The sequence below is a fragment of the Paraburkholderia sp. BGA-UO-ETr-F21 genome, assembly GCF_059567925.1.
Genome location: NZ_JCAQOY010000009.1, coordinates 114506 through 325547 on the forward strand (window position 1 = coordinate 114506; position 211042 = coordinate 325547).

General features: G+C 61.8%; 176 protein-coding genes and 9 pseudogenes (1 of these 185 only partly in view). 100 read left to right on the forward strand and 85 right to left on the reverse strand.

Features of this window, described 5'->3' with window-relative positions; all coding sequences use genetic code 11:
* A protein-coding gene (gene hpaC / locus AC57B1_RS08660; RefSeq protein ID WP_496417252.1) for a 4-hydroxyphenylacetate 3-monooxygenase, reductase component crosses the window boundary here: on the reverse strand, positions 1 to 342 show its 5' portion. The gene continues 198 nt to the left of window position 1, outside the view; the window shows 342 of its 540 coding nt (coding positions 1–342); the start codon lies at positions 340 to 342; its stop codon lies beyond the left edge, outside the window.
* 267 nt (positions 343 to 609) lie between these two features.
* Between hpaC and AC57B1_RS08665 the strand changes: the two genes are divergently transcribed.
* Positions 610 to 1272 (forward strand): response regulator transcription factor, encoded by a 663-nt coding sequence (locus AC57B1_RS08665; protein WP_408298049.1) that lies wholly within the window; start codon positions 610 to 612, stop codon positions 1270 to 1272.
* Positions 1273 to 1327: 55 nt separating this feature from the next.
* On the opposite strand, the gene AC57B1_RS08670 is transcribed toward AC57B1_RS08665, so the two are convergent.
* The 5 genes from AC57B1_RS08670 to AC57B1_RS08690 are packed head-to-tail and all read right to left on the reverse strand — an operon-like array spanning position 1328 to position 5376.
* Positions 1328 to 2071 carry an SDR family NAD(P)-dependent oxidoreductase gene (locus tag AC57B1_RS08670; RefSeq protein WP_496417253.1) on the reverse strand — a complete coding sequence of 248 codons (744 nt, stop codon included), beginning with the start codon at positions 2069 to 2071 and terminating at the stop codon, positions 1328 to 1330.
* A 51-nt stretch (positions 2072 to 2122) separates the two neighbouring features.
* Complete coding sequence (locus AC57B1_RS08675; RefSeq protein ID WP_496417254.1) at positions 2123 to 3247, reverse strand: amidase; 1125 nt, start codon at positions 3245 to 3247, stop codon at positions 2123 to 2125.
* Positions 3244 to 3759, reverse strand: coding sequence for a nuclear transport factor 2 family protein (locus AC57B1_RS08680; protein ID WP_496417255.1), 516 nt, complete (start codon positions 3757 to 3759; stop codon positions 3244 to 3246). Before AC57B1_RS08680 ends, AC57B1_RS08675 begins: the two co-directional genes overlap by 4 nt.
* A gap of 10 nt (positions 3760 to 3769) precedes the next feature.
* Positions 3770 to 4147: a hypothetical protein gene (locus tag AC57B1_RS08685; protein ID WP_496417256.1), complete on the reverse strand. Its 378-nt coding sequence runs from the start codon at positions 4145 to 4147 to the stop codon at positions 3770 to 3772.
* Positions 4148 to 4203: 56 nt separating this feature from the next.
* A complete protein-coding gene (locus AC57B1_RS08690; RefSeq protein ID WP_496417257.1) occupies positions 4204 to 5376 on the reverse strand; it encodes an acyl-CoA dehydrogenase family protein in 1173 nt (390 codons plus the stop codon).
* Between the two features lie 258 nt (positions 5377 to 5634).
* Here AC57B1_RS08690 and AC57B1_RS08695 point away from each other — a divergent pair, with 258 nt between their 5' ends.
* Positions 5635 to 7131, forward strand: a complete 1497-nt coding sequence (locus AC57B1_RS08695; protein WP_496417258.1) for a PAS domain-containing sensor histidine kinase — start codon at positions 5635 to 5637, stop codon at positions 7129 to 7131.
* Positions 7132 to 7138: 7 nt separating this feature from the next.
* Here AC57B1_RS08695 and AC57B1_RS08700 read toward each other — a convergent pair whose 3' ends face one another.
* Genes AC57B1_RS08700 through AC57B1_RS08710 form a run of 3 tightly spaced genes read right to left on the reverse strand, consistent with a single transcriptional unit; the run spans position 7139 to position 10261 of the window.
* Positions 7139 to 8455, reverse strand: a complete 1317-nt coding sequence (locus AC57B1_RS08700; protein ID WP_408185614.1) for an MFS transporter — start codon at positions 8453 to 8455, stop codon at positions 7139 to 7141.
* A 25-nt stretch (positions 8456 to 8480) separates the two neighbouring features.
* Positions 8481 to 8981 (reverse strand): aromatic-ring-hydroxylating dioxygenase subunit beta, encoded by a 501-nt coding sequence (locus tag AC57B1_RS08705; RefSeq protein ID WP_408185613.1) that lies wholly within the window; start codon positions 8979 to 8981, stop codon positions 8481 to 8483.
* On the reverse strand, positions 8978 to 10261 hold the full coding sequence (locus AC57B1_RS08710) for an aromatic ring-hydroxylating oxygenase subunit alpha (RefSeq protein ID WP_408351042.1): 1284 nt from the start codon (positions 10259 to 10261) through the stop codon (positions 8978 to 8980). Before AC57B1_RS08710 ends, AC57B1_RS08705 begins: the two co-directional genes overlap by 4 nt.
* 104 nt (positions 10262 to 10365) lie before the next feature.
* Here AC57B1_RS08710 and AC57B1_RS08715 point away from each other — a divergent pair, with 104 nt between their 5' ends.
* Positions 10366 to 11286, forward strand: a complete 921-nt coding sequence (locus AC57B1_RS08715) for a LysR family transcriptional regulator (protein WP_408351365.1) — start codon at positions 10366 to 10368, stop codon at positions 11284 to 11286.
* Positions 11287 to 11305: 19 nt separating this feature from the next.
* Here the strand turns inward: AC57B1_RS08715 and AC57B1_RS08720 are convergent, their stop codons facing one another.
* Positions 11306 to 12193, reverse strand: a complete 888-nt coding sequence (locus AC57B1_RS08720) for a LysR family transcriptional regulator (RefSeq protein WP_496417259.1) — start codon at positions 12191 to 12193, stop codon at positions 11306 to 11308.
* A gap of 104 nt (positions 12194 to 12297) precedes the next feature.
* Between AC57B1_RS08720 and AC57B1_RS08725 the strand changes: the two genes are divergently transcribed.
* From AC57B1_RS08725 to catC, 3 genes are all read left to right on the forward strand, one after another.
* The gene (locus AC57B1_RS08725) at positions 12298 to 13455 is read left to right on the forward strand and encodes a muconate/chloromuconate family cycloisomerase (protein WP_091793944.1); all 1158 of its coding nucleotides are present in this window, start codon (positions 12298 to 12300) and stop codon (positions 13453 to 13455) included.
* A gap of 47 nt (positions 13456 to 13502) precedes the next feature.
* Positions 13503 to 14411, forward strand: a complete 909-nt coding sequence (catA, locus tag AC57B1_RS08730) for a catechol 1,2-dioxygenase (protein ID WP_408351051.1) — start codon at positions 13503 to 13505, stop codon at positions 14409 to 14411.
* Between the two features lie 112 nt (positions 14412 to 14523).
* Positions 14524 to 14814: a muconolactone Delta-isomerase gene (gene catC, locus AC57B1_RS08735; RefSeq protein WP_091800467.1), complete on the forward strand. Its 291-nt coding sequence runs from the start codon at positions 14524 to 14526 to the stop codon at positions 14812 to 14814.
* A 95-nt stretch (positions 14815 to 14909) separates the two neighbouring features.
* Here the strand turns inward: catC and AC57B1_RS08740 are convergent, their stop codons facing one another.
* The gene (locus tag AC57B1_RS08740) at positions 14910 to 15887 is read right to left on the reverse strand and encodes a PDR/VanB family oxidoreductase (RefSeq protein WP_496417260.1); all 978 of its coding nucleotides are present in this window, start codon (positions 15885 to 15887) and stop codon (positions 14910 to 14912) included.
* 733 nt (positions 15888 to 16620) lie between these two features.
* Here AC57B1_RS08740 and AC57B1_RS08745 point away from each other — a divergent pair.
* Positions 16621 to 17367: a glucose 1-dehydrogenase gene (locus tag AC57B1_RS08745; RefSeq protein ID WP_496417261.1), complete on the forward strand. Its 747-nt coding sequence runs from the start codon at positions 16621 to 16623 to the stop codon at positions 17365 to 17367.
* Positions 17368 to 17472: 105 nt separating this feature from the next.
* Here AC57B1_RS08745 and AC57B1_RS08750 read toward each other — a convergent pair whose 3' ends face one another.
* Entirely contained in the window at positions 17473 to 18357 is an 885-nt protein-coding gene (locus tag AC57B1_RS08750) for a LysR substrate-binding domain-containing protein (protein ID WP_496417262.1), read from the reverse strand.
* Between the two features lie 119 nt (positions 18358 to 18476).
* On the opposite strand from AC57B1_RS08750, the gene AC57B1_RS08755 reads away from it, so the two are divergent.
* The gene (locus AC57B1_RS08755; protein WP_496417263.1) at positions 18477 to 19709 is read left to right on the forward strand and encodes a 2-aminoethylphosphonate--pyruvate transaminase; all 1233 of its coding nucleotides are present in this window, start codon (positions 18477 to 18479) and stop codon (positions 19707 to 19709) included.
* A 101-nt stretch (positions 19710 to 19810) separates the two neighbouring features.
* On the forward strand, positions 19811 to 20614 hold the full coding sequence (gene phnX / locus AC57B1_RS08760; protein WP_408351066.1) for a phosphonoacetaldehyde hydrolase: 804 nt from the start codon (positions 19811 to 19813) through the stop codon (positions 20612 to 20614).
* Positions 20615 to 20863: 249 nt separating this feature from the next.
* Here the strand turns inward: phnX and AC57B1_RS08765 are convergent, their stop codons facing one another.
* Entirely contained in the window at positions 20864 to 22081 is a 1218-nt protein-coding gene (locus AC57B1_RS08765; RefSeq protein ID WP_496417378.1) for an amidohydrolase family protein, read from the reverse strand.
* Between the two features lie 225 nt (positions 22082 to 22306).
* Here AC57B1_RS08765 and AC57B1_RS08770 point away from each other — a divergent pair, with 225 nt between their 5' ends.
* Complete coding sequence (locus tag AC57B1_RS08770) at positions 22307 to 23338, forward strand: sensor domain-containing diguanylate cyclase (RefSeq protein ID WP_408298018.1); 1032 nt, start codon at positions 22307 to 22309, stop codon at positions 23336 to 23338.
* 158 nt (positions 23339 to 23496) lie between these two features.
* On the opposite strand, the gene AC57B1_RS08775 is transcribed toward AC57B1_RS08770, so the two are convergent.
* The 6 genes from AC57B1_RS08775 to AC57B1_RS08800 all read right to left on the reverse strand — a co-directional run bounded on the left by AC57B1_RS08775 (position 23497) and on the right by AC57B1_RS08800 (position 33367).
* Positions 23497 to 26385, reverse strand: coding sequence for an Hsp70 family protein (locus AC57B1_RS08775; RefSeq protein WP_496417264.1), 2889 nt, complete (start codon positions 26383 to 26385; stop codon positions 23497 to 23499).
* Complete coding sequence (locus tag AC57B1_RS08780; RefSeq protein ID WP_091793959.1) at positions 26382 to 28241, reverse strand: Hsp70 family protein; 1860 nt, start codon at positions 28239 to 28241, stop codon at positions 26382 to 26384. Before AC57B1_RS08780 ends, AC57B1_RS08775 begins: the two co-directional genes overlap by 4 nt.
* On the reverse strand, positions 28238 to 28816 hold the full coding sequence (locus AC57B1_RS08785; RefSeq protein WP_408298014.1) for a DUF2760 domain-containing protein: 579 nt from the start codon (positions 28814 to 28816) through the stop codon (positions 28238 to 28240). The genes AC57B1_RS08780 and AC57B1_RS08785 overlap by 4 nt, the downstream gene beginning before the upstream one ends.
* Before the next feature lie 395 nt (positions 28817 to 29211).
* A complete protein-coding gene (locus AC57B1_RS08790; RefSeq protein WP_496417265.1) occupies positions 29212 to 30831 on the reverse strand; it encodes a PqiB family protein in 1620 nt (539 codons plus the stop codon).
* 204 nt (positions 30832 to 31035) lie between these two features.
* A complete protein-coding gene (locus tag AC57B1_RS08795) occupies positions 31036 to 31998 on the reverse strand; it encodes a DUF2950 domain-containing protein (RefSeq protein ID WP_496417266.1) in 963 nt (320 codons plus the stop codon).
* Positions 31999 to 32020: 22 nt separating this feature from the next.
* Positions 32021 to 33367, reverse strand: a complete 1347-nt coding sequence (locus AC57B1_RS08800) for a DUF3300 domain-containing protein (RefSeq protein ID WP_496417267.1) — start codon at positions 33365 to 33367, stop codon at positions 32021 to 32023.
* Positions 33368 to 34017: 650 nt separating this feature from the next.
* Here AC57B1_RS08800 and AC57B1_RS08805 point away from each other — a divergent pair.
* Complete coding sequence (locus AC57B1_RS08805; protein WP_408298006.1) at positions 34018 to 34467, forward strand: YMGG-like glycine zipper-containing protein; 450 nt, start codon at positions 34018 to 34020, stop codon at positions 34465 to 34467.
* An 83-nt stretch (positions 34468 to 34550) separates the two neighbouring features.
* Here the strand turns inward: AC57B1_RS08805 and AC57B1_RS08810 are convergent, their stop codons facing one another.
* The 4 genes from AC57B1_RS08810 to AC57B1_RS08825 form a co-directional block, all read right to left on the reverse strand.
* Complete coding sequence (locus AC57B1_RS08810) at positions 34551 to 37028, reverse strand: fused MFS/spermidine synthase (protein WP_496417268.1); 2478 nt, start codon at positions 37026 to 37028, stop codon at positions 34551 to 34553.
* Positions 37029 to 37304: 276 nt separating this feature from the next.
* Positions 37305 to 38987, reverse strand: coding sequence for an arylsulfatase (locus tag AC57B1_RS08815; RefSeq protein WP_496417269.1), 1683 nt, complete (start codon positions 38985 to 38987; stop codon positions 37305 to 37307).
* A 126-nt stretch (positions 38988 to 39113) separates the two neighbouring features.
* Positions 39114 to 40172 carry an HAD family hydrolase gene (locus AC57B1_RS08820; protein WP_496417270.1) on the reverse strand — a complete coding sequence of 353 codons (1059 nt, stop codon included), beginning with the start codon at positions 40170 to 40172 and terminating at the stop codon, positions 39114 to 39116.
* A 103-nt stretch (positions 40173 to 40275) separates the two neighbouring features.
* Positions 40276 to 41442 carry a formylglycine-generating enzyme family protein gene (locus AC57B1_RS08825; protein ID WP_496417271.1) on the reverse strand — a complete coding sequence of 389 codons (1167 nt, stop codon included), beginning with the start codon at positions 41440 to 41442 and terminating at the stop codon, positions 40276 to 40278.
* 404 nt (positions 41443 to 41846) lie between these two features.
* Between AC57B1_RS08825 and AC57B1_RS08830 the strand changes: the two genes are divergently transcribed.
* The 9 genes from AC57B1_RS08830 (at position 41847) to AC57B1_RS08870 (ending at position 51177) form a co-directional block, all read left to right on the forward strand.
* Positions 41847 to 42806, forward strand: coding sequence for an AAA family ATPase (locus AC57B1_RS08830; RefSeq protein WP_496417272.1), 960 nt, complete (start codon positions 41847 to 41849; stop codon positions 42804 to 42806).
* 31 nt (positions 42807 to 42837) lie between these two features.
* On the forward strand, positions 42838 to 43800 hold the full coding sequence (locus tag AC57B1_RS08835; RefSeq protein ID WP_496417273.1) for a DUF58 domain-containing protein: 963 nt from the start codon (positions 42838 to 42840) through the stop codon (positions 43798 to 43800).
* Positions 43797 to 44336 (forward strand): DUF4381 domain-containing protein, encoded by a 540-nt coding sequence (locus tag AC57B1_RS08840; RefSeq protein ID WP_496417274.1) that lies wholly within the window; start codon positions 43797 to 43799, stop codon positions 44334 to 44336. The genes AC57B1_RS08835 and AC57B1_RS08840 overlap by 4 nt, the downstream gene beginning before the upstream one ends.
* A complete protein-coding gene (locus AC57B1_RS08845; RefSeq protein ID WP_496417275.1) occupies positions 44323 to 45360 on the forward strand; it encodes a vWA domain-containing protein in 1038 nt (345 codons plus the stop codon). Before AC57B1_RS08840 ends, AC57B1_RS08845 begins: the two co-directional genes overlap by 14 nt.
* Positions 45350 to 46942 (forward strand): vWA domain-containing protein, encoded by a 1593-nt coding sequence (locus AC57B1_RS08850; RefSeq protein ID WP_496417276.1) that lies wholly within the window; start codon positions 45350 to 45352, stop codon positions 46940 to 46942. Before AC57B1_RS08845 ends, AC57B1_RS08850 begins: the two co-directional genes overlap by 11 nt.
* Positions 46939 to 48318, forward strand: coding sequence for a hypothetical protein (locus AC57B1_RS08855; protein ID WP_496417277.1), 1380 nt, complete (start codon positions 46939 to 46941; stop codon positions 48316 to 48318). Before AC57B1_RS08850 ends, AC57B1_RS08855 begins: the two co-directional genes overlap by 4 nt.
* Positions 48319 to 48422: 104 nt before the next feature.
* Positions 48423 to 48752, forward strand: a complete 330-nt coding sequence (locus AC57B1_RS08860; RefSeq protein ID WP_496417278.1) for a hypothetical protein — start codon at positions 48423 to 48425, stop codon at positions 48750 to 48752.
* Between the two features lie 482 nt (positions 48753 to 49234).
* The gene (locus AC57B1_RS08865) at positions 49235 to 50350 is read left to right on the forward strand and encodes a glycosyltransferase family 4 protein (RefSeq protein ID WP_496417279.1); all 1116 of its coding nucleotides are present in this window, start codon (positions 49235 to 49237) and stop codon (positions 50348 to 50350) included.
* Positions 50347 to 51177, forward strand: a complete 831-nt coding sequence (locus AC57B1_RS08870; protein ID WP_496417280.1) for a polysaccharide deacetylase family protein — start codon at positions 50347 to 50349, stop codon at positions 51175 to 51177. Before AC57B1_RS08865 ends, AC57B1_RS08870 begins: the two co-directional genes overlap by 4 nt.
* A gap of 53 nt (positions 51178 to 51230) precedes the next feature.
* Here AC57B1_RS08870 and AC57B1_RS08875 read toward each other — a convergent pair whose 3' ends face one another.
* The 7 genes from AC57B1_RS08875 to AC57B1_RS08905 all read right to left on the reverse strand — a co-directional run bounded on the left by AC57B1_RS08875 (position 51231) and on the right by AC57B1_RS08905 (position 59239).
* The gene (locus AC57B1_RS08875; protein ID WP_408185587.1) at positions 51231 to 52784 is read right to left on the reverse strand and encodes a phospholipase D family protein; all 1554 of its coding nucleotides are present in this window, start codon (positions 52782 to 52784) and stop codon (positions 51231 to 51233) included.
* 158 nt (positions 52785 to 52942) lie between these two features.
* On the reverse strand, positions 52943 to 53890 hold the full coding sequence (locus AC57B1_RS08880; RefSeq protein ID WP_496417281.1) for a TauD/TfdA dioxygenase family protein: 948 nt from the start codon (positions 53888 to 53890) through the stop codon (positions 52943 to 52945).
* Positions 53891 to 53941: 51 nt separating this feature from the next.
* Positions 53942 to 55318: an LLM class flavin-dependent oxidoreductase gene (locus AC57B1_RS08885; protein ID WP_496417282.1), complete on the reverse strand. Its 1377-nt coding sequence runs from the start codon at positions 55316 to 55318 to the stop codon at positions 53942 to 53944.
* A gap of 46 nt (positions 55319 to 55364) precedes the next feature.
* On the reverse strand, positions 55365 to 56231 hold the full coding sequence (locus tag AC57B1_RS08890) for an ABC transporter ATP-binding protein (RefSeq protein WP_408351124.1): 867 nt from the start codon (positions 56229 to 56231) through the stop codon (positions 55365 to 55367).
* A 34-nt stretch (positions 56232 to 56265) separates the two neighbouring features.
* Positions 56266 to 57144: an ABC transporter permease gene (locus AC57B1_RS08895; protein ID WP_496417283.1), complete on the reverse strand. Its 879-nt coding sequence runs from the start codon at positions 57142 to 57144 to the stop codon at positions 56266 to 56268.
* 146 nt (positions 57145 to 57290) lie between these two features.
* Entirely contained in the window at positions 57291 to 58142 is an 852-nt protein-coding gene (locus AC57B1_RS08900) for an ABC transporter permease (RefSeq protein ID WP_408481467.1), read from the reverse strand.
* A 29-nt stretch (positions 58143 to 58171) separates the two neighbouring features.
* Positions 58172 to 59239, reverse strand: coding sequence for an ABC transporter substrate-binding protein (locus tag AC57B1_RS08905; RefSeq protein ID WP_408351132.1), 1068 nt, complete (start codon positions 59237 to 59239; stop codon positions 58172 to 58174).
* 296 nt (positions 59240 to 59535) lie between these two features.
* Between AC57B1_RS08905 and AC57B1_RS08910 the strand changes: the two genes are divergently transcribed.
* The 15 genes from AC57B1_RS08910 to AC57B1_RS08980 all read left to right on the forward strand — a co-directional run bounded on the left by AC57B1_RS08910 (position 59536) and on the right by AC57B1_RS08980 (position 78977).
* Positions 59536 to 61017, forward strand: a complete 1482-nt coding sequence (locus tag AC57B1_RS08910; protein WP_496417284.1) for an MFS transporter — start codon at positions 59536 to 59538, stop codon at positions 61015 to 61017.
* Between the two features lie 57 nt (positions 61018 to 61074).
* Positions 61075 to 62136 carry an ABC transporter permease gene (locus AC57B1_RS08915; RefSeq protein WP_496417285.1) on the forward strand — a complete coding sequence of 354 codons (1062 nt, stop codon included), beginning with the start codon at positions 61075 to 61077 and terminating at the stop codon, positions 62134 to 62136.
* Positions 62130 to 62960, forward strand: coding sequence for an ABC transporter ATP-binding protein (locus AC57B1_RS08920; protein WP_496417286.1), 831 nt, complete (start codon positions 62130 to 62132; stop codon positions 62958 to 62960). The genes AC57B1_RS08915 and AC57B1_RS08920 overlap by 7 nt, the downstream gene beginning before the upstream one ends.
* Before the next feature lie 62 nt (positions 62961 to 63022).
* On the forward strand, positions 63023 to 64060 hold the full coding sequence (locus AC57B1_RS08925) for an ABC transporter substrate-binding protein (protein ID WP_408351144.1): 1038 nt from the start codon (positions 63023 to 63025) through the stop codon (positions 64058 to 64060).
* 12 nt (positions 64061 to 64072) lie between these two features.
* Positions 64073 to 65350, forward strand: coding sequence for a sulfite dehydrogenase (gene soxC, locus AC57B1_RS08930; protein WP_496417379.1), 1278 nt, complete (start codon positions 64073 to 64075; stop codon positions 65348 to 65350).
* Positions 65343 to 65930 (forward strand): c-type cytochrome, encoded by a 588-nt coding sequence (locus AC57B1_RS08935; protein WP_496417287.1) that lies wholly within the window; start codon positions 65343 to 65345, stop codon positions 65928 to 65930. Before soxC ends, AC57B1_RS08935 begins: the two co-directional genes overlap by 8 nt.
* Before the next feature lie 283 nt (positions 65931 to 66213).
* A complete protein-coding gene (locus tag AC57B1_RS08940; protein ID WP_496417288.1) occupies positions 66214 to 69582 on the forward strand; it encodes an enterotoxin A family protein in 3369 nt (1122 codons plus the stop codon).
* A 239-nt stretch (positions 69583 to 69821) separates the two neighbouring features.
* Complete coding sequence (locus AC57B1_RS08945) at positions 69822 to 70730, forward strand: TauD/TfdA dioxygenase family protein (protein ID WP_496417289.1); 909 nt, start codon at positions 69822 to 69824, stop codon at positions 70728 to 70730.
* 49 nt (positions 70731 to 70779) lie between these two features.
* Entirely contained in the window at positions 70780 to 71832 is a 1053-nt protein-coding gene (locus tag AC57B1_RS08950) for an ABC transporter substrate-binding protein (RefSeq protein WP_408351156.1), read from the forward strand.
* Between the two features lie 70 nt (positions 71833 to 71902).
* Positions 71903 to 72733 (forward strand): ABC transporter ATP-binding protein, encoded by an 831-nt coding sequence (locus AC57B1_RS08955; protein WP_408351159.1) that lies wholly within the window; start codon positions 71903 to 71905, stop codon positions 72731 to 72733.
* Positions 72730 to 73608 carry an ABC transporter permease gene (locus tag AC57B1_RS08960; RefSeq protein ID WP_408185573.1) on the forward strand — a complete coding sequence of 293 codons (879 nt, stop codon included), beginning with the start codon at positions 72730 to 72732 and terminating at the stop codon, positions 73606 to 73608. The genes AC57B1_RS08955 and AC57B1_RS08960 overlap by 4 nt, the downstream gene beginning before the upstream one ends.
* 302 nt (positions 73609 to 73910) lie before the next feature.
* The gene (locus tag AC57B1_RS08965) at positions 73911 to 75317 is read left to right on the forward strand and encodes a selenium-binding protein SBP56-related protein (protein ID WP_091794024.1); all 1407 of its coding nucleotides are present in this window, start codon (positions 73911 to 73913) and stop codon (positions 75315 to 75317) included.
* Positions 75314 to 75994 carry a hypothetical protein gene (locus AC57B1_RS08970; RefSeq protein ID WP_496417290.1) on the forward strand — a complete coding sequence of 227 codons (681 nt, stop codon included), beginning with the start codon at positions 75314 to 75316 and terminating at the stop codon, positions 75992 to 75994. Before AC57B1_RS08965 ends, AC57B1_RS08970 begins: the two co-directional genes overlap by 4 nt.
* Before the next feature lie 217 nt (positions 75995 to 76211).
* Complete coding sequence (locus tag AC57B1_RS08975; protein ID WP_496417291.1) at positions 76212 to 77549, forward strand: LLM class flavin-dependent oxidoreductase; 1338 nt, start codon at positions 76212 to 76214, stop codon at positions 77547 to 77549.
* A 90-nt stretch (positions 77550 to 77639) separates the two neighbouring features.
* Complete coding sequence (locus AC57B1_RS08980) at positions 77640 to 78977, forward strand: LLM class flavin-dependent oxidoreductase (RefSeq protein ID WP_496417292.1); 1338 nt, start codon at positions 77640 to 77642, stop codon at positions 78975 to 78977.
* A gap of 25 nt (positions 78978 to 79002) precedes the next feature.
* Here the strand turns inward: AC57B1_RS08980 and AC57B1_RS08985 are convergent, their stop codons facing one another.
* The 3 genes from AC57B1_RS08985 to AC57B1_RS08995 all read right to left on the reverse strand — a co-directional run bounded on the left by AC57B1_RS08985 (position 79003) and on the right by AC57B1_RS08995 (position 80743).
* A complete protein-coding gene (locus AC57B1_RS08985; protein WP_408297953.1) occupies positions 79003 to 79779 on the reverse strand; it encodes a molybdopterin-dependent oxidoreductase in 777 nt (258 codons plus the stop codon).
* 15 nt (positions 79780 to 79794) lie between these two features.
* A complete protein-coding gene (locus tag AC57B1_RS08990; protein WP_496417293.1) occupies positions 79795 to 80421 on the reverse strand; it encodes a cytochrome b/b6 domain-containing protein in 627 nt (208 codons plus the stop codon).
* A gap of 70 nt (positions 80422 to 80491) precedes the next feature.
* On the reverse strand, positions 80492 to 80743 hold the full coding sequence (locus tag AC57B1_RS08995; RefSeq protein ID WP_091794034.1) for a pentapeptide MXKDX repeat protein: 252 nt from the start codon (positions 80741 to 80743) through the stop codon (positions 80492 to 80494).
* Positions 80744 to 81009: 266 nt separating this feature from the next.
* Here AC57B1_RS08995 and AC57B1_RS09000 point away from each other — a divergent pair, with 266 nt between their 5' ends.
* Both AC57B1_RS09000 and AC57B1_RS09005 read left to right on the forward strand, forming a co-directional pair.
* Positions 81010 to 81582: a sigma-70 family RNA polymerase sigma factor gene (locus AC57B1_RS09000; protein WP_408351177.1), complete on the forward strand. Its 573-nt coding sequence runs from the start codon at positions 81010 to 81012 to the stop codon at positions 81580 to 81582.
* A complete protein-coding gene (locus AC57B1_RS09005; RefSeq protein WP_408351180.1) occupies positions 81579 to 82220 on the forward strand; it encodes a DUF1109 domain-containing protein in 642 nt (213 codons plus the stop codon). The genes AC57B1_RS09000 and AC57B1_RS09005 overlap by 4 nt, the downstream gene beginning before the upstream one ends.
* A gap of 64 nt (positions 82221 to 82284) precedes the next feature.
* Here AC57B1_RS09005 and AC57B1_RS09010 read toward each other — a convergent pair whose 3' ends face one another.
* A complete protein-coding gene (locus AC57B1_RS09010; RefSeq protein WP_496417294.1) occupies positions 82285 to 83844 on the reverse strand; it encodes a PqiB family protein in 1560 nt (519 codons plus the stop codon).
* A 248-nt stretch (positions 83845 to 84092) separates the two neighbouring features.
* Positions 84093 to 84755: a DUF3313 domain-containing protein gene (locus AC57B1_RS09015; protein WP_496417295.1), complete on the reverse strand. Its 663-nt coding sequence runs from the start codon at positions 84753 to 84755 to the stop codon at positions 84093 to 84095.
* Positions 84756 to 85059: 304 nt separating this feature from the next.
* Between AC57B1_RS09015 and AC57B1_RS09020 the strand changes: the two genes are divergently transcribed.
* Positions 85060 to 85656 carry a TetR/AcrR family transcriptional regulator gene (locus AC57B1_RS09020; RefSeq protein WP_408351189.1) on the forward strand — a complete coding sequence of 199 codons (597 nt, stop codon included), beginning with the start codon at positions 85060 to 85062 and terminating at the stop codon, positions 85654 to 85656.
* Between the two features lie 96 nt (positions 85657 to 85752).
* On the opposite strand, the gene AC57B1_RS09025 is transcribed toward AC57B1_RS09020, so the two are convergent.
* Positions 85753 to 86610, reverse strand: coding sequence for an amidohydrolase family protein (locus AC57B1_RS09025; RefSeq protein WP_496417296.1), 858 nt, complete (start codon positions 86608 to 86610; stop codon positions 85753 to 85755).
* Between the two features lie 29 nt (positions 86611 to 86639).
* Positions 86640 to 87944, reverse strand: a complete 1305-nt coding sequence (locus tag AC57B1_RS09030) for an MFS transporter (RefSeq protein WP_496417297.1) — start codon at positions 87942 to 87944, stop codon at positions 86640 to 86642.
* Positions 87945 to 88087: 143 nt separating this feature from the next.
* Here AC57B1_RS09030 and AC57B1_RS09035 point away from each other — a divergent pair, with 143 nt between their 5' ends.
* Positions 88088 to 88831: a GntR family transcriptional regulator gene (locus tag AC57B1_RS09035; protein WP_408351374.1), complete on the forward strand. Its 744-nt coding sequence runs from the start codon at positions 88088 to 88090 to the stop codon at positions 88829 to 88831.
* 230 nt (positions 88832 to 89061) lie between these two features.
* Positions 89062 to 90369, forward strand: coding sequence for an MFS transporter (locus AC57B1_RS09040; RefSeq protein WP_496417298.1), 1308 nt, complete (start codon positions 89062 to 89064; stop codon positions 90367 to 90369).
* A 69-nt stretch (positions 90370 to 90438) separates the two neighbouring features.
* On the opposite strand, the gene AC57B1_RS09045 is transcribed toward AC57B1_RS09040, so the two are convergent.
* The 5 genes from AC57B1_RS09045 to AC57B1_RS09065 all read right to left on the reverse strand — a co-directional run bounded on the left by AC57B1_RS09045 (position 90439) and on the right by AC57B1_RS09065 (position 94995).
* Positions 90439 to 90801, reverse strand: coding sequence for a translation initiation factor Sui1 (locus AC57B1_RS09045; RefSeq protein ID WP_408351201.1), 363 nt, complete (start codon positions 90799 to 90801; stop codon positions 90439 to 90441).
* Positions 90802 to 91100: 299 nt separating this feature from the next.
* The gene (locus AC57B1_RS09050; RefSeq protein WP_408351204.1) at positions 91101 to 92345 is read right to left on the reverse strand and encodes a citrate/2-methylcitrate synthase; all 1245 of its coding nucleotides are present in this window, start codon (positions 92343 to 92345) and stop codon (positions 91101 to 91103) included.
* A gap of 107 nt (positions 92346 to 92452) precedes the next feature.
* Complete coding sequence (locus tag AC57B1_RS09055; RefSeq protein ID WP_408297937.1) at positions 92453 to 92845, reverse strand: VOC family protein; 393 nt, start codon at positions 92843 to 92845, stop codon at positions 92453 to 92455.
* Between the two features lie 26 nt (positions 92846 to 92871).
* Positions 92872 to 94185, reverse strand: a complete 1314-nt coding sequence (locus AC57B1_RS09060) for an MFS transporter (RefSeq protein ID WP_496417299.1) — start codon at positions 94183 to 94185, stop codon at positions 92872 to 92874.
* A 51-nt stretch (positions 94186 to 94236) separates the two neighbouring features.
* Positions 94237 to 94995 carry an SDR family oxidoreductase gene (locus AC57B1_RS09065; protein ID WP_496417300.1) on the reverse strand — a complete coding sequence of 253 codons (759 nt, stop codon included), beginning with the start codon at positions 94993 to 94995 and terminating at the stop codon, positions 94237 to 94239.
* A gap of 314 nt (positions 94996 to 95309) precedes the next feature.
* On the opposite strand from AC57B1_RS09065, the gene AC57B1_RS09070 reads away from it, so the two are divergent.
* The 5 genes and pseudogenes from AC57B1_RS09070 to AC57B1_RS09090 form a co-directional block, all read left to right on the forward strand.
* Positions 95310 to 96272 (forward strand): 2-hydroxyacid dehydrogenase, encoded by a 963-nt coding sequence (locus AC57B1_RS09070; RefSeq protein WP_408351213.1) that lies wholly within the window; start codon positions 95310 to 95312, stop codon positions 96270 to 96272.
* A gap of 527 nt (positions 96273 to 96799) precedes the next feature.
* Positions 96800 to 98380, forward strand: coding sequence for an isocitrate lyase (locus tag AC57B1_RS09075; protein WP_496417301.1), 1581 nt, complete (start codon positions 96800 to 96802; stop codon positions 98378 to 98380).
* Between the two features lie 787 nt (positions 98381 to 99167).
* A complete protein-coding gene (locus AC57B1_RS09080; RefSeq protein ID WP_496417302.1) occupies positions 99168 to 99452 on the forward strand; it encodes a hypothetical protein in 285 nt (94 codons plus the stop codon).
* Positions 99453 to 99554: 102 nt separating this feature from the next.
* Positions 99555 to 99695 (forward strand): annotated as a pseudogene (locus tag AC57B1_RS09085) (IS110 family transposase); the annotation flags it as partial.
* A 3-nt stretch (positions 99696 to 99698) separates the two neighbouring features.
* Positions 99699 to 99959 (forward strand): annotated as a pseudogene (locus AC57B1_RS09090) (transposase); the annotation flags it as partial.
* A 376-nt stretch (positions 99960 to 100335) separates the two neighbouring features.
* On the opposite strand, the gene AC57B1_RS09095 reads toward AC57B1_RS09090, so the two are convergent.
* Complete coding sequence (locus tag AC57B1_RS09095) at positions 100336 to 101529, reverse strand: replication initiation protein (protein WP_183802629.1); 1194 nt, start codon at positions 101527 to 101529, stop codon at positions 100336 to 100338.
* 40 nt (positions 101530 to 101569) lie between these two features.
* Between AC57B1_RS09095 and AC57B1_RS09100 the strand changes: the two genes are divergently transcribed.
* The 3 genes from AC57B1_RS09100 (at position 101570) to AC57B1_RS09110 (ending at position 104831) form a co-directional block, all read left to right on the forward strand.
* Positions 101570 to 101719 (forward strand): hypothetical protein, encoded by a 150-nt coding sequence (locus AC57B1_RS09100; RefSeq protein ID WP_183802632.1) that lies wholly within the window; start codon positions 101570 to 101572, stop codon positions 101717 to 101719.
* 887 nt (positions 101720 to 102606) lie between these two features.
* Positions 102607 to 103836: a ParA family protein gene (locus tag AC57B1_RS09105; protein WP_183802636.1), complete on the forward strand. Its 1230-nt coding sequence runs from the start codon at positions 102607 to 102609 to the stop codon at positions 103834 to 103836.
* Positions 103833 to 104831, forward strand: a complete 999-nt coding sequence (locus AC57B1_RS09110; RefSeq protein WP_183802639.1) for a ParB/RepB/Spo0J family partition protein — start codon at positions 103833 to 103835, stop codon at positions 104829 to 104831. The genes AC57B1_RS09105 and AC57B1_RS09110 overlap by 4 nt, the downstream gene beginning before the upstream one ends.
* 599 nt (positions 104832 to 105430) lie before the next feature.
* On the opposite strand, the gene AC57B1_RS09115 is transcribed toward AC57B1_RS09110, so the two are convergent.
* The 3 genes and pseudogenes from AC57B1_RS09115 to AC57B1_RS09125 form a co-directional block, all read right to left on the reverse strand.
* On the reverse strand, positions 105431 to 105925 hold the full coding sequence (locus AC57B1_RS09115; RefSeq protein ID WP_311733104.1) for a tyrosine-type recombinase/integrase: 495 nt from the start codon (positions 105923 to 105925) through the stop codon (positions 105431 to 105433).
* A gap of 797 nt (positions 105926 to 106722) precedes the next feature.
* A pseudogene (locus AC57B1_RS09120) lies at positions 106723 to 107376 on the reverse strand (phage integrase family protein); the annotation flags it as partial.
* A gap of 1 nt (position 107377) precedes the next feature.
* Positions 107378 to 108196 carry a hypothetical protein gene (locus AC57B1_RS09125; RefSeq protein ID WP_183802642.1) on the reverse strand — a complete coding sequence of 273 codons (819 nt, stop codon included), beginning with the start codon at positions 108194 to 108196 and terminating at the stop codon, positions 107378 to 107380.
* Positions 108197 to 108946: 750 nt separating this feature from the next.
* Between AC57B1_RS09125 and AC57B1_RS09130 the strand changes: the two genes are divergently transcribed.
* Genes AC57B1_RS09130 through AC57B1_RS09145 form a run of 4 tightly spaced genes read left to right on the forward strand, consistent with a single transcriptional unit; the run spans position 108947 to position 113861 of the window.
* Positions 108947 to 109249, forward strand: coding sequence for a hypothetical protein (locus tag AC57B1_RS09130; protein WP_496417303.1), 303 nt, complete (start codon positions 108947 to 108949; stop codon positions 109247 to 109249).
* Entirely contained in the window at positions 109246 to 111228 is a 1983-nt protein-coding gene (locus tag AC57B1_RS09135; protein WP_183802646.1) for a TnsB C-terminal domain-containing protein, read from the forward strand. Before AC57B1_RS09130 ends, AC57B1_RS09135 begins: the two co-directional genes overlap by 4 nt.
* 3 nt (positions 111229 to 111231) lie before the next feature.
* Positions 111232 to 112227: an AAA family ATPase gene (locus AC57B1_RS09140; protein WP_496417304.1), complete on the forward strand. Its 996-nt coding sequence runs from the start codon at positions 111232 to 111234 to the stop codon at positions 112225 to 112227.
* Positions 112224 to 113861, forward strand: a complete 1638-nt coding sequence (locus AC57B1_RS09145; RefSeq protein ID WP_496417305.1) for a hypothetical protein — start codon at positions 112224 to 112226, stop codon at positions 113859 to 113861. Before AC57B1_RS09140 ends, AC57B1_RS09145 begins: the two co-directional genes overlap by 4 nt.
* 303 nt (positions 113862 to 114164) lie before the next feature.
* Here AC57B1_RS09145 and AC57B1_RS09150 read toward each other — a convergent pair whose 3' ends face one another.
* A complete protein-coding gene (locus AC57B1_RS09150) occupies positions 114165 to 115511 on the reverse strand; it encodes a PQQ-dependent sugar dehydrogenase (protein WP_496417306.1) in 1347 nt (448 codons plus the stop codon).
* Between the two features lie 865 nt (positions 115512 to 116376).
* Here AC57B1_RS09150 and AC57B1_RS09155 point away from each other — a divergent pair.
* On the forward strand, positions 116377 to 117147 hold the full coding sequence (locus AC57B1_RS09155) for a DUF3047 domain-containing protein (RefSeq protein WP_496417307.1): 771 nt from the start codon (positions 116377 to 116379) through the stop codon (positions 117145 to 117147).
* Between the two features lie 426 nt (positions 117148 to 117573).
* On the opposite strand, the gene AC57B1_RS09160 is transcribed toward AC57B1_RS09155, so the two are convergent.
* Together AC57B1_RS09160 and AC57B1_RS09165 are read right to left on the reverse strand one after the other, a co-directional pair.
* Positions 117574 to 117960, reverse strand: a complete 387-nt coding sequence (locus AC57B1_RS09160; protein ID WP_496417308.1) for a DUF3022 domain-containing protein — start codon at positions 117958 to 117960, stop codon at positions 117574 to 117576.
* A 131-nt stretch (positions 117961 to 118091) separates the two neighbouring features.
* Positions 118092 to 118379 carry a hypothetical protein gene (locus AC57B1_RS09165; RefSeq protein ID WP_496417309.1) on the reverse strand — a complete coding sequence of 96 codons (288 nt, stop codon included), beginning with the start codon at positions 118377 to 118379 and terminating at the stop codon, positions 118092 to 118094.
* 133 nt (positions 118380 to 118512) lie between these two features.
* Between AC57B1_RS09165 and AC57B1_RS09170 the strand changes: the two genes are divergently transcribed.
* Complete coding sequence (locus AC57B1_RS09170) at positions 118513 to 118635, forward strand: hypothetical protein (RefSeq protein WP_496417310.1); 123 nt, start codon at positions 118513 to 118515, stop codon at positions 118633 to 118635.
* Positions 118636 to 119241: 606 nt separating this feature from the next.
* On the opposite strand, the gene AC57B1_RS09175 is transcribed toward AC57B1_RS09170, so the two are convergent.
* From AC57B1_RS09175 to petA, 10 genes are all read right to left on the reverse strand, one after another.
* Positions 119242 to 120576 carry a cytochrome c gene (locus tag AC57B1_RS09175; RefSeq protein ID WP_496417311.1) on the reverse strand — a complete coding sequence of 445 codons (1335 nt, stop codon included), beginning with the start codon at positions 120574 to 120576 and terminating at the stop codon, positions 119242 to 119244.
* 4 nt (positions 120577 to 120580) lie between these two features.
* Complete coding sequence (locus AC57B1_RS09180; protein WP_496417312.1) at positions 120581 to 121066, reverse strand: hypothetical protein; 486 nt, start codon at positions 121064 to 121066, stop codon at positions 120581 to 120583.
* Between the two features lie 2 nt (positions 121067 to 121068).
* Complete coding sequence (ctaD, locus tag AC57B1_RS09185) at positions 121069 to 123675, reverse strand: cytochrome c oxidase subunit I (RefSeq protein ID WP_496417313.1); 2607 nt, start codon at positions 123673 to 123675, stop codon at positions 121069 to 121071.
* An 11-nt stretch (positions 123676 to 123686) separates the two neighbouring features.
* Positions 123687 to 124787, reverse strand: coding sequence for a cytochrome c oxidase subunit II (gene coxB, locus AC57B1_RS09190; protein WP_496417380.1), 1101 nt, complete (start codon positions 124785 to 124787; stop codon positions 123687 to 123689).
* Positions 124670 to 126313 (reverse strand): GMC family oxidoreductase, encoded by a 1644-nt coding sequence (locus AC57B1_RS09195; RefSeq protein WP_496417314.1) that lies wholly within the window; start codon positions 126311 to 126313, stop codon positions 124670 to 124672. The genes coxB and AC57B1_RS09195 overlap by 118 nt, the downstream gene beginning before the upstream one ends.
* Positions 126303 to 126968 carry a gluconate 2-dehydrogenase subunit 3 family protein gene (locus AC57B1_RS09200; protein ID WP_496417315.1) on the reverse strand — a complete coding sequence of 222 codons (666 nt, stop codon included), beginning with the start codon at positions 126966 to 126968 and terminating at the stop codon, positions 126303 to 126305. Before AC57B1_RS09200 ends, AC57B1_RS09195 begins: the two co-directional genes overlap by 11 nt.
* Complete coding sequence (locus AC57B1_RS09205; RefSeq protein WP_496417316.1) at positions 126965 to 127969, reverse strand: hypothetical protein; 1005 nt, start codon at positions 127967 to 127969, stop codon at positions 126965 to 126967. The genes AC57B1_RS09200 and AC57B1_RS09205 overlap by 4 nt, the downstream gene beginning before the upstream one ends.
* Before the next feature lie 17 nt (positions 127970 to 127986).
* The gene (locus AC57B1_RS09210; RefSeq protein ID WP_496417317.1) at positions 127987 to 129108 is read right to left on the reverse strand and encodes an enolase C-terminal domain-like protein; all 1122 of its coding nucleotides are present in this window, start codon (positions 129106 to 129108) and stop codon (positions 127987 to 127989) included.
* 10 nt (positions 129109 to 129118) lie between these two features.
* A complete protein-coding gene (locus AC57B1_RS09215) occupies positions 129119 to 130951 on the reverse strand; it encodes a thiamine pyrophosphate-requiring protein (protein WP_496417318.1) in 1833 nt (610 codons plus the stop codon).
* Between the two features lie 198 nt (positions 130952 to 131149).
* Positions 131150 to 131770 (reverse strand): ubiquinol-cytochrome c reductase iron-sulfur subunit, encoded by a 621-nt coding sequence (gene petA / locus AC57B1_RS09220; RefSeq protein ID WP_496417319.1) that lies wholly within the window; start codon positions 131768 to 131770, stop codon positions 131150 to 131152.
* A gap of 451 nt (positions 131771 to 132221) precedes the next feature.
* On the opposite strand from petA, the gene AC57B1_RS09225 reads away from it, so the two are divergent.
* The gene (locus AC57B1_RS09225) at positions 132222 to 133220 is read left to right on the forward strand and encodes an SDR family oxidoreductase (protein ID WP_496417320.1); all 999 of its coding nucleotides are present in this window, start codon (positions 132222 to 132224) and stop codon (positions 133218 to 133220) included.
* Positions 133221 to 133280: 60 nt separating this feature from the next.
* Positions 133281 to 135077 carry a glycoside hydrolase family 15 protein gene (locus AC57B1_RS09230; protein WP_496417321.1) on the forward strand — a complete coding sequence of 599 codons (1797 nt, stop codon included), beginning with the start codon at positions 133281 to 133283 and terminating at the stop codon, positions 135075 to 135077.
* A gap of 48 nt (positions 135078 to 135125) precedes the next feature.
* Here the strand turns inward: AC57B1_RS09230 and AC57B1_RS09235 are convergent, their stop codons facing one another.
* From AC57B1_RS09235 to AC57B1_RS09245, 3 genes are all read right to left on the reverse strand, one after another.
* Positions 135126 to 135653: a hypothetical protein gene (locus AC57B1_RS09235; protein ID WP_496417322.1), complete on the reverse strand. Its 528-nt coding sequence runs from the start codon at positions 135651 to 135653 to the stop codon at positions 135126 to 135128.
* Between the two features lie 148 nt (positions 135654 to 135801).
* A complete protein-coding gene (locus AC57B1_RS09240; protein WP_496417323.1) occupies positions 135802 to 136524 on the reverse strand; it encodes a YfdX family protein in 723 nt (240 codons plus the stop codon).
* 176 nt (positions 136525 to 136700) lie between these two features.
* Positions 136701 to 136841 carry a hypothetical protein gene (locus AC57B1_RS09245; RefSeq protein WP_496417324.1) on the reverse strand — a complete coding sequence of 47 codons (141 nt, stop codon included), beginning with the start codon at positions 136839 to 136841 and terminating at the stop codon, positions 136701 to 136703.
* Between the two features lie 128 nt (positions 136842 to 136969).
* Here AC57B1_RS09245 and AC57B1_RS09250 point away from each other — a divergent pair, with 128 nt between their 5' ends.
* A complete protein-coding gene (locus AC57B1_RS09250) occupies positions 136970 to 137155 on the forward strand; it encodes a hypothetical protein (protein ID WP_496417325.1) in 186 nt (61 codons plus the stop codon).
* A 60-nt stretch (positions 137156 to 137215) separates the two neighbouring features.
* Positions 137216 to 137650: a universal stress protein gene (locus tag AC57B1_RS09255; RefSeq protein WP_496417326.1), complete on the forward strand. Its 435-nt coding sequence runs from the start codon at positions 137216 to 137218 to the stop codon at positions 137648 to 137650.
* 597 nt (positions 137651 to 138247) lie between these two features.
* Here the strand turns inward: AC57B1_RS09255 and AC57B1_RS09260 are convergent.
* On the reverse strand, positions 138248 to 138577 hold the full coding sequence (locus AC57B1_RS09260) for a DUF1840 domain-containing protein (RefSeq protein WP_496417327.1): 330 nt from the start codon (positions 138575 to 138577) through the stop codon (positions 138248 to 138250).
* Between the two features lie 650 nt (positions 138578 to 139227).
* On the opposite strand from AC57B1_RS09260, the gene AC57B1_RS09265 reads away from it, so the two are divergent.
* The 3 genes from AC57B1_RS09265 (at position 139228) to AC57B1_RS09275 (ending at position 141953) form a co-directional block, all read left to right on the forward strand.
* Positions 139228 to 139653, forward strand: coding sequence for a MarR family winged helix-turn-helix transcriptional regulator (locus tag AC57B1_RS09265; RefSeq protein WP_496417328.1), 426 nt, complete (start codon positions 139228 to 139230; stop codon positions 139651 to 139653).
* A 94-nt stretch (positions 139654 to 139747) separates the two neighbouring features.
* Positions 139748 to 141616 (forward strand): chloride channel protein, encoded by a 1869-nt coding sequence (locus AC57B1_RS09270; protein WP_496417329.1) that lies wholly within the window; start codon positions 139748 to 139750, stop codon positions 141614 to 141616.
* Between the two features lie 82 nt (positions 141617 to 141698).
* The gene (locus AC57B1_RS09275) at positions 141699 to 141953 is read left to right on the forward strand and encodes a hypothetical protein (protein WP_496417330.1); all 255 of its coding nucleotides are present in this window, start codon (positions 141699 to 141701) and stop codon (positions 141951 to 141953) included.
* A 326-nt stretch (positions 141954 to 142279) separates the two neighbouring features.
* Here the strand turns inward: AC57B1_RS09275 and AC57B1_RS09280 are convergent, their stop codons facing one another.
* Positions 142280 to 143392 carry a mechanosensitive ion channel family protein gene (locus AC57B1_RS09280; protein ID WP_496417331.1) on the reverse strand — a complete coding sequence of 371 codons (1113 nt, stop codon included), beginning with the start codon at positions 143390 to 143392 and terminating at the stop codon, positions 142280 to 142282.
* A gap of 14 nt (positions 143393 to 143406) precedes the next feature.
* Between AC57B1_RS09280 and AC57B1_RS09285 the strand changes: the two genes are divergently transcribed.
* From AC57B1_RS09285 to AC57B1_RS09310, 6 genes are all read left to right on the forward strand, one after another.
* Positions 143407 to 143583: a hypothetical protein gene (locus tag AC57B1_RS09285; RefSeq protein WP_496417332.1), complete on the forward strand. Its 177-nt coding sequence runs from the start codon at positions 143407 to 143409 to the stop codon at positions 143581 to 143583.
* Positions 143584 to 144136: 553 nt separating this feature from the next.
* A complete protein-coding gene (locus AC57B1_RS09290) occupies positions 144137 to 144379 on the forward strand; it encodes a hypothetical protein (RefSeq protein ID WP_496417333.1) in 243 nt (80 codons plus the stop codon).
* A gap of 333 nt (positions 144380 to 144712) precedes the next feature.
* On the forward strand, positions 144713 to 145141 hold the full coding sequence (locus tag AC57B1_RS09295; RefSeq protein ID WP_496417334.1) for a hypothetical protein: 429 nt from the start codon (positions 144713 to 144715) through the stop codon (positions 145139 to 145141).
* 682 nt (positions 145142 to 145823) lie between these two features.
* Complete coding sequence (locus AC57B1_RS09300; RefSeq protein ID WP_496417335.1) at positions 145824 to 146489, forward strand: DUF4396 domain-containing protein; 666 nt, start codon at positions 145824 to 145826, stop codon at positions 146487 to 146489.
* Between the two features lie 126 nt (positions 146490 to 146615).
* Complete coding sequence (locus AC57B1_RS09305; protein WP_496417336.1) at positions 146616 to 147938, forward strand: chloride channel protein; 1323 nt, start codon at positions 146616 to 146618, stop codon at positions 147936 to 147938.
* Positions 147939 to 148053: 115 nt separating this feature from the next.
* Complete coding sequence (locus AC57B1_RS09310) at positions 148054 to 149310, forward strand: putative Na+/H+ antiporter (RefSeq protein ID WP_496417337.1); 1257 nt, start codon at positions 148054 to 148056, stop codon at positions 149308 to 149310.
* Positions 149311 to 149403: 93 nt separating this feature from the next.
* Here AC57B1_RS09310 and AC57B1_RS09315 read toward each other — a convergent pair whose 3' ends face one another.
* The gene (locus tag AC57B1_RS09315) at positions 149404 to 149811 is read right to left on the reverse strand and encodes a BspC domain-containing protein (RefSeq protein WP_496417338.1); all 408 of its coding nucleotides are present in this window, start codon (positions 149809 to 149811) and stop codon (positions 149404 to 149406) included.
* A gap of 638 nt (positions 149812 to 150449) precedes the next feature.
* Here AC57B1_RS09315 and AC57B1_RS09320 point away from each other — a divergent pair.
* The 3 genes and pseudogenes from AC57B1_RS09320 to AC57B1_RS09330 all read left to right on the forward strand — a co-directional run.
* Positions 150450 to 152186 carry a peptidoglycan D,D-transpeptidase FtsI family protein gene (locus tag AC57B1_RS09320; RefSeq protein ID WP_496417339.1) on the forward strand — a complete coding sequence of 579 codons (1737 nt, stop codon included), beginning with the start codon at positions 150450 to 150452 and terminating at the stop codon, positions 152184 to 152186.
* 504 nt (positions 152187 to 152690) lie between these two features.
* Positions 152691 to 153137 carry a Fur family transcriptional regulator gene (locus tag AC57B1_RS09325; protein ID WP_496417340.1) on the forward strand — a complete coding sequence of 149 codons (447 nt, stop codon included), beginning with the start codon at positions 152691 to 152693 and terminating at the stop codon, positions 153135 to 153137.
* Positions 153138 to 153946: 809 nt separating this feature from the next.
* Positions 153947 to 154207: pseudogene (locus tag AC57B1_RS09330) on the forward strand (transporter substrate-binding protein); the annotation flags it as partial.
* 347 nt (positions 154208 to 154554) lie between these two features.
* Here AC57B1_RS09330 and AC57B1_RS09335 read toward each other — a convergent pair.
* Positions 154555 to 155052 carry a hypothetical protein gene (locus AC57B1_RS09335; protein WP_496417341.1) on the reverse strand — a complete coding sequence of 166 codons (498 nt, stop codon included), beginning with the start codon at positions 155050 to 155052 and terminating at the stop codon, positions 154555 to 154557.
* Positions 155053 to 156321: 1269 nt separating this feature from the next.
* Between AC57B1_RS09335 and AC57B1_RS09340 the strand changes: the two genes are divergently transcribed.
* A complete protein-coding gene (locus tag AC57B1_RS09340) occupies positions 156322 to 156456 on the forward strand; it encodes a CGNR zinc finger domain-containing protein (RefSeq protein WP_496417342.1) in 135 nt (44 codons plus the stop codon).
* Between the two features lie 34 nt (positions 156457 to 156490).
* Positions 156491 to 157090: pseudogene (locus AC57B1_RS09345) on the forward strand (IS6 family transposase); the annotation flags it as partial.
* A 359-nt stretch (positions 157091 to 157449) separates the two neighbouring features.
* Here AC57B1_RS09345 and AC57B1_RS09350 read toward each other — a convergent pair.
* Positions 157450 to 157746, reverse strand: a complete 297-nt coding sequence (locus AC57B1_RS09350) for a hypothetical protein (protein WP_496417343.1) — start codon at positions 157744 to 157746, stop codon at positions 157450 to 157452.
* 191 nt (positions 157747 to 157937) lie between these two features.
* Positions 157938 to 158357 (reverse strand): hypothetical protein, encoded by a 420-nt coding sequence (locus tag AC57B1_RS09355; RefSeq protein WP_496417344.1) that lies wholly within the window; start codon positions 158355 to 158357, stop codon positions 157938 to 157940.
* Positions 158358 to 158583: 226 nt separating this feature from the next.
* Between AC57B1_RS09355 and AC57B1_RS09360 the strand changes: the two genes are divergently transcribed.
* The 10 genes and pseudogenes from AC57B1_RS09360 to AC57B1_RS09405 all read left to right on the forward strand — a co-directional run bounded on the left by AC57B1_RS09360 (position 158584) and on the right by AC57B1_RS09405 (position 172656).
* A complete protein-coding gene (locus tag AC57B1_RS09360) occupies positions 158584 to 159849 on the forward strand; it encodes a DUF2254 domain-containing protein (RefSeq protein ID WP_496417345.1) in 1266 nt (421 codons plus the stop codon).
* A 140-nt stretch (positions 159850 to 159989) separates the two neighbouring features.
* Complete coding sequence (locus AC57B1_RS09365; protein WP_496417346.1) at positions 159990 to 161231, forward strand: cation:proton antiporter; 1242 nt, start codon at positions 159990 to 159992, stop codon at positions 161229 to 161231.
* A gap of 1079 nt (positions 161232 to 162310) precedes the next feature.
* A complete protein-coding gene (locus AC57B1_RS09370; protein ID WP_007176178.1) occupies positions 162311 to 163564 on the forward strand; it encodes a site-specific integrase in 1254 nt (417 codons plus the stop codon).
* Positions 163561 to 164532, forward strand: a complete 972-nt coding sequence (locus AC57B1_RS09375) for a tyrosine-type recombinase/integrase (protein WP_035517005.1) — start codon at positions 163561 to 163563, stop codon at positions 164530 to 164532. The genes AC57B1_RS09370 and AC57B1_RS09375 overlap by 4 nt, the downstream gene beginning before the upstream one ends.
* On the forward strand, positions 164525 to 165538 hold the full coding sequence (locus tag AC57B1_RS09380; RefSeq protein ID WP_007176180.1) for a tyrosine-type recombinase/integrase: 1014 nt from the start codon (positions 164525 to 164527) through the stop codon (positions 165536 to 165538). The genes AC57B1_RS09375 and AC57B1_RS09380 overlap by 8 nt, the downstream gene beginning before the upstream one ends.
* Before the next feature lie 412 nt (positions 165539 to 165950).
* On the forward strand, positions 165951 to 166907 hold the full coding sequence (locus AC57B1_RS09385; protein WP_496417347.1) for a hypothetical protein: 957 nt from the start codon (positions 165951 to 165953) through the stop codon (positions 166905 to 166907).
* Between the two features lie 573 nt (positions 166908 to 167480).
* Positions 167481 to 168611 carry an IS110 family RNA-guided transposase gene (locus tag AC57B1_RS09390; protein ID WP_244744679.1) on the forward strand — a complete coding sequence of 377 codons (1131 nt, stop codon included), beginning with the start codon at positions 167481 to 167483 and terminating at the stop codon, positions 168609 to 168611.
* 578 nt (positions 168612 to 169189) lie between these two features.
* Positions 169190 to 171418 carry a beta-propeller fold lactonase family protein gene (locus AC57B1_RS09395; protein ID WP_496417348.1) on the forward strand — a complete coding sequence of 743 codons (2229 nt, stop codon included), beginning with the start codon at positions 169190 to 169192 and terminating at the stop codon, positions 171416 to 171418.
* A gap of 201 nt (positions 171419 to 171619) precedes the next feature.
* Positions 171620 to 171841 (forward strand): annotated as a pseudogene (locus AC57B1_RS09400) (transposase); the annotation flags it as partial.
* Positions 171842 to 172044: 203 nt separating this feature from the next.
* The gene (locus AC57B1_RS09405; protein WP_496417349.1) at positions 172045 to 172656 is read left to right on the forward strand and encodes a class I SAM-dependent methyltransferase; all 612 of its coding nucleotides are present in this window, start codon (positions 172045 to 172047) and stop codon (positions 172654 to 172656) included.
* 182 nt (positions 172657 to 172838) lie between these two features.
* Here the strand turns inward: AC57B1_RS09405 and AC57B1_RS09410 are convergent, their stop codons facing one another.
* The 3 genes from AC57B1_RS09410 to AC57B1_RS09420 all read right to left on the reverse strand — a co-directional run bounded on the left by AC57B1_RS09410 (position 172839) and on the right by AC57B1_RS09420 (position 176560).
* Positions 172839 to 173489 (reverse strand): aspartate/glutamate racemase family protein, encoded by a 651-nt coding sequence (locus tag AC57B1_RS09410; protein ID WP_496417350.1) that lies wholly within the window; start codon positions 173487 to 173489, stop codon positions 172839 to 172841.
* 28 nt (positions 173490 to 173517) lie between these two features.
* Positions 173518 to 174945 (reverse strand): MFS transporter, encoded by a 1428-nt coding sequence (locus AC57B1_RS09415; protein ID WP_408351227.1) that lies wholly within the window; start codon positions 174943 to 174945, stop codon positions 173518 to 173520.
* A 352-nt stretch (positions 174946 to 175297) separates the two neighbouring features.
* Positions 175298 to 176560, reverse strand: a complete 1263-nt coding sequence (locus tag AC57B1_RS09420) for a MurR/RpiR family transcriptional regulator (RefSeq protein ID WP_496417351.1) — start codon at positions 176558 to 176560, stop codon at positions 175298 to 175300.
* A 90-nt stretch (positions 176561 to 176650) separates the two neighbouring features.
* Here AC57B1_RS09420 and AC57B1_RS09425 point away from each other — a divergent pair, with 90 nt between their 5' ends.
* The gene (locus tag AC57B1_RS09425; protein ID WP_496417381.1) at positions 176651 to 178582 is read left to right on the forward strand and encodes an SMP-30/gluconolactonase/LRE family protein; all 1932 of its coding nucleotides are present in this window, start codon (positions 176651 to 176653) and stop codon (positions 178580 to 178582) included.
* 443 nt (positions 178583 to 179025) lie between these two features.
* Here AC57B1_RS09425 and AC57B1_RS09430 read toward each other — a convergent pair whose 3' ends face one another.
* Positions 179026 to 179799: an SDR family oxidoreductase gene (locus AC57B1_RS09430; RefSeq protein ID WP_496417352.1), complete on the reverse strand. Its 774-nt coding sequence runs from the start codon at positions 179797 to 179799 to the stop codon at positions 179026 to 179028.
* 130 nt (positions 179800 to 179929) lie between these two features.
* Between AC57B1_RS09430 and AC57B1_RS09435 the strand changes: the two genes are divergently transcribed.
* On the forward strand, positions 179930 to 180850 hold the full coding sequence (locus AC57B1_RS09435) for a LysR family transcriptional regulator (protein WP_408351380.1): 921 nt from the start codon (positions 179930 to 179932) through the stop codon (positions 180848 to 180850).
* 561 nt (positions 180851 to 181411) lie between these two features.
* Here AC57B1_RS09435 and AC57B1_RS09440 read toward each other — a convergent pair.
* Positions 181412 to 182662 (reverse strand): FAD-dependent oxidoreductase, encoded by a 1251-nt coding sequence (locus tag AC57B1_RS09440; RefSeq protein WP_496417353.1) that lies wholly within the window; start codon positions 182660 to 182662, stop codon positions 181412 to 181414.
* 28 nt (positions 182663 to 182690) lie between these two features.
* Between AC57B1_RS09440 and AC57B1_RS09445 the strand changes: the two genes are divergently transcribed.
* The 3 genes and pseudogenes from AC57B1_RS09445 to AC57B1_RS09455 all read left to right on the forward strand — a co-directional run.
* Entirely contained in the window at positions 182691 to 183425 is a 735-nt protein-coding gene (locus AC57B1_RS09445) for an AraC family transcriptional regulator (RefSeq protein WP_408351239.1), read from the forward strand.
* A gap of 499 nt (positions 183426 to 183924) precedes the next feature.
* Positions 183925 to 185793 carry a serine hydrolase domain-containing protein gene (locus tag AC57B1_RS09450; RefSeq protein ID WP_496417354.1) on the forward strand — a complete coding sequence of 623 codons (1869 nt, stop codon included), beginning with the start codon at positions 183925 to 183927 and terminating at the stop codon, positions 185791 to 185793.
* Between the two features lie 377 nt (positions 185794 to 186170).
* Positions 186171 to 186290, forward strand: a pseudogene (locus AC57B1_RS09455) (fumarylacetoacetate hydrolase family protein); the annotation flags it as partial.
* A 186-nt stretch (positions 186291 to 186476) separates the two neighbouring features.
* Here AC57B1_RS09455 and AC57B1_RS09460 read toward each other — a convergent pair.
* The 3 genes from AC57B1_RS09460 to AC57B1_RS09470 form a co-directional block, all read right to left on the reverse strand.
* Positions 186477 to 187589: a LacI family DNA-binding transcriptional regulator gene (locus AC57B1_RS09460; protein ID WP_496417355.1), complete on the reverse strand. Its 1113-nt coding sequence runs from the start codon at positions 187587 to 187589 to the stop codon at positions 186477 to 186479.
* 93 nt (positions 187590 to 187682) lie between these two features.
* Positions 187683 to 188642 (reverse strand): dihydrodipicolinate synthase family protein, encoded by a 960-nt coding sequence (locus AC57B1_RS09465; protein WP_496417356.1) that lies wholly within the window; start codon positions 188640 to 188642, stop codon positions 187683 to 187685.
* 46 nt (positions 188643 to 188688) lie between these two features.
* Positions 188689 to 190008, reverse strand: coding sequence for an MFS transporter (locus AC57B1_RS09470; RefSeq protein WP_496417357.1), 1320 nt, complete (start codon positions 190006 to 190008; stop codon positions 188689 to 188691).
* 1091 nt (positions 190009 to 191099) lie between these two features.
* On the opposite strand from AC57B1_RS09470, the gene AC57B1_RS09475 reads away from it, so the two are divergent.
* The 3 genes from AC57B1_RS09475 (at position 191100) to AC57B1_RS09485 (ending at position 194523) form a co-directional block, all read left to right on the forward strand.
* A complete protein-coding gene (locus AC57B1_RS09475; RefSeq protein WP_496417358.1) occupies positions 191100 to 192515 on the forward strand; it encodes an ISNCY family transposase in 1416 nt (471 codons plus the stop codon).
* A gap of 180 nt (positions 192516 to 192695) precedes the next feature.
* Positions 192696 to 192890 (forward strand): hypothetical protein, encoded by a 195-nt coding sequence (locus AC57B1_RS09480; RefSeq protein WP_496417359.1) that lies wholly within the window; start codon positions 192696 to 192698, stop codon positions 192888 to 192890.
* A 523-nt stretch (positions 192891 to 193413) separates the two neighbouring features.
* Positions 193414 to 194523 (forward strand): alpha/beta hydrolase, encoded by a 1110-nt coding sequence (locus tag AC57B1_RS09485; protein WP_496417360.1) that lies wholly within the window; start codon positions 193414 to 193416, stop codon positions 194521 to 194523.
* Positions 194524 to 194802: 279 nt separating this feature from the next.
* Here the strand turns inward: AC57B1_RS09485 and AC57B1_RS09490 are convergent, their stop codons facing one another.
* The 8 genes and pseudogenes from AC57B1_RS09490 to AC57B1_RS09525 all read right to left on the reverse strand — a co-directional run bounded on the left by AC57B1_RS09490 (position 194803) and on the right by AC57B1_RS09525 (position 203472).
* Entirely contained in the window at positions 194803 to 195195 is a 393-nt protein-coding gene (locus tag AC57B1_RS09490) for a DUF3331 domain-containing protein (protein WP_007177156.1), read from the reverse strand.
* 206 nt (positions 195196 to 195401) lie between these two features.
* Positions 195402 to 196367 (reverse strand): helix-turn-helix domain-containing protein, encoded by a 966-nt coding sequence (locus tag AC57B1_RS09495; protein WP_496417361.1) that lies wholly within the window; start codon positions 196365 to 196367, stop codon positions 195402 to 195404.
* A 288-nt stretch (positions 196368 to 196655) separates the two neighbouring features.
* Positions 196656 to 197345: a response regulator transcription factor gene (locus AC57B1_RS09500; protein ID WP_496417362.1), complete on the reverse strand. Its 690-nt coding sequence runs from the start codon at positions 197343 to 197345 to the stop codon at positions 196656 to 196658.
* Positions 197320 to 199491 carry a PAS domain-containing sensor histidine kinase gene (locus tag AC57B1_RS09505; protein WP_496417363.1) on the reverse strand — a complete coding sequence of 724 codons (2172 nt, stop codon included), beginning with the start codon at positions 199489 to 199491 and terminating at the stop codon, positions 197320 to 197322. Before AC57B1_RS09505 ends, AC57B1_RS09500 begins: the two co-directional genes overlap by 26 nt.
* 250 nt (positions 199492 to 199741) lie before the next feature.
* On the reverse strand, positions 199742 to 200125 hold the full coding sequence (locus AC57B1_RS09510; protein WP_007177161.1) for a response regulator transcription factor: 384 nt from the start codon (positions 200123 to 200125) through the stop codon (positions 199742 to 199744).
* A 183-nt stretch (positions 200126 to 200308) separates the two neighbouring features.
* Positions 200309 to 201448: a Nickel transporter NicT gene (gene nicT, locus AC57B1_RS09515; RefSeq protein ID WP_197740279.1), complete on the reverse strand. Its 1140-nt coding sequence runs from the start codon at positions 201446 to 201448 to the stop codon at positions 200309 to 200311.
* Between the two features lie 106 nt (positions 201449 to 201554).
* Positions 201555 to 201737, reverse strand: a pseudogene (locus AC57B1_RS09520) (transposase); the annotation flags it as partial.
* Between the two features lie 559 nt (positions 201738 to 202296).
* Positions 202297 to 203472 carry a tyrosine-type recombinase/integrase gene (locus AC57B1_RS09525; protein ID WP_496417364.1) on the reverse strand — a complete coding sequence of 392 codons (1176 nt, stop codon included), beginning with the start codon at positions 203470 to 203472 and terminating at the stop codon, positions 202297 to 202299.
* A 162-nt stretch (positions 203473 to 203634) separates the two neighbouring features.
* On the opposite strand from AC57B1_RS09525, the gene AC57B1_RS09530 reads away from it, so the two are divergent.
* The 10 genes and pseudogenes from AC57B1_RS09530 to AC57B1_RS09575 form a co-directional block, all read left to right on the forward strand.
* Complete coding sequence (locus AC57B1_RS09530) at positions 203635 to 204669, forward strand: DNA-binding protein (RefSeq protein WP_496417382.1); 1035 nt, start codon at positions 203635 to 203637, stop codon at positions 204667 to 204669.
* Between the two features lie 35 nt (positions 204670 to 204704).
* Positions 204705 to 205058 (forward strand): hypothetical protein, encoded by a 354-nt coding sequence (locus tag AC57B1_RS09535; RefSeq protein ID WP_496417365.1) that lies wholly within the window; start codon positions 204705 to 204707, stop codon positions 205056 to 205058.
* A gap of 73 nt (positions 205059 to 205131) precedes the next feature.
* Positions 205132 to 205593 carry an SET domain-containing protein gene (locus AC57B1_RS09540; RefSeq protein WP_496417366.1) on the forward strand — a complete coding sequence of 154 codons (462 nt, stop codon included), beginning with the start codon at positions 205132 to 205134 and terminating at the stop codon, positions 205591 to 205593.
* Positions 205594 to 205771: 178 nt separating this feature from the next.
* Entirely contained in the window at positions 205772 to 206041 is a 270-nt protein-coding gene (locus AC57B1_RS09545) for a type II toxin-antitoxin system ParD family antitoxin (protein WP_496417367.1), read from the forward strand.
* Complete coding sequence (locus AC57B1_RS09550; protein ID WP_496417368.1) at positions 206038 to 206358, forward strand: type II toxin-antitoxin system RelE/ParE family toxin; 321 nt, start codon at positions 206038 to 206040, stop codon at positions 206356 to 206358. The genes AC57B1_RS09545 and AC57B1_RS09550 overlap by 4 nt, the downstream gene beginning before the upstream one ends.
* A 144-nt stretch (positions 206359 to 206502) precedes the next feature.
* On the forward strand, positions 206503 to 207375 hold the full coding sequence (locus tag AC57B1_RS09555; protein ID WP_496417369.1) for a hypothetical protein: 873 nt from the start codon (positions 206503 to 206505) through the stop codon (positions 207373 to 207375).
* A 16-nt stretch (positions 207376 to 207391) separates the two neighbouring features.
* Positions 207392 to 208618 carry a hypothetical protein gene (locus AC57B1_RS09560; RefSeq protein WP_496417370.1) on the forward strand — a complete coding sequence of 409 codons (1227 nt, stop codon included), beginning with the start codon at positions 207392 to 207394 and terminating at the stop codon, positions 208616 to 208618.
* 192 nt (positions 208619 to 208810) lie between these two features.
* Positions 208811 to 209194 carry a hypothetical protein gene (locus AC57B1_RS09565; protein ID WP_496417371.1) on the forward strand — a complete coding sequence of 128 codons (384 nt, stop codon included), beginning with the start codon at positions 208811 to 208813 and terminating at the stop codon, positions 209192 to 209194.
* The gene (locus AC57B1_RS09570; protein WP_496417372.1) at positions 209194 to 209559 is read left to right on the forward strand and encodes a hypothetical protein; all 366 of its coding nucleotides are present in this window, start codon (positions 209194 to 209196) and stop codon (positions 209557 to 209559) included. Before AC57B1_RS09565 ends, AC57B1_RS09570 begins: the two co-directional genes overlap by 1 nt.
* Positions 209537 to 210045: pseudogene (locus AC57B1_RS09575) on the forward strand (IS6 family transposase); the annotation flags it as partial. The gene AC57B1_RS09570 and the pseudogene AC57B1_RS09575, both read left to right, overlap by 23 nt.
* Before the next feature lie 94 nt (positions 210046 to 210139).
* Here the strand turns inward: AC57B1_RS09575 and AC57B1_RS09580 are convergent.
* Positions 210140 to 210901: an IS4 family transposase gene (locus AC57B1_RS09580; protein WP_496417383.1), complete on the reverse strand. Its 762-nt coding sequence runs from the start codon at positions 210899 to 210901 to the stop codon at positions 210140 to 210142.
* Positions 210902 to 211042: the final 141 nt, after the last annotated feature.

Here is a 211042-nt window from a genome sequence, read left to right on the forward strand (position 1 = left end):
CCAGATCGGCCAGCCGAAGCGTTCTTCCATCGGCACCTGGGTCATGCCGGCGAAGTGGCGTGCCAGCAACTCGTGCTCGCCCGGCAGTACGTTGAGGCAAACGTGCCGGTTGCGCTGGAAGGTCGCGTGCATCGCGCTCGATCGGTTCAGGCAGACGAGCAGCGTGGGTGGCGTATCGGTAACGGAGCACACGGCGCTCGCGGTCACGCCGCAACGTCCGTGCGGTCCGGCTGTCGTGACGACATTCACGGCCGCGCAGAGATGCGCCATGGCCTGACGGAATTGCTGTCTGGCGTGCAGGTGGGCTTCGGCGTCGGGAGTCGCTTGCTGAATCGGCGTCATAGGTTGGCGTCCTGATGCGGTTGTCGAGTGGTTGGATTCAAGCGTACTCAATCGCGTAGTGAAAAAGAATCCGCGCGAGCGGCAGGCGGACAGGCGTGTTTCCCAGGCTGTCTAAAGGTTTCCCCAGTGCTTCGGCTAACATTGATAACGTTGAGTGAACGGGCCATGATTCACCGGTCTTTTCAGGGTAACTATCGCTTTGCAGCGCCTTATCCACTGGTTATGATGAACCCGCTTTTACGTGTCGAATCGCCTCCCTACGTCCACATGTCCCAGTCGCCGCAGTCCGCCACCTCACCCGCACCGATCGTCTATATCGTCGACGACGACAGTGGCATGCGCACGTCGCTCGCCTGGTTGCTCGAATCGGTTGGCGTGAAGTCGATGGGCTTCGCCAGTGCCGGCGAGTTTCTCGGTGCGTTCGATCCGGCGGTGCCGGCCTGTCTCGTGCTCGACGTGCGTATGCCGGAACACAGCGGCTTCGATGTGCAAGCGGAATTGAACCGTCGAGGTGCGACATTGCCGACCATTTTCGTCAGCGGTCACGGCGACATTCCGATGTCGGTGCGCGCGTTGCAAAACGGCGCGATCGATTTCGTCGAGAAGCCATATAACTCGCAGCAAATGCTCGATCGCGTGCAACGCGCGCTAAAGCTCGCCGCGCAACGTCATTTCGCCGGCCAGAAGCAGCGCGAACTGCGCAAGCGGATCGACTCGCTCACCGCGCGCGAAAAAGAAGTGCTGCGCGGCGTGATCGACGGCAAAGGCAGCAAGCGCATCGCCGGCGATCTGTCGATCAGCGTGAAGACCGTCGACGTGCATCGCGCGAGCATCAAGGATAAGCTCGGCGCTGCATCGATCGCCATGCTGGTGCGCGAGGTGATGGCAGTGTGGGATCAGGATGCGGCCGCTGTCGGCATGCCGCGTTGATGCAAGCCGCTGCGGCGTGAATTGCATTGAATAGGCGTGAGAGTGTGGCTGAGCCTCAACGCATGAACAGCCCGCCATTCACGTCCCAGCACGCGCCGTTCGCGAAGTAAGCATTGTCCGCGGCGAGCAACACGGCAACGTCGGCGACGTAATCCGCCGAGCCCAGACGTCCTGCGGGAATAGTCGAGATCACCGCCTTCAGTTTGTCGGGCGCGACGCTTTCATGCACGATCGGCAGATCCATTGGTCCAGGCGAGATCGCGTTGACGGTCACACCCGCAGCGCCGAGATCGCGCGCGAAGACCTTGGTGAGCGTGATTACACCCCCTTTCGCAGCCGCATAGTGAGCACCGGTTGCCGAACCGCCATTCTGTCCCGCGAGCGACGCGATATTGACAATACGGCCCGCGCCCGCGTCGGCGAAATGCTGGCCGAACACCTGGCAACCGAACAGCACGCTGCGCAAATTCACGTTGATGACCTGATCGAATTGCTCCGCGGTAATGTCCATCACGGACACGATCTTGGAGGCGCCTGCGTTATTGACCAATGCATCGATACGTCCCCAGCGCTGAAGAATCGCGTCGCGCGCCGTGGTGAAAGCGGCTTTCGCGGTGACGTCGAGATTCAGCGCGATTGCGGTGGAACCGTCGGCGCTCAGATCGCGCGCAAGGGCTTGCGCTGCATCGAACGCGATATCGCCGATGGCGACCGCGTAGCCCGCAGAATGAAAACGCGTGGCGATCGCCGCGCCCAGACCGCGCGCGGCGCCGGTGACAAGGACAACTCTTTTCTGCATCGCTTCCACTCCTGATAAAACGGCCGCTACTGCAGCGGCCTGATGCATCGCTCAAGCGGCGAGGGCGGCTTCGAAACGCGCCGCGATCGCGCACACCTGTTCATCTTGCCCCTTGCGTCCGACAATCTGCAATCCGGCCTTGAGTGGCGATCCTTTGATCGGCAGCGGCAGGCTCAACGCGGGATGACCGCTCAGATTGAACGGCCGGATCAGTGACGACATGGCGATGACCGACTTCCCGCCGCGTGCTTCTTCGAGCGTGATAGGAAGCGCGGGCAGCGTTGGCAGAATCAGCACATCGGCGTTGTCGAGCGCGTGGTCGACTGCCGCCGTGAACTGGCGGCGCAGCTGTTCCGCAGTGTCGAGTTGCGCGGCGGTGGTGTGGGCTGCCGCGCGCAGGCGCGCGTCGAGATCCGCGCCGATTTTTCCGGTTGCCACCAGATGACCGAAAGCGCGCGAGGTCTCGGCATTGATCACGGCTAGGCCCGCGTCGAATGCGGCTGCAAGGCCCGCGAGCTGCAGCGTGTGCGCAGTGCAGTTGGCCATATCGGCCGCGCGGGCGACGGCGGCGAGGATATCGGGCGCCGCGTCGACTTGCACGACGCCGACCTTGCACGGGCCTTGCCATGCGTGTGCGGCATTCGCATCGAAGTCCGCTGCGATAGCGAGCATCGCGGCAGCGAGCGTGCGCATGTCGCGTGCGAATGGCCCGACACAATCGAGCGTGGATTCACTCGGCGCGACGCCCAGCCGCGACACTCGCCCGAAGGTAGGCTTCAGACCGATCACGCCGCAACATGCGGCGGGCCCGCGAATCGAGCCGCCGGTGTCGGTGCCGAGCGCGGCGTCGGCAAGTTTCAGCCCCACCGCGGCGGCCGACCCGCTCGACGAGCCACCCGGAATGCGCGCAGCATCTTGCGGATTCTGCGGCGTGCCGGTGTAGTCGTTAATGCCGGTCATGCCGAAGGCCAGCTCATGCATGTTTGCCTTGCCGACAATGTGCCAGCCGGCCGCGAGCAGGCGCTCGACCACTTCCGCGTGGCGCTGCGCGGGCGGCGTGTCCGCCAATGCGCGGCTCGCTGCCGTAGTGCGGTAGCCGGCGATATCGATCGTGTCCTTGATCGCGATGCTGGGACCCGTGCCGCCTAGCGAGAGGGTCTGGATAAACTCGTTCATGGGTTCGGTTTCCTTGCATTGACTTGCCACGGCGCGTCGAACAGGCGCTCCGTGCGAAAGTGCGTGATGAGCCAGTCGCGGCCATTGCCGGCAGGCGCGAAATCCACTTCAAGGCGCGCGGAGATCAGTTCGGCTTGCGCATCGACATAGCCGGACGCCTGCAGCATGATCCAGCGGCCTTTTGCATTCGAGCCCTGCACGTCGATGGTTTCCGATGTGAGGAAGTGCACGTTCACCGAGAAATGCGGCGAGGGCGGCAGGTAGCGCGTGAGCATCGCGAGGATTTCGCCGTGGCCGCTCAGGCGGCCGAACTTGCTCGCATACTGGGGGCCGATGCCTTCCCAGATCGCATCGGCGCTAAAGAGGGCCGCGAGCGTCTCGCCTTCGATTGCGCCGGACGGCACGTCGCACAGCGCCATATAGCGTGTCATCGTGCGGCGTACCGCGGATTCGGCTTCGAGCGCGGCGAGCCGTTGGGTCAACACCTCGAGTGTTTCGGGTATGGCGCTCATCGCGTCACGCTCAGGCTGCATGGGCATGTTGCGGCGGCACCTGCAGCGCACGGCCGACACGCGCTTCGATCTTGCCGTAGCGCCACAGGCTGTATTCGCCCACGTGCGTGGTGCGATACAGATTGCACACGGCCACGGTGGTGTCGAAATCGCGCACGTCGGCCATGATGTAGAAGGTCCACGGCGAGTTGTCGGCATGACCCACGGTGAGGCGGTCGTCGTCCATGATGCCGAGCACCTTGACGCCTTCCATCGATTCGACGGCGGCCAGCATCTTGCCGTAGGCCTGCCAGACTTCGCCGATCTGTTCGCGCGGCAGGTCGAAGAAATTCTGCGTGACGCCGCAGCAGAAGAGAACGCGCAGCGGCGGTGTTGAAGTATCGGACATGACGTGTTGCTCCTTATAATCGTAGTCGTCTGGATGCTGATCAAGCGGAAATTGGCCTACAGGTAGCCCGGAATCGGCGGCACGCCAACGAACACCGCGCCGGCGCCGTCGTAGTTGCCTTCGCCGAGAAACGCGTGCTGGGTCACAACCATCGAGTCGCGCATCAGACGTTGCAGCGGATGTGAGCGATAGATCGCCATCGTGCCGCCGAGGCGATAAGCGCGCTGCACGACCTCGGCGCCTTCGCGCGCGATCTGCGTCGCCGCGAGCCGCAGCAGGCTCACCTGATCGGCACTGACGGCGTTGCCCGCGAGGATCGATTGCCAGACCTGATCGGTCGTGTCGTAGAAGAAGGCGCGCGCCGAGCGCAATTGCGCCTCGGCTTTCGCGAGTTCGATGCGGTAGTACGCGCGGTCCGCGAGTTGCGGCGCGCCGGTCGTGGTCTTGCGGCCGCCGGCCATGTGGTTGGCGACATCCAGCGCGGCGCGGGCGAGGCCCAGGTTGACCACGGCGAGCACCTGCGCGGCGTAGGCGATCGTCGGGTAGCGATACAGCGGTTCATCCACGCAGGGTGCGCCGCCGCGCACGAAGGTCCAGTCCTCGGCAACGAACTGGTCGACGACGCGCAGATCGTGACTGCCCGTGCCCTGCATGCCGACCACGTCCCAGTTCTCGACGATCTCCACCTGCTGCGGACGGAACACGGCGGTGCGCGGTTTACCGGCCGCACCTAAACCGGCGGCACCGATCCCCACACCAAGCCAGTCGGCGCCCTTGCAGCCGCTCGCGAACTTCCATGTGCCGTTCACGCGCCAGCCGCCTTCAGCGGGTTGCGCCGGTTGCACGGGAAAGAGGCCGCCCGCGAACACCTGATCGGGGCCGCCGGCATAGATCTGCGCCTGCGTGTGCAGCGGCAGCGCCGCCAGGTAGACGTTGGCCGAACCGAAGCTCGCGACCCATGCCGCGGAGCCGTCCGCTGCCGCGATGCGTTCGATCATGTCGAGAAACACGGCCGGCGCGAGTGCGTCGCCGCCAAAACGCCGCGGCGTGGCAGCGCGATAGACGCCCGCGCGCTTGAGTTTGGCGATCACATCGCGCGGCACGTGCGAGAGGCGGTCGAACTCGTCGCGGCGCGTGGCGATCTCGGCGATTACTTCGTCGAGCGGCAGCGGCGCGCTGGTCGAAGTGATCGCGTGGTCGGCGGCAAGGGCGGTGGCGGTATCGGACATGTGGGGGCTTCTCCTTGATTCGTTATCGGCTGAAACTCGCGGTACGTTGGGCGCTAACAAGCGAGCACAATCGAGCACAAACGAGCTGTGCAGGTTCAGACCAGTCTAGAAATGCAAAAAGAACGCTTCAATTGGGACGTGGGACGCTCTTTTAGGTAATGTGCCGGGGGTATCTAAAGAAATCTTCAGACGCGAAACGCGCGCACGGGTGTTATGTTTCTGCCCATACGTGATCGAACCCATGTGCCGTACCGTCCGATGAACTTTCCCGCCGAAGAAGACTTTCACCGCCTGCTCGACGCGCTCACGCTGTGCGTGCTGCTGCACGATGCCGAAAGCAAGGCGATCGTGTGGGCCAATCGCGCGGCCTGCGAGGCGCTCGGCTTTACGCTCGCCGAACTGTTGCCGCTCAAGGCGAACGACATGACGCGCCCGGCGCCGAAGTACCGGCGCGAGATCGGCGTCGGCGCAATGGACCGTTCGATTACCGAAGGCCCGCAGATTTACGAATGGTGTTATCGCTCGCGCACCGGTGCCGATATGTTGTCCGAGGCAATTGCCACTTACGTGCCGCTTCGCGAGCGTGCGGTCGTGATGGTGCAGTTCCGCGATATCAGCGCCGAAGACACGCTCAAGCAAACGCTGCGCCGCTACGAGTCGCGCTTGCGCGAATTCATGCAGGATCTCGGCGAAGGCGTCGCGGTGCTGACGCCCGCGGGCGAGGTGGAATTCGTCAGCGAATCGGGCCGGCGTGTGCTCGGTCTGGAAGAGGGCGCGCCGATGGGGGACGTGCTCGACTATTGCAGCGAGCCGGATCGCCGGCGTCTCGTCGAACAACTCGCCAATGCGCCGCGGATTCAACCCTCGGCGCCGCAGCGTTATCGCATCACGCGCGGCGACGGCACGGCGGGCTGGTTGCGCATGACATGCCGGCGCATCGAGATCGAGAACGATCTGAATGGCCGCTTGCTGCACTTTCGCGACGTGACGGACGAAGTGGCCGTCGAAGAAGCGCGGCGCAACGAAGCGCGTTTGCTCGAATACGTGGGGCGTTACAACGCCATGGGGGAAATGGCGACCGCGATTGCCCATGAGTTGAGCCAGCCGCTTGCCGCCGTGCGCAACTTCATCGAAGGCGCGATCCGGCGGCTCGCGCAACCCGCATCGATCGACGAAGCCATTTGGGGTCTGCGCAGCGCCGATCGCCAGGCTGAACATGCGGCGTTGATCATCAAGAGCGTGCGCGATTACATCGTCAAGCGCGAGCCGAGCGAGACGTATGCGGATTTGCGCGAGGTCCTCGCGGACGTTGCGTACTTCATTGAATTGCGCGCGCGCGAGGCGGGCGTGACGCTCACGATCGAGCAGTCGCCCGCGCCATTGCCCGTGTATGTCGAGCGTGTGTTGATCGGGCAGGTGGTGTTGAACCTGGCCTTCAATGCGATCGAAGCGCTGGGCGAAGTAGTCAACGAAAACGTTGCACCGCCGCGCCGCGAACTTCGTCTCGTCACGCACTTGCGCGGCAAATTCGCGATCGCCGAGGTCATCGACAACGGTCCGGGCGTTCCCGCCGATGCACACGATCGTCTCTTCGACGGCTTCTCCTCGTCGAAGGCCGGCGGCAACGGCATCGGTCTTTCGCTGTGCAAAAACATCGTGACGCGGCACGGCGGCGCGATCTGGGCGAAGCCCGCGCGGCACGGCGGGCTCGAATGCAGCTTTTCGCTGCCAGTCGTCGCCGCGCCGCCCGGCTGATCGCAACTCAATCATGCGTGGTGCTGGTGTTGCGCGGAATCGTCACGAGCGTGAGCGCGGTGATCAGGCCGAAGCCGATCAGCATCAACGCGACAGGCCACGGCGCGCGCACTTTCGCATAGAGGGCGGTGGCGACGAGCGGCGCGAGTCCGCCGGAGAATACCGACGCGATCTCGTGACCGAGCGCCATGCCCGAGTAACGCACTTCGGTCGGGAACAGTTCGCCCATCAACGCGGGTTGCGTGCCGATCATCGCGGCGTGACAGAACGGCAGGCCTAGCGCGAGCGAGAGGAACACGAGCGTCGGCTGGTGCGTATCGATCAGCCAGAACGCGGGAAACGCGATCACCACCAACCCGAGCGCGCCGATCATATACACCGGCCGCCGTCCGATCACGTCGGACAGACGCCCCCACAACACGATCGTCACGAGTTCGAGCAGCATGGCGAGCATCACGCCGCCGAGCATCACCGAAACGGGCACCCCGATCGTCTTGCCATACACCAGCACGAACGAGAGGAAGATATACGTTCCGCCGTTTTCGGCAACGCGCAGCCCCATCGCCTGCAATACCTGCTTCGGATGATTGCGCAGTACCGTCAGCACCGGCATGTGCTTCGGTTTGGCGGCCGTGAAGTCGCGGCTTTCCGGCAAGCGCCGGCGAATGTACACGCCGACACCGAAGATCAGCACGCTCGCCAGAAACGGCACGCGCCAGCCCCACGACATGAAACTCTCGAGCGGCAACCGCTGCACCAGATAGAACGCGGCCGCCGACAACACGAAGCCGCCCGCCACGCCCAACTGGCTGAACGCCGCATAATAGCCACGGCGATTGGCCGGTGCGCTTTCGCTGATCAGCAGCACGCCGCCGCCCCATTCGCCGCCCGACGCGATGCCTTGCACGACACGCAGACACACGAGCGCGGTGGGCGCGAGAAAGCCGATTTGCGAGAACGTCGGCAAGAGGCCGATGCCGAAGGTCGCCACGCCCATCATCATCAGCGTGATGACGAGCGCGCGTTTGCGGCCGTGGCGATCGCCGATATGGCCGAACACGATGCCACCCAGCGGACGCGCCAGAAAACCGATTGCGAAGCCGGCAAATGCGGCTAGCGTGCCCATCAGCGGATCGCCGTGCAGCGGGAAGAACAGCGGCCCGAAGATCAGCGCGGCGGCGGTGCCGTACAGAAAAAAGTCGTACCACTCCAGCGCATTGCCGAGGACCGAGGCGACGATGATCCGCCGCAAGGTCCGCGAGGTGGCCGGCGCGGCGGATGCAGCGGGCGATCCGGCTGTGGGAGAGAGCGTGTCGTTTGGCATCGTCGTGTTCGCAGGTTGTCGGGGATCAGAGCAGGAAACCGATCGCGCTCAACGCTTCGGTCGAATCGATCAGGCGGATGACCTTTTGCACGATGCGCGGCTCGCCGCTCGCGAAACTGATGCGATGCGTGAGGTCCGCTGCGAACAACGTCGACTTGCCGCGCTTGTAGGCGACGATGACTTGCGCCGAATTCACCGTGACTTCGTCGCTCGCGTCGCTCGTGAGCGTGAAACGCGACACGGTGCGCACGGTGCGGGCGGCGTCGGCGGCCGATGCCGAATAGCCGGACATCATGCGTTGCACGCGTTTTTCGCGCATGTCCTGATCGTCGTAAGCATAGTTCAGCGTGGCGGCGAAATCCGTGGTGTCGTGTTCGATCGGCACCACGTAGAAGCCCGCCGGGTCCCACAGCGTCAGCCACTCGCGATAGTCCTTGCGGTCCAGCAGTTCAGCTTCGCGCCAGATGAGTTCGATCGCGCCGGCAAAGGTCTTCTGCGAGAAAAGCGTGTTCCTGTCGTCCATCATGCTTGCTCCATCATCGTGCGCCATTGCGCGTACGCTTCACGCATGCCGGTTTCGTCCGTGGCGTGGGCGGTCTTTTCGCCATTCGGCGCGGTGCTCTCGCGATTCAGGCCGCGGTTCACGAGAATCGGCAGATCGGGGCCCGCGTGCGAGCCGCGCTGCACGCGCTCCCACGCTTCGGCGTCGTCCGGGCTGCCGAAGCCGAACGGGCCCTGGAAATGTTCGTGAATGCGCAGGCGCACACGGTTCGCTTCTTCGGGGCCGCCATCCATGGCGAGGGCGACATGGCGGATCTCGGTCTCGTTCGCGGAAATGGGCCGCAGGACGCGGAAAAACGCCATCGACAGCGCGAGGTTCGGAAACAGGTTCAGATTGAATCCGACGCCCATCAGCGAGCGCACGATGCGGCGCACCTCGTCCGGCGTGTGATCTTTGGCGAGCGAGGCGGCGAGTTCTTCGAAGCGCTCGGGAATCGGCGCACCGTCGTCCTTGTCGAGATCGACGAGTTCCGGCACCAGCACCGCGAGGCTATGGCCGTTGCCGAGCGAGCGGCAGAAGGCTTCGTCGCTCGTCATGAAGCTCGTGATCGCGGCGGCGGTTTCGTCGTCGATCGATTTCATCCACGACTTGTGGACCACGGGGAAGTGGTACAGGTCGGTGGTGTTCTCGAGCTGGATCTTCCAGTTGCCGTTAAAGCGGAACCGATGTTCGCCGTTGGCCTTGACCGGATAACCCGCGCCTTGCTTCATGAACAGGTCGATCCACGGTTTCGCGCCGCCGAGAAAGTCTTCGAGCGGCTCGATGTCCTGATTGAAGCTCGCGAAAATCAGGCCTTGATAGATGCCCACGCGCAGACTGGCGAGCGGCAGTTCGGTCTTGTCGACCACGCCCTCATAACCGTCGCCGTACGGCAGCGCGCGCAAGGCGCCGTCGAGTCCGTAGGTCCAGCTGTGATACGGGCACGTAAAGCCTTTCGCGTTGCCCTTGTGCTGTTCGCAGACGGTCGCACCACGGTGGCGGCAGCGGTTCTGCAGAACATTGACCGCGCCGCTCCTGTCGCGCACCACGATGACGGGCTGGCGGCCGATCGTAGTGGTGCGAAAGTCGCCGGAATTCGGCAGCTCGCTTTCGTGGGCGACCCAGATCCACGTCTTGTAGAAAATGCGTTCGAGTTCCGCCTCGAAAACGGCCGGGTCGTAATACAGCGACGGGGCCACGCGATCCGGCTGCGCGCGCTGGTACAACGCGCTCGTGTCGACGGTCTGATAGGGAGATTCGCTCATGGCTGTGTAAATGGGGTGGTCGATGAAAGCCAGTCTCGCCGACCTGATGATATGCGTCAAATTGATCTAAAATGAAATATAAAATCAACCATATGGATATCTCGATGAATTCGCTGGACCACGTCGACCTCAACCTGCTGCGCGTTTTTCAGGCGATTGTCGAAGAGCGCAGCTTGACCCGCGCGGGCGAGCGGCTGGCGTTGTCGCAGCCCGCCATCAGCTATTCGCTGGGGCGTTTGCGCACGCTGTTCGACGATCCGCTTTTCATCCGCACGCGTGCCGGCATGCAGCCCACGCCGATTGCGCTGGAGTTGTCGACTATCGTGTCGCGCGCGCTGGACACCGTGCGCGAGGCGCTGCGTTACGCGGAACATTTCGACCCGGCAGTGAGCACGCGCACATTCCGCCTATCGTTATCGGATGCGGGCGAGCTGGCCTATCTGCCACCCATCTGCGAGGCATTGCACCAGCAGGCGCCGCGCGTGAGATTGCGCATCGAGCCGTTGCCGGTCGAGGAAATAGAGGATGCGCTGCGGGCGAGCCGGCTCGATTTCGCCATTGGCAATCTGCCCACGTTGACCGCGCGCACGCGGCATCAGGCGCTGTTCGAAGAGACCTACGTGTGCATGACGAGGAAGCGGCGCGGCTTGCCGCGCACGAAGGAGCTGAGTCTGAAGGCCTTTCTGGATGCTTCGCACGTGCAGATCACGTCGGTGGAGCACAGCCACCACGCGCTCGACGACGAATTCCGCACGCAAGGCGTCGGGCGTCATATTGCGCTGGAACTACCGCATTTCGTGGCATTGCCGAGCGTGCTGGCCGTCACCGATCTGTTCGCCACGCTGCCGCGGCGTCTCGCGCATATTTTCAATCGCGACGGCGCTTTTCAGATTTACGAGTTGCCCGTGACCTTGCCGATCGCCGCCGTCACGATGCACTGGCACGAGCATTTCGATCAGGACGAGGGCAACGTGTGGCTGCGCAATCTGATGGCGGATATCGTGCGGCGCTTCGACGAGCGGTGACTGACGGGCGCCGGCTGCTTCAGGCACGTTTGAACAGGTCTCGTGCAAGCGAACAGAGCAGCGTGGTGGTCGGCGATTCGTCCTGCAAACGGCGGCTCATGATGATCGGCGAAGCGACTTTGGCCGCGGGAATTGGCCGGTACACCACGCCGTGCGCGCGCAGACCCTCCACGCTCTCCGGCACGAGACATACCCCAACCTGCGCCGCGACCAGACCCAGCGCGGTCTGCAATTCCCGCACTTCATGAATCGCTTTCGGCTCCAATGCATGGTCGTGCATGGCCGATAGTTGCTGGTCCGCATAACTCGGCCGCGGCGTGCTCGGATAAACGATCAGGGTTTCCCGCGCGAGCGCCGCCAGCGTCAGCGGCTTCTTCTGTCGCGCGAGAGGATGGTCTTGCGGCAGCGCGGCAATCATCCGTTCTTCGACGAGCACTTCGCGCGCGAGCTGCGCGTCGTCGAAACGCAGCCGGCCGAAGCCCACGTCGATGCGCCCGCCCTTGAGCGCCGCGAGCTGCTCGATCGTGAACATTTCGATCAGCGAGAGTTCGATATGCGGCGCGGCTTCACGGAACGCGCGAATCACCGCAGGCAGCGCGCCATATAGCGTTGACGGCACGAAACCGATCACGATGCGCTCGGCCAGTTGCGCGAGGCGCCGCGTGAGCGGGGCGAGTTCGTCGGCTTCGTCGACGAGCCGCTTCGCCTGCGCATAGAAAATGCGCCCGGCTTCAGTCAGGCGCAATGGCCGTGAGCCGCGTTCGAACAGCGCCAGGCCGACGTTTTCCTCGATCTGCTGGATCTGGCGGCTGAGCGGCGGCTGTGTCATATGCAGGCGGTTGGCGGCCCGCGTGATGTTCATTTCTTCCGCGACTGCGATGAAGTAGCGGAGTTGGCGAAGTTCCATGCATACCTCTAAGGTATGGAAGTAGTCGGAATCGGTGTTGGACTGCTTCGCGGGTTTGTTTCTAATATGGGGGCTCCCGGTCAGGCAGTTCAGGAGAGCAACGAATGATAGCAACACCCGTGAAGATCGAGAGCGTGGAGACGATTCTCGTCGACGTGCCGACGATCCGCCCGCACCGGCTCTCGGTTGCAACGATGAACTGCCAGACGCTGGTGCTGGTGCGCATTCGTTGCGCCGACGGTTTGGCGGGCGTGGGCGAGGGCACCACCATCGGCGGTCTGGCGTACGGCGAGGAGAGCCCGGAAAGCATCAAGGTCAACATCGACACTTACTTCGCACCATTGCTCAAAGGTATGGACGCAACGCGTCCGGGCGCCGCGATGGCAAAACTGCGCGAGCTTTTTCAGGGCAACCGCTTTGCGAAGTCCGCGCTGGAAACGGCGCTGTTCGATGCACAGGCACAGCGCCTTGGCGTGCCGCTATCGGAGTTGTTCGGCGGCCGTGTGCGCGATTGCGTGGACGTGGCGTGGACGCTCGCGAGCGGCGACACCCAGCGCGATATCGCCGAAGCCGAGCAGGTGTACGAGTCGAAGCGGCATAAGGTGTTCAAGCTGAAGATCGGCTCGCGCGCGGTGGCGGACGACGTGGCGCATGTCGTGGCCATCAGGAAAGCGCTGGAAGGGCGCGGCGAAGTGCGGGTCGATGTGAACCAGGCATGGACCGAATCGGAAGCGATCTGGGCCGCGCGGCGTTTCGCCGATGCCGGCGTGGCGCTGATCGAGCAACCCATCGCCGCAGGGAACCGCGCCGGCCTCAAGCGTCTGACCGACCTCGCTCAGGTGCCGATCATGGCGGACGAAGCGCTGCACGGCCCGGCCGATGCGTTCGCGATTGCCAGCGCCCGTGCCGCCGATGTCTTCGCCGTGAAGATCGCGCAATCGGGCGGTCTGGTCGGCGCCGCGCAGGTGGCGGCCATCGCCTCGGCCGCGAACATCGACCTGTATGGCGGCACCATGCTCGAAGGCGCGGTGGGCACGATGGCCTCGGCGCAACTTTTCAGCACCTTCGGAGAGTTGAAGTGGGGTACCGAACTGTTCGGCCCCTTGCTGCTCACTGAAGAGATTCTCACCGAACCGCTGCGCTACGAGAATTTTGCGCTGCACCTGCCTCAAGGTCCGGGTCTTGGCATCACGCTCGACTGGGACAAGATCGACCGTCTGCGGCGCGATACGCGCCAGGGCGCCAGCGTTTCCACGCACTGAAGGCTCATCCGTTAGCCATCCAGAACATCATACGAAGGAGATACCCCATGAACAAGCAAGCAATCGACGCGCTGCTCAAGAAGATTAACGACAGCGCCACCCACGAAGGCAATCCGCGCACGAAGCAGATCGTCAACCGTATCGTGCAGGATCTGTTCTATACGATCGAAGACCTCGATGTGCAGCCCGACGAATTCTGGACCGCGCTGAACTATCTCAGCGACGCGGGCAAAAGCGGCGAGCTCGGTTTGCTGGCCGCGGGTCTGGGTTTCGAACATTTTCTCGATGTGCGTCTGGATGAAGCGGAAGCCAAGGCCGGCATTGAAGGCGGCACGCCGCGCACCATCGAAGGACCGTTGTATGTGGCCGGCGCGCCGCTCTCCGAAGGCCATGCGCGGCTCGACGACGGCACCGATCCGGGCCAGACGCTGATCATGCGCGGCCGCGTGCTGGGCGAAGACGGCAAGCCGTTGGCGCACGCGCTCGTCGAAGTGTGGCACGCGAATCATCTCGGCAATTACTCGTACTTCGACAAATCGCAGCCGGCTTTCAATCTGCGTCGTTCGATCCGTACCGACGCCGAAGGCAAGTACAGCTTCCGCAGCGTGGTGCCGGTCGGCTATAGCGTGCCGCCGCAAGGGCAGACGCAACTGCTGCTCGATCAGCTCGGCCGTCATGGACATCGTCCCGCGCACATCCACTTTTTTGTTTCCGCGCCGGGTTTCCGCAAGCTGACCACGCAGATCAACATCGACGGTGATCCGTATCTGTGGGACGACTTCGCCTTCGCCACGCGCGACGGACTCGTGCCGGCGGTCAAGCAGGCCGAGGGTGCCGAAGGCAAACCGTATGGCGTGGACGGCAACTTCGCGCTGATCGATTTCGACTTCACGTTGTTCAAGGAACGCGACAATCTGCCGGCCGCCGAAGTGGAGCGTCTGCGCGCCGAAGCCTGATTCTGCGTAGAAAACAGTTGGACGTACCGCATGAATCTATCAACCCTGGTTGCGCGGCGAGATCGGCCGGGCCGCCAGGGCTTTTTGTTATCGATCAGGGATGGGAGCAAGCATGCTGTTTCACGTTGAAATGACCGTCAACCTGCCGGCCGACATGGATGCAGAACGCGCCGCGCGTCTGAAGGCCGATGAAAAAGCGATGTCGCAAAGGCTGCAACAGGAGGGCGTGTGGCGGCATTTATGGCGAATTGCCGGGCGCTACGCGAATATCAGCGTGTTCGATGTGGATAGCCCCGCGCATCTGCACGACGTGCTGAGCCAGTTGCCGCTGTTTCCGTATATGGATGTCGAAGTGCGCGCGCTGTGCCGGCATGCGTCGTCGATTCGCGACGACGACCGGTAAGCACAGACGCTTGAGAAAGGTGCCGCGAGTGCGGCACCTTGTTTGTTACGCGCGCGTCGCCGCTGCGTCAGAAGACTGTATCTGCGGGACGCGCGTCAAAGGTCCAGCACCAGAAGCGGCGACGCGGCGCGCGAAATACAGCAGCAGATCACTTTGCCACTCGCCCGTTCCGCTTTGCTCAGGCAATGATCGCGATGTTCGGGCGTGCCGCTCACCACGTCGACCATGCAGGTGCCGCACACCCCTTCGCCGCACGACGTATCCACTTCAATGCCGATCGACGCCAGTGCCGCGACGATGGTGGTGTCCTTGTCCACGCGCACGGTCGCGCCGCTGCTCGCGATCCGCACATCGAAGGTATCGAGCGCGGCGGTCTCGTTGTTCGAGACACCAGCCGGTTCAGCGGCAAATCGTTCCAGATGGATCGCTTCCGGCACGACACGCGTTTCGCCAATCGCCACCACACGCTCCATGAAAGGCGCGGGCCCGCAGGTGTAGAGGTGCGTGCCTTTGCGCGCATTCGCGAGACAATCGCCGAGCACTGCGTCGAGCCGCTCCCGGGCAACGCCGAAGTGGAGCTTCACATGATCACTGAACGGCGCGCGTGAGAGCAGCGGCAAGAACGCCGCGTGCTCCGCGCTGCGCGCAAAATAGTGCAACACGAAGCGCCGTTGCTGCTTGAGCAGCCGGTAAGCCATGCTCAGCAGCGGTGTTACGCCGATACCGGCAGCGATCAGAATATGTTCTTCGGCGTTCGGCGCGAGCTGGAACAGATTGCGCGGCGCGCCAATGGTCAATTCGCTGCCCACCGTCACGTCGTCATGCAGCGAACGCGAGCCGCCACGCGAGGCGTCTTCGCGCTTCACGGCAAACAGATGGGCTTCACGACGATCCGGGTCGCCGCACAACGAGTATTGCCGCGTGACGCCGGACGGTCCGGTGACATCGATGTGCGCGCCGGGTTCGTAGTGAGCGAACGGTTGCCCGTCCAGGCGCGAGACGCTGAATGAGCGCACGCCGTTCGCTTCGTCGCGGACGCTATCGACGCGTACATTGATGATGGTTCTTTCCATGATCTTGCCGGCAAAAAATGGGGCGGGCGGCGTATGCGGCGTACCGCATACGGTTGTGCGTCAAGGATAAGAAGCCGAGCCAAATCAGGCAAATCGATTAAAAATGGTAAGTTAGATCAGTCAAATTGATAATGGTGCGGCCAGGCGCAAAGCGGCGCCGGTCCGTTATCAACCCGCCCAGACTGGACATTCAATTGATGCCGCGCGAATTCGTTTAATCAAGCAATGGTGGAAAGCGAATGTGAAAGGAGCGACATCGTGTGGTCTGCAATTCTCGATACGCTCGGCGCGCTGGCGGTACTCGTCAGCATCGCCGTGCAAATTGTGTTGATGCTTAAGTGCTGAATTCAATGCGACATAAGCTGCGTCATTGGTATTGACCGAACCGCTCTTGCCAGAACGGCCACGCATTGCAGGCGTGCAAAACGCTGACGGTTCGAGCCGCCTCTGCGGAGCGGCGGCGATCACGGACCGATCTTATGTGCGTGCTTACCGTGCTCCTTTAACTCGCGTTAGAAGATGGCGCCGGGTCTTGCATCAAGCCCACCCGCCATACGAATCCCCCGTCTCCCGATTGTTCGGCTCAACCGACGTATCTATTCGCCTTCAGCCGCTTTATCTGCTCGCCCAAGCTCCCTACATTGTCACCAGTGACAGCGCCACGGCAATTTCCAACGCAGCCCGAGAATCTTCGCGGCAGCATCGGCGCCAATCCCATCTAAAGCAATCGATCATGAGCAAGCTCACAGGTAAGGTTGCGGTTGTAACGGGCGCATCGAAAGGTATCGGCGCGGCCATCGCCAAGGCATTGGCGGCGCAAGGCGCCTCCGTGGTGGTGAATTATTCGTCGAGCAAGGCGGGTGCCGACAGCGTGGTCGCCGCGATTACCGCTGCGGGCGGCAAGGCGGTGGCGGTGGCCGGCGACGTGTCCAAAGCGGCGGACGCGCAAGGCATTATCGATTCCGCTGTGGAAACGTATGGCCGTCTCGACATTCTCGTCAACAACTCGGGCGTCTATGAATTCGCGCCGATCGAAGAGATTACCGAAGAGCATTTCCATCGGCACTTCAACGTGAACGTGCTGGGCCTGCTGTTGACCACGCAGGCTGCGGTCAAGCACCTCGGCGAAGGCGCGAGCATCATCAATATCAGTTCGGTGGTGAGCCGCATCACGCCGCCAAACAGCGCGGTCTATACCGCGACCAAGGGCGCCGTGGATGGCATTACGGGTGTGCTCGCGCGTGAACTCGGCCCGCGCAAGATCCGCGTCAACTCCGTGAATCCAGGCATGGTGACGACCGAAGGCACGCATAGCGCGGGTATCGTCGGTTCCGACCTCGAAGCGTGGGCCATCAGCACGACGCCGCTCGGCCGCATCGGCCAGCCTGACGATATCGCCGATGTCGTGACCTTCCTCGCCTCCGATGACGCGCGCTGGCTGACAGGCGAAAGCCTGATTGCAAGCGGTGGATCGCGTTAAGCGGGTCAACGCGGAGGCGGGTGGCGTGGCCGGATAGCGGCGCGCCCCATTACGCAGCACACGGAAAACCGCTCGCGGGCCACGCCTGAAGGGCGGTTTTCAGCTTTATCCAGCCGGAGTGGCTGCCGCCGGGTTCGGCAACTCGACCGCGAACAATGCATCCAGCAGATTCGACCCCGGCCGCTCGGCAAGCCGCGTAAGCGATTCGATCATCTGCACCTGACAGTCTTCCAGCGGAATCATTCTGATCCGTCGCGATTCATTGAATTCGGCGCGTGCAATCACGCCGACGCCCATGCCTTGCGCGACCGCTTCTTCCAACGCCTCGCGGCCATCCACGTACATGATCGGTTCCACTTGCAGCGATTCGCGCACCAGTTCGATCTCCAGCAACTGCTGCGTGACGGATTGCGCCTCGCGGAAAATCATTGGCTGCTGCACGAGTTCCGTGTAACTCAGCTTGCGTTTCTTGGCCACCGGATAGCTCGCGGGCACCATCGCCACCAGGGGATCGCGCCGCAACACACGCGCTTCCAGCCGGCTGTGCACTTGCGGCGCGGCGGTAATGGCCGCGTCCACGGCGCTCGATAGCACGCGCTGCATGCAATCCGCGGCGTTGGCGATGGACAGCGTCACGACAATCCCCGGATGCAGCTTGCGAAATGCGCTGATCAGCGCGACCGCCAGATCGGGCGCGTCCGCCACCAGCGAGAGCGAGCCGGATTCGAGGCCGCCCGCCGATTCGAGCAGTTGCCGCGCGTCGCGCTCGCAACTGACCATCTGCCGCGTCACGCTGAAAAGGCGCAGACCGAGTTCGGTGGTTTCCACGCCGCGCGGTCCGCGCTCAAAGAGTTTGACACCGAAATCCTGTTCCAGCCGCCGCACGTGGTCCGATACAGCCGGCTGCGAGAGCGAGAGCGCCTGCGCTGCTTTGGAGAACCCGCCATGTTCCGCGACCGCATGAAACGCTCGCAATTGTGCGTATTGCACGTGTGCCTCGTCGCCATATAAGTTATTGCGATACCGGCATCGATTATATCGATTTTACCGATGGTGCGTGTTTCTGTACTGTGTGAGCCACCGCAACAGCGATATCGGAGATTCCGAACATGGACAGCGTGATCGACCGTTCCCCAGCCGCGAGCGCCACAGGGTCGTCCGCGCTTACGTGCGCGCAGCCGCCGAAGGGCGAGCCGTATCTGTTGACGCCCGGGCCGCTCACCACGGCGTTCTCGACCAAAGAGGCGATGCTGCGCGACTGGGGCTCGTGGGACGGCGATTTCCGCGCGATGACCGCGCTCCTGCGCAGCAGCCTGCTGGAAATCGCGGGCGATACGGCGGGCGAGTACGACTGCGTGCCGCTGCAAGGCAGCGGCAGCTATTGCGTCGAAGCCATGCTCGGCAGCCTGATGCCGCGCGACGCTCATGCGCTCGTGCTGGCCAACGGCGCATACGGCAAGCGCATCGCGACCACGCTCGGCTATCTTGGCCGCGCCTGCACGGTGTTGGACAAGGGCGATTATCTGCCGCCGCGCGGCGCTGAAGTCGAACGCATGCTGGACGCCGATCCGCGCATTACCCATGTGGTCGCCGTGCATTGCGAGACCAGCTCGGGAATTCTCAATCCGATCGAGGAGATCGCCGCCGCCACCGCGAAGAAAGGCCGCAAGCTGCTGATCGATTCGATGAGCGCCTTTGGCGCGGTGCCGCTCGACGTGCGTGAGATTGCCTGCGAGGCTTTCGTGTCGTCGGCGAATAAATGCATAGAAGGTGTGCCCGGTTTCGGCTTCGTGATTGCGCGCAAGAGCGCGTTGCAGGAAGCGAAGGGCCGCAGTCACTCGCTCGCGCTCGACGTCTACGATCAATGGGAGGTGATGAACCGCACGGGCCAGTGGCGTTTCACGCCGCCCACGCATACCGTGGCCGCGTTTATCGAGGCGTTGCGTCTGCATAAGCTGGAAGGCGGGCAGGCCGGCCGCCTCGCGCGTTACGCGAACAATCGCGACGTGCTGGTGGCCGGCATGCACGACCTCGGTTTCGAGCCGTTGCTGAACGCGCGCTGGCGCTCGCCGATCATCGTGACGTTTTTTGCGCCGGCGCATCCGTCTTTCAAGTTCGAGACTTTCTATGAGTTGATGAAGCAGCAGGGCTTCATCATCTATCCGGGCAAATTGACGGTGGTGGACAGTTTCCGTATCGGCTGCATCGGCCAGGTGGACGAGCCTGTCATGCGCCGCGTCGTAGAAGCGTGCGCCGAGTCGCTCCGGACGATGGGCGTCGAGCATGCGGCGCCGCCGGCAGCGGCGCTCGAAGAACGCAAGAGACTGGCCGAAGCGGACTGAAGAAGAAGCCGCACGCGTATCGCGCGCACGGCTGGATAGAGCGTGATGAAACACGCGCGGCGCATTGCGCGCGCGATGGAATCTCCCGAGGATCGAAGTAAATGAAGCACGTCAAAGCAGTGATTTTCGATTGGGCCGGCACGGTGGTCGATTACGGTTCGCTGGCGCCGATGGGCGCCTTCGTCGAGACGTTCGAGCAATTCGGCGTGTCGATCACGATCGATGAAGCGCGGGGTCCGATGGGCATGGCCAAGCGCCCGCATATCGCGGCGCTGATGGCATTGCCGCGCGTCGCGCAAGCATGGGCCGACAAATACGGTCACGTGCCGGGTGAAGCGGATATCGACGCCGTGTACGACGTGTTCGTGCCGAAGAACATCGCGGTGGCGGCAAGCTACAGCTCGGTGATTCCGGGCGTCGCCGACGTGGCGAGCGCGCTGCGCAGTGACGATATCCGGATCGGCACGACCACGGGCTATACGCGCGAGATCATGGCCGAGATCGTTCCGGGCGCGGCGGCGCAGGGATTCTCGCCGGACAGCATCGTGTGCACCGGCGATACGCCGGAAGGGCGGCCGTCGCCGTACATGATCTACAAGACGCTGCCGGAACTGGGCGTCTGGCGTGCGAAGAATGCGATCAAGGTCGACGACACCGAGGTCGGCATCGAAGAGGGGATCAATGGCGGCACGTGGGCGGTGGGCGTCGCGGTGAGCGGGAACGCGTTCGGCATGGCCGAAGACGACGTCAAGGCGCTCGCGCCGGATGAGTTCGCATGGCGCCGCAAGGCGGCGATCCAGAAGCTGCAGGCGGCCGGCGCGCACTATGTAATCGACAGCGTCGCGGATCTGATGCCAGTGGTGTACGACATCGAGGCGAGGTTGGCGCGTGGCGAGCGGCCGTGACGCGTAGCGTTGTCGCCGGCGGGACTTGACTCACGCCCGTCGTCGTATCGAGAAAGCGCCTGCCACCAGGCGCTTTTTTATGCAGATGACTCAGGGAGTCGGATCCTGAGCATCTCGCCGCCGGACACATTGCAGCATGACGAGCGACCGGAGTCGTCGTACTTATCTATACGGAGAGGCGATGTGGCAATGCGGGGTCGCTGCGCCGCGCGTGCCCTTGCGAATGAGGGCGGCGGCGCTGAGCGATTGTCAGTGGTTTGCGTGCGCCCCGTTGCGGGTGACGACCCGGCCGTTCGACACTACCAGCTTCCTCGGCGGCCGTGCAACGACCGCATGCGCGAGCGTGTCCGCGTCCACCAGCACGAGGTCCGCGCGCGCGCCCACGTGCAGGCCATAGCCGGTGAATCCGCAGGCGCGCGCGGCGGTGGTGCTGATGCAGTCGAAGGCGATGGCGAGGTCGTCGTCGCGGCGCAGGCCGTAGCGCATCGCGATCAACATCGCGCGTTCGAGCATGTCCGGCGAACCATATGGCGTCCACGTGTCACGCACGCCGTCGTTGCCGCCGAACAAGGTCACACCTTTTTCAATGCACGTTTTGAGCGGCGGAACGGTGGTCGAAGGCGGGGCGGTGGTGAGGAGCGCCACGCGCAGGTCAGCGATTCTTTCGAGCAGGCTGTCGCGTTCGCGCTCGGGCAACGCGCCGAGACAGAACGCGTGGCTGACTACCACTTGCCCTTGCATACCCAGCGCGGCAACCCGGTCGAGCAGCAGACCGAGTGTGAATGCGCCGATTTCGCCCGGCTCGTGCAGATGGATGTCGATGGGTTTGGCATGCCGTTGCGCGAGATCGAAGGTCAGATCGAGCGACGCCACCGGGTCGCCGTCGATCAGCGCGGGGTCGAGCGCGCCGAGCACGTCGGCGCCCGCACTCAATGCTTCGCTGAGCAACGTATCGGTGCCAGGACGGCCAAGCACACCCGATTGCGGAAACGCGACGATCTGCATGTCGAGCACTTCGCGAAGCGTTTCGCGCGTCGCAAGCACGCCTTCCAGATGACGCAAACCCGCGTCGGTATCGATATCGACGTGTGTGCGTAGACGCGTCGTACCCGCCTGCAGGAACGCGCGGGCGAGCGCGAGCGATTGCTGTCCCGCGTCATGTCCGCTCTGAGCACGCCAGCGCCGTTCGTTTTCAATGCGGTCGGTGAGCTTTGGACCGACCTCGTTGCGATACCACGGCAAGCCCCAGTTGGTCTTATCCAGGTGTGTATGTCCTTCGACGAAACCCGGCAACAGCAGCGCGCCGCCGCCGTCCTCGACTGCGACGCCCGGCGCGCGCGCGAGGCCCGGACCGAGTGCGGCGATGCGCCCGGCGGCGATCGATACGTCGACGCGCGCGCCGTCCGACAGATGCACGTTGGTAATGAGCAGGTCGTTCGTCGGCAGATGAGGAGCGGTCGTGGTCATGAAAGCAGGGCGGTTGTCGTACGGAAGATCGGCGGCACGTTGCCGGCGGCGCGTCCAATTGTCTGCTGAATAGACGCGTTGCCGGCCTGACAGGCCATCAAGACGGCGCGTGAATTGTACTTCGCGTGGCCGCGCGAACCCGCATGGGTTGATCTGGCTCATGCGCACTCAAGTTTGGTGAGTATCTGCCGTTGACACGAGCTAACCACATTCTGGAACCCTGCCGTGCAACTCGCCTTCAATAACGATCGTCTGTCCAGCCGGATGCAGTTCGATCCGTCCACCACCGGCGAACCCGAGGTGGAATCGTCGGTGATCGAATGGCTGCTGCATGATGATCAGGTGATGCGCGAGTGTTTCACCCACGCCGCGGAGATCCTCAAGAGCGTGACCGGCGCGTCGATCACCGCGATCACGCTGCTCGACGAGGAGTACCAGCATTACCGCGCCGAGGTCGGCATGGCGATGCCGCTCGTCACGCGTGCGCGCTCGCTCGCCGATTATGCGGTGCGCGACGCCGAGCTGTTCGTGATCGAGGATGCGCACGACGATGCGCGTTTCGGCGAATGCATGCTGGTGCAGCGTCATCCGTTCGTGCGTTTCTATGCGGCGATCGCGCTACGCGCGCCCAACGGCGAGATCGTCGGCGCATTGTGCGCGATGGATCCGTCGCCGGGCCGGCTCGATGCAGGACAACGGGCCGTGTTCTATCACCTGCGCGCAATGATCGAAAACGATCTGAAGATGCGCACGGCCACCGCGATCGATCCGCTGACCCAGTTGTACAACCGCCGTTTCCTGCTGGAAAGCATCACGCGCCGATGGAAGGAGGCGCGCGATGGCGACGTGATGGGTTCGGTCGTGGTCGACGTGGACTGGTTCAAGCAATACAACGACACTTATGGGCATCAGGCGGGCGATCACTGCCTGCGCAAAGTGGCTTCGGTGATGCAGGCGGCGGCCGATGGCGAACGCGTGATCGTCGGGCGCATGGGGGGCGAGGAATTCGGCCTGCTGATGCTGCGAGCCGAACCGGCAGCGCTCGAAAACACGCTCGAAACGCTGCGCCAGGGGGTGGAGGATCTGGCGATCGAGCATCGCGCGTCGCCGCTCGGCATGGTGACGGTGAGCGTGGGCGCGACGCTCACGCGTATTACCGAAACCTCACGGCCCGCGTATCGGGATGGTTTCGCGAGTGCAGACCGGGCGCTGTATCGGTCGAAGCATGGCGGTAGAAACCAGGTGACGATGGCGTAGTGAAGCGTCGGGACGCACGCTGCTGATCACGCCGGCGGGCTTCAATGAAATCCCGACGCCTGAAGATCCTGTCGCGCGATCAAGATCCGCAGGAACCGCAGGAACTCACTTGCGGCGAAAGCGCGCCCAAACGTCGAGCCGCGCCGGTCGCGCATGTTTCAGCTCGCGATCAGTTTCAGCCCTGCCGGTAGCGACTCGCCGAACACGCGGCCTTCGTCCGCGTTATCGAGCTCCACACTCTCGTTCACCATCGTGATCCACGCGCGCGGCGCGTTGGCCGCTTCGAGCCGGCGCACCACCGTGCGGCGCACGTCTTCGGGCAAATCACGCGAGCGGTCGCCGGTCATGCGAGCGATCTGCACGGCGGCAAACGCGGCGGGATCGACCTTCTTCCAGTCGAGCGCGAGTATCGCGTCGAGCCACGCTGAGGCAATCTCCGGTGGCACGACGCTGTGCGCGCTGCCGTAGAAAGGCCGACGCGCACCGATACGCCCGACCGCCCACCAGCTTTGATGATTTTCCGTGGCCTTCTTCAAACGGGTCAGCACCGACTCGCCGAGTTCGATCTTGCGCTCCACAGGAATCCGTTCGAGCGATGCGCTCAGGCGAACCATATCGGTGAAGCCGGTTTTCGCCACGTCGAACGGCAGCTTGTGGCGCGAGTGCGCGGCTTTTTGCAGATACGCCATCGCGTCGAGTACACGCAGTTGCGCGCTCTCGTCGAGGCCGCCCGCGGCGCGACGCCAGAGCGTCCACCATTCCGACCAGACCTGGCCTTCGTTGACGTACTGGATGCCGTCGTCGAAGAGCGACCAGAGTTGTTCGACACGCCATTCGTCGAGCGGATAACCGAAGCCCGGCCGCACGCAATAGCCGGCCAGATTCAGCCAGAGCCGTTCGTGATCCGCCGAGCGGCGCCGACGCCGCGCGCGTTCCCACAGCGCGCCGAACAGTTCACGCAGCAACGCGCTGTTCCAGCTCTCGCGCGGGCCCAGCAAGTGTTCGAGTTGTGAGCGCAGCCGCTTGACTTCTTTGGGATCGACCTTCTGCGCGCGCGAACCGAAGCTGCGGTCGATCTGTTCGATCGCCTCGTCGAGCGCGGGATGGCGGGCTTGAGCGGCATCGGCCGTCAAGTTCACCTGCGCGTCTTCGCGGCGCAACTGGAATTCGAGCAGCCAGCGCTGCGCGGGATTACCCAGTTCGATGCAGTGGACTTCGAGCGTGCCCACTTCGGTGAGCGACGTCGCGATCTGCACCGCGGTTTCGCGTGCGGTGCTCGCGCCGCGCGGCTGCACGATGGTCGCGATCGGCGGCAGGCGAACGAAGTCGCCGCTTGCGAGATCGATCAGCTCGCCGGGCTGATAGACCGTGTCCGCACTCGACGAGACCAGGTGAAAACGCACCGGATGTCCGAGGCGCAACGCGAAGGTGCGATCCGCGATCAGGATCTCGTGGCCTTCTTCCGTGCCGCGCGGCAGCAGGCAGATGCCGCGTGGCACCGGTTCGGCTTCTTGCTTGCCGTCGCCGGCTTCGTCGAGCACGAGAAAGTAGCTGCGCGGCGAGCCGCCGCCGATTCTCGGCGCGTTGCCCGCTCGCGCGAGTGAATAGGCGACCGCTCCGCGTGCAACGGCCACGTCGGGATTGTCGTTATGCAGCACGTTGAGCGCTTCGCCGCGCCACGCGCCCAGCGTGCTCGCCAGACGCTGCGTGAGCGCATCGGCGCGAAACACGCCGCCGTTCAGAAGCAGCGTGTCGGGCACGGGCAGCGTGTGTTCGTCGGCGAGTTGCGGCGAGCCGGACGACTCCGCGCCCAGCGCTTTACGCGACTGCGCCGCGAAACGGTTCAGAAACGCCGCGATATGACGCGTGACCGCGGCATCGGTCGCATAGGGCAGGCCGAATTCGACGATCGCGCCACGCGGCCTGCCGGGCCGTTCGTGCGACGTCACCGCCGGAAAGAAGCCGTCGACGATGATTCGCTCGACCTCATCGCGCGTGACCTGCACCGTGCGTGCGCCGCCGATCAGCTTCGCGCCCGCGCCGAGCAGGGTGATCGACGTCGAGTCGGGCGCCTGCGGGCCGAGCAACTGTTCCTTTGCGTTGCGGCAACGCTCGACCAGTTGCGACAGGCTCGCCGCCGACAAACGCGCGCGCCCGCTCGCCTGGTCCGCGCCCGGCAGCCGCGCTTCCACCAGATGCGCGAGCGCCAGATCCATATTGTCGCCGCCGAGCATCAGATGATTGCCCACGCCGATACGCGTGAGCTGCGGCTCGCCGTCTTTCAGGCCGACTTCGATCAGCGTGAGGTCGGTGGTGCCGCCGCCCACGTCGCAGATGAGGACGAGGCGGGTGTTTGCGAGCTCGCTTGCAAGCCGCTCGCGATGATGAAACAGCCAGTCGTAGAACGCCGCTTGCGGCTCTTCCAGCAGCTTCAGATCGTGCAGGCCGGCCATGCGCGCGGCTTGCACGGTCAGTGCGCGTGCGCCTTCGTCGAAAGAAGCCGGCACCGTCAGCACCACGTCCTGAGTCTCGAGCGGCGCGTCCGGAAAACGGTGGTTCCAGGCCGCGCGCACGTGCGCCAGATAGCTCGCGCTGGCTTCGACCGGCGAGACTTTGAGGACATCGTCGGCAGCGCCCCACGGCAGGATCGGCGCGACGCGGTCGACCGATGCATGCGAGAGCCAGCTCTTCGCGCTCGTCACGAGCCGCCCCGGCACCTGAGCGCCTAGCAGGCGCGCGAGCCGGCCGATCACGACGGGCGGTGGTTCGGCTTGGGCGTTTGCTTGAGCTTCTGCGTGCGCTTTTGTCCGAGCGCCAGTTTGATCCGCACTGGACCACGGCAATTGCAGATCGCCGGGGTTCAGTTCGCCCTGCGCCGCGTGGTAGCGCACCGAGGGCAACAGAGGCCGCGCGGCCACTTCGCCGGGACTTACCAGTTGTTCGATCTCGAAGACGCGAATGAGCTGCGACCCCGCCTCCGCATAGGCGAGCACCGTGTTGCTGGTGCCCAGATCGATACCGACGCTGTACCGCTTCATCTCATTCATGCATTCGCGTTGCCGCGCACGTCGAACTCGACTTTCCAGCGCTCGTCAGTGCCGCGCGGCACGGCTTCGAGTTCGAGCGTGCCCGCTTCGGTGACGCGCGCATGCAGCTTCACCGGCACCACTTCGCCGGCGGTGCGGCCAGAGGCGGGCAGCGTTGCCTGAATCTCTTCGAGCTCCTGCAATTCCTCGGGGCCCCAGAAGTCGAGCAGCGTGCCGACCTGATCCTGACGTCGCACGGACGACCCGAAGAAGCGGAAATGCACCGGCTCGCCGACCACCAGGCCGAATTCCTGCGCCGGCAGCTCGGCCTCGGTGCCTTCTTCCATGCCGAACGGCGCGACGCACAGTGCCTGAATAGGCGGTTCGAGACCGGGCACCGCGGGCATCGCCGATTCGATCGCGATGTAGTACGCGCGCGCCGTGCCGCCGCGAATCCGCACGCCCTGGCCGCGTCGCACGTAACCGTAATAGGCCGCGCCGCGCGCAACGGCGAGGTCGAGATCGGCGCCTTCGAGCAGCCGCGCCGGCGCCGCGCCTTCCGCGCCGAGCCAGTTGTTGAGCGTGCCCATGATGCGTTCGACCAGCAGCGGCGACTTGAACACGCCACCGTTGAACAGCACCGCCGTGGGATGCAGGAAACTCGCGTTTTCCGCCGTGGCGATGTCGCGCAGTCCTTCCAGTTCGGCGAGCGCGCCCACCTGACGGCCGAGAAACGCCGCGAGGTGCCGCGTGATGCCAGCGTCCTGCGCATACGGCAGGCCGAGCTGCGTCAGACCGGCGCGCGCGCGGCTCACCGGACGCGCGGCGCTCTCCACTTGCGGGAAGAAGCCTTCGAGAATCGTCTGGGTCAATTCGGCGCGCGTGAGTTCAGTGCGGATCGAGCCGCCGATCAGCTTCGAGCCGCGGCTCGGCACGACGAGCGGCACGGTGTCGGTAGCCGGGTCGCTGAGCAGCGTTTCCTTGGCCGAGCGGCATGCATAGGTGAGGGCGCGCAGTTGCCACGCGTCGGCCTGGGTGCCGGCGGCGGCCAGCTTGCGCGCGACCACGTGCGCGAGCGCGAGGTCCATGTTGTCGCCGCCGAGCAGAATGTGTTCGCCCACCGCGACGCGATGCAGTTCGAGATTGCCTTCGCGCTCGATCACGGCGATCAGCGAGAGGTCGGTCGTGCCGCCGCCCACGTCCACCACGAGAATGATGTCGCCGACCTTGACCTGCTTGCGCCACTGGCCGCCGCTCTTCTGGATCCAGCTATACAGCGCGGCTTGCGGTTCTTCCAGCAGCGTCATGCTGCCGTAGCCGGCGGCCTCGGCCGCTTCGGCGGTCAGTTCGCGTGCGGCCGGATCGAACGATGCCGGGATCGTCACCGTAATGTCCTGCTCGCTGAACGGTGCGTCGGGATGCGCGTGGTCCCACGCTTCGCGCAAGTGCGTCAGATAGCGCACCGAGCTTTCGAGCGGCGAGACGCGTGCGACTTCAGGCGGCGCGTCGTTGGGCAGGATCGCGGCGCGCCGGTCGACGCCCGGATGGCACAGCCAGCTTTTCGCGCTCGACACGAGCCGGATCGGCGTGGCCGCGCCGCGGCTGCGGGCGAACTCGCCGACGGCGTATTCGCGCTGGCCGGTCCACGGCAGATAGAGGTCGCCCGAGGCGAGTTCGTCCGGATGCGGCAGATAGAGAAACGAGGGCAGCAGATCGAGGTTGTCGATCGCGCCCGGACCCGTGAGCTGGGCGATCGGCAGCACGCCCTGGGTGGTTTTTTCGCCGTCGCTCGCGCTCGTGTCCACATAGGAGAGTGCGCAATGCGTGGTGCCGAGATCGATGCCGATGGCGTAACGTGACTGGCGTGCGTCGCTCATAGCTCCACCTCTGCCGGTGCGATCACCTTGGCGTTGTGACTGTCCGCGAGCTTCGGCAGACGCACTTCCTCGACCCGCCAGCCGCGATGGCTGATGCTGCCGTTAAACGGCGCGCGGCCGACCACATTGCCGGTCAGGCGAATCGAAGCGGCGTCGAAACCTTCGGCCAGCGTGACGCGGCTGCCTTCGGCTTCGTCACGCACCGGGCGGATCGTGAAGTGCTCGCGCAGCGTCGCGCGGCAACCGTCGTGCACGAGGCGCGCGGCCGCGCCGATGTCGGCGTCGCTGTAGCTCTTGATGTCTTCCTCGACGAAATCGATGAAACGCGCGTCGCGTTGCAGCAGGCCGAGCAGTTGCAGGGCGGCGTCGGGGCTGGCTTCTTTCAGCACGGGCGCGGGCTTCGGCGTGGGGGCGGGCGCCGGCGCGGGTGCCGGTACGGGCGCGGCGCTGGCGGCAGCGCCGCCCTCGCGCAAACGCAAGACGCCGGCGGCGAATTCGCCATCGCCGAGAATGCGGAAGAACGTGCTCACGGCCAGGGAAATCCTGCCGAGGAAGGATGGGTTCGAATCGGTCATAAATGCTCCTGAGGTGCTCTGTTAAAGGACGAGCTGTCCTGGCTGCGCCGCACGCGACGGGCCGCGAAGCCGCGCCGGGCCTGCGTGGGCCGCCGTTGTGCGGGTTGGCAAAGGCCGGCGGCATGCCGGTCGCCGACGTCTGATTGATCGGGGAGCGCGGCGCGGTTGGCGCGCGCAAAACCCGTATTTTGCCTTGTGGCGCGGCTGAAGCGGGCAAAGCCGGTCATTCTAGCGGGCAATGCGGCCAGATTGGCGGGTTGTCACGGGCGGTTGTGGGTGGTTGCGGGCGGGCGATGAGCTTGCGGCTGTTCGTCAGTGTGAGGTGTTCGGCGAGGCGGAGTAGCCCTGGCTCGTTAGGTTGTGGGGCAGGGCAAACGGTCTCAGCAGCGCCGATGTCATGGCTTGTCTCCAGGTTTGCCGCGCACGAGCGATTCAGGATGACGCTCCAGATAATCCGCCAGCGCGTTCAGCGATTGCAGCGTGCGGGTCAATTCCTGCAGCGCCTGGTGCACATCCGACTGCAACGGCGAGTCGCGCTGCAAAGTCGCCTCCGCCGAGCCAAAGGTCTGCCTTGCGGCGGCGAGCGTGTCGCGCGCCTGCGGCACGACTTCGGTGTTCAGCCGATTGAACAGCGCATCGGCGTTTTTCAGCGACGTGTTCAGGTTCGCGCCGATCTGATCGAACGGAACCCGGTCGAGTTTCTTCGCGATGTCGGCCACCTGCACCTGTAGCGCGTCGAGCGTATTCGGAATGGTCGGCAGCTCGACCGGCTCGATGCTGCCATCGAACTTGACGGGCGCCGCCTTCGGGAAAATGTCGAGCGCGATATATAACTGGCCCGTCAGCAAGTTGCCGGTACGCAACTGTCCACGCAGGCCCCGCTCGACGAGACGGCGCAGCAGGTCGTGGCTGGCGGTCGAACGGGCCTGCGGCATCGTTTGGTTGCGGGCGCGCCGTCTGAGTCGGTCCGGATACAGGTTCAGCGTCACCGGCATCGTGAAGCTCTGCGTCTGCGGATCGTACTCGACACCAATGTCCGTCACCTGGCCCAGCACGATGCCGCGGAAGTCGACCACCGCGCCCACCGAAAGCCCTCGCAACGACTGGTTGAAATTCATCACGGCGCGCACCGGTACGCCGTCTGGCGCGCGCATGGCGTCCGTTTCGTCGGAGGCGAGGCGGAAGTCGGTCTTCTCCGGTGCTTGCACGCCCATCGGCTGCCCCGGTGGCGTCTGGAATGCGAGGCCGCCGACCAGAATGGCTGCGAGCGACTGCGTGTTGACGACGAAGCCGGCCGAGTCGAGCCGGACATTGACGCCGCTTGCATGCCACCAGCGCGAATTGGTGCCGACGTACTGGTCGTACGGCGCGGCGACGAACACCTGCATGGTCACGCCCGTGCCGTCCTTGTCGAGCGCGATGCCGTAGACCTGCCCCACCTGCACGCGCCGGTAAAAGATCGGCGAACCGATGTCGATCGAGCCGAGCGAATCGCCATGCAGGATGAAGCGGTGGCCTTTCTGGTCGGTGGTGATGGGGGGCGGCGTTTCGAGTCCGACGAAGTGGGTTTGCGTTTGTTTGGAGCGGCCAACGTCCACGCCGATATACGCGCCCGAGAGCAGCGTGCCGATGCCCGACACGCCCGTGGCGCCGACGCGTGGTCGAACGACCCAGAAGCGCGTGTCCTTGACCGCGAAGTTTTCCGCCTGCTTGGTGAGTTGCACGGCGATTTCCACGTGCGATTGATCTTTCGACAGCGTGATCGCCTTGACCGAACCGATTTCCACGTCCTTGTATTTGACCTGGGTTTTGCCGGGTTCGAGGCCTTCGGCGTTCTCGAAGACGATCGTGATCGCCGGGCCGCGTTCGGTGACGGACTTGACGACAAGCGCGATACCGATCAACGCCGCGATCAATGGCACGACCCAGACGAGCGAGGGCAGCCAACTGCGCCGCGGCGCAATGTCAGGATCGGGCAAATCGGGGGGGAGGACGGGTTCTTGCGGGCTATTCATGACTGGGCTCCGAAGCGTGACTGCCTGCGTCCTGGCTCCCGCTCGCCACGCGCTCCTGAATGAGATGCGGGGCGAACTGCCGAGCCGCGTTCACCCCGTGTTCGCCGCGAGATCATCTCGCGTTCACGCCGCGTTCATTCTTTGCCCGGGCGCGGCGCGCGAGGCGCCACACGCTGGGTGGCGCCGGCGACGCAGATGCCCCGTTCAGGGTTGCACGGCCTCCCACGACGGGTCCGGATCGAACGATTTGAGCGCGGTCGCGGTACGTGCCGATTGAGGCCCGAGATTTTTCTGGTAAATCTGCCCGTCCTGATTGACGATAAAACTCATCACGCCGGTCTTGCCATACTCGGCGGGCCACGCGACAAGGCCGTAGCCCTTGGTCATCGTGCCGTTCTCGATGTAGTTCTGGCTGCCGCCTTTCGCATGCGGCCCTTGCGCGCTCAGAATGCGGAAGTGATAGCCGTGATAACCCTCCTTCGAGACGGAGCCGCCATGCGGCATTGCCGCGGCAAGCGGGCCAAGCGGGCTTGCCGGCTCACCCTCCGCAGTGGGCCAGTACAAGCCGTCGTGCTGGCCCGGTGTGCTGAGAATGCGTTGCGCGTAGTGCTGGGTCAATGCCTGGTAGTCGTGTTGCGCATCGAGATAGGCGAGGGAGGTCAGCATTGCCGCGCGCTCATTGCGGCCAATGCGGCGCGTCATGATTTCGTCGCGGCCGGCAGCGGGATCGAAGCGCCAGCCATTGGCCGCTTGCACGAGCGGAATCGGCAGCGTCCAGCCACTGTTGCCGACCGAGAGATGCTTGCTCGCGCGACCGTTGAGCGGCGCCGGATCGTCGACGATCTGGTGTCCTGCCGCCCACGCGCCGAGAAACTCGTAGATATCGTCTTCGCCTACGTTTTTGGTGGGAATGAAGTGCGTGAAATCCTTGCCGAGCACATGCTGCATCGCGGTGTCGTCGTTGCTGGAAAGCGCGTTGACGAAAGCGCTGGCCGCGGCCTCCGCTGTCGGATACACGGCTTGCGCTTGCGCCGCCGACGCGCCGAGCATGAGCGCGGCAAGCCCGAGTGCGCTGCCCGCAAAGTGTGGCTTGAGAGCGCCGAAGGCGCGAGGAAGCGTGTCGGCAAGACGTGCCCCGACGGTCTGGAATGTATGGATACGGATCATGAGCGGCTCCTGTGAGATCGGTTCAACGTTGCCGGCCGAGGTGACGCTGGCCGCCGCCACCCGCACCCAACCCGCCGCCGCGCTGCTGTCCACCGCCGCCCGCGCCGAAGCCGCCGCCGGCGCGCTCGCCACCGCCGCCCGCACCGAAGCCGCCGCCGGCGCGCTCGCCACCGCCTCCCGCGCCCAGATTGCCGCCACGCTGCTGACCACCGCCATTCGCGCCGGGATTGCCGCCGCGGTTGTTCGCCAACTGTTGGCGGCTTGCTTGCCCGCGCTGCATGTCCTGCTTCGCGGCGCTGCCGTCGCCCGCGCCGCGCAGGGCGTTGTCGCGGTTCACGTTTTGCGCGTTGTTGCGAACGTTGGCGGCATTGTTGCCGCCATGCTGGATACCCTGCACGCGCTCACTTGCGGTTCCGCCCAGGTTCTGGCCGGTGCGGTTCTGCAGCGTTTGCTGCGCCTGTGCACGCGAGGCCGACGTATCGCGCCCGCGATACGCGTCGCGCTGCGCGCTGCCCACGTTGGCTGTGGTGTTACGATTGACAGACGCATTACGGTTCCAGTTCGTCGTGCTGCTGTTGACGTCGAGCCGGCGATTCACATTGATGTTGTTGTACTGATTGACGTTGATATTGACACTGTGATTGTTCCAGTTGACGTTGCTCCACAGCGAACTGGTGATCGCCACGCCGGCACCGAACGCGAGTCCTGCGGCGAGGCCGCTCGCCACCGCGTAGCCCGGCGGAGGCGGAACATACACAGGTGGATAGGCTGGATACGGCCACGCGCCGTAGACGACCGTGGGGTTGTAGGTCGGCACGTAGACGACCTGAGGGTTCACCGGCACGATCTGGATGGTGCTCTGCTCGACCACCACTTTCTGCTGCTGGTTGGTTTGCAGGTTGCCGGCCTGCTGCGCCTGCTTGCGCAAACGCTGCACCGAGTCCATCACGTCGTTCGGTTGAGCGAGGAAGGCATTGCCCAGTTGCGTGACCCAGTCGGGTTTCGACGCCATGGTGGCCAGCACTTGCGGAAACGCCACCAGCGATTGCACGCTCGGATCCCACGGCTCGGACCCCACTGCCTTCACGGCGTCGTCACCCTTGAGATTCGGATTGGCTTTCGCCCATGCCTCCGCCGCCGGCACGTCTTGCGGAAAGGTGGACGCCATCAGCACCTGGGCGAGCAGGGCGTCCGGATAGAGCGCGATTGGCGCCGTGAGCGAGTCCAGTTGCTGGTTCGAAATTTTTGCCGGCGCCTGTGCGTAGGCGGCAGGCACCGCGACCTCGAGGAACAACGGTGCGCCGGCCAATACGGTGAGTGTGGCTAGAAGAATCCGCGATCTTCTCTGGTATGCCCTGGAGCGATTCACGATCAAGTCTCCCCTGTTGGAAGTTGTATATGGCGCACGGGTGCGGTGCGTGAGACATCCACATCGGAAACCACTGGGAAGCGATCGGCCATGTGTGGCGGTGCTAACCAGTGCAGCGGACTGCTGCTCGAGATCCGCGCAGGTTCCGCGACAATCGCGCTTCGAACGGACTCCGAATCGTGTTGCAGACAGCCCGCGCATGATGGCAAGATTAATAAACCTTTTCCCACGAATTGTGCAATCTTTTGTTCAAATAAATTCTTGTTGAGTTTCCCTTGTTGTTGGATTAGCGGCGTGGCGTGGCGTGGCGCGGCGTGGCGCATGTGGCGCTTTTGCCGACCTTCAGCCTATCCAACAATGTTCTTGCGTTTCGTGCACAGGTTTCATAGGTCGCTTGAGGAACTGTGAAATCGTCGCCGGGTAGCCAGGCGGGGTCAAGATACATATTGACTCAGCCTGTGCCCGTTTCGTTTGCGGTTTCGATTGCGTGGGACGACGAAATATTAGCGCAGCTCGATATCGATCGATTAATGTGAAAACTCATTTTCGTTGAGCGTTTTCGGCACCCTGTCAGCTAATCTACCGTTCCCTCGCCGCTCGATCCGCGGCCCGGACTGCTGCTCGAACGCTCAATCCAATGAGAGACCTCTATGAAACGAATCGCCGTGGTGATCATGGCCAGTATGAGCGCGCTCGCACTGGCGCAAAAACCGTCCGTCTATCCCGCGCATGGACAAAGCCAACAGCAGCAGACCTCGGACGATGGAGCCTGCTACTCATGGGCAAAGCAAAGCACCGGCATCGACCCGGCCGTGGTCGCGCAAACACCTGCGCCGCAATCGGGGCCGACAGGCGCGCGCGTTCGCGGTGCGGCTCGTGGAGCGGCGGCGGGCGCAATCGTTGGCGACGTGAGTAATAACGACGCAGGACATGGCGCCGCAGTTGGCGCGACCGCTGGTGCGGTGGCCGGTGGCGTGCGCAATCGTCAGCAACAAGCCGCTCAGGCGCAAACGGCGCAGGCTAACCAGCAGTCGGCAATGAGCACGTATTGGCGCGCTTACGACTCCTGCATGCAAGGCAAAGGCTATACGGTTCAGTAGTCGCACGTAAGGTCCTTTTCTTTTGATAGCGGTGAGTGGGTCACCGCATCAACGGAACGATGCTGAGGCTCCCTCGTGCGCCTCTACGGTTCGTCGCCGACGAACCAACGGAAGTAGGGATTGTCCGGTTGCGCCTGCAATGCCTCGCCAATATCGCGAGACCATGCATCACGTTCGCCACGGTATGCGTCGAGGCCCGCGGCATAGAAGCTTTGCAGCGCGCCGCGCTCGGCGTTTAAGGCCGCGCGGAACTTGTCATCGGCGTGCGATAACGGCGGTTCGCCGCGAAGCGCGAGCAGGTGAGCGAGCGTGTCCGGAAAAGCGTCGCGCCGCACCCACGCCGCGTATTCGATGCGTGGCCGGTCGTCGGTCACGGGTAGGGCATCCGCGGTGTAATACGCGAGGCCGGCGCGATCGGTGATCCAGGTCGCGAGCAGCGCCGCCGGCGTGGCCACGCCGACCTCGCGCAGCGACGCCGCCACCTGCGGTTGAGCAAAGCGCGACTCGATGCGCGGCACATCCAGTTCGATTGGCTGCATCGAGCCGATCAGCATCATCTCGTGCAACTCGGTGGTCCATAGCGCGGCATACGGAAACACCTGGATGAAGCTCTGGATCAAGGAGCGCGTGTCGTCTTCGTTCTGGGTCGGCAGCGGCAGCCACTGCGCGACGATACCGTCCGTGCGCAGACGCGAGGCCGCCAGTCGGTAGAAATCCGACGAGTAGAGATTGACCACGCCGGCCGCCGAGGGCGGCGGTGGTTCGAGCGTGATCAGGTCGTAACGTTCGCTGCTGCGTAGCAGCTCGCGCCGTCCGTCGCGCAGGCGAATGTCGACGCGCGGGTCAGTGCCGATACCGTAGTTGCCTTTGAACTGCGGCGCGGCGCGTACGACCGCAGGCAGCAACTCGGCGACCACGCGTTGGTCGAGGCGAGGCCACGTGAGCAACGCACCACCGGTGATGCCCGTGCCGAGTCCGATGACAAGCGCGCTGCGCGGCGTATCGCGGTGAATCAGCAGTGGCAGGAGCGCTTGCAGACGCATGTAGCGCAACGAGGTCATCGCGTCGCCGGAATTAGAAACGCCTTGAATGTAGAGGCGCCGGAACGGCTTCTGGCCCGCGCCCTGTGCAACCACAGCCACGGTACCGCCCGCACTCTCCTCGTAGGAGATCAGCGTGCCGCCGCGTGCGGCGGCGAGCAGGCTGGCGAGACGATCCGCCGGCGTGAGCAGCACGGCACACAGGGTGGCCGCGACCAATACCGGCACGGACCAGCGGGCGCCACGCCGCACGCCCTGACCGCGCCAGACGGCCACGGCGGCCACTGCGCCAGCGAGCAACGCGAGCACCGCAAGCGCACGAACCAGCCCGAGTACCGGCACGAGCAGGAAGCCGGCGAGCAGCGTGCCCGCGATACCGCCCGCGGTGTTGAGCGCCAGCACGGCGCCGACATCGCGGCCAGTGTGCCGGGCATCCACGCTCACGCGCAACGCGAATGGGAACGCCGCTCCAAGCAACAGCGTGGGCACGAAAACGACGCACGCAGCCGCGACCGCAAAGCCCGCGCACATGGCGACGAGCAGGCTGCCGGTGGCGGAGAAGGTTGCCTCGCGCGCGAGGCTTTGCCATTGGAGCAGCCACCCGCCCAGCGCGGCCACTTGCAGCAGCGCGACGAGTCCGGCGGCCACGATCAGCAGCGCGAACATGCCCCACGGATCGCGCGCGCGATCGACATGGCGCGAACTGAGCGCGCTGCCGAGCGTCAGTCCGAGTAGATACGTGGCGAGCACGATCGCGAAAGCGAAGCTGCGGGTGCTGATGAACTGGACGATCAGTTGGGACCACACGACCTCGTAACCCAGCGCGATGCCGCCGGCGAACGCATAGAGGACGACGGCGAGGCGTGCGCCGGGCGCGGCCCGGTCGACTGCTGTTTCATCGGCAGAGGCCGTTTCGAGCGGTTGTCCATCGACAGATTCGCGTGCAGAAGCGAAACGGCCAATGAGCAGTGCAGCCAATGCGGCCAGCGCGTTCAACCCGGCGGCCGCGAACGCGCTGCCTTGCACGCCAAGTGACGGGATCAACACAAAGGCGGCGGCGAGTGTGCCGGCAATCGCACCACCCGTATTGGCCGCATACAGGCGCGCGCCGGCGCGGCCGAGCCGTGTCGCGCGAGGGCCCAGCGCGCGCATCAGCACCGGCAGCGTGCCGCCCATCAGCACGGCGGGCAGGCCGACCAGCGCAAACGGCAACGCCCAGGCGAGCGGCCCGGCGCGATCCTGCAGCCATGCGAACGGCGCGGCCGCGTGCGCTAGCGCAATTGTGCCGGCTACCGCCAGCAGTAGCGCGCCGCCTTCCAGCGCGGCGTAAAGCAGCAACGGCCGCGAGATGCGATCGGCGAACCTGCCGAGGAGCCAGCCGCCCAGCGCGAGACCGGCGAAGAATGCGCTCACACCGGTCGTGACCGCCTGCACGTCGACGCCCACGACGAGCGCCAATTGCTTGATCCACAGCACTTGGTAAATCAGTGACGCCGCGCCCGATGCAAACAGCAGGAGCATCGGCCACGCAATCGGCAATGCAGGAGAAGCAGGCGAAGCAGAGCGACTGTTCGTGTCGGCCGGCCCATGTTCACGCGGATCGGCGCGACGCTGTGCGCGTTCTTGTGCGCGACGCTCTCGGCGAGAGTTTTTGGCGCGGTGAGCCAACGTTTGGGTCATCGGATAATGTGCGCGGATGCAGTGCGTCGAGACGAGGTGAATGGACTTGAAAACCGAAGCGTAAACGCGCCGCACATGCCAATGGAAGCCGGCAAGTGCGGCGCCTGCTGAAACGTATTACTCGAGTCCGCGCTTCTTGAACGACTCGTCGATCTTCTTGTCGACCTGCCGGCGCACACCGTCCACGCTAAAGCTCGCGGGCCGCTGGCTCGGCGGGTAATCGACGAAGGTCTGCAGGAATGCCGATGCTTTGAGCGTCGCTATGCCGTTCAGGTAAACGTTCTTCGTCACCCAGTCGTTGTATTGATCCGAGGTGATGTCCGCCCGTTCATAAGGATCCATGCGGAGGTTGAACAGCTTGGGCAACCGCAGACAGACGAGCGGGTCCTGCCAGATGTCGAGGTTGCCCTTGGCACGCTGCTCGCAAAATACCGCCTTCCAGGCGTTGCCATCCTGATCCCAGCGCATCGCGACCAATTGTCCGTCGTCGTCGAAGTAGAAGAACTCCGTGCGCGGGTCCTGGGTCGTCTGTCCAGTCAGGAACGGCAACTGGTTGTACCCGTCAAGATGGTTTTTGAAGCTCGTGCCTCCCGCCTTAGGCGCCCAGCCTTTCAGCAACCGGTCCTTCACGCCGCCGTCTCCCGCGGCGGCCAGCAGCGTCGGAAACCAGTCGAGCCCGGAGAACATGCCGTTAGAGGTCTCGCCGGCCTTGATATGCCCCGGCCATCGCACCATGGCCGGTACGCGGAACGCGCCTTCCCAGTTGGAGTCCTTTTCGCTGCGGAACGGCGTGGTCGCCGCGTCGGGCCACGAGAACTGATTCGGGCCATTGTCGGTCGTGTAGACGACGATGGTGTTCCTGGAAATGTTCAGGTCATCCAGCAGCTTGAGCAGTTTGCCGACGTCCTGATCGTGCTCCCACATGCCGTCGGCATATTCATTGCCGGGCATGCCGCTTTTGCCCCTGAACTCGGGGCGCACGTGGGTGAAGACGTGCATGCGCGTGAAGTTCATCCAGACGAAGAAAGGCGTGCCGTTCTTCACCTGCTTGCGGATGAATTCTTCCGCGTGCGCGCCGGTTTCGTCGTCGATGGTCTCCATGCGTTTCGTGGTGAGCGGGCCGGTGTCCTGCACCTTGCCGTCCGAGGTGCTATGAATCACCCCGCGCGGCGAGAAGTTCTTCACATACGGATCGTTCTTGTCCTTCGGCCAATAGGGGCGCTCCGGTTCTTCTTCCGCGTTCAGGTGATACAGGTTGCCGTAGAACTCGTCGAAGCCGTGATTGGTCGGCAGGTACTCGTTCTTGTCGCCAAGGTGGTTCTTGCCAAACTGGCCGGTTGCATAGCCGAGCGGCTTGAGCGCCTGGGCGATAGTCATGTCGCCCTTTTGCAAGCCGACTGGCGCGCCCGGTGCGCCGACTTTGGACAGTCCGGTGCGCAACGGCGACTGACCGGTGATGAACGAAGAGCGGCCGGCCGTACAACTGTTCTCGGCGTAGTAATCCGTGAAGATCATGCCTTCATTAGCAATGCGATCGATATTCGGTGTTCTGTAACCGACCACGCCGCGCGTGTAGGCGCTGATGTTCGCCTGCCCGATGTCATCGCCGAAAATCACGAGAATGTTCGGCTTGGCCGAAGACTTCGCGGCCGGTTGTGGCGCGCTCGTGGGAGCGGGTTTGGCCGCCGGTTGGGTTTGGGCCGGCGCGTTGATGGATGGATAAATCACCGCACCGAACGCGGCAAGGGCTAATGCACCAGCCCCCAACGCGTAACGCCCTCGTTTCAACAGGTTTGTCATCGTGTCGCTCCAATGGAGTTGACTCTTATCCACCCGTCGCGCATTGCTGCGCGTGACGGGGTCGCCCCTCGTCGGCCGCCGGCAACCCACGGCCTGAACTTGCCGCGCGCCGCTTCTTGCCGCCGCTCACTGCTGCGGTGCGGGAAAGACGGTTTGCCAATCGTCTTTCATGCTCACCACCGTCCAGCCGTCGGCGACGGCCTCGTCCCACGCCTTGTCCAGCTTGCCGACTTTCGACGCGCGGTCGTAAGCGAATTCCCGCACGGCGTCGTCGTGATGCAGGAGCAACGCGAGATGCCGGCGAGGGCTCGCGGCCGTGTACTGCAACATCTGCAGATCGCCGTCGGAGTTGCCGAACGCGAGAATGGGCTTGTGTCCGATGTTGCGATAAATGCCGACGGGCTTGCCGGGCCCGTCATCGACGAAATCGAGTTTCGGCTCGCGCACGAGCACGGGCTGGCCGTTGCGCACTTCGTACTGCACGAGCTGGCTGGAGCCGATCACCTGCTCGGGCGGAATGCCATAAGCCTTTTCGGCCCAGACCCGCATGAACTCGATCGTGCCGCCCGAAACGATGAAAGTCTTGAAGCCGTTGGCGCGCAGGTAGGCGAGCAATTCCCGTTGCGGCTGATAGACAAGGTCGGTATAGGGCCGGCCGAATTTCGGATGGCGTGCGCTTGCCAGCCACGCGCGAATGGAATTGTCGTAGTCGTCGACGGTCATGCCGCTATTGGCGAGCGCGACCAGTTGCAGCAACGCTTTCTGCTGGCTCGCGAGCGCCCCGTAGTCTTTCGCCATGAGCGCCTTGAAGGCCGGGTTGTTTTTCCACTCGGGATGCTGCGGTGCGGCCGCCTTTACCTGTTCCAGCATAAAGACGAACTGAAAATACAGCGGCTGTTCGCTCCACAGCGTGCCGTCGTTGTCGAATACGGCGATACGCTCCGCAGGTGGCACGAACGACGGCGAACCTTCACGGGTCACGTCGGCAACGAACGACTGGATTGCGTGTCTCGTGGGCGTGTCACGCCATGAGGGCAATGCGGCGGCAGGATTGTTCGCGGTCGTTGGGGAGGGTGCGACGCCGTCGTGCGGCGCGGCGCATCCCGCGAGACTGAATGCAACGCACGCTACGCGTATCAGGCGCAAGGCACGGCTCGACCACACAGGCTGATGGCGCAGGTGCATCCGGGCTCCGGTTCGATCACACGGTCAATCGCAACGCGCGCCGACAGATCGCAGGCGCGAAACACAGGGTTTCACCAACAGTCCAGTACAACAGTTCAGTACGCTAACCGCCAGGGATGCCGGGCGCGCCGGCGGCTTTTGCCGACGCCTGGCGGGCACCGGCTTCCTTCCACGTGTCCTCGTCCATCACCAGCCGGAAGCCCAGATGCGACATGCTGTTGTAGGGGTCGGTACCGCGTCGCGCGCTGGGCCGGTAGCTCAGGCAATAGGTTTCGTTGCAGAGGAACGAGCCGCCGCGTGTCACGCGCTTGGGCGCGCCAACGGGTACGCCCGGGTCGGCGGGGTCCCACGAATCGCGCGGGCCTGCCGGGTTGTCGATCGCGCTGGTGCTCACCGCCTCGCGTCGGAACTGATCCGCGCGGTACCAGTCGGCAACCCATTGCCACGCGTTGCCGGTCATGTCGGAAAGGCCGTAGCCGTTGGCCGGAAAACTGCCTACCGGGCTCGTGCCGAGCGCGCCGCCGGCTTTCGGATTGACGACCGGGAAAGACTGCGGCTGCTGGCCTTGCCACACATTGGCCATCTGTTTGCCGTCAGGCGAGAACTGTTCGCCCCACGCATACGTGGCCTGCTCTAGACCGCCGCGCGCGGCGAATTCCCATTCGGCTTCGGTCGGCAAGCGCTTGCCGGCCCATTTCGCATAAGCCTGCGCGTCTTCGTAGGAGACCTGAACCACCGGATGATCGTCTTTACCGATGATGTTGCTGGCCGGCCCGGTCGGATGACGCCAGTCGGCGCCCGGCACATAGCGCCACCATTGCGAATAATCATCTAGCGGCACAGGGCGGTTGGTGCCGACGAATACCATGGCACCCGCCACCATCGCACTCTCGGGCGGGCGGGGCGTGCCGGGCGGCAACTGGACTTTCAGCGTGTCCCAGTCGGGTTTCTTCTCTGCGGTGGTGACGTAGCCGGTGGCTTCGACGAAACGGCGGAATTCGGCGTTGGTGACGTGATGGCGGTCCATCCAGAAGCCATGCACCTTGACCTTGTGCGCGGGACGCTCGTTGGGTTGCGCCTGTTTGGCGTCGCTACCCATCAGGAACTGTCCGCCTGGCACCCACGCCATGCCGAGCGGGCCATGCGTGCCGTCGCCGAGGACGATTGCTGAATGAGCGGGAGTGTGCGGCGTGAAGGCCCAACTGACTGCGGCGCCGACACAAGCAGGGAGCAAGACGAGCAGGGTGCCCCATAGCAAAAGTTTGCGCATGCCACCGGAACGCGAGAGAGTGGTTGCGGCCGCCCCGTGCTGGTGTGACGACAGGCGTGACAACGGCTGTGACAACTTCGCGGGCCCTCGATCTCTTGCACTCGTCATCTTTTCTCTCATGGAGTGAAACGGCCGGGTCGTCGTATATGACGGTCGACTCTTTATTTCAAGCCTGGCATTTCAAGACTGGGACAAGCTTAGCGATACAGAGTAACGATGCTGCACTCGCGCAAACAAGCAGTTGCAGAGTAGCAATTTTTTGACGACATTTCATATCTTTTTTTAACCATGCACGTGAGACACTTTGACGAATGCGGACCATTGCATTAACGTGTCTGACAGCGGGCATGGGCATTCGGGTCGTCCAATCAGATTGACATAAATGACTGGAGAGAGAAAGCACGATGCGCGACACCGTTCTGCAGTTCGAAGCGAGTGTGAATCAGGCGGTCGTGGGCCAGCAGTCCGTGGTTCGGCAGGTGTTGATCGCGTTGCTCGCCGACGGTCACGTGCTTCTCGAAAGTCTGCCGGGACTCGCCAAAACGCGCACGGTCAAGGCCATTGCCACACGGCTCGCGGCAACCATGAGCCGGATCCAGTTCACGCCGGATTTATTGCCGTCGGACATTACCGGCGCGGAGACGCTGCTGCAATCGGGCAGCGAACGCACGCTCAGTTTTCAACCGGGTCCCATTTTCGGCAATCTGATTCTCGCGGACGAAATCAACCGCGCACCGGCCAAGGTTCAATCCGCATTGCTCGAAGCCATGGAAGAGCGGCAAATCTCAGTGGCGGGAAAAACGCGCCGCATGTCCGCGCTTTTTCTCGTCATGGCCACTCAGAATCCCATTGAACAGGAGGGCACTTATCCATTGCCCGAAGCGCAAATGGACCGCTTTCTTCTCAAAGTGCTGATCGGCTATCCGTCGCCGGACAGTGAAGTCGCGATGCTGCGCCTGCTGCGGCAGGAGAGCAATGCGTCCGCCGAGGCGCCGTCCGTGCTGTCGCAGGACATCATCTTCGCGGTGCGCGAGCAAATCAGGCAGATTGTCGTTGCGCCCGCAATCGACGACTATATCGTGTCGATCGTCAATGCAACACGTCACGGCGCGCAACTCGACGCGGACCTCGGCAAGTGGATCGAGGTCGGCGCGAGTCCGCGCGGCGCGATCGGCCTCGACCGCGCGAGCCGCGTGCAGGCGTGGCTGCAGGCACGCAGTTTCGTTACGCCGGACGACGTGCGTGCCGTCATTCATCCCGTGCTGCGGCATCGGCTGATACTGTCCTACGATGCCAACGCGGACAATATCAGCGCCGACCGGGTAATCGACCGCCTGATCGAAAAGGTCGCGGTGCCGGCCTGAACCCAGTATCTTTTGAATGCGCAGGAGTGGCATGGCCGTGCTGTCCTCGACCGACATCGGCAGCGTGTATGTCGACGCCGCGCATCTCGCGAAGCTCGAATTTCAGGCGCGCGGGCTGAGTTTCGTCGCGCCCGCGCCGGTGTCGAGCGTGCTGTCGGGCGCGCACGCATCGCGTCTGCGCGGACGAGGCCTGAACTTCGAGGAGATTCGCGGCTATCTGCCGGGCGACGACGTCCGCCATATCGACTGGAAGGCGTCGTTGCGGCTCGGCAAACCGCAGGTTCGCACCTATACCGAGGAGCGCGACCGGCCGCTGCTGGTCGTTGTCGATCAGCGCATGAGCATGTTTTTCGGCTCGCGCCGCGCGTTCAAATCGGTCGTGGCCGCCGAGGCCGCCGCGCTTGCCGTGTGGATGGGATTCGCCGCGGGCGATCGCGTCGGCGGTGTGCTGTTCAACGACAGCCAGCTCACGCGGATCAAGCCCTTGCGCAGCCGCAGCCGCATCAAGACCCTGTTCGGCGCGCTCGCGGCGATGAACGGCGCGCTGCATGCCGGAAGCGAAGCCAGAACCGCGTACGACCAGCTCGACGCCGCGCTCGAAGGCGTGCTTCAACTTGCCGGGCATGACTATCTGATTTGCGTGGTCAGCGATTTCGCCGGGGCGGGCGAACGCACGCGCCGCCTGTTGCGGCAACTCGCGGCGCACAACGACGTCGTCGCGGCGATGATCTTCGATCCACTCTGGCAGCGGATGCCTGGCCACCATACGCTGGTGGTCAGCGAAGGACGCTTGCAGGTCGAATTGCGCATCGAGCAGGAGCGGGTGCGCGAGCCGCTGTCGAGCCTGTTCAGCGGACGCGCGGCTGAAGTGGCCGAATTGCTGCGTACGAGCGGCGTGCCGCTCATGGCATTGTCCACCGACGAACCCGCCGTCGATCAGGTTCGCCGTCTGTTCGGCGAACGCGCGCGGCCTGCCAGGGGGAGCGGCATATGAGCGGCACCTCGAACGCTACGCTCGCTCCGGCCGGGTCGTCGGCGGAGCTGCAAGGCTTGCAGGAGTTGCCGCTGCCCGCGCCGGTATCGTACGCACCCCAAACGATTGGCTGGCTGTTCGTCGCAATCGTGCTGCTCGGCGCCGTCCTGCTGATGTCATGGGCTGCCCGGCGGCGCTATCGGCGCGAGCGTTACCGGCGTCACGCGCTAAAGGAACTGGCGGGCATCGAAGCGGGTCTCGCGTCTGTCCACGCGGACCCGATGCAGCGCGCGGCCATGCTCGCCGCGATTCCTCGCCTCCTCAAACGCACGTCGCTCGAAGTCGCACCGCGCGAGCAGGTCGCGTCGCTGACCGGCGACGCGTGGCTCGACTTTCTGCGCCGCACGCGTGGCCGCTTCGACGCGCGAACCGGCCCGCTGCTCACCCTCGCAAGTTACGCACCGCCGCAGCAGGTCGCCCGTCTTTCGCAGGACGACGCCGCCGCGCTGATCGGGCACGCGCGAGACTGGATCGAGCATCATCATGTGGAAGTTTGATTTTCCGTGGATGTTCGCGCTGCTGCCGCTGCCCGTGTTGGTGTGGTGGCTGGTGCCGGCGTATCGCAGCACGGCGATGGCCGTGCGAGTGCCGTTCTTCCACGAAATGGCGCAGGCCGCGGGAGAAAAACCGGCGCCCGGCGGTGTGCGCCTGCGCCGCCACTGGCTGTTGCGTTTGCTGCTGCCGGTGCTGTGGATACTGCTCGTGACCGGCGCGGCGAAACCCGTGTTCGTCGAGCCGCCAATCGTGCGCGACGAACCGGCACGCGACCTGATGCTTGCGATCGATCTGTCGGGTTCGATGGCCACGCGCGATTTCGTCGATCCGGCCGGCGAGCGTATGGACCGGCTGAGTGCCGTCAAGCGCGTGGTGGCCGATTTCGTGGCGAAGCGCAAGGGCGACCGCATCGGCCTCGTGGTGTTCGGCGACGCGGCTTATCCGCAGGCGCCGCTCACGCTCGATCACGACAGCGTGCGGATCCTGCTCGATCAGATGCAGATCGGCATGGCGGGGCCACGCACGGCAATCGGCGACGCGATCGGCCTGACGGTCAAGCTGATGGCGGATTCGCACGCGCAGGAGAAAGTGTTGATCCTGCTCACCGACGGCAACGACACCAGCAGCGCAATCCCACCCGAGCGGGCCGCCGAGATCGCAAAACAGCACAAGCTCGTGGTGCACACGGTGGGCATCGGCGACCCGGCCACCACCGGCGAGGATCGCGTCGACCTCGACGCGTTGGCGCACATTGCGAACATTACCGGCGGCCGCGCATTTCGTGCGCTAGGCCAGGAAAAAGATCTCGCCGATGTGTACGCCACGCTCGACAAACTGACGCCCGAAAAAATCAAACGGGAAATCTACCGGCCGCAGCGCGACTATTTCTGGGTGCCGGTCGCAGCGGGCTTATTCATTCTCGCGCTCTATCACGTGCTGGCGTTGCTGATCGCGCTGCTGCGCTCGCCAGCGCGGGCGCGGCGCGCGCAAGGTATGCCGGTTAGCGAGGCGCAGCATGGAAATTGACCTCACGGCGTTTCATTTTCTGCGGCCGGCGTGGCTGCTGTTGCTGATTCCGGCGCTCCTGCTGCCGTTCGTCTGGCTGCGCCGCAACGACGTCCGTGCGCGTTGGCGCGGTGTGATTGCGCCAGCCTTGCTCGAACATCTGATTGTCGGTGATACGAAACGGCGCGTGCTTCAGCCCGTCCATACGCTGGCGCTCCTGCTCGGCATCGGCGCGCTTGCGGTGGCGGGACCGACGTGGCAGCAGGAGCGTCCGCCGTTCAATCAGGACAAGGCGCCGCTCGTGGTCGTACTCGAACTGGCTCATTCAATGGATGCCACCGACATTGCGCCGACCCGCCTCGAACGCGCGAAACAGAAGGTGCTCGATCTCGCGAGAGCGCGCAAAGGCGCGCGCACCGGACTCGTCGTGTTCGCGGCGACAGCCCACCTCGTGGTGCCGCCGACCGAAGACCCGGCAATGCTCGAACTCTACGTGCCCGCGCTGTCGCCGGCGTTGATGCCGCGTGACGGCAAGGACGCGACGGCCGGCCTCGACGTAGCCGAGCAGGTTCTGGCGAATGACCCGGCGGCAGGCACGATCGTGTTCATGAGCGACGGCTTCGACGCAGACGGTACGGACGCCTTCGTGCAGAAAGCGAAATCGCTGCGGCACCAGTTGCTCTGGCTCGCGGTCGGCACGGAGCACGGCGGCCCGATTCGCGGTCCCGACGGCATGATCCAGATGGACGCCGAAGGTCATCCGCTGCTGGGCACCTTCGACGCCGACGCGATCCGCCATGTCGCGCGCGACGCCGGCATTCCGCTCGCCAGCATGCGCGCGGACGACGACGATGTGTCGTGGGTGCAGCATCGCGCGCAGGCCTATCTCGCGCAAGCGGAGCAAACGAGGATCGAGCCGCGCTGGAAGGAAAGCGGCTACTGGCTCGTGTTGCCATTGCTGCTGCTTGCGTTGTGGAGCTTCCGGCGCGGCTGGACCGTCAAGTGGCTGCCGGTCGTGCTGATCTCGCTTGCCTTCGGCGCGCTGCCGCGTCCGGCGCAAGCGGCGCCGTGGCAGTGGCTCGATCTGTTCGCGACGCACGACCAGCAAGGGCGCTGGCATCTCGAACACGGCAACTACAAGGCGGCTGCGGCGCGTTTCGACGATCCGATGTGGAAGGGACGCGCGCAGTATCTGGCGGGGGACTACGCGGGCGCGCTCGAAACCTTCTCGCGTCTCAAGTCGGCGCAGTCGTATTTCTATATCGGCAATACGCTCGCGCATCTCGACGACTACGCGGGCGCGATCAAGGCCTACGACAACGCGCTCAAACTGCAACCGTCACTCGCCCAGGCCGCGGCCAATCGCGCTTACCTGCAAACGCTGCTCGCGCGAGACAAACAGAACGACGCCGATCCCGAGGAAGATCCGCCCGACCAGGTGCAGGTGGACAAGAAGAAGGGCAGGGGCACGACAGCGGTCATCGAAGCGGCGCCGCGTCCCAGCGAGGATGCCTGGATGCGCAATCTGAACACATCGCCCGCTGTCTTTCTGCAACAGCGTTTCGAGCAGGAATCCGCGGCAAAGACGGGTGGTGCGCCATGATGCGGTTTCCACGCAGCGCTGCGCTGCTCGTGACGTTGCTGCTTTCGTCGCTGGTCTCCCTGCTTGCAGCCCGGGCCGCGGCGGCCGATCCCGCGCCGCGCATCATGGCGCGCGCGCATCTCGAACCAGCCGGGCCGGTCGTGGCGGGCAGCGAGGTCAAGCTCGTCGTCGATCTGCTGACCACTACATGGTTTACCGAAGCGCCGAACTGGCCTTTGTTCACCGTCGCCGACGCGATCGTGAACCTGCCCGACGAGCAGGCCGACAACCTCTCGGAGGACATCGACGGCACGCGCTGGTTCGGCGTGAGCCGCGCGTACCGGATCGCGCCGCAGGCCGGCAAAACTTACGAGATCGCGCCGCTGACCATTACGGTGTATCCCGGCGGCATGCAAGGACCGGCCCAGGTGAATACGCCGGCCTTGAAGTTCGTCGCGACATTGCCGCCCGGGGCCGAAGGCATGAGCCCATTTTTCGCCGCGCCCAAGCTCACCGTCGAACAGAAAATCGAACCGGCGCCGGCGCATCTCGCCGTTGGCGCGCCGCTGACGCGCACGATTACGCAACGGGCCGCCGGCACCGAGTCGATGCTCATTCCACCCGCGATACTCGGGGACGAGCCCGGACTCAAGCGCTATGCGAGACCTTCGGCGACGCGCAACATCGTCGAAGATCGCGCGGGACTCGTCGCCGGCGAGCGCACCGACAGCGCGAGCTACGTGGCCGATCGCAGCGGCACGTTCAGCCTGCCGCCGGTGACGATCGAATGGTGGAACACGACCACGCGGCGCAAGGAAACGATCGTGTTGCCGGCGGTGCGTTTTTCGGCCGCTCCCGTACGGGAAAAGCCGCTGTTCGAGATTCCTCTGGAAGCCATGCGCGAGGGTACGCCGCATAGAATCGTCGTGATCCACGCACGCGAAACGATTGCCGGTGGTCTTGTCGTGTTGTGTCTGATCCTTCTGATTTCCTTGCGCACGCGTGTCGCGTCGTTCGTTCGGCGAGGTCAGCGTGCGTTCAGCGACGCGCGCCAACGCTGGCTGGCAAGCGACGCGCTCGCCTGGCGCAAGCTGGCAACGACCGCGCGTAAGGGCGAGTGGCAGCGGACCATTCCTGCGTTATATGCGTGGATGGATAGGGGACGCGACTTCGGCCGCCCGGCCCGTTTCGACAATATCGACGCCGCAGAGGATCAGGATGCCGCTAGGCTGATCGCCGCCGTCCGGTCGAACTATGCGGGAGACGCTGCGCCGCGTTTTCCTGTGTGGAAAGAGATCGGCGCGGTGCTGCGCAGGAATGCGGATCGGGCGAGGACAAAACGCGAAGACAAAGCTTTGCCGGGACCGTTGAACAAATTCGAAGAACCGGCGGAATGAAAACGCACGGAGGCAGACGCCACATAAGCAACCGCTTGGGAAGCGCGTTGCCGCTGTCCATGCGACCGTATGATTTTGCAACCTCTTTCGAGCAGGAGTCGCCCATGCATCCACGTGTTCAGCTTCTCTTCATCGTGGCGTTGACCGGTCTGCTGAATGCTTGCGCACAAACCGGCCCGGTCGAGTTTTCCGCGTCAGGCGCCGACGCGCCCATGCTCAACCAGGCGAGCGATATGGACTTCGGTCCGATGGACAGGTCGATCGCGCAATGCAAAACGGTCTCGAAGAACGCTGGCCAGGATCAATGTACGAAAATTCGCGCCTACGAGTCATGCATGAAGAGCCGCGGCTACATTACCGTGCTTGGCCCGGAAAACCCGCAAGGCTGCGGCGATCCGGAGTGGGAAAAGGACGTGCGCAAGTGGCTGCGTTGAGCACGCATTCGCGGCATTGAGGGGCGAACGCGTCGCGAACGCTGAAACCCCCTGGACACATTCGACCAGCGCCCGCTCAAAGACATCATCCGCAATTGATCGACGGAGAATGCCAGCAGTAGTCAAGCGCTTTCCGTCTTTGTGCTTTTCCCTCCGGCGCTTTGAAAGCCCAAAAACAACACTTTCCCCACGACAACGTTTGCGCCAATGCGAGCCGACCGTAACGGTATGTTTGCCTATTTACAAAACCGGAAGCCGCCCAAATACTCCGGCATCGACTTGAAAGTCGAGTGTCAACGAGAAGTCATGCCAGGCCGTTAAATGGACATCGACCGATAGCAGGTTGAGTTCACTTCCACATCGCTGCGCCCCCATGAACAAAGCGTTTGCCTGCCGACCGCACAGGTCCGAGGTAAATATTACGAACGATTACGAGCTGCACGTCGTAGACAGGATAGGTTGCCGTAAGGCAAGTCAGCGCAATGAAAGCATTAAGCGTTCTCCACAGCGAGTCGTCGCGTGGATGGGGAGGCCAGGAGGTTCGCACGCTCAAGGAAATGATCGCGCTGCGCTCGCTCGGCCATAACGTCGAGCTCGTGTGCCCGGAAGACGCGCGCATCGGCATCCGTTCGCGCGCCGAAGGCTTCGAAGTGCATCATGCGCGCATGCGCAGCGGCGGCGACCTGCGCTCCATGCTGACCATCAGGACGCTGCTCGAGCGTCGGCGCTTCAACGTGCTGAACACCCATAGCGGACATGACAGCCTCGTCGCAGGCATGGCGGGGCGGCTTGCGCGCACGCCGTTGATCGTGCGCACGCGGCATCTGGCGTTGCCTATCACGTCGTTGGCCACGTACAACTGGCTGCCGCATCGCGTCGTCGCGGTCAGCCATCATGTGCGGAAGTATCTGATTTCGGCGGGCGTGCATGAAAGCCGCGTGGAGACGATTTACGACGGCATCCTGAAGCCGGAAGCGCTGACACGCTCCACCCTGCGCGACGAACTCGGACTGGACGCCACGAGCGTGGTTGCCGGAATGGTGGCGATCATCCGCGAGAAGAAAGGCCATGAGGATCTCATCGCAGCCGTTCAGCCGATGCTGGCCGAGCGGCCCAACCTGCATGTCGTGATGGCCGGTGACGGCGTGTGGTTCGACAAGATCAAGGCCATTGTCGACGGCATGGGGTTGGCCCATCGCATCCATCTGCTCGGGTTCCGCACGGACATTGCCAACGTATTGCGCGGATGTGATCTATTCGTTTTACCGACACATCAGGAAGCGCTCGGCCAATCCTTCATAGAAGCGATGGCGGCAGGTCTGCCGGTGATCGGCACGCGGGTCGACGGCGTGCCCGAGTTGATCGACGACGGCGTGAACGGCCTGCTCGTGCCGCCGCACGATATCGATGCGTTGAGAAGCGCGCTCGCGCGTCTGATCGACGATGCGCCGCTGCGCGAGCGCCTGGGGTTTGCGGCGCGTCTGAAGACCGACAGCCGATTCACGGTCGACGCCATGGCGAACGAGACCATTGACTGCTATATGCGCGGCATCTATGCCCGGCGTCCTTACTACGGCCAATGGCGGGCGACAGCATGACGAAGTTCGCACGCGCGGTGCCGGTGCTGATGTATCACCATATCAGTACCGCGCCAGGCATGATCACGGTGTCGCCCGAGCATTTTGCCGAGCAGATGGCGTATCTGGCCGCTGCCGGCTACACGACCATCGGCAGCGCGCAACTATCGGCCTATCTGGCGGGCGAGCCCTTGCCGAAGAAATCCGTCGTGCTCACTTTCGACGACGGCTACCTCGACAACTGGGTGCATGCGCATCCGGTTCTGCAGGCGCACGGCTTGACCGCGCTGTGCTTTCTGGTGACGAGCTGGATCGGTGAAGGGCCGGTGCGCGAGCATGCGCGCTCGGGCGGCGACGTGCCTGCCTTGCTCAATCACCACGACGGCGAACGGGCGATTGAAAACGGCGAACCCGACCGCGCCATTCTGCGATGGTCCGAGATTCATGCCATGCGTGAAGCCGGCACGTTCGAATTTCACAGTCACACGCATAGCCACGTGAGATGGGATCAAGTGTCCTCTCACGCAGAGGAGAAATGCGCGGGACTGTCAGCCGATCTCGCGAGCGCACGCGCCGCGCTGGAGCAGAAGCTGGGCGGCGTGTCGGATCACCTGTGCTGGCCGCAGGGCTATCACGACGCGGACTATCGGCGCATCGCGGCTCAGGCGGGCTTCCGCCATTTCTACACGTGCGAGCCGGGTTCGAACTATTCGGGCCGCAATGACGGCGCGGCGCGCTCGATTACTCGCCTCGAAGTACGGAACAAGCCGGCTTCATGGCTGGCTTCGCGGTTGTGGGTCCATACACGGCCCACGATCAGCCGTGCGTATCTGAAGATCAAACGTTGATCCGCTGAAGTTGTTTCGCTGAAGTTGAACCGCTGAATCAGTGCGGTCCGGCGTTACAGCTGCGATTCGATCGGCAGCAAGCCAAGGAACCAGATACCGACACGCTTCATGCCGGACACGCCGGGTTCGCCGCTCTCGGTCACCTTGCCATCCGGCGCGGTGTCGATCCACACGATCCTGCTCGTACCGTTGGGATCGGTGCGGGTTTCGAGCCGCCACGCGATCTGGTCCAGCTTCGGTTCGAGCCCATCGGCGACCTGTGCGGCGAGCGGGGGGCTTTCGCAATACACGCCGATCTCCGTATTGAGGGTGATGGAACGAGGATCGAGATTCATCGAGCCGATAAAGACGCTGCTCCGGTCGAATACATAGGTCTTTGCATGCAGCGAAGCCTTCGAGGAACCGAGAATCGATTTCTTCTTCCCGCCGCTGTCTTCGCCGGCAGCCGGTTTCAATTCATAGAGGTGGACGCCGGCGTCGAGCAGATCCTTGCGGTAACGCTGATACCCCGCGTGCACGGCGGCAACGTCGGTTGCGGCGAGCGAGTTCGTCAGCACGGTGACACGCACGCCGCGCTGTGTCTGGGCACGCATCCACGCTACGCCCTTTTTGCCGGGCACGAAGTACGGCGAGATGACCAGCACTTCCTTGGCGGGCTCGATACGCAACGCATTGAACTGCGACAGCAAGTGTCCCTGCGGATCGTCCGGCGAGCGGGTGATCTTGGCGGGGTCGTCGTAGAGCAGGGTCGCTTTGCCCCACGAGAAGTCGGTGTCGCGCGCAGCCAGCGTTTCGCCGAGCCTGGCTCTCGCCTGCGTGACGTAGGGCGAATCATGCTCGGATGCGATGAACGCCGTGAGCTTCGCGCGATAGGCCGGCAGCGCGTCCGGCTCGGCGGCATGTCCGGTCAGGCTGACGATCGGATAGGCGGCATCCGAGTTCCAGAATTCGTCGAAGGCGTTGGAGACGCGATGGACCACGGGTCCGAAAGTCAGCACGTCGAGGTCGCCGAAATCGACCTCGCTGGATGCGCCGAAGTACTCATCGCCGATGTTGCGGCCACCCAGAATGGCGGCCTGATTGTCCGCGATCAGCGACTTGTTGTGCATGCGACGGTTGATCCGGCTGAACTCCAGCGCCGTGCCCAGTTTCTTGAAGCTGCGGTTGGCGACCGGATTGAAGAGGCGTATTTCGATGTTGGGATGCGAGCTGATGGCGAGCAGAACCTTGTCGTCGGCGCCCGTGCCCAGATCGTCCAGCAGAACGCGAACCCTGACGCCGCGATCGGCCGCTTTGAGCACCGCGTTCGCCAGGTGGCGGCCGGTCAGGTCGTCGTGCCAGATGTAGTACTGCAAGTCCAGCGTACGATCGGCCGCTTCCGCGAGCACGATACGGGCGAGCAGGGCATCGACGCCGTTGGACAACAGGTGAAAGGCGCTGCTGTCGGGGTGCTTGCGCTCCTGCGGTACGAAGGCGGCGGCAAGCCGGGTGTTGTCCGTGTCCGTCAGTGCGTGCGTCTCGGTGCGGCCGGCCTGCGGCGGCAAGCTCGCGCAGGCGCTCAGCAGCGTGAACAGTAAGACTGCTGCAATGCCACGAAACGTCGCCATATTGTGCCCTTCGATCGTCCCAGTCCGTAAGATAGCCGAGAGACATGGGGCGAGTCGAGTGAGCACTGATGGTTTGGCGGATTTGCGCGCGCCGTGCCTAAGTCATGGCGATGTCATGCCGAAGTTCTGCTGAAGTCCTGCGGCGCGCGGCGGCGTCCTCAGTTCAAGGCGACGGCCGCGGCGGCGCTGACCGGCGAACCTTCGATCGCCACCGACTGCGCGCCGTCCGGGCCGACGGGCACGTCGCCGACCAGCGTCGTGCGGTACAGCTGCCGGTCGAAGTCGAGATCGAAGATATCCGTGGGCGCGAGATGAGCCGTTGCCCGGTTGTCCCAGAACGCGACGCTGCCGGCCTCCCATTTGAAGCGCACGGTGAACTCCGGCCGCGTCACGTGTTCCCACAGCAGTTCGAGCAGCACCTGGCTTTCGCGCGGGCTCACGCCGACTATGGATTTCAGGAAGCTCGGGCTGACATACAGCGCCCGCTCGCCCGTTTCCGGATGAACCCTGACAAGCGGATGTTCGGTGACGAGCGCGCGTTGCTCGACGGCCTGGATGAACGCTTGCGTTCCGCTCGCGCCGGCCGGCGGCGTGAACCGGTGAACGCCACGCAGTCCGTCGACGAAAGAACGCAGCGGCGCAGATAGCTTCTGATAGGCGGCGACCAGGTTGGTCCACTGCGTGTCGCCGCCGTAAGGGGGAATCGTCACGCCGCGCAGGATCGACGCCCACGGCGGATTGACCGCGGCCGTGACATCCGTGTGCCAGCCCGTCCAGGGGCGTTGCAGGGTCTGCCCTTCGAAACGCGTGGCCTTGCGGTACTTCGAAATCGAATAGACCTCCGGATGCCCCTCCACGTGGCCGAACACCGGATGTCCCAAGGTCAGTTCGCCGAATTGCGCGGAGAACGCAACATGCTGCTCGTGCGTCAGGAACTGCTCGCGAAAGAACACGACGCGCCACTTCAGAAGCGCCGCGCGAATCTCCACGATCTGGCGCGCATCCAGCTTCTGCGTGAGATCGACAGCGTGAATCTCCGCGCCGATATGCGCGGACAGCGGCGTGAGCTGAATCGACTGTACTTCCTGCACTGCGGCTGCACTCATGAAAAACTCCTTGCGAAAGAGAACGCGCGCGACGGTGTGAGCGCCGGCGCTTTATCGGCCGGCTGCGGCCGCGAGTTGCTGCGTGGCCGTGGCGTATCGGTTCGCGGGGCGCGGCAGCCCGAGATTGCCGCGCAGCGTGCCTGCCTCGTATTCCGTGCGAAACAGCCCACGCCGTTGCAACTCGGGCACCACCAGTTCGGCGAATTCCGTCAGTCCGCCTGGCAACCAGGGGGACATGATGTTGAAACCGTCCGCGCCTTCTTCCTCGAACCACTGCTGCAACTGGTCCGCGATGCTTTGCGGCGTGCCGACCACCTGCCGATGGCCGCGCGCACCGGCAATGCGCAGATACAGATCGCGAATCGTCAGGTTTTCGCGCCGCGCGAGATCGAATAGCAGGCGTTGACGGCTCTTGCCGCCGTTGGTTTCCGGCAATTCGGGCAGCGGTCCGTCCACGGGGTATTGGGAGAGGTCGACGCCGCCGGACATGTTCGACAACAGCGACAGGCCCACGGTCGGATGAATCAGGTCCTGGAGCGCGGCGAACTTCGCCTCGGCTTCCTCCTGGGTGCGGCCGACCACCGGGAAAATGCCGGGCATGATCTTCAGATGGTCCGGCGCGCGCCCGTATTTCGCCAGACGCCCTTTGACGTCGCGATAGAACGACCGCGCTTCGTCGAGCGTTTGATGCGCGACGAAGATCACCTCGGCGGTTTGCGCCGCGAGCTCACGCCCGGCCTCGGACGCGCCCGCCTGCACGACGACCGGCCAACCCTGCGGCGAACGCGCCACGTTCAGCGGCCCGCGCACCTTGAAGTGCCTGCCCGCGTGGCCGAGCACGTGCAGCTTGTCCGGATCGAAATAGACGCCGCTGTTCTTGTCGCGGATAAACGCGTCGTCTTCCCAGCTATCCCATAGGCCCGCCACCACGTCGTAGAACTCTCTCGCGCGCTCGTAGCGGACCGCGTGCTCCGGATGCCGATCGAAACTGAAATTGAGCGCCTCCGATTCCGTGCTCGACGTCACCAGGTTCCAGCCCGAGCGGCCGCCGCTCAGATGATCGAGCGACGCGAATTTGCGCGCGAGGTTATACGGCTCGTTGAACGTGGTGGACACCGTCGCGATCAGGCCGATATGTTTCGTCACGACCGAAAGCGCCGACAGCAAGGTAAGCGGTTCGAAGTGATCGGCGCGCGCGGTGCGCGATAGCGAGGGCAGATTGGTATCGCGCACGCTCACGCTGTCGGCGAAAAAAATCGCGTCGAATTTGGCGCGCTCGGCGATCTGCGCGAGCTCCGCGTAGTGCGCGAAGTCCAGTCCGCCACCCGCATGCGCATCGGGATGCCGCCATGCGGCGATGTGGTGGCCCGTCTCCATCAGGAAGGCGCCCAGTCTGATCTGCCGCTTCGGCTGTTTGTCGCCGCTCATCGTCTGCTCCGTGAAGGGTGGTTGTGCGAATGGGACAGCAGGCGTGTCACCACGCAAGCCGCCATTCGGTGATCGGGGGACTTGCTGCCGGAATGCGCGCGCCGTCTTGCGGCGTATCGTCCGTATGGGGCTCGCGTGGCGCGGTGTCAGGCCCGGCAAAGTCGGCCAGCACTTCGTCGCGCAAGCGGATGAAGCGCGGGTCATGGCGCTCGCGCGGACGCGGCAAGGCCACGTCCACGATCCGCTTGATACGGCCGGGGCGCGGTGCCATCGTGACGACGCGATCGCCGAGGTAAAGCGCTTCGTCGACATCGTGCGTGACGAGGATCATCGTGATGCGTTCGTGTTCCCAGATGCGCTGCAACTCGTTTTGCAAACGGCCGCGCGTTAGCGCGTCGAGTGCGCCGAATGGCTCGTCGAGCAGCAGCACGCGCGGGCGATTGACGAGGCCGCGCGCAATCGCCACGCGCTGCGCCATGCCACCCGACAGTTGGTGCGGGTAGGCATGTTCAAAACCCTTGAGCCCGACTAGCGCGATATGTTCCGCCACGGCTTCGCGTTTTTCCGCTGCGGAAAGCGGCGCATTGCGCAGCGCGGCGAGAATGTTTTGCGAAGCCGTGAGCCACGGAAACAAGCGGTGATCCTGGAACACGATGCCTCGTTCGAGCGATGTGTCGCGCACCTTGTCGCCCGCGACCACGATGTCGCCGCTATAGTCGGTGTCCAGTCCGGCGATCAGCCGCAGCAGCGTGGATTTACCGCAGCCGCTCGAACCGAGCACGCTGACGAACTCGCCGGCGCGCACCCGCAGGCTGATGTCGTCGAGCACGGCGAGCGGTGCGCCGCCTTGCTGCGCGTAGCGTTTGCTGACGTGGAGAATGTCGATGCTGTCGGAGAGCGTGGAAGATGTCATGAGCGGTCCGGGCGGTGAGAGTTCAGTTGCGGGTTCATCGAACGGCGGACTGGAGCCGGCGCGCGAAGATCGCGCGTTCCACGGCCCGCGCCAGCGCGTTCAATGCCCAGCCGGTTACGCCGACCACGATCACGCCGAACAGCACCAGATCCATGCGGAACTGCTCGCTGCCGTCGATCAGCGTATTGCCGATGCCGCTGCCGGCCACCAGCAGATATTCGGCGCCGAGCGTGGCGAGCCATGAATAGATCAGCGCGAGATAGATGCCGGTGAAGATCGACGGCAGCGCGGCGGGCAGGATCACGGCGCGAATGAGTTGCCAGCGCGAGTAACGGAAGGCGCGCGCGACTTCGATATAAGCGGGCGGTACGGCGTGGATGCCGTCGCAGGTGTGCGCGGTGACGGGCAGAAGCGCGGCGAGCGAGAGGAACACGACTTTCGCCGCGTCGCCCAGACCGAACCACACGGAGATCAGCGGAATCCACGCGAACAGCGAAATCTGCTTGAAGGTGTCGAAGCTCGGCCCGATCATGCGTGTGGCAAGCCGCGAGAAGCCGAGCACGCTGCCGAGCAGCAGGCCGCCCAGCGTGCCGATCACAAAGCCGCTCGCTTCGCGTGCGAGCGAGGCCGAGAGCGCCTTCAGCAGCGCGCCGCTGATGATCTGCTGCCATGCGGTGGCGAGCACCTGCGCGGGGCTGACCAGCAGGCCGCTTTTGATCACATGCGCCTCCGAAACGGCCCACCAGATCGCAATCGCGACGACGGGCAAGACGCTCCCGCGCCAATCGAAGCGCGCCAGCCACGGACGGCGGGGCCGGGCGGCGCGCTGGAAAGCGGCGGGCGCGGCGCAGTCGCAGGCTGCGTCGGCGGACTTGGGCGACGGGGTGGAACGTTTGAAGAGGGCGAGAGTCATTGGGGTGTCCTCACGGGCGGCGCTTCGCGGGCGTGGCTGACGGTGGTGTCGGTGCATATCGCAGCGCCTGGGGTGTCCGGGTGTGTCCTGCGGTGTCGCGGTGCGGACTGGTCCGTATCGATGCGTGTTCGTGCGCCTGCATGCCATCACTCGCGGAACGCCGAGGGCTGTCCGCGCCGCAAACGCGCTTCGAGTGCGTCCAGCGCCCGATTCACCGCATAACCAATCGCGCCCACCACGACCACCGACGCCATCACCAGGTCGAGCTGAAAAAGCTGCCGCCCGTAGACGATCAGATAGCCGAGTCCTTCGGAAGACGCCACCAGTTCGACGACCACCAGCGCGAGCCATGCCTTGGTGAACGCGAGCCGCACTCCGGTGGCGAGCGTCGGCACGGCCGCGGGCAGAACCAGATAGACAATCCGTTGCCAGCCGCTGTATTCGAACACCCGCGCGACTTCATCGAGCGCGGCGGGCGTTTGCCGGAAGCCTTGCAGCGTGCTCAGCGTGACCGGCACGAGCGCCGCATGCGCGATCAGAATGTATTTGAGCGGTTCGCCCACACCCACCAGCAACAGCAGGAACGGCAGCCAGCCGAGCACGGGAATCTGCACCAAAGCATTGAAGCTCGGCAGCACATAAGCCTCGAGCCTGCGCGACAGACCCAGCGCCGCGCCGAGCGCGAAGCCGAGCAGCGTGCCGGCGCCAAAACCCAGCAGCACGCGTTGCAGGCTGATCAGCGTATTGCGCGCGAGGTCGCCGCTGCGGGCCAGTTCGACGAGCGTGTCGAACACACGCTCGGGCGGCGGCAGGATTTGCGGTGCGATCCAGCCGCGCTCGCAGCCCACGGTCCAGAGCGCGAGCAGCAGGGCGGGCAACACCCAGGGCGCGAGCCGCCACGCTATTGCGCGCAGCCGCGCATCGCGCAATAGCGACGCGTGCGGCACGTTGGCTGAGGCAAGCCGTTCACGTTCGACGTGGATTACGGTTTCGCTCATCGTGATCGCTCCGGTGAGGTGGCTGAGCGTTAGCCGAGCGGTTTGCCCGCGGCGTCGTAACGCGTCCAGTAGTGGTCGAGTTTTTGCGTGCGCAGCGCGTTGTCGAGATACTTCGTTTCGAACCAGCCATCCACTTCGACCGGCTGACGAATCAGCTTGAGTTTCAACGCGTCGTCGGCCACGGCTTTGTAGCGCGCCACGATGAACGGATCGATCAGCGGCGAATTGCGATCCTTCAGGCTTTGATTCGCGAACTCGGCCTGCCATGACGAATAAGGCACGCCGCTTTTGGCCCAGAGTTTGAAGAGCGCATCGCGGTTGGCTTCGTCGGAGGACCATTGCGCGCCTTTCACGAACACATTGACGACGCGCTGTACGACATCCGGATGCGCGTGATCGAAGTCGTCGAGCACCAGCAGATGAGACTGACGCGTGAACTGCGGACCATCGTTCTGCGATTCGTAGACGACCTTCGCGAGGCCCTGGTCACGCAGCTTGTACACGTGGTAATCGTTGACGGACGCGTCGATACCCTTGGACGCCAGCGCCGCGAGCGAACTCGCGGTATCGAGATTGATCACGCGCAGATCGCGTTCGTTCAACTGATTGGCGGCGAGCGCGTTGTCGGCGACGAGTTGCAGATTGGTGCCGCGAAAGATCGACACGCGCCGGCCTTTGAGGTCCTTGAGCGAGTGCACATCCGAATCCGCGGGCACGGCGACCTTGATGCCGGTGCGTACGCCCGAGGCGAGCAGCAGGTGCGTTTTCAGGCCATTGGCGCGGGCAAGCACGGCGGGCAGATCGCCCTGAAAGGCAAAGTCGAGCGACTTGTCGGCGATCGCTTCGTTGACCGCCGGGCCCGCGCCCTTGAAGAACAGCCATTCGACCTTGATGCCGTCGGCGGCGAATTCCTTTTCGAGCGACTGCTGCAATTGCACGGTCGCCGCCGGCGAGCCGCCGAACGAGGGCGGGTCGCCGGTGCCTTGTTGCGCGACACCGATGCGGATCACCGCGGGTTTGTCGGCGTAGGCATGGGTCGCGGCAAGCGAGAGTGTCGCCACCGCGACGAAAGTCTTCAGCAAACGGAAATAGCGCATGCGCAAATACCAATCGAGAGAAGGAAGCGGGTGTGAACGGGTGCGAGTGGGTGTGAAAGCTCAGGTCGGCGCACAGTTGGAACTACACGTTAGATTCGCGTGCGCTCGAATCCAACCAATCATTGCAGATAAGAAAATCTGCAGAAGTGCGAACCGTGCCGGGTACGCGTGGCTTCAAAGTGGTGCATTGAAGCAAGCGCGGATTTCCCGATTTGCATAGTTGAATTCGTCGTTTTGCCGGCATCGATCGCATGGCTACCATGCAACGCTTCAGCCACTCATGCGAAGTCCGGATCATGTCCACTGTTGCTTTCCCACCCGCCGCCGCCGACCCGCAGGCGAGCGCCGATAGCGCCGCGCGGCCCGCTGTCATTCGTAGCGCGCAAGACGTCTCGCGTATCGTCAATGCCGGCGCTGCCAAGGGCAGTAATGCACGCATCGTGATTGCGATCGCGCTCGGCGGCGTTTTTCTCGATGCTTACGACCTGACCTCGCTCGCTTACGGGATCAAGGACATCGCGCGCCAGTTCTCGTTGTCGCCGGTGCAGGTGGGCTTCGTTTCATCGGCCATTACGTTCGGCGCGATTCTCGGTGCGCTGTTCGGCGGCTATCTGACTGACCGTATCGGCCGTTATCGTGTGTTCATGGCCGACATGCTGTTCTTCGTGGTCGCGGCGATTGCCGCGGGTCTCGCGCCGAATGCATGGGTGCTCGGCGGCGCGCGGTTTTTGATGGGTTTCGGCGTTGGCCTCGATTTACCGGTGGCGATGGCCTTTCTCGCGGAGTTCTCACGCGTGGCGGGCAAGGGCAACAAGGCGGCCAGCGTCGCGGCGTGGTGCCCCGCCTGGTATGCGGCCACGAGCACCTGCTATCTGCTGATTCTCGGGCTTTACGCGATTCTGCCGGAGCATCAGCTCGGCTGGCTGTGGCGTCTGACGCTGGCCTTCGGCGCGGTGCCGGCGATTGTGATCATTCTGGTACGCAGCCGCTATATCAGCGAATCGCCGGTGTGGGCCGCGAATCAGGGCAATCTGGAAGAGGCGGCGCGGATTCTCAAGCGCTCGTATGGCGTGGACGCCGTGGTCGAAGCCGGCGCCGCGCCGGTGAACAAGCCGCGCGCCGCATCGTGGCGCAACTACGGCGTGCTCTTCAACGACACTTACCGGCGCCGCACGATTCTCGCCGCGGTGATCGGCAGTGCTTCCTCGTTTGGCTACAACGCAATCATCTTCGGCTTGCCGGTGATCATCACGAGCTTCTTTCACCAGGGCCCGCTCACCACGATCATCGCGGCGCTGTGCCTGAATCTGGCGTTTGCGTTCGTGGGCGGCCTGATCGGCGTGCGCACGGCGCCGACGGTCGGCGCCTGGAAAATGACGGTGCTTGGCCACTCGCTGCAGTTCGCCTCGCTCATCGGGCTCGCCCTGATCGGCAAACCGGGCAGCGGCGCGCTCGTCGTGGTGGCGATCCTGCTGCTCGGCGGCTATCTGTTCGGACAGGGTTTCGGACCGGGCTCGCATTCGATGACGTATGCGTCGCTCAGCTATCCGACGTCCTTGCGCGGCATCGGTGTCGGCTTCAACCAGACGCTGGTGCGCAGCGCCTCGACCGTGTCGCTGTTTCTGTTCCCCGTGCTGGCCGCCGCGTTCGGCACCAAGGTGTTCTGGCTGATCGCAATTGCGCCGCTGACTTCGCTGCTCGTGCTGCTGGTGATTCGGTGGGAGCCGTCAGGCTATGACATCGACGGCGAGGATTACGCGCAGCCAGCCCCCGCGTGAAGACGATTTTCAGTATGCGCTCGCGCTAACTCAACAAGGCAGGAGGCTGGAACGCTTATGTCCACCCAGTTCGATTCGATTGCGACGCGAGGGCCTGATATCGACGCGGAGTCCGGCGACGCCAGGGACCTCGCAAACGGGCGCGCGCTCCCTCGCGGCGTGCTGATTGCATGGCTTGCCGCGCTCGCGTGGCTGGCCAGCGCGGCGCTGACCCAGTGGTGGCCGAGTCTCGACGATTGGCCGTACACGAAAACCTTCATTGCGCTCAAGCTGGTGCTCGCGGCATTCGCGGCTGCGACGGCGCTCGCGGGATGGCGCGCTCCGTCCGGGCGCAAGGCGGCAACCTCCACGCGTATCGGTGCATGGCTCGCGGCAATGCCGTGGCTGCTTGCGCTGGCGCTCGGCGTCAGCGCCTGGGAAGCCGTCACGGCACAGCTCGAATGGTTGCCGCGGCCGTTCTTCGCGCCGCCGCAAGCGTTGATCGGCGTCTATGCCGAAGACTACCCGCGGCTCGGCACGAGCGTCGTGCATTCGTTCGGCCTGCTTGCCTACGGTTATCTGCTCGGCGCGGTTGCGGGTTTCACGATCGGCGTGAGTATCGGCTGGTCGCAGGCCGTGAGTTACTGGGTGCATCCCGTTCTGCGGCTGATCGGCCCGTTGCCGGCCACCGCGTGGCTGCCGCTGGCGTTCTTCTTCTTCCCGTCGAGCTTTAGCGCAAGCGTGTTTCTGATCGCGCTGGCGACGGCGTTTCCGGTCGCCGTGCTGACGTGGTCGGGCGTGGCCGGCGTGAACTCAGCGTACTACGACATTGCCCGCACGCTCGGCGCGAGGCCCGCGTTCCTGATCCTGCGCGTCGCGATTCCGGCCGCGTTGCCGTCGGTGTTCGTCGGGCTGTTCATGGGGCTCGGCGCATCGTTTTCGGTGCTGATCGTCGCGGAGATGATGGGCGTGAAAGCGGGGCTCGGCTGGTATCTGCAATGGGCGCAGGGCTGGGCTGCGTACTCGAATATGTATGCCGCGTTGCTGGTGATGGCGCTGATGTGCTCCGGTCTGATCACGCTGCTGTTCCGCGTGCGCGACCGCCTGCTGGCCTGGCAAAAAGGATTGCTCAAATGGTAGCCGTACCCGAGGTATTGAATCAGCCGGCCGCCGCGGCGCCGGTTCGTGACGGCGCGCGCATCGACGTGCGTCACGTCAGTCATCGATTCGTGCTGCGCGGCGCCGCGTTGCCGGTGTTGCAGGACGTGAGTTTCGCCGTCGAGCCAGGCGAGTTCGTTGCGCTGCTCGGACCGAGCGGTTGCGGCAAGTCCACCTTGCTGCGGCTGGTCGCCGGGCTCGATGCGCCGACCCAGGGCAGCGTGCAGGCAGATGGCGTCGCGATCACCGGGCCCGATCCGTCGCGTGTGGTGGTGTTCCAGGATCCGACCTTGTACCCGTGGCGCACGGTGCGCGGCAACGTCGGCGTCGGTCCGCAGGCGCAGCGCGGAGGCTTTGCCCGGCGCGGCGGCTCGCAGGACGCGCGGGTGCGGCAACGCATCGATGCCGCGCTGGAGCTGGTCGGCCTGACTGAATTCGCCGAGGCGTTTCCGCATCAGTTGTCGGGCGGCATGGCGCAGCGTGTGGCGCTGGCCCGCGCGCTCGTCAACGATCCGGCGCTGCTGGTGCTGGACGAGCCGTTCGGCAAGCTCGATTCGCTGACGCGCATCCGCATGCAGAACGAACTCGCGCGCCTCTGGCGGGACGCACGCTTCTCCGTTCTGCTGGTGACGCACGACGTGGAAGAAGCGCTGTTGCTGGCGAACCGGGTGATCGTCTTTAGCGAGCGGCCGGCGCGGGTGATCGCCGAGGTGCGCAACGACGCGCCGTATCCGCGCCATCGCGACGACCCGAAACTGGTCGCGTTGCGGCGCGAGGTGCTTGCCCAGCTCGGTCTGGATACCTGAACGAATCGAACAATCGGCAAACGACAAACGACAAACGACAATCGACCTGAGGAATACCCACCATGAATCCCTTCGATGAAGCTCCGCCAAACCCGGCTCGCCGCGCATGGCTGCGCAAGACGGCGTGGAGCGCGGGCGCCGCGGCGTTAGGCGGTGCGGTGCTGATGCCTGGCTCGCTGACCTTCGCGCAAACGCCGCAGGCTCCGCTCAAGCCGCTCAAGCTTTCGTGGAATGCGGGCGCGATCTGCACCGCGCCCGTCGCCGTGGCGGTGAAGCAGGGCTTTTTCGAGCGTCACGGCTTGCAGGTCGAGCTGGTGAATTTTTCCGGCTCGACCGATCAGTTGCTGGAGGCGATCGCGACCGGCAAGTCCGACGCGGGCGTCGGCATGGCGTTGCGCTGGATCAAGCCGCTGGAGCAGGGCTTCGACGTAAAACTGACCGCCGGGATTCACGGCGGCTGCATGCGTTTGCTGGCCACGCGGGCGTCGGGCATTGTCGATTTGGGCGGACTGAAGGGCCGCACGATCGGCGTCAGCGATATGGCGAGTCCGACCAAGAATTTCTTCGCCATCGTGTTGAAGAAAATCGGCGTGGATCCGGAGCGTGACGTGAACTGGCGCCAGTATCCGGCGAATCTGCTGGGCGAGGCGTTGAAAAAGGGCGAAGTGCAGGCTATCGCGGATGGCGACCCGACCATCTGGTCGATCCGCGAGTCCGATCACCTTTATGAAGTGTCGAACAATCTGTGCGGCGAATACCAGACGCGTTCGTGCTGCGTGCTCGGCGTGCGCGGTTCGCTGGTGCGCAAGGATCGCGCGACCGCGCAGGCGTTGACCCAGGCACTGCTGGAAGCCACCGAGTGGACCGCGAATCATCCGGACGATGCCGCCGCGATCTTCTCGGTCTACACGCCATCCGCGAACGTGGGGCAACTGAGCGCGATGCTCAAGAGCCACACCGATCGTCATCATCCGGTCGGCGATGCGTTCAGGAAAGAAATCTCGCTTTATGCCGACGACCTGAAAGCGGTCGGCGTGCTCAACAGCGGCACCGATTCGAATCGCCTCGCGGACCGGGTGTTCTCGAATGTGCTGGCTTAGCGGCGGGGCATGATGCCATTACGTCTCCCTGTGCCGGACACGCCGCCGTCGCGCGGCCGCCGTCGATTGCTTGGCCGTCTGGCGGCCGGCGGTCTCGCCGTGTCCCAAGCCGCGGCCGCGAGCGAACTGCTCAAGCCGCTCGAGGTCGCGCCGTCGAGCCGCGTGCCCGGTGCGCCTATCCTCGACCATCCTTATGGTGTGCCGTCGTTGCACGAAGCAGATGTCGTGCGGCGTAGCGCGCGTGCGTGGCCGCTGCCGGGTGCGGCTTCGTCGATGACGCCGCTCGCCGATCTGCACGGCACGCTCACGCCCAACGGCCTGGTCTATGAACGCCATCATGGCGGCGTACCGGACATCGATCCCGATCAGCACCGGCTGGCGATACACGGGCTGGTGCGCACGCCGAAACTCTTCACGATGGACGACCTGCTGCGCCTGCCGTCCGAATCGCGCATTCATTTTCTCGAATGCTCCGGCAATACCGGCAACGAATGGAACGGTCCGAGCGGCATGCCGGTGCAACTCACGCATGGTCTGCTCTCGTGCTGTGAATGGACCGGTGTGCGCCTGTCTACTTTGCTGGAAGAGGTGGGCGGTTTATCCGTGTCCGGTCGGGCAGCCGGGGGTGGCTGGTTGCTCGCGGAGGGCGCCGATGCCGCCGCGATGACGCGCAGTTTGCCGCTCGATCGTATCCTCGACCGGGCGCTCGTGGTCTATGCCCAAAACGGCGAACGCTTGCGCCCGGAGAATGGTTATCCGCTGCGGCTGATCGTGCCCGGCTTCGAGGGCAATACCAACGTGAAGTGGCTGCGCCGCCTGAAGGTGGTCGACGCGCCGCTGCAAACCCGCGAGGAAACCTCGAAATATACGAGCCTGCTCGCGAACGGCACCGCGCGCCAGTTCGCCTTCGAGATGGACGCGAAGTCGGTGATTACGCGGCCGTCGCCGGGACATCGCCTCACCACGCACGGCTATTACCCGATCAGCGGTCTTGCCTGGTCGGGACGCGGCACGATCCGCAAGGTCGAGGTATCGACGGACGGCGGCGCAACGTGGCGTGCCGCGCGCCTCATTGGTGCGATCCACGATCGCGCGCTGACTCGCTTTGAGGCGGACTGGCGTTGGGACGGCGGCGCGGCCGCCATTCTCTCGCGCGCCACCGATTCGACCGGCTACTTGCAACCGACGCGCGCTGAACTCGTCGCGGCGCGCGGCCTGAATTCGCAATACCACTACAACGCGATCCAACAATGGCGCGTGGACGAAAGCGGCGAGGTGCGCAATGCATGACGGCCATCGCAGACTTACGCCGGCGCGCACGGCGCTGGCCACGCTGCTGTCTCTGGCGATGCTGGCGTCCTGCGCATCGAGCGCGCCGGTCGCGCGGGTCGCACTGCACACCGGCGCGGCTCACGAGATCGGCACGCCGCTCGCCGAGCAGGATCTCGCCGCCTGGAACATCGACGTCGCGCCGGATGGACGCGGCTTGCCCGCGGGCAGCGGCGATGTCGCGACGGGCGCGCACGTGTTCGCCGCGAAGTGTGCGGCGTGTCATGGCGCGCAGGGCCAGGGCGGTCTCGGCGACGCGCTGGTGGGCGGCCAGGGCACGCTCGCGAGCGCGAAGCCCAGGCGCACCGTGGGTAGCTACTGGCCTTATGCGACAACGCTCTTCGACTACATCCGCCGCGCGATGCCGTACAACGCGCCCGAATCGCTTTCCGCTAACGAGGTGTATGCGGTGAGCGCCTTCCTGCTCAACCAGAACGGCATCGTGCCGGCGAATACGCGCCTCGACGCGGCGTCCCTGCCGCGCGTGGTGATGCCCAATCGCGACGGTTTCGTGGCCGATCCGCGTCCGGGGCGGTTGTAGTCCCGGCCTGCGGGCGCCTGCGGGAAATCAGCGCCTCCGCTTAACTCTGTTTAACGCCTGCTGCGGGGCCGATCGCCCGATCGGCCACTGCGCACCACTGCGCGTGCGATGACCCGGCACGGCTATGCCGAGCGTTGGTGTAGCAGTTATTCAGCGCCCGACACGAAGCATGCTCACCCACACTGACCCTGTGCCGCCGAGAGCCATCATCCGCTGGTCAAGCGAAGAGCTGGTCCTGATTTCGGCGCCACGTCAACCGTGTCCCTTCTCGTGGGAGAGCCGTATGGAAATCAGTCGCACTAACGTATCGTCCTATCCCGTGGAATCGCGCGATCAGCCGAGCCAGCCTTCGCAACGTAACGATACGGGAACACCATCGCAGGCTGTTTCGCCTGCGCGAGTGCCTAGTCCATCTGGAAACGATGGCACGAACGCGGCACCCACCTCGACATCCAACTCGACGCTCTCCCGCGTTCGACGCGGCGGGGCACTCGGCAAGTGCGCCGCCGCGTCGGAGTTTCGCGAGTGCCGCGGCGGCGAAGCGTTGAAAGGGACGGCCGCGTCCTACCAGAAGTTCGACCAGGCCGATCTCGATCGAAAGCGAGGCAACACGGGGCATGGTGCCTGCGATGGCCTCGTCATGGAGGCAATACGCCGCGTCGACCGGAACGCGGACGGGAAAACCCCGGACGTGCCCTCCGCCGTGAAGCGGATCCTGGCCGACGCGGGTCGCAACTCAGTGACCCGCGAGGAGATGTTCGACCGGATCGATCGGTTTCAATACGACACCCGCTCGCTCGGCGTGAGCCGGTACGCGGAAGGCGGTGTCGATCGGCTCGGCGACACGGAAGATCGCACGGAGCGCATCGCCAACCTCATGACACGCATCCGTGACGAGATGCACGCGGGCGACATGGCGCATGTGCGGCTCGACCGGCTATCCACCAGTGACAATGCGCTCCGGGGTGGCCATGCGATGCTGATTGCGAGGCAAGCCGACGACCGTTATGTCCTGTTCGATCCGAACAACGGCGCGTTCGTTTACCGGAACCGGGGCGATATGGAGCACGCTCTCGGGGGATATCTGGAAACCGCGTACAACGAAGCGGATTTTCATCTCTCGCCCAACAGTATCCAGATCTTTACCGCACCCCAGCCGCGCGGGCGCCCGGCCGGTACGCCGCCACCGCCGCCGGTGCTTTCCGAACCTCCGCCTGCGCAGTCTCGCGAGGGCCTGTATGCGCGCACTGCGGCCGGCGCGAACGGGCTGTCGCAGGACATGCTTTCGGTCGCCGCGGAAACACCGCGCGCGATGGCCTATTCCGGGGCCGGCATGGCTGTCGACGCGCTCATGAATATTTCCCATGGCCGTGTTGCCGATCTGGCGAGCGCGACGGCCGATCTCAGGGATCGGCTTGGCAACCCACTGTCGCGACACGCGACGATCGAAGAGATTCACAGCCTGCAGGATGCCAACCAGTATTCGACGGTCGCGAATGTGCCGGATCACATCAGGCACGATGGCCGAAGCACGATTCGACGTGCCGCCGAGTTGGTCGACGATCTCAAACGAAACTTCGGCAGCCCCTATGTTCGCGACAACAGCTTGCGGGGCTATGACAACGACTTCGTCGAGATCCGTCTGAACGCTCCGGCCGACCGCAGCGCCCGCGTCGCCGGCGCACAGGGAGGCGTGCCGCCCGGGGAGGCGCCGGTCGTCGTGCAGAGGGTCAAACCGTCCGCGGACTATCGGAACGACGCCTACCAGATCTACGATCCGGCCGTCGGCGTATACAGCTATCGAAATTTCGACGCTATGTCGGCCGCCATCAGGAGCCGGTACGAGCAGGAGTACGCGCAAGGCCGCCACGACTACGCGACGACGGCGTGGTTCGCCAACCTGAACCGGAGCCAACCGGTGCAAGGCGTCAGCCAGGCCGAATTCGCCGTAGCGGGAGAGTCGCCCATCAACGACATCACGTTGGGCGATATCGCGGAGGCACACCACGTCGCCGTGCCGCCCATCGCTTTACCACCCGAGCCTGACATGGAGCGGCTCGGCGTGCCTCGGGCCGAGTTCAGGAAGCGGTCTACCGATACCTCGGACAACTCAACACAGAATGTGCTGTTCCGGCCTTCGACGGTAACGCCCGAAGCGTTGAAGGCGCAAGGCGGTTTCAGCATCGAGAGCGCGCCGCTAAAAGACGTGAGTCTCGACATGCACAATTTCGACGTGAGTTCGAATCCGTCCGCCGTCGACTCGGCCGGTTATCTCGGCACCTTCGAGCGTGGCGGCACGGCGTTGGAGCGCCTGGCGGCGCAGTCGAACAACGGCTACATCTACCGTGTAGCGCCGACGCCGAATATGGTGGATGTCAACGAAAGTCTCGGCGCCGGCTCCCGCGACCCGCAAACTCACGAACAGGCGGCGATGGGACGGATCGACTACACGCAGATCGTAGGTTGGCAGCACGTGCAGGACGGCAGACTGCAGCCGTTCGTCGCCAATCCCGATTACCGCTGGGATGTCTATGACCAGACGCAAACGGCCGGCGCCCAACCGCAACTGGCGCGCTTTCCGCTCACCAATCCCGCGTGGAACGACAGGCGTCATAGCCCGTTCCGGGCACGCATCTCATACACCGGCAAGCCCGCGGTGCCGCAACCCGAACAGGATCCGAATCGCACGCAAGCCGAGTTTTACGATCATGCGAGGTCGCAAGTGGCGCACCTCGTAGACCGGCAAGCCAGGGGGCTCGATTATCGCGGCCCGATGACGATGTGGGGCCACGGAGACGCCAGATGGCAGACCAAGCTCTATGTCGGCGCCAACGGCGAAGTCTGTTTCGATTATTCAGGCAGAGTCGACGTGCCGGGGAACACAAGCGAGTTCGTCATGGGCGAAGACGGACGCTTTCATCTCGCGAACGACAACAAGCGGGTGCTTCGTGTCGGCAGCGACGGCTACCTCTACGCGGGCGCTGTGCCGTCGGCTCGAACTAACCGCAACGGCGTTTTTGAATACGATGGCAAGCATCTCATTCACGCGGAAGATCGCAAGTTTCTCAGCGTCGGCAAGTACTCGTACTATCCATATGTCTCGCAAGGATCGTTGGGTAGCCGCTCCGAATGGAGTTTGACGGGCTTTGACGGGAAAGTGGTCGTGCCGCCGCCCACCAGCTTGCACACCTTCTGGAAAAGCACCGCGGGCGACCGGTTCCGCCTGTACGAATTCGCGAGAAATCCCGACTCGGCCTTGCCTCCCGGTGCGACGCGATTCGTCACGCAATTGCCAGGCATCGACGCCCGGAATAACTTTCTCGACAATGTCGACAAATGGACGCCGAAACAGGTTGGCAAGGCGGCGAAATGGCTCGCGCGGGGCAATGTCGCGTGGCTCTTCAGGGACGGCTACTATGCGCTCGCCAGTGGGCCCAATCAGCTCGAGGTGCGCAAGCTCGACAGCACACCCGTCTGGCGCGCGGCCATCGACCGGGCGACGCGCAAATGGCGCTGGCAGCCCGTCGGCGCACTCGCGTCCGACTACCGGGTTCCCGATCTCACGTGGGAGAGGATCAAGGCGGACGAGGACAGAAACCGTCAACTGCAACGGGTGCTCAAGCCTCGTTATACCGCGCACGGGCAGGACTGAAGCCGCGTGAAACGTGCGCGCCGGCCGTGCCGAACGCCCGCGCACGTGCGCGGAGACGGGCGGCCGCATGAGGCGCCGGTGCTCGCTTCACGGCCGGAGCGCGTTAAAGCAACGGCTTTATCACTCCAGCAGATATCCGTATCGGATTTGCTTCGTTGCCGGCGCGCGCGTGCGCCGGTAAATTCGTCTGACTGCGCCCCCGCTGGCGTCTTCCGACCCGATTCGACGACGAGTGTCCTGTGACGACCGCCTTTGCACCTACCGCCGCCAGCGTTGCTGGCCATATTCATCCGACTCAGCACATCGAGATCCGCGCGTTCGACGGCCCCGTCGGCGCGGAAGTGCTCGGCCTCGATCTCGGCAAGCCGCTGGGTCAGGACGATTTCGACCGCATTCACCGCGCGCATCTGGATCATCACGTGCTGGTGTTCCGCGATCAACGCATTACGCCGGATCAGCAGATCGCTTTCAGCCGCCGGTTCGGTCCGTTGCAGATCCACGTGCTGCACCAGTTCCAGTTGCCGGGTCATCCGGAGGTGCTGGTCGTTTCCAACATTGTCGAAAACGGCCAGCCGATCGGTCTGGGCGACGCCGGCCATTACTGGCATTCCGACCTGTCCTACAAGGAGAAGCCGAGCCTGGGTTCACTGCTGCACGCGCAGGAGCTGCCTTCGGAAGGCGGCGACACGTTGTTCGCCAACATGCATCTGGCGTGGGACACGTTGCCGGCGCATTTGCGCGCCGCCGTGGAAGGGCGTTCGGCGGAACACACGTATCTCGCGAAATACGCCGAGCTGCAAAAGCGCAGCCCGTGGCGGCCGAACCTCTCCGCCGAGCAGATCGCCCAGGTGAAGCCGGTGGTGCATCCGGTCGTGCGCACGCATCCGGAAACCGGACGCAAGGCGCTTTTTGTCAGCGAGCATTTCACGACCCGCTTGATTGGCTTGCCGGAAGACGAGAGCAAGTCGTTGCTCGACGAACTGTTCGCGCATAGCGTGCGCCCCGAGCATCTTTACCGGCATCAGTGGGCCGAACACGACATGGTGTTCTGGGACAACCGCTCGTTGATGCACCTCGCGGCCGGCACGCCGGATCATCTGCGCCGCAAACTGTACCGCACGACAATTGAAGGTGACGTGCCGTTCTGACGGCAACGTGGCCCGTTTTCACCACTCTCACACGCTCACCGGAGTTCCGATGCTCGCCATGTTTCGCCCGACCGCCGCGCGGTCGTCTTTTGCTCGCCGTCTGACCGCGGCGCTGCTGACCTTGTCGACGGGCGTGGCCGGTCTCGGCGCGAGCGCGCCCGCGCATGCCGAAGGGCAGATTCGCGTGGCTGAGCAGTTCGGCATCGTCTACCTGCTGCTGAACGTGGCGCGTGACCAGCAGTTCGTCGAGAAAGAAGGGCGTAAGCAGGGGATCGATATCAAGGTCGACTGGGTGAAGCTCTCCGGCGGCGCAGCGGTCAACGACGCACTGCTCTCCGGCGCGGTGGATATCGCCGGCGCCGGTGTGGGTCCGTTGCTGACCATCTGGGACCGCACGCACGGCAAGCAGAACGTGAAAGGCGTGGCCTCGCTCGGCAATCTTCCGTACTACCTCGTCAGCAACAATCCCAACGTCAAGACGATCGCCGACTTCACCGAAAAGGATCGCATCGCGGTGCCGGCCGTGAATGTGTCGGTGCAATCGCGCGTGTTGCAATATGCGGCGGCCAAACGCTGGGGCGACAAGGATTACAACCGGCTCGACAAGTTCACGCAGGCGCTGCCGCATCCCGACGCGGCCGCCGCGATCATCGCCGGCGGTACGGAAATCACCGGTCACTTCGGTAATCCGCCGTTTCAGGAGCAGGAACTCGCCGGTAATCCGAAGGCGCACATCGTGCTGAATTCATACGACGTGCTGGGCGGACCGAGTTCGGCGACCGTGCTCTACGCAACGGAAAAATTCCGCGACAACAACCCCAAGACCTATCGCGCATTCGTCGACGCACTGGCGGACGCGGCACGCTTCGTGACGGCTAATCCGGATGCCGCAGCCGATATCTATATCCGCACGAATCAGTCGAAGATCGACCGCGCGCTATTGCTGAAGGTTATCAAGGATCCGCAGGTGCAATACAAGGTCGCACCGCAAAACACGCTCGGACTCGCGCAATTCATGCATCGCGTGGGCGTGATCAAGAACAACCCGCAGTCGTGGAAGGATTACTTCTTCGACGACCCGGCAACCGCGGCGGGAAGCTGACCGTGAACACCTACCCGAGCTTCGCCCGATTTCTATCGGCCCGCGTGGTCGGCTTTCAGGGAGCGAACTGATGGTGGCCAATCCTACCTTGCTGTTTCCGAACCATGGTGAGCAGGTCGCTGCGGCGACCAGCGAAAAACTGCTCGCGGTCGAGCGCGTCAACCTCGAATACCGTACACGCGAGCGGATCGTTCGCGCGACCCACGACGTGAGTTTCGACGTCTACGGCGGCGACCGCTTCGTGCTGCTGGGGCCGTCGGGCTGCGGTAAGTCGACCCTGCTCAAAGCCGTCGCCGGCTTTATCGAACCGACCTCCGGCAGTATCTCGCTCGATGGCCAGATCGTGCGAGGCCCCGGCGCCGATCGGATCGTGGTGTTTCAGGAGTTCGATCAACTGCCGCCATGGAAGACGGTTGTGCAGAACGTCGCCTTTCCGCTGCGTGTTGCGAAGAAGCTCTCGCGGGCAGAGGCCCACGAGCGCGCGCTGCATTATCTGGAGAAGGTCGGGCTGGCTTCCTTTGCCAACGCGTATCCGCATACCTTGTCGGGCGGCATGAAACAGCGCGTCGCCATTGCCCGCGCGCTGGCCATGCAGCCGCGCGTGCTGCTGATGGACGAGCCTTTCGCCGCGCTCGACGCGCTCACGCGCCGCAAGATGCAGGAAGAGCTATTGCGGCTGTGGGAGGAGGTGAACTTTACGCTGCTGTTCGTCACGCATTCCATCGAAGAGGCGCTCGTAGTCGGCAACCGCATTCTGTTGCTGTCGCCGCATCCGGGGCGTGTACGCGCGGAGCTCAACAGTCATCAGTATTCTCAGGACAGTTTTGGGCGCAGCGATTTCCAGCGCAGCGTGGCGCGTATTCATCACCTGCTGTTTGAAGAGACGGAGGCCGTGCAATGAGTTCTCCCGCCACCTTGCTGCCGCCGGTTCGCGAGGAATACGAGCGTCCGCTCGAACCGCTCGGCGAACTCGTTCTCGAAGCGCGGCTGCCGCTCGGTAAGCGCATCTTCGCGCAAAGCTGGCTGCGCAAGACGCTGATCGCGCTGGTGTTGATCGGCATCTGGGAAATCGCCGCGCGCGCGATCGACAACGATTTGCTCTTGCCTACTTTCGGCGCGACTTTCAGCGCATTCGTGCAGGGCGTGTGGTCGGGCGAACTGCTGCAAAAAACGGCCGTGTCGATGTCGGTGCTGCTGCGCGGCTATCTGCTGGGCGCCGCGCTCGCTTTCGTGCTGACCTCGCTTGCCGTATCCACGCGTTTGGGCCGCGATCTCCTGTCGATGCTGACGGCGATGTTCAACCCGTTGCCTTCCATTGCGCTGTTGCCGCTCGCGTTGCTGTGGTTTGGCCTCGGCACCGGCAGCCTGCTGTTCGTGCTGGTTCATTCGGTACTTTGGCCGCTGGCGCTGAACACCTATTCCGGTTTTCAATCCGTGCCGGCGACGCTGCGCATGACGGGGCGCAACTACGGGCTCACCGGCATGCGCCATGTGCTGCTGATTCTGGTGCCGGCGGCATTGCCGGCGATTCTGGCGGGCTTGCGGGTGGGTTGGGCCTTTGCGTGGCGGACGCTGATCGCGGCCGAACTCGTGTTCGGCGCGAGTTCCGGCAGTGGCGGCCTTGGCTGGTACATCTTCCAGAATCGCAACGAGCTGTACACGGACCGCGTTTTCGCGGGACTCGCCGCGGTGATCGTGATCGGCTTGCTGATCGAACACCTGGTGTTCGACACGCTCGAACGCGTGACCGTTCGGCGCTGGGGCGTGCAGCACTAACGGTATACCGAGGGCCACACTCACGCCCGTACGATGATCCTGTAGAACTATTTGGCTTTGGCGACCAGAATAGGGCGGAAGGACCCTTCGGTACGGCAACGGCGCAATGCACAAAAATGGGCGAAACTTCCGGTTGCTCTCGCTGCCGCCGTGGACTACAAATCTAAAGCTATGCCACGGCCTGCCATCGGGCCGCGCATCTCATTGATAACGATGTTTCGTAACGAGTCGCGCGGACTCGCCAAAGCAGGCGGACGCCGGGCGCCTCGGTCCCGAACCAGACAGACAAGGAGACTTCCGCCATGGGTATGCGTCCGGATCCCACATTCCATGCATCACCACAACTCGCGATGGATGCGCCGGTTGAGGAATACGCCTACACCGTCCTGCTCAGCCCCGATTTTTCGCAGCCCGACGCGCTTGCCGTCATCGACGTGAAACCCGGTTCGCCGACCTATAGCCAGGTGGTGCACACGGTGCCGGTGCCGTATAAGGGCGACGAATTCCATCACTTCGGCTGGAATGCCTGTTCGTCGGCACTGTCGCCGCTAACCGGACACGCGTTCCTCGAACGGCGCTACCTGATCATTCCGGGTATGCGCTCTTCGCGCATCTACATTGTCGACACGCATCCGCATCCAACCCAGGCGCGCATTCATAAGATCATCGAGCCGGAAGAAATCTTCCGCAAGACGGGCTATTCGCGTCCGCATACCGTCCATTGCGGCCCTGAGGGCATCTACATCAGCACCCTCGGCGGCGCAGGCAAAGATGGCACCGACGGGCCGCCGGGCATTTTCATCATGGACTGCGAAACGTTCGAGGTGCTCGGCCGCTGGGAGATCGACCGCGGGTTGCAGGAGAAACACTACGATTTCTGGTGGAACCTGCCGCGCGACTATATGGTATCGAGCGAATGGGCGTTGCCGCCGCAATTCGAGAACGGCATCGTCCCCGAAGACCTGCTGTCGAACAAGTACGGGCACCGCATCCACTTCTGGGATCTGAGCGGCAGGCGCAACGTGCAGACCATCGACCTCGGCGCAAATCATCAGATGGCGCTCGAAGTGCGTCCCGCGCACGATCCGAGCCGGGAATACGGTTTTATCGGCGTCGTGGTCGATACGACGAATCTGGAAGGGTCGATCTGGACATGGTGGCGGGAGGGTGGCGAGTTTCACATCGAGAAGACCGCGACCATTCCACCCGAGCCCGCAGCCACGGAACTGCTGCCGCCCTTGCTGCAGGGGTTCGGCGCGGTGCCGCCGCTCGTCACCGATATCGATCTTTCCATCGACGACAAGTTCCTCTACGTGGCCTGCTGGGGAACGGGCGAGCTGCGCCAGTACGACGTGACGGAACCGCGCAAGCCGAAGCTTACGGGTTCGGTTCACATTGGCGGGATTGTGCGGCGCACGCCTCATCCAAACGGCAAGACCTTCGCGGGTGGACCGCAAATGGTCGAGATCAGCCGCGACGGCAAGCGTGTCTACTGGACCAACTCGCTCTATTCGACCTGGGACAACCAGTTCTACCCGGACGGCGTGCCCGGGGCGCAGGTCATGGCGCGGGCGGCGCCCACGGGCGGCCTTACTTTGGCCGACGACTATTGGGTGGACTTTCCCGATGGCTACCGGGCGCATCAGATCCGGCTCGAAGGAGGGGACTGCTCGACCGATTCGTTCTGTTACCCGTCGGTGGGCGTTTGATCGGCGCAGGCTGGTCGCAGACCGGCCTTTGGCTGGCGATACTCGCGAGCGGTTTCTATCACGGCATCAATCCCGCGATGGGTTGGCCGCTCGCGGTGTCGGGCGGCCTGATGGAAAAACGCGCGAAGGCGCTGTTCCGCGCGCTCCTGTATCTCGCGGCGGGGCACATGCTGGCGGTGTTGCTGGTGATGCTGCCGTTCGCCATGCTGACGACGCTGCTTGCCTGGCAGCGCCAGATCCAGATCGGCGCCAGTGTGCTCGTTATCGGCTTTGGCGCATTTCTGCTGGTCTGGCGACGCCATCCGCGCGTCCTAGTGCGGATTCCCCCGTCGCGCCTTGCGCTCTGGTCTTTTGCGATTGCCATGGCGCACGGCGCCGGGCTGATGCTCGTGCCGATCTACCTCGGACTTTGCCACGCCTACGACGATCAAGGCCACCGGGCGGCGCAGACACTGATCGAGGCCAACCTGGGCATGGCGCTGCTGGTCGCGGGTGTGCATGCCGGCGCGATGATGGTGGTCGGCGGGCTGCTGGCGTGGCTGGTTTACCGCTACCTGGGGCTCAAGTTCGTATCACGCAGCTGGTTCAATCTGGACATCGTCTGGGCGGTGAGTCTCATCCTTGTCGGTGTGCTCTCACTGGCGATGAATGCCGTGATCGCGAGCGGCGAGGGGTGACAGGCGGCGCCTTCCGTTAGTTCGCCGGCGAATATCGATCTGCCGATTTGTTCGTGGCGCAATGCGGCGAACACAACGAGAATCAGTCGGGTCGCACACCATCGCCTGTCACCGTTTGCCAAATGCCGCGGTGTCCTTCGGCGAACCCACACTGTGCCGCGCGCTTTCAGCCGGGCAGGCGCGGCGCGTCCCATCCATTCTCGATTCGCGGACTTCCATGAGCAGACGTAGCGGGCACCTGCGCCTCGGCGCCTTCCTTTACCCCTCCGGACATCACATTGCGGCGTGGCGGCACCCCGAGTCGCGAGCCGACGCCGGCGTTGATTTCCGTCATTACGTCCAGCTCGCCAAGGCTGCGGAGGCCGCCAAATTCGATCTGGTCTTTCTCGCCGACGGCGTGGGAACACGCGGTGACAACGTCGACTTTCTTAGCCGCACGGCGCATAGCTACGTGGCGCAGTTCGAACCGATCACCTTGCTCTCGGCGCTGGCGGCCGTGACCGAACGCATCGGCCTGGTCGGCACGGCCTCGACGAGTTTCAACGAGCCGTATCACATTGCCCGCAAGTTCGCGTCGCTCGATCACATTAGCGGAGGGCGTGCGGGCTGGAATCTGGTGACTTCGTCGAGTGAGCACGAGGCGAAGAACTTCAATCGCGACAAGCATTTCGATCATGCCGAGCGTTACGCGCGTGCCGCCGAGTTCGCCGAAGTCACCGCGGGGCTGTGGGATAGCTGGGAGGATGACGCCTTTGTTCGCAACAAGGCCGAAGGCCGCTTCTTCGACCCGGCCAAGCGGCATGTGCTGGATCACAAGGGACGCTTCTTCCAGGTCAAGGGGCCGCTCAATGTCGCCCGTTCGCCTCAAGGGCATCCGGTCGTCGTGCAGGCAGGGTCGTCCGAAGCCGGCCGCGATCTGGCCGCAAGAACCGCCGAGGTGATTTTCACGGCGCAGCAGACGTTGCAGGACGCCGTCGATTTTTACGCCGATGTGAAGGGCCGCATGCAGACCTATGGCCGTCATCCCGACGACCTGAAGATCATGCCCGGCGTGTTCCCGATTGTCGGCCGCACCGAAGACGAAGCGAAGCAGAAGTTCGAGCAGTTGCAGTCGCTCGTCGACCCGAAGGTGGGGCTCGCGCTCGTGTCCGGACTCACCGGCGGCTTCGATCTGTCCGAGTATCCGCTCGACGGTCCGATCCCGGAGTTGCCCGAGACGAATGCCAGCAAGAGCCGGCAAGCGCTGACCATCGAACTCGCTCGCCGCGAGAATCTGACGATACGTCAACTCTATTTACGCGTGGCGGGCGCGCGTGGCCATTGGCAACTCGTCGGCACCCCGGCGCAGATCGTCGATCAACTCGAAGAGCGCTTCCTGAACTACGGCGCCGACGGCTTCAACGTGATGCCGCCATTGCTGCCCACCGGTTTAACCGATTTCGTCGAACTGGTGCTGCCCGAACTGCGGCGACGCGGCCTGTTCCGCGAGGACTACGAAGGCCGCACACTGCGCGAGAATCTTGGCTTGCGACGCCCGGCGCATCGCGTCGGATAGCGGCTGGCGCAACGGCGCCGGCGGCTTGCAAGCAGCCGCGCCGAAGCCGGATTAAACTGGCTCGACCTTGTTCGGGACGGAGATCGTTTTATGTCACGTCAGCTTCGCCTCGGCGCATTCATGCGCCCCACGACCATTCACACTGGGGCATGGCGCTACCCCGGCGCTTATCCCGACGCCAACTTCAATTTCGCGCATCTGAAGCGTTTCGCGCAGACACTCGAGCGCGGCCGCTTCGACGCATTCTTCATGGCCGACCACCTCGCGGTGCTCAACATGCCGCTCGATGCGCTCAAGCACAGCCACACGGTCACGTCGTTCGAGCCGCTCACCTTACTTCCCGCGCTCGCGGCGGTCACCGATCGGCTGGGGCTCATTGCGACCGCATCCACGACATTCGACGCGCCTTATCATGTGGCAAGGCGTTTCGCCTCGCTCGACCACATCAGCGGCGGCCGCGCGGGATGGAATCTCGTGACCACGTCGAACCCCGACGCCGCGCTCAACTTCGGTCTCGACGAGCATGTCGAACATGACGAGCGCTACCGCCGCGCGCGTGAGTTCTTCGATGTGGTCACCGGACTCTGGGACAGTTGGGCCGACGACGCGTTTATCCGCGATACGGCAACCGGCACATTCTTCGATCCGCAAAAGCTGCATGTGCTGAACTACAAAAGCGAGCATTTCTCCGTGCGCGGGCCGTTGAATATCGCGCGCCCTGTGCAGGGTTGGCCCGTTATCGTGCAGGCGGGATCGTCGGAAGCAGGGCGGCAGATCGCGGCCGAAACGGCCGAAGTGGTCTTCACCGCGCAAACGCAACTGGTGGACGGAAAGCGCTTTTATGCCGATGTCAAAGGCCGCATGGAGAAACTGGGGCGGCCACGCGATCATATGAAGATCCTTCCCGCCGCCTTTGTCGTGGTGGGCGATACGCTGGACGAGGCGCTCGAAACGCGAGCGCGACTCGACACGTTCGTTCATTACGAGAGCGGCATTGCTTCATTGTCGATTGCATTGGGACAGGACGTGTCCGGCTACGATCCTGACGGGCCGCTGCCCGACATTCCCGAAACAAATGCGAGCCGGACTGCGCGCCAACGGGTGCTCGAATGGGCGGAGCGCGACGGGTTGACGATTCGTCAACTGGCGCAGCGCATTGGCGGATATGCAGGGCTGGAGATGGTCGGCACGCCCGCCATGATCGCCGATCAGATGGAGCAGTGGCTGGTGGAAGAGGGCTCCGACGGATTCAATGTGATGTTTCCGTATCTGCCGGGTGGGCTCGACGACTTCGTCGACAAGGTCATCCCCGAGTTGCAGAAGCGGGGGCTGTTCCGGCGCGAATACGAAGGCGCCACGCTGCGCGAAAATCTGGGCTTGCCGCGCCCGGAAAACCGCTTCTTTCCGGGCTCCCGCCTCTCGCGTTAGCCCGTTGGCGAACCCAGGCTGCCGGTCAGGAACCGCCGAACCAGTTATAGCCCTGATCGACCCAATAGCCGCCCGGAAACGTGTTGGTCACGAAAATCTCCATGATGTGCTTGGGGTTCTTGTAACCGAGTTTGGTGGGCATCCTGAGCTTCATCGGATAGCCGTACTTTGCAGGCAATTGCTGACCGTCGTACGTAAAGGTCAATAGTGTCTGCGGATGGAGCGCCGTCGGCATATCGATGCTTTCGTAGTAGTCGTCCGCGCATTTGAAGCCGACGTATTTCGCCGACGTATCGGCGCCGACGCGTTTGAGGAACTCCGAAAACGGTGTGCCGCCCCACCGGCCGATCGCGCTCCATCCTTCGACGCAGATATGCCGGGTGATCTGTTCGGCTTTAGGCAATGCGTAAAGATCGTCGAGGCTCCATGCTTTTCTTTCCTGCACGAGGCCGCTGACCTTCAGCCGGAAGTCGCTGCCGTTCACGTGCGGAACCTCGCCGATGCCATAGAACGCGTTAAACGGAAACGGACGGGTGATGTCCGCCTCGGTGTAGGTCGGCGCGAGACGGTTCGGATCGAACAGCCAGCCCTGCACGCTGTCGTTGAGCTTCGACACGCGCGCGAGGAACGTCTCGACCGATTTGTCGTCCGACAGGCTGCATCCGGTCAGCATCGCGAGCCCGCCGAGCGTAATGATGCGCTTGCCGAAGAGCCGCCGTGACGGCATATCGAGCTCACGACGCACGTCGATACTGAGCGACTCGCGGTCCACGCCCGGCGAGGAAGGTTTGAATAGCTTCACTGTCTTACTCCTCGGTTAGCGGCCACGAATCATCGTGAGCAGCGAGCGCGGCACCAGCGCGACCATCGTCAGGTGGACGACGATAAAGCCGGCCAGCAGCGCCATCGCGCAGAAGTGAACGACACGCGCACGGTCGTATCCGCCCATCAAGTCTCGCAGTAGCGGAAACTGCACCGATTTCCAGATCGCGAGGCCCGATACGATCAGAAGAGCGATGTCGAGCATCACGAACAGGTATGCGAACTTCTGCACCGCGTTATAGCGGCTCGGGTCCGCGTGCGACAAATGACCTCTCAGCGCTTCGCGCAGATCGTGCAGGATCGCGCGCGGCGACAGCGGGAAAAATTTCGCTCTGAGCCGGCCGGTGGCGAGGTTCATCGCCAGATAGAAGAGGGCGTTGAAGAACAGCAGCCACATCGCCGCGAAGTGCCATTGCAACGCACCGCCGAGCCAGCCGCCGAGCGTGATGCCGGTCGGAATCCTGAAACCTTCGAATACCGGCGACGCGTCGTAGATTCGCCAGCCCGACAGCATCATCAGCACCGCGGCCAACGCGTTGAGCCAGTGCGCGATACGCACCCACGCGGGTTGGATCGTGCGCAATGCGTCGTGCGATGCGCCGGATTTGGGGATCGTGTTCATGTTGAATGAGCGCCATGAGAATTCGAAGGTGCATTCGCCGCAGAGATGTCGCGAATGCACCTTGGGGGACTTACTTGCTCATCGCGTCGCCTTTCTTCATCGCGTCGGGTTTCATCTTGCTGCCGTCCTTGCTCATCGAGTCTTTGGCCATCGCGTCCTTGCTCATCGAATCTTTGGACATGGTGCTCTTGGCCATCGAGTCTTTGCTCATGGCGTCCTTCGACATCGAATCACCGGCCATGGCGCCGCTCGCCTGGGCGAACGCCGAACCACCGCTGACGAGCAACGCTGCGGCAAATGCTGCAATTGCAATGCTTTTCATGACAACTCCTTGAGTGTTGTTGATGAGGCCGGTATCGCCTAGGCGGCGTACGGGGCCCATGTGTATGAAGTGAATCTGCTTTCCGGCAACTACCGATGCGTCGTCATCCCGCATCTGTGAGGTAGTTCGCCGTGTGTCCCGACGCGGTTACAGCAGGCGCAAAATTTTTTGCTGAACGGGTGAAGGAGGGGGGGGACAACGTGCTTGCGACCTCCATTGCGCGGGACGATGGAATAAACTCCTGTTTCCTGTAACCGACGCCCCAGATGAATCGAACTACCGATATCACCGCCGCGCAGGCGAAAGAGGCGCATCTGCGAACCCTGTTCCTGCGTGGGCTTGACGGCGACAGCGCCGCATACCGGCAATTCCTTGCGGAGCTGGGCGCGCACTTGCGCGGCTTCCTGCGCAGGCGGCTTTACGATGGCGCGTCCGACGCCGAGGATCTCGTGCAGGAAGTATTGCTTGCGGTGCATAACGCCCGGCATACCTATCGCGTCGAGGAACCGCTGACGGCATGGATTCACGCGATCGCGCGCTACAAGCTGACGGATTACTTTCGGGCGCGCGCCCGGCATGACGCGCTGAATGATCCGCTCGACGACGCGTTCGAGCTGCTCGCCGCGCCCGATCTCGAACCGGCGCAGGCAAAGCGCGACCTTGGGAAACTGCTCGAACAGTTACCGGATCGCCAGCGGCTGCCGATCGTGCATGTGAAGCTCGAAGGGCTGTCCGTGACGGAGACCGCGAAATTGACCGGCTTGTCGGAGTCCGCGGTCAAGATTGGCGTACATCGTGGACTCAAGGCATTGGCTGCAAAGATTCGAGGAACACGATGAAAACGGATGACTTCATTTCCCTGCTTGCCACTGGCGTCACGCCGGTGGACCGCCGCGCGCTCACGAAACGCTTCGGCGCCGCGGTGCTGATCGGCGCGGCCGGCGCCACGCTGATCATGGCGGTGGTGCTCGGCATCCGGCGCGACCTCGCTGAAGTGGCGCTCACGCCGATTTTCTGGGCGAAGATCGCCTTGCCCTTATGTGTGATGATCGGCTCGCTGTGGATGTCGACGCGGCTTGCCCGTCCCGGCGTACGCACGGGCGGCAGCAGTTGGCTGATCGCCGCGCCCGTCGCGGCGGTCTGGCTGGCCGGCGCCTATGTATTGATGGCCGCACCGGGCGAAGCCAGGCTCGCGCTCGTGCTGGGCAAAACCTGGCGCGTGTGTCCGTTCAATATCGCGATGCTGTCGATTCCCGGCTTTATCGCGGTGTTCTGGGCGCTCAAAGGGCTGGCGCCGACCCGGTTGGCTTTGACGGGCGCGGCGGGCGGTTTGCTGGCTGGTTCGACGGCGACGCTGGCGTACTGCCTGCATTGCCCGGAGATGGGCATTCCGTTCTGGGGTGCGTGGTACGTGCTCGGAATGTTGTTGCCGGCGGTCGTTGGCGCGGTGCTCGGGCCGCGGTTGTTGCGCTGGTGATTGGATCCGGTTGATTCCACGCAAACTCTTGTAAGCGGATTCCTGGGCGGGCCTCGAAGCCCCGTTAGTGGTCCGCCGATTTACCCCACACGATAGATTCAGGATGCTGTTCCAGGTAATCCGACAGCGCCTTCAGCGCGGCAAGTGTGCGGCGCAACTCGGTCAACGCCTGACGAATATCGGTGTGCATCGGCGAGTCCTGCTGCAGCGTGGCGTTTGCCGCATTGAACGCGCGCTCGGCAGTGGCCAGCGTCGTGTGCGTCTGCGGCACCAGTTCCATGTCGATTCTCTGGAATAGGGAATTGGCGTTCACGAGCGCCTGATTCAGGTTGAAGCCAATCTCGTCGAAGGGCACGTGGTCGAGCTTCTTCACAATGTCGGCGAGTTGGTCCTGAAGCTCCTCGACGGTATTGGGCACGGTCGGCAGTTCGACCCGCATGCCACGTGTATCGATGCTGACAGCGGGCGCGTGCGGGAAGAAGTCCAGCGCCACATAGCGCTGTCCGGTCAGGGCGCTCCCCATGCGCAACTGTCCGCGCAGACCCTGGGCGACCAGTTGATGCAGCAGCGCCCTGGCCGCCGCGCCGGAGCCTTGGCCGAGCGCCTCCCTGTAGCGTCGTCCGAGGCGATAGGGATAGAGATTGAGCGTCACCACCATGTCGAAGCGGCTTTGCGCCGGCATGAAGTCCAGATCGATGGCGGTCACCTCGCCCAGTTCGACGCCGTCGAAATCGACCGGCGCGCCGACTGACAGTCCGCGCACGTTCCCGTTGAACCGCATGCGTACCGACGCGGCGGGGCCGTCATCGGCTCGACGCATCGCCTCGGTTCTGTTTGCGGCCAGAGCGAACGCGGTGCCATCGGCGGCGCGATGTTCGGGCGTGCGTGATTCGGCCACATCGAATACGAGGCCTCCGGAGAGCAACGTAGCAACGGACTGGGTGTCCAGCGTCAGGCCGCTCGAATCGAAGCGCAGGTCAATGCCGCTTGCGTGCCACCATCGGGTGCCTGATGTGACATAGCGGTCATAGGGCGCTTTCACGAATACCTCGACGTCGACGGTGGCGCCACCGCGAGCTAACGCATAGTTGAGGACCTGCCCCACTTGCACGCGTCGGAAATAGATCGGCGAGCCCACATTGAGCGATTCGAGGGAAGAGGCGTGCAGAACGAATCGCCCTCCGTTCTGGTCGCCGGTCGCGGACGGCGGTGTTTCGAGGCCGGCAAACTGCCGGCAGGTCGTGCGCGTGCGTCCCACATCCACCGCGATATACGGACCGGAGATGAACGTCGTCAGCCCGGAGACACCAGCGGCGCCGACGCGCGGTCGGACCACCCAGAAGCGCGTGCCGCACACGGCAAACCGTTCGGCGGACGTGTCGAGTTCCAGAACGGCGAGGACGCGCGATCGGTCATGCGAGAGCCGTAGTTCCGTCAACCTGCCTATCTCGACGTCCTTATAGCGCACACGGGTTTTGCCGGCCTCGAGTCCCTCGGCCGTGGCGAAGCTGACGACGACCTGCGACTGCGATTGTTCGAGCCAGGGCGCGAGAAGCGCGAGACAGATCAATGCGGCAGCAATCGGCGCCAGCCAGATGACAGCGATTCGAGGGCGAAGTCGCATTTACAGGTTTCCACGAACGACGTCGCCCATGTCTTTCGCCAGCCGGCAAAGATAGCGCAACGCTCGCTGCATGCCGTGCCTGATGCCTGCGCGGATCGACCCGGCACGCGGTCCGCCGCCCGAGGTCAACACTTGCGGGCCGCAAGCCTTGCGCTGGCTGCGCGTACGGGGACTACCTGGATGCCGCGAGCACATGGTGTCCGAACCTTCTGAAGAGACCCGCCTGATGGACAGCGAACGCGGACCGGTTAATGAAGCTGCGCCACCAGCGCATCCGCTCCCTTGTCGAGTCCCGTCTTCGCAGCGCCCAGCGACCCGAAAGCGGCCGGCAGATTCATTGCGTTCGGATATTGCTTGGATACGTAGGCTTTCAGCAGTTGACCGCTCGCGGCGTCATGGACTTCCACGGCGTACGACACCGAGCCGCTGAATGCACCCTGGCCGCCGCGGATCGACTGCACGCCGTTGTAGAGATTGCCCGCAAGGTCGAAATGCATGAACTGTCCGACCAGCAACGTCGTGCTTTCGGCGCCGGTCAAGGTCAGTTTGATCCGCAAGGTGTTGGGGCCGGGCTGGGTGGCCATGTCGAACCGTTTCGCCAGTTTTTCCGAGAACGTCTTTTGCATGTAGTCGGCGAGCGCGGCCCGGTCGGCGGCTTTCAATTCGCCGAACTGGTTGTCACTGCCCTGATAGACGGCCACGGGGTCCAGCACCACCTGCGTGTAGCGCGACCAGACCACCGGCGCCGCGTACTTGTAGGGCACTTTGCCCGCATCGTCGTCGCGGTTCTGCTTCAACTGCGACGACGATGCGATGCCTGTATAGGCGACCGGTTGCACGCCCGCGCAGGCGGCGAGGGCGAGTACCGCTGTGCCGGCGAAGAGAAGCGGGACGAGTTTGATCGTGAACATTGCGGGTTCCTTGATGGGCGGATTGAGTGCCGGTGAATGCCGGGCGGCGTGCGGTTGAGGCGAAGGCTGATGAGGCCGAACAGTAGCACTGTCTTTATTCTATGTAAACCGTCTATCCGGTTTGTTGATATGGTGGCTTGAGCGGTACAATTCCAACGCTCAGAGCGAGCGCTGCTTGTGCCGACGGATGGCGCGGCTGCTCGCCGGCACCGATCCACGGCGGCGAATCATTTGCCCAATACCATCACGACGCGGCAGCCACCGGGCCAGCACGGCCAGTGTGGCAACGTCATCAATATCGATAATGGATAACCAGACCCGTTCGGAGATTTCCCGCAAGAAGGCAATCGATGCAGCCCTTACCATCCTGACCCGCGAAGGTGTCGGCGGACTGACGTTCGATTCGTTGTCGCGTGAAAGCGGCATCAGCAAGGGGGGACTGCTGCATCAGTTCCGCACCAGGCAGGGGGTGCTGTGCGCGTTGCTGGAACATCAGAAGCAGCAGTTCGAGCAGATTGCACGCGACTATATGGCGAAGGAGGGCGCGTCGAAAGCGGAGCCGAATCTCGCCGCACAGATCGCGATTTATCGGGAATCGATCAATCAGCCGAATTCCGTCGCACGAGCGGTTCTCGCCGCGCTGGTCGAGAATCCCAACCTGCTCGACGAATTGAAGATGTCCGACGCGGAGAAAATGAAGGCCTTGCAGGATGAAGCGACCGACCTCGACCTGTCGCTATTGCGATACTTCGCCGCCAGCGGTCTCGCGTTTCACTCTCTGTTGGGACTCTCGCCGCTGGACGATTCGACTCGCGACCGGCTGTTCGATCGCCTCCTCGACGAAGCGAGCTGGCAAGGTTCGCATTCGCAGGCAAAACGTCGCAAACGGACCGCGGGCTGAGCCACGCGGTCACGTCAATGTGCTGAGCGGGTGTCGCGCTGGTTCATCGCGAACGGCGCGTCGACGCGTGGGCGAGAGCGGGGGGCTTGCACATCCTTATGTGCGATAGCTTGCGACTCGGCAGAGCGGATTCCGGTCGGTCGACACGGGCTCTTTATCGAACCCGTAAAACGAATGCGGGGTTGAGCACAGAATTGCATCGACGAGCGAGGGCGCAAGACGTAAGTCCAGCAACGCGGAAAGTGTCTGGCGGTAGTCTGTCGCGTGTTCAAACTGCGTGTGTGGCCAATCACTGCCCCACATCAGGCGCTCGGCGCCAAATGCGTCGATCAGTTGGTCCGTGGCTTCGCACATGAAATTCGAGCCGGGCTTCGCGCAACGGTAAGCGCCCGAGATCTTGACCCATACACGACCCGAACAGCCAAGCTCCAACAGGTCCTTGAACCCGCGGTCGCTGGTGCCGCTATCCAGGGCTGGGCGGCCAAAATGGTCGACTACGACTGGCAAGCCCACATCCAGCAAAGTGGTGATGAGTGGCGCCAGGTCCGACGCCTGCCGATGCAACTCGACATGCCAGCCGAGTTTCGATAACCGCCGCCATAACGTCGCGTAGCGCGCCGTGCCGATGTCGGGGAGCGTCTGCCCCACAAGGTTGAGGCGCACACCAGTAATGCCATCGGCGTTCAGTTGCGCCAGTTCGTCTTCCGAAATATCGGGGGAAACGACCGCTACCCCGCGCAGCCGGATCCGGTCCGTGGTCAACGCCTGTAAAAGATAGCTGTTGTCGGTACCGAGAAAACTTGGCTGGACCAGCACGGCATGTCCAATGTCGCTCGCGTCCAGAAGCTTCCGGTAGGCGTCCAGGGTTGCGTCATAGCCGGGTGCGTAGCGCCGTCCGTCCGCGAGCGGCAGTGTTCTTGCAAACACGTGCGCGTGCGTGTCGACGCGGGGCACGGCTCGCCGCGCAATGGGTGGTGCCTGAGTCATCGCTGGCTCCGGGGATGGTCAAGCGCAAACTCGGCATCGGCGACCGGCTGTGAAGACTGCTCGACGCCAGTCGGCCGCAACCGCCTGCCGCGCGTTTCGGGAAGCGCCAACACGGCAACCATCGCCAGCCCGTACGCAATGGCCGCGTCGATACCAATCGCTGCTCCGAGCGACATCGAATGACTCATGTAGCCGACCAGCACGGGAAAACCTGCCGAGGCGATACGCCCAAAGTTGTAGCAGAAGCCGACGCCCGTGCCTCGCATGTCTGCCGGATAGAGTTCGTTGAAGAGCGCACCCAGACTGGCCGGAATGCCGGCGGCAAAGAAGCCGAGCGGAAAACCCAGGATGAGCATCTCCGTGTTGCTCAACGGAAGCATGACGTAAGCCAGGACCGTGACAATGCACGCAAAGGCGAAGAAGGCGATGTTGCGGCGGCGGCCAATCCGGTCGAGCAGGTAGGCGCTCGCCATGCAGCCGCACCAGAAGGCAACGATGACGACGGCAAGGTATCCACCCGTGTTCAGGACCGACAGATGTCTTTCCTTTGAGAGGAAGGTCGGCAGCCAGGTCATGATGGCGTAGTACCCACCGTGAGCACCTGTACCGAGAATCGCGCCTACCACCGTGGTCTTGATGACGCGTGGCTGAAATACTTGTGCGACCTGTGCCCACACTGAAACGGACGGCTCAGCAGTAGTCGGGGCGATGCGCGCCGGCTCGCGAAGATTGCGGCGGACGTAGAGAACGAGGAGTGCCGGTAGCAGGCCGACCCCGAACATGACACGCCACGCGGTGTCCGACGGTAGCCATGAAAACGCTGCTGCATACAGAAGCACGGCGCCGGCCCAACCAACAGCCCACGCGCTCTGCACGGCTCCCATGGCCTTGCCGCGGTGTTCGGAACGGATGGTCTCCGCCATCAGCACTGCGCCGGCTGCCCACTCCCCGCCGAACCCAAAACCCTGGAGTGCTTTCAGGACCAGCAACTGGGGAAAACTTTGGGCAAACGCACATAGGAAGGTGAAGCTTGCAAACCAGAGGATCGTAATCTGCAGCGTCCGAACCCGACCGATCCTGTCGGACAAGGCGCCCGCCAGCCAGCCGCCCAGCGCCGACGACACCAGGGTCACTCCGCTGATGGCGCCCGCCTGTGTGTGGTCGATGCCGTAGGCTGCAATGATGGCGGGGATTGCCAGGGTGAACATCTGCACGTCGAGGGCATCGAGGCCCCAGCCGGCGAAACAACCCCAGAAGGTGCTGCGTTCGAGGGGTGTCCCTTGTTTGTACCACGTGAGCATCGCCGTCTCCACTGAAATTCATATATTCATGTATATGACTATATGTATAGTCTAGAGTCGTCCAGGAAAATGTCATTGAGGATTTACCCTCGTCTTCACGGGTTGTTGTAAAGTGACCATTCCTGTGAACAACTAGATGAATGATGGATACGCAATCGTTCTCGGGCACGCCAGACGGTCGGTTGCCCCGATACCAGCAACTGCGCGACGACCTGGTGCGTCGCATTGCGGAGGGCGAGTGGGAGCCCGAAAAGGCGATCGCCACCGAGGCGGAGCTTAGCCAGTTCTACGCCGTGTCGACCGGAACCCTTCGCAAGGCGATTGATTTGCTGGTGGCCGACGGCGTGCTCACCCGCACTCAGGGAAAGGGAACCTTCGTGCGGCGTCCTCGCTTCGATTCGTCGTTGTTCCGCTTCTTCCGGTTCAAGTCGGTTGACGGCAAACCGGTCCGACCGACAGCAAAAGTGCTCCGCCGCGAAGTCGTCAAGCCGGACGAGAGGATTCGCTCCACGTTGCGGATGAAGGCGACCGAGAAGGCGGTTCATCTCTCAAGAGTACGGCTGATTGACGGGCAACCGGTCTTGTCGGAAGAAATATGGCTGCCTCGAAGCCGTTTCGAAGGGCTGGCGACACTCCCCCTCGGCGATTTCGAAGACTTGCTGTATCCGCTTTACGAGCGGCTCTGCCGGCAAATCGTAGCATCGGCCAGGGAAATCCTGAACGTCGAGCAGGCCACAGAAGCCGATGCAGCGCTTTTGCGTATCGATGTTGGCAGCCCGGTCATTCTCGTGCACCGTGTGGCGTCCGATTTTGCCGGAACACCTATTGAATGGCGCACCACGCGTGGTGCTGCGTCAGCCTTCCAGTATCAGGTCGACATTCGCTGACAGCGCGACTTCCTTCTTTCCGCTCCGAACATACGAACATAGGCAGGCGGCCTGCTGAAGCAGCAGCGCCGCGTGCGTTCGTACGCCCGTCCGTCCGGGTTATACCTCATTGCAGATTGGCCCCAAACATACACACATATATATGACTATATAAATTTGCTTGTTTTCGTTTGACCGGGCGCTCTGCGAAACGCCAGTCACGGCAGCGGGCATGGACCTTTGGAGCGAACATGTCTACGGCGGTTATACGCGAGCAGCAGGTGATGAGGAAAATGGCATGGCGGCTGATGCCGTTGCTCATCGTCATGTTTCTCATCGCATTCATCGATCGGCAGAATGTCGGTTTCGCGAAACTGGAAATGGTTCAGGCGCTCGGCATGACGGAAGCCGCCTACGGTTTGGGCGCCTCGCTGTTTTTTATCGGCTACCTCCTGTTCGAGGTGCCCAGCACTCTGGCATTGCATCGTTTCGGCGCCCGCACCTGGCTTGCGCGCATCATGATTACGTGGGGCGTCATTACGGTGTTAATGGCGTTCACGAAGTCGCTGCCGGTGTTTTATTCATTCCGGTTCGCACTGGGTGTTGCAGAGGCCGGGTTCTATCCAGGTGTCATTTACTATCTGACGCAGTGGTTTCCTCAGAGCTACCGGACGCGCGTGCTCGGGCTGTTCACACTCGGCAGTTCGCTCGCGAACATGTTAGGTTCGCTGGTTGGAGGCATGCTGCTTTCCTTGGGTGGGACACTGGGACTGGCTGGTTGGCAATGGGTCTTCCTCGCGACCGGCATTCCGGCAATACTGATTGCGTTCGTAGCACTGAAGTTTCTGCCGAGCTCAGTCAAGCAAGCGACCTTTCTCTCCCGGGATGAACAGGACATGGTGATCGCGGCGCTCGAGCGCGAAGCGTCCCCCGAGGCAAAAGAGTCACGACCATGGGCCGCATTGCTCGACCCGAAGGTGCTTATGTTTGCCGCGACCTACATGATGATGTCGACGTCGCTGTACGGTGTTACGTACTGGATGCCTACGTTGGTCAAGAGCTGGGGCGTTTCTTCGAGCGTCAACGGCCTGCTCAACATGATTCCGTGGGCACTCGCGACACTTCTTCTGCTTTGGCTTCCCGGGAAACTCAAGCGTGAGCCGGTGGTGCTAAAAGCAATGGTCGTGGTGGCAGGCATCGGCGTCGTATGCTTTGCTTCCAGCCTCGTATTGCCGACCGTGTCGTTGCGCTTTATTGCGCTGTGTTTGGGCGGCGCCTGTATTCCTCTGCTGTACCCTTGCTTCTGGTCGCTGCCCCCGCGTTTCTTTTCCGGCGCCCGAGCCGCAGCAAGCGTCGCGGCTATCAACTGCATCGGCAATCTTGGCGGGTTCTTCGGACAGAACCTGATGCCGTACGTTGGCAAAGTCAGTAATAGCCACGTCGCACCAATGCTTGTTCCGACAGCATGCCTGTTGGCGCTCGCAATTGGGACCGCCATTGCGTCGGTAGTGGGTGGGAATCGCAAGGCGGCGCTTGCATCATCAACGGTTTCGCTTTGATTGAATCGCTGCCGCTTGCTAGCCGCGAGCGGCCGATTGATCTCGTCGCGCCGTCGCTCGTTGAAGCAATTAACCCCCGGCCCGCTTAGCGTTATGGCCGTGCTTTTTGAGTGCCTCAATGACCCGCTCGCAATGATCGCCTTGCACTTCAATTACGCCGTCCTTGACGGTCCCGCCAGAACCGCAGACCGCGCGCAGCTGCTTGGCTAGCAACGCCAAAGCGAGCGGCTCGAGCGCCAGCCCTCTTATGAGTGTCACGCTCTTGCCTCCGCGGCCCTTGGTCTCGCGAGACACTCGCACCGCGCCATCACCCGCCTGCGATGTCGCGGCCACTGCCTTGCAGACACAGTCCGCGAGGGGGCGCCTGCACCCGGGGCACATCCGCCCGCCGTCGGTGGAATAGACAAGGCCGCCTTTTGAACTACTTTTCATGATTGGCTTACTCGAAGACGCTTATAAGTCGGGAATCGGGGCGAGTTTAGCAGGTGTGCTTCAGTAGCCGACATGGTCAGGTGAGGTCGCCCGGAGCTTGCGGATAGTGCGAGGGGTGGGCCGCGAAAGAGCAGTGCGTTGAACTCGTTCAACCAGCTTTCCCACGGCCGCTATCTGCCATGCTGTCCGCAATCGAAATCGACTGGCAAGGTGCGTGATCTTTGAGCGCGCCGTGGGCCGCCGCGCACAGGACGGTTCGATCAGATGCATGACGCAAGCGATTGATCGATTACGTCTTCTCAGGAATCGACCGCCTTGAACAGCCGATTCTTGTCGAGCGTGGCCGGGTCGAGTGGCTTCTCGGCGCCTTCGGGCGGCAGCGGCGGGCTGGCGTCTTCCAGCGCGCGCCCGGTATAGCGGCTTCGTGGCCGTATGACCTTGCCCACCCGCAACTGCTCGATACAATGGGCGAGCAATCCCACGCTGCGGGCCGTTGCGAACAACGCGAACGACGTATCGCGTGGCAACGCCAACTGGGCCGCAAGAGCCGCGAGCGCAACGTCGATATTCGGCTGGAGTCCGGTCAGCTCGACCACCTTGTCGATGAACGAGACGAGCTCCCGAGGTGGATTCAACACTTCGAGCAAGGCGGCCGCTCGCGGATCGCCGTCCGGATAGAGATGATGCCCGAAGCCCGGTATCGGAATGGCCGACTGCAAGTGATGAGCAACGACGTGTTCCGCGCCGAGCCGTCCAACGTCGTCGAACACGGCGCGCACGCGGCCCGACGCGTCGCCATGCAGCGGGCCCGATAAGGTCGCGAGTCCCGTGAGCAGGCATCCCGGCAGCGACGCGCCGGTGGAGGCGGTAATTCTGGCGGCGAACGCCGAACTCGTTATCTCGTGATCGGCCACGAGAACCATCGCACGGCGGATGAGTTCGGCGGCATCGCGGTCCTGGCCCCAACCGAGCGCGAGCCGCTCATGTGTCCCAAGTGCATGCGCGTCACCACGCGCGCCAAACGCTTGCGCGATGAGCGCCACGAGCCGGCCGGCTTCGACATGCAGTGCGCTGTCCGTGCGTCCGATGGTCGAGTGCCCGCTGGCCGCGAGCGCCGCCAGCGAAGTGAACGCGCATTGCCTGCCACGCTCGTCGCCCTGCAGCGGCAGACCACCGGCTTCGAACGAAACGGGCGCGCGCGCATTCCAGAGAATGGCCGCTACTTCCTCGAGCGTCGCCGTGTCCGCTAGCCGGATGCTATCGCGTCCCCGGTAGTACGGCCGACCTTTTGAGAACGTGGTGATGCCGCTGTAAATGCAGGGCTCCGCACCGAATATCATTCCGGCGGCGAGCGCCTCGCGCTTACGTCCCACCTGCTTTTTGCGGCACAGACCGGCGACGTCCTCCGCACGATAGAGACTCTTGCGCGGGTCATGCGGGTCCGGCATGACCGCAATGGTGCCTCGACTGACGTACGCGTAGACAGTCTGCGCCTGCACGCCGAGTTGTCGGGCCGCTTCAGTCAGAGTTATCCAGTTTCGCATGGGATGACAGGCAAGTGATGCAGCACAACGCGGCAGAAGAGGCGTTACGATGCTGGTCGCGCGTTGCCTATGAGCGCGACCAATCCAGCGTCAATAGTGACGTTTTTTCAGGTGAAAGTCATCTCGGCGGGTCGTCGCTCCAGAATCTCGACGAGAATGTCGCCCGGCGCTCGTACGAAGCAGGCTCGGACGCCGGCGCGAACCTGCTTGACCGGCGCGACGATTTCCGCGTCACAGCGAAGCAGATGCTCGAACGCGGCATCGAGATCGTCCACCACCACGCCGAAATGATCGATGCCCTGTCTTTGCTCGCCCTGAGGAAGCCGGCCGGCTTGCGCGTTCGCCAGCGGCGTGATGAAAAGATTGATGTTGCCGATGCGCAAATCCACGCGTCCCGGACGTCGCACGATTTCAGCGTTCAGACAGCGCGCAAACCATGCGGCGGTCGCTTCGGCGTCTGCCGAGCACAGTTGCAGATGATCCCACTTGAATTCAATCATTCGATTTCTCTGAATAGTCGCAAGCGTCACAGTTCGATGCGGGAAAGCTTCCCCAGCAGCACGGAGTATGAGAACGCGCCGAGCAGGCAGATCGCGCCCATCAGGTTCAGAGCCCAGTAGAAGTGGCCGGTGTGGTGGGTGATATAGCCGATCATGAGCGGCGTGGTAACACCCGCGATATTGGCCGCGAGACTGGTGATGCTGCTCGTCAGTCCCACGTACTGTCGGGGCGCGATTTCGGAGACGGCGGCCCACGACATCGATCCCACACCCTGCGCAAAGAACGCAATCGTCAGGATCGCGATCACGGCCTCGTTCGACTCGACGAAATTGACGAGCACGATCGAAGCGCCGAGCAGCGTGCCGACGACGAGCGGCGTCTTGCGCGCCGTGGAAATCGACACCCCGCGCCGGATGAAGAAATCCGACAGGGAGCCGGCAAGGAGAATGCCGAGCGTCGCACCAATGAAAGGCAACGCCTGGAAGATCCCGACCTTGATCATCGACATGTGGCGCGCTTCGATCAGATAGGTCATGAACCACGTGGTGAAGAAGACCAGCAAGGTGTTATTGCAGAACTTGCCAAGACAGATGGCGAGAATCTGCCGGTAGCTGAGCAGTTTGAGCGCCATGCGCCAGTCGAATTTTTCGCGTGCCTTGCGCGTCGTCGCGCCGTCATTGATGTACTGCAACTCGGCAGCATTCACGCTCGCGTGCCGATGTGGATCGCGATACACCCGGTACCAGAGAAGGCTGAACAGAATGCCGAAGCCTCCCGTCGCGAAAAACACCGCGCGCCAGCCGTACGCGGCGGAGATCCACAGCAACAAGCCGGTAAACAAGGGCGTGCCGATGTATTGGCCCATGACGTAGACGCTGGTTGCGAAGCCGCGCTCCCGCGCGGGAAACCACAGCGTCACGGCGCGCGCGTTCGAAGGGAAGGCGGGCGCCTCCAGTGCGCCGATCGCGAGCCGCGATCCGAGCAGCATGTGATAGCCGCTCGCGAGACCCTGCGTCAGCGTGGCGAAAGACCAGCCGACGAGAGACAGCGCATAGGCAATGCGCGAGCCCAGAACGTCGGTCAGCACCCCGCCGGGCACGAGAGCAATGGAATAGGCGAGGCCGAATGCCGCGAACAGTTCGCCCATTTGCATCCTGTCGAGCCCGAGCCCCTTCGAGAGCCCCGGTGCAACGATGCCCAGCGCCGAGCGGTCCACGTAGTTGAGGATAGTGGCCACGAGCAACATCGAGAGCACGACATACCGGATTCTGGAGCGTTTCGCGGTATCCGCGAAGGCCGCGTTTCGCGGCGGCAAGGTTTTTTCCTCTATGACTTTCATCGGTGTCTCCATAACATTGGCCTGTTGTTTTTTTATTGGCGAAAGGGCGATCTATCCGCGGCCGACGAACGGCATGGCGCTCGCCATGATGGTCATGTTGAGCACATTGGCCTCGAGCGGCAGACTGGCCATGTGCGCGACGGCATTCGCAACGTGCGTCACGTCCATTCTTGCTTCAGGCGCCAGACGTCCGTCCGCTTGCAGTACGCCGCGGTTCATGCGTTCCGTGAGCGAGGTGGCCGCGTTGCCGATATCGATCTGACTGCAGGCGATGTTGAACGCTCGTCCGTCCAGCGCAATCGATTTGGTAATGCCGGTGATCGCATGCTTGGTCGCCGTATAGGCGATGGTATGCGGCCGCGGCGAGTGCGCCGAGATCGATCCATTGTTGATGATTCGTCCGCCTTGCGGGGATTGCGCTTTCATCAAGCGATAGGCGGCGCGAGCGCACAGGAACACGCCGGTCAGATTGGTGGCGACGACATCGTTCCAGAATTCGACCTCGTAGTCTTCGAGCGGGACGGCGCCCGCGTTGCGCCCCGCGTTGTTGAAGAGCACGTCGAGGCGGCCGAATGTCTCGGCGATCTGCGAAAACGCGCGCTCGACCGAGGCTGCGTCGGCGACGTCGGTCTGAAACACATGCGCTTGCCCACCGGCGATGCCGATTGCCTCCTTCGTCTCCAGCAGCGGTTCCGCTCTGCGCCCGAGGAGCGCGACGGCGAATCCGGCGTGGGCGAGCGCCATGGCGGCGGAGCGGCCGATGCCGGAGCCGGCGCCCGTCACGGCTGCAAATTTCTTCGATGCAGGCATTTCACTTCCTCTCGACAGGTCAATTGAACATGGGGTGCAGAGTTGCATTCGTGCCATGCGTCGAGCAATCTTGATTCATTGAATCAACATCTGAGCGCTTTGCCGATGGGGTTCGCACCAGGGTTTTCCTGATTCGGGCGTTGCGTGTGGCGGGACAGACAAGGGGCGCGAAAGGAAAGGGATAGGGGCATGCAGCGCGCACCGGGGCGAATAGAGGGCTCATCATTTCCGAGGAGTTGATTCATCCAATCAACATTGACGGCCCGGTCTGCTGTTTCGTAGTCTCTCGACGTCTGCCTACCCAAGGAAAAACCATGTCGAAAGATAACCGTACCAGGCTGTTGATTGCGCGCAAAGTTCCCACCGCCGTGGCGAAGCGCGCCGAGGCCGATTTTCATGCCTTCGTGACCGAGTCCGATATGGACTCGTGGTCGGTCGTCGACTTCTGCAAGAAACACGACGTGCCCGCCGTACTGATCGGCAAGAAGTCCGGGTTGCAAGCGGAGCACATCGCCGCACTGCCTTCGACAGTCAGGATCATTGCCAACGCGAGCGCGGGCTTCGATCACATGGACGTGGCCGCTGCCCGCGAAAGGGGAATTGTCGTCACAAACGCGCCTGATGCGTTGACCGAATGCACGGCCGATTTCTCGATGCTGCTCGTGCTCACTGCCTGCCGGCGTGCGTCGGAGTACGAACGAATCATGCGCAACGGTTGGGGAAAATCGTTCGGCATGACCGAAATGCTCGGGACGCGGGTCAACGGCAAGACGCTCGGCATTGTCGGATTCGGGCGTATCGGACGAGCGGTCGCGAAGCGTGCGCAGGGTTTCGGCATGCGCGTGATTTACACGGACATTAACCGTGCGCCTGAGTCGCTGGAGAATGGCGCGACGTACTACGCCAGCCTCGAGGATATGCTGCCGCACTGCCAGGTGCTCACGCTGCACGTGCCGGGCGGTGGCGTCCCGCTAATGACAAAAAATGAGTTTGGGCTGCTGCCCAAGGGCGCGGTCTTTGTCAACGCGGCGCGTGGCGGTCTTGTGGATGAAGATGCGCTTTATGAAGCGCTGACTTCGGGACATCTGTTCAGCGCGGGCCTGGACGTGTACCGGAATGAGCCGAATGTCGACAAGCGTTTTGCGGCGCTCGATAACGTGTTTCTAACGCCGCACATGGCGAGCGCCACGATCGAGACTCGCGACCAGATGGGTTTCACGGCGCTGGATAACGTTGCCGCCGTGCTGGATGGGCGGGCCGCGCTGAATCCGGTGTGAATCCCGGCTCCTGCGAATCAGAGCTTGTAAAGCTCGCGTGACGCAGCAGCGGGAGCGTCGCGAGGTCGTCCAATTACACCTGTGCTTCAGCGGCCAGCAGCGCGGCCCGTCATACGGCCCGCTGCGACCCAGCGCGCCGCGCTTCTCACTGTGGACCAGTGACAACATTCGAATCGCAACAGGCACTCGGCCAAGCATGCGCGAGACGGTACGCGCCTAGTGCCGGCACACAGACGATGGCAGCGGAATCGATCGGCTGTCCTTCCTCCGTCAGCGAAAGCGCGTTTCACAATGCGGGATTCAACGCGAATCTCCGGATCAGGATCATTTCGTTGTTTGAAAACTGGTTTTGCATCGCAAAAATTGCCGCGTATCTATTTGAAATATAAGAGAAAAATATGTCTTATGTCTTATATAAGACTCGGGACGGGTGGCGTTACTATTTAGTCATGCAGCTCGCTTCGAAAAACGTAGCGACGCCGCGCTGAACCACTTAGTTAAACGCGCTTTGCTCTTAGGAGAGTCACATGGCCCAATATCAAGACGACATTCAGGCAGTTGCTGGTTTGAAAGAGAATCACGGCAGCGCCTGGAATGCCATCAACCCCGAGTACGCGGCGCGCATGCGTGCTCAGAACAAGTTCAAGACGGGCCTGGACATCGCCAGGTACACGGCGAGAATCATGCGCGCCGACATGGCGGCTTACGATGCCGACCCGTCCAAATACACCCAGTCGCTGGGCTGCTGGCACGGGTTCATCGGCCAGCAGAAGATGATCTCCATCAAGAAGCACTTCAACAGCACGGAGCGCCGTTACCTTTACCTGTCCGGCTGGATGGTGGCCGCGCTGCGCTCCGAGTTCGGCCCGCTGCCTGACCAGTCGATGCACGAGAAAACTTCCGTCAGCGCGCTGATCCGCGAGCTGTACACGTTCTTGCGCCAGGCAGACGCCCGTGAACTGGGCGGCCTGTTCCGCCAGCTCGACGCCGCTGAAGGCGCTGCCAAGGCCGCCATCCAGGAAAAAATCGACAACCACGTCACCCACGTCGTGCCTATCATCGCCGACATCGACGCGGGATTCGGCAACGCCGAAGCAACGTATCTGCTGGCCAAGCAGTTCATTGAAGCGGGCGCATGTTGCATCCAGATCGAAAACCAGGTGTCCGACGAGAAGCAGTGCGGCCACCAGGACGGCAAGGTCACCGTGCCGCACGAGGACTTCCTCGCCAAGATTCGCGCCATTCGCTACGCCTTCCTGGAACTGGGTGTGGACGACGGAATCATCGTGGCGCGTACCGACTCGCTGGGCGCCGGCCTGACCAAGCAGATCGCCGTGACCAACACGCCGGGCGATCTGGGCGACCAATACAATTCCTTCCTTGATTGTGAAGAATTGTCGGCCGACGAACTGGGCAATGGCGACGTCATCATCAAGCGTGACGGCAAGCTGCTGCGTCCCAAGCGCCTGCCTAGCAATCTGTTCCAGTTCCGCGCCGGTACCGGCGAAGCGCGCTGCGTACTGGATTGCGTCACCGCGCTGCAAAACGGCGCAGACCTGCTGTGGATCGAAACCGAAAAACCGCACATCGCCCAGATCGGCGGCATGGTCAGCGAGATTCGCAAAGTCATCCCGAACGCCAAGCTGGTGTACAACAACAGCCCGTCGTTCAACTGGACCCTGAATTTCCGCCAGCAGGCGTATGACGCGTTGAAGGCCGCGGGCAAGGATGTGTCGGCATACGACCGCGCGCAGCTGATGAGCGTGGAATACGATCAGACCGAACTGGCGAAGCTCGCCGACGAAAAGATCAGGACTTTCCAGGCGGATGCGTCGCGCGAAGCAGGGATCTTCCACCACCTGATTACGCTGCCGACCTATCACACCGCGGCATTGTCGACAGACAACCTGGCCAAGGAATACTTCGGCGACCAGGGCATGCTGGGTTATGTGGCTGGCGTGCAGCGTAAGGAAATCCGCGAGGGCATCGCCTGCGTCAAGCACCAGAACATGTCCGGCTCGGACATCGGCGACGACCACAAGGAGTATTTCAGCGGCGAAGCGGCGCTGAAAGCGGCGGGGAAAGACAATACGATGAACCAGTTCTGATATCGGCATCGTCGTAAGCAAAACGCCAACCCGTAAGGGTTGGCGTTTTTTTTCATGACGATTCAATCCCGTCGTTTGATGCCTTCCAGGATACCTGACATTCCACATCGGCGCCGACTGTTTCAACCAGATCGGCCACAACCTGTCATTCAGCGAGCAGGGAAACCCGCCGTTTGAACGGCTGTAGTACTCCGGAAGGTGATGGACGGGATACATGCGTAATTCGGCCTGAGTCGCCATTCGCGTGTTGATGCCGCATACCTGCTCAGTCCAGCACAGCGTTCGTTCGACAGCAGCAATCGCGCATGGATGCTGTGACATTGTCGAATGCGTACTGCCGGGCACGAAGCGTCATTCGCCGGCACCAGAAGTCGGCCAGTGAACGTCAGTTTAATTCCAGAGTGCGGCCGTTCAATTTGCATGCTCGCGGCGCGCATGCTCCGCCCGGAGTCCACGTTTCGCACTGACTTAAGACCTTGGCCACATGGTTGCTCACCTTTGAAGCCATTTGGTGGTCTTCGTTTTTTGCGGCGCCGCGGCACTTATATCACCATGCAGTCCGAGCATAACCAACGATCTCGGGAAACATCTGTTGCCAGTTCTGCATCAATTGAAACGGGTTTGGGCCGTTAACCGGAAAGTGACCTCGCACCAGGAGCGACCGTCTCTGGCCACAATCTGCCGTTCAGAGAGTGGCATTGTGCAGCGGTGGCGCTTATCGACGTGCAGTATCGCTTCTGACAGGGCAGGGCCCTGTCGTGCATTTACTTTTCCCTCAAGACTATTTATGAATCTGCGTTCTTGCCTCGGTGTGACCGCCGTGGTGGTATTGACCTTGTCTCTGGCTGCGTGCAACGGTGGAAGCGCCGGAAGCGCCGGAAGCGGTGAAGTCACAACATCGATTGCGCCCACTATCACTCAAGTCTCCGGCACGGTGGCGTACGGGCACCCTGTGGTGGGGCAAACCGTCGAGGCGATCGACACGCAAGGCAATGTCTGCGCCAAAGCCACCACGGCTTCCGATGGCACCTATGCCATGAGCACCACTAGTCAGTATGACTCCGCGAGGTAGAGGCTGGCCCGCCGTGAGGACTCAAACGCGGGTTAGTATTTCTGCCAGAGCCGCACGGTGTGGACAGGGCCACACCCGGCGATATCCATCACGGAGGCCAGCGTGGAAAACGATAGCACACTGTACGTAGGGCTCGACGTTCACAAGGATTCGATCACGGTGGCCTATGCGCTGGGCACAGGCGAGGTCGAACTGCTCGGCAAGATTGGCACGACGAAGACGGATATTGATCGCCTGTGTAAGCGNGGATACACGGGCAAAGAGCCAGCGCAGGCCGCGCTTGATGAAGGTATTGAACTGCAGGTAATCAAACCGGAGGAAGCGAAAAAGGGCTTCGTGCTGCTGCCCCGGCGGTGGGTGGTCGAGCGCAGCTTTGGCTGGCTCAACCGTTTCCGCCGTCTCGCACGTGATTATGAACGGCTGCCCGAAACCCTTGCAGGACTTCATTTCGTGGTCTTCGCAATGCTCATGCTCGTTCACGCAGTGCCAGTACTTCAAAGTGCCTAACACGCTCTAACCACTGGAAGAGAGGTTTTGCCGGGAGGCGTGAAGGTGAGGATGGTGCCCGGGCAGAAATATTTCCGGCTCGATGTGCCAAACTTCGAGAAGATGATCCCGCGAATAGCGGAACTGGAAGCGATCGTGGACGCAGTGCTAGCGACCTACAACAGCAGGCACTTGTTAGGAGCTATTCCTGCAACCAGAGATGCGGTATTTCCGCGCGCGCTGGGAAAGATAGAGGACGCCCATATGCGACAATCGCGGAAAACTTAGGCTCGCTCATCGTTATCCGGCGATCGAATGAGGTGCTTATGCGGGCCTTAAGTGTGATTTCGCACCTGGCGATTCTATGAAAAGGTGATTTTTGATGCGTGGAATAGTCCTAACTTGCCGCGATCTTGGCCCTCAGCCAAGACGTGTAAGCGGTTCTTTCCAGGGCGTTTTTAAAGGTTCCTTGTTCGTGCAGATAGGTGTTCCCTTTCCCGCCTTCATTCATATATTCAGCCGCGAATTGTTGCTTCTCTTTGAGTGACAATGCCTTTATTTTGTCTGATGTCCGGCGCGCCCTTTCGTCAGCCGCGCCCTCCTCCACTTCTTTCGTCGAAAGTTTAGGTTCGGGCGCTGTCTCAGTCGGTGCGATCTCAATCCGAGCGCCTTTTTCGAAGACCGTCCTCGCATAGCCGCCGGCGTTACCGCGGATTTGTTTTCGCTTGGCGCGGTCTTCTACATAGAGCGCCGTTTGTAACGCTCTATCGGGCTCTTGTTGAATCCAGCTGATGGCGAGTCGGTCGCCAACACCAAGCTTCGTCAGTTTTTTGAAGGCGTCAGAGTCCCGAATCGCCTTCTGCCCCTCATCCTCCTCGTTGTCAAGCATCGACCGCTGTGGATTGTCCTCTACAAGAAATCGAATCTGTACGACCCGTCTCGCCTCTCGTTTGTACTCCGGCGTGACAATTATGTTGGAGACTTGGTTGATTTCCTTTACCGCTTTTTTTATTACTTCGCTCGAGAAGTGCTTGAATTCGTCGTACATGCTCGCGTCTGCCCCGAGGAGGCGTCGCCAAGTCTCGACCGAAATCCAGCCGGTTGAGCCAGTTCGCTTAAAACGTAGACAATTCTCGTACAAAGCAAGCGCGTATCCGCCGCTGAACTGACGCTGAACATTGATGTTGATAAGGGTGTAAATATCAGGATTGGCCAACTTTTCCGCGAGCCAATCGCTGTATTCGTAAGCACACGTGCCGCTCTTGATACTAGCGTACGCGATTAGCGGTGACGCCTCCCAGTCTGTTTTGCCGCCATCTTGTAGCAAATCGAACGAGATCGGCGTCGACATGACCTTGAGTAGCGCGCGCTTGAGAGCATCGTGATTTTTGCTGTCGAATCCGAGCATTGTGCAGAGAATACCAACCGGCAATGTGTGGCGTTTTTTTGTCAGCAACTCGTCGTATGCGTTCAAGAGCAGCACGTTTACGATTTTCCGCTCGAGCAATGAGAGCTCTCCACTCACGTGGACGGTGGCCACGTGCTTCTTCAGCTCGCTCGGTGGCGGATTGAGCGGTTTTAAATTCGGCATGAAATCTCCATCTTTGCGGAGATTTTAGGCGGAGAAGGTCATGTCGGCAACCGAATTCAATCTGACCTTTGGTGATGACGGACAGGAACGCTGCATCGGGCATCCCATAAAACATGACTTTTCAAGCGAAATCCTGGCGGCGATGCTGGAGCGCCCCGATCGTCTAACGGTGTTCGGCACATTTCTTTAAGAACCAACAGCTGTTTGTTGTTTCTTTTAAAAAACAAACCACTTTAAAGCGTTTACAGCCGCAAGCTGCCTGTCTGGCGTGGCTTTCCGGGCGATCAGGTCATGGTCTATGGGGCGAAAGGTCAGGGTTTGAGGGGAAGTTGGTCGTTTTAGGTCGTGTTATATGGGGCAGAGGGTCAGGCTTTATGGGGAAAGTCAGGGTTTATGGGCGGAGGGCAGAAGCCTGCACAACCCATTGATTCGTTGTCGAATTTAAGTATGAGCAAGAGCGCTAGGTCAGGGTTTGTGGGGTTTCAGCCGCGACGCAGCGAGGAACCGGGCCGATTCCCCACAAACCATTACCTTTGCTGGTGGCGCATCCGGTTCTATGGGTGGGCGAGAGGCATCTGATTGTCTGCACAAACGACTGCGGAAGGTTCTACACCCCTCGGCGAACTCGAGCCAGGCGGGTTCTGTTCTAGTCGGCGCTCAAAGATTGCGGCTCGGCCGACCAGTCACGGAGGAAACCGACTATTCCCCCGCACTCCTGCCTTTCCAAGTCCCCGTTTCAAGAGGGCCCCACAAACCATGACCTTTCGTCGCCGGCATCCGTGAAAAGCTCCCCACAAACCATGACCTTTCGTTGCTGCGGATCTACTAGAAGGGCATCGTGAGAAGGATTTGGCTGACGGGCAGCTGCATGTGCACCGCGGAAAAAAAGCCCGCTTTCTCTCCAATGGGTCAACAAACGCCGTGGAATGGGTGTTGTTGGCAAATTTTCTTGCGCCTTTCCAATTTCATCACTAAGCTTTCGCGGAATTCAACACGGATTGCGGCTTTCGGCTTTCTGTGTTGAAACCATCACGTTGCGCTCAATGACTAGGCATGACCAAAAATAGGGAGCCTTTGATGAATACAACAGCGCGTGTGCGCTCTGAGAAGCCAAAAATGTCGATCCAATTGAAACATGCCCCGAAATCTATGCCGCTGTCGGCTATCAAAGCCATAGCAGAGAACGCGAGCGGGATGCTTGTGGACGTTCGCGAAAGCATGCTCGCTCCGCATCCGCGTAAAAATCCGCCAGTTTTCACAACAGCACAAGTCGGGGATCTTTGTAGGATCGATCGGCAGCGGATGAATTATCTCTCACGAACGGACTCGAATCTGCCGCAAGGAACCCTTCGGCACAGTCGAAGCCGGGAATTTACCCTTGAGGAAGCGCGCGTTTGGATCGGCGAGATCGCTCCGTTTGCAAAGCGGCCGGCTGGAGTCAAAGGGAAGAAGCTTGCGATCGGGAACTTCAAAGGCGGCGTGAGCAAGACGACGACTGCCATGACATTGGCGCAAGGGTTGTCGTTATTCGGCCGGAAGGTCCTGCTCGTCGATCTGGATCCACAAGCTTCCTTGTCGGCCCTCAATGGGATATTGGCGGATAGCGAAGTCTCGGATGAGGAGACCGTCCTCCCATTAATTTACGGCGATGTGGACGATTTGCAGTATGCCGTCCAATCGACCTACTGGGATGGCGTGGACCTTATTCCCGCCAGTGCCGCCTTATTTGGCGCGGAATTTTTCCTTCCTTTCAAACAGTCGAAGGACCAGACATTTCAATTCTGGAACGTCTTGAACAAGGGGCTCGCCCCGCTGCTGGACGAGTACGACGTCGTCATTATCGACACCCCCCCTGCCCTCTCCTATCTCACGATCAACGCTTTCATGGCGGCGGACGGCCTAATCGTGCCGACTCCGCCGAGTGCGTTGGATTACGCCTCGTCAACTCAGTTCTGGAGCTTGTTTTCGGATCTTTCAGAAAGTATGACTCAGGTGGCGCCCGAGCTTGTAAAGAGCTTCGATTTTATTCACGTGTTGCTTGCGAAGGTCGACCAAAGTCAGGCCGCCACCCCGATCGTTCGTGACTGGATCAACAAGACATATGAAGGTCTCGTGCTTCCGATTGAGATCCCGACGACTGCGGTGACGCAAACAGCCGCAGCCGAGTTCGGAACTGTCTACGATATTTCGCGGTATCAGGGGAGTCTCAAGACGTATCAGCGTGCGCGTGAAGCCTACGATCGTTTCGCCGAGATTATTGATCAGCAACTAGTAGCGTTGTGGAACGTGAACAAGGAGGCCAAATGAGCATTAAAGACCGACTCGCGGCAAAGGCCGCTTCGATAGGCACGTCCCCACGTCCCCAGAAAGGTAATGATGATCAGGCGGGACGGCCTAAAACGGCGCCAGGTCAATTGATGGCGTCCTTCCCGCTGCTCGCTGAAAAGGAGCGTGAACTTCAGGCGGCGATGAGGCGGATCGAGGATCTCGAATCTAGCACTGGGACGGTATCTGAAGAGGTTGAGATATCAACGCTCGTTGAGGTGCCTGGAAGACGTCGAATTTTATCGAAGCAGGAATATGGTGAGCTACGCGCTAACTTGGAGGCTAATCCTCTGATCCACCCGATCGTTTATCGACCCCTCGGTGATGGTCGGAACGAGATCATTTCCGGAAATAACCGGGTTGCTATCTATCGTGACGATCTGAAGCGGGCAAAGATTCGCGGTGTACCGTTTGAAGGCACAGATACAGAGGTTGAGTTAGGCGCAGCATTTTCGAACCTGCTAGCCCCGTCATTGCCCGATTTCGAAAAATACAGACAATTTCAGAGAATCCAACAGAACTTGGGGTTAAGTCAGGCGGACATAATTCGAACATCCGGGTTAGCGCAGAGCCATGTGGCCCGAATCCTGTCGTTCGACCACCTTCCGCCGGAGGCCAAGCAAGTTCTCGCGACCAACCCTCATCGCCTTGGTGGCACCGCCGCAGCGAAGTTTGCCGCATTGGCGGAGCAAGGGCATGGAACTCAAGTAACGGAAGCCATCAAACTGCTGGTTGAATCGGATCAAATGACACAGGAGCGGGCGCTGACCCTCGCGACACCGTCTCGGCCAAAACCTATCCGGCCTGCAGTGAAAACGATCACGGTCGGAAAGCGAAAATTCTGCGATGTCTCTGTGCGAAATGGGGTGATAGGTTTGCGATTCAGGGGTAAAGATGGTGAGGCAAAAGCCGAAGAGTGGAGCGAACGGATCGCGCAATTCATCGAGAGCGAACTGGGCGAGCAAGATATCGCATAGTCATCCAATCTGGATGTGCAATAAAAACAATGACTTAGATAAAATTTGGTTTGTGTCGGCGAGGTTATCCAAGTTGGAATTCGTTGAAAATCAATAACTTAAAACGCAAGGGGTCGGGCATCATTCGATGTAAGCCTCTTGTTGTTTTCTCAGCCGGCCCTCGCAACCGGATGCGCTTATATACTGAATTTGCGTAGGTCCGTCTACGGGCGCTACGCGCCAAGTGCGGCATATAGGACGACGGTGGGACGGTTTATGAGGGGCTGCGCGCCGTGCGAATCCGTGGCGGTTTCTCGCTGTTTCCCTTTCTGACAGTTAAGTATCAGAAAGGTGTCAGAAATGGCTTTTCGCGCGGAGCTGGATCGATACGACTGTCAGAAAACTGACGGTCGTACATCGACGCTGCTCCGCGAGCGCTTTTACGATAGCGATTCAAAAACGTTCCAGCGGAGCCTGCGCAGGAGGGTAGGGTGTATCGGACACGGTCTTTCGCCGACGAGATTCCAGCAAGAGATCCGATTGAGCATTGGCCTCTGCGCGCGCCGAGTGGACAAAATTCGGGGAAAAGGGCCATGCGGACGGCAGATAGTGCGGCTCCGTCAGCTGTTTTCGGCCGGATCAGACTGGCGATACGGCGGCAGCGTCCTCCAGCGCCGCATCAAAAACCGCTCCACGGCCCGGTACTGGCGTACCGCGTCCCCTTTGGTGTAGAGCGTCGTCGTGCCGCGACTGGCGTGGCCGAGTCCCGTCCGCACGTCCCGCAGGTCGTCGCCGGCGTCGAGCGCGTGGTTCGCATGGGTGTGCCGCAGCCAGTGGGTGCTGGCCCTCGCCAGATCCGCCGCTGCGCCCGGGTACGCGGGCCGCAGCAGGGCGGCGGCTCCGTGAAGATGGCCTTGTAGAGCCGCGCGAGCGCATCGGGCGACAGCGGCTTGCCGGTTTTCAGGTGGGCGATCAGCGGCGTGGCCGCTGGCACCGTGTCCAGCGTGCAGGGCACCGGCCTGAGCTGCAGACAGACGGCCAGCTCGTCCATCAGCCGCGGCGGCATCGGCACCCGTCGCTCGCGTCGGCCTTTGCCCATCACCGTCAGGGTCCAGGCGTCCCCCAGCGCGGCGTCGAGCGCCTTGCGCGACAGGGCGTCGGCCGTTGCGCTGGTGAGCTCGGCGCGGCGCAGCCCCGTGGCGTACGCGAAGAGCAGGGCGAAATAGTCGCGCTGCTGGGCCGGCGTAAGGGAAACGCGACTAACCGTCTGCAGCACAAACCGCCACTGGGCGTGCGTGAGCGTGCGCCCGGTCACGTCGACCAGCGGCTTCGCACTGTCCACCTTCTGCAGCCCGTGAAACGGGTTGACCAGCAGGTACTGTTCCTCAACCAGCCAGCTGCACAGGGCCGACAGGATCTTGCGGGCAGTCTCCCGGCTTGCCGGCGGCAGTTTCTTCGCGAACGGCCGCCAGGCCGGGTCGAACCGCTCGGCCTTGCCGTTGCCGATCCACCGCCCGGCCGGCTGCGGGTCGGTCAGAAAGCCGTTGATGTACTCACGGCAGTCGAGCGTATTGAGCGACGACAGTGGTTTGCGCCGCACGATGATCGCCCACAGCAGCAAGCGCTCGGCTTCGCGCCGGTAGGCGCGGGCGGTGTGCGGGCTGCGCTCGCCGCGGATCGCGATCCACGCGTTGACGGCGTCCAGGTCGGTGGCGAGTTCCGCCTGGTGGGCGGGCACGGGCGCCCGGTTCAGGCCCTGCGATCCATCCAGTTCGGGCGGCACGCGCAGCGACTCCAGTGGCGCAACGTCGGCGCTGACGGCCGGCCGGGTGAGCACCGGATGGCCCACCGCGAACTGCCTGCGCGGCGTGGTCGCAAGCGGGGAGAGGATGCAGTGCAGCGAACGCGCGTGCAGATCCAGCCAGTCGGTGATGCGCTGCGCGCCCTTCGGACCGAGCCGGGGCACGGCGGTGTACCAGCGCTGCCGGCGGCGCTGGATCAGGGTCAGCAGATCGGCTAGGGTCGCGAGCCCGGCCGCCTGCAGGCGGGCGGCAATCGCCGGCGCGAACCAGCCGTCAACCGGGTGGTCCGGCGCGGGATCTTCGGCTAGCGCCCGCTCCATGCGCGCAAGCGCGGCGGCCTGGCGGGTGCGCAGGCGCGCGTTCCGTGCAATTTTCCGGTCCAGTCGCTGACGATACGGCGCCGAGGCCTGCGGCGGAAAATCCGCACGGTAGAGCTCGAGCAGCTCGGCCTCACTGTAGAAGCCGTCCGGATCGACCTGCGCGCGGTACGCCTCGAGCGTGGGCACGTCATCCCGGCCGTGCAGCTCGGCCGGTGGGACGCTGCCGGGTTTCAGGCGCAGCAGGTGCGCCGCCTCGACGTCGCGCGCGCGCCGTGCGCCGGTGGCGAGGGTGTCGCGCAGCGTCGCGACGAGGCGACGCGTCACCCGCACGTCGGTGCCGGGCTCGCCATAGGTCGCATGCAGCCCCTCGATCGCTGCGCCTTCCAGCCAGCCTCGGTATAGCGCGAAGTGGTGACGGGTCAGACGACGCACCGGTACGGTCATATCAGGAATCTCCTGATGGCCGTGACGGTTGCGGTTCGTACTGCCGCGGAGGGGGCAGCTCCCCGCAGAGCGCGCCTTGGGACTCTCGGTCGAGCTTGCCGGGCCAGAACTTCATTCGGCAACACTGCGTCCAGCGCGGCCACGGGGAAAGCACCAACCGCTCGAGAAAGTAGGCGGCAAGTCCTGCATGCACGCTGCAGCGTCGCCAGTCGAGGTAAATCCGGGGCGCGTCGATGTCCTCGTTTTTCCCCACCGTAGCGATCGCCGCCTCAAACTCCCGATGTACCTTTTCGCACTGAAAAAGGTGGCTGGACAGGCGCGCATCGATATCGCTGAGCTGGGCAATCATGGGGGTATGCAACGCGAGCAGCGCAGGCCGATGTCCGGCGAGCCATTCGATCGTGCTGATCACGCGCACGTCCTCGAAGTGGGCGCGCCGCAGCGGCATTGTCGCGGGCGGCGGTGGCATCAGGGCAAACGCCCGCTCGGAGCCGTTGCGCGCTTCATCGAGTTGCCGCAGGTCGTGGATGACCATGCCCGCCGCGATGCGCTGCTCCCGGGTACGCTGACTGGCCGCGACAACCCAGGCACCGGCTACACCCATGAGGCCGCCGAGGGCAGCGCCGGCCAGCGTCTGCCACTGGTCGAACAGATCGATCCAGCCCTCTGGTGCCGCGTCCGGTGTCGGGGCCGGCAGGCACATCCGGGCGGCGCTGGCCGTCAGTTCATAGAGTGTCGCGCTCATCGTCGGTTGAAGGGAAAGTTGCAGCACCTCTCGGTGGTCTGTAACGGATGAGGGTTGGGTTGCCGTCTGCGCCATCAAAACTTTTGCTTCCGCGCGTCAAGAAGCGAAAGTCGGAAATGCCAAATGAAGGAAGCGAATGTCTGAAATGTCACATGCCTGGCATTGCCCGGCCGGCAAGTCCGTGAAACAGCCGGGTGATCGACTTCAGCACTCGAAGAAGCAATGGCGGTAAGACTTTGCGGCCAATTTGTCCGGCTTTCCGGTGGATTGTTTCACGGCTGGACGCGGTCGACGAGCAGTCAGGCCGCCAAAATGTGGTATGTGTGTATACACACATTAATGGCCGAGAAAAAACGTAGCAAATGGTACGTATTTTGTAGTGATTGCATCGGCGTGCAAACCCGCACTCACGTGGCTGTCAGAGGTGCGGATGTCCGGTCCGTTTTGTACTAAAACATGATAGTCGGGCAAACCGGAGCTTTGTCGACGATACCACCACGTTTCTCGCGGGCAGTCAACAACGCACGTCCGCACGGCGCTCATCGATATGACCTCTTCGGTCCGAAGATCGGGCGCCGGCTAACCCTGTTCGGTCGGCTCGCCCTCGATCTCTGGGTTCGCCTCGAATCAGACCCGCACGTGATCACTTACTGCGAGCGGCCCCTGTGCATCCCGGACGCTAAGCCGTCGCGGGTTGTCGACTTCTGGGTCCGCACGCGTCACGACGAGAAATTGTGTGTCGTGCTGAGAACGGCGGAATGGACTTCTGTGTCGCAAGGACATTCCCTGTTCCCGGCTTTTCAGTCGTGGAGCCGGGCGTCATCGATGCAGTTGCAGATGATTCATCCGCAGGATCTCGACGACCCACATCTGCTGCGCGAGAACCGGATCATGATGCTCCGTTACCTGGTGAGCGGTCACGCCCTCCCGGTTGACGGATTGATGCCCGGCGTACTCATTGCGTGCAGCAATGGCACCACGTTGGCAGAACTGGAGCGGCAATTCGCTGCGGCTGATCCGATGCTGGTCCGTTCCGCAGCGTTCAGACTGGTGCTTGATGGACAGGTTCGATGTCCAACGCTTGCACTGGAACCGCTCGGGCCGCGTACCCGTCTGGAGCGCCCATGAAGATGATCGCTTTCGGGACGTTGCGGTTCGACCGCCGCTCCATTCCGCCGGATCTGACAGATATCGGGCAATGGCCGGGCGCCGACGACAGCGCGCTGTCTGACGAGGGGCGCGATCTGCTGACGCGCAGCATCCGGGCGATGACCTTATTTGTGGATGGACATACACCCCTTCGCGAAATCACCCGCGAAACGGGAGTTGGTTTTAACGACCTTTATCGCGTCTTCGAGCGATGCATCACGCAGCACGACGATGGTCGAATCTTCGGCTGCCGCGCATTGATCCCTTATCAGCATACGCGGTCGTACGACCGACGCTCGCCGGTCAAGCCATCCCGCGAGGGCATTGCAAGCAATGCCAGCGGCGCTTTCAGCCAGTTGCTGCAGCGTTATCCAGACATCGCGCGCTGGATCGAACGCAAAGTCGCCGAACGGAGCAGGAAGCATGCAGAGCTCGCCGAAGTGCATCGGCACCTGTGGCGACTCCATGGAGGCTTTCTTGCGCAATGCCGGCAGGCAGGTATTCAGGCGCACGACTATCCATTCAACCAGAAATATCTCGCTGAGCGATCGCTTGCCGGTCACGCCCGCGCGCTGTTGAACCGTAATTTCGACGCGGCGGCTCGGGCAGCAGGCGCCCAGCAGATCAGCCATCGCTGGAACGACGATCCCGAAGCCGTTCGCAAACCCGCAACCCGTCCATTTGAGGCGGTCGAATTCGACGGTCACAAGATCGATGCGCGCCTGACACTGCGCATCGACGATCCGTTCGGTTTCGAAACATTGCTCGTGCTGCACAGGATCTGGATCCTGCTGGTGCTCGATGTGGCAACCCGTGCAGTGATTGGCTATGCGCTCGCGCTGGGGCGCGAGTACAACAAGGACGACATTGCCGCGGCCTTGCAGGCGAGCCTCATGCCACACGCAGCACGCGCTTCGAAGATTCCGGCGCTGACGGTCAGACCCGGCGGAGGGTTTCCGTCTGAGATGATTCCGGCTACCGCGTGGGCGTGCTGGGGTACGTTCCGCTTTGATGCAGCGAAGGCACATTTCGCGAACGCGACACTTGAGCGCCTGACCCAGGTCATCGGCTGCACAGCCGACAACGGGCCACCGGGCCAGAAGAACGAACGCGCGCTGATTGAGCGCTTCTTCGATCAGATCGCGTCGCATTTCGCGCACAGATTGCCAGCCACCACGGGCAGCAGTCCGCGTGCAGTCGAACGGGTGCTCAATGATGTCGGCGAGAAGGCCTCTCTGATGATGACGCTCGACGAACTCGAGGATGTGATCGACGTGGTTCTCGCCAACTACAACGGCGAGCCGCATGGAGGACTGGGCGGGCGTACGCCGCTGGAGGCAATGCAGTACCTGCTCACAAAACAGGACGGCCTGCTGCGAACGCTACCAGTGGCCCGACGCAGCACCTTGTGCCTGCTTCAGGAGGCCCGCGTTGTCACCATTCGCGGCAACGTGAGTCACGGCGACCGCCCGCATGTCAATTTCGAACACGTGCGCTACGACAGCAGGGTGCTGTCAGGCATCGCAGGGCTAATCGGCAAGCAGCTTCGAATCTATTTCAACGTCAAGGACATTCGCCATCTGCACGCGTTCCATATGGACGGGTCAGAACTGGGGGTGTTGACTGCCGCACGCCCTTGGTGCTTTACGCCACATTCGCTGCGCGTGCGACAGGAAATCTTCTCGCTGATCCATCAGCGAAAGCTGTCGGTGCGTGAGGGCAGCGATCCCGTTGGCGCGTGGTTTGCCTACAAGAAGGAACAGGCGCGAAGCCATACACGCGACGCCAATGACCTGGCGCGCATGCTGACAGACCGGGCGAAGTCGCACCAGGCGCTGCCTTCACCCGATGTCGCACACGCGGGCCCAGCCGTGAAAAGCGAGGCGCCGGCGGCAGAGACACCTGCCCGAAAGAGGCCTGACGCACCGTGGCTCACGCAGATTTTTACGTTCGGGTGAACGATGCCTGATTCGCTGAAACGCCCCGTTGATCCATCGGCGCATCCGCTCGTGAACCAGACGTACATGGTGCCCACCCCGGCAATCGCGGCGATGTACTCACGCGTGCGTCAGTGCATCCGTCGCGGCGTCGCTGGCGCTGTGATCTATGGACACACTCGCTGGGGCAAGACCTATGCGATCCGATACTGTGTCCGGCTGCTCCATTTGGAACTGCCTCGCGTGGCGGTCCTGACGATCGGCATGCCGCGCAATCCGTCGCGCTCGGAGGCACTGTTTTTCGGCATGCTGCTCGAGGCGGCACGACATGGGCGCCCTGATAGCGGCACGGCGTTGCAGCGCCGACTACGCCTCTACCATAAGCTGGCCGAACTGGTCGAACGTTCCGCCGGCAACAAACTGATCGTATTTGTCGACGAGGCGCAGCGGCTCGAACTCGAGCACTACGAATGGCTGCGCGACGTGCAGGACGAACTCGAGCGTCGCGGTATGCGGATGTTCACATTCCTGGTCGGTCAACCTGGCATCCCGAACCGCAAGAGTTCGTTCCGGCAGAGCGTAGACACCTCGCAGATCGTGTCCCGTTTCATGGTCGATGAGTTGCGCTTCGACGGCTTTCGTGCCGCCGACGATCTGAAGATGTCGCTCGCCGCTTACGACACGTCCACTTTTCCAGACGGCAGTGACTGGCCTTACACGCGCTATTTTCTGCAACGCGCATTCGACACCGGCTTCCGCCTTGAGAAGCAGCACGTCGTGTTGTGGGAAGCCTTTGACGCTGCGCACCGGCGCGCGCGGTTTGATTTCACGATGGAGGTGCCGATGGAGTATGTGGCGCGCAATATCGAGATCGCATTAAACGACAACATGAAGCACGACGCATCGGATTTTGCACTCAGCCCCGCATCGTGGGCGCAAGCGGTAGACGAATCCAACTACGTCGTGGCACTGGAAGATTTGCGCATCATCTTCGTTGACGACGTAGCTGCTGCACCATGAAAAGTCGCTTCGAAATTCTGCTACCCGGGGCGGACAATTCTCGAGTCGGCGAGTGGTGCTGGCGCGACGACTGGAATCTGCCAGGTCAGTCCGCGTTTATGCTGCTCGCCAGGTTCCAGCAATTGAACGCGTTGTCGTGTACCGCATTGGCGGAACTTTTCTTACGAAAACCGGATCGCTGGCCTGTGAAGCACGGCATCGACCTGCGCGACATGCGACAGTTCGATCTCCTCCGGATGTCCGATCTGATGTGCATTCCGCTTTGCGACGTCGCGGCTGCGTTTTTGCCGGTTAGCGATGTCTCGCGGGGTGTCGGACCGCAACAATTGATGTGGTGCATGCAGTGTGCGGCGCGCGGCATTCATCTCGCCGTCTTCCAGTCTGACGGGTGCAAGACATGCCCAGTCCACGGCAGTCCACTGCGTGACCGTTGTATCCAATGCGGCGAGGCCTTGATGACCTATCGGCTGCAGGCGTGCAATTTCCGGCTGCCCCTATGTTGTCCGACTTGCGGGCACAACTGGGTTCGCTCGCCCGGCGCGGCAGAAGATCCGGCGACCAGGTTATCGCTTGTGTACCGGTGCAAGGTCGCGCACGGTCTTGCTCGGGATTGGTTCGGCCGCCGCTCATCGAATCTTCGGCAACTACTGGCTAACTTAGGCCAGTCGGACGTTTGCGAGGCCTGGCTGGCGTCGGCGCCGCCAAGGGGCAGCGGCGCGGATGGGGTCGGCGGCTTCTGCGCGCATGTCGTGCAGGGGCAAACTGAAGGCGTTTCGGACGTCCTGGTCCATCCGGTGGCCTTTGCTCGCGATTCGCTAAAAGCAGATGTTGACCATCGCCGTAAGTGCGTCGGCGATTTACCCCGTTCGCCGGCGGTATCCACTTCCGATGACCTGCTGCCTGACGCCATCGCGTGCTATAAGTCGATTCGACGACATCTCATACGACATGTCGTGCAAAGGCACCGAAGGTGTGTCTATACCGCCGGCCGCTATTTCACCTGGCGGCTCGACGCACGCACAACGACACCGTTCTGTCCGGTTGCTCAAGCGGTACTGCGATGGCGGACAAAATGGGAGGGCGTTGGCGTACCGGCGCATCTTTTCGGCCGATGCGAACACGGGCTGCTCGGTGTTCTTGTCTGGCTTTCGCTCTTCGCGCCAGTTGGCTTGCCGGGATGGCCTCCGTCGGTCGACCGCTGGGCAATCCTGCACGTTTTTGCACTGGCTTGTTTCGACAGTTTTTTCTGCTACCTTGAGGAGGCCAGCGGCGGAGGCGCGCGATCGAGACCTTTATGGTTGCCGTTTCCAGCGATGGATTATCCGGAGCGGGAGTGGGTTGTGCTGGACGCAGAGCCTGATCGGAAGCAGTACAGAATGTTGATCGCTACGCCGCGTCCAGAACCGCTCGCATCCTTGGAAAAAGTACAGGCGGGAGCGGAACACTACAAACATCACGTCGCTTGCCTTCATAAAGCTGAAGCGCCAAAAACCTGGCCGAGGCTTATCGCGATCCGTGACGCACGACCGGACATTTCCGTACAACCTGTTAGTTCGCCACTGTCGAATCATCGGCGCCGCGTCAGTGTTACGGCAATGGTCCTGGCAGTATTGGCGGCTTCCGATGCAGAGTGAGATGTTGCGCTGACAACTGCATTGGTCCCGTTCGGTGCCGGAAAATTGTGAAAAAGACTCGCATCAGATTAAAGCGGGCATCAAACTGAAAAAGGCCTCTCTACTGTGTCACGATTCCCTGGCCGGGCCAGGTGAGCAGAAACGTCCGCATGATTGTTGAGTTAGCGGCCGTTCAATAATTCGTCGGCGGAGTGGGTGACTGACGCGGATGTTCAGATCAATTTTCGTAAGCTGCCGAAGCGCGACAATGCCGGCTCTAAACCTTGCTCCCACCCGGTTTCAGAACAAGCCGCCAGGGTCATGTCATCTGCCGGCCAGTGGGATATCTGCCGATTTGACGTTGTTGCGCGGTGCTACTCGCCACACGGCGTTCCCGACGTCGTCGGCAACGAGCAACGCCCCGTGCGCGTCCAGTGCGACGCCAACGGGTCGACCCACGGCGTAGCCGTCTGCCGTCAGAAAGCCGCTCAGGAAATCCTCAGGTACGCCGACGGGCTTTCCATCGACAAATCGCACGAACACCACCTTGTAGCCGGTACGCGGCTTACGGTTCCATGACCCATGCTGACCAACAAAAGCGCCTCCACGATAATGAGCCGGGAACAGCGTCCGGTCGTAAAAGACAAGACCTAGCGAAGCCGTATGATTGCCGAGAGCATAGTCAGGCGGGATGGCCTTTGCAACCAGATCGGGGCGTTGAGGTTTGACGCGGGTGTCGATGTGCTGGCCGTAATAGCTGTAGGGAAAGCCATAGAACGCGCCATCTTTAACGGCGGTCATGTAGTCCGGGACAAGATTGTTGCCCAGATCGTCCCGTTCATTGACTGTTGTCCACAACGCGCCGCTGTCCGGTTGCCAGGCAAGTCCATTGGCGTTGCGCAATCCAGTCGCATATGGCCGCATATGACCCGTGTCGATGTCGAACACGACGATACGCGCTCGACCTTCTTCCGCGTCGACCCCATTTTCTCCTGCGTTGCTGTTCGATCCCACGGTGATGTAGAGATGCCTGCCCGAGCGATCGGCCAGGATATTCTTGGTCCAGTGATGGTTAATCGGCCCGGCCGGCAAGTCGGCAACCTTGACGCCGGAACTCGTAATCTGGGTGGCGCCCATCACATAGTCGAAACGCAGCAGAGCGTCCGTATCGGCAACATAGAGCTGATTGCCAATGAGCGCCATCCCGAACGGCGAGTGCAGGTCGCGCAGAAACACGGTCTGCGTCCTGGCGACGCCGCTGCCATCTAAGTCGCGCAGCAGCACGATGCGATCGGGGCTTGGTACCCCGGCGCCCGCGCGTCTCATGACCTGCTTTCTCACCCAGCCAAATAGGCCGCTGCCTTCATCGTGTTCTTTTGGTGCGTCGCTTTCCGCGACCAGTACGTCACCGTTAGGCAGCGTGTAAAGCCAACGCGGGTGTGCGAGGCCACTTGCGAACTCGGTGACAGCAAAGCCGGCAGGAGCGGTAGGCATGAAGCCGTTGGGGCGCGGCTGAACCGGCGCGATGTTAACCATTGGAACCAACGATGATTCCGGAGCCGGCATGACCGGCGCCGCGCCGAAGCCCGTATCGCTTGGACTTGATGGTCCGACCGCGCAGGAGGCCAAGGGGATAACCATTAAAATTGCCAGACGGCTTAGCAGGCGCATGCGGATTCCCATCGATGAGCGTTGGTTGATGATGCATGGAAGACAGCAAGAAGCCGGCCCGCCACGTACCTCCCACGGCGCAAGTCGTTGCGTGATTCGCGCGGAAGAACTCAGCCTCCCGGCTCTTCGGCCTCGTTGACGTTACGTTGGCGACTATGCGGAAACGGCAACGGCGTCCAGCATCCGGGTTGCCCCTGCCGAGCGGTTGGTTTCCCCAAGGCAAGGTAGCTGGCATCGGCTGGGTTAGTGCGCTGTTTTTTTCGGGCTGTCGGTTCAAAATTCGCACGCTGCGCGCCTCATATGTTCCTCAAGTCGCGACAACTTGAGGAACATGAATGGCTAAGGCATACGAAAACAGACCTCCGGCGTATGACGCAGTCGCGCAGCACGCTGCACTGGCTAACTGTCCTGGTGGTCGCTATGCAATTTGTGATCGACTGAACAATGCCGCATGTTCATAAGGACACGCAGCCGGTTAGCCTGATCGCCTGGCATCTTGGCCTGGCGCGACGCTCGTCGCCGTGATGGCAATCCGGGCGGTCTGACGATTGACGCATTGGCCCACGCCAGACGAACTGCCGCCGCTACTCTGCTTCGTCTCGCGCATAACGCATGTTCTGCTCTACACCGCCCTGGCACTAGCGCCGCTGCTCGGTTGAATCAACGCGTCCTCGCACGGCTGGCCGGCCCGCTTGTTGGGCGTAGTGCCTTATCCGCCACTATGCGAAAGGGGGCTGGCCTTGGGCCACGGGAAGGGGAATCTTCCTTAACATCGAAACGGACCTGACGGCGTAGCAATGCCGAGGAAAAACGCCGCCGGTTGAGTGGACTACACTAGATACTGGCCAAAAAAGGTGTTTCATCCATGCATCATAAGTCGATTGATCAAGCGCGGACGAGAAAAGCCCAGCCAGTCTGGATCTCCGCTTGCATCGCTCTCCTGCTGTTGCCGCCAGCCCTCTTTGCCCAGGACGAAAAGCCGGGTATCGCCTTTTCCTCGATTGAGCCCGGTGCACCGCTGCCGCCAGGCTGGAAGAACCTGCCTGTTGTGCACGGCAAGCCCTTGACGCTGTACACGCTGGTTCAGGACGGCCACACTACCGTCCTGCAGGCGGACGCGAACCGCTCTGCTTCTGCGCTGATGCATGAAGGTGATATCGACCTGGAGCGAACACCTGTCGTGGCGTGGCGCTGGAAGGCAGAGCGACCGATCGATGGCGCAGACAATCGCGTCGCATCGAAGGAAGACGCCCCAGCACGACTGGTGTTCCTGTTTGACGGCGACAAAAGCAAGCTGTCGTTTTTTGACCGGGCCAAGATGGATCTGGCAAAGCGGCTTGGTGGCGAAGATCTGCCCTATGCAACGCTAATGTATATCTGGTCGACCAACGCCGCGCGAGGCGCAGTCATTGCCAATCCTCACACCGACCGCGTACAGATGATTGTGGTCTCCGGTCTTCCCGGCGACGCGGGTCAATGGCAGAACCTACGCCGCAACGTCGTGCAAGACTACGAAAAGGTCTTTCACGAATCGCCTGGGCGAGTCACCGGCTACGGGTTGCTGACCGATACCGACAATACCGGTGCTTCGGCACGCGCCTGGTACGGAGACGTCGAGTTCCTGCCGGGGCGCTGACGACGCAAAGCCGCGCACTGACGGTTCCCGGCAACGCAATGCGCGGGACTGTGCTCCGGCGTTCTGGCGTAAGCGACCGTCGACAGCATTTTCACTCCTCAACGATTCCGTCGGGGCGCAGATCAGCGAGCACAGCAGGCCGATAGGAGAAAGTCACCTGCGATCGACCCACCAGTCATGCAGTGGCGGCTGCCACTTTTGGCTCCCTGGATTGGAGTGAAGAACCGATCAGGCGATGCGGTGCAAAAGCGGGTTCGAAAGCGAGCAGCCTGAATGACCGGGCTCCCTGACCAGGTGCTACCCGCGAGTCATGGCACGCGGACAGTCAGCGCGCCGCTCTTGATCTGACGTCGCTGTTGGGCCGCGCCATGCAGCGGAGCTTTTGTATTGCATGCACCATGCATGCAGGTTGCAGCGCCATTCCCATCAGTACGGATTGAGCGGCTCGTCGAATTCCAGCAATCGATCGTCCACTTGCAGGTCTTCGGCACACTCTCCGTCCAAAGGCGGTTCGGTGCCTGCGAGCGGGAGACGGCTTCGAACCATCTTGATCAGGCGTTCGCGCACGAGGATACGTTTTGCCGTGTCCAGCTGCGCGTAGCGCTGAATTTGCGACTCCGAAAATCGCATAGTGAGCACGCATCGCGCGTCCAGTGTCGTGTCACCATGTGATTCTGTCACCCAGGACACCTGGATAAAAAATGTAGTCCCATCGTCATAACTGTTGATTGCGGGCGCCTTGGGAGACTCGAATAGGGTGGATAGCGCCAGTTCGATTTCTTCAACTCGCTGGTTCACGTCAATGTCTTTCATTGAGAATCCTCCATGCGGCCGAAGCCGCGTGTTGGTAACAGCGCATGCGAACTCGCCGCATAGTTAAACAGTTATTCGCGCCAGCGCACGTCACATCAAGCCCGGGAGCCATGCTTTTTGCCGTCCGGCGCTTACTGCGCGGACGACGCGCCGCTTGCCGCCGCATCCGGTGTAGTTGTTACCGCCGGTTCGCTCGATGTCGTGGCAGGGGTGCTCACCGGCGTGGCATCGCTCGCGCGTTTGGCCGCGTCGCTTGTGCCGGGCGTTCCGCTCAACCCTGCAGAATTGCTCATCACGCCGCTGCTTCCGGAGTTCATGGTGCCCTTGCTGTTGTCGTCCCCTTTCTTGCAGCCTGTGGCCGCCGTAGCAAGCGCTGCCATCGACAGGATCAACAGGATGTGCTTAAGATTTTCATTCATCGCCCCTCCGCCAAAAGTGGAGCCCGTGTGGCCCATTTATGAGTACAGCAAGAACCATGTCTGCCCTTCCGGCAGCCGAAGAGGCTGGACGCGTCGGCGCTACCACCCGTCTGGATCGTGGAGGAAACACCGGATGGCGCCGATCCAGAGATCGGGCATGTTCGCTTGGGAACCCGGCAGCGGTGATGCCTCGCGCTTCCAGAGCCGCAACCCGGCTTTCGATCTGGCCGACATCGTGGCCGCAAAGGATTTTTGAACCGGTGTTACGTAAGGGTGGGGGGGCTCCTGGTCGAGCCTTCCCCGCGAGCCGCCGATCATTCGCGGCACAGAGCACTACGGGTGACGCGGGTTTGTAGGGCTGACGGCAATCGCAGGAAACGATGGTTGAAATAGGCGAGCAATGCCTTAACTGTCAGGCAGCTGGCGATGATGTCAAGCACGGGTCATCGACGCAACTGGCGTCGGCGATGTTCCGTTTCAATGTGGCCCGTGCGATGGCAGCGAGCTCGGTGTCCTTGATGCACAAGGTGCGTGGCGCGCGATTCCGCACAAGCTGATGTTGCACAGGGAAGTTCTGAAGGCGAGAAGCAATAGGGGTCTCGGGCCACATGCCAGCTGAAAATCCGACTGACGCATACGTACGGATCAGGGTCGCGATGTCTTAAGCGACGGATGGCTCGCATGCCTGCGCCGCGCTCGCCAGGGCACGTGACGTGGCGCTGACACAAACCGAAGAAACACGGGATTGAACTTATGCCGCGAGACGACGAAAATTCGTGGAGTGGTCACCACCGCCAGCTGGGTCCTGGCGCCTTCACTGAAACGAACACCCAGTTCTCAACAAAGCATGCCCCCGGTTTCCTCATTTATGAATCGCCGACCTCAACGCTCGAACATCACGGTCAGACACCGGCGCGGAATGATTGCCCCACGTGTTTCGAACGAAGCTCACCACTTCGGCCATCTCGGTCGTGGTGAGTTGATCGTTGAACGCGGGCATTTTCTGTGTTTTCGCGTTGTCGTTCATCTTCGGGCTTTCGCTGCCTTCCACCACGATCCGGATAACCGAGGTCGGATCGCTGGCCATCACGAGCGGGTTGCCCGCCAGCGCCGGCGCCTTATCGGGTTGGCCCGTCCCATCCGCACGATGGCAACGTGCGCAATAGGAGAGATAGATTCCCGCGCCCGGACGCTCCAGTTCGCCGCTCTTCACCGCCCGTGCAGTCAACGTTCGTGCCTGCGGGTTGTTGTCGAACGTGCCGCTCGCGTTCCGCGCGGGCAGCGACTTCAGAAACACCGCGATCGCATGCAGGTCGGAATCGCCCAGATACTGCGTGCTGTCGCCGACCACCGGCGCCATCGCCCCGAAGGCGGTCGCGCGCGCGCCATGCCCGTCGCGCAGAAACGCCGCGATGTCATCCTGCGACCAGCGGCCTAAGCCGCTGCCCGGATCGCCGGTCAGGTTCGGCCCAAACCAGTTGTCGTTAACGCCTCCAGTCAGGTAGTGGTCGCTTTCGAAGTCATAACCCAATTCGTTGTAGGCAGGCCCACGGGGCGTATGGCACGCGCCGCAATGTCCAAGCCCTTCGACCAGATACGCTCCACGATTCCATTCAGCGCTGCGGTGCGGATTCGGAACGTACTGCTCGTGATTGCCGAACAGATGGCTCCAGAAAAACATCGCCCAGCGCTGGTTGAACGGAAACGGCAGCCTGGTCTCGGGAGCATGATTAGTCGACGGTTTCACGCCGTGCATGAAGTAGGCGTAAAGGGCGGTCACGTCGTCGTCGTTCAGTTTCGCGAACGACGGATACGGCATCGCTGGATAAAGGCGCGTGCCGTCCGGCGTCTTGCCCGAGCGCAGCACGTCGGCGAACTGGCGCAGCGTATAGCGGCCGATGCCGAAGGTCGGATCAGGCGTGATGTTGCTCGCGTAGATCGGACCGAGCGGCGAGTTGACCGGCATGCCCCCTGCGTACGGAGTCTTGTCGGCGGCGTCGTGGCAGGCGGAACAGTCGCCGGCTTTGGCGAGATACTCGCCCCGCGCGATCAGCGCGCGATCGCTTGTGAGCGCCGAACTGGCGTCGAGTCCGGCGAGCCGTTCCGAGCCGGTCCCTCTCTGGCAACCGGACAGCAGTCCGGTCGCACAGGTAACTAGAAGCAACGGGAGCGCGAACGGCAGCTTTATTCGTTTCATCGTGTCAGTACCATTTGCCGCATGGCCCGACCAGCCAGGGGGCGAGCCACACGAAGATCACGCCGACGAAGAATCCCGTGCCGACCAGCGCGCTGCATAGCGCGATGAAGCGGACCCGGCTCAAATCGTCGCCGCGCAGCTGCTTCGGCGTGCGCAGCGCTTCATGACGATGCGCGTGCGTGTGCGCGTCGGGTTCGCGCGCGACGCGTCTCGCTAGCATCAGGCCATACCACGCGAACCCCGCGCACGGCACTGCCAGCACCAGCGCGACAAGCGAGATCACGAAGATCCACGTGTCGAAGCCGCTCCATAACGGCGCTGCGCGCGGTGCGCTGACGCCGTAACAGGCGCTCGCCGACAGCACGTCGGAGACGATCACCTGCAGCAGCCACACCCCAGGGGTCCCGAACAGTCCGGCGATCGCGCAAGCCGCTAGCAGCTTGCGCCGCGGCGACACCGGTTGGGAGGGGGCGAGACCTGATGCAGGCATGACTAGCGACCCCGGAGGATGAGCGGCGACAGATACAGCGTCGAGAAGATGAACAGCCACACCACGTCGACGAAGTGCCAGTACAAGCCGCCGATCGTGATCGGCGCAATGCGTTTCGCGTCCAGATAACCGAGCGCGATCCACAGCGTCATCACGGCGAGTACGATCAGTCCGACCACCACGTGCGCCATATGGAAACCGGTGATCGTGAAGTACAGCGAGCCGTACAGATGCGCGGTCATTCCGTACGGGTGGTCGTTCCATTCCTTCACCTGGATCAGCAGGAACACGATGCCGAGCACGATCGCGGTCAGCATCAGGCCGATCGAGCTGCGCTTGCGGCCTTTCCTGAGCACGCGCTCCGCGAGCCATACGAACCCGCTGCTCGACAGCAGGAACGCGGTATTGAGTCCTCCGATGCCGATCTTGGGCATCCCTTCGGGCGGCCACGCAAGATGCGTTTGCGACTCGGAATACAGGTACGTGAAGATCAGATAGCCGAACAGACAGGCTTCGGTCGCGACCAGCGTCAGCACGCCCCACCACCCGCCCGAGTGCTCGCCCGCACTGCCAACCGGCAATGTAGCGTCGAGGTCTTGCGTGGCGACGTCGACTTGCGCGCCCGGCGACGGCGGTTCGCGCTGCGCGAGCGCGCGGCGCGGCCACAGCCACGCGAGCATCGCCGCCCCGCATGCAATGCTCATGACGAGCGCGAAGCTGGGACTGCGCAGCAGCAGCGCGACAAAGAACAGCGCGCTGAACACGCCGAGCAGGAACGGCGTGTAGCTGTCCTCCGGCATCTTCAGGATCACGTCAGCATTGCCGCCGAGCGGCGATACGCCGAGCGTTTCGCGGCCACGATGCAGCAGGTAGCCGCGCGCGAGACTCGAACGTTCGGCGCCGTCGTCGAGTTGCATGCGGTCTTCCCACAATGGATGGCGCGACGCGATCATCGGCAGCACCGCGAAGTTGTACGGCGGCGGCGGCGATGGCACCGACCATTCGAGGCTCGAAGCATCCCACGGATTTGAGCCGGCGCGCGCCCCCCGTCGGGCCGAAATCAGCGCGTTGGCGATGAACATCAGGACGCCGATGCCAAATACGAACGAGCCGATGGTGGTCAGCATGTTACTCAGGTCCCAGCCCATGCCGTCGGGATAGGTGTAGACGCGCCGGGGCATGCCGAGCAGTCCGGAGATATGCATGGGGAAAAAGCCGAGATTGAAGCCGATCAGCACGACCCAGAAGGTCAGCTTGCCGAAACGCTCGTTCATCAGCCGGCCGGTGAACTTCGGAAACCAGTAGGCGATGCCGCCCAGTACCGGAAACACGTTGATGCCGAGCAGCACGTAATGCAGATGCGCGACCACGAAGTACGTATCGTTGAGCTGCCAGTCGAGCGGCACGGCGGCGGTCATCACACCCGATACGCCGCCTATCACGAACATCAGCACGAAGCCCGCGAAATACAGGAAGGGTGTCCTGAACACCGGCCGGCCGAGCCAGATCGTCGCGATCCATGCGAACACGGCGACCGCGCTCGGCACCGAAATCAGCATGCTGGCCGCGCCGAAGATCGCCAGCGCAAGCGGGGGCAGGCCGGTCGCGAACATGTGATGAATCCACACTTCGAAGCCGATCAGCATTGTCGCGACGGTCGACACGGCGACCGCCGCGTACGCGACCAGCGGCCGGCGGCAGAAGGTGGGCAGCGCGTCGGACACGATGCCCATTGCGGGCAGTACGACCACGTAGACCCACGGATGCGCGAACATCCAGAAAAGGTGTTGCCACAGGAGCGGCCTGCCGTCGCTCGCGACGTCGAAGAAATGGGTGCCGACGTTGCGGTCCATCCACAGAAGGAAGAACGCCAGGCTCACGGCCGGCACCGCGAACAGGTTCGCGAACGAAGCGGTCAACGTGCCCCATACGATGATCGGCAAGCGGTTGATCGACATCCCGTCCGCACGCATCCGGAACAGCGTGACGACGAAGTTCGCGGCGCCGACGGTCGTCGAGATGCCGAGCAGCACCATACCGAGCGCGTACACGTCGATGTTCGGGCCGCGGTTGTAGTCGAGCGACGCGAGCGGCACGTAGTTGAACCAGCCCGCGTTGGGCGCCTCGCCGAGCGGGAAGCTCGCGTACAGGAACAGACCGGCGAACAGGAACACCCAGTACGACAGCGCGTTCAGACGCGGAAACGCCATGTCGCGGGAGCCGAGCATCAGCGGCCACAGGTAGTTCGAAAAGCCGCTTAGCACCGGCAGCGCGTACAGGAAAATCATCGTCACGCCGTGCATCGTGAACAGCTGGTTGTACTGGTCCGGCGTGAGCAGCGTCTCGTTTGGCCGCGCGAGTTGCAGGCGCATCACCAAAGCCTCGACGCCGCCGAGCAGCAGGAACACGAACGCGGTGACGATGTAGCGCAGGCCGATCTGCTTGTGATCGACCGTCGTGAGCCAGCCACGCCAGCCGGGTTCGGTTTCCCACAGCTCGTGCAGGCGACGCTCCTCGTCGGAGCCCGGCGTCACCTCGCCGATCTCCGGTTCGCGGCGGAAAGTGACCGGCCTGAGTGCGGCCAGGTCCTCGCTTCCAGTGGTGGACATGTCGGGTTCCATCAGTTGAGCGTCGCGAGGTAGGCCGCGAGATCCCGGCTGTCGGCCGGACTCAGTGCGATGTCGGGCATCAGCGCCTGCGGTTTGATTTCCTGCGCATGCGCGATCCAGTCCATCACGTTGCGAGGCGTGTTCGGCAGCGTGCCCGCGGCGATCAGGCGGCGGCTCAGCAGATGCGTGAGATCGGGCGCCTGCACGCCGGCCGCGTCGCTGCCGCGCACCGTGTGGCAACCGGCGCAGCGGTCCATGAATACGTGCTGGCCGTGCACCGCGTCGGCGCTCGTGGGCGCATCCACCGCCCGGGCTTGCGCGGTGAACCATCTGTCGTAGTCCTGCTGGCTTTCGGCGATCACTTCAAATGCCATGTGCGCATGTTGCGCGCCGCAATACTGCGTGCACTGGCCGCGATAGACACCCGGAAGATCGGCCTGAATCCATTGCCGGTTGATCTGGCCGGGAATGTTCTGCGTCTTGCCGGCCAACGCCGGCACCCAGAATGCGTGAATCACGTCCGCGCTTTTCAGATTGACCTGTACCGGCTCGCCGACCGGGATGTGAATCTCATTCGCGGTCGTGAAGTGCTGCGGACCGTTCTCGCCGTAGTCGACTTTCCACCACCAGTCGTACGCGGTGACGGTGATCGTCAGCGCCGGTTCGCGTGCCGGCGAGGCCACCGCCGCTAGTACACACAGCATGTAGACCAGAGCGGCGAGCAGGAGCGCGGTCGAGATCAGCGTGCCGATCAGCACCGCGCGGCCGCCGCCGCGCTCGGTAATCGCTTCGCCGCCCGCGCCGTTCTCCTCGATCGATGCGCGTCGGCGGAACACCGCGATCAGCAGCAGCACCGCGATCACTACGCATACGGCGACGCACAAGGTGGTCAGCGCCCAGTCCAGGATGAACACGGGCCGCGACGCGGGACCGGCGCTGTGCAGGATGTACGCGAGGGGAGTGGACTGGAGGCTCACGTCGGCGCCTGGTGGGTCTACAGTTCGCCGCGCGCTGCGAGCGCCTTGATGCGGTCGGCGGTGCGCAGCGCTATCGCCTGGATGGTCAGCGACGGATTCACGCCGCCAACAGTCGGAAACACCGAGCCATCGCAGACCCACAGGTTCGGTATATCCCAGCTTCGGCAGTCTGCGTTGACGACACTGGTCGACGGATCGCGGCCCATGCGCGCGGTGCCGTTCAGGTGGCATGTATCGTCGTTTTCGCGCCAGATCTCACTACCGCCCGCAGCCCCGAGTGCCTGTTCCATGAAGTTCAGTGAATGGGCGATCAACCGCTTGTCGTTCTCGCACAGCGAATACGTCACACGCGCGACGGGCAGGCCGTACTGATCTTTTTCGTCAGCGAGGGTCACACGGTTGCGTTCCTGCGGCAAGGTTTCGCCGACGATCTTCAAGCCGGCCTGATGGTTGTATTTGTGCATCTCGCCGGTCAACGCGTCGCCCCACAAGCCGCGGCCGTTCTGCACACCTGCCCAGCCCGCGGGCAGGGGTCCCTGGCTCATGTAGGCGTAGCCGCCGAAGAAGTCCTTACCGGTATCCTCGTAATTCCAGTGTTCGGTGATCGCGAGCGACGGCGGCCCCTTGTACCAGCGGATTTCTTCGTCGAACGTGCCGTAGACAGCCTGATTCGACTGCGCCATCAGATTCTTGCCGACGAGCCCCGAACTGTTGGCCAGGCCGTCTGGGAAGCGGCCATTGGCCGACATCAGCAACAGACGCGGCGTCTCGATCGCATAGCCGGCCACCACCACGTTTTTCGCTCGCTGGAACTGCCAGCGGCCTTCGCGCAGATAGTCGACACCGGTCGCGAGCCCGGCATCGTTTGTCACGATACGTCCGACCATTGCCAGATCGCGGATTTCGGCGCCGGCGCTCACCGCGCGAGGAATCCACGTGACCAGCGCGCTCTGTTTGGCGTTGGTCGCGCACCCCGAGGTGCAGAAGCCGCGATACACGCACGGACGCGCTTTGCCGCGCGGCGCCGACAGCGTCGCCAGAGGCGTGGCCGTCCAGTCGATGCCCAACGCTTCGGCGCCGCGCGCGAGCACGAGCGCGGCCGCATTCAATTCATGCGCCCTATACGGATAGCGCGGCCGCTTCGGCCCCCATGGATAATTCACGGGGCCCGAGATTTTCAGTGCGTCCTCGACCTGCGCGTAGTAACGCCACATCTCGCGCCAGTCGAGCGGCCAGTCGGCGCCATAGTCGAGCACGCTGCGCGACCTGAACCACTCAGGACGAAAGCGCAGCGACACCATGGCGAAGTGCACCGTGCTGCCGCCAACGGCCTTGCCGCTATTGTTATTGCCGAGCCTGAGCGGGTTCTCGCCGTCGCAGATGCGTTCGTCGGTCCAGTAGAGCTTTGCCTGATGGCTTTCGTCGGAGGCGAACTCTTCGAGTGGTCGCCACCATGCGCCTGCATCGAATGCGACGACCTTGAAGCCCAGCTCCGCGAGCCGGCAGGCGAGCGTACCGCCGCCCGCACCCGTGCCGACGATCGCGAAGTCGACCTCCTCGTCATCCGGATACTCGCGCATCGGCACCCAGCCGCCACGTTCGAACACATCGGGAGCGCGGCCGTTCCTGCCGCGCGGATGATGCTGGGCTTCATCGAGCACGCTGGTTCTCCTTGCGGGCCTTGTCTTCCTGGCCGGGTTCCGCTTCAGCGGCTTCCCACGGGTCGCGCCGATCGTAATACAGGCGTACGTAGCCCCGCGGATTGGCCGGCCCTCCGAAGCCCATTTCGCTCCACGCGTGCGGGTGCGAGTAGTACGTGCTGCAGATGTCATGCAGCAGGCGTTCGGCGAAGAAAAGATTTGCGGGCATGCCGGCCCATGTGTCGCCTGTGAGTTCGCCGCGCTGCATCGATTCGAGCAGTGCCACCTGGGTGGCCTTTTCGAGGCTTGCAAACGGTAGTTCGTGACGTGCGCGGCTCTCGGCATCCAGCGCCGCGAGTCCGGTGCGCCATGCCTGCTGAAGCGGCGGCAGGCGCGCGTCGCGATAGCCGTCGCCGGCATTTTCTGTGAGCTTCGCATCGACCAGCAGCGCAAGCGGGACAGCCGGCAACGCGTTTGCCTGCGGCACGATGCACGCGCACAGAGCACGTACCGCCAGCCACTCGACGGCGTTAAAGAAATGCGGTTCAGCGGGCGTCGCAAGCCGTTGCGCGATTACCGTGCGGGTCGCGTCGTCCCATGATGGTGTGTCACGCTTGTCGAGTACGTCGTAACCGGGGTAGCGGGTGACCCTGGACTTCTGATTCGCGTCTCTCATGTTTCGCTCTCTCTGAGTCGCAGCGCCGCGAGGCCGGCCAGCGCCAGCGCCGAAAAGCTCGGTGGTGCGGGTAACGGTGGTCCGCTAAAGAGATTCTGGCTCCAGTTGCGCCAGCCGCCTTGCCGACGAGCAATGCCGCGCGCGTGGAAGCCGGCGCCGACGAAGCCGAGCGCGGTCGTAACCCGCAGCCAGAGCCGCGTGAACCAGCGCTCGCGTGGCACGCCGAGCGCTGCTTGGGCGAGCAGGGCCGCAGCGAGCGGCGGCACGACGACCGGCGCATACATCGCACGATGCTGGAACGCGCCGCGAAAATGCAGCAGCGCGACTTCTCCGACCGTACCGATCAACCCCGCGCTGACCAGCAGGCCAAGCGCGCGACCGGCCGGCATGCCGACCAGTTGGGGGTCGTGCGCGGGCTCGTCGCGCAACTGTTCGGCGACGGCGCCCAGCGCGCCAGAGAGCAGCAGTGCCATCGGCGCACCGATGGGCGCCGCATGAAACAGGTTGTTCCAGCTCCAGGCGCCCGGCCGCTTCGTGACGTTGTAAAGATGGAAGCCCGTGCCCGCGATGCCCGCGACGGCCGCAGCCAGATAAATCGCGTGGCGTAGCTGGTGCTTCTCCTGCCGATGATCCCGCCCGCCATGCAGACCGGCCAGCAGCGAAAGCGTGGCTGAGACGAGCGGCGTATACATCACGGGGTTGTCGAACGAGCCGCGATAGTGCTCCATTGCGCTGTCGGCGAGTACGGAGAGCGCAAGCAGCGCGGAACTGTGATTAAAGCGTCGGGCTGCTTCGATGTGGGTCTGGACGCCGGATGGCCGAAGCACGGGCAACAAAGCGGATTGCGAAGGCGCGGCAAAGTTGCTCGCACTCAGGGCGCGCTCTATCGCGCCAGTCGTTTCGACACCATCGCCGTGGCGTTTCACCCGCAGCGCAAATGCGGTCACTGCTGTAACGCCCGCCACTGCGCACAGCAGCCCCGTAAGTCGTTGAGAACTCATGGACGAGGATCCCTTCGTTATCCGATTTGATACGCCGCAGCGTCGCGAGATTTGAATTCGAGTCCGCAACCGGGGCGCCTCAGGTCGGGCGCTATAGCCCCGTCCATGGCCCGCGGCGCGCCGTCGAACAGCATCGACTCGATCCGCACGTGATCGTGAAACCATTCCTGATGACGCAGGCGCGGCACGGCGCATGCAACGTGTACATGCAAGGCGGGCGCGCAGTGAGCCGACAGCGGCACGTGAAAGGCATCGCAGAGATCGGCGGCCTGCATGAAGCCGGTGATGCCGCCACAGCGGCTCACGTCGGCCTGAAGAACATCGACCGATTGCGCGGCCAGTAACTGCCGGAAGTCGTCGAGCGTGTAGCCGTATTCGCCAGCGGCGATCTCCATGCCGGCTGGCGCGTGCTCGCGCACGAAACGCAAGCCGGCGGTGTCGTCCGAAGAGACCGGTTCTTCGAACCATTCAACGCCGCGCTCCGCGAAATGCTGCGCCCAATGCAGCGCGGGCTGCGGAGTGAATGCACCGTTGGCGTCGACAAAGAGGCCTGCGTCGCCAATCGCCGCACGCGCCGCTTCCACGCGTGCAGGATCGTTCTCCGGCTCACTCCCGATCTTGATCTTGACCCAACGGCAGCCATCACGCTCCACCCAGCCAGCTAGCTGCTCGCGCATCTGTTTGTCACTGTATGTGGTGAAGCCGCCGCTGCCATAGAGCGGCACGGATTCGCGCGCCGCGCCGAGCAGGCGCACGAGCGGCACGCCGAGCAGTTTCGCTTTCAGGTCCCACAGCGCGCAATCCATTGCTGAGATCGCTGTGGCCGCCAGACCCGAACGCCCGAGATTGCGTACCTGACGCTGCATGCGCTGCCAGACAGCGCGAATATCCCATACGTCGCTGTGCAGGACGCATTCGCCAAGCGTGTCGTGAATCAACGTGACAACGCTTTTATCGCTATACGTGTAGCCGATGCCGGTTTGCCCGGCGGCGTCCATTTCGACGACGACCAGTGTGGTCGCCTTCCACGCGAAGGTGCCGTCCGCTTCGGGCGCGTCGGTCGGGATGCGGTAGGCCCTCGCGCGTAGTCGGTTCACGGGCGCTTGCGCGGCGTCGCGGGTTACGGTGCGATCGGTCATGTCGGCACGCTTACTTGTCGTGATGACCGGGGAGGACTGCGCCGAGCACCTGTTTGGCCGTTTCGACGATCACGTTGCCTTCGTTCGGATCGCCCTTTATCAAGGTCGAAGCAAACGCCTTGGCCTGCGCGAGCGTGATGTGCGGGGGCAGCGGTGCGATATTCGGATCGGCTTTGACTTCGATGACGACCGGACGATCCGCGGCCAGTGCTTCGTCCCATGCGGCGCCCATCTGTTCATCGGTGTCGACGTAAATACCTTTGAGGCCAATCAGTTCCGCGAACTTGTGATACGGCACGGACGGGATATCCTGCGACGCTTCGAACTTGGGATCGCCTTCCATGGCGCGCTGCTCCCAAGTCACCTGGTTGAGGTCCGCGTTGTTCAGCACCATGCAGATCCAGCGCGGATCGGCCCAGTCTTTCCAGTACTTTGAAACGGTGATCAGTTCAGCCATGTTGTTCATCTGCATGGCACCGTCGCCGACCAGCGCGATGACGGGACGCTCGGGAAACGCGAACTTGGCTGCGATCGCATAGGGCACCGCGGCGCCCATCGACGCGAGGCCGCCCGAGAGCGAACACATCATGCCGCGCTGGACCTTCAGATCGCGCGCGTACCAGTTTGCGCAGGAGCCGGAATCGCTCGTCACGATCGAGTTGGCCGGAATGCGCTTCGACAATTCCCACACGGTGCGCTGCGGATTGACCGCGTCCTTGCCAGCCTCATGCGCGCGCTTGTCGAGCGTCTTCCACCAGTCCTCCGTCCAGCTTTCGATCTTCTTTCGCCATGCACGATCCTTTTTCTCTTCGAGAAGCGGCAGCAATGCACGCAAGGTTTCGACACTATCGCCAACGAGATTGACTTCCATCGGATAGCGCAGACTCAGCATGTCGGCCTTCAGGTCGATCTGTACGCCCCGAGCGGCACCTTCCTTCGGCAGAAATTCCGAGTAAGGGAAGCCCGAGCCGATCATGAGCAGCGTGTCGCATTCCATCATGAGGTCATAGCTCGGCTTGGTGCCTAGCAGACCGATGGAGCCGGTCACCCATGGCAAATCGTCCGGCAGGACCGCCTTGCCGAGCAGCGCCTTGGCGACGCCCGCACCGAGCTTTTCGGCGACGGCGATGACTTCGTCCGTTGCGTGCAGTGCACCGGCGCCCACGAGGATCGCCACTTTCTTGCCAGCGTTGAGTACCTCGGCGGCCTGCTGCAGATCGTCGGGATAGGGCACGAGACGCGGCGCGCGATAACCGACGCCCGAATGGAGCGTACCGTGCTTGCGGCCCGGCGCTTCATAGGGCAGATCCTGCAAATCGTTCGGGAGGATGATCGCCGTGACCTTACGCTCGGCCACCGCCGTGCGGATAGCACGGTCGACGAGATGGCGCACCTGCGCAGGGACCGAGGCCTGTTCGATGAAAGCGCCGGCGACGTCCTTGAACATCGAAGCTAGATCGAGTTCCTGCTGGTAATGGCCACCGAGCGCGGCGCGGGCCTGCTGCCCGGTGATGGCGAGCACGGGCATGTGATCCATTCTCGCGTCGTAGAGACCGGTGATCAGATGCGATGCGCCGGGCCCCGACGTCGCGATGCAAACCCCGAGCTCGCCGGTAAATTTCGCGTGAGCCGACGCCATGAAGGCGGCCATTTCTTCATGCCGGACCTGCACGAACTCGATGGGCTGGGTCGGGTTGCCGGATTTTGAGTTTCTGGCTTCGGACTGGGCACGGTTGAGTGCGCCGAAGACACCGTTGATCCCGTCGCCGGGATATCCATAAATGCGCCGGACACCCCATGCCTGAAGCCGCCCGACAATAAAGTCACCTACGGTTTGCGCCATCTCAGTCTCCCAATCGTCACGCTGGCATAAGCGAGCTGTACGTGAGGGTCGCAAGTATCGTTCCGCGTTATTGCAAACCGTAATCTCCGCGATTTCCGCTGAATGTGGTAAGCGCAAACAGCGCCCGTGAGTTCGCAATGAAGAGTCATTTAAGGACTGAAGCGCATTGGTTCGGCGTCACCGGAATTCCCAGCCTCGCTACGCTTCTCCTCGCTTATCTTCTCCCACTATGACCGTTGTCAACGACGCGAACGCGAAACGCGGCACGTCGAGATTCTGCGGTGCGGGCTTTTCTTTAAAGCCGCGGCCGGCCATGTCGTACGTCGAGCCGTGACACGGGCATAAAAATCCGCCCGGCCAGCTATCGGGCAGGTTCGCCTGTGGACCTGCCTCGAAGCGAGGGCGGGGCGTGCACCCGAGATGTGTAGAAACGCCCACGACGACAAGCAGGTTCTGATGGTCGGCGCGCGAGCGATATTCGTTTTTGTAGTAGTCAGGCATCGGCATCGAGAACGGCCGCTCTGTCGACGGATCAGCGACCATGGAGTTCGCGAGAACGACTGCTCTGAGCATTGCTGGTGTGCGATTGACAAGAAAAACGGGCACTCCGCGCCACGCAACTGTGATCATGGCTCCTGGCAGCATCGGGCTGATATCAACCCTGACGGGCGCACCTGCAGCCCTGCTTTTCTCCGGTGGCCCCATTGAGGCCACGAAAGGCAGCAGGGTTGCAACGGCCGCCGTCCCGCCTGCGATTGTCGTGGCGACCAGCCACTGGCGGCGGCTGATATCTTCGTGCGGAAACCGAACAGATTCCATCTCCTGCTCCCGAAACCGATCCCGGGCTTAAGGACGGTTTGATCCGGAATTGAAGTGCGAGTTCGTGGGCCCAATCGTTTTCACCTACTTCCGGTGCCTGACCGAACGAACAACGCCCTGCATCAGGGCCGGCAGAAAACCACTCGTGATTCGCCATGAATGAAAGCGTGCCGGGAGTGAGACGCATTGCGACCAGATGTGCACATGTGCGAGATTGGTTTCAAGGTACGGGCGCTTCCGGAATAGTTCGCGGGAGGCTTCGCGGCGTAAACGGCCCGCTTGGGCGAAATGGATGTCAGATGTTACGCATCGGACGGCACAGCGCGAGACTTTGAACGCATGGGAACAAAAACTGCTCCGTGACGGGTTACTGGTAGAGGACCGTTTGCATGCGCGCCGCTCGCACGTTCTTACCCGGCCCACTTATTCGCGCGTTTAACAGGAATATCTTATGTCCAGGATCGTCGTGGTGACAGGAGCCGGTGCGGGTGTCGGGCGCGCAACCGTCGCGGAGTTCGCCCGGCACGGGTATGACGTCGCGTTGCTTTCGCGTGATAAAGGCCGGATCGATCGTGCCGCCGCTGACCTGAAAGCGTCGTATGGCGTACGGGTCCTCGGCATCCCGACGGACGTGGCCGATGCCGAAGCTGTCGAGTCAGCCGCCTCGCTGGCCGAGCGGGAGCTGGGACCAATCGATGTCTGGGTCAACGTTGCAATGGCCACGGTGTTCGCCCCGGTCTCGAAGCTCACCGCTCAGGAGTTTGAGCGGGGTACCAGGGTCACTTATCTGGGTCAGGTGCACGGTACGATGGCGGCACTTTCGCGCATGCGCACGAGAAACCGCGGGACAATCGTCAACGTCGGCTCGGCACTGGGATATCGATCGGTGCCGCTCCAGTCGATCTATTGCGGAGCCAAGTTCGCCGTGCGGGGCTTTACGGATGCACTTCGATCCGAAATCATTCATGACGGACTGGACGTCCACCTGACGATGGTTGACCTGCCCGCCGTCAATACCCCGCAATTCGATTGGGCGTTAAACAAGATGGGCAAAAGGGCACAGCCAGTAGCGCCAATTTACGAACCGGAAGTGGCCGCGCGAGCTATTTTCTTTGCGGCAACACACAGGCGCCGTGAAGTCTGGGTGGGGTTTCCCACCGTCAGGGCGATTCTCGCGAATCGCATCGCTCCAGGGCTGATCGACAGATATCTCGCAAGCGCCGGCTATAAAGGTCAGCTTACTGATGAGCCACTCTCCCCCGATGCGCCTGCCAACCTCTTTGAACCCGTGCCAGGCGACTATGGTGCTCACGGCCGTTTTGACAGCCGGTCGAGGACACGCAGCTGGGAAATGTTTACAAACAGGCATCGCGACGCTTTCTGGGCGTTGACGGGCGTCGCGATACTGGGCGGGATTGGTGTGCTGCTTGGCAGGAAACGCGAGAAATAAAAATCGCGGCGTGCAGGAGAAAATCCCGCGCCGTTGCGGCGGGCCACAGGGGAGCGGAGCGTGAGCAAGCTGATCGAAGATTACGCCCTTCTGGGCGATGGCGAAACCGCCGCGCTGGTGGGGAAGGACGGTTCGATCGACTGGTTATGCTGGCCGCGTTTTGACGACGACGCATGTTTTGCGGCGCTGCTCGGGGCAAACGACCACGGTCATTGGTCGCTTGCACCCGCGGGCGACGTAACCGGTCAAAGCCGCCGCTATCAGGAAGACACGCTGATCATGGAAACAGACTTCCAGACGGCGGACGGCGAGGTAAGAATCATCGATTTCATGCCGGTTCGCAAGACTTTTTCATCGCTTGTGCGTATCGCGACCGGATTGCGGGGAACCGTGAAAATGCGCAGCACCTTACGCCTTCGTTTCGACTACGGCGCCTTGCCCCCATGGAGTGTTGCCGACGGCGATGACATGATCGCGAAGGTCGGCCCGAATCTCATTGTATTGCGCGCGCCGCTAAGGCTGAACGTGACTTCCGACGCCGCCGGGGCAGATTTCGACGTCTCGGAAGGACAACGAATTGCCTTTGTCCTGAGTTACGCCCGTTCGGACGAAGGACCACCGGAGCCTATAGATGCCGAGGCGGCGCTCGCCTCGACGCAGGATTTCTGGCGCGACTGGATTGGCCGCTTTGATAATTCGAAAACCGACTGGCCGTTTCAGGTCCGGCGCTCCCTGATAACACTCAAGGCATTGATTCACCGGCGCAGCGGTGGTCTGGTCGCGGCGCCCACCACGTCGCTTCCCGAGGCGCCCGGCGGCGAAATGAACTGGGACTATCGCTACTGCTGGTTGCGCGATGCGAGTTTTACCCTCACAGCGCTCCTGAATGCTGGCTACCACGAGGAGGCAGAAGGCTGGCGAAACTGGTTACTTCGCGCCATTGCAGGGTCGCCCGATAACATGCGCATCATGTATCGCGTTGACGGCGCACGGCACCTACCCGAGTGGACCGTGGACACGCTGCCCGGTTACCGTTTCGCGAAACCTGTGCGAATTGGCAACGCGGCATCGACGCAGCACCAGCTCGATGTCTATGGAGAAGTGCTTGACTGCCTCGACCTCGCCAGACGGGGCGGGGTCGCATCATCGGACCAGGAATTCGCTATTGAAGAGAGACTTGTCGAGCATCTCGAGGCAGTCTGGCAGACGGTCGGATCGGGAGTGTGGGAGTCACGAGCGGAACCGCGCCACTATACTTATTCAAAAGTCATGGTGTGGGTTGCATTCGACCGCTTCGTGAGTCGCCACTCAACGAGCAATCTCGTTAGTCGTGAGATGCTAAACCGGATCGCAGCGCTGCGGCAGACGGTGCACGACGAAATCTACCGTGAAGGCTGGAACGAGGGTCTGGGTACGTTCACGCAACACTACGGTTCACAGACGCTGGACGCCAGTCTTCTTCTGCTGCCACTCGTCGGCTTTCTTCCTGTCGATGACCCCCGGATGGCCTCGACGATTGCAACGATCGAACGCGAACTATCCGAAGGCGGCCTGATTCGACGCAAGAAGCCGAGCGCAGACGGACCAAAAGAGGGCGCGTTCCTGGCTTGCTCGGGCTGGATGTCGGAATGCATGCAGCTGCAGGGCCGCCACAAGGACGCGCGGGAGCAGTTCGAGCGCCTGCTCGTGGTCGCCAACGATGTGGGCCTGCTCGCAGAAGAGTACAACGTGCCAGGTGGTCATCTGGCCGGAAATTTCCCGCAGGCTTTGACCCACCTCGCTATTGTGAACGCTGCACTCGCTCTCAGTGGTCCTACGTTACAGCGCGGCGGCCGGTCCTGCGGCTCCAGAATCTGACGTTCATCTGACTGGCTTGCAGCGTGGCGACGCCAAGGCAGCCGCAATCTATCTGATGTCCTTGCACGTCAATGCCCAGAGGTTGGAATACTGATGCGACCAGTCGCCAGAAATGGCCGTCTGGGCTCGCATCAGCGAAAGCTCGCCCGAGCATACACAGTGCCTAAGGAAGACGCTGAGCCGGCGCTTGCGACGTTCGCCGACGTCGCCTTCCCATGGAAGGATGTCGCGATTCGCCAGCGCGTCTGGCGAACCACCCAGCAGGACCGGTAGCCGGAAATCGAGCGCGTAATCGGCCGCGGTCGACGGGTCTATGCCGCGCTGCTCCAGGAGTATGTCCTTGAAACGGATCTGTTCGTCGATGGAAGGTAGCACGTGTGAGATGTGGCCGCGGTGACAGATGGTCGATGTAACCGTCTCCTGAGTAACGCGTGCGTCCGTCAATGCCGGCTGCGCAGCGTACGAAAATGCGGCGCAAGGCAATTGCATGAGCACAGGAAACGCTGCCATGCCGATAAGGCGTCGATGTAGATCTATCAATCCGGAGCCCTGAAGCAAGCGGTTCTTCGCGATCATCCCGCGAAGCGCGAATGAGATAAAAAGCGCCCAGGAACACAGTGTAGCCGTAAAGGCGCGTGTTCAAAACCTTGCGATCGGACGCATTCCTGCCCGGGACGGCTTCTTCAGCTTCTTCATCATGGGCTCGCCTGTCTTCACGCAACCCTTATCTGGCCATTGTTCCAGAAGCCGCGCCGGCGGCATCATCTTTCGCCACCACGTGGGCCGGTTGCGGAAGCGCTTTCAGATCCACCCAGTCATAGCGGACGCTATCCTGGACCTGTTTCAACGTCTGATTGGCTTCGTAATACTTGTCCATCGACAGCAGACCCGCCGCCTTGTCGACATCGGCGATGGTCTGCCTGAGCGGCACGACCGCCATCGTATAAGACACGTTGACATCGGCGAGTTTGAGCACCTTCATGGCGGCGCCCGGCTTGCCGCTCTTCAACTGCTCATTTGCGGACGCGACGGCCTTGGCCTGGGATGGCTTGGCGGCGAAGTCGTCAGTGACCGTCACATCCGCGCCTACTGGCAGCCAGGAGACTGGAGTGGTGCTTTTCGTGACACTTGACTGGTATGTCATCGACGGGGGTGTCCTGAGATCTGACTCGGCTTTCAGAAACGCGGTGTTATCCGCCTGTGCAGCCTTCATCGACCCCTGTGCCTCCTTGACCAGCTTTATCGCCTGAGCCGGACGGCCACTGAAGATCGCAAGACGCGCCTGCCTGATCTCGTCAAATGCCTGGCTACCTCTGGCCGATAGCCGTCCCATGTCAGACACGGACGTTGCGGAGGCTTGCGCGGCGTTCGCGCTTGTGAAGCTGATGGCGCACGTTGCAAATGCGGCGACGAGTATTGCCGTGCGTTTCATGCCTGGATTGAACATTTTTGCCTCTCCTTGAAGAGTGACGGCGACAGCATTTGCGCAGGCAAACGCTGAACGCCAGGGTGAGCCCTTCGGTCGACATCAACCGTCGGCCGTTTGTCATTCCGACGGCCGTGGCCAACAATTCAAACGTAGAGACGAACTCTTAAGTATTGCTTAAATGTCAAGCAAAAGCGTCAGCCGAAAAAAATGCCAATCGCTTCCTGCAGAACGATGATTTTCTTATGGCGGAAGCTGGCATCCGGTTTGACGATTCCACATCGGCACTGAGGATCGGGGGGCGCCGTCGTCTCACAATGACGGGTGGTTTCCCTCATGGTCGTCCATCCTGCTGGAATGTATCATGGAGTGACATATGAGAATGAGGCACGACACATCAGATGACAATCTCCTGACGAGACTGTCAGGGTGCCTTCGGGCGCAATGCCGCAATCTGGAGAAAGCCATGGTGATCAACAATGATTTCGAACTCGTCTATCTCGTGATCGCGTTTGCGTTTCTCGGCGTGATCCTTTTCGGCAGTCTGCTGGTGACGCTCCATCTCGACCGGTGGCATCCGAAGCTGATCGGCGCCTTGATAGGGGCGCTGCTGGGCGTCGTACTGATCGAAGCAGTTCCGATGTTCACCTGACCGTAGCGGTGGAAGATGCAACACGCTTGAACATCAGACCCGCCCGCGAGGGAGGCGACAATGGCGCCGTTCGACCGGATTCTTCTTTGTTATGACGCGACGCCTGAAGGGCAGCGGGCATTACTTTGCGGCGCTGCACTGGCCAGGCAACTCGATGCCGAGACGCACCTTCTGGCCGTTCTCGATCTGGCGTGGTGGCCAGCAGGCTACGACGCGTTTTCGTCCATGAAATTCGACATTGATGAGAATGCCGCGAGGGAAATACTGCAGGAAGGTATCGCAAAGCTGCAGTCATGGGGGGTGAGCGCAACCGCGCATTCTGCGGTGGGCGACGCAGCCGAACAGATTTCAGATCTTGCCAATGCCCTTCACGCGGATCTGATCGTGATTGGCCACCGACATGGAGGATTTGTGACGCGCTGGCTGGCGGGCGGAAGTCATCTGGCGCTGCTGGACCGTGTATCGTGCGGCGTGCTTTTTGAAGTGATTTACTAGGTGGTGCCGTGGCACTTTCCTGGGGACATCGGGTTGCCCCGCACAGTCGGAAGTTCACCCGAATGCGGGTTTGTAATCAGATCTCGGGCCAGACGAACAGGACATGCTGGCCACTGGCAGGGTAAAGTTCCTCCTGCTTCACGGGGTGCCATCGGTCGGGGTTCGAGTCGGCGTGGAAAGCGCGAATATGCCACCGCGGCATGACAAAGGGTCCTTCCGCCATTACGCCTAGCGCGCCCAGTCCATAAGCGTCCACTATTCGGGCTGCAATGCCTGTCGAATAGCGGGGACATCCGGGCAAACTGTCATCCGGAAGGGGCGCCCGCTTGATCCATAGGGGAGCGGTCTTCGGGCCTGGCGCGGCTGAAGTCACGTCCTTCTGGGACGAGGCATGTGACAGGTCTGTAGAGAGGCAGAGTAGCGCGAGCGCAGCCGGGGCAACTGCTGCGCGAGGAAGAGAAATCCGGAACATATGTTTGGTGAGGCCCGTTTTGAAGTCAGATCTGAAGGGCAGAAGACGACCGCATCAATGCCCCGCGCATCGCGCTACATAAACCGTCAGATTGCTCTGAACCCGTCTGGCAACGGCTGCGACCGCTAGAGACCCCAGATAATATCTGCATTCTGTCGGCTCGCTTCACGCATCATATCGAGCAGCGGCCACGCCCGCTGAGCAAGGCCACGATGATCTTCGCCTGCCGTATGGCCATGCGCGTCCGGCACGTGATAGAGCGATTCAAGTGCGACATCCGCCTGTGCTTCTTCAGAGATCGCGGTTTCCAGCCGATCAATTGCCTGGGACAGTTCATCGTGCTGAATGACCCCAATAGTCCCCAGATGCTTGCCGATAAGTCCCAGCAGATACTGGGCGAGATTCTTGAGCATGATTACGTCGGGCGACGACGGTGAACGAAAAGTAATTAGCATGATGAGATCTCCCTGTACGTGCGAATAGCCAAGTAGCAGCCTGCCAGCCGGCGGACTCGCCATTCCCATCTGGCGCGCTCGCGCAGGAGACCTCCAGCGTGGCTGGGATCCGTTGGCCAGGGTTGGCCAGGCAGTGAACGCCGCCCCATGGACGCTCTGCATGCTGCCGGTCGTGAGTGCCGGCCTCGATGACTTCGCCTGAGTTCCAGCCAGAGGAGGCCTCATTTCCAGTTTATGTCACATCGTGACTAATGCCAATAGCAATCCGGTCCTGCGGGCGCGCAGGGGCGGAACTGCGTTTCCAGCAGGAGCGGCTGGTGATCGTCTCCGTTGTGCCGGTTTTCGCGCAAGGTGGCCGTCCGGGCTATCACGGACGGGTCGCTTCCGGTAACCCGGGTGCCGGCGGTGAGTGTCGGCCGGGCGGGCGCTCTGGCAAAGCCCGGATGTGTCACGACGTTGTAGTGCCCACTGGCATCGCGCCACGCGGGCTACTGCCATCCATCGCAAGGAGCTCGTCCAGCAGGCGGCTGTGGCGCAAGTGGCCGCCTGTTCAGTATCATCCGGATGAACGAAAACGGCCAGCGACCGACATATATCCAGGTCACGGGGTGACATATTTCAATTCTGGCAACACACGGGAGAACAGGATCATGGTTTCAGGAAAACGCCCCGGCCCTGACGATCTGACCAAGGGGGAACTGCAGGAGTTATCAGACTTCCGCTATCAGTTGCGGCGTTTCCTGCATTTCTCGGAAGAAATAGTGCACGCAGAGGGCATCACGCCGCTGCAGTATATGTTGCTGCTGCATATCGGCGGCTTCGCGGGCCGGGACTGGGCGACCGTGGGGGAACTGGCCGAGCGTCTGCAGGCCTCTCCGCATGGAACAGTTGCGCTCGTTTCCCGTTGCGAGGCGGCCGGCCTGGTTACGCGCAGGCCAAGCGCAGAAGACCGGCGGCAGGTAGAGGTGCACCTGCTGAAAAAGGGCCGGCAGTGTCTGGGAAGGCTCGCGCTGCTGCACAAGACCGAAATCCAGTCCTTCGGATGGGCTTTCAAGTCTGACGCCGACACGCCTTGACGCCGCATTCATGTGGCCATCATTTCTCTGGTAGCAACGAGTTTCGTGCCCTACGCTGTGAATAGATCAATTCTCGCTTCGTCGGGGTCCGGACATGAGCCGTGGACAGGATCAGGCTGAAAGTACAGCGACTATCAATCCACGTCACGTCAGGGTGTCGGCGGTGCAGCCTGAGCAGTCGGCCCAGCCGGAAGACGATTCGGGTGCTCCGCTTGGTCTACGCTGGCTGTGCGTGCTTGCTTTTATCGTGGGTATCGTAACTGGTCTGGGCGCCGTTGTATTTCGCGCGCTGATAGGACTCGTCCACAACGCCTTCTTTCTCGGACGATTCTCTTTTGCGTACGACGCGAGTCATTTCACCGCGGCATCACCCTGGGGCGTGTTCGTCATTCTCGTACCTGTCGTGGGTGGCCTCGCCGTCACGTGGATAGTGAGCACATTTGCACCAGAAGCAAAAGGGCATGGTGTGCCAGAAGTAATGGACGCGATTTACTACAAGCGTGGTGTGATCAGACCCGTGGTCGCAGTAGTGAAATCGATTGCGTCGGCTCTCGCGATCGGATCGGGCGCGGCGGTTGGGCGTGAAGGCCCGATCATCCAGATCGGCTCGGCGCTCGGTTCGACACTCGGGCAACTGGTCCGGATGACCGCAGGACAGCGCATTACGCTTGTTGCTGCGGGGGCGGGTGCAGGTATCGCCGCGACCTTCAATACACCAATCGGTGGCGTGCTGTTCGCCACCGAACTCATGATGCCGGAGATCAGTGTCAACACGTTTCTGCCTGTGGCGCTAGCCACAGGCACGGCGACTTTTCTCGGTCGCCTGTTTTTCGGCGCGGCGCCTGCGTTCTTTGTGCCCGCACAGTTGGGCGCAATCTCGAACGAACCGGGTGGCGTCCTGACGCTCGTGCTTTACGCGCTGCTGGGTGCAATCACCGGAGCGGCGGCCGCACTGCTGATCCGTTCGCTGCATTGGGCAGAAGACTCATTCGACCAGGTACCTGGACGTTACCGACGCCACGCGCTAGGCATGCTGATTGTCGGACTGACGATGTACCTCCTGTGGCGCTACGCGGGTCACTACTACGTTGAGGGTGTTGGATATGCAACCATTCAGGCAACCCTTTACGGCCAGCTTCAGGGAGGTGGGTTTCTCCTGTTACTCGCCCTGTGCAAGACATTGGCGACGTCTGTCAGTCTTGGATCTGGCTCCTCGGGAGGCGTGTTTTCGCCGTCGCTTTTCATCGGCGCCGCGCTCGGCGCCGCATTCGCGTCCTTCATTACAATGGCCGTGCCGGGCGCTCCCGTCAGCGTGCCGGCATTCGCCATGGTGGGCATGGGTGCCATGGTGGGCGGCGGAACGGGGGCGGCAATGACGGCTGTGGCCATGATCTTCGAGATGACGCGAGGCTACGACATCGTGCTGCCGATGATTATTGCGGTCGCATTCAGCCTGGGCGCGCGCCGGCTGCTTTCCCCGGAAAGTATCTATACGCTCAAGCTGGTGCGGCGTGGGCATCCGATACCTAATGCCTTGCACGCCAACATGTTTCTGGTCCAGAACGCCGCTCAGGTCATGGAGACCGATGTACTGGTACTCGATGGGAGAGTACCGTTTCGTGAACTGATGTCCCATCTAGAGGGGCCCGCATTCCGGCATGTCGTCGTGACGCGGGAGCAGGAGATCTACGGCGTGTTGCGTATCAATACAGGGCTGCGGCGCGCGGTCAGTCAGAGCGACTCGGATATCGAGTTGGGAACGCTTGCCCAGCGCAACTTTATTGTGGTGCAGGAGAAGGATGTCGCCTTCAGCGTTATCTCCAGGCTCTGGAAACAACACGCAGTGATGGCGGTCGTGCTAGCGCGACGCGACACGAATGCTCCAGCGCGGGTGCTTGGCGTCATAGCGAAAGAGCACATAGCGGATGCCGTGGCGAGGAGCATCAGGATTTTCCCGGGGTGAGCCGAGGAAGACCCGATATTCGCGACCGTTTTGCTTTCGTGACCGCAGCCCGCGTTGTGCTGCTGTCGAAGGAGGAAGACCGATGAAACTCGTACATGATACGGAGGCAATGTGCAAACGTCTCGGCAAGGCACTGCATCTCGACATGTTCCGCCGGGCATTGGCCGCCGGGTCAGAGACCCGGACAACTGCGGATTCCGAGTGGGTGATCGTCTACCGGACGGCGCAGGGGTTCTGCTGCATGTATCACGGTGTGGCGGTGGAATTTGAAGAGATGCTTGACGTTCAGTTATGGTCGGAAGAAAGGGAGGTGGAAACGTATTTCATCGGGTTATGACCGCCGGCGAGTGAGGGCATTGAAGTCAGGGGAGACACGACAGCAAGTGAAAGTCACTGGAATGTTGGAACCCGGTTTCGTTGCGTTTAAGCTGTATTTAATAAAGCATCGCTAGTCTCAACCATCCGATGCCGATTCTGCGGACGAAAGCGGGGTCGTGATTCACGTCAGGGCCGTCCCACACGTGTGGGGCAACCTTTCTACGGTCCGGCAGCAATGCCGGGCTTTTTTTGACAGCCAGCCGGAACGCACTCCGACGTGGCGTGACGGGCAAGGCTGCGCGAGCAAGCTCCCGTCCCCTTGCGGCAACACGCGGGGCGTAGGCATCAGTTCTGGAACGCCGGGCGCCGTTGCTGAGATTGCCCGACTGCGCGAAGTGACGCCTCCGGAGCACTGGCAACGTGAAGCGTGTGGGTTGGGAACGCAAATTCGACGCCCGCATCGGAAAACTCGCTCATCAGGGTGAGATTGATTTTCTGCTGGATGTCCATGTAGAGATTGAACGCCGGATCGGTGACGTAATAGACGACCTCGAAGTCCAGCGAGCTTTCCCCAAACTGCTTGAAGTGAGCACGATCAAAGCGTGTATCACCCGCATCCTCTACTGCCTGCCTGACCTTGTCGGGGATCGCACGCAACTGATCTGGAGTCGCGTCATAGGTCACGCCAAACCCGAAGACAATGCGCCGCTCCGTCATACGCTTGTAGTTGTGGATCGTGTTCTTGAGTAATTCGGTATTGGAGCAGACGATTTCCTCGCCGCTCAGGCTGCGTATGCGTGTGGTCTTGAGCCCGATATGTTCAATGCTGCCTGCAATATCGCCGAACACGATGAAGTCGCCAATCTCAAACGGCTTGTCCAGCCCGATCGCAAGCGAGGCAAACAAGTCGCTCAGTATGCTCTGGACTGCGAGTGCCACGGCGACGCCACCCACGCCGAGGCTGGCGACGAAGGCAGTGATATTGACGCCCATGTTGGCAAGTACGGCCAGCAGCAGGACAGACCATAACAGGCCCCTGAGCATCCAGGACAACATCGTCGTAATGACGGGGTTGTGGGTGGAGGCGCCCTCGGCCGTAAGCCGTCCGGCTGTCCAGACTGTCACGCCCCGGTTGATCCAGATTGCAATCTGGATTCCCAGTACCAGAAACCAGACGTGACTGACGCGCGTGTCCCACCTGTCGTTCAACCCGAGAAATCCGGCGCCGAAAAGCAACGCCGAAATCAGGATTGTCGCCTTCCGCGTGCTCTTGAGCACCTCCACGATCATGTCGTCGAGTGTAGTCGAGGTCTTTTCAGCCAGCGCTTCGAGGCGGACTGTGATGAAGCGCAGCAGGATCGACAGGAGGAAGTAGCATGCGATGGCCGCAATCACTGCATAAAGCCAGGCCGTTGCTGGTACCCCCAGAAACGCATTCAGGTCCAGCCACTGTTTCATTGGAAACTCTCCCATTGTTGAAACTGATCAACGCCGCAAATCGTTACAACTGCCTGTCTGGCGGATTACGTCTCGAAAAGTTCCGGGTTTTTGTGCCTGACGTATCGATCGTCAGCCTGGAGCAGTCCACAGGTGCGTTTCTGCTCTTGGCGCAAGCGCCGCTGGGCTCCCGATCGGACCGCCGTGGATGAGGTGGTCCAAAATCGCGCGAACGTTGTTGCGCGCGGCGAGGGTTCCGGAGGACCGTCACCGCCCTGAATTTCGGTGAGGCGGACTATCAGGAATCCCGCCATGAGCGAGATAGCCTATGCAACCTGGAACAGGGGTAACGGTGTGCCTTCGGCCCGTATTTCGCATTCTCAGGCGACGTGATCCAGTGCTTTGTCGCTCGGCGGCGCAGGCTTCGCGTAGAACTGAAACGCGTTCGCAGCAATCAAAGCTGCTGGGCCGCAGGCGGTTCTGGCGAGCAACTGAAGGACAAAAATCCGGCCAATCATGGAATTGCATCACATAGTGACATATAATAACGTGTGTGATGCGCCTCCGACGCGCCGCGTGACTGGTTGGCAACGTGTCTGGCAGACTGGTGCGCGCGGCGCGCCTGCGCCGTCGGCGATTTTTGCGGCGATGGATTGGGACAGGGTGTGAAGGTTTAACTGGTGTGATCGACCAGGGGATTTGTGATATCACTGCCGGGAGATTTGAGAGTTTGATGCCGGTCCGTGGTTTCGGGGTGGGGGCTACATGAAAGATTCAGCCGTCTATGCTGATTTTGAAATTATCAGTGAAACAACAAAGGAAGAGTGCACCGCGGGCTGCGTATGGGTCGACACCATGGCAAGGCATGCAGTGTCGGGCGTGACCGTGTATGCCTGCGTCGAACCATTCACGACGTCGGGCCAATCCGGAGTGACTGAGCGAGTCGCGCTCGACCGGGCGCTCGAACATGCGCGTGCTTCGTTGCGCCGCCGCTTAAGCAAATGCTAGGTCAGTGCTCGTAAAGCGATACGGAATGTTGGCAAACCTGCCAGACCCCACGGGCACTCGACCTCGTGTGCCAATCAGCGAGGCGCATCCGAGTCTCAGGGCATGGGCGTGCGACGATCACTGCGGCTCGGGCGGTGGGTGCCGGGGCTCACAACGGCGCTGGCGTGTGCGAAGGACGCGCGATGCACCTGCCGGATTCGTTTGAGAGGCTGATCGCGCAGCAATTCAGATCTGGCTCCGGCTTCCCTGACCGAAGAGTCGTCGGCTGTACCTGAATGAGGGTCCTTTCCGCATCGTGTGAAGACGAATATGCGAGCCAGCAAGGAAGGCTCGATGCGAATCCTGTTCGGGCCGGAAAAGAATCAGACAGGCGATACAATTCGCACAGGACGGGACATGCGCATCTGGAGGGCATTTATGGAATCGCTTGTGGCCGTTCAACAGTTGCTTCGTCATACTGAAAGTGTTCTCGATGGGGTTCAGTTCCAGCGCAAAAGCCCTGTGATTCTGGAGTCCCGACAGGAGCAAACCTGGAATGCCGACTACCGCGCAGCCGACGGATTTCATTGCATCTATGCGGGAGCGTCGGCTGCCTGGATAGCGCCCGACTGGACGCTGTCTGCTGGTGACCAGCGCGATGAATCTGTCTGCGCAGGATATCGCTCTGAGCTACCGTGCGACCCGTTTGACGACGACGTGGCCGCATATCTGTGCAGTTTTCTCGATAAATTACGCAGGAGTCGACCAACCTCGATCGGATGATCAGATTTTTTCCGATGCGACTGACGTGCGCAATCATAGCTGCCAGGCCAACCTGGTCGACTGGACATGGGTGTGACGAAATTCCCCCGCAGTGACCATCGCGATACCTTCTACATTTTTTATGCTTCTGGCAGCAGCGTCCCGCACGATGGCCGCCGGCGACGAATGTGGCGAGCTCAAGGGCAACGGAGTGCGCGTCGAGGGCCGTACCGCTGGACAAGTACGGGAGGGAGGGAGCGTTCCACCAGCTCGACGGGGCGCAGGTTGCGCTCTTCGATCATCACGGCCAGCGGGTTTTCGGGTCTCTCTCGATCGTTCCGCTCAGACAGGGTTATGAGGCGGTGTGGACACCCATATCGGGTCCCCCCGGTTACCTTCCCGTGCTTAACGGCGCAGGGCGGGCTTCGCTCCTGTCTCGACGGGAGGCGCACTGGGTGATACCGTATCCTCCAGGAACACTCGTCGGGCCGCTGGCGATCGCCTGTTCAGGCTCCTTTGGCAGGCCAACACGTTGACGGCCGCACAGCTACGCTGGGCGAGATCCGTAATGAAGATGTGCAGCGCACCGTAAAGCGTATCAGGTGTATTTGTGCGAAGGCGGACACAGGAATTCTGGTTCGCCGGGATACCGGGCATCTGGAACATCCATTGCGTCAGGGACAAAATTTGCAGACCACCTGATATGACGCACAATACGCTGGATGCGATTGCGAGGCTTTTCATCGGGCTGTCGGTTGTATCGGCAGCCTGGGTCCTCGTCGATATATTCGTTCGAGGACAGCGGCAGCACATGAAGATCATGGAGGCTGTCTGGCCGCTGACCATGCTTTACTGGGGGCCATTGGGTCTCGTCTTCTATTACTGGTTCGGCCGTCCCGGACCGGCGCGAAACCCCGGCCACAGTGAGAAACCCATGTGGCAGGCGACGTTTTCTGGCGCGTCGCATTGCGGTGCGGGTTGTGCCCTGGGCGATTTCGTGGGCGACTGGCTGGCGTTTGGTCTGTCATTCACGCTCGTTGGCTCTGATCTGATCGGAAAAATGCTGGTCGGCTTTGTGCTTGCATACCTCTTCGGGATTTTTTTTCAGTATTTCTCGGTCGCACCGATGCGTGGTTTGAGCCTGATGGATGGCATCGTGACTGCGATAAAGATCGACACGCTTTCGCTCGTCGCCTACGAAGTCGGGATGTTTGCCTGGATGACTTTTCGCGCTACTCTCTATCCAGATCTGCAGCCCACCGACTGGGCGTACTGGCTCATGATGCAGATCGCAATGATCGTAGGCTTCCTGACGACGTATCCCGTCAACTGGTGGCTGATCCACAAGGGCATCAAGGAAAAGATGTGAATTCGGAATCGGGCAGACCGAATCTCACGCGCCCGGCAAGCCCGCGATGTCCCGATCTCGTTGATGCTGTTCGCCGGATCCTTCTCCGGCATTTAAACTTGCGGTTTTATTTTTTCACTGGACGCCATGCGGCTGCGCTCTTTTGTTGACAGACGAACTCTCCAGCGGGCGCACCGCTTGTGGCTTCACTACGGGGTCTTCTGGCTCGGTGCGGTGGCGGTCGGACTTGTTGCGGTCGCATACGCGCGCCTCATCGACTTTGGCTACAGCGAGTTTCTCCAGTACGCCACCCGATACCGATGGCTGCCACTACTGGTCACACCTGCTGTCAGTGCAATCTGCGTCTGGCTGACGCTGCGCTTTTTCCCGGGCTCTGAAGGTAGCGGTATCCCGCAGGTCATCGCAACCTTGCATGACCGCAGTGGACTTGGCGAGCGCCTTCTGAGACCAGGAATTCTCGTCGGCAAGATACTCGTCTCATTTCTCGCCATGCTCGGTGGATTCACTATCGGACGCGAGGGGCCGACGATTCATGTTGGTGCGGCATTGATGTTCAATCTGCGAGCATTTTATCCGAAGCGGTTTCGTGCGATGCGAGGCGGTGCGCTGGAGCGCAGGCTGGCGCTAGCCGGCGCGGCGGCAGGCCTCTCAGCCGCATTCAATGCACCGCTAGCGGGTGTGGTCTTTGCCATTGAGGAGTTGACCCGCAGTTTCGAGCAGCGCACGAGTGGCGTGCTTATCACGGCAATCATCTTTGCCGGTATCGTTTCGCTCGGCATCCAGGGAAACTATACCTATTTCGGAACGATCGACATCGGAACGGGTTTTCCCGATCTGCTGGCTGTCGCAGTCGTCCTCATTGGCGTCGTTGCCGGAAGCGCTGGCGGCATCTTCTGCTGGCTGCTTCTGAATACCCGTCGATGGATGCCATCCATCATCCTGGACTGCCGCTCCCGTCGCCCGATTCTGTTCGGTGCCGGCTGCGGGCTGGTCATCGCCGCGATCGGCGTGTTCTCCGGTGGCCACACTTTTGGAAGCGGCTACGTCGAAGCAAGGGACATGCTTGACGGACGCGCTCATCTGACGATCCTTTATCCGGTACTCAAGATGGCCTCGATGATCGGATCGTATCTCCCCGGCGCGCCAGGAGGGCTTTTTGCACCATCCCTCGCCATCGGTGCAGGCATCGGCAATGCGCTCCACCTTGTGTTCTCCCAGATGCAATTGCCGATGCTGATTGCGCTAGGCATGGTCGGCTATCTTGCTGCCGTCACGCAAAGTCCAATCACGTCGTTTGTCATCGTGATCGAGATGATCAACGGCCATGTCCTTGTGATCTCACTGATGGCGACTGCGTTGATAGCAAGCCAGGTTTCGCGGCTATTTGCACCGCCATTGTACGAAGCGTTATCGGAGCGGTATAGCAGCGGCGTCGCAAAGCAGGCCTGATAAAGTGCGCCCGTCGATTGCGGCGCCTTGTCCGAGTCGCCTGCCAAACGTCTTCATCACCGGACGGCAGGCGACAGATATTCACGCTCCCCTGATACCGAGGATCCCCTGACGGATGCCTTATGCTATTGAAGTCACCGCTGCCTGCATTTTCGCACTTGCTCTGATCCATACCTTCGCTGGTAAGCAGATCCAGAGGCTGGCGACACCGTATCCCGCGCATGCAGGCCTGTTTCACGTCCTTGGAGAAGTGGAGGTGGTCTTTGGATTCTGGGCGCTTGTACTCTGTATCGCCATATGGGTGGTGTCGGGTAAAGGTGCCGTCGTTGACTATCTGGAGGCACGCGAGTTCACCGAACCCGCATTTGTTTTCGTTATTATGGTCATCGCCGCGAGCCGTCCGGTTCTCCAGGCAGTTTTCCGACTGCTGCTGACCGTCGCGCGGTTTGTGCCGCTTCGCTGCGAACTGGCGATAATCTGGCTGTCGCTAAGCATCGTGCCACTTCTGGGGTCCTTTATCACTGAACCCGCGGCCATGACGCTCGCGGCCTTGCTACTGCGCGACCGTCTTTTCCTGCTCCCTGTCAGGGAATCATCCAAATACAGCGCACTCGCGGTACTTTTCGTAAACATATCGATCGGCGGCACGCTGACCGCCTATGCTGCGCCGCCCGTTCTGATGGTCGCCTCGGCCTGGGGCTGGAATACCGCCTTCATGGCGACGAACTTCGGATGGAAGGCGGCAATCGCCGTCGTAGTCAATGCAACGGTGTTGCTGATCGCCATGGCGCGACAAATTCCGCTGGAGCGCGCGTCTGTCAGATCGATTGAGGAAGAATCTGTCCCAATTGGCGTCACGCTGACGCATCTGTGCTTTCTCGTCTTCGTCGTTCTGAACGCCCATCACGCGATCATATTTTTCGCAGCCTTTCTGTTTTTTCTGGGGTTCACGCAGGCATACGAGCGGTATCAGTCCCCCCTGTTGTTGCGCGAGAGTCTGCTTGTTGCGTTCTTTCTGAGCGGACTGGTCGTGCTGGGTGGACTGCAGCAATGGTGGCTTCAGCCGATCGTTCGGTCCATGGACGCTCAGGTGCTATACATTGGCGCAACCGGCTTGACTGCAATTATGGATAACGCAGCCATCACCTATCTCGGTTCACTGATTGAGGGTTTGTCGGATGAAGCAAAGTATCTCCTGGTCGCGGGTGCAGTGACCGGGGGAGGGCTCACGGTTATCGCCAATGCCCCGAACCCGGCTGGGCTCGCCATCGTACGTCGGGGCTTCTCCGACGGGTCAGTCGGCGCACTAGGCCTGCTGGCAAGCGCCATTCTTCCGACCGCAACCGCATGTGTGGTGTTCGTGCTGCTGTAGATGCCTCGCCACAGACCACTGAGGCCGCGGCAGCCCGCCACGATCATTTACGCGGCCGGTGGTGACACGAAGTGCAATCGGCCTGCCCGTGCATCAGGGACGTGAAGTTCCGGGGTTGATCAGAAAGGAGATAACATGTTTGTGCCAGATCCCGCACGAAGCGGAGACGGGTACCCATACATATTTCTGTCGCAGCTTGGCGAACGCCTGCATATGTACTGTCGCGTCCACGGCGCCAGACTGGTTGGCGCCCTGCGCGCCGGATATAGGCAGTACCTTTGCGCGCAGGGCATTCCCCGCTGACACGACGAGCGAATCGTAGCGCGGGGCAGTTCGCACCCACTGATCGAACGCCGCAATGCAATTGACAACCGACTCGCGAACGTGGATGCGTCGGAGGAAGGCGTAGTCGGTCAGCGGTTTGGGCGGTGTCTGTGCATGAGCGAGGTGATAGCTCCAGCAACCCACAAGGAATAAGAAAAGAGCGGTGGTAACCTTCATTGGCGGGCCCGACCTGGGCAATTTGTCCGTTTGGCAACGGGTAGGAGTATACATGTCGTTTCGGATTGGTTCGGTACACCTGTCGCTTCGATTGTGCAGGAGCGTAGTCTGCATCAATCCGGGTCGCCTCTGTTTGCGGGTCTAACGATGCAAAATGCGCTTGCGTGGTGGAACCTGAGACGGTGGGTAGTTGTCCTGATGGTCGGATGCGCTGGTGTCGCGTCCTGCTCCCGCTCGAGTGGTATGTTCGAGGGCTCGCCATCCTACTCCGGAGTGACGGGGCAGAGTGTAACATCCGTAGTCGCGTGCATTGCCGATCGGTGGGAGCGTAGTACGCGTAGGTTGCACCAGTCGAGCTCCGGTAAAGCAGTACACCTGCAGGGCGAAACGTTCTTTCGCGGTGTGCCAATAGGGGTCAGCGTCTTTCAGGCAACGGGTCGCACACATGTCCAGTTCTTCCAGAAGCGTTCCACCGATCACATCTATATGTCGTTTGTCAAAGGTTGCCTCTAGCAATCATCCGCTGCAGTATGTTTGTGCTGGCATTCAGCGGCGCCCGTGCCCTGATGTAATTTCGCAATTGCTAACGTCTATTCCCGCGAAGGCGCCGAAGGTCACCTTTCCCCAGAATTTACTCAATGGATTTTCACCCGAAATCTGACAGATTTTCCACCTTCTCCACCAGACGGCACGTGCTGCCCCGGTGGCGCTCCCGCGCTGTCGGTGCGGCCTTTGCATTAGGGTTCTTCGTCCTCACTGGCCGGGCGGTGTGGGTGCAAGGCATCAATGACGGGTTCTACCGGAAACAGGGTGAACTGCGTCAGGTGCGCGAGTTCGGCATTCATGCAATGCGTGGCCGCATTCTCGATCGGGACGGGCGCGCGTTGGCAGTCAGCCTGCCCACGCGCGCGTTGTGGATGGATGCTGACGGTGCGGGTACTGTCTCAGCCGGCCAGTCGCGCGCATTGGGCAGGTTACTTGACATTGACGCGGATCGCATCGCGGCGATCGCGGCCTCACATAAATCGTTTGTCTATCTGAAGCGACGAGTCCCTGTCGATGTTGCGCAGCGCACGATGCTTCTCAATGTGCCCGGCGTTTATACCCAGCCGGACTACCGGCGATATTATCCGGAAGGCAGCATCGTGGCGCAGGTTACCGGATTTGCAGGTGTCGACGGTAACGGCCTTGAGGGTATTGAAAAGGTCGATAACCGTCTCCTCACCGGTCACAATGGCAGCCGTCGCGTCCTCCGAAATGCCCGGGGGCAGGTGATCGAAACACTTGCGCTGCAGCCTCCCATCGCTGGCGATGACGTAACGCTGAGCATCGACCAGCCGATACAGTTCGCGACGTTCAGGGCACTGCGTGAAGCAGTCGAACGTACCCATGCCCATTCGGGCTCTGCCATCGTGCTTGATGTACACACCGGCGAGATTCTGGCAATGGCGAACTGGCCGAGTTTCGATCCGAACGGTGGAAGGGGCGCGGGCGACGCGATACGCAATCGCGCGGTCACAGACGTTTTTGAACCCGGCTCGGTGATGAAACCGGTGACGATCGCGCTGGCGCTGCAACGCAACGACGTATCGCCCCGTTCGATCGTACCCACCAACGGAGGACGGCTGCGGCTCGACGGCGCAGTGATTCACGACGACAGGAATTTTGGGACCCTGACCGTAAGCGGCGTCGTGCAGAAATCTAGCAACGTGGGCACGACAAAAATAGCGCTGCTGATGAAGCCGCACGATATGTGGATCAATTTCCGCGCGGTGGGTCTGGGCCGACCACCGCGAGCGGGGCTGCCCGGCGCCGCAGCCGGAACGTTGCGTCCCTATCAGAACTGGCGGCGCATTGAGCAGGCGACGATGGCCTATGGATACGGCCTTTCGGCGTCGCTGCTGCAGCTCGCGCAAATGTACACGGTGTTTGGTAACGACGGTGTGTTCGTGCCTGCGACGATCCATGCGCGACGCGGGCCGCTGGTCTCCGGAAAGAGAGTTTTTTCACCGCGCGTCGCAGCGCAGGTGCTCACCATGCTTGAATCTGTGGTGTCCGACGACGGTACCGCGCCGCAGGCGGCAGTGCCGGGCTATACCGCAGCAGGCAAGACCGGCACTGCCTATCGCTGGACCGCGCACGGTTACGACCACAGCCAGTTTCGGGCATCGTTTGTCGGAATCGTGCCGGCGCAGCATCCGAAAGTCGTGATCGCGGTTTCGATTGACCGGCCCCGGCACGGCTCACATTTTGGCGGGGCCGCTGCCGGGCCGGTTTTTTCGGATATCGGATCCCGAATAATGAGCTTGCTGGGCGTGACCCCAGATAACCCAGGGACGCGGTTTGTGCAGGACCGCTTAGATCCCACCACCTGAGGTTAAGGGCCAGCAGTAGCCATCGGCCTTGTCCAGACGGCAGTAGGCGTCAACCTGAAGAAAACACGTGCTTTCGGTCACATAGCCCTTTCATACGGGCGCAGTTGTATTGCCATCTCACGCGTCTGCCAACCTGTCTCCAGGGACGGTCAAACCCTGCCTGTTACCTAGGGTGAGAATCGGCAAGAGGCGCTTTGACACCCGCGTCCGATGAAATTCGAACGAAACGCGGATTGGCACGTAATGCGAATCTGAGTGGAGGCAATTCTTGTCTACTTCATAATTGCAGACAGTTGTCGACAAACGGCCCGTCATATGCGAGGTTTCCAATTATCCACGGAGATGTAGCGAACAGCCAGGGCGTGTTTTGCGGGGGGACGTCCACTATGATCGGCTGTTCACGCCTCGTTGCCACGAATTCGGTCCCCGGTCGACGCGTCGCTCTCTTGACGGACCGGGGAAAACTCTGCTCCCCGCAACGAAGGTTTTAATGCTACAAGACCGATGAACATCCCCCAGATCCTGGAGAGGGTCGGACTGCGGCCGACGCTTCCACGCGTTGTTGTGCTGGAGTTGTTTCAGCAGCACATTCATCATCACTTCGGCGCCGAGGAGGTCTACAAGCGACTTAATGAGACGACACGCAACGTAAGCCTCGCGAGCGTCTACTGGGCGCTTAGCCAACTCACCAGCGCGCAGCTGTTATCTGGCGTGATCATGGCAGACGGTCGGCTGGCATACGAACTGAATGACGGCCACCGGCATGACCACCTCGTGTGTTCCGTGTGTGGCGATGTCCGCGAATTTTTCGACGCCGGGATTGAAATGCGACAGCGGGAAATCGCAGGGGATTTCGGATTCGAACTTTCGGGACGCCCACTGGTTCTGTTCGGTTTCTGCGCCGAATGCCGCAAGCGCAGGGCTCGGGATAGCCGGGAAACTGGAGTGTAACAGCGGAAATCGTGTCTCGGTGCGCGGTCCCCTTTCCTATGAGCGTCACCCTGTGTCTTGCCAGATTTGGACGCGACAAAAAGAGCCGCCAAGACTCTGGCGGCGAACAGGGGGGAATTCTCCCCACAGCGTGGTAGTTAAGAATTAAGCGAAACTTAAGCGCTCAGACGGAGAGTTTTCCGATCGGGACCGGTGGACGGCGACGCGCGCCCGCTTCGTGTGACTAAGCCTTTGTTGTGTGGAAAACCCCGCGGCGGATGCCTGGTCGAAGATGCGGCCGCCCCAGCATGCTGATTGATTGTCCTGGCGGGCAGATGGCTTTGTGATTCGCAGACAGCCGGTCCGGAGACCCTGTTTGGCAGCATTCGTTGATTACCCAGCCGTTGTGTTTGTAGCTCTTCTCACACTCTTCGCCGCTGCAGTAGCGGTCGGAGCGTTCGTCCTGAGAAGAATCGCTGTGCTCACCGATAAGGAGCGGGAGGATTTCAATCTCGTCCAGACATCGACTCTCACGTTGCCGGATTGCTCATGGATTTTGCCTTTCGATGGCGGTTAATCGTTACGACACGCGAAAAAATCTGGAAGAAAAGGAAGCGAATGCGGTGGGTACAGAGTACGCAGGGCAGATCTGACGAATGCGTCGTCAAGCGCGGGCATTAAAGCTGCGCTCGTTGATTAGACGAAGTTGAGGCTGGCGGATTACCAGACTCGCGACCCGGAGGAGCTCAGACGCAGGAGCGAAGGGAAATCCCAGGACGGGTTTGTTTATCATCGTCCTGCCCGTGACGGTTGCGCTGTCACTCGCTCTGATAGCCGAGGTACGTGTTGCGATGATCGGGAAGCAGTTCGCCGCGCCGAGCGGAAACACGCTAAAAATGGACGGCAACCATCATTTGTGAAAACCGGTGGTGATCGGCGAGGTGCGCGCCGATGGCCAGTTTAACGTCGTATGGCGCTCCAGGACGACGGTCCGCGCACAGCCATGGAGTCCGTACATGTCTGGCGTCAAGGGCAAGCCCGATGTGGTGTCGAAGATTTCGGACTTTCTGTGCCGCCGGAGAGCCGCCTGACTGGCCATGCTGCGTGGTGGCTGACGTCTTCCGGGACGCCGGCATGATCGCTACCGGGATCGACCGGCTTGTGCACTACGCCACGATCTGCGGATCGATCATGGAGAGGGTATCGCCTGACGCCAGGCCGGCGTCGAAGAGTGAGTGGTACGGCGGCCCGCCAGCGAGAACGAGTCCTACGCCGGTGGATTTTGAAGCAGGCGTGACGCGTCCGCGTTGTCGTGCATGGCGGTCAACGCTGCGGGGCCCGCTGCGTGTTTGGGCTTTTGCGATTGACTCACTTGCCCTGTGTGAAAAGTCCGAGGTTCCGCGCGGGGCGAGATCATCGCATTGGACGGCTCCAGACCTTATACGCCCTCATACATGACGATGTCTCGAGGTATAGCCGCCCGTAGTATCGAACCTGCATGCACGATTTCTGCCATCGCCCCGTAGCCAATGAGGAGCACTCGATTGGTACTCACGGCTGCTTCGCAATCGGCCGCACTCTTTGTCGAAAGTCCGTAGTGAAATAGTGCCGCTCCAAGGAGCGAGAGACCTTGATCCGGGCTTTCACGGTCAGGCATGGTCTCCACTACTGAATCGAGCATGCTGACAAGATGCCCAAGCACGAAGATGCACCCGATGACGGAAAGAGGCAAGGCCGCCCGGTCGGGCAGGACATGCGCCAGATCGTCCGATAAGGTGCTACTGGTGTCCAGTTGTTGCCCCAGATAATTGGCCTCGTCCTTTCCGATGACACTATAGGTTCGGACATCGATGCCGGCGTCGATCAGTTCTCGAAAAACATGCCTGACAACGTGGTGACTGTCCAGAGTCACAATCATAATATTGTAGGGTGTCATGGTCTCCGTTCTCCAGTTCTTGGTGCATGACGCGCCGGCCGCCGCGGGCGTAGCTGACGGAGGGCGCCAGCAAAGTGCCAGTTCGCTTGTCGGCATCTGCAAATTTTTCATCGCGGGAAAATGTGTAGCTGAGCGTCGATACAGCCCGCCGCGCAACGGTATGTTGGCAGCCCATGGGCATGGCTGACCGGAGGCCGGTCGTCGACCTGCCGGATGGCTGCGTTCAGCGAACGCGGTGGAATATATGCTCTTTGAGCATGCCGCCTGATTATTAGGACACAATTAGCGGCAGGTATGCGCTGGTGGCGACGATCAACCGACGCCGCAGTGCTTCATTTTCGGAAGCAGAGCGTCTCCTCTGTCGCTACATCGCTTTGTCGTCCGTACCGGCGCCACTCAACCGGAGGACCATACGCTGTGCTGGGCGCTGAAAAAACCCGGAGCAGGTTGCCCCTTTGGCGGGCCGAAAGTTTTCTGGTGGATCGGCCCGAGCTGGCACGCACCGAAGCCGTAGATGAGAAGGACAGCCGTGAGGTCACGATGACCGGATGAAGCGCCGGCAATAGCCGACAGATAGCCCGCATTCTGATGCGCGCGACGACTTGCGATCGTTACAGGTAGTGGAGGCGATAGTCCGGCGTGACAAGGGTGCTTTCACCAAGCTCGATCAATATCACCCGGCCAGCCATGCAAGTCTAGGCGTGGGACCGCACATCAATGTTTGTTCCGTTGTTGGCCAACAGGCAAGGAAGTTCTCCGTCGAGTGGCGCCGCTCCAACTCGCACATGTCACAGCAGCCGTGACCAGCACAATAGCTCCAATCGTCAATCCTGACGGGCGCTCGTTAAGGGCAAGAAAAGCGAGCGTTGTCGCTACCGCTGGCGTCAACGCGCCTAATAGGACGCTCGTGCCGCCCCCAAGCGACGCACTGACCGCCATATGCATAGAGGCCGACGACCGCTTACAGGCTAGCACTAACAGCCGTGATCGCCTTACGCGAGACGCTATACCGGCTTTTATTTGGCCAAGGCGGAAGGCAGGGAGCCAGACAAAAGAGGTCCACGGCACTGTGCGAATACCTCATCGGTGCGACGCCCCGTAGTGAGTTGTCCTGTGCCGCCGGGCGGTATGAGTGGGTCGTTGACGGAACTCACCGCGACCTGGCCGGCACTGTTGAGCCCAGTGCTCTGGTCAACCACGGATCTGATTGGCGGCACACACGTTGGCAAGCTCAAGTGTTGCGCGAACAATCTATGTAAATAGCTGTTCGTGGGCGACAGCAAGAATGGAAGCCGACGTTGGTGTTCGACGTCGTCCTGCGGCGACCGCGCCAAGGCGCATCGGCATTACCACAGAAAATCTGACGGCTCTGTCGCAGTAAGGCGTTCCAATATGATGTACTGAAAGACGCAAAACTGAAAGCTCAATGCGCTGGTAGGTAGCCTATCCGCTTAGCCTGCGGAACCTCGAAGACATGATGGCTGAGCTCGGCGTTTCGGTCGATGATTCGATTGTGCACCGCTAGGTCATCAAGCTGCTGCCAGTGCTGGTTTCGCATCCGCGAACGGCCGGTTGGCAAGAGCTGGCGAATGGACGAGACGTACATGTGCGTCAAGGGCAAATGGCGATATCTTTACCGGCCGTCGACAAGGACGGCAACACCATCGACTTTCTACTACGCGCCCAACAGGACAAGACTGCAGCCCGGCGTCACTTTGAGAAATCGATCGCCCAGAATGGGGCACCCGAGACGGTGACCATCGACAAAAGCGACTCCAATCTTGCCGCGCTCGAAGCGATCAATGCCAATCGTGAAACGCCCATCAAGTTCCGCCACTCGAAATATCTCGATAATCTGGTCGAGCAGGACCATCGGACGATCAGGCGACGAATGCGGCCCATGTTGTGATACAAGAATTTTCGCTGTGCCCGGATCCTTGTGGCCGGCATCGAGCTGATGCACGTGATCGCGAAAGGACAGCTGAAGTTTGCTCGCGGAGCCCGTCTGTCCGCCGCTGATCAATTCTACAACCTCGCAATAAAAGCAGTATTTCAAATATGGATTTCGCTGATCCGTCGATCCTTACCGCGACAAAGCCCACGATTCTCCTCGAGAACGTCGAATCCTCCGGTGCCGATCTCATGGTCATGGGTACGCACGGGCGGGACCGGCATCGAACGTTTTCCCGGGAAGCATGGCGGAATGCGTCCTCCGGCGGGTCAGGGTCACTCTGCTGCTCGTGCGTAGGGCGAGCAGCCAGACGAGGACAGCACGCAACGCAACGTAGTTCTCCGGGATGTCCGGGCGCGTGGCGACTGACGCAATCAGCAGATCCCGACCGGAACAGACCGGTGGAAAATCGGCGAGCGGTCATTCCGGCAAACAGACGGGATTTGTCAATGCGAAATGTGGGTCGAAGCCGTCTGCTGCCTTGCGGCATCGAGCAGTGCCTCCAGCTTGACATCCATTCTCGGAAGCTCCCGCTTCAGGAAGTCCTGCAGTTCCTGAATGCGCGACTCCTCAGTCTGATCGGCGATTCTGCGCACATGATCCCGGTCCTTCGTCATGCGTCGGACTTCGATGAGCGTGGCAACTTTCAGCCTTGCCAGGCTTACCGCGTAGATCAGGGTCAGCACGCCGATTGCGATCAGGAGAATGACGCCCAACGGTGCATCAACGCTTGCCACGACCACGTTAAGCGTCGTCGGACGCGAGAATGTCGACCAGTTCAGCAGTGCGAAAAAAGCAAGCCCCGCTAGGCAAACGCCTATCATTATTGTCCTGAGTTTTCATATCGCCCTCCGGGCGTGCATTCGCTAGCGGGGTAAATCATCAATGCCGCAAGCGGCTACCGGAAAATCCAATCAGCCCATCACTTCGCGAACTAGAAAATGAGTCCCCGGGAATGCCCTTTGCGGATCGTTACCGGTCTCACTTGGGCTTTACCCTCGAAATCGGCCTTTATGCGGTGTTTGCCGGCAGGTAACCGGGCGAAGAAAAGCGGCCCATGCGAGACGACGTCGAGCGCCGCTTCGCCGCTGCTGTTCCCGGACAGTACCCGCACGTCCGAGAGGTACTCACCCCAACCCGGACGGGCAAACGTCAGCCAGAGGTTGTAGTCCTCGCGTACGCGCTCCATTGCTTGCTGCGACCCTGCACCTATGCCGCCAAAGACATACTTCACGCCAGACGCGGTAACCTGGGAGTCGAGCGCGTGGCTGGTTTCCTCCGAAAAGGCTGTGCTTGTGACAGCAATGGCGAGCGCGGCGTATGCGATCGCGACAAGCGGTTTCTTGAGTCTCATTGATTGCTCCTGCCGGTAGAGGCGAATGAGGTTCAAGAAGCGGCCGTGAAACACCGCTGCGGGACGCCTCAACAAAACTTACAATCCCATAACGCTTCTTTCAGCGTAGACCCGCCGGACACCGGGTGCAATCCGGATCGGAGGACATTTTCTGTTTCTCGCCGCGTTATACATGGGGTTGCACGAAGCGTTTGGACAGGGGATCTTACTTTGGACGGAGGAGCCGATGATTGGACGATGGCAATGGGTACTGAAGCGCATCACCAGGCGCCTGTGGTTTCGTGCGGGCCTTTTATCCGTTCTCGGCGTGGCAACTGCGTTGCTTGCCCTCGGTATCAAGGGATACATTCCGGAGAGCCTGTCGGCACATATTGGGGCTGACGCAGTCGACAATATCCTCAGCATCATCGCGTCGAGCATGCTTGCAACGACAACGTTTTCGCTGAATATCATGGTTTCAGCCTACGGATCGGCAACGAATAACGTTACACCGCGTGCGACGCCTCTTCTCGTTGAAGACGCGACCACGCAGAATGTTCTGGCGACCTTCGTCGGTTCATTCCTGTTCAGTCTTGTCGGGATCATCGCGCTCAGCACCGGGCTATATGGGAACAACGGAAGGGTCGTGATGTTCGCGGTTACGATCTGCGTAATCGCACTGATCGTCTACACGTTGTTACGGTGGATCGACCACCTTGCCCGTCTTGGGCGGCTGGGCGAAACCACTGATCGTGTCGAGGCGGCGGCGATTGCGGCGCTGGAAGATCGGGCGAGGCGACCGTTTCTTGGAGGTAATCGGCTTCTCGATGACCGCGACGTGCCCCCAATTGCGAAAGCGATCCATGCGTGCAGCGTAGGTTATGTCATGCATGTCGATATGCCGGCACTGGCCAGCCTGACTGCCCACGAAAACAGTGCGATATATGTACAGGCGATTCCGGGTTCGTTTGTCGATCCGCAGACTGTTCTGGCAAGCGTCGTGAGCACTGAGGCTGTCGATGACGAGCAGGTTCGGGCCGCGTTTTCGATTGGCGTACGCCGGTCGTTTGACCAGGATCCCAGGTTCGGCATCTCTGTGCTTACAGAGATCGCGTCGCGTGCGCTGTCGCCGGCTGTGAACGACCCGGGTACAGCCATCGATGTGATCGGCCGGGGCGTGCGGATACTTTCGATCTGGGCGCAATCAAGCGAGGTGAGGGCTGAGGCCCAGGTAGACTGTGACCGGATTTTTGTCCCCGGCCTGAAGCTGGACGATCTGTTCGACGACTTTTTCGGCCCCATCGCCCGCGACGGTGCAGGACTCGTGGAAGTGGGGATGCGACTGCAGAAGGCACTCGAGTCGCTCGGGCGGCTGGATAGCGCGGGCTATCAGGCTGCCGCTCAAAGACATTCAGACCTTGCGTTAAGACGGGCGGAACTCGCGTTGCAACTGGAGGAAGACAAAGAGGTGCTGCGCCTGCTGGCATTCAAGGTCGGCAGGACTGCACCGTAACCAGGCGCGCACGTTAGCCGCAGCATCTGCTTCGCGATTCGCACCGATTTTCTGTCGGTCGATCCACCGTCGCGTTCGGCGAAGGCTGTGGTTCGTCACCGCGAAACTCCGACCACCTCTCTCCTCGAAGCGGATTCTCAATGTTTGACATAGCTGCCATCTGTCTGGTCTTCACCGCCCTGCTTGCATATCTGAACCATCGGTTCCTTGGCCTTCCCACGACAATCGGCGTCATGGCAACGGCACTCGGCCTTTCGCTTGCAATTATCGGGCTGGATGAACTGGGCGTCGCGCACGGATTACGCGCCGCTGAAGAAAGCCTGGTGCACTCGATCCATTTTGGGGAGGTGCTATTGCAGGGCATGTTATCGCTGCTGCTCTTCGCGGGAGCGATGCACGTTGATCTGGGTAAGCTCAAGTCGTTTCGCAAGCAGATTCTTGCGCTGGCAGTGCTAAGCACCATCGCGTCCACGCTGATCGTCGGCTTCTCGCTTTGGATCCTGCTACCAGTGTTTGGCGTTGGACTTGGGCTGTCCTACTGCCTGCTGTTTGGCGCACTGATCTCACCGACCGATCCGGTCGCTGTCATGGGCATCCTGAAGTCCGCCGGCGCGCCTGCGAGTCTGGAGGTGGTCATTACCGGTGAGTCGCTGTTCAACGACGGTGTGGGGGTCGTCCTGTTCTCGTTGCTGCTTGCGATGGCAGCCAGTGGTTCCGTGCCGTCGGTGGAAACGGGATTGATTACAATGGTTCGGGAAGCTGGCGGCGGTCTGGCGTTTGGCTGGGTACTCGGGTACGTGACATACCGGTTGCTCAAGAGCGTCGATAACTATCAGGTCGAAGTGCTGCTTACACTGGCATCAGTCATCGGAGGCTATGCTCTCGCCAGCCACCTTCACGTTTCAGGGCCGCTTGCCATGGTAGTAGCGGGCGTAATGACAGGTAACCGCGCTCGGGCGCACGCGATGTCGGACACGACGCTCCGCTACGTCGACATGTTCTGGGAGTTGGTTGATGAGATTCTCAATGCGGTGCTTTTTGTGCTGATCGGCATGGAGGTATTGTCGATTTCCTTTGACGGTAGAATCCTCCTGGCAGGCGTCGCGGCCGCTGTTGTAGCCTTGCTTGCCCGCCTGTTAACGGTGGGGCTGCCGGTCGCGGTTCTCGGTCGTGCCGTACGTCTGCCTGCCGGCTCCTGGCTTGTGCTCACCTGGGGCGGCTTGCGCGGCGGCATTTCGGTCGCACTGGCCCTGTCAATTCCGTCAGGGGCCGAGCGGGATGTAGTTCTCGCTCTGACATACTGCGTCGTCGTAGCCTCGATCCTGGGTCAGGGACTCACGGTTGGGCGCGTTGTTCGTCGCGCCGTCGGGTTAAAAGCGTAGCCCCTGTCGAAGCAGTCAACGCGGACTCTTCGGTTTGCTCATTGAGAGCCGTCAAATACGTCAGGCCGCCGCTCTACCGGTTCGCTGGTCGCTATTGCGCCACAGCCCAGAAGACCAGGGTTGAGGCGTCTGGCTCGATGTTCAAGCGTTCTCGCCTCTTATGACACGGTTCATGCCTGAAGCTCATGAAAGGCGGCGCCCCGGTTTCTGCCATCCCCCTTCGTGCTATACAGTGCCACGTCTGCGGCGCTGATCACAACTGTTACATCGTCATCACGACAGGCATCCAGCTCGCCATACCGATGCTTGCCGTCAAGCGTCCATGCTCACTGCGCGTGCCTGATATCCAATGCACCGATTGCGGCCCGGATCCCCTGGTCCCGGGTCCGGCGGTTGTTCAACCTAGTCGGTGTAACGGTCCTCGCGAGCAGCCGCAATTCAGACTCGGCACGTGTACGTCGAAGGAGTTGGGCACGGCGACGCGGACATCTTTGCCAAGTGGGCTCAGAACGGATTTCGCGGCAAGCTGGACAGGCTTTTCACACGAAGCTGGACACGGATTTCACGGCAAGCTGGACAGCGATTTCGCACCAGGCTGGACAGTGAGGTTGAAGCGCCCGACACAACTCCTTCTCGGCCAGAGGGACTCGCTCGTTTTCGATGGCCTGCCGGTACTCTTCCGCCAGATCTGGCGTCACCGACAAAACGGATTCGCTGCCTGCCAGCGCCACGACAGGATTGACGCCCGCCCGGATCAAGTCGCGGCAACACGTTGTTATCGAAGTAAAGGTTCATGTCGCCGCCCTCATTTAGTTCCATCTATTTCTTGAGAATCGCCAGACATAACTGCCCGCTTTCGGGCGCGTCGGCTAACCGGCGATGGCGCTTCTTGGCCGAACAGAGGCCGACGACGACCGGCTCTTGTCGACCCCTATGCTCAGGTCGCAACTATGCACAGATGGTCGGCGGCCGATGACGCCGCCCCAATCATGGCGGAGTGTGGGCAAGTCGAACGCGTAAAGATCTGGACATAGTTTGTGTCTGAGGATGCAGTGGTGGTCCCACTTCTGGAGATCATCATGGGCATCGTTCGCCGTTCCCACCTCGCTGACATAGACCTTTTCCCCGACGGGCCGATCGGGCCATGCGTTGGTGCGTTCAAGCAGTACCTGAACCAACGCCGGTACGCTGCAAAGACGGTTGTTACCTATCTTCGCTGCATCACGCATTTCGCCCGATGGGCGCATTTCGGGCACCGTCGGCGGCAAGGGATCGACGAAGTGTTGATCGCTGAGTTTCTCGACGAGCATTTGCCGCAGTGCGAATGCCCCGGCCCCATCCGACGCGATCGGGGTGACCACAGTGCAGCGCTAGGACATCTGCTCGTAGTGTTGCGCGCGCAGGGCGTCATCGCGGTGCCCGCAAACCGCGCGACACCGGTAGATGAGGAACTGCGCCGCTACGACGAGTACATGGATCACGTGCGCGGCCTGGCGCCTAAGACGCGGAGCATAGCTTTGCGCATCGTCGGACGGTTGCTGACGGCTCGTTTCGGCAAGGGTGCCGTAGACGTCGCCGCAATCAAACCCGAGCACGTTCGGCGTTTCTTTGCCGGTCAAGCGAAGCTCTACAGCAAACCGGCGAATGCTGGGTCGGTCGTGGCATCTCTGCGGGGCTACTTTCGCTATCGCGCCTCGCTCGGCGATCTTGTCCACGGACTGATTGGCGCGGTGTCCTATCCTGTTAACTGGTCGCTGTCCTCGTTGCCCAAGTCGCTGACGGCGGAAGAGGTCGAACGGTTGATCAGATCGCTCGACCAACAGGGCCGCTCGATGAGACGAGCCGACGCCATCGTGCGATGTGCGCTCGACCTCGGACTGCGCAGCGGCGAGATCGCCCGTCTCAGCCTAGACGATATCGACTGGCAAGCCGGTACGCTCGTCTTGCGGCACACCAAGGGACGCCGCGAGGATATGCTGCCGCTACCCGCCACTACCGGCGAAGCCATCGCGGCCTACCTTGAGCAGGAGCGTCCCAAGACTTCCAATCGGGCCATCTTTGTCCGCCATATTGCGCCGCGCGACCAACCTGCCGGCACCGATCTCGTCCGCAAGACGATCCGCCAAGCCTTCACCCGCGCCGGCCTTCCTTACACACGCTCGCATCTGCTGCGCCACACGATGGCGAACCGCTTGCTAGCCAGTGGCTCCTCGCTGAAGGAAGTCGCGGACGTCCTGCGTCACCGCTCGCTGAACACGACTCTGATCTATGCCAAGCTCGACAGTCGCAAGTTGGTCGAGGTCGCGCTGCCATGGCCGGGGAGCGCAGCATGAGCACGCCGACCTCTATGCAAGCACGCGTCGAACAGTTTCTAGTCGAGCGTCGCCAACTGGGATTCTCCGATGACGGCTACGTCCTGCGCAGCTTCGCGCGCCATGTCCACGCTGCCGGTCATCGCGGCGCCTTAACGGTGGAACTCATGGCCGCTTGGGCCCGAAGCGACCGCCGCGAAGGCAATGACCCACGGACCTGGGCGCGACGGCTGAAGAGGCTGCGCACGTTCCTGCGCTGGCTGCAGCAGTTCGAGCCACGCACCGAGGTACCCGACGATTCGATCTTCGGACGGTTGCCGCAGCGGCAAGCGCCCCACATCTTCAGCGAAGAAGAGATAGTCGACCTACTTGCTCGCTCGCGCCGACTTGGGCCTTCGCCGGCGCTCCGCGGCGCCGTCTACGAAACGCTGTTTGGATTGATCGCCGCCACGGGGCTGCGGATCGGCGAGGCGCTGGCGCTGTGCAACGACGATGTTGATCTCAAGGACGGGATGCTGACCATCCGTCGGACCAAGTTCGGCAAGTCGCGCCAGGTTCCTATGCACCCAAGCACCGTGGGTTGCTTGCGCCGGTATTGCTTGCAGCGCGACTTGACTGAGGGGACGCCGGCGGAAGATGGCCCATTCTTCGTCGGCACCCGCGGTCGACGACGAGGTCTGCCACTCGGCGTGCGTCAAGTGCATCGCGTCTTCCGCGACCTAAGCCAGCAGCTAGGCTGGGCCAACCGCGGAGCGCACCATGCCCCACGCATTCATGACCTGCGGCATACCTTCGTCGTGCGCCGCATTGTGGAGTGGCAGGCCCACGGCGTAGACATTGATCAGGCCATGCTGTCGCTGTCGACCTACGTGGGACATACGATGGTTACCAACACCTACTGGTACCTCTCGGCGGTGCCCGAGTTGATGGCGCTGGCCGCCGTACGTTTCGAGTCGTCTACGGCCAAGTGGGAGGTGCAAGATGCGTGAGACACTAGCCCCTAAGCAGCCATCGTTCGCTGCGCTGGTCCAGACATTCTTTACGGAATACCTGGTCGCGCAGCGGGCGCTCAGTCCGCAGACAGTGGCCTGTTACCGCGATGCCTTGCTGCTGTTTCTGCACTTCGCCTGCCGTCAGCTCGGCAAAGAGCCGACCACGATGCGGCTGGCCGACATCCAACCCAATCTGATTCTGGCCTTCCTTGACTATCTGGAGCAGGATCGGAAGAACTCGGTTCGCAGCCGCAACTTGCGGCTCACCGCACTGCGCGCGTTCCTGAAGTTCGCCGGCCGCCGCGACGTGGCGTCGTTGCACTGCGTCGAGCGCGCACTGGCAGTGCCGATGAAGCGTTTCGAGCGGCCGATGCTGAACTACCTCACGCGTGCGGAGATGGTGGCCGTACTCGGCCAGCCGGGCGAGAGTTGGTCCTCGCGACGCGATCACTTGCTACTGACAATGCTCTACAACACGGGGGCGCGTGTTTCCGAGATTATCGGAGTACGGGTCGTCGATGTGGTCCTCGACGGTGCAGCGTGTGTGCATCTGCGCGGCAAAGGGCGCAAGCTTCGATCGATTCCCCTATGGGACGCCACCGTCGCCGAAATTCGCAGTTGGTTGCGATCGAATTCAGCGATGCGCGGCGAAGCCGCTTTGCTGCCCAACCGGGATGGGCAGGCGATGTCGCGCTCCAACGTCGCGCAACGCCTGGATCTTGCTGTGAGCCGCGCGAGTGTGGAACAACCCAGCCTTCTTAAGAAGCGCATCTCACCGCACATCTTGAGACATACAACCGCGATGCACCTGTTGCAGGCTGACGTTCCATTCAACGTAATCGCCTTGTGGCTCGGCCACGAGAGCCCGATGACAACCCATCGCTACGTTGAAGCCGACCTCGCGATGAAGGAGAAAGCGCTTGGTCGGCTGGAGGCGCCCGATGCAAGGATCCGCCGGTATCAGGCACCGGACGCGTTGATTCGATTCCTGCGGACGCTGTAACTATGCGTAGGTTGTGCCAGCCCCGACCGCGCCCCTCAAGGGGCCGACCTCACTCGCGATGACCATCTGCGCATAGTTGCGACCTGAGCATAGGGGTCGACAAGGGAAGTTCGCGCCGGGTTCGGCCAAGAGCGGACTTCCGTTGGAGTCAGCTCGGAGACATAGGGGCGACTGCTTCGCCAGCCGAAGTGGCCAATCGGCACCTTCCTGTTCACGATTGATGGAAAGCATCAACGTCATGGCTGTCAAGCTGATCTGGATTGACAACTGCCACTTGCCAAGATGCCGTCGTGCGGATCTGACTAAGATTACGCGTGCCGTGATATGGCGGAAAACGACACGGTGACGTTGATTCGGCACCATTTCCCACTATGATACGTTCGTTAATCTCGATTGATAGGTATCACGGCGTATGTTCAACGAGTCAAGCATTGCAAAGACTGTAGGCTTCGGTCCGATTGTGCGCTACAGAAGCTACTGGGCGGGCCATTTCTATTCTGTTTTGTCTTGCCTGCGTTACCACAAGGGCCTGGAATATCCCGGGAACAAGATGACGACTCTCGGTGTGGAGGATTGGAGCCTTTCTGAGCTAAGGGGTTCAGCACCCCCGAATTTTTTCGAGAAAATAGATCGCTATATGGCAAATTGGGGATTTCAATATCTCATGGCATCGCTGCTAAATACGCGATCGGCTCGCCCCGTTGTAGAGACGTTAATTTTCGAGATCGAGCGACTTTGGAATGTCACGTTCGATAAAGCAATTGATAGCTATATGTTTTACGTATCAGGGCGTGATTCCGATTTATCAAGTGGCTTGAATTTGCGCTTCACGGATGTATTTCCATCTGAAGATACCTTGAGTGATGGTGAAAAGAGAAAGGTGATCGCAGATTCCGATTTATGTTTAATTTTGAAAAAATTTGACCGCCTTGACAGTGTAGGTATCTTCGGCGAAGTTGAAGGGCTGAAGGGAGATCAAATTTTGCTCGACTCATTTTGGAAACGTAAAAGCCAGTATTGCGTCTATGCGTTTGGCGTCAGAAAGGAGCAGGGGGCGGCGGTTCACTACCAGATTGTTTACCTAGACGGCCTGTATCGGGTATTGATTACCTTTCAGGCGGATCATTTTGTGGTCGGCGATTTTCGATCCACACTATGGTGGATTCACTATCTATTTCAAAATGGACCACTAAGAAAAGTAAATATACAAGATGAGGAAATCGGTTATTTTTACAGTATTCTTCAACGCAACTGGAATCAACCGATCTCAAACGTTTTGGCGCTGATCGAGCAGCATATGGGGCAAGACGATGTCGTGGAGTCGGTGCCAGGTGCCTCACCCATAATTACGAACCTAGCATCAAAGTAATTTCTACGATTTTCGAGATCCACGTATATATGAACGGCCGCTTGGTCTCGAGAACCGCCTTTGAGTTCGCAACTGGTCGAAAGGCAGCTAAGGGTCGAAAATGTGAGTTCGCCGATGTAGAAAGCTGCCGTTCCGTTCCGCTGTGTGGTGCCGTGACCGTCAGCAATTCGCCACTTCCGTAAAGACTCACCTCAGAGATCAATTTCGAACCGACGCACGCAACTAGTCAGTATGACTCCGCGAGGTAGAGGCTGGCCCGCCGTGAGGACTCAAACGCGGGTTAGTATTTCTGCCAGAGCCGCACGGTGTGGACAGGGCCACACCCGGCGATATCCATCACGGAGGCCAGCGTGGAAAACGATAGCACACTGTACGTAGGGCTCGACGTTCACAAGGATTCGATCACGGTGGCNGGCTTCCGATGGCACCTATGCCATGAGCACCACTAGTCAGTATGACTCCGCGAGGTAGAGGCTGGCCCGCCGTGAGGACTCAAACGCGGGTTAGTATTTCTGCCAGAGCCGCACGGTGTGGACAGGGCCACACCCGGCGATATCCATCACGGAGGCCAGCGTGGAAAACGATAGCACACTGTACGTAGGGCTCGACGTTCACAAGGATTCGATCACGGTGGCCTATGCGCTGGGCACAGGCGAGGTCGAACTGCTCGGCAAGATTGGCACGACGAAGACGGATATTGATCGCCTGTGTAAGCGCCTGCAATCGAAGGCGCGGCACATCCGCATCGTCTACGAGGCGGGCCCGTGCGGCTATGGACTTTACCGTCAGCTCGTGCAGAAAGGATTCGACTGCATGGTGTGCGCGCCGTCGCTGATTCCGAAAAAGCCGGGCGATCGGGTCAAGACTGACCGGCGTGATGCGATCAAGCTGGTGCGGTCGCTGCGCGCCGGCGACCTGTCAGCGGTGTACGTGCCAAGCGTGGAAGACGAAGCATTCCGCGATCTGGCTCGCGCGTGGGTCAGCGCCAAGGACGATCTTAAGCGTGCCCGGCAACGGCTGAAGGCCTTTCTGCTCCTGCATGGCGTGCGCTATGCAGGCCGCGCCGACTGGGGACCTGCGCACCGGCGCTGGCTGAGCGCCTATGCTTTCGACAGCGTTTGGCAGCAACTGGCGTTCGAGGAGTATCGGCGCACGATCGAGGATCGCCTGGCGCAATGCGACCGGCTGGAGGCCGCGTTGCGCGAGGCCGTCGTCAACTGGCGATTCTATCCTGCCGTGCTGGGCCTGCAGACGATGCGGGGCGTCCAGTTCACCACGGCAGTGGGCATGCTCGCCGAGCTCGGGGATCTGTCACGCTTCGCCCACCCGCGCCAGCTGATGGCCTGGCTGGGGGTGACGCCGTCCGAACACTCGTCGGGCGACAAGCGCCGTCAGGGCAGCATCACCAAGAATGGCAACAGCTATGCAAGAAAGTTGCTGGTGGAAGCGGCCTGGAGTTACCAGCACCCGGCCCGCGTGAGTCCCGAAATCCAGCGCCGCCACGAAGGCATCCCCAAGCCCATCGTTGACCGCGCCTGGGACGCGCAGGTGCGCCTGTGCCGGCGCTACCGGAAGCTCGTTGCGCGCGGCAAGCAGAAGAATATTGCGGTGGTCGCGGTCGCTCGTGAACTCGCCGGTTTCATCTGGGACATCAGCCAGCTCGCCATGTCGCTCGCCGTACGGCCCGAGGTGCGCATGGCGTAACCCAACCCTTGAGCAACACGTGAATCAACCTCACCACCCGAGCAAGAGTTTCCTGAAGGCGGCGTAGCCCGGCACCCGAGCAACCCGCGAGACAGTTAGGCAACGGATTTCATTCGACTTGCGGCACTAGATGGCGGCAGGCTCGCTGGGCGGACTTCTGTAATGCGGTAACCAACCCGCGGATATCAGCATGATCCACCGTCGAGATTTACTGCTACGTCGCCCTCAGGAAATTCAGATGGCAGCTCAAAACCCAAAACTGATCCCCTCTTGACAAGCGGAGTCATATCAACTGTCCAGCGCTCCTGCATCCCCCTCAACTGCAAACCCGTCTCCAGGTGTGGCGAGAGAGATCTATNCAGGCTCGCTGGGCGGACTTCTGTAATGCGGTAACCAACCCGCGGATATCAGCATGATCCACCGTCGAGATTTACTGCTACGTCGCCCTCAGGAAATTCAGATGGCAGCTCAAAACCCAAAACTGATCCCCTCTTGACAAGCGGAGTCATATCAACTGTGCGCCAGGATCTGCTGCACTCACGGTGCCGGGGTACACCACGCCAGGCGGAGCGCCATTGATGGCCGTTGCGGTTCCTCCGCAGGGTTCGCGCGTCATCAACGGCGTGGTCAACATCGATCCGCTGACCACGTTGCTATCCTATGACGTGGCCGGCCTGGCGTCGTCTGCAGCGCTTCCGTCCACGAGCGGCCAGGTGCTGGCGTTGCTGTCGCAGATTACCGCGACGCAATATCTGCAGGCGAAGGCCAATATTCTGACGGCGTCGCTACTACAAGCCTTGAGTGCCAACGGCGTGAGCACGACGGGATTTGATCCCACAACGACACCGTTTGTCGCTAACGGCCAGGAGCTGGACGGATTCTTTGACGGCAATCCTTTGTCCGCCCCGACGCCTTCCAGCGTGCAGATCGCAGCGCCCGCATCGGCGGGTCCGCTGGTCAAGGTTACGTTGCCTACGACGATCGGCAGTCAGTCTTCGGTCACCTCGGTCTCGTCCTACACGCTCGGAGGCAGAGTTTCCGGGCTGTCAGGCGGAACGCTGACATTGCTGCTCAATGGCGGCAGCGCCTACACGATTCACTCCGATGGCACGTTTACGTTTCCGGTGGAGATCAGCAGCACCTACACCATCACCGTCGGCACGCAACCTTCCGGGAAGACCTGCACGGTATCCAATGGTATGGGCGCTGGCGTTATCGCCAATGTCTCGAACGTTGGCGTGACCTGTTCAACCAACACCTACGCTATCGGTGGCGCGGTCTCGGGCCTGGCTGCCGGCAGCCAGGTCACGCTGAGCAACAACGGCGCGGATCCAACAATTGTCACGACCAATGGCAGTTTCACATTCGGCACACCCGTGGCCTATAACAGCGGCTACACGGTCACAGTCGGTATCCAACCCACTGGACAAACCTGCACCGTGTCCAATGGCGCGGGCCTGGGCGTCACCGCGAATATTTCGAACGTGAGCGTGACCTGCTCAGCGAATACCTACACCATTAGTGGCGCGGTCTCGGGCCTGGCTAGCGGCACTCAGGTCACGCTGACTAATAATGCAGCCGATCCAACCACTGTCACAGTCAACGGCAGCTTCACCTTTGCGACGCCGGTGGCTTACAACGGCAGCTACGCCGTCGCAATCGGCACTCAGCCCGCCGGGCAGACCTGCACCGTCGCCAACGGCTCGGGCGCGGGTGTTAGCGGCAATGTGACGAGCGTTGCCGTGAGTTGTGTGACTACCCCTACCAAAACCAGTTTCATTTACCTACCCGACTACGATAACAACCGGATACTGGGATACAGCTACAACCATACGACCGGGGCCGTAGGGGCTGCAGCCGGTGGAGTTTTTCCGGCCGGTACCTATCCGCGTTGGGTTACCACCAACTCTGCAGGCACTTTCCTGTACGCAGCCAACAACAATTCGAACAATATTTCCGCCTACACCGTCAATGCCACGACCGGCGCGCTAACCCAAGTGGCCGGCAGCCCATTTGCATCAGGGACTTCGCCCAATGGCATGGTCGTAAACCCAGCAGGCACACTGCTGTTCGTGGCCAATTCGAACGGCCCAAGCGTGTCGGTATATTCAATCAACCAGACGAACGGTGCACTTACCCCAGTTGGCTCCCCCTACACAGTCGGCTCGGCGCCTACCCGCCTCGCGATTACGCCCAGCGGCCAGTTTCTGTATGTGCTGAACCAGAATAGTCACGACATCTCGGGTTTCGCAGTGGACTCCACGACCGGAGTGCTGACCCCCATCAGCGGTGGCCCCTTCAGCGACACCGGCGCGGTCAACCAGGGCGGCTACGGTATTACCATCAATCCTGCTGGGACGGTGCTATACGTGGTGAACTGGGAGGCCAACATCACGGCACTCGCCATCGACGCGACGAGCGGGGCGTTGACTCCGGTGAGCGGCAGCCCATTCACAGCCACGGCAAACTACACCGGATGGGGCTGGCAGAGTGCATCCCTGAGCCCGGATGGCAAACTGCTGTTCGCCAGCACCGGCAACGGCGGCCACCTGCTGACGTATTCGGTCGACGCGACCACTGGCGCGCTGACCCAGTTGACCTCTGACAGCTACGGAGCCTACGGTAACGCGGGCACCAATTTCACTGTTCCCGACCCTACGGGTAAATATCTGTATGTGAGTAACGCGTTGGCGATCTACGGATCGATCGTTTCGATCGATCCGGCCACCGGGGCTCTGCAGGACCTGGCCGGCAGCCCGTTCGGCGTCGGCGCGCGCCCCTTCGATCTCGCCGTAGTCAATCCCTGACGCGCGCTGTGTTGGCCGCACTGGGCCCGCCGGCATAAAGTCCGGCGGGCTCAGTGCGGCGATTTGTCGAAGGTGCCCAATGCAGTCAGACGACACTCCAATGGTGACGGCATTCGCAACGTGTGCCGTCGCTTCGTGATGATATGCCGGGACCTGAATCTGTTCGCACAAGCGGTCGTAGCCACTGACGACAGCAAGTTCAAACTGGATCGTCAGCTTGACGCGATGACAATACGGCGACGAACGGTCGAACACGTGTTTGGCACGCTGAAGCATTGGATGGCCTCAACCCACTTCCGGATGCGCAAGCTTGGGAACGTCTCGATTGAAATGAGCTTGCATGTGCTGGCATAGAACCTCGAACGCGTCATCAGGATTCACGGATTTGCAAAGACACTGCGAGCGATGGAGCTTGCAGCCGCGCAGTCTCACACCTGCCTATGCTTGCCGGGGTGGCGCAATCAGTTCAGTCGTAGACAAAAGGAAGTTGCGAAGGCGCGGCCTCACCAGACGCTCGACAAACCGCCGGCTCACGCGTTTTTACACGGTCTCGGCGAGGAACAGTCATTCGACACATCGGCCTGATTCGCCGACAATCCGCTGATCTGACCATCCAATCTTCATCAATGTCGATCGACGTTCCGGGAACCGAAGGTTATGCCGCATATGCCGCGGCCTTGGCTAACGCTTGGCGCAAGATTTCGTTCCGAGACCTCCACCAACCCGTTCTGCACCTGATACCGACGGCACCTTCGCGCATCCTCGACGTGGGGGCCGGCATGGGCCGCGACGCTGCCGCATTGGCATCGATGGGGCACTCGGTGGTAGCGGTTGAGCCCGTCGACGAACTGCGGGCTGCCGCGATCAACTTCTATCCGGCTTCCAGCGTAGTCTGGCTCGACGACAGCCTTCCAGAACTCCGCCTCGTCCGGGAGCGGGAGCACGCGTTCAATGTTGTCATGGTTACTGCAGTGTGGATGCACCTCGACGAAGCCCAGCGTCGCCGGGGGATGGGCACCATCTCTGATCTGTTAGACGAAGGCGGCCTCGTCATCATGTCGTTGCGCCACGGGCCGTTCCCTACGGGGCGGCGCATGTTTGTCGTCTCCGCCGCGGACACGATCAGGCTTGCCGAAGCCCATCATCTGCAACTTCTGCTCAATGTTTGCAGCGACTCAGCCCAGCAATCAAACCGGAGCGTGGGAGTCAGCTGGACGCGGCTTGTTTTCCGGAAGTGAGGATCCGTGTGGCGGCGACCGCGCGCGGCGACTGCAGGCCAGAAGCGGTCGATCGATCTCGCACGATGGATGTCCGCTTCGGGCGCGGCATCCGCTTTGGCTTGAGACAATGTGCTAGCGTGTTTAAGCCGGCCACAAGCGAAAGTCCTGCGCACCTCAAATCGATATCCAATGCGCACCACCTATAGCGCAATCTTCTCCAACAACAGCCGCATCGCCGCGGGAATCGGCGCGATCACTGGAACCGAGAACTGCATCTCGAGTTCCTTTGCCGCCTGCCCCAACGGTCCGCCGCCGATGACAACCGCCTCCGCGCGATCCTCGTCGATACAAGCGGCGACGGCCACCGCCAGTGCTTCCAGCAACCGCGCCGGATCCGCGGCTAGTGCGAGCGGATCGCCGCTCGTCAGCCGGATGCCGGTGTAGTGCACCCCGACGCCGAGCGCGTGCACTTTTGCATTGATCGGCACGACCAGGTCCGGCGTCACCGTGGCGATGCCAAAGCGCCGGCCGCCCTGCGCCGCTTCCAGAATCGACGCTTCACATATGCCAACCACCGGTACGTCGACGATCGCCCGCAGCGCATCGATGCCCGGATCGCCGAACGCACTGATCACGATGCCCTGGGCGGTGCCTCGGTGCTGGAGGCCGATCTCCACCACGCCCGCTGCGGCGGCTTCGAGTTGCGGCGCGCTCAGGATCATCGGTTCGCCGCGCGGCGCGCTCACACCGCGTACCACGAAGCCGCGCGGCGCTTCGGCCTGCGCGATGTCGACCATCATCGCGGTGGTCGCCTTCGACGTATTCGGGTTGATCAGCAGGATGTCGTGCATGGTGCGGTGGCTCCGTTTGGGGTGGCACTCAGGCGTGGCTCGGCGCCGTGCCCGAGCCGAGCTCCGGCTCGGCCGCCGTTTCGTCGAGGCGATGCCCATAGGTTTCCGGCGCAAGCTGGATGCAGGCGGTGAAGATCGCGTACATCACCGCGATCATGCCGAACACGCCCGCCACGCCGCTTGTGTCGAACATGCGGCCCGAGATGAGCGGCATTAGCGCGCCGGCCGTCGTGCCGGTCGCAAGAATGAAGGACGTGCCGAAGGCGCGCACGCGAGTTGGAAAAAGTTCCGGCGCGTAAATCCAGATGGTTGTATTGAGCATCAGCACGAAGAACTGGAAGAGTGCGCCGCAGGCGAGCACCAGCACGATGTTCTTCGCGAGAAATCCGAACGCGAGCGCGGCGAGACACGCGAGCACCGCGCCGATCGTCAGCACGCGCTTGCGCGGCAGGTGATAGCCGAGCAGCGAGGCCGCGAGCGTGCCGGCGAAGCTGCCGCCCTGCATGATCAGCGTATAGACGAGGCTCCGCGTGATCGTATAACCCTGCGCGACGAGGATGGTCGGCATCAATGTGAGCACGGAAATCTGCGCGCCGTAGGTCATCCAGATCGCGATGCCGACCGACGCGGTGCGGCGCAGCAGCTTGCCGCGGAAGATGTCGAGCACGTTGGCGCGCGAGGTCGCCGGGTCCGACAGATCGTCGCCGGAGATGTAGGCGGTGACGGGCGCTGTGCCGGAGAGCTTGCCACTTGCGAGCGTCGACAGCACGTTATTGGTTTCGGCGATGCGGCCTTTGGACAGCAGGAAGCGCGGCGTCTCCGGAATCAGGCGGCGATAGAACGCGCCGAGAAGCGCCGGCAGCACGAGGCAGGCGAAGAGCCATCGCCAGCCATCGACGCCCGGAAAGATAGCGAACACCAGCAAGCCGAACGCGGGCGCGAGGAAGTTGCCGAGGCCGCCCGCGCCGACATTCACGAGACCCACCGCCGTGCCGCGAAACTTCTGTGAGCAGAACTCCGCGAGCATGGTCACGGCCACCGCTACTTCGCCGCCCAGCCCGAAGCCGACGATCGCGCGACCAACGCACAGCAGCAGAAACGACGGCGCAAGTGCGCAGGCGATCGCACCCAGCGTGAAGAGCAGCAGATCAGCCGTCAGCATCATGCGGCGGCCCCAGCGATCGGCGATATAACCCGAGACGAGCCGCCCTAGCGCGGCCGCCGCGAACGTAACGGTGTTCAGCAGGCCGATGTCGGTAGCTGTCAGCCCCCATTGCTGGCGCAGTAGCGGCGCGATCAGGCCGATGGAGTTCTGCTCGAAGCTGTCGAACAGACAGCCGATCAGAATCAGACCGATGATGGTTTTATGCGCCGGCGTAACGCCGATGCCATCGAGCGCGCGATCGAGCTGCGCGGAACCTGCGAACGACGAGTCAGACTGCACGGGACCGCTCATGATCGTTTCTCCGGGTTGGAGCGCGGCGAGGGCAGCAGCGCTTGGATGAGACGATCCTATGATTTCAATTTACGGGTTTCAAGGAAATTTAAATTTCACCCGATCCGTTTCAGTTTAGGGGGGTGTAACGCCAGACAGACGGGCAATTGCACTGCACCAACGTGAACCGATGGCGCGTGTTGAGGAGGGTTTGAGGCACAAGCAACGTGCGGGGAACTCGACGATTTCACCGGAAAGCGGCGGGTGGCCGCTAGGCTGTGGTTGCGTGCGCCAACGCGGTGCAACATCGGTTGAGGCCATTGAAGACGCGATGAAACGGAAATTTCATCGCGTGAAGCGACGTCAAAGCACGTTAAAGCTCATCCAGCCGATCGTGCGCCGCTTCGATCGCGCTCAGCCGTTTCTTCCCGCGATTCCCGGCGCGCTCAAAGATGCGCGTGATGAGCACATTGCACAGGCCCATTACCGCGACGTGACTGTCGAGCGGGCCGGGCGCGGATGTATCGCAATGCAGAGTCCAGGTCGCGCCGCGATGCGCAGGCGAGTATTGATCGGCGATATACAGAGTTCGGATGCCCGCACCCGTCACGTAATCGAGCACCGCCTGCGTTTGCGGCACGCGCCGGCGCATGCCGAACACGATAACCATGTCGCGCTCGTCAAGACCGGCGAGTTGCTCTCCGAGCGTCTCGCCGGCAGCGGGGAGCGTGACAGCGCGCTCGACGACCTGCTGGATCTGCCAGCGAAAGTAGCTGGCAAACGAGTGGCTGCTGCGGAATCCGAAGATCGCCACCTGACGCGCATCGACGACCGACCGCGCGATCTCATCGACGAGTTCGTCGGAGAGGCGCCCGAGCGTCGCAGTGAGATTTTGCACGCCCAGATTTATATGCGCGTCAAGCACGCTCGATGACTCCGACGACGCCGACAGGAACAAGGGCGAACCACGCTCCTTTTCGGTGCGGGCGTCGCGCCGCGCATCCTCGAAGGTGTCGTAGCCCAGACGACGCACAAAGCGGCTGACGGTCGCTTTCGAGACGCTCGCGAGTTGAGCGAGTTCCGCGCCTGTGTAACTCGCGAGATCGCCGGGAAACTCGAGGACGAAATCAGCGAGCCTTCGTTCGGTCGCGGGCATTTCATCCAGATGGAGTCGGATCCGGCCGACGAATGAACGCTCTGGCTGTGGCATGCAAGGTGATCGGAAGAAGAGTGGGTGAGTTCGGACGGAGTATAGACCCAGCCGCGTGGACGACGCATTGCTGTTGCTCGTGTTGCCGAGCGACGATTCGATGCGCGCGGCGGCGTTTTCCGGATGAGTGAGTTCTGTTAGCAGGCGGTCGCGAAACCTCGACTGCGGATGCAGCGAGAGTCCGATCGAAGCCAACCGGCGGTGACTGTCAATCGAGTCTGAGCGGACATCACATTGATTGGACAGCGCGGTTGAGCGCAACGGGTCGCTTGCTGCCAATCGCCGCCTTACGCGCAGCACGAAAGAATGCTTCATGGATAAGGCAGCAAGCGGCCAACAGGAAAGAGGTCGAGCTTCGTTCAAGATAGCAATTCGTCTCCCTATGCAAAGTCCCGGTATGGCTTGCAAAGGCGCAAAGAGTTGCATATGTTCATACGTAAGCCACCGATCACGAATCTGGAATCTCGCTGGCCGACCATTCACGTGAATGATCACTACCTCTGGAGAGCATCGGTCATGGTCGAGCAAAGGCGGATTCATGCTGTGATCCTCGCCGCAGTGATCGCCTTGGTTGCGCCGACTTGTCAGTCGGAAAACACCACCGACTGGCTGGCGAACACCTATGGCACCCTCGCCGCCCACGTGGGTAACACCGCGCGTTCCATGTGGGTCGCGCCCGAAGGCGTCATCTATACGGCTTCAATGTGGGACGAGTACGAGGGTGGCGTCGCTGTCTACCAGGCCGGCAAGAGCCTCGGCTCGATTGGAGCGCACGGAGAGTTTCAGGGCGGCGCGATCACCGGCAGCGCGACGTCGATCTTCGTGGCACTGCAGCCCGGCGGAACATACGGAAGTGGTGCGGTGGGCCGGTACAACCGCACCACGCGGACTCGCGATCTCCTGATTCAGGTTAGCGCATTTAACAACCTGCCCCGGGTCGACGTCGTCACTGGATTGGCCACGGCGGCCTCGCTCCTTTATGCGAGCGACTTCTATGGCAACCGCGTGCGGATATTCACCACTGACGGTGTCTGGAAGCGGGACATCAACGTCACGGGGCCGGGTGCCCTCGCGGTGGATGGCGCGGGCAACGTCTGGGTCGCACAGAAAGGCGAGGGCTCGGTCGTCGAGTTCAGTCCAACCGGCGCGCTGTTGAACACGATCCAGATGCCGGGTGGGGCGCGGCCATCGGCACTTTATTTCGATGCGTCATCGGGGCAACTCATGGTTGGGGACGAGGGCCCTGATATGAACATCAAGCGCTACAAGCTTTCGGGCACGCCAGCGCTGGCCGGTACATTCGGCATTCAGGGCGGTTATCTCGATTCCACGACGGGAATCAAAGGGCAGGTTGGCGACAAGCGCTTTACCCGCGTCACTGGCATCGGCAAGGACACCGCAGGCAACCTCTATGTGCTCAACAATCCGTGGGGTGGAAGCTGGGATCTCGGCCGCGACGGCGGCACTGACATTCACTCTTACAACAGTTCTGGTCGGCTGCAATGGAAGCTTCAGTCTCTCAACTTTGAGGGGATAGCCGCTGCGGACCCGGGTACTGACGGCGTCTACTTCTATGGCGGCACCAACATCTACGCCGGCACCGCAGGGGGAACCTTCGTAGCGAACACTGTCGATCCGTTCGACTATCCATCCGACCCGCGAATCAACATCAACGATCGCTCGCGGGACGAGCATTTCGGTCAGCTTGCCACCATCGGCGCAAACCGCATCCTTGTTGCATCCGGCCAGAATCCCGATACCTATTACTTCTTTCACTTCAATGCCGCGAATGGCTACATCGCAATACCGGACGCCACGCTTCCTGGTGCGGCGTTCCAGACGACCGCAGCGGTCAGGGCCGGCTTTTGCATTGACAGCAAAGGAGGCGTGTGGGCTGGCCTCGACAAGACCGGTTACATCTACCACTATCCGCTGATCGGCTTCGACGCCAGCGGCAAGCCAGCATGGGGGCCCGGCATCCCCATTCGCATTCCCGAGAGCATCAAGCCGTTGACGCGCATCGTCTACCTCGCGGATAGCGACACCATGATTCTCGGGCAGGGGATTGTTGGGAGTACGGACTGGACGTCGATAGGTACGCGGATCGAGGTGTATCACGGCTGGAGCGCGGGCAATACCACGACACCCAATCCGGTGATCAACCTCTCCCACACTGGCGCCAAGTCGATTGACGCGGCCGGCAGCTATCTGTTTGTCGGCTACTGGTTCGGTAGCGGGCAAGCTTTGCCGAACATCGACGCCATCAATCTCGCTACTGGCAACCTCGACACCACACTGGTCAACACTAGTACAGGTACTGTTGACGCCAGCAGCGCCATCGATTCGATGTACGGCGTCAGGGCATACCGTCGGTCGACGGGCGAGTACGTGGTCACGAAGAACAACGTTAAAGGTTCCAGCATTACCGTTTATCGCTGGACGCCCTGATCCTGCGTTTCGTTAGCAGGAGGGCGGCTTGTTATGACCGTTTCTGCTCTGCGGAGAGACTTACGGGTGAATGGCTACGTTGGAGAAAATCAAACGGCCGCTGGGGTCGACCTGCGGTGCTCATCATCTAGCTGAGTGCGGCCAAGAACAGCCGGTCAGGGATGGCACGGCAGCGTCCGTTGGCAGTATGGCAGGAGCCGTTCGTCCTTGGCATCAATCGAGCGAAGCTCGGAGCCGCTGCAGCACGGTTCCTGAGCAACGGCTGTTGCCTCATCGATCGAACTTGAAGCGCAGTTGACGATCCCTAGACATCTTTCGCATGAAGTGGGCGCCGGCAATCAACGGAATGCTTGCCGGCCATTGCATTCAAGTTACTTGTGCCAACACTTGCTGCGGGGCCAACACCTCTCCTCAATCAGAAGAGAGAGATTTCATTCGCTCGCTCACTTGGTCGTATAGCCACCGTTGATCAGAATGGTCTGCCCCGTAATCCACCACCCGTCGCTGACCAGATGGCGGACGAAGGGCACCACGTCCCCTGGATCGGTCAAGCCAGTCGTGGAGAACGGCGACAGTGCGGCGGCGGTCTTGTGATAAGCCACCGCGTCCGCGCCTTCGGCGGGATAGAAGAACGGCGTGTCCATGGGGCCGGGTCCGATGGCTGTCACCGAGATGCCACGCGCGCCGAATTCCTTGGCCGCCGCGCGAGTGAAATGTTCGACCGGTGCCTTGGTGCCCGCATAGGCAGCGTAAAACGGTGTGAACGCGCCAAGCAGCGACGTGACGAGCGTGACGATCTTGCCGTTGTCATTGACCTGCTTGCCTGCTTCCTTGAGGAAGAAGAACGCGGACTTTGAATTTACCGCCGTCATTTCATCGTACTCAGCCTCGGTGATGTCCACGAACGGTTTCTTCAACACCTTGCCCACCGTGTTGATCGCAATATCGGGGCGGCCGACGGCGGCGGCAACATCTGCGAACAACTTCTCGATCGCGCCGGCCGAGGTCAGATCCGCCTGAAATGCGACGGCCTTTGCGCCTGCCGCCTCGATCGCGGCAAGTGTCTCGTCTGCTGCGGCCTTCGAGCTCGCGCTGTTGTAGTGGATCGCGACTGCCTTTGCGCCCTGTGCCGCGAGATCCCGCGCAATCAGTCCACCGAGATTCTTCGCCCCGCCCGCAATCATGACGGTTTTGCCTGTGATGCTGTGGTTTGCCATGGTCCATTCCCAGTACCGAAGCCGCCCGATGCAGCCTCTCATCCTGCTGGATGATATATTCCAGGAAAATCATTTAAACCTGCTATTTCTGACATCACTGGTCAGAAAAGTCGAACAGTGGAAAAGGACCTTGGATCGTATTGACCTGTTTCGCGTATTCGCACGGGTTGTCGAATGCGCGAATTTCACGCGCGCGGCGGACACGCTCGGCCTGCCTCGCTCGTCGGTATCCGCGGCGATCCAGGAGCTGGAAGGGCGGATTGGCGCACGGCTGCTGCATCGGACAACCCGTAAGGTGTCGCCGACCCAGGACGGCGCCGCGCTCTATGAGCGCTGCCTGCGTCTGATCGCCGATGTCGAGGAGACCGAGAATCTGTTCCGGCACACATCGGTAGGACCGAGCGGCGTGCTGCACATCGACGTGCCAAGCCGTATAGGCCGGCTGATCATCGCACCCGCACTGCCGAAATTCCTCGTCTCTTATCCAAAAATCGACATCACGCTCAGTATGACCGATCGCACGATCGACCTTGTCGAAGAGCGAGTCGACTGTGTGCTGCGCGTAGGTAAGCCGCACGACTCCGGCATGATCGCGCGCCCCATTGGCGATCTGCCACTGATCAATGTTGCGAGCCCCCTCTATTTGTCCCATCACGGTACGCCTTGCACGCCCGACGACATGACGACCCACCAGGTCGTTCAGTATGCCTCGCCTTCGAGCGGGCGTAACGCGCCCTGGGAATGGCTCGACGGCGAGGCCGTAAAGACGCTGACAACGCACGGCCGTGTGACCGTTAACAGCGCGGAGGCGTATATCGCCTGCTGCCTTGCAGGACTCGGCTTGATCCAGATTCCTGCCTATGACGTGTATCAGCATCTACGTGCGGGCGAACTGATCGAGGTGATGCCCGAATACCGGGCTGCGCCAATGCCGATAAACTTGCTCTATCCGCATCGGCAACATCTGTCGCGCAGGGTTCAGGTGTTCGCCGACTGGCTTCATGAGTTGTTGAAAGGACAACTCGTTTGCGATTCAGGTGGAAGGAAGTGAAGCCGACCGATCAGGGCTTCGCTCCTTCCTGGCACAGCAGCGAACACGTTCAACAGCGTTTGATTGGCAAGGACTAATGCCGTAAAGGCGTGTTTCATGCGTCCGTTCCGTTGCAGAATGCGGACGCTGACAAACGTATCGCGACAGGCAGCTTAGGGTCGGCGGTCCGACGGGAACTTGACGAGCGTGGGCTATGGCGTAAGCCGTCGCGCAAAGGCTTTTCCGGCGGGGAGGAGGTACTCCTGCATCACGGGCGAATGGGTGGCAGATGCTCTGGCGGCCGGCGAGATTGTGGGTTCAGGCATGTTCGGATACAAAGTGCCTTTGGTGCACGAGTTTACCAGTGCGCAGCTTCATCGGGTTGCCCGTTCTTCTGTTGCCGGCCAGGAGCGGCCCTTCGCCCGTCCTGTCCTTGGTCATTCGAGTGGCCGCTACGCGTTGTGAAGAGCCACTGACGCCTCGACATGCCAGAGGTAGCCAAGGTAACGAATCCGTTGTCAGTCGATTATTAATAGAACCAGGTACCGCCGCTGAGCGCGCAAGCAGCCTGTGTGAGCGCCACTATGCGTCAAACCATTCGCCGAAACCGCGCGAACACTCTTCAGCGATAGGCGCCGCTCGATCAAGCATGACCTGCTCCTGTGCGCGAACTGACTCTCGCCAGTTTGTCGCAGACACGATTGCTTCAGCGAGCTCGGCAGCATCGAGCATGGCCAAATTGACGCCCGTGCCCATTGGCGGCATTACATGCGCGGCATCTCCCACCAGCGTCAGTCCCGACTTCACGGGCCACTTCGTCCCAGCAGGGAGACTAACGATCGGGCGAATGGCAGCGATGCGATCGGCGTCCTCGATAAGTGAACGCAAAGCGGGCGACCAGCCTGCGTATCGGGTCAGAAGGTCGCGCGTGCCCATCCCTGCCAAGGCTCGTTCCGATCGTTCGGTAGTGTCATTAGACGTTTTAAAGGCGGCGTACACGCGCACTACGGCATTGCCATTGCGCTGAGCAAAGATTCCTTTTTCTTCATGCAGTGCGAGGAGCGTGCCGCGCCCGACGAATCGTGCAATTGCCGGGTGCTTGCGGTCCACGTCAGTAATCCATAGCTCAACAAAAGTTACGCCAGTGTAGACCGGACGTGCGTTGGTTAGTGTAGTCCTCACTGCCGAGCCGGCGCCATCTGCACCGATTACGAGGTCGCATTCATGCACCGCCCCGCCTTGCAGACGCACCGACCAGCGCCCGTTAGCTGCCTCGACGACATCGACAACGCGAGCGCCCCAGACGACAATCTCCGGTGGAAGCGGATCAAGCAACATCTTGCGCAACACGACCCGGTCGATCTCTGGACGTGTTCCCGTTCCTGGTTCTGGAATCTCTTCGCGCAGAACAACGCCTGTCAAGGCATCGACAACTCTTTGCTCCTGATCGTCGTGGCGGGCAAGAGCAAGAAAGGGCTCCAGCAAACCTGCCTTTCGTAACGCCAGTTGCCCTTCATGCGGGTGCAGATCCAATGTGCCACCCTGATCTCGCGAAGAGAGGGAGGCATCGGCTTCGAGTACGGTCACGTTGAGTCCGTGCTGCCAAAGCATGTTCGCGGCGACAAGCCCGGCTGGGCCACCGCCTGCAATCAGGACAGATGGTTTCGACGACATATTGGTTCTGTTGGTAGGCAATAGATAAAAGGCTCGACAAGGTTTGAAGATTAACCGTCGTGAGCCTTGATCGGCTATCGATATCTGGTCAAAATACACTGAATATCGGCCAACCTGGAATACTACGGCGATGCCCGCTACCGAACCAATCAAGTCCAACCCATTACCTCCGGGTGCGACGGACGCAATGGATCTGTTCGCACGCGAGACCTCGCCGAAGGGCAAACGCCGCACCGGCTTTCACCGGCATCCGGAGGGGCAGCTCATCTATATTGTTACGGGCCGCTTGCAGATTCGAACGGAGGTCAGTGCGTGGCTGTTGCCGCCGAGGCGTGCGATCTGGATCCCGCCCAACCTCATGCATACCGGCGACTTGCGGGGCGTCAAAGCGTGGTCGCACATCCTGCTGCCGCCTAAACGCTGCCGTTTGCTACCGGAGCTGCCGCAGGTACTGGCGGTCGGATCGTTGCTCGAAGCGCTGATACAGCGCATCGCACCGTGGGACCATACTGTCGCGCGAACACCCGAAGAAGCGCGGATTGTCTCCGTGCTGATCGATGAAATCCGTGCGGCAGAGCATGAACCGCTGCACCTTCCCATACCAAGCGACAAACGTCTGCTTAGGATGGTCAACATCGTGCTGAACGAGTTGAGTCGGGAACACTCTTTGGAAGCACTGTCGTCGATGGCCGGCCTGTCGGCGAGAACCGCTCGGCGCCTGTTTGCTGCTTCGCTCGGCATATCGTTGGCCGAGTGGCGACAGCAGGCGCTGCTACTGCGTGCGATCGATCTGCTTGCGCAGGGCGAGTCCGTGTCGGCGGTGGCAGATGTCCTGGGCTATGCCAGCCCGAGCAGTTTCATTGCGATGTTCCGCATTGCCTTCGGCGTGACACCCGGAAAATATGTCAGGGCTGGCGGCTAGGATGTCTGATCTTGACGCCCTGGCGAAAGCGTTCAGTTTGCCAGCGCGGCAAATAGCGCGTTTGGTGTGTCGCCCCAAGAACGTCTCATTCGTATGGCGACACGGGGCCCGTCCGGATGACTGCTTTGCTCTACTATCCGCCTTTGCAATACCAGGCGCTCGACCGGCAGAAGTGGGTCATTCACGGACCTCCGTTGGCGCAGGTCACATCTTACGGTGCAGAGAACAACAATTTCGGACATCAGGCGCAGCGCAACGCGTGGACTCCGAAGAGTATCATGTCACCCGTTGGGCGCACCCTTGAGCCAAAGCGTCGTAACATCTCGACACGTCGCTACTCGCGGTCGAACCGCACGGCTCCGATCTGGGGCACCGTGGCCCATTCAAACACACCGTGCCACGCGTCAAAATTGCGAAGTTAGTCTTTGCCGCATTGTCGGCGATGGTTGAAGAAAAGCGCTTTTTGAAAGTCCTGGAAACCAGAACAAAGGGGAATGCCATGGCGAAGTGCGATCGCAATCACGAGGTTATCTTCAGCGGAGGCCGTCGGCAGTTTCTCGGCTACACCGGCGCCGGGGTGCTCGCGGCGGTGCTGCCCGGCTGCGGTAACAACGACATCCATTCGACGCCTTATCAGCAAACCATCGCGCTTGGTCAACAGATGATCCAGCAGGCCGTCAGCGATCCAGCGAATCCCGTTGCGGCAATCTCGGTCGCGATGGTCAAGGGCAACACGGTGGTCTGGCAGCAGGCGTTCGGGTTGGCGTCGGTGCCGGGGCAGATCAAGGCAACGCCGCAAACGCGTTTTAACATCGGTTCGGTCAGCAAGTTGTTTCCGGCGCTGGCGGCGGCGATCCTCGTCGATCGCGGGCTGATCACGCTCGACACACCGATCGTCAGATATTTGCCGACCTTCACGATGCTGTCGCCGGAATTCGCGCAGATCACCACGCGTCATCTGCTGTCGCATGCGTCCGGTCTGCCTGGCACGAATGGGCGCAATCTCTTCACGTTTGAGCCGGTCGCCGGCTACGCCGCCGACACCCAAGCCGAACTCGCCAACTCGCACCTGAAGCATCTCCCCGGTGAGTTGGCCGTCTATTGCAACGACGGCTTCACGATGGTCGAGCAGATCGTGCTCGCCATGACGGGGCAGAGCTTCGCGGACTTCGTCCAGTCGGCGATTCTCGCGCCGCTGAAAATGACCCAATCCAGCTATCTGACGAGCGTGCCGTCCAGCGGATCGTTCTCGCTGCCGTACGTGAACGGCACGCAGCATCAGGAATTCGTCAATGCGTACGCAACCGGCGGACTGAGCTCGACGCCCTCCGACATGATGAATCTCGCGCAGATGATCTACGGCGGTGGCGTGTTCCAGGGACAGCGCATCGTGTCTGCAGCGGGCATCGCGCAGATGGGTATGGATCAGACAAAAAGCCTGACGATCAACCCGTCGCCGGAATGGCGCTGGGGTCTCGGCTGGGACACGGTCGTGCAGCCGGCGCTCAACGCCGCAGGCGTACTGGGCTGGGAAAAGGACGGCGGCACCGCGTTCTACTCGACCGAATTTTTCGTCGTGCCCAACTCGCAGTTCGCGCTACTGGTAACCGGCAATGCGGGCTACAACGCCCGCGCGATTGCCGAAACGCTGGTGCTGTCGGCGTTGAAGGAAGATGGCACGATTCCGTCGCTGCCAGCGAAGCTCGGTACCACGGCGCCGCCGGTCGCATCGGGGCCGGGCGTTGCGAGCGGCGCGGGCATCTACGGCAATTCCGATTCGCCGTACCAGGTGCTCGCCAACGCGGACGGTAGTCTGCAGATCAACCAGTGGGACCCCGATACGCGAGGCTGGGCGCAGATCGGCGCATATCAGTATCGCAGCGACGGCTGGTGGTGGAGCGATACCGATACGGCGTCATATCGCTTCGCCGTCGTGTCGGGCAACGACAGTGAAGGAAGTGCGTTCAGCTTTCGCTATCTGATGAAGCGGGTCGTGCCGGGCGCGGGCTATGCGTATCTGACGCTGCCGGTCGGCCAGCAACTCGCACCGTTGGCGGCGCTCGACAGCGCGTGGCAGCAACGCGTCGGCACGCAATGGACATTGACCAACGATTCGCCGAGCGCAGTGCCGATTGCCGTTCTTGGCAATCCGCCGGCGTTTTTCACGACACTCGCTGAACTTCCTGGCTACGTGCTGTACGGCAACGAAGATCTTCGCTATCAACTGTTCGTGCCGGTGAGCGATACGCTCGGCGGCATGTCGATCAAAGTGCCGGGCAATTTTGGACGCGACCTTTACGAAATCCGGTTTGCGTCGACCAGTGCGACGACGCTGACGATCGGCAGTTCGATCTACGCGCGAATCTGATGGGGAGACGTGAAGCAAGGTGGTTATCGCACCTCGAGAGCCGACCTTCACGTCGGGAGATCCACTTTCACCACTGCGATGAGCGCTGACTAACAGATTAGAGCGTTCACCGCGGGTCCGCCGCGCGCTGTCCAATTGCGAAACGAATGACCGTAACTCAAAAAATCCGCCGATGAATTTATGACGTGTGTCATTGTCCTTCGTGATTTCGCCACAGGCGTGTCGGCTGACTGAAGCGGAGTCGCCTTCTGGCTACCGCTCGATATAGCCCCGCTTTTGCGAAGCAGTGCGACCAGCCGCTATCAGTTGATGAAGCGCTTCGTTCGGTAGCCGGATCGGTGTCGCGTCTGTAACCAGCGAACGATCAATGGGCCCTTTTCTGCAAACCGACCAATGCCGCCGTACCGATTGCATATGGGGAGACGCTCGAACTTGGGTATCCGTCGCAGACGCAGAACTATCGACATGAAGCCGAACTCGCGGCAGTGGTCAGCAAGTCGGCACGGTGAAGTCTGGCGATTTAAAGACTGAAGGCGTTGAGCGTCTCGGTGAGCTGGCCTTCTTCATCGCTTCATTCTACGGCCCCGTCTCCGGCAACTTGACAGTGCCGTTGGCCCGTATCTGAGAAGGACATTCAACCGCCGGTTCCTACCAGGAAGTGGCCTTCATGGGCACACGAGCTATCAAGATCGCCGCGAAACCTGGCTCGGGCATGGGCCCGTCGACTGGCGAATCTGCAATTGCGCATGCACCTCGTGTCCACGTTGAACTGGTTTGCCTTCGAGTGCGTCGAGCAGGTGTTGCGCCGCAAGCCTTCCAATCTCGGCGGTGTTTACCCGCATGGTCGTGAGCGCGGGACGCATCTCTTTGGCGATCGCGAGATCGTCGAAGCCCGTCACGGACAATTCGCCTGGAACGGCAATTCCAAGATCTTCGGCTTCGCGCAGCACGCCCAATGCAATGTGGTCGTTGCCGCAGATAATCGCGCTCGGGTGCTCGCCTGCCGATTGCCAGATCGAGCGCAAGCTGCGCCGCCCGAATTCGATCGTTGATTCGCCTTCGAACAGGTGCTCCGGCCTGACGGCGAGGCCGTGGCGTTCGAGCGCCGAGCGAATGCCCGCGAGGCGCGCCTGCACGCGGTCGTTGTCGCGAGTCGGCTGAATGCAGACCGCGAACGAGCGGTGGCCAAGGCCAATCAGATGTTCCGTTATTTCAACGTAGGCCGCGTGATTGTCGAAGCCGATACAGTCGTGTGGGCTGCCCTCGCGATACGCATACGTGACCGCATAAGGCACCCGATAGAGCCGCAATGCATCGAACAGTTCGGCCGGATGCGCCTCGCCGACGATCGCCATCGCCTCGACGCCGCGCGCCAGCATCGCGCGCACCTGCACGATCGCCTGAGCGGGGTCGTAGTTCGAGCAGCCGAGCACGAGCGTAATGCCGCGCGCCGCGAACGCCGCCTGCATGGCGCTCACCTGCGAGGCGAACACCTGATCGTCGAGCGTCGGAATGATGATGCCGGCGATATGGCTGCGCGTGGACGCGAGCGCGCGTCCCGCCGCATTCGGAAACCAGTTAAGCGTAAGCGCGGCGTGCTCGACGCGCTCGCGCACGCTGGCCGAGACTTTGTCCGGCTCGTTGTACACCCGCGACACCGTCGCCGTGGATACCCCCGCGAGCTTCGCGACATCCGAGAGCACGGTGCGTCCTGTGTTGCGGCGAGCGCGGCTCGTCGGCGTTCGGGCCGGGGCCGTATCGGAAGCGGGCGCGGGAGAATCAAAGGAGCGGGGCATCGGATCAGGAAGTGACGGTTGTACGAAGGCGGATGCAGCAAGCGCCGTCATCATACCGTTGCGGCGTTCCGCCGGGTGCGCGCGCGTTTGGGCTCATGCGGGCGCCGAGAGCGCGGCGATACGCGAACGGAAATGTCCGGTGCCGGCGACGATCTTGTCGAGCACCGCATCGAGCGCCCAGAAGCGCTCGCGAACGTCGTAGTCGATCACGCGGCAGCGAATCGACTCGAACGTGCCGATGCGCTGATGGTAAATCTTCGCGAGCGCCGGATAGCCCAGCGCTTCAGAAACCGCGGAGACCACGAGAAACGTCGACAGTTCCTCCGCGAGTGCTGGGTCCTGAGCGGCATCGTTGCGCAGCCACTTGTAGAGGTCCGGGTGAAAGTTCGTGAACACGCCGTTGAAGCCTGCCGAGCCGGCCTTCATCGCGTCCCACGCGATCGCTGCGTTGGCGTTCAGGATCTTCAGCGGCGAACCCTGCGCCATCGCGACACGCCGTTTGACGGTCTGGAGATCGCAACTCACGTCCTTTAGCATGATGAAGCGGCCGGTGTCGATGCACATCTTCAGTTCGTCATCGGAGAGCAGCCGCCGATACGGCGCCGGGCATTCGTAAAGGCCGAGCGGAATGTCCGACGGAAGGCGCTCGAGAAGGCGCATGAGATTGGCCGTGAAGACCTCCGTTCCCTCTTGCTTCGGATCGAGCCGGTTCGTCACGAGCACGATGCCTTGCGCGCCCGTCGATGCGGCGACGCCGAGTTCTTCCGCCTGCGCATCGGGATCGTCGCTGATGTGGCCGGAGACCACGACGGGAATGCGGCCCGCCACTTTCTCTACGACGAACCGGCCGAGTTCGCCACGCTCGGCGAGGCTCAGGAACTGCATCTCGCTCGACTGCGCAACGGCGAAGAGCGCGTTCGAGCCGTGCGCGATGTACCACTCGATCAGACGTTCAAGGCCGGCATAGTCGATCGCGCCGGAAGCGTCGAACGGTGTCAGCATCACGGGAACGATGCCTTCGATTGAAGGAGGGGAGTGCGTGGCACTTGTCATGGTTATCTCTCTGAATGGGTTGAATGGAGCTCGGCGCGCGCTCTCGTCACGCCTGCGCGCTAAAAGCTTCGACGTGTGCGGGCTTGTCCTCGATCGGCTTGCGTACGAGCAGCAGGTAGCTCATCGCACCGATGAACGCGATGCCTGCCGCCGTCAGCAGCGCGGGCACAAAAGACCAGGTCTGCGCGATGTAGCCGGTCAGAATGGGGGCGAGGGCGCCGCCCAGGAAGCCGCCGAAATTCTGGATCGCGCCGAGCGAGCCGACGCGGTTTGGCGGCGCGGCGGCGGTCGCGAGCGCCCAGGAACTGGCTGAAGCGGCGTTGGCCAGGAAGATCACCACCGAGATGCACGCGATCGCGATCATATTGCTCTCGACGAGCGCCGCCGGAATTGTGAACGCGACCATGCCGAGCATCGCGATCACCACGGCGTTGCGGCGGCTCCCGACCGGATTCGTGCTGCGGCTCGTCATGAGATCCGAGAACCAGCCGGCCGTGAGCGAGCCAAGAAAGCCGCAGAAGAAGGGAATCGATGCCGCGACGCCTGTATGCATGAGGCTCATGTGGCGTTCCATCGTCAGGTAGCCTGGCAGCCATGTCAGATACACCCAGTTGAGGTAGACGGAGCCGAAAAAGCCGATCAGCATGCCCCAGGTCGTGCCGTGCGAAAAAAGCGAACGCCATTCGGCGAAGGTGAGCGACTGCGCGGGCCTGCGATCCGCCTCGTCACCTTCGAGATAACGGCGCTCTTCTTGGGTCATCGTGGCCTTCGCCGGATCGCGATACACCGCAAGCCATACGACCGCCACGATCAGGCCGACGATGCCCGTCACGATGAACGCCCAGCGCCAATTGAAATTCACAACGAGAATCGACAGGCAGAGCGGCGCGAGCGCCGTGCCGAGCGGGGACGCCGAGTTGAAGATGCCAGTCGGCTTGCCGCGAGCGCGCAGTGGAAACCAGTTGCTGACGACGCGCGCCGCCGACGGAAACTGCGGCGCCTCGCCGATGCCGAGCACGATCCGCGCAAGGATGAACCAGCCGAAGGTCGAGACGAAGCCCCCAGCGGCCTGCGCAAGCGACCAGACGATCAGGCCGAGGCCGAGCAGCTTGCGCGGCCCGACGCGGTCGACGAGACCGCCCACCGGCAATTGAAATAGCGCGTAGCTCCAGGAAAACGCGGAGAGCAGCAGCCCCATCTGACCCAGCGACAAGCCGAGATCATGGCGGATCAGCGGATTGGCCACGGCAAGCGTGCCACGGTCCAGATAGTTGACGATGCCGCTGACCATCAACAGCGTCAGCGCTACGGTCTGGGCGCGGCGAATTCTTGGTGGTGCCGCCTCGGGGCGAGGGCTCGTGCTCATGATCGTTGTCTCCGGTTCATGTATTCGGTTGAATTGAGGCGGGCCGCGCCGATGCGTTGTCGGGCGGCTTGGCGTTGCGCGTTTACTTCGGCGCGCATGGGGATCGAAGTTTGCGTTCCGCGGCGCATTACGCTACGCGATCAATCCGGCCCCAAAAAATGGTAGCGCTTACATTTCATGTGATGGCCGCGATATAGAACCCTTCTATTAGGTCTTATATCGCCGTCATCGTCGTGTTAGCGCTTACATATTGGGTCCAACTGGGAGGGATTGCAAGCGTCGGAAGGGCTTCAGCGGGTTAACACGGACCATCTAAGCGGCCTTGTTCGGCATCTTCGGTTCTTATATAAGATATAAGAATTGGCGGTACTGGCTTGTCGAACTTCGTGAAGATGAACCCGCGGGACTTTTCTGGGCACATCACCTTCGTCAGTACGAATGAAACGTCATTTCTCTGCGTAGCACGGGGATGTGGAAGCATGCGGGCAACACACGCATCAACGAGGAGGGACGAGGGCGCGCGCATCGCGCACGGGTATTGTGATGTGTCCTGCGAAGGCAGGGCGAGTGAATCCGGCGAGTTGCTGCTATCCCTGGTTGCATTCGGCATGGCCCGTCTTGCCGTTCACAAATACGCATGTTATTCGGGCCAGTGGCTCTTTGAGAGGGGCACGCTGAGATACAGGGCGTGCTGTTCGATACGTCGAGCCCTTATCGCTGTTTTGGGGCGGACTGAGATTGCAACTCGTAGCGGTTCGTTCACCTCGGGCCCCCGAATGAAGATCAGACTGTTTTGCGTACGCTACGGCGACAACGTCCCGTGGTGTGTTTCTCCGGAAACAGACTGAATGAGACAGATCCGGATTGACTACAGGAGAGAACGTCGCGGTGTTCAACAGGAGGACGGCCAGCAAACCAACGATTGAGGCACTCTCATCATCCGTTCAAGGATATTAGTTGACATAATATAAATTATCACCAATTTTTGTGTAGAGGCTAAGTTGTAATGTCCGCTTTTAGCCAAGTTCAAATGTCCGCTTCGAGGCGGCATAAGCTTACCCTGCGTCGATCCTCCGGCGCCGGAGGCTGCGATGGCTGCGACGGACAGGATCACCATGACGATGCGTGAGCTGGACAGGTTCAAGGTCATTCAGGCCGTGGCGGACGATCTGCTCAAACCGTGGCGCGCTGCGCAGCGGCTCGGCCTGACGACGCGACAGATACGACGGCTGGTCGCGCGCCTGCGTGGAGATGGCCCGGCGGGTCTGGTGTCCGGCCGATGCGCGAAGCCGAGCAACAACCGGCTCGATGCCGGCACCGCGGCTCGCGCGCTGGCGATCATTCGCGAGCGCTATGCCGATTTTGGCCCGACGCTGGAGTGCGAGAAGCTGCGTGAATGCCATGGGCTGCGGCTGGCCAAGGAAGCCGTCGGGCGACTCATGACCGATGCCGGCCTGTGGATTCCGAGGCGTCAGCGGCCGCCGAAGATCCATCAGTTGCGCAGTCGTCGGGCCTGCGTGGGCGAGCTGGTGCAGATCGACGGCAGCGATCACCGGTGGTTCGAGGAACGGGCGCCGGCGTGCACGCTGCTGGTGTACGTCGACGACGCGACCAGCCGGCTGATGGCGCTGCACTTCACGGCGACCGAGTCGACCTTCAGTTACTTCGAGGCGACACGCGGGTATCTCAGGCAGCATGGCAAACCGGTGGCGTTCTACAGCGACAAGGCCACCGTGTTCCGCTCGGCGCAGACGTCGACGACGGCCGGCAAGGGATTTACGCAGTTTGGGCGGGCCCTGTACGAGCTTAATATCGAGTCATGGTGTGCGAACAGCAGCCAGGCCAAGGGGCGGGTTGAACGGGCGAATCTGACCTTGCAGGACCGGCTCGTGAAGGAACTGCGGCTGCGTGGGATCGATACACATGAAGCCGCGAACGACTATGCGCCCCACTTCGTGGCCGACTACAACACGCGCTTTGGCAAGCCACCGAAGAGCGCTTTTAATGCACACCGGTCACTGCGCGACGACGAGGATCTCGACCTGATCCTGACGCACCGGGCAACACGCTGCGTGTCGAACACGCTGACCGTCCAGTATGACCGGGTGATCTATCTGCTCGAAGACACGGCCGCGAACCGTGGCCGGATCCATCACTACATCGACGTCTATGAATATCCGGACGGCCGCATCGAGATCCGTGCGGACGGCAGCACTCTGCCCTGCTCCCGCTATGACCGGCTCTCGGAGATTGATCAGGGGGCGGTCATCGAGAACAAGCGTCTGGGGCACGCGCTCAGGGTTGCCCAGCAGGTGCAGGCCGAGCGCGATAACCGGCGCGCGGCAGGCTCGCCATCGCGCACCAATCGGGGTGACGAAGTTCGACCCAGGGTCCGTCCCACCGGGACGCGCAAGCAACGCGAACTCACCGTGGGCGACCTGAACGAGATCGTGCTGGGAACCGCCGGCGAACGGGCAGGCTCGGTGCTTAAAACCCCTTCCAGATAGAGATATTTAACCACTCAGAAGCGGACATCTGAACTTGGCCAGAACCCGGACATCTGAAACAGGCCTCGACATTGTGTGTTAGTCCAAAGTTCAGATGTCGTGTTTCCGCTAAATTGAAATGTCCGGTTTCCTGCTCCCGGCTGACTGTTGTGGCGCATGCTGCGGGCCCGGAGCCAGACCATGAACGGACGTGGATTCATCACGATCAGCATGCACGAGCTCGAGCGTGTGAAGATCATCGAAGCAGTCGTGGAGCGGTGGCTGACGGTCGTGCTGGCGGCCGAGCGGCTGCAGCTGTGTGAGCGTCAGGTCGGCCGGCGGGCATGCCCGCGATCGAGTCCGGATATAAGTCCGCAACCACCCTCCTCGCCATGAACAATTACCTTGCAAATGGCCGGCGACCATATAAGAAATGTCCGGTTTCCTGCTCCAGACCCGCGGCTGCGGCGCATGCAGCCGCAACCCAGCCAACCCGGGAACAGCATACGCGAACTCGACCTTGTGTGAACTCGGCGCACACGCTTTGAAGGTCTTATACCAAAGCAAAAGTGACCCGGTGAAGTGGCCAGCCATGTGCCGATCCGGTGATCGTGCGATTGTGAAACCGCACCTGTATCACTAAAGATGCGCGCATCGTGGATTGATATCTTGGACGGACTGGGACGTGTCTGAAAACCTGTGAATCGGTCAACCGTGGCAAGCGTTTCATTGGCGACTATCTGAACCGTTGCAACCAGAAACAGCCCCATTCGAGTCTGTCCGATCAGGCACCGGATGAGGCGTACTTCGCGACACTGCCAGCGATTAAATCGGCAGCTTGATGACCCCGGACGCTGCCACTTATTAACTCGATCCAACTGTCTGACCGAACGGGGCCACCTCTTTCACCGGGAGCTGAATGATGCATGAAATGAAAAATGTCTTAGCGGGAGCCGTCTTCGTGGGGTCCGCCCTGAGTCTCACGACGGCTCATGCACAGGACGTCAAGGACAACGACGCGCCGTACGTGCCAACAGCATGTTCCGCGCATGTCACCGAAGCGCCTTCGAACGTCGCAGACGATCAAAATATTGATCCGGCAGTCCGCCAGTTCCTGTTGCCACTTAATAAAGATCCAAGCCCGTTCTGGGAACAGCCTCAACCCAAACCCCAGGAGGTACTTACCGGCCTGCAGAATAAGACTCCCGTCGATATGTCGGGCGTGACGATCTCGGAGAAATCGCTGACCGTCGACGGACGCACCATAAAGTTGTTCATCACGAAGCCCAACCATATGGCTGCGCATCCCGGCGTCATCCTCTTTCTCCACGGTGCTGTCTGGCTTGCCGGCAACTTCGAGAATCATAAGCGGCTGGTGCGCGACCTCGTCGTTGAATCCGGCCAGCCGGCCGTGTTCCCGGAAATTACGAATCTCCCGGAAGGAAAGTTTCCGGTGCCACTGAACCAGGCTTACGCGACACTCGAGTGGGTAAGCTCACATGCATCCGAGTTCGGCGCTGATCCACGGCGTATCGCGGTGGCCGGCAATTCGGTTGGCGGTAATATGACCGCAGCCCTAAACCTGATGGACAAGGACCGAAACGGACCAAAGATCAGCTATCAAGTGTTGCTTTGGCCGGCAACCAATGCGGGAGTCGATACTTGCTCTTACCAGGAATATGCGAATAACCGTTTCTTGAGCAGATCTTTTATGCAGTACGGCTGGGATCACTATGCGCCGACCGAGAAAGAACGGGAGAACCCGTACGTCTCACCTTTGCGCGCCAGTACGGCTGAGTTGCAGGGACTTCCGCCAACCTTGGTCATCACCGAGGAAAATGACGTGCTCCGGGACGAAGGCGAAGCTTACGCGCATCGCCTCCAGGACGCAGGCGTGTCAACGGTGTTCGTGCGCTATAACGGAACCATTCACGATTTCGCCCTGCTCAATGGGCTGAGGGATCTGCCAACCACCAAGGCTGCTATCCGGCAGATCGCGGATGGCATCCGCGAACACATTGGCAAGTAAGGAACGGCTGCTGAAGGCGGGCTTGCCCGCCTTCACATCGCTTATCGCCAGCACGGCCCGCAAAGGCGGGCATGCCAGGGGGCAAATAAACGGTGATGCCGGGAAGTTCGAGAGCGGCCACGCGCCGTTCCCGATGTAGCGCACGAGCTTTAGCCATTGACCTTGCGGGTAGCGCAGCGTTTTTCAGACTGCAAAGTGTTGCGCAATCAATCAGGCTCGCGAGCATCGATCTCGACTACCCGAACGAATGCGATGCAGCCGGCGTATTAACCACACCCATTAACCACACCCGTCGTCGAGAACGGACGCCAGGATCATTGCGTCGGCATTGCGCGGCGCACGGCCGCAGGCGCGTGGCTTGTACACCGCGTCGCCGCGACGAATCGGCTGCCTGCTCATCGCGCAGACGCCCTCGGTGTAGGCCCGCGACGCGCACCAGACCTGGTCGCCATAGCAACAGCGGGTCGAGTCGCGCCAGGAGATCGTCGCCGTCGTCGGCGACGGCCGGTCAATCAGGCTTACCGTGACGGTGTGAAGCGACGTGCCGTAAACATGGCGCGCCCCGTTGCCTCCATTCAGCCAACTATCACGGCCTTTCGGCCCGCCCGCAGGCGCGGACAACAAGCCAATGGTTTGCATCCACGGATCGATGATGTTTGCGTTTGCCAGCATGGCGCGACTCCTGTTGAAGCGTTACCTGATCGAACGGCTTTTCTATTCGGTCTAGCGCCGCGAGTCGCGGTATTCATCGACTACTTCGCCATGTACATGGGCCCTCACGAGGGGTTCGTCGGCTTCGCGGCAGTCGTCGATAGACAATGAAATCGCCGGCATGCGTCAGAAACGCCTTGCTGATCGCGAGAAATGAATGGACGTGCTCATCGAGCGGCATTCGCTTTCATCCTCCAGCAGCAAGGGGTCTCGCCGACAAATCGCTTGAACACAGTCGTGAAATGCGCTTGCGAGCGAAAGCCGCAGCTCAGCGCGACATCGACGACGTTGTGCTTCGAGCTCAGCAACAGATGCTGTGCGTGTTCGATCCGGCGGCGCAACAGGTATTCATGCGGACGCAAGCCCGTCGCGCGCCGGAACTGTGCGGCGAAATGCATGCGGGTGAGGCCGGCACTCGCGGCAATGTCGGCAAGGCCGATCGTCTCGGACAGATGCGCGTCGATGTACTCGACCACACGGTTCATGCGCCACTGCGGCAGCGCCGCCCCTTCGCGGTTCTGCGCGTTCGATACAGTGAATTGACGCGCGACAATGCGCGACACGATGGCGAGACTGACACTTTCAGTAAAAACCTTGCCCAACGCGGCGTCGCTGGTCTGTGAAACGGCCAGCGCCTGACCAAGCCGGTCGAGTGTGGGATCACGCACGAGCTTCGGGTCGCCAAGCACGATGTCGCCCGCATGTGGATGCTGAAACAGGTCTTCGTAGCACTCCGCGAGAACTTGCTGCGACGCGAACAGATGTAGCACATCGACGGACGATTCGAAGACGGCACTGACGGGTACGGCGGGCGCTGTAACCTGGACTACACCCGCAGTCACCCGCCCTTGCGTGAGCCTGCGGCCCGCGTGATTGAAGGTCAGCGACACGCATTTCAGAGCCAGGCCGATGCAGTGATCGGACTCGTTGCCGTGATTGACCACTTCGACCGGTGTGGGGATGTTGCGCGTCCAGCGCGACACCAGCACATTGTCGTGCTGCCGGTGCGGCTGCGCGTGATGCGCGTGATGCGCGCGTGGGCTGCGCCATAGATGCTCGGCGTCGATTGGGCCGGCGATGCCTGGCGAAGCGATGTCGGCACCGGTTTCAGGATACGAGAGCAGCGAGCGCATGATATGTCCGTCCGATAGAGTGATCTTCCTGCGGTCAAAACACCGGCACCGCGATGACTCAAAGTTAATCAAACGGAGCCCACGTGCCTAGCCGTACAGACGGTTGCCTACGGCGTCGAATGGGTGGGTCAACCTATATGAAGGTTTAATGCGGACGAGAATGCGCAGGTGCAAAAACGCGCGACGGCCCACGGGGGGCGTCAAATTGCGAGAGATTCGAGGGATTGCAGGGAAAAGCGAACGGCGATGTGATTGTCGCCGTTCGGGGGTAAAGATACCCGTGCGGGCTCAGTCGTGCTGAACGCGCGGCGGCGTAGGGGGGCTTTTTGGCGATTTGACGCCGAGCGCTTCCGCCATTAGCACGAAGTCGGCAAGCGAGCGCGACTCCATCTTCTTCATTGCCTGTCCGCGGTGAATCTTCACCGTGATTTCGCTCAGGTTCATTTCGCCGGCAATCTGCTTGTTCATCAAGCCTCCCGCGACAAAGGCCATCACTTCGCGCTCGCGCGGCGTGAGCGACCCGTAGCGGCGGCGCAGATCCGCGACCGAGCGATCCACTTCGCGCCGTTCTTCGTCCTTGCCGACAGCAGTCGCCACGGCGTCCAGCATGTCCTGGTCGCGAAACGGCTTGGAGAGAAAGTCCGTCGCGCCGGCCTTCATCGCCTTGACCGTCATGGCAATGTCGCCATGCGCGGTCATGAAAATAATCGGCACGCGCAATTCGCCTGCCGCAATCTGTTCCTGCACGGCAAGACCGCTCTGCCCTTTGAGCCGCACATCCAGAATCAGACAGCTCGGCAAATCCGGCTTCTGGAACGCAAGAAATTCCTGTGCGGCCGCGAACGCTTCAACCCGCAAGCCGACCGAGCGTAGCAACATGCTGACCGCTTCACGCATCGACTCATCGTCGTCGATGATATAGACAATCGAGTGACTCGCCGCATTGCCCGGTTCACTGCTCACGGCAGATTTCCTCATCGAGCGGCAGAGTGAACTGCAGCACAGCCCCCCTTCCCTCTTCCGATTCCGCCCAGATCCGGCCACCGTGCGCCTCGACAATCGAGCGGCAGATCGACAATCCCATTCCCATGCCTTCCGCCTTGGTCGTAAAGAATGCGTTGAAAAGCCGCCCGGCGTTCTCTGCGCTGATGCCGGTGCCGGAGTCTTCTACGAGGACCTGCGCATGTCGCGCATCGAAGCGGTGCGTGCGGATCCACAGTTTCCGCGGCCGCCCCGTGATGCCCGACATCGCCTGCATGCCGTTCATTATCAGGTTGATGATGACCTGCTGCAACTGCACACGGTCGGCACACACTTGCAGTGGCGGACATGCGTAGTCGGCATCCACTTCGACGCGATGCCCATCCAGTTCGCGGCGCACCAGTTCGATGGAGTCTCTTACTATGCCGTTCAGATCGAGCATGGTATGACTCGGATCGCGCTTTTGCGCCATCGAGCGTATCTGACGAATCACATCGCTCGCGTGCCTGGCGTCGCGGATCATCTGGTTAATCGACTGCCCGACTTCCTTCAGGTCGGGCTGCGGACGGTTCAGCCAGCGCTGGGCAGCGTCGCCGCACGTGACAATCGCCGCAAGCGGCTGCGTTACCTCGTGCGCGATCGTCGCCGCCAGTTCGCCGAGCATCGTCACGCGCGTCACGCGCGCGAGTTCGGCTGTCGAGCGGTCGAGTGCTTCCTGCGACACCCGCCGTTCCGTCACGTCCATCAGCGCGCCGACGTACTCGGGATGGGCCGACTGCGGTGCTGCAAGACGCGCGACGTAATGCACGAATTTGATGCGTCCATCGGGCATCGCGAGACGATGTTCGACATCGACGATGGGCGCACCCGCGAGGCTCTGAAGATAAGCGTGCCTGACGAGCGCGATGTCTTCGGGATGCGAGCGCTCGAGGATCAGGTGGAAACCGGGTGTGACGAGCTTCGAATAGCCGAAGATCTGATACGTTTCGTCAGACCACCACATCTCGCCCTCTGGCAGTTTCGTCGCAATGGTGCCGGTGCGGCTCAGGCGCTGTGCGTCGGACAGGAACGCTTCGCTGCGCGCGAGCGCCTGCTCCGCCTGCTTGCGTTCTTCTATATCCGTGTTCACGCCGTACCAGCGCAAAATATTGTCGCCCTTATCGCGCAGCGGTTCCGCGCCGATATGCATCCATCGGTACACCCCGTCGCTGCGCCGGATGCGCGAGACGTTTTCGAACGGCGCGCCCGTTGCAATGGCTTCGTGCCAGGCGTGCTGTACGGCGGCGTAGTCGTCGGGATGAACGATCGAGCGCCAGATGTCGCCGCCATTTTCGGCAAGCGTCACGCCCAGTTCGTTCCAGCGCCGGTTGATGAAGCTCAGGCGCCCGTCGCTCGACGAACTCCAGACCATGCCCGGAATCGTATCGATGGTCGCGCGCAATTCGTCCTTCTGGCGCTGCAACTCGCCTTCCATCTGCTTGCGGACGGTGACGTCGTTGTTAGTGGCGAGCACGGCGCGCGGTTTGCCCTTCGCATCGCGCCACAGCGCCATGCGGCTCGAAATGACGACGGCCGTGCCGTCATTGCGCACGCGCTGCAATTCGCCATGCCAACGGCCAGAACGCAACATCTCGATGCGAATCTCGTCGAGCGGAACAGAAGAGTGTGTTTGCGTCAACTCATGAATCGACTGGCCGATCGCCTGCTGCGCGGTCCATCCGTAGACCTCTTCCGCGCCGTGATTCCAGAACGTGATCAGATCATTCATGTCGTACACGACAATTGCGTCGTGCGTCAGATCAAGCAACTGCACCTGCTCTCGCAGCGTCGCGGTGTTCTTCTGATTGCGCCACGCCAGCACCGACGTCGTGGCGATGGCGAGCAGGCTGACGGCACAGCGCGCAATCGCGCCGACTGAGTAATGCTCGTCATGCGACATAAAAAACGCGATCACCGTGAGCGCCACGCAGCTCCATGCGGTGAGGATCGTAGCGAGCCGCGACGTTGTCGATGAGACAAGCAGCACCACGACGACATACAGCACTGCAATGGCGATATCGAGTGGCGTGAACGCGTCGATCAGGAATACGATCAGCGCGATGGCACCCGCGAGAGCGAACGGCACGCGCGCGTCATGCCGCATTGGTTGGTCGGCGCGTGAGCGGAATATCATGATGTCGATTGAGCGCGCCGCGCGGGAACGGGGCAGACGAAACGGCGCGATGTTGGCATAGGCATTCGAGGCAAACGTTCGTTGACGAGTACTGGAAGCCTGTGTGGTGCCGCAAGAACGGCACACCGAAGGAAGACACGCAGGACTCCGGCCCATTCAATCCGGTACATAGTATCCGAGTCGTTCAATATTAAACAATCAAGGGCCGCCGCGAGCGGGCTTAATGAATTTCGCCGCCTCTGGCCTGGAGCGTTTCGAGGCAACGCGACACGACTGCGCCATCGACAGGTTTGCTGAGCACGCACATCGCTCCGTTGTCCAGCGCCTGGCGGCGCACCACTTCCGATGCGAAAGCGGAGATAAAGATGATCGGCAGCGTAATTCCGCCGTCGAGCAGGTGCCGCTGCATCTCGAGCCCGCTCATGCCGGGCATCTGCACGTCGGAGATGATGCACGCGACGTCACCGATCTGGCCGGAGGCGAGGAAATCTTCGGCGGACGCATAAAGCCGCACGCCCCAACCCAGTGAACGAACGAGCATTGATGTGGCGATGCGGACGGATTCGTCGTCATCGATGATGGAAACTATCGGATGGGTATGCAAGCGACTTATCCTCTGCCATACATTCGGTTACGACGGCACGATGCTGTTTGGCTCGCCGCCCGGATATCCCCATGTTATGGAAAAATCCCTACCGTGAAAATCATATGTGTGTATAGGGACCGGCCCGGGGAAACCGGAAAGACAGGCTGGAAAGCGGCCCGCACAAAGACAGGCCCCCTCCTGTCACTCCCCCATCTGCTGCTTGATGATGCCCGAATGGCTGCGAACAGGCGCCCATTTTTCCTCGATCCGACCGAACTTCCAGATTGCCACGGAGACGAGCCATGTCGCGACGAAGAGTCCGACGATTGCGAAGCCGAGACTGTTCAGATCGATGCCGGATGCCCACGACCAGAATGCGCCGTGTGCATTCAGTGCATTGCTGAACAGTCCGAGGATCTCAATGGTGCCGATCACCACTCCGACTGCGACAGACAGGCCGGTCACCACCAGGTTGTAGTATATTTTCCGCACTGGCTTCGCCAATGCCCACCCATACGCGACGTTCATGAACGAACCGTCGATCGTGTCGAACAGCAGCATGCCCGCCGCAAATAACACGGGGAGGCAGAGTGTTGCGTACCACGGCAGCCCCGCAGCAGCACCGGACCCTGTCAGGACCAGCAGCGCGATTTCGGTTGCCGTGTCGAAGCCCATGCCGAACAGCAGTCCGACAAAGTACATTTGTCCAGGCTTGCGCACGATCCTCATCAGAGGCGCGAGAAGACGATTCACCACGCCACGGTTCTCAAGCCGATGCTCCAGATAAGCCTCGTCATAGCGCCCGGACTTCATGCGCCGGAACACCTTGTAGATCGCGAAGAACGAGACGATGTTCAACGCCGCAATCAGATAGAGAAAGCCGCTGGAGATACAGGTGCCGATGAGTCCCGCGACTGCGTGAAAGCCCGAACCGGCGTTCGCCACATGACCCGAGAGCGAACGCACGCCCAGTGCGACGAGAAGCGTGAGTCCGAACACGATGGTCGAGTGACCGAAAGAAAACCAGAAGCCGATCGAATGAGCCGGTTTGCCTTCTCCGACCAGCTTGCGCGTCGTATTGTCGATGGCGGCGATATGGTCCGCATCGAACGCATGGCGCATGCCGAGTGCGTATGCCGTCACGCCGATGCCGACTCCAAACACTCTGGAGTCCACGCTCAAATGCAGCGGTACGACAATGGCGATCAACGTAGTCCATCCGACGATATGCAACAAGGCAATGACCACTATCATGGCGATCGCAGTGGTATCGAAATGCAACGGCCGCGAGAATAAGGGTGTCTTGACCGACAGGTGACGGTGACCGGAACGTAAAGGCATAGTGGTCTCTGTTAATGACGACATCGGATGGGCAGACACAGCTCGCCAGGGCTATGTCTGCGCGGGCGGCATATCTGTCGGCGAGCAGACAGACGGCTAGAGCGTGTTAGGCACTTTGAAGTACTGGCACTGCGTGAACGAGCATGAGCATTGCGAAGACCACGAAATGAAGTCCTGCAAGGGTTTCGGGCAGCCGTTCATAATCACGTGCGAGACGGCGGAAACGGTTGAGCCAGCCAAAGCTGCGCTCGACCACCCACCGCCGGGGCAGCAGCACGAAGCCNCATTCGACTTGCGGCACTAGATGGCGGCAGGCTCGCTGGGCGGACTTCTGTAATGCGGTAACCAACCCGCGGATATCAGCATGATCCACCGTCGAGATTTACTGCTACGTCGCCCTCAGGAAATTCAGATGGCAGCTCAAAACCCAAAACTGATCCCCTCTTGACAAGCGGAGTCATATCAACTGTCCAGCGCTCCTGCATCCCCCTCAACTGCAAACCCGTCTCCAGGTGTGGCGAGAGAGATCTATACCGCGAGCGGTCTAGGCGTCCATCCGCTGAACGCTGCTCTTCTGTAGCCCTCCGGTAAATTGAAAACAGGTGACAGGAAGTCAAAGCCCTAGCGATGTCGCCTGCGCAACTACGCGGGAGGCGCTCGACGCGCAATTCTGGCTACCCGAGGACGCCGCCCCGATCCGCATGCTGGACGCATTTGCGGACGGGCGGCGCCGCATTATCGCGGTTGCCGAAAGAACGGCCCGCCTGCGTCCCGGTGAACCCATTCGGCTCACCGCCGACGATGTCGCGATCAGCCGGTAGGCGGCGGTTGGTTCAGGCAGCCAGCCGTCACCACCCAATACGGTGTTTCTCATCGGTCTCCCGATGCCGGCGATCGTCATCGACGTGAAGATACTGACTGGTCGTCGTCAGTGACGCGTGCCCGAGGTTATCCCGCACGAGTCGCAGATCCAGCTGCTGGTCGGCCATGTGGGACCCGGCGCTGTGACGCAACCAGTGCGCCGATGCCTGTTCGAGACGCTCCGCCCGTTGAGCGTGCTCCTCGCCTCCTGCGCGCAGGGATTGCGCCGCACCGCCAAAAACATCCTTCACGATCCGGTGCAACGCGGCGCGCGTGAGCGGCTTGAGCGACTGGCCCACCGGCAGCACGAGCGGCGTGTCCTCGCCCGGCGAGGGCAGTCGCGGTAGTCCGCGTGCCTGCCGGTAGGTGCCAAGCTCGACCATCATTTCCGCGGTGGCGGGCACCAGCCGCTCCTTGCCCCCTTTGCCCATCACCTCGAGCCACCAGCGATCGGTGCCGTTTTCGTCAGCGCGCCGGAAAAACTGCCCCATCGTATTCGTCCCGACCTCGGTGATGCGCAGACCACCCAGATAAAGCAGCGTGAACAGCCAGCGCACGCGTGCGTGGTGTTCGCGCTCGCGACCGGTCTGCGTCGGCATGCGCTGGATGTACGTCTTGACCTCGAGCCACAGCTCGGGCGACAGATACCGGACGATGCGCGGCTTGTCGCGTCTCGCGCGCTGACGTGACAGTGACAGCGGATTGCCGGCCAGATAGCCCGCCTGCACAAGCCACGCAAACATCACGTTGAGGATCACCATCGCCTGTCGCTGGCTCGGGCCGGACAGTGGGCCGTAGAAAGGCCGCCAGCGCGGATCGTGGCGGGGATGCTTGCGCCCGCCGTCGGCACGCCAGCGCGAGGCGGGCTGCGGATCGGCGAGAAAGTGCTGGTAGACGAGCAGGTCTTCGTGGGTGAGCGAGGAGAGCGGTTTGCCCATCTGCAGGACCGACCAGAGCAGCAGCCGTTCGGCTTCCTTGCGGTAGTTGTCAAAGGTGGTTTTGGTCTCGGCGAAACGGGCGAGCCAGGCGCGCAGCGCGTCGAGATCGGTGTCAGCGGCGATCTGCATGCGTCCTCCTGCGCGGTTCGAGCCGTGGCGGCCATCGAGGGCGGGCGGCAGTTCGAGGGTATCGAGCGGGCGTGGGGCGGGCAGGGCGGTGGTCATGGTCAGGGTGGTCCGGGAAGCGGCGCAGAGACGTAATGATGCGCGCGATCGGCGTCAATAGTTCAACATTATAGTATTAATGTCAAAATATAAGGACAGTGTCGTTAGAAAATACACGGTTTACGTAGTAATATTCACGAAAATCTGTCGATGAAGATCCTCATGAGTGACGTCCTGTCCCCCGACGCGGCGCTGGCCGCCGAAATCGAGCGCCTGAAGGCGGCGTTTCCGAAGACCCGCGAGCTGTACCGGGAGGTCTGCGCGCTGCTGTTCTTCCGCCATGGCATCACGCCGACCGCCAACCGGCTGTACCAGCTTGTGAAGCGGGGCAGCATGGGCACGCCGACCGCGGTGCTCGGCGAGTTCTGGGCGGAACTGCGCGAGAAGAGCCGCGTGCGCATCGAGCATCCCGACCTGCCCGCCGATCTTGGTGCTGCCGCGGGCGAGCTGGTGTCGACCCTCTGGGCCCGCGCCACCGCGTCAGCGGAGGCCGCGCTCGACGCGCTGCGCGACGAGGTCGAGGCGCAGCGCGTCGAGGCGCAGCAGGCGGTCGTCGCCGCGCGGGACGAGCTGGGACGCGTGGAGACCGCGCTCGAGCAGCGCACCGCGGCGCTGCTGGCCGCGCAGGTCGAGATACGGGATCTGGACAGGGCACAGGCCGAAGGCCACGCGCAGCGACAGGCGCTGGAGGCAGAACTGGCGCGGGTCCAGGCGGCACTGGCCGCGCGTGAGCGCGAACTGATGGAGACAAGGGAAGGGTTTTCGCGCGATCTGGCGAAGCAGCGCGAAGCCGCTGAGCGCGCGGAGGAGCGGCTCAGGGCGTCCGAAAAGCGCGCGCTGCTCGAGATAGACCGCGAGCGAAGTACCGCCGCGAAGCTGCAGAATGAGCTGGACGAAGCCTCGCGTCGCGCGGACCGGAAGGATGCCGAGCATCGCCGTGCATTGGAAACCATGCAGGCGCAGCTGGGCGACGTACGTCATCAGGCGGGCGTGCTGCAGGGGCGGCTGGATGCTGTTCAGGCGGAGAACCTGCGGCTGCAGGCGGAGACGATGACGCTGCGGGAAGTGGAAACGCGTACGCGGGAACGCCAGCAGTCGGCCGGCCCGGCCGCAGTCCGGAAGGCGCCACGCCCGACCCGTTCCTCCCGAGTCGTGCCGACCGCCAAACCAGCAACGCGTCGCAAGAAAACGGTATAAACGCACAGGTACCCGCCACCAGGGAAATGGGTTGCATGGCTGATATCTATCTGCTCGCCGGACTGACGCTTCCCCAGGGCGTCGCGCATGAGTCCCTGCCCGGGACCGTGACGCGCTTCATCTCGGATTGCTGGCACGGCATGAGTCGCACGCAGATGATTGCCCGCGCGAAACGGCGGGGTCTGCGCCTGTCGTTCCGCGCAACGGCGCCGTGTCCGTCCGGCGTAACCGGCGTGTTCGAGCTGCGCTTCAACGATGGCGCAGTGGAATGCCTGATGCTGGCCCGGCTGCAGCGTGTCGGAGACAGGAGCGGTAAGCGCCGACTGACCAGCCGGACTGACGTATCCCGCCCCCCGCCACGCGATCCCCGACAGACCAGGTTGTTCTGATGCGACGGTGCCGGTTGCCGCGTAACGCGCTGCTCGCTATGCTCGCAGCCTTCAACGGATCAGGAGTGACGAAGTGCGGCGCGTGACGGTCAGGAAATCATCGGTGCATGGGCGAGGCGTGTTCGCGCTACAGGCGATTCCCGCTGGCCAGCGGATCATCGAATATCGCGGTGAGGTGACCTCGTGGCGACGGGCCTGTGCCCGGCACCGGCGATCCGGAATGCACGGCCACACGTTCATTTTCGGACTGGCTGATGGGCGCGTGATCGACGGCGGCGTCGGGGGCAACAGCGCCCGCTGGCTGAACCACTCCTGCCAGCCGAACTGTGAGGCGATCGAGGACGAGCGGGGACGGGTTTTCATCGAGACGCTCAAAGACGTGATGCCGGGCGACGAGCTTTCTATCGCCTATGGACTCACTATCGATGACGCGATTACTCCCGAACTGATCGCTGACTATGCCTGTCGCTGTGGGGCGAAGCGATGTACTGGTTCGATGCTGGCGTTTGCGAACAGATATCAAGCGCGCCCCTGACTGACGCATCCAGCTTTTCCTTCGAAATGGTTCGCCGCAGGAAGATCCGTCAAGTTGTGCGCCGTCCCGTCCCGTCCCGTCGCGCGCAGCTGCTATCGTCATCTGTGCAAGGCCGGCGCGCCTTGCCAGCACCCCCGTCGACGGAGTAGGATTAAATCCTGTCAGCCCGGAGAGCGCCATGCGTACCACACAGCAGTTCAGCATTACCCTGCCCAACGAGATGGCCGAGCTCATCCGCACCAAGGTCGCCAGCGGCGAATATGCTTCTGAAAGCGAGGTGATCCGCGACGGGCTACGCACCCTCGCGGCCCGCGACAGGGCGATCGAGGCCTGGCTGCGTGATGAGGTGGTGCCTGCGGCCGAAGCGCTGCGCGCGGATCCCGCGCGCGCGCTCACGCCCGAGCAGGTGCGCGCTCACCTGGCGAAGAAGCGCTCGGGCGCCGCATGACCTACCGGGTGCAGTTTGCCCCGGAAGCGCGGGACCAGCTTGAGGACATCGAACGGTTCATCAGTGAAGCGGGTTCGCCCGTCACGGCGGCTCGCTACGTGGACGCCATCGTGAATTTCTGCCTGCGCCTGCAGACGTTCCCTGAGCGCGGCGTCCCGCGCGATGATCTGTTACCTGGCCTGCGCGTGACCCACTACCGGCAGCGCGCGGTCATTGCTTACCTTCTGGATCCCGAGGTGGTGTCAATCGTTGGTGTGTTCTACGGCGGGCAGGCCTGGGAACCGTCTTTCGTAGATCCGACGGAACACGACCACTGATGACGCGCCCGCACCGCGGTCACCGACGCGAGCGGTCGGTGCGCAATCGTCGAGTCAGTCGACGAGCACGACAGGAAATTGAGAAGCACGGTCAAATGGAATAACCTCGTCAGTCCGACCAGCCAACTGTTCTGAATCCGACGGATGCAGCTCGACATTTTCAACGACAGCCGCGATGTGATGCTGCGCAATGACGTCCTGTCAGCGTTGCAGCGGTACGATGCCGCGGGCGCGCGGCGCGCGCTGCAGGCCCTTGCGAACGAGTATCCGGACGATGCCCCCCAGGTGTATTTCGGTTCGATCGTCAATGCTCTCGAGGGTCGATCGACGGTACCGTTTGACCGTCACGAAGCCGCCCTGCAGGCTCGCCAGGCGCTATCTCACGAGGTCCAGCCCGCAGTCACGCATGTGTTCCCGAGGCAGAGCGGGGCGACCTGGCTCGCACCGCTCTGGGCAGAACTGGCCGGGCGCGCCGCTGCGCTGCCTTTCCGTGCGGACCACGCCGATGCGCACGCGGCGCCGCTCTTCCTGCTTGCTGCGCGGTGGGCCGAGGCCTCCGATGCGACATCGCGCATCGCGTCCTGGCGACGGATTCCAGCGCCGCTTTGCTGGATGACGGAGGCACGTTACCGGCTCGATGGCCTGGACGCGGCCTGGCCATTGCTGGTGGAGCTTGCGTGGCTTTCTCCATCCCGGTTTGACCAGCTTTTGAGCCGGCTTGGCGACGCGTGCGTCAATACGTTGCGGCGCAACTTCGATACGTCGTTCGACGGCGCCGGCGACATTGACGATCTCGCATGGTTTCCGGCGTGGGTACTCACGGAAAAGGCCGGCCTCGCGCCGCTGTTCAAACAGGCAGAGCCTTCGCGACGCAATGCGCCCGAGCGGGCGGCGAAGGTGATGCTCGAGTTACTCGGTCTGGAGCGTCAAGGCCGGCATTACGAACTGCTGGAAACCCGACGCGAACTGCAGGCGCTCAACACGGCGCTGTACGCCGCCTATATGAAGACGCGCTGAGCTGGCACCCCGGAGCATGACACGCACAACCTCTCACACCGCTCACAAGTGGGCTTTCGCCACGCGGTTCCGGCGTGGCGCCTTCGGCTGGAAATCCGCGTTGCCGATCCAGCGTCTGAAAGAAGCGCTGGCGGAGATCCGGCAGATCGCTCGCGCAGATCCTGTTCTCGCTGCGGACGGCGCGGTCGCCTTGCTCGAAAAGCTTTCGCCGGCGCTTGAACACGTAGACAGCTCCTCGGGGGCAATTGGCACTGCCGTGAATCGCGCAATCGACGCGCTTGTGCCGGTCATCGGCGGGGTGGACGTGCCCGCTCCGGTCCGGATGCGTTGGCTGGAACGCCTGTTTGACGCGCTCCAGGATGACCCGATGCCGTATATCGAACAGTTGGGCGATCGCTGGGGTGACCTGTGTACGTCGCCCGACATCGCGTCCTTATGGGCAGACAGGTTGTTGCCGATTACAGCGCGCGTGATGGGCGCTGAAGGACTGGGAGAGCATTTCGCGGGTACCACCGCCTGCCTGAGTGCGCTCAATGCCGCCCGGCGCCATGCGGAACTACTCGCTCTCGTGGATGGCGCGCGCCTGAACTGGTGGGGGTATCGCCAGTACGGGGTGGATGCACTGATCGCATTAAATCGTTCGGCTGAAGCACTGCGTTACGCGGAAGCGTCGAGGGGGCTGAATGCGCCCACTGCCGCCATCGCCCGCAAATGCGAAGCGATCCTTCTGTCGTCGGGCATGATGGACGAGGCCTATCGGCGCTACGCGATCGAGGCCAATCAGGCCACCACGCATCTCGCGACGTTCCGTGCCATCGCGAAAAAATATTCGGACAGGAGTCCCGACAGCATCCTCCACGATCTGGTCGCGAGCAGTCCCGGCGCAGAGGGGAAATGGTTCGCCGCCGCGAAGGACGCCGGCCTGCTCGATCTGGCGGCGTCGCTCGCGATGCGCGGCCCCACCGACCCGCGAACCCTGACGCGAGCCGCACGCGATTTTGCGCAGCGCAAGCCTGAATTCGCAGTGGCCTGTGGCACGGCAGCGCTGCACTGGATGGCCGCAGGCTTCGGTTACGAAATCACGGGGAGCGATGTGCTGGATGCCTACGGTGCGCTGGCGGATGCGTCCCTTGCTTCCGGCATGGAACGTGACCAGCTCAACAGGCGTCTGCGGGAGCAGTTTGCGGCCATTCCGGGGCATTCGTTCGTCGCCACGGTGCTGGCGCATCATTGGGTCGCATAACGTCGCGATGCATCCCGGTTACGGGATGGACGGTTTTTGCATGGCCCGAGCCCCGGCGTGTTGTCATCACAACGGGTCCCTCCCGGTCGTGTGGGACAGGCGCCCGTTTTGTCGCCGATGACTGGACTCAAGCGCAAAGTGGCTGGAAATGGCAGTTTTACGACAGGCAGAAGTCAGCACAGGACTTGCATCATGGAAGAGTACAACCCCGGGTGTGCGCCCGAACCTGAATCATGGCTCGAACTCGACGAACAGGAGCGAATTGCTCTCGTCGAAACGTATCATCGCGTTGCCCGTATCAAGCTTCCCAACGTCACGGCACACGCTGCGCTACATGCGATCGTCGAAAACCAGATCGCCCTGAACCTTGAGCCCGTGGTCCGGGCGATGGATCGCCTCGGGAAAGAAGGACTTACGCGACACGACGCGGTTCACGCGATCGGCTCAGTCGTCGCAGAGCATCTGTTTGATATTTTGAAGACGGATCAGAACGACGATGCTGCGACTTCGCAGGCGCGTTATTACGCGGCGGTGGAGCGGTTGACCGCCGCAAGCTGGCGCAGAGGTGAACACTGATGCCGATACCATCGAAACTTCAACCGTGGTTTGAAGCGAGGCAGCGTTTCAGATTGAGCCATGCTCATATCCAGATGGCGCGCGAACTGGGATTGAATCCCCGAAAATTCGGATCCCTGGCTAACGGGCAGCAGGAGCCGTGGAAGCGCCCCCTCGCAGAATTTATCGCGCACTGTTATCACAAGCGCTTTGGTCGTGCTACGCCTGAACACGTGCAATCTCTGGAAGAAGTCGTGAAGCGTGCGGCCGCCCGGCGCAATGAGCGGCGGGAAAGAAAAACGGTTGTGGTGCAATTCGGATACGCCGGTCTGTTACGCTCGAGTTTTCGACGAGCACGAGCCAATGCGCAAGCTAAAAAACATTGACGGATTGTTCAACGGTTGCCACTTTGATCGCGAAGTGATCGTCCTGTGCGTGCGTTGGTACCTCCGTTACAAGCTGAGCTTTCGAGACCTCACTGAAATGATGGCTGAGCGCGGTCTGACGCTGGCGCACACGACGATCATGCGCTGGGTGTCAAGCGCTTCACGCCGGAGTTCGTCAAACGCTGGAATCGCCTGGCCATGACATCCGGTCAGTCGTGGCGAGTCGACGAGACCTATGTGAAGATCCGCGGCAAATGGGCCTATCTTTACCGCGCAGTTGACCGGGCAGGAAAGACGGTCGATTTCCGGCTCAGCGCCAGGCGTGATGTGGCTGCAGCCAAAGCCTTCTTCGCGAAGGCGATCAGGAACCAGGGCCGCAGTCCAAAGTCGATCACGCTGGACGGCTACGCGGCGTCTCATCGCGCCGTGCGTGAAATGAAGACCAATGAGTTACTGCCCAAGGAGACGACGTTGCGATCCTCAAAGTCACCTCCTTATACACAAATCGGCGTGCCTGGAATCGATGCTGGATAGCAAATCAGCCAGGAGGGGGTTGTTAACAATGCGGATTTCCTTGTGATTACCCACTATCTCGACGCGCCAGCTGGTATCCGATCTCGATTTCCATCAGCCGATGCATGCCGCGCCAGATGACCTTGTTGCCGGGTGGGGGATCGTTGGCGCGTGCGAGATAGCCACCCAGCTGCGCGAGCTTGACCAGGCTGCGAGACAGGCAAGGCGCCTGTACGATACGCGCGGTGTCTTTGACAAGCTGGTCAAGCAGTGACACCTCAGTTGCGGTAAGTGCCACCTCTGGTGGAGCCTCGGGTGCAGACCGGTTGATCTCGGTCAGCCAGAATACGCGCCAGGCGTGGACGCAGAAGATGGCGATCAGATTGGTCAGGCGGCTGGCGGTGCGCAACTGTGACTCTTCAGCCTTGCAGCCGGACTTCAGGTTCTTGTGAAACACCTCTATTTTCCAGCGCATCGCGTACCAGTCGATCTTTTCGATTGCCTCCACGCGAGAGTTCACCGGCAGATCCGTGAGCAGTTTCCATTCGACACGTTTGCGACCCACTGGCTCGCCGCGCTCCGTCGCATGGATAACAGTCAGCTTACGTGCTGGATAGTGTCGCTGTTTTGCGAGGGGCGGCCAGACCGTGAGGCGCCGGTAACGGATCTCCAGAAGCGCCTGGTGAGGACTACCTTTGGCGTCGCGAAATTCGATCCGGTGCAATCCCTTGATCCGCACGTCTGACATTTCGTCAGCAACGGTATGTCCGCCGTCACCGGCCAGCCTGTTCGTACAGGTACGAACCAGAAAATGGATAGCGTCAAGCAGGACGTCCGGTTTACCGACATTTTATATGAACGCCCCCTTATGCGCCAGTTTTCGCGTGCTTTGATTTAACAGGATAGGCTGCAGCTTTATATACGGCCTTCTTGCAGCCTCATCCGCTGCGGGCCCCGATGAAATCCGCTA

Excerpts from the sequence above, each read along its gene's own strand:
- AC57B1_RS08665 (WP_408298049.1), top strand. The coding sequence starts at position 610 with ATGTCCCAGTCGCCGCAGTCCGCCACCTCACCCGCACCGATCGTCTAT.
- AC57B1_RS08670 (WP_496417253.1), bottom strand. The coding sequence starts at position 2,071 with ATGCAGAAAAGAGTTGTCCTTGTCACCGGCGCCGCGCGCGGTCTGGGC.
- AC57B1_RS08675 (WP_496417254.1), bottom strand. The coding sequence starts at position 3,247 with ATGAACGAGTTTATCCAGACCCTCTCGCTAGGCGGCACGGGTCCCAGC.
- AC57B1_RS08680 (WP_496417255.1), bottom strand. The coding sequence starts at position 3,759 with ATGAGCGCCATACCCGAAACACTCGAGGTGTTGACCCAACGGCTCGCC.
- AC57B1_RS08685 (WP_496417256.1), bottom strand. The coding sequence starts at position 4,147 with ATGTCCGATACTTCAACACCGCCGCTGCGCGTTCTCTTCTGCTGCGGC.
- AC57B1_RS08690 (WP_496417257.1), bottom strand. The coding sequence starts at position 5,376 with ATGTCCGATACCGCCACCGCCCTTGCCGCCGACCACGCGATCACTTCG.
- AC57B1_RS08695 (WP_496417258.1), top strand. The coding sequence starts at position 5,635 with ATGAACTTTCCCGCCGAAGAAGACTTTCACCGCCTGCTCGACGCGCTC.
- AC57B1_RS08700 (WP_408185614.1), bottom strand. The coding sequence starts at position 8,455 with ATGCCAAACGACACGCTCTCTCCCACAGCCGGATCGCCCGCTGCATCC.
- AC57B1_RS08705 (WP_408185613.1), bottom strand. The coding sequence starts at position 8,981 with ATGATGGACGACAGGAACACGCTTTTCTCGCAGAAGACCTTTGCCGGC.
- AC57B1_RS08710 (WP_408351042.1), bottom strand. The coding sequence starts at position 10,261 with ATGAGCGAATCTCCCTATCAGACCGTCGACACGAGCGCGTTGTACCAG.
- AC57B1_RS08715 (WP_408351365.1), top strand. The coding sequence starts at position 10,366 with ATGAATTCGCTGGACCACGTCGACCTCAACCTGCTGCGCGTTTTTCAG.
- AC57B1_RS08720 (WP_496417259.1), bottom strand. The coding sequence starts at position 12,193 with ATGGAACTTCGCCAACTCCGCTACTTCATCGCAGTCGCGGAAGAAATG.
- AC57B1_RS08725 (WP_091793944.1), top strand. The coding sequence starts at position 12,298 with ATGATAGCAACACCCGTGAAGATCGAGAGCGTGGAGACGATTCTCGTC.
- catA (WP_408351051.1), top strand. The coding sequence starts at position 13,503 with ATGAACAAGCAAGCAATCGACGCGCTGCTCAAGAAGATTAACGACAGC.
- catC (WP_091800467.1), top strand. The coding sequence starts at position 14,524 with ATGCTGTTTCACGTTGAAATGACCGTCAACCTGCCGGCCGACATGGAT.
- AC57B1_RS08740 (WP_496417260.1), bottom strand. The coding sequence starts at position 15,887 with ATGGAAAGAACCATCATCAATGTACGCGTCGATAGCGTCCGCGACGAA.
- AC57B1_RS08745 (WP_496417261.1), top strand. The coding sequence starts at position 16,621 with ATGAGCAAGCTCACAGGTAAGGTTGCGGTTGTAACGGGCGCATCGAAA.
- AC57B1_RS08755 (WP_496417263.1), top strand. The coding sequence starts at position 18,477 with ATGGACAGCGTGATCGACCGTTCCCCAGCCGCGAGCGCCACAGGGTCG.
- phnX (WP_408351066.1), top strand. The coding sequence starts at position 19,811 with ATGAAGCACGTCAAAGCAGTGATTTTCGATTGGGCCGGCACGGTGGTC.
- AC57B1_RS08765 (WP_496417378.1), bottom strand. The coding sequence starts at position 22,081 with ATGACCACGACCGCTCCTCATCTGCCGACGAACGACCTGCTCATTACC.
- AC57B1_RS08775 (WP_496417264.1), bottom strand. The coding sequence starts at position 26,385 with ATGAATGAGATGAAGCGGTACAGCGTCGGTATCGATCTGGGCACCAGC.
- AC57B1_RS08780 (WP_091793959.1), bottom strand. The coding sequence starts at position 28,241 with ATGAGCGACGCACGCCAGTCACGTTACGCCATCGGCATCGATCTCGGC.
- AC57B1_RS08785 (WP_408298014.1), bottom strand. The coding sequence starts at position 28,816 with ATGACCGATTCGAACCCATCCTTCCTCGGCAGGATTTCCCTGGCCGTG.
- AC57B1_RS08790 (WP_496417265.1), bottom strand. The coding sequence starts at position 30,831 with ATGAATAGCCCGCAAGAACCCGTCCTCCCCCCCGATTTGCCCGATCCT.
- AC57B1_RS08795 (WP_496417266.1), bottom strand. The coding sequence starts at position 31,998 with ATGATCCGTATCCATACATTCCAGACCGTCGGGGCACGTCTTGCCGAC.
- AC57B1_RS08805 (WP_408298006.1), top strand. The coding sequence starts at position 34,018 with ATGAAACGAATCGCCGTGGTGATCATGGCCAGTATGAGCGCGCTCGCA.
- AC57B1_RS08810 (WP_496417268.1), bottom strand. The coding sequence starts at position 37,028 with ATGCTCCTGCTGTTTGCATCGGGCGCGGCGTCACTGATTTACCAAGTG.
- AC57B1_RS08815 (WP_496417269.1), bottom strand. The coding sequence starts at position 38,987 with ATGACAAACCTGTTGAAACGAGGGCGTTACGCGTTGGGGGCTGGTGCA.
- AC57B1_RS08820 (WP_496417270.1), bottom strand. The coding sequence starts at position 40,172 with ATGCACCTGCGCCATCAGCCTGTGTGGTCGAGCCGTGCCTTGCGCCTG.
- AC57B1_RS08825 (WP_496417271.1), bottom strand. The coding sequence starts at position 41,442 with ATGCGCAAACTTTTGCTATGGGGCACCCTGCTCGTCTTGCTCCCTGCT.
- AC57B1_RS08830 (WP_496417272.1), top strand. The coding sequence starts at position 41,847 with ATGCGCGACACCGTTCTGCAGTTCGAAGCGAGTGTGAATCAGGCGGTC.
- AC57B1_RS08835 (WP_496417273.1), top strand. The coding sequence starts at position 42,838 with ATGGCCGTGCTGTCCTCGACCGACATCGGCAGCGTGTATGTCGACGCC.
- AC57B1_RS08840 (WP_496417274.1), top strand. The coding sequence starts at position 43,797 with ATGAGCGGCACCTCGAACGCTACGCTCGCTCCGGCCGGGTCGTCGGCG.
- AC57B1_RS08845 (WP_496417275.1), top strand. The coding sequence starts at position 44,323 with ATGTGGAAGTTTGATTTTCCGTGGATGTTCGCGCTGCTGCCGCTGCCC.
- AC57B1_RS08850 (WP_496417276.1), top strand. The coding sequence starts at position 45,350 with ATGGAAATTGACCTCACGGCGTTTCATTTTCTGCGGCCGGCGTGGCTG.
- AC57B1_RS08855 (WP_496417277.1), top strand. The coding sequence starts at position 46,939 with ATGATGCGGTTTCCACGCAGCGCTGCGCTGCTCGTGACGTTGCTGCTT.
- AC57B1_RS08860 (WP_496417278.1), top strand. The coding sequence starts at position 48,423 with ATGCATCCACGTGTTCAGCTTCTCTTCATCGTGGCGTTGACCGGTCTG.
- AC57B1_RS08865 (WP_496417279.1), top strand. The coding sequence starts at position 49,235 with ATGAAAGCATTAAGCGTTCTCCACAGCGAGTCGTCGCGTGGATGGGGA.
- AC57B1_RS08870 (WP_496417280.1), top strand. The coding sequence starts at position 50,347 with ATGACGAAGTTCGCACGCGCGGTGCCGGTGCTGATGTATCACCATATC.
- AC57B1_RS08875 (WP_408185587.1), bottom strand. The coding sequence starts at position 52,784 with ATGGCGACGTTTCGTGGCATTGCAGCAGTCTTACTGTTCACGCTGCTG.
- AC57B1_RS08880 (WP_496417281.1), bottom strand. The coding sequence starts at position 53,890 with ATGAGTGCAGCCGCAGTGCAGGAAGTACAGTCGATTCAGCTCACGCCG.
- AC57B1_RS08885 (WP_496417282.1), bottom strand. The coding sequence starts at position 55,318 with ATGAGCGGCGACAAACAGCCGAAGCGGCAGATCAGACTGGGCGCCTTC.
- AC57B1_RS08890 (WP_408351124.1), bottom strand. The coding sequence starts at position 56,231 with ATGACATCTTCCACGCTCTCCGACAGCATCGACATTCTCCACGTCAGC.
- AC57B1_RS08895 (WP_496417283.1), bottom strand. The coding sequence starts at position 57,144 with ATGACTCTCGCCCTCTTCAAACGTTCCACCCCGTCGCCCAAGTCCGCC.
- AC57B1_RS08900 (WP_408481467.1), bottom strand. The coding sequence starts at position 58,142 with ATGAGCGAAACCGTAATCCACGTCGAACGTGAACGGCTTGCCTCAGCC.
- AC57B1_RS08905 (WP_408351132.1), bottom strand. The coding sequence starts at position 59,239 with ATGCGCTATTTCCGTTTGCTGAAGACTTTCGTCGCGGTGGCGACACTC.
- AC57B1_RS08910 (WP_496417284.1), top strand. The coding sequence starts at position 59,536 with ATGTCCACTGTTGCTTTCCCACCCGCCGCCGCCGACCCGCAGGCGAGC.
- AC57B1_RS08915 (WP_496417285.1), top strand. The coding sequence starts at position 61,075 with ATGTCCACCCAGTTCGATTCGATTGCGACGCGAGGGCCTGATATCGAC.
- AC57B1_RS08920 (WP_496417286.1), top strand. The coding sequence starts at position 62,130 with ATGGTAGCCGTACCCGAGGTATTGAATCAGCCGGCCGCCGCGGCGCCG.
- AC57B1_RS08925 (WP_408351144.1), top strand. The coding sequence starts at position 63,023 with ATGAATCCCTTCGATGAAGCTCCGCCAAACCCGGCTCGCCGCGCATGG.
- soxC (WP_496417379.1), top strand. The coding sequence starts at position 64,073 with ATGCCATTACGTCTCCCTGTGCCGGACACGCCGCCGTCGCGCGGCCGC.
- AC57B1_RS08935 (WP_496417287.1), top strand. The coding sequence starts at position 65,343 with ATGCATGACGGCCATCGCAGACTTACGCCGGCGCGCACGGCGCTGGCC.
- AC57B1_RS08940 (WP_496417288.1), top strand. The coding sequence starts at position 66,214 with ATGGAAATCAGTCGCACTAACGTATCGTCCTATCCCGTGGAATCGCGC.
- AC57B1_RS08950 (WP_408351156.1), top strand. The coding sequence starts at position 70,780 with ATGCTCGCCATGTTTCGCCCGACCGCCGCGCGGTCGTCTTTTGCTCGC.
- AC57B1_RS08955 (WP_408351159.1), top strand. The coding sequence starts at position 71,903 with ATGGTGGCCAATCCTACCTTGCTGTTTCCGAACCATGGTGAGCAGGTC.
- AC57B1_RS08960 (WP_408185573.1), top strand. The coding sequence starts at position 72,730 with ATGAGTTCTCCCGCCACCTTGCTGCCGCCGGTTCGCGAGGAATACGAG.
- AC57B1_RS08965 (WP_091794024.1), top strand. The coding sequence starts at position 73,911 with ATGGGTATGCGTCCGGATCCCACATTCCATGCATCACCACAACTCGCG.
- AC57B1_RS08975 (WP_496417291.1), top strand. The coding sequence starts at position 76,212 with ATGAGCAGACGTAGCGGGCACCTGCGCCTCGGCGCCTTCCTTTACCCC.
- AC57B1_RS08980 (WP_496417292.1), top strand. The coding sequence starts at position 77,640 with ATGTCACGTCAGCTTCGCCTCGGCGCATTCATGCGCCCCACGACCATT.
- AC57B1_RS08990 (WP_496417293.1), bottom strand. The coding sequence starts at position 80,421 with ATGAACACGATCCCCAAATCCGGCGCATCGCACGACGCATTGCGCACG.
- AC57B1_RS08995 (WP_091794034.1), bottom strand. The coding sequence starts at position 80,743 with ATGAAAAGCATTGCAATTGCAGCATTTGCCGCAGCGTTGCTCGTCAGC.
- AC57B1_RS09000 (WP_408351177.1), top strand. The coding sequence starts at position 81,010 with ATGAATCGAACTACCGATATCACCGCCGCGCAGGCGAAAGAGGCGCAT.
- AC57B1_RS09005 (WP_408351180.1), top strand. The coding sequence starts at position 81,579 with ATGAAAACGGATGACTTCATTTCCCTGCTTGCCACTGGCGTCACGCCG.
- AC57B1_RS09010 (WP_496417294.1), bottom strand. The coding sequence starts at position 83,844 with ATGCGACTTCGCCCTCGAATCGCTGTCATCTGGCTGGCGCCGATTGCT.
- AC57B1_RS09015 (WP_496417295.1), bottom strand. The coding sequence starts at position 84,755 with ATGTTCACGATCAAACTCGTCCCGCTTCTCTTCGCCGGCACAGCGGTA.
- AC57B1_RS09020 (WP_408351189.1), top strand. The coding sequence starts at position 85,060 with ATGGATAACCAGACCCGTTCGGAGATTTCCCGCAAGAAGGCAATCGAT.
- AC57B1_RS09030 (WP_496417297.1), bottom strand. The coding sequence starts at position 87,944 with ATGCTCACGTGGTACAAACAAGGGACACCCCTCGAACGCAGCACCTTC.
- AC57B1_RS09035 (WP_408351374.1), top strand. The coding sequence starts at position 88,088 with ATGGATACGCAATCGTTCTCGGGCACGCCAGACGGTCGGTTGCCCCGA.
- AC57B1_RS09040 (WP_496417298.1), top strand. The coding sequence starts at position 89,062 with ATGTCTACGGCGGTTATACGCGAGCAGCAGGTGATGAGGAAAATGGCA.
- AC57B1_RS09045 (WP_408351201.1), bottom strand. The coding sequence starts at position 90,801 with ATGAAAAGTAGTTCAAAAGGCGGCCTTGTCTATTCCACCGACGGCGGG.
- AC57B1_RS09050 (WP_408351204.1), bottom strand. The coding sequence starts at position 92,345 with ATGCGAAACTGGATAACTCTGACTGAAGCGGCCCGACAACTCGGCGTG.
- AC57B1_RS09055 (WP_408297937.1), bottom strand. The coding sequence starts at position 92,845 with ATGATTGAATTCAAGTGGGATCATCTGCAACTGTGCTCGGCAGACGCC.
- AC57B1_RS09060 (WP_496417299.1), bottom strand. The coding sequence starts at position 94,185 with ATGAAAGTCATAGAGGAAAAAACCTTGCCGCCGCGAAACGCGGCCTTC.
- AC57B1_RS09065 (WP_496417300.1), bottom strand. The coding sequence starts at position 94,995 with ATGCCTGCATCGAAGAAATTTGCAGCCGTGACGGGCGCCGGCTCCGGC.
- AC57B1_RS09070 (WP_408351213.1), top strand. The coding sequence starts at position 95,310 with ATGTCGAAAGATAACCGTACCAGGCTGTTGATTGCGCGCAAAGTTCCC.
- AC57B1_RS09075 (WP_496417301.1), top strand. The coding sequence starts at position 96,800 with ATGGCCCAATATCAAGACGACATTCAGGCAGTTGCTGGTTTGAAAGAG.
- AC57B1_RS09080 (WP_496417302.1), top strand. The coding sequence starts at position 99,168 with ATGAATCTGCGTTCTTGCCTCGGTGTGACCGCCGTGGTGGTATTGACC.
- AC57B1_RS09095 (WP_183802629.1), bottom strand. The coding sequence starts at position 101,529 with ATGCCGAATTTAAAACCGCTCAATCCGCCACCGAGCGAGCTGAAGAAG.
- AC57B1_RS09100 (WP_183802632.1), top strand. The coding sequence starts at position 101,570 with ATGTCGGCAACCGAATTCAATCTGACCTTTGGTGATGACGGACAGGAA.
- AC57B1_RS09105 (WP_183802636.1), top strand. The coding sequence starts at position 102,607 with ATGAATACAACAGCGCGTGTGCGCTCTGAGAAGCCAAAAATGTCGATC.
- AC57B1_RS09110 (WP_183802639.1), top strand. The coding sequence starts at position 103,833 with ATGAGCATTAAAGACCGACTCGCGGCAAAGGCCGCTTCGATAGGCACG.
- AC57B1_RS09125 (WP_183802642.1), bottom strand. The coding sequence starts at position 108,196 with ATGGCGCAGACGGCAACCCAACCCTCATCCGTTACAGACCACCGAGAG.
- AC57B1_RS09130 (WP_496417303.1), top strand. The coding sequence starts at position 108,947 with ATGCAGTTGCAGATGATTCATCCGCAGGATCTCGACGACCCACATCTG.
- AC57B1_RS09135 (WP_183802646.1), top strand. The coding sequence starts at position 109,246 with ATGAAGATGATCGCTTTCGGGACGTTGCGGTTCGACCGCCGCTCCATT.
- AC57B1_RS09140 (WP_496417304.1), top strand. The coding sequence starts at position 111,232 with ATGCCTGATTCGCTGAAACGCCCCGTTGATCCATCGGCGCATCCGCTC.
- AC57B1_RS09145 (WP_496417305.1), top strand. The coding sequence starts at position 112,224 with ATGAAAAGTCGCTTCGAAATTCTGCTACCCGGGGCGGACAATTCTCGA.
- AC57B1_RS09150 (WP_496417306.1), bottom strand. The coding sequence starts at position 115,511 with ATGCGCCTGCTAAGCCGTCTGGCAATTTTAATGGTTATCCCCTTGGCC.
- AC57B1_RS09155 (WP_496417307.1), top strand. The coding sequence starts at position 116,377 with ATGCATCATAAGTCGATTGATCAAGCGCGGACGAGAAAAGCCCAGCCA.
- AC57B1_RS09160 (WP_496417308.1), bottom strand. The coding sequence starts at position 117,960 with ATGAAAGACATTGACGTGAACCAGCGAGTTGAAGAAATCGAACTGGCG.
- AC57B1_RS09165 (WP_496417309.1), bottom strand. The coding sequence starts at position 118,379 with ATGAATGAAAATCTTAAGCACATCCTGTTGATCCTGTCGATGGCAGCG.
- AC57B1_RS09170 (WP_496417310.1), top strand. The coding sequence starts at position 118,513 with ATGGCGCCGATCCAGAGATCGGGCATGTTCGCTTGGGAACCCGGCAGC.
- AC57B1_RS09175 (WP_496417311.1), bottom strand. The coding sequence starts at position 120,576 with ATGAAACGAATAAAGCTGCCGTTCGCGCTCCCGTTGCTTCTAGTTACC.
- AC57B1_RS09180 (WP_496417312.1), bottom strand. The coding sequence starts at position 121,066 with ATGCCTGCATCAGGTCTCGCCCCCTCCCAACCGGTGTCGCCGCGGCGC.
- ctaD (WP_496417313.1), bottom strand. The coding sequence starts at position 123,675 with ATGTCCACCACTGGAAGCGAGGACCTGGCCGCACTCAGGCCGGTCACT.
- AC57B1_RS09200 (WP_496417315.1), bottom strand. The coding sequence starts at position 126,968 with ATGAGAGACGCGAATCAGAAGTCCAGGGTCACCCGCTACCCCGGTTAC.
- AC57B1_RS09205 (WP_496417316.1), bottom strand. The coding sequence starts at position 127,969 with ATGAGTTCTCAACGACTTACGGGGCTGCTGTGCGCAGTGGCGGGCGTT.
- AC57B1_RS09210 (WP_496417317.1), bottom strand. The coding sequence starts at position 129,108 with ATGACCGATCGCACCGTAACCCGCGACGCCGCGCAAGCGCCCGTGAAC.
- AC57B1_RS09215 (WP_496417318.1), bottom strand. The coding sequence starts at position 130,951 with ATGGCGCAAACCGTAGGTGACTTTATTGTCGGGCGGCTTCAGGCATGG.
- petA (WP_496417319.1), bottom strand. The coding sequence starts at position 131,770 with ATGGAATCTGTTCGGTTTCCGCACGAAGATATCAGCCGCCGCCAGTGG.
- AC57B1_RS09225 (WP_496417320.1), top strand. The coding sequence starts at position 132,222 with ATGTCCAGGATCGTCGTGGTGACAGGAGCCGGTGCGGGTGTCGGGCGC.
- AC57B1_RS09235 (WP_496417322.1), bottom strand. The coding sequence starts at position 135,653 with ATGATCGCGAAGAACCGCTTGCTTCAGGGCTCCGGATTGATAGATCTA.
- AC57B1_RS09240 (WP_496417323.1), bottom strand. The coding sequence starts at position 136,524 with ATGTTCAATCCAGGCATGAAACGCACGGCAATACTCGTCGCCGCATTT.
- AC57B1_RS09245 (WP_496417324.1), bottom strand. The coding sequence starts at position 136,841 with ATGAGGGAAACCACCCGTCATTGTGAGACGACGGCGCCCCCCGATCCT.
- AC57B1_RS09250 (WP_496417325.1), top strand. The coding sequence starts at position 136,970 with ATGGTGATCAACAATGATTTCGAACTCGTCTATCTCGTGATCGCGTTT.
- AC57B1_RS09255 (WP_496417326.1), top strand. The coding sequence starts at position 137,216 with ATGGCGCCGTTCGACCGGATTCTTCTTTGTTATGACGCGACGCCTGAA.
- AC57B1_RS09260 (WP_496417327.1), bottom strand. The coding sequence starts at position 138,577 with ATGCTAATTACTTTTCGTTCACCGTCGTCGCCCGACGTAATCATGCTC.
- AC57B1_RS09265 (WP_496417328.1), top strand. The coding sequence starts at position 139,228 with ATGGTTTCAGGAAAACGCCCCGGCCCTGACGATCTGACCAAGGGGGAA.
- AC57B1_RS09270 (WP_496417329.1), top strand. The coding sequence starts at position 139,748 with ATGAGCCGTGGACAGGATCAGGCTGAAAGTACAGCGACTATCAATCCA.
- AC57B1_RS09275 (WP_496417330.1), top strand. The coding sequence starts at position 141,699 with ATGAAACTCGTACATGATACGGAGGCAATGTGCAAACGTCTCGGCAAG.
- AC57B1_RS09280 (WP_496417331.1), bottom strand. The coding sequence starts at position 143,392 with ATGAAACAGTGGCTGGACCTGAATGCGTTTCTGGGGGTACCAGCAACG.
- AC57B1_RS09290 (WP_496417333.1), top strand. The coding sequence starts at position 144,137 with ATGAAAGATTCAGCCGTCTATGCTGATTTTGAAATTATCAGTGAAACA.
- AC57B1_RS09295 (WP_496417334.1), top strand. The coding sequence starts at position 144,713 with ATGCGAATCCTGTTCGGGCCGGAAAAGAATCAGACAGGCGATACAATT.
- AC57B1_RS09300 (WP_496417335.1), top strand. The coding sequence starts at position 145,824 with ATGACGCACAATACGCTGGATGCGATTGCGAGGCTTTTCATCGGGCTG.
- AC57B1_RS09305 (WP_496417336.1), top strand. The coding sequence starts at position 146,616 with ATGCGGCTGCGCTCTTTTGTTGACAGACGAACTCTCCAGCGGGCGCAC.
- AC57B1_RS09310 (WP_496417337.1), top strand. The coding sequence starts at position 148,054 with ATGCCTTATGCTATTGAAGTCACCGCTGCCTGCATTTTCGCACTTGCT.
- AC57B1_RS09315 (WP_496417338.1), bottom strand. The coding sequence starts at position 149,811 with ATGAAGGTTACCACCGCTCTTTTCTTATTCCTTGTGGGTTGCTGGAGC.
- AC57B1_RS09320 (WP_496417339.1), top strand. The coding sequence starts at position 150,450 with ATGGATTTTCACCCGAAATCTGACAGATTTTCCACCTTCTCCACCAGA.
- AC57B1_RS09325 (WP_496417340.1), top strand. The coding sequence starts at position 152,691 with ATGAACATCCCCCAGATCCTGGAGAGGGTCGGACTGCGGCCGACGCTT.
- AC57B1_RS09335 (WP_496417341.1), bottom strand. The coding sequence starts at position 155,052 with ATGACACCCTACAATATTATGATTGTGACTCTGGACAGTCACCACGTT.
- AC57B1_RS09355 (WP_496417344.1), bottom strand. The coding sequence starts at position 158,357 with ATGAGACTCAAGAAACCGCTTGTCGCGATCGCATACGCCGCGCTCGCC.
- AC57B1_RS09360 (WP_496417345.1), top strand. The coding sequence starts at position 158,584 with ATGATTGGACGATGGCAATGGGTACTGAAGCGCATCACCAGGCGCCTG.
- AC57B1_RS09365 (WP_496417346.1), top strand. The coding sequence starts at position 159,990 with ATGTTTGACATAGCTGCCATCTGTCTGGTCTTCACCGCCCTGCTTGCA.
- AC57B1_RS09370 (WP_007176178.1), top strand. The coding sequence starts at position 162,311 with ATGGGCATCGTTCGCCGTTCCCACCTCGCTGACATAGACCTTTTCCCC.
- AC57B1_RS09375 (WP_035517005.1), top strand. The coding sequence starts at position 163,561 with ATGAGCACGCCGACCTCTATGCAAGCACGCGTCGAACAGTTTCTAGTC.
- AC57B1_RS09380 (WP_007176180.1), top strand. The coding sequence starts at position 164,525 with ATGCGTGAGACACTAGCCCCTAAGCAGCCATCGTTCGCTGCGCTGGTC.
- AC57B1_RS09385 (WP_496417347.1), top strand. The coding sequence starts at position 165,951 with ATGTTCAACGAGTCAAGCATTGCAAAGACTGTAGGCTTCGGTCCGATT.
- AC57B1_RS09395 (WP_496417348.1), top strand. The coding sequence starts at position 169,190 with ATGGCCGTTGCGGTTCCTCCGCAGGGTTCGCGCGTCATCAACGGCGTG.
- AC57B1_RS09405 (WP_496417349.1), top strand. The coding sequence starts at position 172,045 with ATGTCGATCGACGTTCCGGGAACCGAAGGTTATGCCGCATATGCCGCG.
- AC57B1_RS09410 (WP_496417350.1), bottom strand. The coding sequence starts at position 173,489 with ATGCACGACATCCTGCTGATCAACCCGAATACGTCGAAGGCGACCACC.
- AC57B1_RS09415 (WP_408351227.1), bottom strand. The coding sequence starts at position 174,945 with ATGAGCGGTCCCGTGCAGTCTGACTCGTCGTTCGCAGGTTCCGCGCAG.
- AC57B1_RS09420 (WP_496417351.1), bottom strand. The coding sequence starts at position 176,560 with ATGCAACTCTTTGCGCCTTTGCAAGCCATACCGGGACTTTGCATAGGG.
- AC57B1_RS09425 (WP_496417381.1), top strand. The coding sequence starts at position 176,651 with ATGGTCGAGCAAAGGCGGATTCATGCTGTGATCCTCGCCGCAGTGATC.
- AC57B1_RS09430 (WP_496417352.1), bottom strand. The coding sequence starts at position 179,799 with ATGGCAAACCACAGCATCACAGGCAAAACCGTCATGATTGCGGGCGGG.
- AC57B1_RS09445 (WP_408351239.1), top strand. The coding sequence starts at position 182,691 with ATGGATCTGTTCGCACGCGAGACCTCGCCGAAGGGCAAACGCCGCACC.
- AC57B1_RS09450 (WP_496417354.1), top strand. The coding sequence starts at position 183,925 with ATGGCGAAGTGCGATCGCAATCACGAGGTTATCTTCAGCGGAGGCCGT.
- AC57B1_RS09460 (WP_496417355.1), bottom strand. The coding sequence starts at position 187,589 with ATGCCCCGCTCCTTTGATTCTCCCGCGCCCGCTTCCGATACGGCCCCG.
- AC57B1_RS09465 (WP_496417356.1), bottom strand. The coding sequence starts at position 188,642 with ATGACAAGTGCCACGCACTCCCCTCCTTCAATCGAAGGCATCGTTCCC.
- AC57B1_RS09470 (WP_496417357.1), bottom strand. The coding sequence starts at position 190,008 with ATGAGCACGAGCCCTCGCCCCGAGGCGGCACCACCAAGAATTCGCCGC.
- AC57B1_RS09475 (WP_496417358.1), top strand. The coding sequence starts at position 191,100 with ATGGCTGCGACGGACAGGATCACCATGACGATGCGTGAGCTGGACAGG.
- AC57B1_RS09480 (WP_496417359.1), top strand. The coding sequence starts at position 192,696 with ATGAACGGACGTGGATTCATCACGATCAGCATGCACGAGCTCGAGCGT.
- AC57B1_RS09485 (WP_496417360.1), top strand. The coding sequence starts at position 193,414 with ATGATGCATGAAATGAAAAATGTCTTAGCGGGAGCCGTCTTCGTGGGG.
- AC57B1_RS09490 (WP_007177156.1), bottom strand. The coding sequence starts at position 195,195 with ATGCTGGCAAACGCAAACATCATCGATCCGTGGATGCAAACCATTGGC.
- AC57B1_RS09495 (WP_496417361.1), bottom strand. The coding sequence starts at position 196,367 with ATGCGCTCGCTGCTCTCGTATCCTGAAACCGGTGCCGACATCGCTTCG.
- AC57B1_RS09500 (WP_496417362.1), bottom strand. The coding sequence starts at position 197,345 with ATGAGGAAATCTGCCGTGAGCAGTGAACCGGGCAATGCGGCGAGTCAC.
- AC57B1_RS09505 (WP_496417363.1), bottom strand. The coding sequence starts at position 199,491 with ATGCGGCATGACGCGCGCGTGCCGTTCGCTCTCGCGGGTGCCATCGCG.
- nicT (WP_197740279.1), bottom strand. The coding sequence starts at position 201,448 with ATGCCTTTACGTTCCGGTCACCGTCACCTGTCGGTCAAGACACCCTTA.
- AC57B1_RS09525 (WP_496417364.1), bottom strand. The coding sequence starts at position 203,472 with ATGACCACCGCCCTGCCCGCCCCACGCCCGCTCGATACCCTCGAACTG.
- AC57B1_RS09530 (WP_496417382.1), top strand. The coding sequence starts at position 203,635 with ATGAGTGACGTCCTGTCCCCCGACGCGGCGCTGGCCGCCGAAATCGAG.
- AC57B1_RS09535 (WP_496417365.1), top strand. The coding sequence starts at position 204,705 with ATGGCTGATATCTATCTGCTCGCCGGACTGACGCTTCCCCAGGGCGTC.
- AC57B1_RS09545 (WP_496417367.1), top strand. The coding sequence starts at position 205,772 with ATGCGTACCACACAGCAGTTCAGCATTACCCTGCCCAACGAGATGGCC.
- AC57B1_RS09550 (WP_496417368.1), top strand. The coding sequence starts at position 206,038 with ATGACCTACCGGGTGCAGTTTGCCCCGGAAGCGCGGGACCAGCTTGAG.
- AC57B1_RS09555 (WP_496417369.1), top strand. The coding sequence starts at position 206,503 with ATGCAGCTCGACATTTTCAACGACAGCCGCGATGTGATGCTGCGCAAT.
- AC57B1_RS09560 (WP_496417370.1), top strand. The coding sequence starts at position 207,392 with ATGACACGCACAACCTCTCACACCGCTCACAAGTGGGCTTTCGCCACG.
- AC57B1_RS09565 (WP_496417371.1), top strand. The coding sequence starts at position 208,811 with ATGGAAGAGTACAACCCCGGGTGTGCGCCCGAACCTGAATCATGGCTC.
- AC57B1_RS09570 (WP_496417372.1), top strand. The coding sequence starts at position 209,194 with ATGCCGATACCATCGAAACTTCAACCGTGGTTTGAAGCGAGGCAGCGT.